Source organism: Comamonas odontotermitis, from assembly GCF_020080045.1.
Lineage (GTDB): Bacteria > Pseudomonadota > Gammaproteobacteria > Burkholderiales > Burkholderiaceae_C > Comamonas > Comamonas odontotermitis.
Map to the genome: position 1 here is coordinate 4,149,457 of NZ_CP083451.1, position 230,686 is coordinate 4,380,142.

Genomic DNA, 230,686 nt, shown 5'->3' on the forward strand with positions numbered 1-230,686 from the left:
GGTTAAGAAACACATGTGAACTGCACTTGTACGACTGCTGGTGCATCACGCTTCGCATAGCTTGGTGATGTGGACTGTATTGCTTCGTACACCTGCGCAGGGTCAAACCCCATGCGCTCGATCAACACACGCACAGCTCGCGTACGTTGTGTCTTGATAGAAACGGTATTTGGGCTGATCAATCCGCCCCCCTCCACAATGAAGATCGGTTCATCTTTTGTCTTGCATTTCGCTTTCAGTTGCCGCAACTGTTGCTCCAGACTACGTTGCAAGGCATCACTCACATCATGAACACCTTGGGCAAAAGATAGATCGATCTGTATCTCAGGAGCTTTGAATGATGTTGCATGGACTTGTGGAACAACGCATAGTGCGACAGTAGCAGTCCATGTAAACCAACGTCTTAACAGGGCTTGAAAAGCTGTACGTTTCAGGTTGAAGTGCATGGTCTCTCTCATTACCTTTTCAAAATCCTGATGTGCCCCCGTGCAGAGTAGACCTAAGTCAGTCATACACCTTGCACAGCTTGCGGATGTGCGGGTCGCGGATAGGCACGCGCTTTTCGCGGCGCACATCGGTCATCACGCAGGCGTTGGCCGTTGCATCGCTGATGCCGCCCACCACCACCCGGTAGCGGAAGTTCTGCTGGGTGATGGCCTTGCCGGGCGCCGGAGGTGTGTAGAGGTGGTATTCCCAGCTGCAGCAACTGGCCCGGCCCGATTCCACGTAGTAGCCGGGAATCCTCAGAAACTCGGCGTAACCGCCATCAAAGAACAGGTACACGCTCTTGCGGTCTGCGGTGGGCTTGTAGATGGAGCCCTGGCAATTGGGCCCGGCTCCGCAGTTGGTGCCCGTCACTTCCAGCACCCAGTTGCCGTCACCCTCCAGGTCGCGCAACCTGGCCATGCGCCAGCTCTCCGGCAAGGCGTCCGGCGTCAGCGCCGTACGGAAGCTGTCGCTGCCCTTGGGCTTGATGGAGAGCACGAAGGTGGAAGATCCGTCGTCCTGGCCTGCGTCGGCATCCCCGGTGGTAGCGCCATCGGTATCGCACCGGGTCTGCATCAGCCGCATCTGCGAGCCATCCTTGTTGTACTGGGTCTGCGACTGGCTTTCACACGCCGCATGCGCAGCAGGCAAGCCCGTCATCACGAGGCCAAGACACAGCAGTTGAAGCAATCTGAAAAAAGCCAGCACGGCGCGTTCTCCTCCAAAAAGACCCGTTTTGCACGCTGGCACGTACCTGCCAGCCTCTCCAAAGCGCACATTTTTCATCGCCTTTTCTGGTGCAAGGCGAAAAAAGCCCGGCGTTCAGGGCCGGGCTCGGTGTGCAGCATGGCTTGCCAATGCTTGATCAGCCGCAGGAGCCTACTGCGCCGCAGGAGGTGCAGTACTCGCAGCCATCCTTGCGGATCACGGCATGCGCGCCACATTCAGCACACTTCTTGCCAGCCATGGTCTGCATGCCGGTGGTCACCACAGGCGCTGCGGCCACTGGCGTCCAGGTGGTGTTGGTCACGCCGGGCAGGTTCTGCTGGCGGCGGCGCTCCAGAATCTGCTGCACCGCATAGGCGATGGCAGCCACCTCGGAGTCATGCCACATCGGCACATGGGTGCCGTCGGCCTTCTGGTAGGTGCCCAGGCGCACAGGGCCACGGTCCCAGGCAACCTTGCGCATATCGCCCAGCGCGCGCTCGAGGAAGCCGCCGCGCGCCGCCAGCGACAGCAGGCGCATGCTCGAGGTGATCCATTGCTGCGATTCGCCGCTTTGGCCCACGGGCATGAAGAACTCGACCGCGCGCTCAACCATGCTCTTGCCGTCTGCACTTGGCACTGGCAGGAAGGAGACGATGATGTAGAGGCGCTGCTGGCCTTCCTGCGTCCAGTATTCCACCTTGTCGGCCACGGCGGACAGCTCGCCTTCCGGACGGCGCTCGATCACGACCTTCATCGGGTCAGCGATGGCGGCAACTGGTGCCACAGCTTCTGCGGCAGGCGCTTCCGCCTTGGGCGCGGGCGTGGTTTCCAGCACCGCACCCAGAATGCTGTTGGGGCGATAGGTGGCCAGGCCCTTCAGATTGGCACGCCATGCCTGCAGGTACAGGTTCTTGAAGTCTTCGTACGGGTAGTCGGCAGGAATGTTCACCGTCTTGGAGATGGCAGTGTCCACATAGGGTTGCACGGTTTCCATCATCGCCAGATGTTCTGTGGCGGACATTTCCAGCGCCGAGACGAAGTACGAGGGCAGGTTGTTCACATCGCCGCCCAGCTCGCGATACAGGCGCCAGCTGTGGTCTTCCACCTGGTACTGGCTCTTGGTGCCGTCGGCTTCGCGCTTGTTGCGGGTGTATGTCCACGAGAATGGCGGCTCGATGCCGTTCGAGGCATTGTCTGCAAAGGCCAGCGAGACCGTGCCTGTGGGCGCGATCGACAGCAGGTGGCTGTTGCGGATGCCGTGCTTCTTGATGTCTTCCTGGATGTCCTTGGGCAGGCGGCTGGCGAAGGTGCCCTTGCCCAGATACCCCTTGGCATCGAACTTGGGGAAGGCGCCCTTTTCCTTGGCCAGCTCGACCGAGGCACGGTAGGCCGAATCGCGCATGCACTCGGCAATGCGACGAGCCATGTCACGGCCTTCCTGGTCGGAGTAGCGCAGCGTCAGCATGGCCAGGGTGTTGCCCATGCCGGTAAAGCCCACGCCGATGCGACGCTTGGCAGCAGACTCCTCGCGTTGCTGCTCCAGCGGCCAGAAGGTCACATCCAGCACGTTGTCGAGCGCGCGCACCTGCGTGGCCACCACCTGCTGGAAATACTCAAAATCAAAGCTGGGCAGCCCGCCGAAACCAAAGGGGTTGCGCACGAAGTTGGTCAGGATGATCGGGCCCAGATCGCAGCAGCCGTACGAGGGCAGCGGCTGCTCGCCGCAGGGGTTGGTGGCGGCAATGCGCTCCACATAGCGCAGGTTGTTGTCGTCGTTGATATGGTCAAGGAACAGGATGCCCGGCTCTGCGAAATCGTAGGTGGACGTCATGATCGTGTCCCACATGTCGCGGGCACGCACGGTCTTGTAGATCCACTTGCCGTCCTCGCGCTGCGCGGCGCCTTCCGCACGCAGCTTGGCATTGGGGCGGCCGCTGTGTACCAGTTGCCAGTCGGTATCGTCCACCACGGCCTGCATGAAGGCGTCGGGCACGCCGACCGAGACGTTGAAGTTGTTCCAGCGGCCCTGCGTGCGCTTGGCGGTGATGAACTCCATCACATCGGGGTGGTCGATGCGCAGCACGCCCATCTGCGCGCCACGGCGGGCGCCCGCCGATTCCACGGTCGAGCAGCTCTGGTCGAACACGTTGATGTAGCTGCAGGGGCCAGACGCCATCGAGGCGGTGCCCTTCACTTCCGCGCCACGGGGGCGGATGCGCGAGAAATCGTAGCCCACGCCACCGCCTCGGCGCATGGTTTCGGCCGCTTCACGCAATGCTTCATAGATACCGGGGTAGCCTTCGTCATCAAACCCCTGGATGCAGTCGCCCACGGGCTGCACAAAGCAGTTGATGAGAGTGGCCTGGATGTCCGTGCCCGCCGCCGACATGATGCGGCCCGCGCCAATGGCACCAGCCTGCAGGTTGGCGGCAAACTTGGCTTCCCATTCGGCGCGGATGTCTTTCTTCTCGACCGAAGCGAGCGCGCGCGCCACACGGGCGTACAGGTCATCAATCGTCGACTCATCGCCCTTGAAGTATTTTTCTTTCAGCACATCCATGCTGATGGCCTGGGGGGCCAGCGCCTGGTGCGGCTGGGTGATGTTGTCGCGCTTCATGTTGTATTTCCTCAAAAAATCGGTACTGCGATGGCAAGCGTGCAGCATGCCTGCCCAAAAAACAGGCGCACCTCTGCGGGCCGCACCTGTTTTTCAGACAAATTCCCCGCAACCATGGGCACCATTGCGCCGGGCGCTGGTCAACGCGTGGATGAGGGGAATTTTTATGGAATCGATCAGCCGATACAAACTTCATCGCGTTTGCTCGGCACACTCCAATCTAACGTCAAAAGCCGGGCTTGAAAACCGCGAAGACCACCACTGTTGTGTGGCCGCAGCCTGGCACCCGGCTTGTCGCAAAAGCGGCCCAAAGCCCTCTGCGGAGCACCCCGGCAAGGGGTACAGGCGTTATTGTAGTTTGCTTCTTAGCTATCATTTTTGCAATTCCACCAAAACCACAAGATGCTTGATTTTGTTGGTATTTTTCGTTTCTCACGCAACTGAAGAGCAAAGAAACGCTATGATTTTTAACTATTGATTTAACACTCATTTACATCCACCCGGTTAATTTCTACCTTGGTAAAAATGGATGCCTGAGTTTCCCGGGTTAGCCCTTAGTCCTGCGACAATGGCGGACTTATGACCAACGCTTACATCCTCACGCTTTCCTGCCCTGATCGCACCGGCATCGTGCATGCCGTGTCTGGATTTCTGCTGGAGCAAGGCGGCAATATCGAAGAGGCCGCGCAGTTCAACGACCATGCCACGGGCCTGTTCTTCATGCGTGTGCGCTTTGCCTGCGCCAATACCGACTACGACACGCTGCGCGGCGCCCTGACGGAGTTTGCCAAGCCACTGGACATGAAGCTGCGGCTGTATTCGGCCAGCGAGCCCATGCGCACGGTCATTTTCGTCAGCCGCGAAGGCCATTGCCTCAATGACCTGCTGTTCCGCTGGAAGTCGGGCCTGCTGCCCATCGACATCCGCGCCATCATCAGCAACCACCGCGACTTCTACCAGCTCGCGGCCAGCTACAACATTCCCTTCCACCACCTGCCGATGTCCAAGGACAACAAGGCCGAGGTGGAGGCCAAGCAGTTCGAGATCATCAAGGCCGAGTCGGCCGATCTCGTGGTGCTGGCGCGCTACATGCAGATCCTGTCGGACGACCTGTGCCGCAAGCTCTCGGGCCGCGCCATCAATATCCACCACAGCTTCCTGCCCAGCTTCAAGGGCGCGCGACCCTACTACCAGGCACACGAGCGCGGCGTGAAACTGATCGGCGCCACCGCCCACTATGTAACGGCCGACCTCGACGAAGGCCCGATCATCGAGCAGGATGTGGCCCGCGTGGACCATTCGCGCACCGTCGAAGACCTCACCACCATCGGCCGCGATACCGAAAGCCAGGTGCTGGCCCGCGCCGTGAAGTGGCACAGCGAACACCGGGTGCTGATGAACGGCCACAAGACCGTGGTCTTCCGCTGATTTGCAGCCTTCTCCAGAAAAGCCAGCAGCACCCTGCTGGCTTTTTTGCATGGAGGCCTGCCCTGCCACCGTCCCTGCAGCTTCGACAAAACCACGCCGACGCGTTGGCTGGCGATTTGCAGCAACGCAAAAAAGAAGTCGCACTCAATTTGTCGCATTGTTATACTTGGTTCACAATTTGACGCATTTGGGCAAAATCCCGTAACAGCCTCATCTGCGCCACCAGCCATCCATTTCTTCGGAAAGCGCAGCCGTGAAGCCACTTTATCGACAACCGATATGGGGATTTTTTCTACTTTGCGCCTTGTGCCTGGTGCCGCTCACGCGGCTCTGGGCTGCCCCGCCGCAGGTAGCCTCAGTACCTGCTGGCGGCTCTATCAACATCGACATATCGGGGCTTGACGGCCCGGACAACTTTGGTTTTGGCGAAGGTGTGGTGGCCCCGCCCAACCAGCCCGTCGCCCCGCAGCATGGCACGGCAGTGGTCGGCCCCGATATCAATGGCCAGCAGTTTGTGACGTATAGCCATGACGGCTCGGCCACGTCCTCCGATACCTTCACGTTGGAAGACCCGCAAGGGGTCTGGCTGGTTTTCAACATCACCATCACTGCCTCCGGCTCTGCCATCACCATCACCCCAGGCAGCCTGGCATTGAAAACAGGCATGGCTGCCAGTACGACGTTCGCGGCCATCGGGGGCACGGAACCCTACAGTTATGTGGTGAGCTCTGGCGCATTGCCCACAGGGTTGACTTTGTCTCCAGGTGGTCAACTGTCCGGCACGCCCGCCGTGCGTGGCAACTACAGCTTTACAGTGAGAGCAACAGACAACCAGACAGTCAGCGGCACGAAATCCTACGCCGGCGCCCTGGGCAACCCTGACCTGTCGATTACGCCTGCAACGATTCATCTCGCCACCGGAATGCCTGCCTCTGCCCAGGTACCCGTTCCTGGCGGGGTAACTCCATTGGCGCTTTCATTGCAGCCAGGCAGCACGATGCCGCAGGGCCTGTTGCTTTCAACAAACGGCAGCATCACCGGAACACCTACTGCGCCGGGTAGCTACACCGTGCAATTGCTGGTCAGCGACGCCTCAGTGGATCCTGTCTATCCCCTTATCGATTACAGCGAAATACACACGCTGACCATCGAGGTGGCCAATGCCACCGTGCCTGGTGCGCCGGTCATCGGCACGGCAATCGGTGGCAACGGCGCGGCCCAGATCGCCTTCACTCCGCCCGCTTCCAATGGCGGCAGCGCCATCCTGTCCTACACCGCCACCTGCGGGTCGGCCAGCCAGACAGGCACTGCATCGCCAATTGAAGTGACGGGCCTCACCAACGGTGTCACTTATACGTGCTCCGTCACGGCCACCAATGCCGTCGGGCCCAGTGCAGATTCTGGCAGCGTTTCCGTGATGCCCAAGGGCGCCCCGCAGGCCCCCTCGCTGACTGCCGTTCAGCCTGCCGATTCTTCAGCGACCTTGACGTTCAGCGCTCCTTCGTCTGATGGCGGCGATCCCATTACCGGTTACACGGCAGTGTGCGATCCAGGGACCATTTCCCAAAACGGAACGCTGTCCAGCATCACGGTGACCGGGTTGAGCAATGGCGCCACCTACAGCTGTGTGGTGTTGGCCACCAACTCTCTGGGCAGCACACCATCGAACGCGCTGAGTGTGACGCCCAGAACCATGCCCGCAGCCCCCACCATCACCAGTGCGGATCCGCTCAACGGAAAAGCATCGATTGTGTTCTCAGCACCTGCCAGCAACGGCGGCGCTCCCATCAGCGACTACCGGGTCAGTTGCAGTGGCGGCTTGACTGTGACCGGGCCAGGCTCACCGATCGAAGTGGGCGGAATGGCAAATGGCACCGCCTATACCTGCACGGTTGCTGCACGGAATGCGGCAGGCTTTGGCGCCGAATCTGCACTCGCATCAGTCACGCCATTTGGCCCGCCTGGGGCACCCACGATCTCCGGCGCAACGCCGGGAAATACGCAGGCAACCGTGACATTCACCCCTCCTGTGGCTGACGGAGGCCGCCCCGTCTCAGGCTACACCGCCAGCTGCAGCGCTGCGAGCGCCCCCACCCGTACACAAAACGGCACCAGCTCGCCACTGGTGGTGACAGGCATGACCAACGGCACTGCCTATGCTTGCACCGTGACCGCCAGCAATCTTGCAGGCTCCGGCACGCCATCTGCGGTGGTCAACGTGACTCCCGGCCTGGTGCCCGATGCGCCAACGATCGGCCTCGCCACCCGAGGCAACGGGCAAATCCTGGTGGACTTCACGCCCGCCGCCCCCAATGGCCTTGCCGTGATCGACTTCACCGCCACCTGCCTGCCGGGCCCTGTGCCCGTCACCGCCGCCACGGGTCCCATCACGGTTCCAGGCCTGACCAATGGCACGGCCTATAGCTGCTCCGTCACCGCGCGCAATGCCATCGGCTCCAGCCAGCCTTCTGCCTCGGTCACCGCCACCCCGGCCACCCTTCCTGGCGCGCCATCCATTACGGCGATTTCGACAGGAAATGCAGAGCTGACCCTCTCCTTTGCGCCTCCAGCGTCTGACGGCGGCAGCGCCATCACGGCCTATAGCGCATCGTGCGGTGCCGGTACCACGACGGTCAGTGGCACCAGTTCGCCCTTGAAGGTCACGGGGCTGACGAATGGCACCACCTACAGCTGCACGGTTAGCGCCACCAATGAGGTAGGCCCCGGCCCAGCCTCTGCCGCGCAAACCGGTATTCCCAGCGCCAAGAGCTATTCCGCACCGTCGCCCAGCGGGACGGGCGTCATCACGGCCACGCTCAGCGGTGGTGGCGCTGGCTGCGGATTCGACACGAGCCGCTATCTGCCAGCATCCGAGATGACCACTCCCTTGGCAGGTATCCGCTTCCCCCACGGTCTGTTTGACTTCAAGACGACGGGCTGCGAGGTCGGGTCGACCATCACCATCGAGCTGGCCTATCCGTCGGCCATTCCCGCCGGCGCGCAGTACTGGAAATATGGCCCGCAGCCTGGCAAGGCGCCATCGTGGTACGTGTATCCAGCCACTGTGGGAACCAATACCATCACCTACACGGTGACGGACGGACAGACCGGCGACGATGATCTGGCTGCCAATGGCTCCATCGCCGATCCCGGCGGGTTTGGGGTCGCCGAGGCCAGCGCAGGCGCCGTGCCCGTCCCCAGCCAGTCGGAAGGAATGCTGGCCCTGCTCGCGCTGCTGCTGGCCGCGCTGGCCTGGCAACAGGCACCGCGCCGCAGCCGCGGTTCTGCACACAACAAGCAATGGGAGCACTGAGGTGAGATTCTTGACACTGGAAGATTTCCAGCCCCATGTCGGCACGGTATTCGTGGGACAGCTGGCTGACTCCGAAGTGCCTTTCCAGCTGGTGGAGGTACAGCCGCTGCAATCGTCAGCGGGGGCGCAACTGTACCGCCAGCCGTTTTCCTTGGTGTTTCGCAATGAATCCGCAGTGCTGTTTCCTCAGCAGACCTATTCCATGCGCCATGCGAGCATGGGCGATCAGGCCATCTTCGTGGTGCCTGTGGCACGCGATGCCACGGGCTTTCTCTACCAGGCCGTTTTCAACTAGGAAAGCGCCTAACCTGCCGTTGGCGGTAGCCACTGCATCCGCAGGTGACTGCCAATATCTTCCTGCGCGACGAATCCCAGCCGCTGGTAGAGCCGCAATGCACCCGTATTGTCGTGCGCCACATGCAGGCTTACCGAACGCCCGGCCTGTGCCGCCTCATGCATCACCTGGCGCAGCAGCGCCGTGCCCAGACCCTGTGACTGGTGTGCGCCAAGCAGGCAGATATCCACCACCGTGACGGTGTGTACACCCTCGGCAAGGTACAGACGGCCAATGGATTGGACCATGCCATCTGCGCTCTTCTGGCACACGATCCACCAGGCGCCGCTCGTACCCGCCTGCACAAAGTGCCGGTGCTGCAGCGCAAACTGGCTCTCCAGAAAAGCGGCTTTGACGGCGGCAGGCCAGGGCACCGGGGCCAGCTCGGCTTTGCGTGACTGGCTGTAGAGCATCAGCAGCCAGGGTAGGTCTTCATCACAGGCATGCCGCAGTGACAGGCCCCGCACCGCCCATGCAGCAGGCTGTGGTATCGCGTACCGCGAGCTTGGAAATGATGGTAGCTGCTGCACCCCAGCCGCCCTTCCCGCAACTGCGCAGTTAACTGAATGAGGGGAACACCCCTTGCAGGGCAATGCAGAAGTTCAAGCCAAGAAAGGGCTGTCGGTTTTCATGGGGTTGAGAGCCGCCTGCAGGCTGAAGCGCAGTAGGTGCAAGCGGAGTCATCGCCCCAGCCGGAGCAAAGAACTTGGACGAAGCTTGCGACGGCAGGTTCAGCGCAGCATTCGCCTGCGGTGTGGACAGGCGCTTGGCAGGATCACCCTGGTTGAAGAACTGCAGGGTGTGGGTATGGTTAGGTATCTCGGTTGACAACAGGGTGACCGCACTGGAGCCAAACGGCTCGCCAATGGTACGGGATGTCAGACCTGGCCCTTGCCCTTGACTGCATGCAGCGCGCGCCATCAGATTGGGCAACTGGAAGGTGGTTTGCCCATTGCCGCCATACTGGGTACCCAGCAACGAAAAGAGCGCAGTATTTTGTTGAATAGGCATTGTGGCTCCGCTGCAGAACGCCCAATCCCTGGGTGCAAAGTTGAAGCCCAAAATCTGGATCTCGCCAATGAATGGTTCAGACATGGTGTACTACCTCTGAAAGGTCTCTGGTGCGCAACTGGGCACTGCCACTTACCCTTGCGAAGGGAAGACGCCTGCCCAGGCGATACAAAAATTCACTGCCAAGGTCGGCATCGTGTTTTCATGGGGCTGGGTGCCTCCCGCAGTACCCACAGTTTGCGAATGGGTTGCGATGGGGTCTCCCGCAACCTCGGTGGCATACAGTCCGTCCCCACTGATGGCGGCCAGCACCTGGTTGGATGCCGGCGATTGCGATGTTGCAGCCGCTGTACTTGCTGACACTGTGTGCGTATGGGCCGGCATCTGCGAGGAAATCAGTGTGACGGTTTCTGTACCCGCTTTTTGTCCGATGACGTACGTGCTCAGCCCAGGCCCTGTCCCCTGATGAATCGGCAACCTCCCACGTAGATCGGGAACCGCAAAGGTATTGACCCCATCCCCTCCATAAGTGGTGCCAAGAAGGGCATACAGTACTTCATATTGCGCAATGGGTATCAGGCTTCCGTCGCAGGCAAACCAGCCATTGGGGACGCGCCAAAAACCAAACATGCGTATTTCGCCAACATAAGGTTCACTCATGGATAAGGCCTCGTAAATCGTCTTGAAAGCTTGGCATCCGCCTCATGCAACTCAATTGCGCGAGGGATAGATCCCCTGTAGGGCAATGCAGAAATTCAGCGCCGTATAGGGCTGCAGGTTGGAGTGCGGCAGGGTGTTGCCTGCCTGCGAGATGGACTGCGGCGCCAAGGCGACGTTGGGTGAAGCTGTGGCGTAAAGAGCCGTTGAAGCACTGTTTGCCAATGCATTGCCTTTGGGAATACGCGTAGTACCCGTGGCGGTCGTTGCTTGCAGAGTATGGGTATGTGATGGCAGGTTGGAGGACAGCAGCGTAACACTTTCGACGCCGCCTACCTCGCCGATGTTGAAAGGAGAAGGGTTCCAGCTTGGGTCAACAGAACTACCGGCGCCAATGGGTGTGCGGCCCCTCAGATCCGGCAATGCAAAGTTGGTTGTGCCATTGCCACCGTAATACGTGCCCAGCAACGAAAAAAGGGCCGTGTTCTGGTTAATGGGCAATAGTTGGCCATTGCATTGCGCAAAGTACTTGGGGGTAAAACCAAAGCCAGAGATCATGATTTTTCCCATAAAAAATTCGCTCATCGGATCTCCTTCAAACAGGCCCGGTACCCGCCATGCCTCAGGTGCACATCAAGCCCAAGAAATATTTAGAAGCATTTTGCATCATTTTTTGTCAAAATGGCATGTATGTCTGCAGGGCCGGTCAGCGGCTTTCACTCTTTACAAGGCACAAGGAGGCCGCCATGGATCGCAGAAATTTTGCAAAGCGGGCGTTGACCGGCGTGGCGGTGGCAGCCGCCGGCTCACCCGCGCTTGCCGCATTGGCCTCGCAGCCTTCTGCCCCAGACGCCCTGGTGCGCAACCCGGTGGCGTTTGCGGGGACGGTATTCACTCTGGAAAACGGAACCACGCTCACCCTGGTCAACGTGACCCATGCAGCCACAGACCCCCGCCTGGACCAATGGACGCTGCAGTTCCAGTGCAGCCAGCCGATCACGGAAGGGATTCACCGCCTGCGCTCCCCCCAGTCGGGGCAGGATGTGGAATTGTTCCTGCAGCCGCATGGACAAGCCGCCATGGCCTATATCAGCAAGCTTGCCACGCCATGAAATTGCCGCCGTGCCGCACAACAAAGCTTGCTGCATGGCTGTCTGCTGCAGTTTCTGCCTGAAGACCGCTCCCTTCAAGCGCCAGCAGCTCTTATTTTTGATTTCCCGACTCTCCCACCCCGCCCCTTTCCCACAGCGCCTGCCAATGGCGATACAGTTGGGGGCATGTCCGCTAACGCCTCCCCCCCGACCTCTACCGCAGACCGCGCCACGCGCCAGCGTGAAGTGGTTGCCGCCCTGCGCAAGGTGCTGCCCGATGACTGCCTGCTGTGGCACGACGAGGACACGACGCCCTATGAGTGCGATGGCCTGACGGCCTACCGCCAGCGCCCGCTGGTCGTCTGCCTGCCCGAGACATATGAGCAGGTGCAAGCTGTGCTGCAGACCTGCCACGCGCTGCAGGCGCCCGTGGTAGCGCGCGGCGCGGGTACAGGCCTCTCCGGCAGCGCGCTGCCCATTGCGTTGGGCGTGACCTTGTCGATGGCGCGCTTCAACCAGATCCTGCGCGTGGACCCGGCAGCCTGCACGGCCGTGGTGCAGTGCGGAGTGCGCAACCTGGCCATCAGCGATGCGGCGGCGCCCTACGGCCTGTACTACGCGCCCGACCCGTCGAGCCAGATCGCCTGCACGATTGGCGGCAACATCGCCGAAAACTCGGGCGGCGTGCACTGCCTCAAGTACGGTCTCACCGTGCACAACGTGCTCAAGATCAAGGGATTTACCGTAGCGGGCGAGCCGATTGAATTCGGCAGCGAGGCGCTCGATGTGGCTGGCTACGACCTGCTGGCCGCCGTGATAGGCAGCGAAGGCATGCTCGCCGTGGCAACCGAGGTGACGGTCAGGCTCATTCCCAAGCCACAACTGGCGCGCTGCATCATGGCCAGCTTTGATGACGTGCGCAAGGCGGGTGACGCCGTGGCAGCGGTGATCGCCGCCGGCATCATCCCGGCAGGGCTGGAGATGATGGACAAGCCCATGACTGCTGCCGTCGAAGACTTTGTGCGCGCTGGCTACGATCTGACTGCCGAAGCCATCCTGCTGTGCGAAAGCGATGGTACGCCTGAAGAAGTAGCCGAAGAGATTGCCCACATGACCCACGTGCTGCGCCAGGCAGGCGCCACGGCCATCAGCGTGAGCAACAACGAGGAAGAGCGCCTGCGCTTTTGGAGCGGGCGCAAGAATGCCTTTCCCGCCAGCGGCCGCATCAGCCCCGATTACATGTGCATGGATTCCACCATTCCGCGCAAGCGCCTGGCCGATATCCTGCTATCGATTCAGGAGATGGAGAAGAAATACGGCCTGCGCTGCGCCAACGTCTTTCATGCAGGCGACGGCAACCTGCACCCGCTGATCCTCTTCGATGCGAACGATCCCGATCAACTGCACCGCTGCGAGCAGTTCGGCGCCGACATTCTGGAGACCAGCGTCGCCATGGGCGGCACTGTGACCGGCGAGCATGGTGTGGGCGTGGAAAAGCTCAACAGCATGTGCGTGCAGTTTTCTGCGGAGGAAAACGCGCAGATGCTGGCCCTCAAGGCGGCCTTTGATCCAGAGGGCCTGCTCAACCCTGGCAAGGTGATTCCGACGCTCAACCGCTGTGCCGAATACGGCAAGATGCTGGTTCGCGCGGGAGCGATCAAGCACCCGGAGCTGGAACGCTTTTAACCCCGACCGCACGGTTCTAGGCACAACGGCGACCAAGGTCGCCGTTCTCATTGGACATGAGCCCCCTGCGCCCCCAACTCCCTGGCACCGCTGACCTGCTGCATGCGCCGCGGCTGACAGGGCGCCGCGCCTATGCATGCCAAGCTCGGATACATGGCAAAAATGCAGCCTGCCACGCAGTTGCAAGCTGCAGCCTGTATTGGCGCGCTCACCCGCGCCCTTGTCTCCAGGAGCTCAGCATGCAATGGTTTTCCTCTTCTCCGCAGTTATTGGCAGGCATTGCCCTCGTGGCGATAGGCCTGGCCAGCAACGCCGTGCAGGCACAGCAACCGGCGCCCATGCAAAGTGCCGGTGCCGTGCAATACCGCTGCGGCGGCATTGGACTGGACGAATCCACCGCCATGCGCAGCGCCATGCCCAGCTATCCGCTGGCCCTGCTGTTCGCCGCCGCAGATGGTGAATACCTTGCCGATGTGTCCGTGCGCCTGAGCGGCGCCAGCACGGCAGCGTTTACCGCCTCGGGGCCGGTCTGCCTGCTGCAGTTGCCCCACGGCAAGTACACCGTGACAGCCACTACCAAGGATGGCCGCGAAAAAAGCCAGACCGTGGACGTTGGCGCGAGCAGCAAATCGCTCGATTTCCGGTTCTGAAAAACCCGCTCAAAACAGATTTGCTATCAATTGAGATAGCAATGCGCTGATGGGATAGACGCCAGCAGCCGTTTTCGCACTAGGTATTAGCCGCTGAGACTGCCGTTGATGGCAGTGATGCGGCCCTGCGCATCCAGCTTGGCGCTCACACGGTTGGCGCCCTGGCTCGCAGTGATCTGCCCGCCCTCGTCCTGCACGGCAAAGCCCTTGGCCTCCAGGTAGTGGCGCAGCAGCAGGCGGTGGTTCAGCTCGAATTCGCTGATGAGCTGGGGCACAACGGTCAGCACACGCTCGGGCTTGCTGGCTGCCGGTGCAGGCAGACCGTGGCCCGGGTCGATCAGCGCCAGCAGAATGCCTTCGCCGTAATTGCCCAGGTAGTAACCTGCGCTCTCGTCGGCGCCAGCGGCAATCAGGCCGATGGTATGCAGGTCTTCCTCGCGCAGTGCAGAGCGCGCTTGGGTGAACAGTGCCAGTTGCTGCGCATTGCCAAAACCCAGCAGCTGGCGGGCCACTTCGGTGAACGCGGGTGCCACCTCGGCCTGGGTGTTGGCCCAGATCCATTGCCACGACCCTGATTCAAACGCGTACGAGCCCAGCACCTGCATGCGAAAGCGCAGGTCATCGCCAAACGCAATCAGGCCCTGGCTGGTATCGGCCGACCAGGGGCGGTCACCCACCTTTTCGGCAAAGTCAATCTGGCGATCCCAGGCGATGCCAGCATAGGTGGACAGCGCATCGCGCAGGCCCGGGTTGTTGATGACCGCAGGAATGGCAGCCAGCCGCGCAGCTTCGGCCTGTGCGGCCGCTTCAAACAGATCGGGTTGGTTGGTGTCTTGCGCAGCGGCGTCTTCTGCATCCTGGAATTGCGCGCTGTCAGACGGGCCGGGGATGTCACGCTCATCCGCCACAGGCGTGGGGGCCACTAGCTCGGCGTGGGGATCGAACGCGGGCTCATGGGCAGCCTGATAACCGGAAGGCGACGTGCCCCCCGGTGTGGTCTGCAGCGCTGCGCCCGCCTCTGTATGGGCAGCCGTTGTGGCCGACGGGTTCAGCCAGCCGAACAGTTTTTGCCACAGTCCCATGGTATTTGCTCTCCTGCGATCGCGGCACGCCCCATGCGTTCCGAGCGCCGTGTCTGCCAATTCCTGTAGGCCATCGCACGCCCGAATTGGGCACCTGCGCGCGCCCATTGCCGCTTTGCTGCTATCAGTATAGGTGCAAACCAGAGCCCTACGCCGCCGCAGTTGCAACGGGGTGTAGGGTTGGCCCGGTGGCGGCGCACCTGCAAGGGCTCAATTGAGCGCCATGCTCAGGCGGCGGCGGTAGCTGCTCAGCATGGCTGTCAGCTCGTCCTCCTGCTTGCCAGCCTTGCCGGTCAGCTCGATGCCGCCTGCGGTTTTACCCGGTACGGCACCTGCGTCCTTGGGTTTGGGGGGCGTGAGCAGCTCCAGAATGGCAATGTAGAGCTTGCGGGCCGCCTGGTCGCTCCAGGTCTTGTCGCGCATGATGATCTCCAGCAGCTCGTCCATGCTGGCCATCCACTGGCCTTCGGCCATCAGCACCCGCGCCTTGGCAAAGCGGGTGTCAAAGTCACGCTTGTTGGCGGTAATCAGCGCGTCGAACTGCTCCAGGGGCCATTCACCGCGGTCGTCTTCGTGCACAAAGCGGATGGCCTGGGCCCAGGCCTTGAGCGCCTCGAAGCGCAGCGGATGCTGAATGCGCTTGAGCGGCTCTTCAAGCTGGGCCTCGGCTTCATCGAGCGCGCCGGTCTGGATCAGGAGGCGCACATAGTCAAAGCGTGCATCGTCATTGGCCGGATCGGCAGCCAGCGCTTCCTGCAGCATCTGCAGGGCCGATTGCACATCGCCGCTGTCGAGCAGCGCCTGTGCTTCGCCGGCGCCTGCTTCGGCAGCCATTTCCGCCTCTGAAGGCAGGTGCTTGTCCAGAAACTCGCGCAGCTTGCCTTCGGGCTGAGCGCCCATGAAGCCATCCACCGGCTTGCCGGCAATCATCAGCACGCAGGTGGGGATGGAGCGGATACCGAACATGCCCGCCAGTTGCTGCTCCTGGTCGGAATCGATCTTGACCAGCTTGAAGCGGCCGGCGTACTCGACTTCGAGCTTTTCCAGGATCGGGCCCAGGGTCTTGCAGGGGCCGCACCAGGGCGCCCAGAAGTCCACCAGCACTGGCACCTGCATCGAGGCTGCAATGACTTCGGCTTCAAAATTCTGAATGGTGACGTCGATCATGTCGCTAAAAATCCGTGTTGATCAGGCAGCTTCACTGCAAAAAGTAAAATGGCGGGTTCCACCCTGGCGTGGGGCCGGCATTGTTGCCTGGGGCACCCGCCAACGCACACTATGACACCCATCCAAGTTGGCGTGGTCATGGGCTCCAGCAGCGACTGGGACACCATGCAGCACGCAGTTGCCATTCTCCAGCAATTCGGTATCGCCTTCGAAGCCCAGGTGGTCTCGGCGCACCGCATGCCAGACGATATGTTCCGCTTCGCCGAGAGCGCAGCGGACCGGGGCCTCAAGGCCATCATCGCAGGCGCAGGCGGCGCCGCCCATTTGCCGGGCATGATAGCCGCTAAAACCACCGTGCCGGTGCTGGGCGTGCCCGTGGCGAGCCGCCACCTGCAAGGCGTCGATTCGCTGCACTCCATCGTGCAAATGCCCAAGGGCGTGCCCGTGGCCACATTTGCCATCGGCAACGCCGGTGCCGCCAACGCGGCATTGTTCGCCGTGGCCCTGCTGGCCAATGAGGATGCCGCGCTGCGCAAGAAGCTCGACGCCTTCCGCGCCGAGCAGACCGAAGCGGCCCGCAACATGACCTTGCCGGTGAACGCATGAGCCATACCTCCAAGCAAGCCACCAAGGACACAGCCCCTATCCTGCCGGGCGCCACCCTCGGCGTGCTGGGCGGCGGCCAGTTGGGCCGCATGTTCGTGCAGACCGCACAGGCCATGGGCTACTTCACCGCCGTGCTGGACAAGGACGAAACCAGCCCCGCGGGCCTGGTGAGCCACCACCACATCCGCACCGGCTACGAAGACGCACAAGGCCTGGCAGAGCTGACTCGCCTGTGCGACGCCGTGACCACCGAGTTTGAGAATGTGCCCGCTGGTGCCCTGAACCAGCTCGCAGCCAGCCTGCCGGTATCGCCCGCAGGCTCTGCCGTGGCGATTGCGCAGGACCGCGCGGCAGAAAAGGCCCATTTCGTGAAATGCGGCGTGCCCTGCGCGCCCTATGCGGTGATCGAAACCGCAGCGCAGCTGGCCGCCGTGAACGACGCCTTGCTGCCCGGTATCCTGAAAACCGCCCGCATGGGCTATGACGGCAAGGGCCAGATCCGCGTCAAGACCCGCGCCGAGCTGGTGGCCGCCTGGGACGAACTGAAGCACGTGGCCTGCGTGCTCGAGAAAATGCTGCCGCTGGCGCACGAATGCTCGGTCATCGTGGCCCGCAGCCGCAACGGCGACATCGTCAACCTGCCCGTGCAGCGCAACCTGCACCGCGACGGCATTCTGGCCGTGACCGAGGTTTTTGCAGGAAATGTACCCGCCACGCAAGCCGAACAAGCAATTGCAGCTGCAAAATCAGTAGCAATTGGCCTCGATTACGTGGGCGTGCTCTGCGTAGAGTTCTTCGTGCTGGAAAACGGCCAGCTGGTGGTCAACGAAATTGCGCCGCGCCCGCACAACAGTGGCCACTACAGCCAGAATGCGCTGGATGTGTCGCAGTTCGAGTTGCAGGTACGCTGTATGGCCAACCTGCCGCTGGTGCAGCCGCGCCAGCACAGCGCCACCATCATGCTCAACCTGCTGGGCGACCTGTGGTTCAGCGGCGGTGTGGCCAAAACGCCAGTCTGGGACGAGATTCTGCAGTTACCCGGCGCCCACCTGCACCTCTATGGCAAGGTTGATGCCAAGCCCGGGCGCAAGATGGGACACCTGAACATCACTGCCGCCACGCCCGAGAAGGCACGCGAGACGGCGCTGAAGGCAGCCGCCATCCTGGGTATCGAAGCGTTTTAAGGACTTGATGTGATTCTGGATGGAACGCTGGACACCTCGGTCCAGACCGCTGCTGCTGCCCTGCAGGCGGGCCGGTTGCTCGGCCTGCCCACTGAAACGGTCTACGGACTGGCAGCAGACAGCGACAACGATGCCGCCGTTGCGCAGATCTTCACGGCCAAGGGGCGGCCCGCCAACCATCCGCTGATCGTGCATGTGGCGGGCGCCGACGCCATCACCCGCTACGCCAAGGAAGTGCCGGTTTTTGCCCAGCAGCTGATCGACGCCTTCTGGCCCGGCCCGCTGACGCTGATCCTGCCGCGCCTGCCGCAGGCCGCCAAGGCCTCAACCGGCGGCCAGGACAGCGTAGGCCTGCGCTGCCCATCGCACCCCGTAGCCCACGCCGTGCTGCAGGCCTGCCAGCAGCTCGATCCTCCCGTCTGGGGTGTCTCTGCGCCCAGCGCCAACAAATTTGGCCGCGTCAGCCCCACTACCGCCCGCCATGTGGCCGAAGAGTTCGGCGACGACCTTCTGGTGCTCGATGGCGGCGCCTGCGAGGTCGGCATCGAATCGACCATCGTCGACTGCACGCGCGGCGTGCCCGTGCTGCTGCGCCCCGGCGCCATCACGCGCGACGACATTGCACGCGTCTGCGGCATGCAGCCGCTCTCAAAAGAAGAGCTGCCTGCGCATACCCCTCGTGCATCGGGAACGCTTTTGGCCCACTATGCGCCCAATGCCAAGGTACGGCTCATGGATGCCAAGCAGCTGCAATCGGCCCTCGACATTCTGGGCGCCGATGGCAAGAACATCGCCATCTACCACCGCAGCCCTCTGAAAGCCGGCAACACGCACCTGCTGCTGCGCCGCATGCCAGAGGCACCGCTGGCCGTGGCGCGCGAGCTGTTTGGCATGCTGCGCAATTTTGACGACTGGGGCGCCAAGCTGATCTGGATCGAGACACCGCCCGAGACGGCCGACTGGGAAGGCGTGGCCGACCGGCTGCAGCGCGCCGCAGCGGCCGGTTGATACAACGCACAACGCAATTCCTGATAAAAAAGGCTTCTGGCGCTTATTAAACAAGCGCCAGAAGCTCTTTTTTCTATAGCAAATTACCACCCTGCCTGCACCAGACGCGTGCTGACGGCGACACCCAACTGCGTATGGCCGCGTGGCGTTGGGTGAAAGCTGTCGGCAAACACATAGCGCTGCCACCAGTCCGCCGAAGTCTGGCCTGCAGGAATGCGGGCAGACAAACCCGCTGCCGTACAGGTTGCCAAGTCATACTGGGGCAGGCCATTGGCATCTGCGCCGCTGGCCGGGCAGGCGGGCGTCGTCACATTGGTGTAGCCGTATTTCTGCGGCTGGCTCACCTGATCGTTCAAGGCAGCGTAAAAATCGACCACGGCCACACGGGTATCGCCCGCCAGACTGTTGGCGAGCTGCTGGTTGAAGGCGCGCACCCAGCCCGAGATCAGCGCCTGCAGCTGCTGCGCGGCCGCCTCGCCCTGCTGCACCGCTACGGCCTGCAACACCACGCGGAGCTTGGGCGTCAGGCTGACATCGGGCATGTTGAGCACCGCCACTCGCAGCGCACCCTTGTCCACCGTCTGGCTGCGGATGGTGGCAGCCCAGTTCTTGGCCAGGGCCTGCAGATAGGCGCCGCCAGCCGTTGCCAGCCCGCTGGCGCCCTTGCCCATCAAGTCTCGTACCGTAGCGGCATCAAGCTGGGTGGACAAAAGAGCCTGGTAGGCCGCGCCCTGGTCGGTGGCCGCGCTCAGGTAGGCCGTCACCAGATCCGAGGCATCGTTGCCACCGCCGTCGATCAGCAGCAAGTCTCCCTTGCCGAAGCCCACCGCCGCCGCATCGCGCAACTGCTGCGGAATGGACAGCGGCGAGCTGGCCGACTGCAGGTAGTTGATGCGGCCCCCGCCAATGGCATAGTTGGTGCAATTGGCCTGTGCGGCAAAGCTGCTGCCATTGAAACGGTAGTGCGCGCACAGGCTGGTGCCGTACTGCGTGGCCACCTGATCGACCCACAGCGGGGTCGATCCCTCACCCACCGCCTGCGCTGCCTGCACGGTGAATTTGTAGCCAAAGGTGCCGCTGTCGGCCAGGCTGTCGCCCATCACCTTCACGGTGGTCACTCGGGTGTCGTCGTCATCGCTGCCGCCCCCTCCGCAGGCGCTCAGCAATGCAGCGGCGGCAGCCGCACCCGTCCACAGAGCCCACCGCGCCCAGCGGGCAGCTTGAAATCGTTGCGCGTGCATGCTGTCTCCTGTTGCTGTTGGTTGAAAGAACGTGTTTACGATCTCCTCGCGCCGCGACAGTGGCATTGCGGGAGGGGATGCTAGGCGCAATACCGCAGCAATAGCCCCGCTATTGCGAGGATTTGCAACAACGCAGACCGCCCGCAATGCCACTGTCCCTCTGGGTTGGAGCGAAATCGGGCGATTTCTGCGCGCTCGCCCTTGCTTGCACCCCGGTGCAAGCTGCGGCCCAGCGCTTCGAACTCATCCCGATTGCACTCCAACGCGGCTGCGTAGAGATCGTAAACACGTTCTTAGAACCCGAGCGTACGACTGCGCCCCTGCGGTGCCCATACAGGTTTACCACTCTTTACCTCAGTGCTTTGGTGGTCCCCCCCAGCCTCGCTACACTACGCACTACAAATTTGGAGAACCTACATGGCAGAAAACTGGATGCACCGTACCCTGTTGACCGCCGCGGCAGCTGCCTCGGTGGCTCTGCTGGCGGCTTGCGGCTCTAGCACCACGGCGAACAGTGTTCGCCCCGACAGCATCATCACCTTCGGCGACGCAATGTCCGACCTGGGCCAGAACTCCAACGGTCGGCCCTACTCCGTCACCACCACCGACGGCCTCCAAAACAACTGGACGCGCGAGATCGCCTACCGCTATGACCTGACCTTGACGGCAGCACGCGCCGGCGGCACCGCCTACGCCCAAGGCAATGCCCGTGTGGCACTGCCCGATGCCACCGGCACCAACGCACCGTCCATCACCTCGCAGATCGACAGCTACCTGGCCGCCAACCCCAAGTTCCCCGAGAAGCAGTTTGTGCTGCTGAGCGGCGGCATGAGCGATGTGATTGCGGGCTACAACGAAGTGCTGGCTGGCACCACCACCGTGGAGCAGTACCTGGCCAACATGAAGACCGCAGGCAAGCAGATGGCCGACCAGGTGCGCCGCCTGCATGTTGCTGGCGCGCCACGCGTGCTGGCCATTGGCACCCCCAACGTCTCGCGCACCCTGTGGGCCAAGGGCCTCGATACTGCCAACCCGGCCGCCGACCCCCAGCCCACCAAGACGCTGGAAGACGCCACCAACGCGTTCAACCAGACCATGCAGGTCTCCCTGGTGGATCTGGACGGCACCCAGGTGCTGTACTCCGACGTGCAGTACTACTTCAACTCGATGACCGGCAACCCCGGCAACTTCAACTTCACCAACAACACCGACCCGCTGTGCACCACCGTGGATGCCACCAACGGCATTGGCATTGGTGCAGGCCAGATCAACTCGTCGCTGTGCACCATCGACACCGTGGTCGACAGCGGCAAGATCTCGCAGTACGTGTTTTCCGACAAGATCAACTACACGCCCGAAGCGCACCGCCGCTTTGGTGACTGGGTGTATGACCGCATGAAGGCCAACTGGTAAGCCACTAATAAGTAGCTGGCAAACAGGCGGTCATGCCACCGCCGGGGCAGCCCGGCATGGCAGAGTGCCGCACAGCAAAACGGACACCGTGGTGTCCGTTTTTTTGCGTCTATCGCGCTCTATGCTTTTGATAGCTGTCAGCGCTTACCCATCAAGCGCTGGCAGCCATTTTGGCAAAACCCTGTCACGCCCGCATGCTGCCGAACTTGCCGCTGTTGAAATCGTTCACTGCCTGCACGATCTCCTGCTGCGTGTTCATCACAAACGGGCCATAGCCGACGATGGGCTCGTTGATAGGCTCACCGCTCATCAAAAGCAGCACCACATCGCTGTTGGCCTCGATGGTGACCGTGGTGCCGGATTGCTCCATCACCACCAGCTGCGCTTCGCGCGCCACATGCTCGCCATTGACCAACGCGGTACCCTCCACCATGGCCAGCGCCGTGCTCCAGCCATCGGGCAACTCCAGCGTGGCCGTCTGCCCGGCGCGGATGCGCACATCCCACACATTCATCGGCGTGAAAGTGCGGGCCGGGCCCGTTTGCCCCGCGTAGCTGCCGGCAATCACCCGCACCTGCCCCGCATTGCCGGGCAGCGCCACCGCAGGAATCTGCGCATTGCCAATGCCCTGGTAACCCGCAGGCGCACTCTTGTCCTTGGCTGGCAGGTTCACCCACAACTGCAGCATGCGCAGCGGGCCGCCCTTCTCCGTGAAGGCGGGCGAGTGGAACTCCTCATGCAGAATGCCAGCGCCCGCCGTCATCCACTGCACATCGCCGGGTCCGATCACGCCACCCTGGCCGGTCGAGTCGCGGTGCGCCACTTCACCGTCATAGACGATGGTCACCGTCTCGAAGCCCCGGTGAGGGTGCTGGCCCACGCCGCGCGGCGTGGTGGCGGGAGTGAATTCGGCAGGGCCGGCAAAATCGAGCAGCAGGAAAGGGCTGAGCGCCTTGCCATGGCTCTGGTACGAAAAAAGCGAACGCACGGGAAAGCCATCGCCCACCCAGTGCTGGCGTGGTGCGTCTTGAACCTGCAGAACGTTTTTCATGAGAGTGTTTCCTTCTATGGCCCGCCAGTCCATCGCGCTGGAGGCCGTATTGCAATTATGGAGATGGAACACTGCTTGCACTAGAGGGCATAATTGGCCTAATTCGTTCTATTTGAAGAACGATATAGAGACCGCCCATGCAGCAAGACCTCAACGACCTGTATTACTTTGTCCAGGTGGTGGACCACGGTGGCTTTGCACCGGCCGGCCGCGCGCTCGGCATGCCCAAATCCAAGCTCAGCCGCCGCATTGCCCTGCTGGAAGAGCGCCTGGGCGTGCGCCTGCTCCTGCGATCCACCCGCAAATTTGCCGTCACCGAAATCGGCCAGACCTACTACCAGCACTGCAAGGCCATGCTGGTGGAGGCCGATGCGGCCCAGCGCAGCGTGGAAGCCGTGCAGGCCACCCCGCGCGGCGTGGTGCGCCTCTCCTGCCCCATCACCCTGCTGCATGAGCTGGCGCACAAGATGCTCACCGACTTCATGGTGATGTACCCCGATGTGACGGTGCAGCTCGATGCCACCAACCGCCGCGTCGACGTCATCGGCGAAGGGCTGGACCTAGCCATTCGCGTACGCACCATGCCGCTCGAAGACAGCGAACTGTCCGTGCGCATGCTCTCCGTACACAAGCAGCACCTCGTGGCCAGCCCAATCCTGCTGGCACGCCAGGCCCAGCCGCGCGCGCCGCAGGATCTCTCGACCTGGCCCAGCCTGTGGCTCGGCTCGCCCGAGCAGCAGTTCGTCTGGCACCTGCAGCATGCAGAGGAAAAGGCCATCAGCATAGCCCACCAGCCCCGCCTCATCACCACCGACATGGTGGCCCTGCGCGGCGCGGCGCTGGCAGGCCTGGGCGTCGTGCAGCTGCCCATGATCATGATCCACGAACAGATTGCCGCCGGCACCCTGGTGCGCGTGCTACCCGAATGGGGCCCGCGCGAAGAAGCCGTGCACGCCGTATTTGCCAGCCGCCGCGGCATGCTGCCCGCCGTGCGCGCGCTGATCGACCATCTGGCAGTGGAGTTTGCCAAGGTGGAATGCTGAAAGCGGCGAACGAATGGCGCGTTCACCATGGAGGCCGCCACCATCCGAATCAGGAGTGAGCCCATGTACACCGTACTCTGGAAATGCCTGGACAAGGAAGGCCTGGACGCCTGCCGCATCACCCAAGACCCGGGTGGCTGGACAATCGAAGGCACGGCCATATTCCACCACCAGAGCAACATTGCCAGCACCGCCAACCTGCACTACCAATTGCGCTGCGACAGCCACTGGGCCAGCCAGGAAGCAACCGTGCAGGGCTGGGTGGGCACCAGAAACATTGACCTGCACATCGCCCGTGATGCCGGCGGAACATGGCTCATCAACGCGCAGCCCGATCACGGCCTTGACGGGCTGGTCGACATCGACCTGGGCTTCACCCCGGCCAGCAATACCAACGCCATACGGCGTTTGAACCTGCAAACCTCCGAGACTGCTTCAACCATTGCCGTGTGGCTGGACGCCGATGATTGGCAGGTGAAGAGGCTGCAGCAAACCTACCACCACGTCAGCCCACACGCCTACGACTACACATCCCCGGAGCACCACTACCGCGCCAGGCTGGAAGTTACCGACTTTGGCGCGGTATCAGAATATCCGGGGCTGTGGAGAATGCTGGGCATCGATGAAAAGCAATGAAAAGCGGGCAACGCCATGAAAGACCACCCCGTGCATATCCGCAACTTTGCCGCCACAGATCTGGAAGGCACATTTGAGCTGCTGACGGCCCATGGCTGGGCGCACCGCATACCGAACCATCTATTCCTGGAGCGCCTGATCGCCGCTTCGCAGCGGGTGGCTGTCGCCACCTCACAAGGCGAGGTCATTGGCTTTGCCCGCGCCATCACCGACGGCCTCTCCAACGGCTACCTCTCCATGGTGGTCGTCGCCCCCGAATGGCGCGGCCAGGGCATCGGCAAACGCCTGGTGAGCGAGATTGTGAAAAACAACGACAGCATCACCTGGGTGCTTCGCGCATCGCGCGGGCAAGCACCCGAATTCTTTGCAAAGCTGGGGTTTGTGGCTTCAAGCGAGGCCATGGAGCGTTCTCGCAAAAGTACAAGCCCAAGGGATTGACAGTACCGCAGATCGCCCAGAAGCAGACATTTGATACACCCCTAAAATGGAACCATCCAGCCATCACCGAATGAGGGGGGTGATGCTCGCTCAGGCTATCGGAGCCCGCCAAGGCATGTCCTCTTTAAAGTCCTCTATGCTTTGTTTGCAAGACTATCTACCCCGTGTCAATTCTTCTCCAATTAAGACATGGGCTTCATGGCTTCCATGGGAACTGACGAGCCAATCCGAAACTATTGTGACGAAAATTGCTATGGATATGGCGACAGAAGAATTCGATATTGCAGGAGATATTGCAATTCATCGAACTGCCATTGTTGAGAGTGGTGCAGTGCTTAAAGGTCCTTTAGTTATCGGAGCTCGAAGCTTCATCGCAACGGGAGCATATCTTCGTGGTGGATGCTGGCTTGATGAAGACTGCGTCATTGGTCCCTGCTGTGAGCTAAAGTCTTCCTATGTATTCGCTGCTTCGAAGTTAGCTCATTTCAACTTCGTTGGAGATTCCATTATTGGTGAGCGCGTAAATATTGAAGCTGGTGCCATCATTTGCAATTATCGAAATGAGCGGCCTGAAGCGGGAATAAACGTACGCGTCAACGGTGTCCTCTCTGCGGTAAACACCACAAAATTCGGTGCTCTTGTTGGTGATGGATGTCGCCTAGGAGCAAACTCCGTGGTTGCCCCAGGGGCTTTATTGAAGCCGGAATCCATCATAGGACGCACTGCGCTTTGCGACCAAGAAATAGCCTAGCCCTAAGTTTTCATCCATCTGCTCACAACGCCAGGCCATTCGGTACAGCTTCGATACAACCGAACAGCTTGGAAGTACTTCAGTTAATAACGCTGGCACCTATCCAACCCATACCCTCACTGCGCCGCCACCCAGTCGATCAGTGCATCCCAGGCAGGGCGCGCTGCAGGGGCGTTGTCGCTGTTGGCGAGGGCTACCACCACCCAGCGGCGGCCGTTGGCGCCGTTGACGTAGCCTGCAATGGCCGAGGCGTCGCGCAAGGTGCCGGTCTTGAGGTGGGCGCCGCCTACGGCGCTCGATTTGCTCTTTTTCATGGTGCCATCCACACCCACGATGGGCATGGAGGCCATCAGCTCGGGCATGACGTTGCTGGTCCACGCGACGGACAGCATTTTGGCCAGCCCCCCTGCGGTAACGCGCGCATCGCGCGAGAGGCCTGCGCCGTTGTCCACCGTGGGTTGGCTCATGCCGCCCATGCGCTCGCTCCACCACTGGGCCACCGCCTGGCGGCCACCTTCAAAGGTGCCGACACCGGCGCGCTGCTTGCCCAGGGTGAGGAAGACCTGTTGCGCCATGACGTTGTTGCTGTATTTGTTGATGTCGCGCACCACCTCGGTGAGGCTGGGCGAATCAAAGCGCATCAGCGGCGCGGCGCCCTGCGGCGCAGTGCCAAAGCGCACCTGGCCGGTGATCTTGCCACCGGCCTCGCGCCACATGCCTTCGAACACACGGGGTGCAAAGCTTTCGGGGGCTGCGGGCGCAACGGACCAGCTGTTTTCCTCGCAGGCTGCGGGGTAGCCGCCTGCGAACTGGATCTGGCCTGCAACGGCAAAATTGGCCTTGAGCGCGGCGCGCCAGTTGCCGCAGCCGCCCTTGGTGTTCACCAGCGGCACAGTGGCCGGCAGGTTCATGTTGGCAATGGCGGGCTCGTAGGCGATGCGCGCCACGCCTGCAGCGGCGTCCGGCATGAAGCTCATGGTCATCGATTTGTAGTTGACCAGCAGGGCATCGGGCACCGCGTTGTAGGGGCGGAAGGGTTCGTTGTCAAAGTAGGCCGGGTCGATGGGTGGCAGCTGAAACGCGCTGCGGTCCAGCACCACGTCGCCCACGATGACCTTGACGCCGCGATCCTGCAGGCGGCGTTGCATCAGCCACAGGCGCTCCATCACCAGCTTGGGGTCGCCCGATCCCTGGATGTAGAGGTTGCCATTCAACGCTCCCTTGGCGATGCTGCCATCGGTGCTGACGGAGGTATCCCAGGTGTAGGCGGGGCCCAGCAGCTCCAGCGCGGCAAAGGTGGTGACCAGTTTCATCACCGATGCGGGGTTGCGCTGTACGTCGCTGCGCACATCCAGCAAGGGGCGCTGGGTGCCACTGGCGTCCATCACCACCACCGATACGGAATCGGGTGCCAGTTTGCCGCGTTGTAGCGCGGCCTCGACCTCAGCAGGCAGACGGCCCGTGGCAATGGTGCTGGCAGGCTGCACGGGAGCTGCAGGCACAGACTGTGCAACCGGTGCGCGAACGGCAGGAGAGGGATTGGGCGCCACCTGCACTGCCCCTGCCGCAGGCGTTGTGCGCTCGGCGCCTTGCATGGCAGGGGTCTGCGCGCAGGCCACCTGGCCGAGCGCAATCATGGCAATGGCAATGGATTGCAGCCATGGGCGGCTGCCATTGCTGGTGCTGTCTGCGAAAGAAAGGGTTGAGCGGAGGGGTGTCTCGGTACGAACCTGGTGTTGCATTGTTCCGGCTATCAGTTGGCTATGCTGCAGTTCTGTTGCATCGCAGCAGTCTATCCGCTATGCCCAAGCCCAGCGTGCAGCCTTGGCTTTGCCGCGATAATGCCCCGTTGCCTGCCTTTGTGCCTGCAGGCCTGCCTTGTGGCGCCCCGGTTGATGGCGCCTCCCTCCCCATGAATCTGCTTGCCCTCGATACCAGTACCGACACCCTTTCCATCGCCGTGGCGCGTGGCAGCCAGCGTTGGCTGCACAGCGGTGCGGGTGGCGCGCAGTCGTCGAGCCAGTTGCTGCCCGCCGTGCGTGCGCTGATGGCAGAGGCAGGCCTTGCCTTTACCGAGCTGGATGCCATCGTGTTTGGCCGGGGCCCGGGCTCGTTCACCGGGCTGCGCACGGCCTGCGCCATCAGCCAGGGCCTTGCGTTTGCCGCCAGCAGCCAGGGTCGGCAGGTGCCGGTGCTACCGGTGGATACCTTGATGGCGGTCGCCGAAGAGGCCCGCCTGCAGCATGGCTGCTCGCAGGTGCTGGCATGCCTTGACGCCCGAATGGACGAGGTCTACAGCGCCGCCTATGCCTACGCAGACGCGCAATGGTTGCTGCAGACCGAGTTGACTGTTGGCCCACCGCAGGATGTGCTGGCGATTTGCGGCTTTACGGTGGCGGGCAATGCCCAGGCGCCGTATGGTGACCGGCTGCTGCCCGCGCTGCCACATGTGCATGCCATGCCCACTGCCAGCGCCCTGCTGAACCTGGCGCCTGCCCTGCTTGCCCAGGGGCATGCAGTGGCGGCGCAGGATGCGCTGCCGCTCTATATCCGCGACAAGGTCGCCAAAACCACGGCAGAGCGCGAGGCCATCAAGGCGAGCCAGCAGGCCGTGCCCGAACAGGCAGCGCCCCAGGCATGACGCCGGGCACCACCCTGGCGATGGACCGGCAACCCGCACCGCAGTTGCACTGGTCTGCGCTGCAGATCGACCACCTCGATGCCCTGCTGGCTGTCGAGAACCAGTGCTACAGCCACCCATGGACCCGGGGCAACTTTATCGATTCGATGGCCATGGGCTATGGCATCCAGCTGCTGTGGATCGATTCCCAGCTGGTGGGCTACTTTGTTGTGATGCAGGGTGTAGACGAGGTGCATCTGCTCAACATCACCGTCAACCCGCGCCACCAGCACCAGGGCTGGGCCAAGGTGTTGCTGGAGCAGCTCAAAAGCTGGGCCGCCAGCGTGCGCGCCGGCACCATCTGGCTGGAGGTGCGCAAAGGCAACGTCCGCGCGCAGCAGATATACCTGCGTTTCGGTTTTGAGGCCGTGGGGCTGCGCAAGGGTTACTATCCGGTGTCTCACCTGGAGCGCGAAGACGCCGTGGTGATGCGCTACCTGTTGCCTGTTTCCGCCTGATCCGTATGAGCCTGAATCTGGATGCCCGCCAACGCGCCATGCTGCAAGAGATGGGCCACCCGCTGTGGTGGCCCGAGTCTGCCGCGCCTGCGGCGGCCCCAGTCGCCGAGGTGGCTCACCCACCGGCAGCGTCTGCGCAGGTTTCAGAGAAAAAACAGCCTCTAGCACCCAACCAGAGCGCGCCAATAGCTCCTGAAAGCAAAGCAGATCAGCCTCTGGCAATCCCTTCGGGTGCAGAAGCCCTATTTCCAGCCCCTGCAGAGCCCGCCCCCGCGCCGCGCCCTGCCCGCACTGCAGCAGCCTCCTCCGTTGCGCCTGCGGCACCTATTGCACCGGCGGCGCAGGCCATGCCAGAAGATTTTCCGCGTGTGCGCTTTGCGCTGCGCGCACCGGTGCTGCTGGATCTGCGAGAGGCCAAGTTGCAGACAGAACCCGCCCCCGCCAGCAGCCAACCCGCCTGGCTGGTGGTGGCCGAGCTGCCCGAGGGTACGCCGCCACAGGGCAAGGCGGGCCAGCTGGTCATCAACATGCTGCGCGCCATGCGCCTGACTGACGCCCCCGTGTACTGGGTGCCACTGGCACGCCTGGCCCCAGGGCAGGATGCCAGCCAAGGCGACGAAGGACAGGAGCCGCCCAGCCACAGCATCGACGCGCTGGTGCAGGACACGGGGGCCGCGATGGCGCTCGTGCTGGGTCTGCCCGCCGCCCGTCACCTGCTGGGCGGTGAGCAGCCATTCTCCCGCCTGCGCCAGCAGGTGCACCAGGTGGGTGCGGGCCGGTTGCCTGCGGTGGTCACCTACGACCCCTCGCATCTGCTGCGCGTACCCAAGGCCAAGGGCGAGACCTGGGCCGACCTGTGCCTGGCGCTGGCCCACGCAGGCCGCTGAAACCTGCCACAGCTCCATGCCTTCGCCATGCCGTGGGGCCATGGCAACGCAGGCGCCCAGGCAGCCTGCTGTAATTGCGCACCGTCGTACGCGGACCATGCTGCAGTGCCATAATGGCGCCCATTCCATCAATCGGAGCAATCTCCTTGGATCCCTACCCTAGTTGGTAGCTTCCACCCTGGCCGCGCGTTGTTGCACAAGGGTTGGAAGCGCCCCATTCCCCCTTTTGCAGACCAAAAACAACAAGGAAGTGAGCCTATGCTCAACATCTTTACGCTCGCCAATGGCCGCCTGGTGCAGGAAGAGATCGAGTCGCTGCAAGACCTTGCGCGCTTTCAGCCGATCTGGGTCGATCTGGAATCGCCTACGCTGGAAGAAAAGCGCTGGGTCAAGCAGCACTACGGCCTGTCCATCCCCGAAGATGCGATGGACCAGGACATTGAGGAGTCTGCCCGCTTCTACGAAGAAGACAACGGCGACCTGCACATTCGCAGCGACTTTCTGATCGATGACGACGAAGACCCGCGCAGCGTGCGTGTGGCCTTCATCATGAACCTGAACAACGCCGCCTTCAAAAGCTATGGCGTGCTGTTCTCCATCCACGACGAGGATGTGCCTGTGTTTCGCCTGCTGCGTCTGCGCGCACGCCGCGCGCCGGGGCTCATCGAGGACAGCAAGGACGTTCTGCTCAAGCTGTTTGACGCCGATGCTGAATACTCGGCCGACACGCTCGAAGGCATTTACGACGACCTGGAAAAAGTCAGCACCCAGGTACTGGCCGGCAATGTGACCGACACGCACGCGAGTGAGGTGCTGTCGGCCATCGCCCGCCAGGAAGACTTGAACGGCCGCATCCGCCGCAATGTGATGGACACGCGCCGCGCCGTCAGCTTCATGATGCGCAGCAAGATGCTCAACTCCGACCAGTTCGAGGATGCGCGCCAGATCCTGCGCGACATCGAATCGCTGGACAACCACACCGCCTTCCTGTTCGACAAGATCAACTTCCTGATGGATGCCACCGTCGGTTTCATCAACATCAACCAGAACAAGATCATCAAGATCTTCTCGGTGGCAAGTGTCGCCCTGCTGCCTCCTACGCTGATCGCCAGCGTCTACGGCATGAACTTCAAGTACATGCCTGAAGTGGATTGGCAATACGGCTATGCCTACGGCATTGCGTTGATGGTGTGCAGCGCACTCATACCCATGCTGTACTTCCGCAAGCGGGGCTGGCTGAAATAGCGACTGCTATCAAAAAAGATGCTTGAAGCGCCTGCTGTACAAGCACTTCAAGCATGAATCACCTTGGAATCGACGAAGAATGAGCGCCATGCGCTCATTTTTTATGACTGCGGCGTGGCGCGGCGCTCCCGCACCCACAGAATGATGCCGCACAGCATCACCACCGCCTGCGTACCGATGAGCGCAGCAAAACCTGCAAAGAAGCCTGCGCCCATGCCACCACTGGCCGACAGTGCACCGATCACGGCGCCCATGATGGCCGGCATGAAGCCCGCCACCAGGCTGCCCGCGCCATTGACCACGCCATACGCACTGGCAATGTGCTCAGGCCGCGCACAGTACTGCACGGTGCTCGGAATGGCCGGGCTCATCAGCCCCCAGCAGAAATTGGCGGCAATCAGGCAATAGGCAGCCGCATAGCGGTCCTCCATATGGATGGCCAGCCACACGGCGGCAGCCACACCGATGCTTCCGAACACGAAGATCAGCGGCACCTGGCGCCGCGCAATGCGGTCGATGATCATGCCGCCCACAAAAACCGCAGCCACGCTGGCGTATTGCGGCAGCGAAGCCAGCCAGCCCATCTCGCGCATCGAAAAGCCGCGCGACTCCTTCAGGTATGCAGGCAGCCAGTTGCTGCTGCCCCATAGGTAGGACAGAAAGGCCGCCGTCAGAATGGTGATGAGCCACAGATAGCGCGTATGCATGGCGCCACGCACGATGGTGCCGACCTGGCCCACGGCCTGGCCCAGCGACTGCGGCTTGGGCATGCCGGTTTCCACCTTGGGCATGCGCACGAAGGCCCAGACCAGAGGAATGCCGAGCAGCACATTGATGAGGCCCAGCACATGAAAAGACGTTTCCCAATCGTGCCCCGCCACGAGGTAGCCCACCAGCGGATATCCCACGGCCAGCCCCACCCCGGTTCCCATGTTGACCAGCGAATTGGGCTTGCCATTCTCGCGGCTCTCGAAATGCGCCTTGATGTAGCTGCCTGCCAGCGAGAACAGCGGCCCCTCCGATACGCCCAGCAGAATGCGCGATGCCAGCAGCAGCCCGTAGCTGCTCATCGCAGGCGACAGAAAGGTCACCACACCCCACAGCAGCAGCCCGCCAATCAGGCTGCGACGCACGCCGAACAGCGCCGCGCAGAAAGGCGTGAGCACCAGCGATGACACCCCGTACCCCACCATGAATGCGGTAGCAAGCAGCCCCTGGCGCGTACGGTCATCCGTCGTCAGACCGATGTGCGAGAGGAAATCGCGGTCCGTGATCAGAACCGAGATATTGATCCGGTCCACATAAGAGATGGCAACGATCACGAACAGCGTGATCACGCCCCACCAGCGCATTGAACGGGAGTCATTCATGGTGCGACTTTCCTAAGAGATAAAAGAGCACGCCCGCGCCAGCCCCTGCGTTCAGGCAAGGGCGGCGCATAGGGCACGGCCCGCGATCAGAAGAAGTGGCGGATGCCCAGCTCCATGCCGGTGGATTTGCCGCCCATGGTGGAGCCCGTGGCGCTCAGGCCCTGCACGCCGATGGCGCGGCTCGATCCGTCCTTGTTCTTGAGATAGGCCAGCGTGCCGTAGACCTGCGTGCGTTTGGAGAAGTTGTAGCCGTACCCCACGGCAATCTTGTTCCAGTCCGCATTGCTGCCTGAGGTGTTGTAGTGGCCCACAGAGGCGCGCAACTCGCCATTGCCCAGCGGTGCCGTGGCGCCCAGTTGCAGCGCCGTCACCTTCAGCGAGCCACGCTTTTCGCTGGCCCACAACAGCATCGGCTTGACCATGCCCAGGTCGTAGCTCAGGCCAATATTGCTGGCGGTGATATTGTTGTCCGAGCTATCGCCGTAGTAACGGCCAATCGCCAGGGCGCCGTTGAAGGCACCTTGCCGGTAGCCTGCGCGCAGGCCACGGTAGTCGCCCTGGTTCTTGTTGGGCTCGCTCTTGGTGTGTTCGCCAAATGCCACCTGGGCCTGGCCGTAGAACCCGCCCAGGTTGGGGGGCAGAAAGTAGCTGACCGCATTGCTGATCTGGATCGGCGCGCCACCCGTGGCGGTGCCGGAGCCTGGAATGCCCAGAATGGTGAATGCCCCCGTGCCGCCCACGCCATTGGTAAGGAATGGATCGAAGATCAGCGTGCTCAGAAAGGTGGCAGAGTCGTCTCTGCCCAGGCGCAGCTCCCCAAAGTTGCCCAGCAGGCTGACGGTGGAGCGGCGGTTGAAACCCAGGCCGCTGGTGCCCGCAGCCTTGCCTGCGCCGGTGTCGGAATCGAGGCCCGCCTCCAGCCAGAAGCCCGCCTTCAGGTCGCCTCCCAGGTCTTCGGTGCCCCGAAAGCCCAGGCGGCTGATGTTGGCGCCGCCCGTGGCAAGGCCTACCTTGCTGGATGAGCCCGAGCCCGAAAGCCGGGTGACATTGGTGTCGATGACCCCGAAGATCTCGACCTTAGATTGGGCTGCAGCTGCCCCTGCCAGGCTGGCCAGGCCAGCGGCAATCACGATTTTTTTCATGGTGTCGTCTCTCTTTGTGTGTCGTTAAAGATCCAGAACCAGCGTCTCGCTCTTGCACCCGGAGACGCAGACCATCATCACCTTGTTGCTCGCCTTCTCCTTGGGGCTGAGCACCGAGTCGCGGTGATCGGGAACGCCTTCGAGCACGCGTGTCTCGCAGGAGCCGCAGACACCTTCGCAGCAGCTATGGTCGACATCGACGCCAGCCTCCAGCAAGGTGTCCAGCAGTGATTTCTCGGGCGTGATTTCGATGAAGCGCCCACTGCGCTTGAGCTCCACCGTGTAGTTGGCGAGGGCATCGGTCGATGCCTTGACCTCCACCGGCGTGAAACGTTCGATGTGGGCGTTGGCGTGACCCAGCTCGCCGCAGAACTTCTCGAAGGCATCGAGCATCGGCGTCGGGCCGCAGGCGTAGTGGTGCAAGCCCGCATCGGGCGCACGCTGCGCCAGCAGGCCACGCAGATCGGGCGGGCCGCCCGCCTCGGCATCGAAATGCAAATGCAGCGGCATGCCCAAGGCCTGCAGCTCGGCGAGGAAAGCCGCGCTCTTGCGCTCACGCGCAAAGTACAGCATCTCGAACGAGCGGCCCTGGCTGTGGAGCCTGCGCGCCATGCACAGCATCGGCGTGATACCGATGCCACCAGCCACCAGCACCGAATGCGCTGCACCTTCGTCGAGAGCGAAATGGTTGCGCGGCTCGGAGATGGTGATGGGCAAACCCACGCGCAGCGCCTCATGCACACAGCGCGATCCGCCACGGCTGGCACGGTCGCGCAGCACGCCCACCACATAGCGGTGGCGCTCGCTGCTGTCGTTGGAGAGCGAATAGCTGCGCACCAGCCCGTTGGGCAGGTGCAGGTCGATGTGCGATCCCGCCGTGAAAGCCGGAAACTCGCCACCATCCACCGGGCGCAACTCCACGCTGATGGTGTCCTGGGCCTCGAAGCGCAACGTGTGCACGAAGGCCTGCAAGGTGCTGCTCATGGTGCGGCGCTTCCCTCAAGCTGCTCCTGGGCGAGGCTGCGCAGGCGGCGACGCAGGCGCACCAGCCCGATATCGTGCTGGTACAGGTTTTCACGCTCGTTGGCGTCAAACTCCATCTGCTCCATCATCACGCGGTCCTGCTCCAGCACCGCCCAGTGGCGTGCTTCCAGGCGGTTGCGGTACAGAAAGCGCCAGGTGTCGCGCATCCAGCCCTGCACCCGGCGGCACCGCCAGAAGAACACTGCACACAGCTCGGGGCTGATGGGCGTGACGCAGCCGATGATGGCAAAGTTGCCGCCGGGCCCGCCGGTCTTGGGATACGGAATCTCCAGGCGCATCCAGTGCATGTCGGTCTCGCCCCACTCGGTCCAGTCGAAATTCACGCCGCGCTGGCCTGCCTTCTCGAAGATAAAGCCGATATCGGTATCGCGCACCTGGAACGTGGCCTTGCTATCGCCTTCGGACATGGAGTGCGACTGCTTGTGCAGGAAGGTGCCATGCATCGGATCCATGACGTTGTCGATGGCATAGCGGTAATCCGCACGCCATTCGGCATAGCACAGAAAGTTCGAATACTCGGGCGAGGTCAGCTCCTCCGGCATGGAGAACGCGGGTGGCGTATCCACATGCTTGTCGCTGTTGAAGAGAAAAATGGCGCCGTGCGCTTCGTGCACATGAAAATCCAGCGCGGCGCGCGAACCCTCCAGCTTGCAGCCGGGGCTGCCGGGCACCTTGGTCACCGTGCCGTCGCAGCGCACTTCCACACCGTGGTAAGGGCAGGCCAGCCGGTCGCCCAGGATCACCCCTTGCGACAGCGGCGCGCCCCGGTGCGGGCAATGGTCTTCCAGCGCATGTACCTGGCCTGCGGCATCGCGCCACAGCGCGATCTTGTAGCCGAAGCGGCGCAGCGAGATAGGCTTGTCCTGCACGAAATCAGACGTGCAGACGGGGTACCAGAGGTTGCCCAGACCTTTGGTGAGCAAGCGATCCACAGGATCGATGGCGATGGTTTGTACGTTCATGGAGTGCTCCTTTCCTGCTTCAGTGGCCCAGGCGCGCCATCAGGGCGCCAAAGCTCTGCTCCGTCCAGGCTTCGCCGTTCTCTCCGGCGGGGCCGCTGCGGTTGATGTAGGCCACCAGCTCGGGCAGCGTCTGCACACCTTCGCCAAAGGCGCGCTCGATCGCATCGCCCAGCAGGTCTTCAAACAGGGTTGCAGGGCGCTGGCGTGCCTGGTGCGGTTCAAGGTATCGGTCAACAGCCATGGTGGGGTCTCCTTCTAAAACGGTTCACTCGGCCTGAATGCCAAGGTCTTTGATGAGCTTGCCAAAGCGGTCGTAGTCGGCCGCATTGGTTTTCTCGAGCCGGGCCGCATCGCCGCCCGCAGGCAGTGCGCCGAAGGTGGCCATCTTGGTCGCCACTTCCGGCATCTTCAGGATTTCGTTGAGGTGGGTATTCAGCAGCTTCACGGTCTCGGCAGACATGCCCTTGGGGCCAAAGAGGCCTTGCCAGGCGGTCACTTCCACGTTCTTGACGCCCAGCTCGGCCAGTGTGGGCACGTTGGGCGCGAGCGGGCTGCGCTGGGCGTCGGCCACCGCCAGCACATTCGCCTTGGTGCCAGCGTAGGGAGCAATCGGCCCCCAGGTCATGAAAGTAGCGGGTACATGGCCGCCGATCAGGTCGTTGACGGCAGGTGCCACGCCCTTGTAGGGCACATGCGCGAGCTTGACGCCAGCCGCCTTGTTGAACATTTCACCAAGAATGTGCATGGGCGAACCGCTGCCGGGGCTGGCATAGGTCAGCTCGCTCTTGCGGGCCTGGGTGGTCAGACCTGCCAGATCCTTGATGCCCGAAGCCTGGCTGGTGGCGACGAACAGCGGCTGCACGCTGGTCTGCACCACAGGCACGAAGCCTCGCAACACGTCATAGCTCGACGCCGCCGAAGTCTTGAGCACGAACTGCGCAATCGAGAAGGTGCTGGGCGCAAGCAGCAGCGTATAGCCATCGGGCGCTGCCTTGGCCACATGCACTGCGCCGATGGTGCCACTGGCACCGGGCCGGTTCTCCACCACCACGGGCTGGCCAAGCCGTTGCGAAAGCTTGTCGGCATACAGGCGTGCCATGGCATCGGTGTCACCGCCGGCCGGGTAGGCCACAACGATGGTGATGGGCTTGCTCGGGTAGGCTTGGGCCATGGCGCTGCCGGCAACAGTGGTGGCCAGCAGGGCGACGGCCAGGCAAATCTGGCGGCGTGAGGTTTTCATGGTGGGCTCTTGTGGTGGTGGGTGGTGGTTTGGCGGGCTGCTCGCTATCCGTCTATTGCGCCTCGATCCCGCGGCTTTTGATGATGGGCGCCCAGGCCGCCGTCTCCGTGCGGATCAGTTCACCGAATTTCTGGCCTTCCACGATCCAGACACCGAGGCCCTGCTTTTGCAGTTGCGCCTTGCTTGCCGGGTCGTTGAAGATCTGTGCGATGTCGTGCTGCAACTGGGCCAGCACGGGTGCTGGCGTACCCTTGGGCGCCATCACGCCGTACCAGGACGACAGCGCAACACCCTTGACGCCAGCCTCTGCTAGCGTGGGCACATCGGGCAGCTCGGGTGTACGTTGCGCGTCGGTGATGGCCAGCGCGCGCAGCTTGCCCGACTGGATGTGCGGCAGCAGCGTGGGCAGGTTGCCGATGATCATCGGCACGGTGCCTCCCATCACATCGTTCAGCCCCTGGGGCGTGCCCTTGTAGGCCACGTGCAGAAAATCGGCACCCGCCTGCTGCCCGAACAACTCGCCTGCCAGGTGCAGGCTGCTGCCCACCCCGGGTGAGGCATAGCTCACGGTCCCTGGCTTGCTCTTGGCCAGCGCGATGAGCTCTGCAACGCTCTTCGCCGGTACGGCAGGGTTCACGGCAATCACGTTGGCGGTGCGCGCGAGCGAGGCCACCGGTACGAAGTCACCTTCCACGCTGTAGTGCAGCTTGGGCATCAGCGTGGGGTTGATCGTGAGGTTGCCCTGCGGCACTACCAGCAGCGTATGGCCATCGGCCTTGGCACGCCGGGCCGCCTCGATGCCGATATTGCCGTTGGCGCCGGTACGGTTGTCCACAATGGAAACCTGTTTGTACTGTGCGGCGAGACCATTTGACAGCATGCGCGCCAGTGTGTCGATCGGCCCTCCGGGTGGAAACGGCGCAATGATGGTGAACTGCCCCGCCGCCAACGCCTGGCGGGCGTCCTGCGCCTGCGCCGGGGCAACAGGCAATGCAGCGGCTGCGGCCAGTGCCAGCAGCGTGGGGATAAGCATGCGTCGTTGCATCGCGTTGAACTCCGTATCGGATGGGATCAGTGGTGCTTGTCGGTCAGAAACTTGCCGTCAGCACCGCCCACGCCCTTCTGGCGGCGGGTATTGCCGTCCAGACCGCCATCAATCGCCCATTCCGCAAACACCGTAGGGCCCGGCTCGAAATCGCGCGGCTGCCAGTCGGCCGTCAGTTGGTCCTCGTCGGCGTAGTACTCGACCAGCGCACCGGCCGGGTTCTTGAAGTACCAGAAATAGGCAGACGACACCGGGTGCCGCCCCGGGCCGAGCTGGGTGTCCCAGCCGCAGCGCGAGATATGCATGCCGCCACCAAAGACCTCGTGGATGTCGCGCACGGTGAAGGCCACATGGTTCAGGCCGGCGTGCTTATCGGGGCGCTGCAGCAGAAAAATGTCGTGGTGGCCACCATCGGGTGCGGTGCGCAGGAAAGCGCCGCGCTCGGGGTAGCGGTCCGAGGCCGCAAAACCGAAGTTGTCCACATAGAAGCGCTCGCAGGCCTGAACGTCCTTGACGAAGAACACTACATGGCCTACTTCGATGGGCTGGGCACGCTCGTAGGCCGGGCTGGCCTGATCGATGCGCCCCTTGCGGCTCCAGGTGTTGTACTCGGCGCTTTGCACCTTCACATCGCATTTTTTCGTGATCTGCAGGCGCACAGCCAAGCCATTGGGGTCGGTGCAACCGATGCGCTCGCCCTGCTTCACAAAGCCCGGCAGCTGTGCGATGCGGCTTTCGTAGAGCGCGAGATCGGCAGCACTCTCCACGCCCCAGACCACCTCGCGCAGCGTGGGGCCTGCTTCGATGGCGGGCGGCAGATCAGGGTGGTCGGTGGCGGCCACGATCACGCGGCAGCCGTTCAGTGTCTCGAACACCAGCCGGTCGGCTTGCTCGGCAACCAGATTGAGCCCCCAGTCGATAAAGAACTGGCGGCTGGCCACCAGGTCGCCTGCGCCGTAGCTGATTTCGTCAATGCCCAGTACGCTCATAAAAAATCCTTTCTTTACCCAATCACGCGCCACGCGCTGCCCACATCGCCTGCAACCGGCGCGGCCCATCGGCGGACGCCAAGCAAGGGCCGCCCCGCAGCGAAGGTGTCGTCCTCCTCCCGCACAGCGAGAGAGGGGGAAAGCGCGAAGCGACTGAGGGAGGGATGCATCTCAATTGGCCCAGCCCAGAGGGGATTCGTTCAGGCCCCAGTACAGACTTTTTTGCTCCATGTACTGCTGGATACCCAGACGGCCCTTCTCGCGGCCCAGGCCGCTGTCGCGCCAGCCGCCAAACGGTGTGGAAATGGAGAACTGCTTGTAGGTGTTGATCCACACGGTGCCGGCCTGCACCGCACGGCCGATGCGCCACGCGGCCTTGTAGTCACGCGTCCAGATGCCAGCAGCCAGCGCGTAGACGCTGTCATTGGCCTGCTCCAGCAGCGACTCCTCGTTGTCGAAGGGCATGGCCACGAGCACAGGGCCAAAGATTTCCTGCTGGCAGATCTGCCAGTCGTTCTGCACGCCTTCGAGGATGGTGGGGCGGTAGTAGTAGCCGCGCTCATACAGCGCACCTTCGGGGCGGTGGCCGCCAGTGCGCAACTGCCCGCCTTCGGACAGGCCCAGCTGCACATAGCTCTCGATGGATTCACGGTGCTTGGCGGTGATCAGCGGGCCCATCTGGGTGCGCTCATCGGCCGGGTCACCCACGCGCAGCTGAGCGGCCTTGGCAGTGAGGCGCTCCATGAAATCGCCATAGAGCTTGCGTGCCACGAACAGGCGCGAGCCGGCGATGCATGATTCGCCCGACGAGCTGAAGATGCCGTAGAGTACGCCGTTGACGGCATGGTCGAGGTCAGCGTCTTCCAGCACCATGGTGGCCGATTTGCCGCCCAGCTCCAGCGAGACGGGCATCATCTTGTCGGCCGCAATGCGGGCAATGTGCTTGCCGGTGGAGGTACCGCCGGTGAACGACACGCGCTTGACCAACGGGTGCTTGGTGATGGCATCGCCGATCACCGAGCCGCGCCCGGGCAACACACTGACGATACCCTTCGGAACACCGGCCTCCTCACAGATTCTGGCCAGCTCCAGCGCCAGGAGCGGCGTGGCTTCGGCGGGCTTGACGACCACGGCATTGCCAGCCGCCAGCGCGGGGGCAAGCTTTTGCGCTTCACTCGCGATGGGCGAATTCCACGGTGTGATGGCAGCGACCACACCCATGGGCTCGTAGACGCTCATGGTCATGAAGTCGCCACGTTGCGGCGTGATCGCCTCCTCCATGGTTTCGCAGGCAGCGGCAAAGTACTGGAAGGTACCGGCAGCGCTGGCCACCAAGGCCCGCGTTTCGTTGATGGGCTTGCCGTTGTCGAGGCGCTGCAGTTGGGCCAGCGGCTCGGCGCGCTCGCGAATCAGTTGGGCCACACGATGCAGCACAGCGGCACGCTCGTGCGGCTTCTTCTGTGCCCAGCCACTGGTGCGGAAGGCGTGGTCCGCCTTCTGGATGGCCTCTTCCACATCGTGCAGGCTGGGCGCGCGCAGGCGGCCCACGACTTCGCCGGTGGCAGGGTAGAGCGAGGCGGATTCGTCGCCGCCACCCAGGCGCCATTCGCCGCCGATGTTGATGGGGAGCAGTTCAAGATTTGACATGATGAAACTCTTTCGTTGTCAGATCACCAGCGGTGCCACCTTGCCGCGCAGCGCGCGCACCGCGCTGAACACGGTCAGGGCCGAGGTCTTAGGGTTGGCCGCCAGCGGCTGGTTACGCATGGTCAGCTCGAAGCTGCCAAAGGCGCCTGCGGCTTCGACCTGGTGCAGGTTCTCGCGCACGGCCGGGTCGGCAATCAGACGCACCGTGGTGCGGTCCAGCCCCAGGCCTGCCAGCGAAACAGTGGCAGCCACATTGGCGTTCTTCGGAAACTGCGCAGCCGCCTCGCGGGCAGTGCCTTCGAAGATCACCGTCTCTGCAGTCAGGGCGTCCAGATCACGCCCTTGCTCGGCCGGTGTGCCCTTCCAGGCGTGTGGCGGCTTGCGGCCGGTGTAACGCACCGTGGAAAGGCCGCCGATGCGGGCTGCAGCCAGTGCATCGATACCGCCAATGGCACCGGCAATCAGTTGCACCTGCGTGCGGCCTTCACGGGCAGCGGCCTCCAGTTGCTCGGGCAGGCCAGCTGCCGACAGCGCACCCACCGAAGCCACGATGCACGGTACGCCTCGGCGCAATGCAGGCAACACATGCTGCTCGATGGCGGCGTGGCCTGCGGCCTCCACCACCAGATCAATGCCACCTGCCGGCACGGCTTGCGTTACCTGCGCACCCGACGCCAGGCGCTGGGCCACGGCACGCGCGGCCTCGGCTCCCTCAGCCGGTACCACGATGGCGGCAACCTGCAGGCCGGCATCGTCCTTCACCAGTTCCAGCAAGGCGGTGCCAATGGCGCCGCAGCCGATCAGAGCAATCTGCATGGTGTGGGTCCTTCTGGTTTTCTCAGGTCTTGTCAGTTCTCACTGGGTCTTGGTCGCCGGAATCTGGTCCAGCTTGTTCACCGGAGGGCCGGAGAACGTGGTCTTGAAGCCGCCGATGGAGCGCATGTCGATCTCCAGCAGGAAGGGCCCTTTTTTGCTCCATGCCGACTCCAGCACGGCAGGCAGTTCATCGAGGTTCTGCACCCGGGCATGGGGCAAATGGATCGATGCGCACAGCTGTGCATAGTCGGGCGTATGCAGCTCCACATAGCAGCGGCGGCCGCCGTAGGAGGCGTCCTGGATGTTCTGGATCACGCCGTAGCGCTGGTCGTTCATCAGCACGATCAGCGTGTCGCACTCTTCCTGCACCAGCGTGGCAAGTTCACCCAGGTTCAGGATGAAACCTCCATCGCCCGCCAGGCCCAGCGTCTTGCGGCCCGAGCCGCTTTGCGCTGCACCGATGGCCGCGCCAATGGCCATGGGCATGCCCATGCCAATGCCGCCGCCCGTGGCGTGCACGCCAGCGTTGGGCTCGAAAAAGCGCAGTTCGCGGTTGCCCCAGGTGCTGTTGGAGACAGTCACATCACGCACCCAGTTGAAATTGCGGCCCACCACCTGCTGCAGCTGCTGCACCAAGGCGCTGTAGGGGCCCAGGCCATCGCGCATGGTGGCAACAACCTCGTTGTGCACCTGACGCAGATCAGCCAGCAGCTCGGGATCGGCCCGGTAGCCGCGCGCCTCCAGGCGGTCGGCCAGACCGTTCAGCGCCAGGGCTGAGTCGCCGCAGACAAAACCGTCGTCGATGTAGCAGCGGCCCTGCTGGGCAGCGTCCACATCGATGCGCAACAGCGGGCGAGGCAGCTGGAGTTCATACTTCAGCGTCTCGTTGCTGCGCAGGCGTGTGCCCACAGCCAGCATGGCATCGCAGCGCTGGTAAAAGGCTTCGACAGGTTTTTGGATGTTGTAGGCGCCCAGCGAGGCCGGATCGTCTTCAGGCACAATGCCGCGCCCCTGACCCGTGCTGACAATGCCAAAGCCCATGGCCTTGAGGCGTCGCACGGCAGCACCGGCATGGCGTGCACCACCACCCAGCCACAGCAGCGGGCGGCGGGCCTGCGCCAGCGTGTCGGCCAGCGCGTCCAGCGCAGTCTCGCTCGGAGCCAGAACTGCCACCGGCAGCGGCGACCAGTCGGCAGGCATATCGATCACGCTTTGCTGGATGTCGATGGGAATCTCGACACTCACCGGCCCGGTGGGTGCGGTCATCGCGGCCTGTACGGCTGCTTTCAAGGTGGACAGGCAGGTTTCGGCGCTGCGCACCCGAAATGCAGCCTTGGAGACGGCACCCAGCATGGTGAGCTGGTCTGGCGCCTCGTGGATGTACGACAGCTTCTGGTCGAGGTACTGGGTCTCGATCTGGCCGGTGATGTGCAGCAACGGGGTGCCTGCGGTGTAGGCCTCCACCAGGCTGCCTGCGATATTGCCTGCTGCCGGGCCGGTGCTGGTGATGCACACGCCCAGACTGGAAGTGGAACGGGCACAGGCGTCCGCCATGTTGCCAGCGCCTGCCTCGCCACGCGCCATCACGAAGCGCACCTTGCCGCGCGCGAACATCGCGTCGAGGATCGGCATGTTGTGGATGGAAATCACCCCGAACGCAGCCTTCACGCCGCAGTGCTCGAGAAATTCGGCAACGGCGGCGCCGACAGTGATTTGTGGTGCGGTAGATGTCATGGTCTTGTCAGATCCGTATTAGTGATAGCAGGCGCTGCGCATGCCACCGGCGCAGTTCATCGGTGGGACGCCAAGCAAGGGCCGCCCCGCAGCGAGGGCGTCGTCTCCCTCCCGCGAAGCGAGAGAGGGGAAAGCGGCGTCAGCCGCACAGGGGGTGTTACGCATGTCTGGAAAGACCTCCGGAAACATCGATATGGCTGCCCGTCGTGTATGACGACAGGGGGCTGGCAAGAAAGGTGATGGCCTGCGCGGCCTCACGGGGCAGGCCCAGGCGTGCCAGCGGAATGGATTTTTTGGCGGCGAGTGCGCCGGTCCAGGCAGCCCAGTCCTGCGACTTGTCTTCGCGCGCCTCGAAGCGGCGGCGCCATTGGCCCGACTCGATCAGGCCGACCAGGATGCCGTTGACGCGCACGCCCTGCGGGGCAAATTCGGTGGCCATGGACCGCACCAGGTTCTTGAGGCCAGCACGCGCAGCCGATGTAGCCACCATGTGCGGCTCGGGCTGGGAAGCCAGCAGCGAATTCACGCAGACGATGGCGGCGTCGCGCCCTTGGGCCGATTGCTGCTGCAACTGGGGCAGAAAGGCCCGCGTGGGATGGATGACCGAGAAGAATTTCAGGTGCAGTTCCTGGCTCCAGGCTTCGTCAGTGGTGTCGGCAAAGGTCGACACACGGCCCTGGCCCGCGTTGTTGATCAGGATGCTTGCCGTGCCCAGGACCTGCTGCGCCTGGGCCGCAAAGCGCTGTACGTCTTCTGCATTCAGCACGTCGCAGACGGCAGCCAGCAGACGGGCCTTGGGGTGGCGCTCGCGCAGGGCAGCTTCGGCAGTGCGCAGGCGCTCCTCGTTGCGCCCGCAGAAGGCCACGGCAGCGCCCTGCTCCAGCAGCAGCTCCACTGTCGCCAGGCCAATACCGGACGATCCGCCAGTGACCACCGCCACCACATCCTTGATCTGGAAAGCACTCATTTGCAATATTCCTTCAATGTCCCGGCATGGACAGAACCCGGGCACCGGCTTGTGCCTCACGGCGGTAGTTCAGCAGGCCCGAGAGCTCATCGGCTGCTGCACATACACGCTCGGCGACGCCTGCTGCCTTGGCCTGACCCGCATGCGGTGACGGAATCGTGGAGCCCAGCGCAGCCACGATGCGACCGCTGTGGTCACGCACGGGCGCCGCGACGGTGGAGATCGAGGTTTCGTAAAAGCCCTCACCGAAGACGTAGCCGCGCTCGCGGTCGACCTCGATCAGGTTGAACAGGTCGAGCGCGGTTCTGGGGGTGTTCGGCGAGAACGCTTCCAGATGCTCTTCCGGGTAGAGCGCGCGCAGTTCCGCCAATGAAAAGTCCAGGAGCAGCACACGGCCGAAAACCGTGCCGTGCGCCGCCAGCCGGGTGCCTACGTGCACGGCGCTGGCCAGAGGCCGCGGCGGCGTGACCTTGGCGACGTAGACAATCGAGCGGTTGTCTCGCACCACGATATTGCAGGGGTAGCTGATTTCGTCGCACAAGCGGGCGATGACAGGCTGGCCCAGCTCCGTCAGCTCCAGGGACGACAGGTACTCGAAGCCCAGGCGCAGCACGGCCATGCCGAGACGGTATTCGGTGCCGCCGTCGATGCGCTCCAGAAAGCCCATGCCTTCTAGCGTGTTGAGCATGCGGAACACCGTGGCACGGGGCAGCTCCAGTCGGCGCGCCAGCTCCGGGGCGCCCAGGGTGCGGCTGTCGCGGCCAAACTCCTGCAGCAGGCGCAATCCGCGCTCCAGCGCTGGCACCACGTACTTTTCAGAGCCGGTTTCGGAAGGGTTGGTCTGTGTCATTGCTGTATTCCTGGTTCAAAGTAAGAAGGCTCTATCTTCGATCCATTCGGCCACCGCGCCGGGTTTTTCAACCGGACTGGCATGGCCTGCATCAGCGATGCTGGAAAAAGGCACCTGCCAGGCTCCGGCCCAGCGGCGGCAGGCTGCAGGGGTGGTGACCACATCGTGCTCGCCACAAGCAATGTGCACAGGCACGGGCAGCGGCGCATGCCTGCCCAGGTCGCTGTCGCACAGCATGTTCACGGCCTGGCGGTAGCCGCCATCGTGCATGCGCGATGTGCTCCAGCGCACCCACTCGCGCGCCAGTGCGTCCGCGCCAGGACTGAGCAGTCGCTGGTCGATGCGTTGCGCAAGGCCCGCCACGCCCAGCGTGTCGAGCGAGGCATTGCGCTCGCTGCGCACCTTTTCGCGGGCAGCTACATCGTGCGAGCCATAGCCGCCAGCAGGGCTGAGCAATAGCACGCCTGCCAGCGCCTGGGGTGCGTATTGCGCAGCGCAGGCCGCTGCCATCAACGCCCCCAGGGAATGGCCCACCAGCACCACTGGGCCCCGCACCTCTGCGGCCAGCCAGGCGCCCAGACGTGCGGCATAGTCGGTATCGTGCGGATGGGTCTGCGGCAGGGCTGTGCTCGAACCATAGCCGGGCGCATCCCAGGCCAGCACGCGCCAGTCAGGGCGTAGCGCCAATGCCACATCCAGCCACGAGGCCGCCGACGAGCTGATGCCATGCAGCAGCACTACGGTCTGCGCGGCAACACCGGCGGCCGGGCGCTCGCGCACAGCCAGCTGCACGCCATCGGGCAGCGCTACCGAGCGCTGCGCGAACTGCGATTCCAGCTGTTGCGCCTTGCGCATGAGCGCTTCACTCCAGAGGGTGGCGGTGTCGGTGGTCATGGTGCAGGCCTTGCTGGATCAGCGCTTGATCTTGGCGAGCGGATGGTCGGCCGGGTAGGTCGGCGTGATCGGTTTCTTGGCGCCCAGCATCACGCACATCAGCGCGTCTTCGTCGCCAATGTTGATCTCTTCGCGGTACACACCCGGGGGCACCGAGATCACGTCGCGGTCGGTCATCACGGTCTCGAAGCGCTCGCCCTCGGGCGTGGTCAGCACCACCTTGAGCTTGCCGCGCATCAGGAAGAACACCTCTTCCACATCCACATGGATATGCGGCGGGCCTTCATTGCCAGCGGGGATCACCATCGTGGAGAAGGTGAAGTGCTCGGAGGGGATGGTGTTGCTGTCGGAGGCAACACCGGTGCCGCCAGTGCCGATGTAGCGCATCTGGCCACGGCGGTATTTGGGGTCGAAGTCGGCCTGGAACTTCAGCGCGTCGAAATCGTACTTGCGGGTGGAAAAGCGCGCGATGCGCGTCTCCATCCAGTCCTTGAGGCTTGCGCCTGCGGGACGATCCCAGGTGCGGGGAATATTCTGCTGTTCGCTCATGGTTCGCTCCTTGCGGTTAATTCATGACAAAGCCGCCATTGACGGCAAGAACCTGGCCCGTGACGAAGCGCGCCCCGTCCGACATGGCGTAGACCACAGCGCCCGCCACGTCCTCGGGCATCTGCTCACGCTGCAGTGCGCGTTGGTCGATGTAGAGCCGGTGGCGCGCCTCGGGCACGTACTGCGTGGCCTCCACCAGCACCAAGCCCGGCGCTACCGCATTGACCGTGATGCCATCGGCGCCCATCTCGCGCGCCATGGCATGCGTCATCGCAATCACTGCCCCCTTGCTGGCCACGTAGGCCATCAGGTTGGGCGCGCCCCACAACGCGGTGTCAGAGGCCAGATGCACAACAGCGCCACGGCCGCTTTCACGCAACGCGGGGCGGCAGGCGCGGGTCATCAGCCAGGTGCCGCGCACATTCACATCCATTACCTGGTCCCACTTGGCCAGTTCAATGTCGTCCATGCCCTTGCCGCCGGAATCGGTCACTGCCGCGTTGTTGACCAGGCCGTCCAGCCCGCCCAGTTCGCGCACCGCCTGCTCCGCGCATTGCTGCACCGAAGCTGGATCGGAGACATCGACGCGAATGCCAATGGCAGAAAAGCCACGCCCCTGCAGCGCAGCCACCGATTGCGGCAGCAGGTCTGCACGCAGATCGGCCAGCGCCACATGGGCGCCGTGCTCGCACAAGGCCTGTGCAAAAGCAAAGCCCAGGCCACGCGCGGCACCGGTCACCAGAATGCGACGGCCTTGCAATTGGCCAATTTGCGGCATGGGTGTGAGGTTCATGATTCGTTTCACCTAAGAAACAATGATTAATTCCTGAAACAACGCAAGTGTAGCGATCACTCCAGGGGGGTAACACAGAGGGGAAACCCTAGGAAATGGGCTCAATGGAGCGGAAAATGACGCGGAGCCTGGCCTCGTCGAATGCGGTAATGGCGATAGAAATCAGCCCGCAGACCGCACTGCGTATGCGCGATCCGCTATCGAATCAGGGTGATATGTCCGGGGCGCGCTGCCACCGGTCACCCATCAGGCCTGTTTGGGGCGAAGACACCACAGTGCCGTGGCAGCGGTGCTGGCAGCGGCCACCAGCACCCACAGCGCGCCCAGGTGCCAGCGCTCCAGCGCAAGGCCAAAGAGGAAAGGCGCGCTGGCTTGCGCCATGCGCGCTGGCACCATCAGCAAGCCTTGCCGCTGCCCATAGCCCTGCGCGCCGAACATGGCGAGCGGCAGGGTGCCGATGACCACCGTCATGATGCCGTTGCCCAGACCGAAGGCCACGGCATAGCCCCAGCCGCCAGCAGCTCCAAACCCCACCAGCACCAAGGCTGCCAGCGGGTAGCCCATGACCGCGATCCGCGCCGACCACAGCGGGTGCGCGCGGCGCAGGAATGCATAGTCGGCAATGCGGCCCGCCACCTGCGCAGGCCCCACCAGCGCCGCAGCCGCGACGGCAGCCGTGGCGGTGGCGCCGCTCACGGCCAGCAGGCGCGGCAGGTGCGACATCATGGAAGTGCCGATGAACCACACGGAGGCAAATGTCAGCGCCAGCAGCGCCAGCGTGCCCAACTGGCCGCGCAGGGTCACCGATGGCGGCGGGCCGGAGGCCCTGGTGGCGTCATCCAACGCAGGCGCGGGCTCTATCGCCTGCCGGGGCTGGGCGCGCGGCAGCGTGGCATGCAGCGGCAACAGCACCAGCAACTGCACGCAGGCCCAGACCAGGCAGGCATCGCGCCACCCTACGGACTGCAACAGCCAGGTAGTGATGGGCCAGCTCACGGTGCTGGCAAAGCCGCCGAACAAGGTGATGCCCACAATCACACCGCGCGCTTCCTTACCGTAGAGGCGCACGGCAGTGGCAAACGCAGCCTCGTACAAGCCGGCACCCATGGCCAGCCCCAGCAGCAGCCAGGCGGCAAACAACTGGCCCGCCGTCTGCACACGGGACAGCAGCACCAGGCCCAGTGCGAACAGCACATTGGTCGCCATCAGCACTGGGCGCCCGCCCCAGCGGTCGATGAGCCGCCCCGCCACCGGGCCGGTGAAGGCCATCACCAGCAGCGCCAGCGAAAACGCCGCAAAGACATGGGATGCCGGCACGCCCAGGCTCCCGCCCATGGCGCCCGCGAGGATGGCCGGCAGGTAGAAGGCCGAACCCCACGACAGCATCTGCCCCACGCCCAGCTTGCAGGTGGTCAGCACCGGCCGCTCGGCACCGGGATTCGGCGAAGAAAGGGACATTGTCGGCATGGGGTTCATCAGACCAGCGCGCCATTGTGCTGGGCATGCCTGCCGCGCACAGTCACCCTGGCAACCGGGCCACGCGTTCAGGCCACGGGCAGACTCTGCAGAAGACTGCCCATGATGCGTTGCGCGTAGCGGCTCGATAGGGTGCTGATGAAACGAGGAAAATCCATGTGCGCGCTGTCGTCGGCGCGATCGGAGATGCTGCGCATGGCGGCGAACGGCACGGCGTGATCGGCGCAGACCTGGGCCACAGCAGCGCCTTCCATTTCCACCGCCAAGGCCTCCAGCCCTGCAGCCCGCAAACTGCCTTGCAAGACATGCACTTCGGCGGCACTGCTGACAAATCGGTCGCCGCTGACGATCAGGCCCTCATGCATGCGCGGAGCGGGAAGGCCCAGTTCGGCAGTCCACGCGGCGGCATCGCCCTCCACACAGCGCTGCACAGCCCGGGCCAGTCGCGCACTCCATACGGCATCGCAGTCAAAGCGCGCCCGGCCATAGCCTGGCGCCTCGTAGCGCGGGAAGATCGGCGAGGCGTCCATGTCGTGCTGCGCATAGCTGCTGGCCACGACCACGTCGCCCACCTGCACGCCTTCGCCCAGACCGCCGGCCACGCCGGTAAACACGATGGCCCGCACGCCAAAGCGTTCGATCAGGGTGGCAGCCGTGCTGGCCGCAGCCACCTTGCCAATGCCCGAGAGCGCCAGCACCACGGCATGGCCATGCAGCTTGCCATGCGTATAGCGGCGGCTGGCATGGTCGGTGATGGACGAGTCTGTCAACAGGTTGGCAATGCCTGCCTGCTCTTGCGGCAGGGCGCTGAGGATGGCGATGGTCACGTCAGGGTGTGGAATCGGCAAAAAACAAGCGGAGATTGTCGCCGCAATCTCCGCTTTGCCATTGGCCTTGCTCGCTTGAACCCGGGGCCTTAGGCCTTGGTGGCTTCGTCGCGCAGTTCGCGGCGCAGTATCTTGCCCACAGGGGTCTTGGGCAGGGCATCGCGAAAATCGATGTACTTGGGCCGTTTGTAGCCGGTCAACCGCTCGGCGCAGAAGGCACGCAGTTGCGCCTCGGTCAAGTCAGGCGACTTGCGCACCACCACCAGCTTGATGGCCTCGCCCGTCTTCTCGTCCGGCACGCCCACCGCCGCGCATTCGGCCACGCCCGGGCAGGCTGCGGCAACATCTTCCACCTCGTTCGGGTAGACGTTGAAGCCGCTCACCAGCACCATGTCCTTCTTGCGATCCACGATGCGGAACATGCCATCGGCCTCCATGATGCCGATGTCGCCGCTGCGAAAGAAACCGTCTTCGGTCATGGCTTTGGCGGTCTCGTCCGGGCGCTGCCAGTATCCGGCCATCACCTGGGGGCCACGAATGCAGACTTCACCCCGCTCGCCCTGGGCCACCGGATAGCCCAGGTCATCCAGAATCGCCAGATCGGTGCCCGGCATCGGGTAGCCGATGGAGCCCGACGATTCCTTGCCGGTACCAACGATGTTGCAACTGGCCACGGGGCTGGTTTCCGACAGGCCGTAGCCTTCGACAATCGGCTGGCCGGTGCGCTGCAGCCAGCGCTCGGCCACGGCATGCTGCACAGCGGCGCCGCCACCCACCACCACACGCAGGTTCTTCCAGTTCACCTTGTCGAAATCGGGGTGGTTCATCAGTCCGTTGAACAGGGTGTTGACGGCTGGCAAGGTATGGAATTCATACTTGCCCAGCTCGCCCAGCACCGCCTTCATGTCGCGCGGATTGGGAATCAGCAGCACCTGGTGGCCCAGGCGCATCGACAGCAGAAAGCAGACCGTGAACGCGAAGATATGGTAGAGCGGCAGCGCGCATACACACAGCGGCTGCTCGCCCGCAGGGATGGTCTTGAGCGCAGGACCATACCAGGCCTGCACCTGCATGACATTGGAGCCCAGGTTGCGGTGCAGCAGCACGGCGCCCTTGGCCACGCCGGTGGTGCCTCCGGTGTACTGCAGTGCAGCGATGTCGTCCGCACCCACATCCACGGGCGAGAACTGGTGGCGTTCGCCTTCGCGCAGCGCATCATTGAAGGCAATGCTGCGATCGATCTGGAACGGCGGCACCAGTTTCTTGCTGTGGCGCACCACCCAGTTGACGATATTGCCTTTGAGAAACCCCAGCATATCGCCCATGCTGCAGACAATGACCTTGTCGAGCTGGCGGTGGGCCGGGCAGTTCTGCACCGTGGCGCCAAAGTTCTCCAGCACGATCATCAGCTTGGCGCCGCTGTCCTTGAGCTGGTGGTCCAGCTCGGACGAGGTGTAGAGCGGATTGACATTGACCACAACCAGCCCGGCGCGCAATACCGCCGCCACAGCCACCGCATACTGCGGCACATTGGGCATCATCAGTGCCACCCGGTCGCCCTTGACCAATGACAAGGTCTGCAGATAGGCCGCCAGCGCCGTACTGTATTGGTCGAGCTGGCGGTAGCTGAAGGTCGCCCCCATGAGATGCAGCGCCGTGCGGTCTGCGTATTGGATGAATGCCTGGTTCAGCAATTGCACCAGGGTGGGCACATGGTCCCGGTCAATGTCCTTTGGCATTTCGGCCGGATAGGCCGCCAGCCAGGGGCGTTCTGTCATGCACAAGTCTCCTGCGGATGCGGTTTCCCCACACCGTTTTTGAATGGTATCGGCCCTATTGTGCGGAGTTTGCAGCGCCTGCGGGTCTGGATATACCCTGAATCAGACGAAAAAAAAGGCTATGTCTCCGTTAAGTGTTGAACTCTGCAGGCTTGCGCCCGGTCTAATTAACATCCATGTAGGACCGTTTGGAGACTTCAATGGACTCACGCACCTTCGGATGGCTGCTCACTCGATTGCAGCACCTCACGCCCGAGCAACGCATGGCGATTGAGCGCGCGCTGCATCAGCAGTGCGGCCCTGAGCAAGCGCACGAGATCATCCAGTCTCGTCTGGAGGGCGACGCCCATCAATGTCCGCACTGCGCGGGCACCGAACTGTACCGCCATGGTCAGGCGCACGGCTTGCCGCGCTACCGTTGTGTGGCTTGCGGCAAGACCTTCAATGCACTGACGGGTACGCCCTTGGCACGCTTGAGACTCAAATCCAAGTGGCTGGACTATCTGCAATGCATGCTCCAATCCCAGACCATCCGGCAGGCGGCGCGCACCACCGGTGTGCATCGCAATACCAGCTTTCGCTGGCGTCACCGCTTCCTGCAATGGCTCAAGGATGACCGCCCCGCCCACCTGAGCGGTATTACCGAGGTCGATGAGACGTATCTGCTCGAATCCCACAAGGGGGAGCGCTCGTTGAGGAGAGCCGCTCGCAGGCGCGGTGGATCGGCGAGCAAGCGGGGGCTGTCCAAGGAGCACGTGTGCGTGCTGATCGCACGTGATCGCATGGGTCAAACGCTGGATTTTGTGACTGGCAATGGCTCGGTGAGCAAGGCACAGTTGCGTGAACATCTGCAGCCGGTGCTCTATGAGGACGCACTGCTGGTTAGCGACTCCAATGCGGCGTATCGCTACTTCGCGGCAGACGCCAGCATCACGCATGAAGCGGTCAACCTGTCCGCAGGGGTTCGCACCAGGGGCGCATTCCATGTGCAGAACGTCAATGCGTATCACAGCCGCCTGCGCCAATGGCTCTACAGATTCCACGGTGTGGCCACCCGTTATCTGCCCAACTACCTGGGCTGGCGCCGCGCACTGGACGCCCATCGCCTGTCAACCCCGCAAGCCATGCTCCTCGCGGCTATCGGCGTTTTTCCACACTCAACGGAGACATAGCCAAAAAAAATGCCATGGTTTGCGCCATGGCATTTTTTGAAGCGGTGGGGCCACCCCTTGCGCCGCAACTGCGTTACGGCTTGGCTGGCGATTCACCCTCGGATGCAGGAGCATCCTTCTTGAACGTGTCCTTGCTGATCAGCACATCCGAATCCACGGTTCTGGTTTCGTAATAAGGCTTGGTGTCGATGTCGTAGGGGAACGGCGGCACGTTCATCACCCCATTGATATAACCCGTGCTTTGCCGCACGGACAGCGCCAGATCCTGCGACCAGTCCACCAACGGACGGCCGGCAGCCAGAAAATCAACGCTGTTGCGTGTCTGCGGGCGTACCAGGCGATGGTCTGCCAGCACCTGCACCTCTACATAGCCGCCATTGCTGGTGGTGTACTGGTAGGAGACATAGGACACCGGCCGGGCAAAGAAGATGCCAGCCGCCTCCAGGCGCGTGGCCATAGCCGGATCGTTTGCAGCCAGCCAGTCCGTGCTGTTGGCCGTCCGCTTGATGCGCAGGCAGTCCACACGGCCCACGTTCAGGCCTTGCGTGCGCTCCACCAGCACGCCCTTCTGCTTAGGGCAATCTTCGGTCCAGACCGTGTTGCGGTTGTCCAGGCTGTCCACATTGGAGCGCACCGACATCACCCCCACCAGCTCACCGAGCGTGGTGCGCATCTGCCAGAGCTTGGCGGTCAAGGGCTTGTCCTTGGACAGGTCTGCGGGCAGCACGTTCAGGACTTCGCTGTCCGTGCCCCAGTACTTCCATTGCAGGTCGGGGTTGCTGTCGAGCGACACCTGGGTGCGCCCCACCTGCGCTGTATTGGGCGACAGCGGTGCGCAGGCGGTCAACAGCACAACAGCAGCGCTGCAGGCCAGCAAGACCATGGAAGGAGAGCGGACAGCGGAAAAAGGCATAGAACGGATCCAGAAGGCGGCGGCAGCCAAGGCACTGCCAAGCTCCGCATCATAGCAAGAGCGCCCCGAATTCTGACCGCCCCGCCCCGGGCGAATCTGGAGACATTGGCATGACATGTTTCCAGATGTATTCACCCCGCATCTGCGCCAGCCCAATGCCAGCGCCAGGCACCGGGCTGCAGCGGTTTTCAGTCCTCGCGGCAGACGTCTGGCAGGTAGCGCTCTGCCTTGCCTTCCGCCACGCAGTGCCATTGCACCTTGCCGTCATCATCGACCGATGGCGTCATGCCCAGGCGGCCAAAGCGGGTGATGGCCGTGAGCGACATGTCGCTGCTGTCATAGCTGAGGCTGGCGGCCAGTTGCGCAGGCACTGCTGCTTCTGCCAAGGTGTCGGGCACTTCTTCCTTTTGCTCGTAGTAGCGTGCCAGTGCATTGCGCGCCTGCTCGGCCTGGTTCCACTCCTTGCTGAAGGCTTCCTTGCCTTTCTTCTCCTGCATGCCCTGCATCAGCATGTCGGTCAGGCCGCCACCAGCGCCGCCCATGGCACCCGCGCCTTTCATGGCCGGAACGGCAATGGCAGCCAGGATGCCAACAATGGCCACCACGATGATGATGCCGGCAAATGCGCCGCCAGCACGCCCACCATATGGAACGAACAGCGCAAAAAGATAGCTGAACCAGTTACGGCCCGGCATCTTGGTGCCCGGGCTGATCATGCGCGCCACGCGCTTGGTGAGCCAGGGGTAGCCGCTCAGAAGCTCATGCAGGTCGGGAAGGAAGCCACGGTTTTTCATGGTCTGGCGCGCATACTGCACCAGATTGATGTTCTTCCACTTTTCGGCGCCAGCAGCCAGTACCGACAGCGCACGCGCCGCCGATTCGGGGTTGTCGCAGCAGGCACGGCCATGCATGTCGCAGGTGTATTCCTGCGCGCGCGAATAGGCGGCACCGATCAGCGGCAGCCAGAGCACCGGCATGCGCCAGAAGTGGCCGGTCAAGTGGCCCTGCTTGATGTGGCCCAGTTCGTGGCCAAAGTAGAAGTTGATGCCATCGGGCTGGCCGCGCATCGCGTCCAGCGTGTCGGTAAGCACGATGACGAAGTTGCGGCCCAGAAAGCGCGTGGCAAATGCGTTCATGATGCCGTCGCCTTGCAGGATGTAGACCTCGGGCGGTTCCGTCATGCCCAGCTTCTTGCAGCACTGCAGGTACTGCAGGTACAGCTCGGGGAACTGCTCGTCCGACAGCCGCACGCCGGTGCCGCGCAGCCAGGCGATGAGGCCCGATTGCGCAAACAGGTAGAAGATGAAGCCGAACAGCAGGTAGATCAGCGCCGTGCCAAGGGTCGCGAGAATGATCACCAGCCAGGCAATCAAACCCAGCACCAGGGTGATCAGGCCCAGTGATTTCTCGCGCGGGTACACCAAGTCCGCCATATGTGTCTCCTTTGTAAAGATGCGCCATCATGCATCAAGTTACAAAAGGTAGGATAAGGCGATGCAGCGGCGTTGCACCGCAACAACTGTCAGGTTCGTGAAAGCTCGCGCAAGGTCACCAGTTCCTCAGCCATGGTGGGGTGAATGCCGATCGTCTGGTCAAACACCGCCTTGGTGGCGCCCGCCTTCATCGCCACGGCAAAGCCCTGGGCGATTTCGCCGGCATCGGCCCCCACCACATGCAGGCCGACCACGCGGTCGCTTGCATCATCGACCACCAGCTTGACCAGGCTGCGTTCGCTGCTGCCCGACAAGGTATGGCGCAGCGGCTTGAAGTCGCTGCGGTAGACACGGATCTTGCCGCAACGCTCCCGCGCCTGAGCTTCCGACAGGCCCACCGTGCCGATCTGCGGGTGGGTGAACACCGCCGTTGGAATATTGCCGTAGTCCATCACCCGCGCCTCCTGGCCTGGCACCGGGCCCAGCACATGGTCCACCCAGGCCATGGCCTCGGCCAGCGCCACGGGCGTGAGCTCCATCCGCCCCACCACATCGCCCAGGGCATGCACGCTGGGCAGGTTGGTGGTGAAGTGTTCATCAACCACAATGGCACCGTTCTTTGACTGCGCAATGCCCAGCGCCTCCAGCCCCAGCCCAGCCACATGGGGCTTGCGGCCCGTGGCGTACAGTACCTGGTCAGCGCGCAGCATGCTGCCGTCGTTCAGATGCACCACGCGCGCGCCTCCCGCAGCACCTGCAGCCTCTGCGGTGATGCGCGCCACATCGGTTTTCACGCGCACATCCACACCGGCCTTGCGCATTTCATCGGCCACAAAAGCACGCACCTCGTCGTCGAAACCACGCAGAATCTGCTCTCCGCGGTACAGCAAGGTCACCTCCACGCCCAGGCCGTGAAAGATGCTTGCCATTTCGCAACCGATGTAACCACCACCCACCACCACCATGCAGCGCGGCAGCACGGGCAAGTCGAACACGTCGTCAGACACGATGGCCCATTCCTTGCCATCCACATCCGGCAACGCAGGGGTGCCGCCGGTGGCGATCAGGATATGGGCGGCCGTGAGGCGCCGCACTTCCACACCGTTCTGGGACACCACCACGGTATGCGCATCGGCGAGGCGGCCATGGCCACTCAACCGCTCTACCTGGGCGCCGGTCATCAGGCCTTCGTAGATGCCGTTGAGGCGGGTGATTTCCTTCGCGCGCGCGGCCTTGAGCTGCGCCCAATCCAGCCTGATGCCTTCCGGCATCTGCCAGCCGTAGCCCCGGGCTTCGGCGAAAGCATCGTGGTAGCCCGCCGCGTAGCTGTAGAGCTTTTTCGGAATGCAACCCACATTGACACAGGTTCCGCCCATGGCGCCCGATTCAACCATCGCCACCCGGGCGCCGCGCTTGGCAGCCATGCGCGCGGCACGCACGCCGCCTGAGCCGCCGCCGACGACGATCACATCAAAATTCCATTCGTGCTGGGGCAGCATGGGCCGTACTCCTTGCGTTTTTGTATGACCGCCCCATTCTGGCAAAAGAGCGCGCCACTCTGCCTGCAAGCCGTGCAAAGCGCCTGCCGGTGCGGGGGCATCTCCGAAACGCACACCTCTGCGCGGCGTGATGTGTTGGGGCGCCCGCCGCCGGGCCCATGGCCTCGGCGCAACTGGCAGCGGCCAAAAAAACCTGCAGCATGCTGCAGGTTTGGTGGCTTTCAGGCCCCTGGCGCCCATCTCATATGCGCCAGCAGCTATGAAAAAAATAGTATTTACTTGACCAGCTGGGCCAGCTCGCCACCGGCGTACTTCTTGGCCATCTGTTCCAGGCTGTAGCCCTTGATCTTGGCGCCCTGGCCTTCGCAGCCAAACTCGATGTAACGGGTCTTGCACACCAGCTTGGCGGCTTCGCGGGCGGGCTTGAGCCATTCGCGAGCGTCGAACTTGTCGGGGTTCTCCGCCATGAATTTGCGCACGGCGCCGGTCATCGCCAGGCGGATGTCGGTATCGATATTGATCTTGCGCACACCGTACTTGATGGCTTCCTGGATTTCCTCGACGGGCACGCCGTAGGTTTCCTTCATCTTGCCGCCGTACTGGTTGATGATGGCCAGCAGCTCCTGCGGCACCGACGAGGAACCGTGCATCACCAGGTGGGTGTTGGGAATGCGGGCGTTGATTTCCTTGACGCGGGAAATCGCCAGGATGTCGCCCGTGGGCTTGCGCGAGAACTTGTAGGCGCCGTGGCTGGTGCCGATGGCGATGGCCAGCGCGTCCAGCTGCGTGGCCTTCACGAACACGGCCGCTTCCTCCGGGTCGGTCAGCATCTGGCTGTGGTCCAGCTTGCCCACGGCGCCAATGCCGTCTTCCTCACCAGCGTCGCCGGTTTCCAGGTTGCCCAGGCAGCCGAGCTCGCCTTCCACGGTAGCGCCTACCTTGTGCGCCATGGCGACGACCTTCTGGGTCACGTCCACGTTGTAGTCAAAGGACGACGGCGTCTTGCCGTCGCTCATCAGCGAGCCATCCATCATCACCGAGCCAAAGCCCAGGTTCAGCGCGCCCTGGCAGATCTCGGGCGTGGTGCCATGGTCCTGATGCATGACCAGGGGGATGTGGGGGTACATCTCGGCCGCAGCCTGGATCAGGTGCTTGATGAAGGGCTCGCCAGCGTACTTGCGGGCGCCGGCGCTGGCCTGCAGGATCACGGGCGCGCCGACTTCGTCAGCTGCCGACATCACGGCCTGGACCTGTTCGAGGTTGTTCACGTTGAAGGCGGGGATGCCATAGCCGTTTTCGGCAGCATGGTCCAGCATTTCGCGCATCGAGATCAAAGGCATGGTCGTCGGGTCCGTTCTAATACAAAGAAAAAGCGCTGCAGCCGCTGCTGCAGCACCCTCGATTTATTTACGCATTGCCAGCACCACCCCGCAAAACGCAGGATTTGCGAAAAGACAAAGGGCCGGCAGGCAAGGCTCGGCGGCGTCTCAAGGCGGTTTCAGCAACTCCAGGCGGCAACCAACAGGCCTGTAAAGGCAGAAAAAGGCCGGTAACCGCTTGGTAACTGCCTATTTTAACAAGCTCAGGCGGCCGGTATCGCCGGCATACCGAGGCGATAGCAAGTGGTATAGGGTGCGGGAGCCGCCGTTTGCCCGAAACTGCCATGGTGCAAGGCCATGATGCGCTGGGTGATTTCATGGCCCAGGTGCAGGCTGTCCACGGGCTCCGCAGCGGCGGTCTGCCCGGTGCGACCGCCATCGTCGCACACCTGGAGCCAGCAATGGCCGCCCTCCGCAGCGTCGTCCAGGCCGCCCTGCACCTCGATCTGCGTGCCGGGTGGCGTGTGGCGCAAGGCGTTTTCCACCAGATTGCGCAAAGCCACCTCCAGCAGCACGGCATGGCCGCTCACCCACAAGGCGTCGGGCATTTCCACAGCCAGACTGCCGCCATGCTGCCAGGCAGCCTGCGCATATTCGGCCGCCACGGTGCGCGCCAGTTGCGCCACATCGACGGGCCGGGCCTGCTGTGTCAGCGCCACCCGGCTGCTGCGTGCCAGCGCGAGAATCTGGTTCAGCACATGGCCTGCGCGCAAGGCATCGCTGCGGATGCGCTCCACCGCCTGCGCCTGCTGCGGCTGCGGCAGCCCTCCCTGCAGGGCCTGGGCGTGCAGGCTGATCGATGCGAGCGGCGTGCGCAACTCGTGCGCCACCTCATTGGCGAGTTTGCGCTCGTGCTCCATGGCCTCGTCGTTGCGGTCGAGCAAGGTGTTGATGGAGTACGTGACCGCACGGAATTCCTGCCAGTCATGGCCGGTGGACAGGCGCTGGCCCTGCTCGGGCTGCAGCGCTTCCACATCCCTGGACAGCTGGTGCAGCGGCCTGAGACCGGCGCGTATCGTCAGCCCCAGCACCAGAGTGACCACCGGCAGCAGCCACAGGCCGGGCAGCACCATCTGGCCCGCAATGTCGTCGGCCAGATCGTCGCGCTCCTGCAGGGCCACCATCACCGTCACCTTGCGGGTGTGCTCGGCGTTCCATTGGGTAAAGGTGCGCCACGACTGCTTTTTCTCGCCCAACTGCGCATCGAAGAAACCTTCGCGCTCATCAGCGAACTTCAGCCGGGGCGCGCTGCCCACATTGAGCAGCATATTGCCCTGGTCGTCCCACAACTGCATGCTCATGGACTGCTGGTAATCGTGGGCGCGCAGGCCGGGCAGCGCCACTCGCGGCGTCGTCTTGCCCTGGGCAAAGGCGTCGGAGACTGGCAGGTTCAGCACCAGGGCCGCCACGCTGGCGAGATGGCCATCAGTCAACTCATCGGCCTCTTCCACGCCTGCCTGGTAGCCCCAGAATACGAAGCTGGCCCACACCACCACCAGCGCCCCCAGTATCCATACCTGCAGACGCGTCTGCAGGCGCGGCAGCCGCTGCGATGCGGCAGATGCATTCATGCCCCGGCATCCTGCGGCATGAAGTAGCCCACGCCGCGCATCGTCTGAATGTAGTCTGCGCCCAGTTTCTTGCGCAGGTGGTGGATGTGCACCTCGACCGCATTGCTCTCGATCGATGCATCAAAGCTGTAGAGCTTTTCTTCAAGTTGCTGGCGCGAAAGCACCCGGCCATGGGCCTGCAGCAAGATGAGCAAAATTGCGTAGGCGCGCGGCGACATCTCCACCAGCGCACCTTGGAGGCGCACCTGGTGCTGCGCTGGGTCCAGCACCATGTCGCGGTAATGGATCAGCGGGTTGGCGCGTCCGGCTGCGCGGCGCACCAAGGCCCGCAGGCGGGCTTGCAGTTCCTGGGCATCGAATGGCTTGGAGAGATAATCGTCCGCCCCCAGATCCAGCCCTTCGATGCGGTCATGTACGCCATCGCGCGCCGTCAGAATGATGACGGGCGTTGCCGGATCGGGCAGGGCCTTGGCCAGGCCTGTGGGTGCCGGCGCGTTGCGCAGCCGCTGCAGCAGGCCGGTGCCATCGCCATCGGGCAGGCCCAGGTCCAGCAGCAGCGCATCAAAGCCTTCCGTGGTCAGCGCCGTCCAGGCTGCGGCAATGCTGCTGCACAAGTCCACGGCATGGCCGCGCTGCTGCAGGTTGGCCTTGAGCCCCTCGGCAATGCCGGCATCGTCTTCAACCAGAAGTATTCGCATGCCAGCCATTGTGCATGAGGGCGCCCCGCTTCTACATTAAGAAATGCTTAAGCGCAGCCGCGCATGCTGCATGCCATGCAATCGTCTCCGCGTCTTCCGCTTCCCGCCAACGCCAGTTCCACCCCCACCACCCGCTGGATCGTCATCTCACTGATCGGTTTCGTGCTGGCCTCCTTCTGGGATCTGGCCGGGCAGGATGTCGCCATGGCCCGCTGGTGGGGTACGGCCCAGGGCTTTGCACTGCGTGACAACCCTTTTCTGGTGAACTACATGCACGAGGTGATGCGCATGCTCGGCTGGATCATGGTTGTCGTCCTCAGTATTGGCGTGTGGTTGCCTTTTGGCGCATTGCGCCGTTTGCCCACGGCCCGGCGTGTGCAATTGGTGGTAGGCATTCTGATCGCGCTGGCCGCGGTAGCCATCGTCAAGCGCAGCAGCGCCACCAGTTGCCCCTGGGATCTGCAGCTGTTTGGTGGTGTGGCCGATTACGTGTCGCACTGGCGCTGGGGCGTGCGTGATGGCGGTGGCGGCCACTGCTTTCCTGCTGGCCATGCAGCCGCTGGCTTTGCCTTTTTGGGCGGCTACTTTGCGCTGTACCGCGATGCCCCGCGTGCTGCGCGCTGGTGGCTGGCGGTGGTTCTGGTGGTGGGCTTCGCCCTTGGCATCGGCCAGCAGATGCGCGGCGCCCACTACATGAGCCACACCCTGTGGACCGCCTGGCTGTGCTGGACGGCCGGCCTCGCCGTGGATGCAATTGTGCAGCGGCACAAGGCGATGCATGCTTGACACAGAATGCTACTTTTTTGATAGCATTCGATGCTTATTCCAAGGATCCAAAACGGTATCTTCTACACTAGTTTCTGCACTCGCGGTCCGTCACCCGGTTTTCCATAAGAAAAAGCCTCTGGCGCCTGCATGGCAAGCGCCAGAAGCTCATTTTTCGATGGCAAAAATCCCGATGCCCGGTATCACACCACCCGGGAGATCTTCATCATGTTCGTGCCACCGGGCGAGCCCATGGGTTCGCCGCAGGTGATGGCGTAGATATCGCCACTTTGCACAATGCCACGCGCCTTGAGGTGCACCTCGGCCTGGCCCAGAGCCGTATCGCGGTCGGCGCTGGTATCCATCAGCAGCGGACGGACGTTGCGGTACAGCGCCATCTTGCGCTGCGTGGCCACCTTGGGGGTAAGCGCGTAGATCGGGATCTGCGTGCGGTGGCGGCTCATCCACAGCGCCGTGGAGCCGCTGTCGGTCATGGCCACCAGGGCCTTGGCGCCCAGGTGCGTGGCGGTGAAGAGCGCGCCCAGCGCAATGCTCTGGTCGATACGCTGGAAGGTCTTGCCGACGAAGTCGGTGTCTGCCGCCCAGTCGGCCGAAGCCTCTGCGGCAGCGCAGATGGCAACCATCTCCTGCACGGTTTCCAGCGGGAACTTGCCAGCTGCCGTCTCGGCGCTCAGCATCACTGCGTCGGTACCGTCGAGCACGGCGTTGGCCACGTCGCTCACCTCGGCGCGCGTAGGCACGGGGTTGGTGATCATGCTCTCCATCATCTGGGTGGCGGTGATGACGACCTTGTCCATCTCGCGCGCCAGGCTGATCATCTTCTTTTGCAGCGCAGGCACGGCGGCATGGCCCACTTCCACGGCCAGATCACCACGCGCCACCATGATGCCGTCGGAGACACGCAGAATGTCTTCGAGGTGCGGAATGGCTTCGGCGCGCTCGATCTTGGCAATCAGGCCGGGGCGGTGGCGGTATTCGGCTGCAGCCACCATGCACAGCTGGCGCGCCATTTCCATGTCGGTTGCTGTCTTGGGGAAGCTGACGGCCACATAGTCGGCCTGGAAGCTCATCGCAGTCTTGATGTCTTCCATGTCCTTGGCCGTGAGCGCTGGCGCCGTCAGGCCTCCGCCCTTCTTGTTGATGCCCTTGTTGTTGGACAACTCGCCACCGAGCTTGACCGTGGTGTGGACAGCATCGCCGCGCACACTGTCCACCGTCAGCACGATCAGGCCGTCGTTCAACAGCAGCACATCGCCCGGTCTCACATCGCGCGGCAGTTCCTTGTAATCCAGGCCCACGCCGTTGATATCGCCAGGCTCGGTACGGCTGGCATCGAGCACGAACTTGGCGCCCGGCTCCAGCATCACCTTGCCTTCTGCAAACTTGCCGACACGGATCTTGGGGCCCTGCAGATCGGCCATGATGGCCACTTCACGGCCGGCACGCTGCGCCGCATCGCGCACCATGCGGGCACGGTCCACATGGTCCTGCGCCTTGCCGTGGCTGAAATTGAGGCGCACCACATTCACGCCCGAACGGATCATCTCTTCCAGCAGCGCCGGATCGCTGGAGGCTGGGCCTAAGGTGGCAACAATCTTGGTGGCGCGGCGAATCTTGGGGGAAGCCATGGATGTTTTCCTGAGCGTTGTGTTTGTCTCAAACGGGAAGCGGCAACTGTTTCATGTAACTGTATACAGCTTCATTCTGTAATCGAGTTTCCATTCTGACACCAAAGTCACGGTTTGCGGTTACCAACGGGTTTCATTCGATGTGCACCTGCACAATTGATGTACTTTGGCCACGTTGCAAGAAAAAACGCCTGCTGATGCAGGCGTGGCATACGCAGAAAGCTACATTTTCAATAGCATTTTGCGTGTGCTTCATATATTTACAGGTCTGCCGGGGCTGGCGCGCCATCGCGCATCAAGGCCTCGATCTCATCGGCTGCCACCGGCACGCCGCGCGTCAGAAGCTCGCAACCCGTTTCGGTGATCAGCGCGTCATCTTCGATGCGGATGCCGATGTTGTGGAACTGCTCGGGCACACCCTCGGCCGGGCGTACATAGATACCAGGCTCGATGGTGGAGACCATGCCCGCGCGCAGGATGCGGCTGGGGCGGTTGATGATCAGCTCGCCCGAGAGCGGATCGCGCCGCTCGCTGATGTGCCCCACCTCGCTCGGCTCCACATAGTTGCCGCAGTCATGCACATCCATGCCCATCCAGTGGCCGGTACGGTGCATGTAGAACTGGAAGTAATTGCGGTTCTCGATCACGTCCTGCACACTGCCGACCTTGTTGCCGTCCAGCAGGCCCAGGTCCAGCATGCCCTGCGCCAGCACCGCCACCGTGGCGTCATGCATGTCATTGAAGCGCTTGCCAGGCACGGCAAGTGCAATGGCGGCATCCTGGCTGGCCAGTACCAGGTCGTACAGCGCGCGCTGCGGGCCGCTGAATCTGCCATTGGCCGGAAAGGTGCGGGTGATGTCGCTGGCGTAGCCGTCGAGCTCACAGCCGGCATCGATCAGCACCAGATCACCGCTTCTGACGGGCGCGGCATCCGCACGGTAGTGCAGCACGCAGGCATTGGCCCCTGCCGCCACGATGGAGCCGTACGCCGGGTACTGCGAACCGTGCTCGCGAAAGGCCTGCAGCAGCTCGGCATCCAGGTGGTACTCACGCACATCCTTGCCTGCGCGCAGCATGCGTGCAGAGCGCTGCATGGCCAGCACATGGGCGCGCGCACTGATGGCACCTGCGCGGCGCAGGATGGCGATTTCGTGCGCATCCTTGATGAGGCGCATCTCGTCCAGGATCGCACACAGGTCACGCTGCTGCTCGGGCACCAAGGCGCCATAGCGGGTACGGGCGCGCACGGCATTGAGCCACTTGGCAACCACGCCTTCGAGCCCCGGGTGGATGGCAAACGGATACCACACCACCGTGCGGTTTTCCAGCATCTTGGCCATGCGTGCATCCTGCTCCGTGATGGCAAAGGCTTCGCTCACACCCAGCGCTGGCACGGCGGCATCGGGCCCCAGGCGGTAGCCATCCCAGATTTCGCGCGCCAGATCCTTGGGCGCACAGAACAGGGTGCTTTTTCCATCAGCCGTGATCACCAGCGTTGCGTGCGGCTCGGTAAAACCCGTCAGGTAGTAGAAATAGCTGTCGTGGCGATACAGGTAGTCGCTGTCGCGGTTGCGCGGGTGTTCCGGCGCCGTAGGAATGATGGCAATGCCACCCTCGCCCAACTGGCGGGCGACCTGGGCGCGGCGCTCGGCATAGATGGCTTGGGCGGGGATGGCGGGGACGTTGTTGTTCTGCATGGTTCTATCCTAGCGCTGCTCCCAAAGCCCTGCAGCCATAACGCTGCCTCGCCTGCGGAAATTGGGGTAAACACCATCACTCATAATTTGATAGCTATCCGCACCCCATACACAAGCGCCAGCTTTGGTATTGACCCTAAAAACCGCACACTGGCAGCGTGCCCCATTCGACTTCACCCATAATGCGCGCATGCCCCACCGCTGGAAACCCAATGTCACCGTGGCCGCCATTATCGAGCGTGATGGCCGCTTTTTACTGGTAGAAGAAGACACTTCGGACGGTGTTCGCCTGAACAACCCTGCCGGGCATCTGGACCCTGGTGAGTCGCCCATCCAGGCCTGCGCGCGCGAGGTGCTGGAAGAGACCGCATTCGATTTCAAGCCCACGGCGCTGCTGGGCGTCTATATGAATCGCTTTGTCCGCACCAAGACCGGCACGGACACGACCTATATGCGCTTTTCCTTCACCGGCACCCTGGGCGCCTTCCACGAAGGCCAGCCGCTGGACGATGGTATTCGCCGCACGGTGTGGATGACCCAGGACGAGATACAGGCCGCCCATGATGCAGGTCAATTACGCAGCCCGCTGGTGCTGCAGTCATTGAACGATTACCTGGCCGGGCAGCGCTTTCCGCTGGGGCTGATCTACACCGATGCGTCGGTACTGGTAGAGCCGGAGACGGGCGCTTAAAACGTGTTGACGATCTCCTGACGCCAGCACTGCCGCGCAGGCGATAGCGCGGCATGCCGCCTCGTGGCAATGTGGACGCCTCACAACGAGGAGACGACACCGTGCCACGCCAACACCCTGCCTTCCCTTCCTCCATACCGCGCCGCGCGCGGCTTCTGGCACTGCCACTTGCTGCCGCGCTTGTGGCTACAGGTTGCAGCTCGCTGGGAACCGCTCCCACCTCGCAGAGCCAGGCCAAGATCGCCGGGCTGGAAAAACCGGCTGAAGTGCTGATCGACCAATGGGGCGTGCCGCACATCTATGCCGGCACCACCTACGACGCCTTTGTGGTGCAGGGCTACATGGCCGCCCGCGACCGGCTGTGGCAGATGGATCTGTGGCGCAAGCGCGGCCTGGGCGAAATGGCCCGGGACTTTGGCCCGGCCTGGGTCGAGAGCGACAAGGCGGCGCGGGCCGTGCTCTTTCGCGGAGACATGTACCGCGAATGGCTGGCCTATGGCTCGGACTCCAAGCGAGTGGCCGAAGCCTTTGTCGCAGGGGTGAATGCCTTTGTGGCGCAGACCCAGGCAGACCCCAGCCTGCTGCCGGAGGAGTTCAAACTGCTGGGCTACCAGCCCGCCAAATGGGCCGCAGAAGACACGGTGCGCATCCGCCACCACGGTCTCACGCTGAACTTCACCGGTGAGGTGGATCGCGCCCAGGCCTTTTGCGATGGCAAGCAGAACGGCGCCCGCGTGGACTGGCTGCGCCGCGAACTGGTGCCTGATGTGAAACCGCAGATCCCAGAGGGGCTGGAAGTGTGCGGCCTGCCCGGCAAGGAGCTCAAGCGCGCCTATGCCCTCGCCACTGCCAGCCCGCGCTTTACCAAGGAAAACGTCAAGGTTTCCGCACAGGATATGGCCCCCGAACAGCTGCTGGCCCTGTCCGAATCCACTCTGAACCAGCCCGATGCCAACACCCTGGCCAGCTATGGCAGCAACAACTGGACCATTGCGCCCGGCATGACCACGACCGGCCGCCCCATTCTGGCCAACGACCCGCACCGCGCGCACGGCGCGCCCAGCCTGCGCTACATCTCGCACATCTCGGCCCCCGGCATGGATGTGATCGGCGCGGGCGAGCCGTTTCTGCCCGGTATCTCCATCGGCCACAACGGCCGCATTGCCTTTGGCCTGACGCGCTTCTACATGGACCAGGAAGACCTGTACGTGTACGAGACCAACCCGCAAAACAGCAAGGAATACAAGTACCAGGGCCGTTGGGAGCCCATGACCCGCGTCACGGAAACCATTCCTGTCAAAGGTGCGGCCAAGCCCGTGATCGTGGAGAACTGGTACACCCGCCACGGCCCGGTGCTGGCCGCCGAAAACAACAAAGCCTACGCGCTGCGCGCAGCCTGGCTGGACTTGGGCATGGCGCCCTACTTCGGCTCGATGGATTACATGCGGGCGCAGAACTTCGACCAGTTCCGCGCGGCGATGAACCGCTGGGGCGCACCGGGCGAGAACCAGGTCTACGCCGATAGCAGTGGCAACATTGGCTGGATTCCCGGCGGCCTGACACCGATCCGCCTCAATTGGGACGGGCTGACACCCGTACCCGGTGACGGCCGCTTTGAATGGACAGGCTACCGCAATGGCGACGAGTTACCCTGGGAGTTCAACCCCCAGCGCGGCTATGTGGTGACCGCCAACGAAAACAATGTGCCGCCCGGCCATCCTCTCTACCAGAAGGGCATTGGCTACGAATGGTCCGATTCGGCCCGTGCGCAGCGTCTGCATGGGCTGTTTGAAAAGGCAGCCAAGGAAGGCAGAAAGCTCAGCGTTGCCGACTCCGAAGCCTGGCAGACCGACATCGTGGCCGTACCGGCGCAGCGCCTGCTCAAGCTGCTGGCGCCGCTCAAGAGCAGCGATGCACAGACCGCGCAGGGCCTGGCCATGCTGCAGGGCTGGGACGGCACCATGTCCAAGGACAGCGCCGCCGCAGCGCTGTACGAGGTCTGGAGCAACGCCACCTTGAAGAAAGCACTGACCGACCGGGTGCTAGCGGCAGGCGAGCGCAGCTTTGCCAAGGACACCAGCGCCACCCGCATGATCACGGTGCTGGAGACCCCCCAGGGATGGATGAGTCCTGCCGAGCGCGACCAGGTGCTGCTGTCCTCCATTGCACCTGCCATGCAGTGGCTGCAGGGCAAGCTGGGGGCCGATGCGAAGAGCTGGACCTGGGGTGACCTGCACCAGGCGATCTTCGTACACCCCTTGGCCGGTGTGGTGGACAGCGCCACCAGGCAGAAGCTCAATGTTGGGGCTGGCGGCATCGGCGGATCATGGGCCACGCCCATGGCCACCAGCTACAACGCAGACACCTACCAGCTGACATCGGGCGCGTCTTTCCGCATGGTGGTGGATGTGGGCAACTGGGATGCTTCGCGCGTGGTCAACACGCCCGGCCAATCAGGCAACCCGGCCAGCCCGCATTACCGTGACCTCGCCAACACCTGGGCGGCAGGCCAGTACTTTCCGCTCGCCTATTCACGCAGCGCAGTAGAGAAAGCCACGCGCGAACGCATTGCGCTGACACCGCAATAAACCCGTCTTTCAAACCCGGCCTTCGGGTGGCAGCAAAAAAGGCGATCCGGGGATCGCCTTTTTCCATCTGCTGGCTCGATATCTGCAATATCTATATCTGCAATATCTATCTGCAATGTCTGCGGCCACGTTGAGCAGGTTCTTGGAACGTGCTTACAGCAGTGCCAGCCGCAAGCCTTCTGCCGAGAGTCCATAGGCCTGCATGAACACCTCATAGGCCACATGCGTGCTGGTGTCTTCCAGCGTCTCCAGCCCCACGCTGTGCAGGTTGCCTTGCAGCAGCTGGCCTTCGCGCAGCGGCTGGTTGCCCAGTTGCTCCGCCAGGGCGTAGCTGCCATCGGGCAGTTGCAGGCCGATGAAACCCGTCTGCGCCTGGTAGGCGATGACATGCGCTTGCTCCATGGTGGCTTCTTGCAGTTTTGGCTTTGTCGCTACCTATTTAATAGCTATTGGCGCTTTATTTGCTTGCACTGCACGCGAATAGCTGTTCATCAGATTGCGGTAGTCAGGGATGTGGTTGCTGAACAAGGTGCCCAGCCCTTCCACATCGTTGCGCCAGTCGCGGTGCAGCTCACAGGCCACGCCAAACCAGGTCATCAGCTGAACACCCGCTGCCTCCATGCGGCGCCAGGCCGAATCGCGGGTGATTTCATTGAACGTGCCCGATGCATCGGTCACCACGAACACCTCAAAGCCTTCTTCGATGGCCGCCAGCGCTGGAAAGGCCACGCACACCTCGGTCACCACGCCGGCAATGATCAGTTGCTTCTTGCCGGTGGCCTTGATGGCCTTGACGAAGTCTTCGTTGTCCCAGGCATTGATCTGGCCGGGGCGTGGAATGAACGGCGCCTTGGGGTGTGCCTGCACCAGTTCAGGCACCAGCGGGCCGTTGGGGCCGTCTTCAAAGCTGGTGGTCAGGATGGTGGGCAGCTTGAAATAGTTGGCCAGGTCGCTCAGCGCGAGCACATTGTTCTTGAACTTGTCGGGATCGATATCGCGCACCAGCGAGAGCAATCCCGTCTGGTGGTCCACCAGCAGCACGGCGGCATTGTCTTTGTCGAGGCGAACATAGGGCTTGTGGGACATGGTCATTCCTTTTCAGATCATTGGGCAGGCCTACCTGCCTGGAGCGTCTGCAACGAAGATTCGTGCCTAACGCCTGGAATGAATATTAATGATGGAACGATCAAAGATAAATCACTGAAATTTGCATTCATCGTTCAAAAATATGAACGATAGACCGTGTACGCAGCATAGCCCTAGCGCAGCAAGCGCCCGCTGCCGAGGCGGATAATTGCGCCCATGGTTAAACAGCGCATCGTAGTGGGGTTGAGTGGCGGCGTGGATTCGGCCGTCACCGCGTATTTGCTCAAGAAGCAGGGACACGAGGTCGTCGGTATCTTCATGAAGAACTGGGAAGATGACGATGACAGCGAGTACTGTTCGTCGAACATCGACTTTGTCGACGCCGCCGCCGTGGCTGACGTGATCGGCATCGAGATCGAACACGTCAACTTTGCGGCCGACTACAAGGACCGCGTGTTTGCCGAGTTCCTGCGCGAATACCAGGCGGGCCGCACGCCCAACCCCGACGTGCTGTGCAATGCCGAGATCAAGTTCAAGGCGTTTTTGGATCACGCTATGCGCCTGGGCGCAGAAAAGATTGCCACCGGCCACTACGCGCGCGTGCGCCAGAACCCCGAAACCCGGCTGTTCGAGCTGCTCAAGGGGCTCGACCCCGCCAAGGACCAGAGCTATTTTCTGCACCGCCTGAACCAGGCGCAGCTGTCCAAGGCCATGTTCCCCGTGGGCGAACTGCAGAAAACCGAGGTGCGCCGCATCGCCGAGGAAATTGGCCTGCCCAACGCCAAGAAAAAGGATTCCACCGGTATCTGCTTCATCGGCGAGCGCCCATTCCGCGATTTCCTCAACCGTTACATCAGCAAGGAGCCCGGCTTGATCCTGGATGACCGCAACCGCAAGCTGGGCAAGCATGTGGGGCTGTCGTTCTATACGCTGGGCCAGCGCTCGGGCCTGGGCATTGGCGGCGTCAAGGAAAAGGGTGCCGCGCGCGGCGCGGGCGACCATGCGCCGTGGTTTGTGGCACGCAAGGATCTGGAAAAAAACATCCTGCGCGTAGTGCAGGGGCACGACCACCCCTGGCTGCTGTCGCATGCCCTCGATGCCGACAACACCAGCTGGATCGCAGGCCACCCGCCAGCTGCGGGCACCTATGGCTCCAAAACCCGCTACCGCCAGCCCGATTCGCCAGCCATCATCGGCGCCGATGCAACGAACAGCCTCTTCCACCTGGATTTTCCAGAGGCGCAATGGGCGGTCACCCCCGGCCAGTCAGCGGTGTTGTATGACGGCGAGGTCTGCCTGGGCGGCGGCATCATCGCCCAGGTGGGGACGGAGGCAGGGGTGGCGCATGCCGCACCTGCCAGAGCTGCTCTCTAGAGCGCCTACACTGGCGCAACGGGTGCTGTTGGCTTGGTGGAATCCTGCGGCAATTCGTCGCGCAGAATCCATGCCGCCTCCTGCGTGCTGGGGTGCTCGGGGTGGCGCATCTTCATGCGCATGAAAACGCGCACCGCCTGATCGGGCTTGCCCAGTCCCTGTTTGAGCACGCGCACGATCAACTCCTGCGCCTGCGGGATCACCGGGCTGCCGGGATAGTTCTTCTCGAAATTCTGCAGCACCGCCAGCGCGTGCGATACCTGCTGGCGCTTCCAGGCGGTGCTGGCCAATGCCAGGGTCGCCTCGGCGGACTCCAGCTTGAAGCCCGGCATGCGCTTGTAGCAGCTGCCCCATACCTCCAAGGCTTCGCTGGCCTGCTGCTTGCGCAATAACAAGTCGATGAACTGCTGGCCATGGCGCGCAAGTTCGGCCGTCTTGTCGGTGAGCTTGAGCACGCGGTGGTAGCGCCGCTGGTCGGCGACATTGTCGTAGTTGAGGCGCTGCCATTCGCGCGCCTCATCCTGCGCGGCCTGCATGTCGCCGTTCTGCACCAGCTGGGCAACAGCGGCATCGCGCCGTTTGGCCTCTGCGGCCTGCGGGTCGATCTGCACCGTGCTGCCGCCTTCGGCCTCGGGCGCCTTGTCGGGCTCGATGCCGAACTCCGCATGGTTCTGGTACATCACATAGCCGATCATGGCCGCAATCACCCACAGAAAGTAGATGATGACAAAGGCCATCAGCGGCGCCAGCATGGCCTTGGGCACCAGCACCAGCAAAAACCCCATGGCCATGGGCGCGCCCTGCATCAGCAGAAACAAGAACAGGCACAACAGAAAGTACGGCAGCCCGATACCGGCAATCGTGCCCAGCAGAATGAACGGATTGATGGCCGACGACAGACTGCCCGTGCTGATCAATACCATCAAAGTGACGGGAATCAGGAATGACGACCCCAGATTGCCCAGCACGCCGAGCTTGAGGCTGGCCTGGGCGAGCATGCCGATGACAAAACCATGCACCAGGAGCACGCCAAAGAACTTCCAGGGCAGCACCTTCAGATCGGCGTCCAGCGGATAGTGGTCATAGTCGCTGCTGTCCAGCACGCCGCGCGATGCATAGGCTGCGGCCTTGAAGGCATAGCGGCTGACGGCCAGCATCAGGCCAACAAACACCGCAATCCCGATGAGCAACCCCATGAACATGGCATACGCACACATCGACAGTACCACCGCATACATGAACGGTGTGCGCTGAAAGGGAAACAGGAAAAAACTGTTGAGCTTGTGCCAGAAAGGAGGAATGTTCCAGTTGGCGCTGTCGTTGTCGACTTCCGGTTGTGAACGCGATAGGCCCATGGCCGCCCCTGTTGTCTATAGACGATTGCGAAACTTGCAAGCCGCAACTTTATGTATTGTCAGAAACGATCATAAGCCATAACTTCACAATCTCTTTACAAAACACAGACGGGGCAGAGGCCCATGGTTCACCGCACAGCCCCACCCAGCCAACGCGTCACCGGCTCGTGCGGTGCCGCCTGCTGCAATGCGGGCAGCCAGCGGCGTGCATCGTCCATGCGACCAGCTTTGGCCAGGCCATTGGCCAGCAATGCCAGGGTGCTTGGCCACTGCGGGTGGTCCGCAGCCTTTTCCAGTTGCTGGCACAGCTTCTGGGCGTCGTCCCATTCGCCCAGGCGTACAAAGCCCGGCATCAGCGCATGGAGCGTGTTGCTGCTGATGCGCGGCACCGGCTGGGCGCGCTCGCAGTACACACGCCAGCTGCGGTGCTGCAACTGGCGCTCGGCATCGGTCCTGGCGGGCAGCTTGAAGATGGCGCGCGCGGCCAGGTGGAAATCATCGCTGGCAGGGGCATGGCGGGCACTCTCGAACCAGGCCCGCAGAATCTTGGGATCGGTGGGCGCGAGCTTGGCGGCCTCGCGCCACGCACGGGCCGCACGGTCAAATGCCAGCGCATCGGTATGCTGCTGGGCCCGCTGCACGGCTGCCTGCAAGGCATCTGCCTGCGCCTTGGCCGCCTGCTTGTCGCGCGCAGCCTCTTCCACCACCGATTCCTTGCGCCGCAACTGCAGGTACAGCGCCATCAGGATACCCCCTGCCACCAGGCCGCCAAAGTGCGCCATGTAGGCCACGCCGCGTCCGCCTATCCAGTGTTGCGCCAACTCGAACCCCATCCACACCGGCAGCAGTACCAGCGCGGGCCAGGTGGCGTAGTTGAAGTAGAACGCCAGCATGTAGAAGAACCGGATGCGCCGCATGCGGTAGAGCACCACGTACATGGCCATCAGCCCTGCAATCGCACCCGATGCACCCAGTCCGTAGCTGCCCATGCCGGCATAGAACAGGCCTGCGAACAGCGATGCACTGATGCCGGCGATGGCATAAAAACACAGGTACAGCCCTGCACCCAGCGCCATCTCCAGCGTGAAGCCGAACAGGAACAGAAACACCATATTGCCCACCAGGTGGCCGGTGCTGCCATGCAGGAAGGTGGAGGTGAAGGCCTGCACAGGCTGCAAGCCGGCGCCGGGCTCGTAGCTCATGGCCCAGCGCGATGTGAAGGGCTTGGGCTCCTGCGGTGCAAAGCGGGTGCGTGCAGCCTGCCATTCGGCATGGAGCGGATCGCCAGGCCGGATCACCTCGCCCGCCAGCAACTGGCGCCGAAAGCGGCCCTCTTGCCACATCAGCGTGTACAACTGCTCGTAATCCTGGGATTTTTGCAGGCCCTGGGCCATGCGCACCAGTTGCTTGCTGATGCGGCTGTCCTTGTTCTGGCTCTGCGCATCCAGGTATTTGACGAACTCCGGCACCTCCATCGCAGGAAGCGCCGTGTGCGCGTAGGTCTTGGCAGCGCGCTCTGCCCCCCGCTCCTCACCTTCCTGCCAGACCCAGAACACCAGACAGTTGATGACGATCAACAGCACGGTCATCCATGGTGGAGACTGCCAGGAGGGTTTGTTTTCAAGCGGGATGGCGATGAACATGGCGCATATTGTGCTGTGGCACAGCAGCCACGCTGCAAACCGCGCCGGCCGAGCGGCCACAGTGTTGGATTTTTGCGTCTCGTTCAGCGACCAGACGAGGGGGAATACTGCCTTTTACCCTGACACTTGCTATCAAAAACAAAGTCACTGCGCCCACTGATTGGGCATCAGCCGCGTTTTTCGCTTACACCGCATCCGCGCAGATCGCATGCTGCGCCGGCTGGGCAACGCGTACATAGTCCTCGCTGTTCAGCACCATCGAGCGGTCCAGCCTGCCGGCATTGAAGGCGATTTCGCCAAAACGCGCCACCAGGCCTGGATCCACCACCAGCGTGATCTGCGGCGCCAGGCTGAACGGAGGGATGGCACCGATCACGCAGCCGGTCTGCTGCGTGGCTTCTTCAGCGCTCGCCAGCGTCATCTTGGGCAACCCGAGGGCAGCCGCGAGCTTGCGAAAATCCAGCTTCTGGTCGCCCGGCAGCACCGCCAGCACCCAGTTCTCTCCAGCCGCCCCACTCTTGGTTCTGCACAGCATGGCCTTGGCGCCCTGGCCCGGCGCTGTACCGCGAATGCGCGCCACCTCTTCCGATTTACCCTCTGCCGGGTGCTCCAGCACGCGGTAGCGCGCGCCATGGCCGTCGAGCAGTTGCACCAGTCGATCAAACACCATCACTCAATCCTTGCGCGGCGCAACGATGGCGCCCTGTATCTGGTGGCGGGCCAGCGCCTCGGCCACAAAGCCGCTCGCCTTGGCCTCTTCCACAAAATCGGACAGCCATTGGGCCACGGCCGTACCCCGTGCTTTTGGCACGCCCATGGCCTGCTGAATCACCATGAAGCGCCCGGGCAGCATGCGCAAGCCGCTGCGTTGCGCCACACTGGCCTCCAACTGGGTCTTGACGCCTGCGGCCACATCGCCTGACGGCGCCAGAAACACATCCACCACCGCAGGCGATGTCGGTGCACGCACGATGCTGGCGTGCTTGAGCTCGCGCGACAGGTACAGGTCGTACGCGCTGCCCTGGCCTACCACCACGGTATGGCCCGGCACATCGACCTGGGCGTTGCCGGTGAGCGGCGAATCGCTGCGCACCATATAAGCCCCTTCAATCAGCACATAGGGCGCGGAAAACGCAATGCCTGCACCGCGCACCGGATCGACGGCAAAGAACCCGAAATCCGCCACACCGTTTGTCACCGCATCGACCGACTTGGCCGCCGCCTCAAACACCTGCAGCTCCAGCGGCACTCCCAGCTGTACCGCCAGGCGCTGCGCCAGGTCCACCGAAACACCGGCAGGCGTGCCATCGGTCTGCAGCCGCGCCAGGATGGGATTGCCCACGTTGATGGCAGCGCGCACGCGGCCCGTGGGAGCGAAGGCAGAAACGATGTCGGCACCAGCAGTCATGGCAAGGCTTTCGTCAAAAACAAAGGCCTGCACCAAAGTGGGATGCAGGCCTTGAATCGTTCATGGGTGAGCGCGCAGCAGGCGCGGATCAGAACGGAATATCGTCGTCCATGTCGTCAAAGCCCGACGCTGCGCGCGGAGCCGGTGCGGGCATGGGTGCGGGCGCCGGACGCGGTGCAGGTGCCTGCTGTTGGCGAGGAGCCATGGCAGGCGCTGGCGCGCGGCGCTGCTGGTAGCCGCCTTGGCCACCACCCTGGCCGCCACCGCCTTGGTCGCCGTAGCCGCTGTCGCCATAGCCGTAGTCGTCGCCCTGGCCCTGACCGCCCTGGCCCTGGCGGCTGCCCAGCATCTGCATGGTGTCAGCGCGGATTTCGGTGGCGTAACGCTCCTGGCCGGTGGCCTGGTCGGTCCACTTGCGGGTGCGCAGGCTGCCTTCCACATACACCTGGCTGCCCTTGCGCAGGTACTGCCCCACGATTTCTGCCAGGCGGCCATTGAAAACCACACGGTGCCATTCGGTGGCCTCCTTGTTCTCGCCGGTGTTCTTGTCACGCCAGCGGTCGGTGGTGGCAATGGTGACGTTGGCGACCTGGTCGCCCGACGGGAAGGTGCGGATTTCGGGATCGCGGCCGAGATTGCCGACGATGATGACTTTGTTGACGGATGCCATGGTGGAAATGAGTCCTTGAAAAATGAGCGCCTACTATGCGTTGGCAGCCTTGCTGGCCCTGCGGCCTTCAAACGCCCATCACTTGTGAAAAACAGGTTCGTATCCTACCCCAAAGCGCAGCACGGGTGCGCGGCAGAGTCGACAGAAAAACAGGGCTTGGCCCACTCAGCGAGCAGAACCGTTGCCAGCGCTCACTCTCCCCGCCTCGCCACTGTGGTCTGCACGCGCCACAGGCCGTAATGGCCAGGTCAACACCAGCCACAGCAGCGTGAGCACCGCAGTGACGGCAAACAGGCCCGCCGGCCCGGCCCACTTGGCGAGGACTCCCCCCAGCGCACCGCCTGCGAACAGGCCCAGCGACTGCAAGGTGTTGTAACAGCCCAGCGCTGCACCACGCAGTGGTGCTGGCGCCATGCGAGAAACCAGGCTGGGCTGCGTGGCCTCCAGCGCATTGAAACCGCAGAAAAACACAAACATCAACAGCGCCATGCACCAGATGGTGGGAATGCTGCCGCCAGCCGCCAGCATGCCCAGCCCCACCTGCACCACCAGCACCAGGGCAATGGCGCCCAGCAGCGCGGCACGCAGCCTGCCCTTGCGCTCCATCGAAAACAGCGCACCCATGGCCACAAATGACAGCACCACCGCCGGCAGGTAGACATGCCAGTGCTCTGCCTTGGGCAGGCCAGCCTGCACCAGCATGGCAGGCACCGCCACCCACATGGCCATCTGCACGGTGTGCAGCACAAACACGCCACCATTCAAGCGCAGCAGATCGGCGTGCCGGAGCACATCGCGCAGGCTGCCGCGTGGGCCGCCATGGTGCACCATCGGCTCGGGCGGCACCACCCACAGCACCACGGCAATCCCTGCCAGCGCCAGGCCACAGGTCAGCAGAAACAGGCCCGAAAGGCCGATATGCACCACCAGCAGCGGGCTGATCACCAGGGCCAGCGCAAACATCAGGCCAATGCTGGCCCCTACGAGTGCCATGGCCTTGGTACGTACGGCATCGCGCGTCTGGTCGGCCAGGAGCGCCGTCACCGCAGCTGAAACGGCGCCTGCACCCTGCAGCGCACGGCCGATCAGCAGCGTGTGCAGATTGCCCGCAAGCCCGGCGAGCAGACTGCCTGCCGCAAATACCAGCAGGCCCAGCACGATCACTTTCTTGCGACCCAGCCGGTCGGAGGCCATGCCCAGCGGCAATTGGCACACCGCCTGTGTGAGCCCATAGATGCCCATGGCCAGCCCCACCAGCGCCGGATCATCTCCGCCAGGGTACTTGCGTGCCTCCAGCGCAAAGACGGGCAGCACCAGGAACAGTCCGAGCATGCGCAGCGCGAAGATCAACGCCAGGCTCACGCTGGCACGCCGCTCGGCAGGCAGCATGGCGGATGAAGAAGAGGATGGACGGGAGGAGCGCGGCAAGGGAGAAATCAGAAGATGGGCCAAAAAAAGCAAGGGGCTGACATTCAGCCCGCAGCGCGACAAGGATTATCGCCAGCGGCAAGTGTAGGGCGGCGCCACAATCCTTACAGACAACAGGAAACAACACGCTTCCAAATCAATAGCTGCATGCACTGATTTGGCGTATGTATATTCCATTTTCTATCGCTGTACTTGCGCGACATCAACATCTTTTGCGCCCTGTGGCATGGCTATTTGCCCTGTACAACCTTGGCGCCAAAGTGCGTCGGTCACACACAAAACCCGCTGGCTGGCTATCATGGGGAGTTTTGGTTCTTCGCGCCACCCATGCCACCACGCACTCCGACCATTCCCAATGCCGCCCTCGATCTGCACGCCGAACTGGGTGAACCCCCGGCGCAGGACGATGGCCGCTACCTGGGTGCGCGCCTGGCGCACAGCCGCATCTCCATCCGTGGCGCACGCACCCACAACCTCAAGAACATCGATCTCGACATCCCGCGCCACCAGCTGGTGGTGATCACCGGGCTGTCGGGCTCGGGCAAATCGAGTCTGGCGTTTGACACCCTGTATGCCGAGGGGCAGCGCCGCTATGTCGAGAGCCTGTCGGCCTATGCGCGCCAGTTCCTGGGTCGGCTCGACAAACCCGATGTCGACCTCATCGAAGGCCTGTCGCCAGCCATCTCCATCGAGCAGAAGGCAACCAGCCACAACCCGCGCTCCACCGTGGGCACGGTGACCGAAATCCACGACTACCTGCGCCTGCTGTATGCCCGCGCCGGCACGCCGTTCTGCCCGGACCACAACCTGCCGCTCGCGGCGCAGACCGTGAGCCAGATGGTGGATGCGATCCTGGCGCTGCCGCAGGACACCAAGCTGATGATCCTCGCCCCCGTGGCGCGCGGCAAGAAGGGCGAGTTCGTCGAGCTGTTCGCCCAGATGCAGGCGCTGGGCTATGTGCGCTTTCGGGTCGATGGACAGATGTACGAGCACGAAGCGCTGCCGCCTCTGGCAAAGAACGAGAAACACGATATCGACGTGGTGATCGACCGCGTCAAGATCCGCCCCGATGTGCAGCAGCGCCTGGCCGAGAGCATTGAGGCGGCGCTGCGCGTAGGCGGCAACGAAGGTAATGGCCGTGTGCTGGCCATGGAGATGGACACCGGCAAGGAACATCTGTTCAGCAGCAAGTTCTCGTGCCCGATCTGCAGCTACGCGCTGGCGGAGCTGGAGCCGCGGCTGTTCTCGTTCAACTCGCCCCACGGTGCCTGCCCTTCCTGCGACGGCCTGGGCGTGCATGAGGTGTTCGACGTTGACCGCGTCGTGGCATTCCCCTCGCTGAGTCTCGCCAGCGGCGCGATCAAGGGCTGGGACCGCCGCAATGGCTATTACTTTGCCATGCTGGAGAGCCTGGGCCGCCACTACAAGTTCGACATTGAGCAGCCTTTCGAGAGCCTGCCGGACAACGTGCGGCAGGTGGTGCTGTACGGATCGGGCAGCGAAGACATCGCCTTCAAGTACGAACTGGCCAGCGGCGAAAACGCAGGCAAGCTGATCACCAAGAAACACCCCTTTGAAGGCATCCTGCCCAATATGGCAAGGCGCTATCGGGAAACCGATTCCAGCATCGTGCGCGATGAGCTCTCGCGCTACCAGAGCGTGCAGCCCTGCCCCGATTGCCACGGCGCGCGCCTGCGCCGCGAGGCACGCTTTGTGCGCGTGGGCGAAGGGGACGAGGCCCGTGCCATTCAGGACGTGAGCCATGTCACCCTGGCCGAAGCCTATGACTGGTTCAGCCATCTGCACCTCTCCGGCGCCAAGGCCGATATCGCCGCGCGCGTGATCCACGAAATCCGCACGCGCCTGCAGTTCCTCAACGACGTGGGCCTGACCTACCTCAGCCTGGACCGCAGCGCCGAAACGCTCTCGGGCGGCGAGGCGCAGCGCATCCGGCTGGCTTCGCAGATCGGCAGCGGCCTGACGGGGGTGATGTACGTGCTCGACGAGCCCTCCATCGGCCTGCACCAGCGCGACAACGACCGCCTGATCGCCACCCTGATGCACCTGCGCGACATCGGCAACAGTGTGATCGTGGTCGAACACGACGAAGACATGATGCGCGCGGCCGACCAGATCATCGACATGGGACCAGGCGCCGGCGTGCACGGTGGCCGGGTGATGGCACAGGGCAGCTATGCCGACATCTGCGCCAATGCGCAGTCGCTGACTGGCCAGTACCTGAGCGGGAAAAAGACCATTGCCGTACCCCCGCGCCGCACCCCCTGGCTGCCGGTGCTGGAGGGCACAGTGGGAGCACCTGCGGGCAAGCCCGAGGGAGCCAAGGCGGAGTCGCATTTTCCGACCGTGGAAGCCTCTCTCGCCAAGAAGACTCCCAAAAAGGGAGCAGTCAGCGCTCGCCAGTCAAGCGCAAGCAATACATCCGGCATCAAAAACATCGATCCGCACGCCGTGCAGACCCTGCGGGTGGCGGGCGCCAGCGGCCACAATCTGCACCATGCCACGGTGGATTTTCCGGTAGGCCTGTTCACCTGTGTGACCGGTGTCTCGGGCTCGGGCAAATCCACGCTCGTCAACGACACCTTGTACGCTGCGGCGGCGCAAAAGATCAACCGCGCGCAGGGCGATGTGGCGCCGTATGACGAGATCGAGGGGCTCGACTACTTCGACAAGGTCATCAACGTGGACCAGTCCCCCATTGGCCGCACGCCGCGCAGCAACCCGGCCACCTACACTGGTCTGTTCACGCCCATCCGCGAGCTGATGGCCGAGACCAACACCGCCAAGGAACGCGGCTACGGCCCAGGACGCTTTTCCTTCAACGTGGCCGGTGGCCGTTGCGAAGCCTGCCAGGGCGATGGCATGGTGAAGGTGGAGATGCATTTTCTGCCTGACGTGTACGTGCCCTGCGATGTGTGCCACGGTCAGCGCTACAACCGCGAAACCCTGCAGGTGCAGTGGAAGGGCCAGAACATTGCGCAGATACTGGACATGACGGTGGAGGATGCGCACACCTTCTTCAAGGATGTGCCGACCATCGCGCGCAAGCTGCAGACCTTGTTGGATGTGGGCCTGTCGTACATTCGCCTGGGTCAGAGCGCGACCACCCTGTCGGGTGGCGAGGCGCAGCGTGTCAAGCTCGCGCAGGAGCTCTCCAAGCGCGACACCGGCCGCACGCTCTACATTCTGGACGAGCCCACCACCGGCCTGCATTTTGCCGATATCGACCTGCTGCTGAAGGTGTTGCACCAGTTGCGCGACGCGGGCAACACCATCGTCGTGATCGAGCACAACCTGGACGTGATAAAAACCGCCGACTGGGTCATCGACATGGGCCCAGAGGGCGGTGCAGGCGGCGGCCAGGTGGTAGCACAGGGCACCCCCGAAGAAGTGGCAGCCAACCCGGCAAGCCATACCGGGCGGTATCTGGCGCCTTACCTTCAGGCCTGAGCCCATCACTTTCAGACGCAGCCTGCCATCCGATGACCAATACCCAGGAACGCCACACTGCGCCTATGTCCGCGAGCCTGATTTTTCGCACCGCACACATTGCCGACCTGCCCGCCATCATTGCCTTGCTGGCGGACGATGCCCTGGGCCGCGAACGTGAGGTGCTGGCCAACCCGCCAGACTCGCGCTATATCGCGGCATTTGAAGCCATCTGCGCTGATTCGAGCCAGCGCCTCGTGGTGGCCGAGCTGCAGGGCCAGGTCGTGGGAACACTGCAGCTGTCCTTTGTGCCCGGCCTGTCGCACACCGGGTCCTGGCGCGGCCAGATCGAGTCGGTACGCATCGCTGCTGCATTGCGCGGCATTGGCGCAGGCCAGCAGATGTTGGAGTGGGCGGTGGCGCAGTGCCGTGAGCGGGGCTGCTCGGTCGTGCAACTGACCACCGACAAAAGCCGCACCGATGCGCACCGCTTCTACCAGAAGCTTGGCTTCGAGCCCAGCCATCTGGGCTTCAAACGCAAGCTGTAAGCCGCCTTTGAGCAGTTCTTACGGCACCAGGCGAATCAGCTTGCCGTCGGGCCCATCCGTCAGCAGATAGACCAAGCCATCCACTCCCTGGCGCACATCGCGGATGCGCTCGCCCAGCGACTCGTACAAGCGCTGCTCGCCGGTGATGCGTCCATCCTGTACCTGCAGCTTGGCGAGACTGCGTGATTTCAGCCCACCCACCAGCAAACTGCCCTTCCAGCCCGGCCCGTAACGATCGCTGGTGATAAAAGCCATGCCCGATGGCGCGATGCTGGGCACCCAGTAATGCAAGGGCTGCTCCATGCCAGCTTTCTGCGCGCCCTCACCAATCTTGCCGCCGCCATATTCTTCGCCGTAGGTGATGACGGGCCAGCCGTAGTTTTTGCCAGGCTGCGGGCGGTTCACCTCGTCGCCGCCCTGGGGACCATGCTCGTGCTGCCAAAGCTGGCCATCAGGCCCCATCGTCAGGCCCTGGCTGTTGCGATGGCCGTAGCTGTAGATTTCAGGCAGCACATCCGGCTTGCCGACAAAGGGGTTGTCCCTGGGCACGCTCCCATTTGCGGCAATGCGCACCAGTTTGCCGTGGTGGTTGTCCAGTTTCTGCGCATCGTTGCGGTAGGAATAGCGATCGCCCAGGCTCAGGACCAGCGTGCCGTCGCGCGCCTGTGCAATGCGACAACCAAAATGCGCGCTGCTTTTGACCTTGGGGCGTTGGCTGAAGATCCGCTTGACCTCTTCAAGCTGGCGCTCATCCGCAGCAATACGTGCGCTGGCGAGCGCCGTGCTGTTGGTCTCCTTGTCTTGCCCGGGTTCGCTGTAGCAAAAGTAGATGCGGCGGTTGCTGGCAAACTGGCTGTCGGCCACCACATCCAGCAAACCGCCCTGCCCGCCGAATGCCACGGCGGGCACGCCTTTCAGCTCCGCCTGCTTTGCGCCCTGCGCGTTCAGCAGCCACAGCTTGCCCGCACGCTCGCTCACAAGCCAGCGTTGGTCGGGCAGGGGCGCAAGCGCCCATGGGTTGGCCAGGCCACTTGCCAGCACCTCAGGCTTGGGCAATGCGGGTTGCGCCAGCGCCACGCCTGCAGCCATGCACACGCCAGCAAAGACCGACAGCGGGCGCAGCGCGCTCCAGCGCAGTGGCATAGGCGACAGTGGCAGGAAATTCGGTGCCATGGGGCCTCCTCTTGGTCGACGCCAGACAGTACCATGGTGATCATGGACCAACACCTCAGTTCCCCTTCTGCCGCATCCAATTCCCTATCCGATTCCATCTGGGATTTCATCGTCATCGGTGCCGGCATGGCTGGCAGTTCCACTGCCTGGCAATTGGCAGAGCGCGCATCCGTGCTGGTGCTGGAGCGTGAATCGCAGCCCGGCTACCACACCACGGGCCGTTCTGCCGCGCTGTTTGAAGAGCATTACGGCCCCGCCCAGGTGCAGGCGCTGACACGCGCCAGCCGCATGTTTTACGAGCAGCCGCCAGCAGATTTTGCCGAGCAGCCCTTGGTGAGCCCGCGCGGCGTACTGTATGTGGCGAGCAACGACCAACTGCCGCAGCTGCGCAAGGAGTTTCAGAACGCACAGCTGCATTCCCCCCACGCCCGCTGGCTGGATACCACGGCCCTCAAGGCCCTGCTGCCTGCGCTGAACACCGAAGTACTGGTGGCCGGCTTTACCGACGATGGCGCCCGCGACCTCGATGTTCATGGCCTGCACCAAGGCTTCTTGCGCGGTCTGCGCCAGCGCGGCGGCCAGCTGTGGACCGATGCCGACGTGCAGGCACTGCAATGGAATGCCCAGGCACAGCGCTGGACCGTACAACTGGCCGATGGCCGCAGCGCACAGGCGCGCCACATCGTCAACGCCGCCGGCGCCTGGGCCGATGAGATGGGCCGTCTGGCAGGCGCCGCACCCATTGGCCTCACACCCAAGCGGCGCAGCGCATTCACCTTTGCCATGCCCGATGGCATGGACGGCCATGCCTGGCCGGCGGTGATCGATATCGATGAGCAGTGGTACTTCAAACCCGATGCAGGCCAGTTGCTCGGCTCTCCCGCGAATGCGGATGCGACTACGCCGCACGATGTGCAGCCCGAAGCGCTGGACATTGCCATTGGCATTGACCGCATCATGCAGGCCACGCAGTTCGACATACGCCGCCCCAGGCACACCTGGGCGGGCTTGCGCAGCTTTGTGGCAGACGGAGAAATGGTGATCGGCTGGGACACCCAGGCGCCACAGTTCCTGTGGGTGGCCGCACAGGGCGGCTACGGTATCCAGAGTGCGTATGGCTATTCGCTGTTGGCACGCAATCTGGCACTGAACGAGCCACTTGCCCCCGTGCTGCAGCAGCAAGGTGTGCAGCCCGATGCGCTGTCGCCACAGCGCCTGCAGACGCCGTAAAGGCTGGAGATCAGCAGGCCCGGCAGGGCCGGTTACCCCAGTCGACAGCGGGAGCATGCTGAGGATTGGGACGCCACTTTGGGTAGCAATACCGCAGTGCCAGCAAGGTGCCGCCCCCATCTCTACACTGGGCCAAAACAGCACAACAACAGCTCTGCCGCCATGTCTTCCTCTTCTTCGTCGTCGCCCCCGTTCAGCCCCCGGGATTTGATGCTCGCCATGGCCGTCGTTGTGATCTGGGGGGTGAATTTCGTGGTGATGAAATGGGGTCTGCGCAGCCTCACGCCCTTTGAGCTGGGCGCCATGCGCTATATCTGCGCGGCGTTTCCGCTGGTGCTGTTCATCAAGCCGCCCAAGGTGCACTGGCGCTGGGTGGTGCTGTTTGGCCTGCTGCAGGGCGTAGGGCAGTTCGGCTTTCTGTTCACGGCCCTCAAAGTCGGCATGACGGCGTCGCTGGCCAGCGTGATTCTGCAGACCCAGGTGTTTCTGACAGCCGTATGGACCTGGGTGCTGTTGCGCGGCAAGCCCGCACGCCCTTTGGTGGCGGGCATGTGCATTGCCGCACTGGGCCTGGGCTGCCTGCTAGTCAATGAGCTGCGCAGCAACGGCACGGGCGGCACCACGCTGGCAGGCCTGCTGCTGGTGCTGTGTGCGGCCACCTCGTGGTCCTGCTCGAACGTGGTGGTGCGCCTCGCGCAAAAGGAAAACGCCAGCTACGACCCGATCGCCTTCATCACCTGGGGCAGCCTGATGCCCATCATTCCGTTCATCGCGCTCTCGGCCTGGCTGGACGACGGCGATATTGGCAGATGGACACAGTTGCAGACCTGGCAGCAGATTCCGCTGCTGGCGTGGGCGTCCATTGCCTACCTGGGCTGGATTGCAACCACCATCGGCTACGGGCTGTGGACACAGCTGATCCAGCGCTACTCCGCCAATCGCGTGGCGCCCTTCAGCCTGTGTGTACCGGTGATTGGCCTGTCCACCGGCATGCTGATGCTGGATGAAAAGGTGACACCCTGGCAGTGGGCTGGCGCCGTGCTGGTAGTGCTGGCACTGGTGGTAGTGATCTGGGGTGGACAGCTGGTGGAGGCTGCGCGCAGGGAGCGTCTATAAAACAGCCTCCTGCGCTGGATCATAAAAGCGCAATTTGCTATTTATTTTATAGCGAAATGGTGCGTTATCAGCCCCACACCTTTCCGTCACTCTTCAATGTTGGCGGCGTCGACAATCTTCTTGTATTTGGCGACTTCCGTCTTCAGGAAGACTGTCATATCGACCTTGGGCGATGCCAGCACGTTGCCGGTTGCCTCCATCTTGGCGCGGAAGGCAGGCGACTGCAAGGTGTCGTTCAGTGCAGTCTTGAGTTTGGCAGCCACCGCTGCAGGCAGCTTGGCGGGTCCCATCAGCGCAAACCAGCTGTTGATATCCACATGCTTGAACTGCGGATTCTCGGCCAGGGCGGGGATATCCGGCGTTACGCTGGAGCGCTTCGCCTCGGTGGTGCCCAGCGCCACCACCTTGCCCGCCTTGATGTGCGGCAGGCCCGATGAGAGCACGAATACGCCGAATTCGAGGTTGTTGCCCACCAGATCATTCGTCAGCGGCGCCACTCCCTTGTAGGGCACATGGATCATGTCCAGGCCACCGCTTTGCTTGACCATTTCGCCCGCCAGATGCAAGGCGGTGCCGACGCCCGAGCTGCCATAGCTGTACTTGCCCGGATTTGCAGCCACCAGCTGAATGAAATCATTCGCGTTCTTGACGCCAGTGGAATGGGATGCCACCAGGACCATGGGCTGGGTGGCCACCAGGCCAATCGGCGCAAAATCCTTGAACACATCGTATTTGACGGCTTTGTTGATGAACGGCGCAATCGCCATCTCGTTATTGGCCGACACCAGCAGGGTGTAGCCATCTGCCGTGGCCTTGGCCACCTTCTGCGCCCCAATTGCGCCACCAGCCCCGCCCAGGTTCTCGATCACGACCGGTTGTTTCAATCGCTCGGACAGCTCGGTCGCCACAAGACGCCCCACCAGATCGGTACTGCCGCCAGGCGGGTAGCCCACCACGATGGTGATGGGTTTGCTGGGATAGTTGTCTGCTGCCAGCGCCGGGATCGCCAGCGTGCCGAGCGCCACAGCGCAGAAAACCGGCATCATGTGCCGGCGCTTCAAAAAGTTATGCATGGTTTCATCCTTGTGCGGCGCAGACACCGGAAAGTGCCGCACCAGCCATGCCCCATTGTGCCCACAAAGGAGAAGCAGACCAATCCAAAAGATTGATCACACGCCACACACTATAGCGGCCGGTTCAATCGCTTTTCCACCTGGCGGCGTTCCCAATCCGAGCCGAGAAACGGCACCCACTGGAACAGCCTGTTGGCTTGCAACAGCAACGCCAGGCCCCAGCCGAATGCGGGCCACACCACCCACCAGTAATGGCGCTGTGTGAATGCGTTGACCAGGGCCAGTACGGCGATGACAACGACATATAGCATCAGTTGCCGGTAAAAGCGGCCCAGTTTACGCACATGGCGCATCGCCAGCCATTCTTCCTGCGCGCGCTGCTGGTCGCTTGCAGTGGTCATTGGCGCGGGGGCTGGCGGTAAAGCGTTGTCCGCGTCTGGGCTGCCCGTTGTCTGTTCGGATGCATGCATGGCCGGAACTCCTCGTAATTGCTGAAAGTCCACCTCAAAGACGGACGCCAGCGATTTCCAGGTTTCGACCGTGGCACCACTGCCTTGCTCGATACGTTGAATGGTTCGCACGCTCAGGCCACTCAGTTCGGCCAGTTGTTGTTGGGACCACCCTCGTTGCAAACGCAGTTTTTGAACCAGCATGTCATTTCTCCTGAAACATCGCCACTGCAATGTGCCAAGTTTCCGTGTGCTGCACCACGCCAGCAGGCCGCCATCCGCACGACAGAGAGCCGACAGGCGCTGGACAGTGCCCCTCAGTCCACTGCGTTCAGCATGTCCCGCGTTTGCTGCGCAGCCAGACGCGCCGCCTGCGCGAAGTCGTCGCCCTGAGATGCGTACAGAACCGCACGCGAGGAATTGATGACGATGGGCCCCCCCCCGATGCGCGCTGCCTTGACCGTGGCCACGGCATCGCCGCCCTGCGCGCCCACGCCAGGAATCAGCAAGGGCAGCGACGGCGCAAGCGCACGCACGCGCTCGATTTCCTGCGGGCGCGTGGCGCCCACCACCAGGCCGAGCTGGCCATTGGTGTTCCACGGGCCCTGGGCCAGTTGGGCTACATGCTCGAACATCCGGGGATTGCCGGGCACATCAGCCAGCACCTGGGCCTGCAGGTCATCCCCCCCCGGGTTGGAGGTGCGGCACAACAGGAAGGCGCCCTTGCCTTCGTACTTCAGATAGGGTGTGATGGAGTCAAAACCCATGAAAGGCGATAAGGTCACCGCATCGGCGCCATAGCGCTCAAAGGCTTCCTTGGCGTATTGCTCGGCGGTCGATCCGATGTCGCCGCGCTTGGCGTCAAGAATCACCGGCACATGCGGTGCAACCGCACGCATGTGCGCCATCAGCTTTTCCAGCTGGTCCTCGGCGCGATGGGCCGCAAAGTACGCAATCTGCGGTTTGAAGCTGTTGACCAGGCCGTGGGTGGCATCCACGATGGCGGCACAGAAATCATAGATTCTGGACGCATCGCCCTTCATGGCCCCGGGAAAGCGGCTGGGTTCAGGATCCAGGCCCACGCACAGCATGGAGTTGTTTTGGGTGGCTGCGGCGCGCAGCTGGTCGATGAATGGCATGACCCGTATTGTAAAAGGCCGCCCTTGATGGGTTTTGCGCAGCTGACTGTGCCATGCGGGGATTGCAGTTACCATCGCTGCCCATGCCTACCCTGTCGCGAAAACAACTGATTACATTGACGCTGTTGACCCTGGTCTGGGGCCTGAACTGGCCGGTGATGAAGCTGGGCGTGCAGCATTTCCCTCCGCTGGCTTTCCGCGCCAGCTCCATGCTCATTGGTCTGCCCCTGCTGGCGGCCTTGCTGGTGGTGCTGAAGACGCCCTTCAAGGTGGAGCGCCGCTACTGGGTGCGCCTATTGGTGCTCGGCCTTTTCAACATGGTGCTGTGGCACACCTTGATCATCATTGCCATCCCCTTGCTGCCCAGCGGGCGGGCCGCCATTCTGGGCTATACCATGCCCATTTTTTCAGCAGCCATTGGCGCTCTGTTCTTCAGTGATCGCCTGCCAGCGCGCGCCTGGGCTGGCGTCGCAGCCGCAGCAGGTGGCGTGTTGCTGCTTCTGTGGAACGAGATGGACAAGCTGGGAGGCAAACCCACGGGTGTGGCGCTGATGCTGGTGGCTGCCGGCAGCTGGGCGCTGGGCACGCAGTTGCTGCGGCGCACCACGATCCCGGCACCGACACTGACGCTGGCTTTCTGGATGACTGTGGAAACCACCCTCTGCCTGTGCGTGCTGACCACGGTGCTGGAACGCCCGCAGTGGCATGCCCCCGATGCAATGGCCTGGGGCGCCATTCTTTTCAATGCCATCCTGGTGATCGGCTTTGCGCAGGTGGCCTGGTTCTTTCTGGTGCGCACCCTGCCACCATTGGCCTCCACATTGAGCGTGATGATGATCCCGGTACTGGGGGTCTTCAGCGGCGCGTGGTGGCTGGAGGAAGTTCTGCACTGGCAGGACTGGACGGCTGTGGCCCTGATGGTGGTGGCCATTGCCTCGGTGCTGTGGCCAAGCAAAGCCAGCACCCGAGCCTAGCCCAGCGTGTTGGTAGGCGATCACTGATGACGCCGGGCTGTTCCTCAGCGCTGTCCCGGCGCCAAAGCCACGTTCTCTGCACCCATCATCTGCAATAAAAAACGCACTATCAAAACGATAGTGCGTTGCGCTCACCAGATGGGCGCTAGCCCATGCTTGGCTTAACGTGGTGCGTTCACCAGACGGGTCACGTCGCGGTCATTGGGCAGTGCGTAGTCGTAGCCCGCGAGGATGCGGCTGTCTTCGGTGCGCACGAGCTTGAGGCTGACGTAGGTGAAGTTGGCCGCAGGCGAGTAGGTGCCCACCACCACCATCGAGGCGTTCTGGCTGCGGGCAATGTCACGCATTTCGCGCGACAGCATCAGCTCGCCGGTGCCTTCACGCACATACAGATCGGTGCGCAGCTTGACTTCCTTGACGTGGAAGCCGCGTGCAGCCATCTGGTTGGCGTAGATCTCGGACAGCGTGCGACCCAATGGGGCCGACGCACTGGTGTTGTTCACGTTCACCACGGTGGCCACCAGCACAGGGCCCGTGCCCACGGCTTGAGGCACCACGGTGGCCGTCAGCTTGTTGATGGCATCCTGGCTGCTGGCCAGGAAATTGTTGGCATCTGCAGCCTGGTAGGTAGGCTCGGTGCGAACCGTGCTCACCGGCTGGGCGGGAACGCCCCAGCTGGTGCAGCCTGCCAATACGGCGGCAGATGCGAGAGCTGCAATGGAAGTCAGTCGCATCATCATTTGTTCACCACCTTCATGTTCACGGCACGATAGGCTTCGGTCTTGGCGAACTGGCCGACGGAGGCGTTGTCCACATAGTACACATTGGACTTGCGCGCCACGTACTGGCCTTGGCGCAGCACGGTCGAGGTCAGCAGCACTTCCGAGTAAGCTGGTGCGCCAGCGGCGGTGACGGGCTGGTAATCGGCGTCGCCAATGGTGGCACCAAAGCCGTAGTAACCATTGCGGTTGTAGCCATCCGGCGCTTCGGGGCTGTAGCCGCCGACATGCTGCAGATTGTGGTGCACGATCTTGGCATCGTAGTTCAGCTCAAGCTGCTGGCCAGGGGTGTTGTAGACCGAGGCGCCATGCTGCACCAGCTTGGTCACCACCAGATCGTGGAACACCGCATCAAACGCGCTGGCGTTCTGCGGCAGGGCCACATACAGCGGCGTCTTGGCATTGAGGCCATTGCGCTCCAGAGTCGCCATGGTTTCTGCCACCACGTCGCTGGCCATCAGGTCCCAGTGGCCCGCAGCACGCACCTTCATCTGGGTTGGTTGCGCATAGTTTGCGCCGTATGGAACGGGAGCTTCTACCGCGCAGCCCGTCAATGCGAGCACAGCGCCAGCCAGCGCTGCAGCTCCAATGGTCTTTTTCAATGCCATGTTTTCCCTCCTCGGAATTGGAATGTGGGCGAGCCGATGCCCGTCCATGCTTGGTTCCATTGTTGTAGATGTGATGGCGCAAAGACAAGGAAAACGATCCAAAGTGCGAGCACAACGAAGCATTTTGTTGTTTTTGCTCACACTTTAGTGTTTACTCCTTGCAAGCGCTCCGGCCAGGGCGCGCCGTGAGCCACCACGCGGGTCGCCTTCAGCCGTTGGCGCGCTTTTCCAGGATCTCGAACGCTGGCAGTGTCTTGCCCTCCAGCACTTCAAGGAAAGCACCGCCGCCGGTCGAGATGTAGCCGATCTTGTCTTCAATGCCGTATTTGGCAATTGCGGCCAACGTGTCGCCGCCACCGGCAATGCTGAAAGCAGGCGACTCGGCAATGGCCGCTGCAATGGTTTTGGTGCCGCCGGCAAACTGGTCGAACTCGAATACGCCGACCGGGCCGTTCCAGACGATGGTGCCCGCCTGCTTGAGCTGCTCAGCCAACCCGGCCGCCGTCTCGGGGCCAATGTCCAGGATCATGTCGTCGTCGGCCACATCGGTCGCCTTCTTGACCGTGGCTGGCGCATCGGCGGCAAAGGTCTTGGCCACCACTACATCGGTCGGGATGGGCACATTGGCGCCGCGCGCTGCCATGACATCGATTACCGCCTTGGCTTCACCCACCAGATCAGCTTCGGCCAGCGACTTGCCGATCTTCAGGCCAGCGGCCAGCATGAAGGTGTTGGCGATACCGCCACCCACGATGAGTTGGTCCACATTGTTGGACAGCGATTGCAGAATGGTCAGCTTGGTCGATACCTTGGAGCCCGCAACAATGGCCGCCAACGGGCGTTTGGGGTTGGCCAGCGCCTTGCTGATGGCATCGATCTCGGCAGACAGCAGCGGGCCTGCACAGGCAACCGGTGCGTACTCGGCAATACCGTAGGTGGTGCCTTCGGCGCGGTGGGCGGTGCCAAAGGCATCATTCACATAGATATCGCAGAGCTTGGCCATCTTCTGCGCCAGCTCGGGAACATTCTTTTTCTCGCCCTTGTTGACGCGGCAGTTTTCCAGCAGCACGACCTGGCCGGGCTGCACCTCAACGCCGTCGACCCAGTTGGCAACCAGCGGCACATCACGGCCCAGGAGTTCGGCCATGCGCCTGGCCACGGGAGCGAGCGAGTCTTCGGGTTTGAATTCGCCTTCGGTCGGACGGCCCAGGTGGCTGGTCACCATCACGGCAGCGCCGGCTTTCAAGGCCATCTCGATGGCGGGAACCGACGCACGCACGCGTGTGTCTTCGGTGATGTCGCCGGCATCGTTCAACGGCACATTCAGGTCGGAGCGGATGAATACACGCTTGCCTTGCACCTTGCCCTGGGCACACAGATCGGAGAAACGGAGGATGTTCATGGAATGGTCGTCACAGAGTCAAAAAACCGATGGACAGCATGGCCGCTGCCGGAATTGCCGCCATTGTAGAGGCGCCATCCGGGCAGATGCAGATGCCAGGAGAGGTCGGCGCCTCGCCAGTGATAAAGATCAAGAGGAAATCGGCCGCCAGCGCCCGACTGGAAAGCGCATTCACATCAAAATCAATAGCAGATCACCAGCCCAGACCAATGTGCAGAGGCAGGTACACCGCCATACCGACCACGATGGTGCCCAGAATGCCGCGCTTCTTGAAGTAATAGAGGGTGGCGCAGACGAGCGCTGGAATGCGCGCATCCAGCACCGTGGTGATGAGGTGACCCTGGGTCATCAGCACCTCTGGCGCGATGACGGCGGTGAGCGCCGCAAGCGGTGCGTATTTGAGGCCGCGCTTGAGCCAGTCGGGCAGCGGCAGCTCGTTTTTCGGGATCATGAAGAACGCACGGGTAATGACGGTGATCACCGTGAGGCCGACGATGGCCGTCAGTTGGTAGAGCAGCTCCCAGTCTTCGGCGCTCATCGCACATGCTCCTCGTGTACGGGCACGGCACTGGTTCCATCGTCGGGCTGCTCCGGGCCGGGCGACGGCAGTGGCTTGCTTTTGGCCACGACAACGATTTTGGGTTTGCGCCCGCGCTGATCCACCGCTTCCACCAGGAGGCCAATCGTCACGGCGCAGGCAATTGCCACCAGGATATTGAGCTTGAGCGGAATACCGTAGGCCGCAATGGCTGCAGTGGCGGCAATCACAGCAGAAACCTTGGTCGCGCGATCAATCAGCATGGAATACAGTACGCCCAACAGCGCCAGCACGCCAGCAAAGCCCAGGCCCCACTCAAGCGGCACCACATTGGCCAGCAGGATGCCGGCAATCGAGAAGCCTTGCCAGGCGACAAAGTTGACCGACGACGCCCCCCAGAAGTAGTACACCTGCTGGGGCTTGGGCACAGGCGCGGTATAGCGGCGCATGAAGGCCACAAAAATCACATCACCGCTGAAATAGCCGATGCACAGCCGGTGCCATAGGGGCAGGTGCGCAAAATAGGTGCGCCACATGCTCGAGAGGATGACGAAGCGCAGGTTGACGCATGCCGCCGTGAACCACACCACCCACAGCGGCGCACCGGCCGCCAGCAGCGGCAACACGGCCAGCTGGGCACTGCCGGCATAGACGACCAGCGACATGAAAATGGCCATCGGCGCCGAAATGCCGGCCTTGACCATGGCCACGCCTGTCACCAGCGCCCAGGCGGCAATGCCGACTGCGGTGCCGGACATATCGATCACCCCGGCACGAAAGCTCGGGTGTTCGGTTGCGCGGCGCAGCTGCTGCAGGGTCATGCAGCCGCCGGTGCAGATGGATCGTCGCCCAGGATCTGGCCTGCCTGCAGTGCATGGCCACGCAAAAAGTCTGCGGCCTTCAAGCGCTTGCCGCCGGGACGCTGCAACTCGGTGATGCGCAAGGCTCCGTTGCCACAGGCCACGACCACGCCTTCATCAGATACAGACAGAATCTGCCCGGGTTGCGCTTGTGGATTGCGCTCTTTGCTATCAATTTCTGCAGACCACAGCTTGACAACTTCGTCGCCGATGCGGGTGGAAGCAGCCGGGAACGGGTTGAACGCACGGATGCGGCGGTCGATCTGCTCGGCGCTATCGTCCCAGTGGATGGTGCTCTCTGCCTTCTCGATCTTGTGCGCGTAGGTGATGCCTTGCGCAGGTTGCGGTGTGCGAGCCAAGCCGCCACAGGCGCTCATCTCCAGCGCTTCCACGATCATGCGCCCGCCCAGATCGGCCAGCTTGTCGTGCAGGCTGGCGGTGGTGTCGGTATCGGTAATCTTCAGGCGCTCGATCAGGCACATGTCTCCGGTATCGAGGCCAATATCCATCTGCATGATGGTGACGCCGGTCTCAGCGTCGCCCGCCTCGATGGCGCGGTGGATGGGAGCCGCCCCGCGCCAGCGCGGCAGAAGGCTGGCATGGATATTGAGGCAGCCCTTGGCAGGCAGATCCAGCACCCACTGCGGCAGGATCAGTCCGTAGGCGGCCACCACCATCACATCGGGCTGCGCCGCCAGCAGGGCATCGCGGGCGGCTGCTGCCTCATCGGGGTATTTGCCATCCAGGCGCAGGCTGTGCGGCTGGCTGACGGGAATGTGGTGGTCCAGTGCGCACTGCTTGACGGGCGATGCCTGCAATTTCATGCCACGGCCTGCCGGGCGGTCAGGCTGGGTCAGCACCAGAGGCACATCAAACCCGGCTGCCAGCAACTGCGTGAGCGCCACACGGGCGAATTCCGGCGTGCCGGCAAATACTACTTTCATGTCGTTTGGTGGTGGCGCAAGGCCCCTGTCATCGGCAGGCTTGCACAATGGCTGCAAGCCGCCTGTTAATCACGCTGGCGCGGCTCGGGCGTGGGCTCGTCCATGAACATCAGCTTTTGCACGACGCCCTGCGGATCGATATGCACATGCGCAAACCGCTTGATGTTATTGTCCCAGAAGCGGTAGGTAAAGACGCGGCCCTTGAAACTGTAAACCTGGGTGACTTCCATTGGTGGCCCGAAGTCCTGCAGCAGTTGCTGCTCGGTGTACTGGCCATTGCGGATGGCGCCAAATTTCTCGGCCGTCAACACCTGTGTCGTGGACTTCAACTGGCCATCGGCCCCAAAGCGCAGTTGGAAGGCCTCGCGTCCCATGGGCTGGGTGGAGTAGAGCCAGCGCTCACCTCCATCATCGGTTTTGACCACCGAATACGGCGCACCCAGCTTGGCCTGCACCGCCTGCACGCTGTCGCCCGGCTTGAACTGGGTGGGATAGGCACAGCCTGCAAGCAGCAACCCCGCCGCCAATACCGCCCACAGCCTGTGCAACAGGCTTGCAGGACGACAGCCCGCCCTCTGCAAGGATACGGTGCCGTGGCGCAGGAGCGTGTGCATATCAGGCTTTCGCGTCTGCCAGATCGCGCTTTTGCTGCTTGACCAGCTTGGTCTTGATGCGGTTGCGCTTGAGCGGCGAGAGGTACTCGACAAACACCTTGCCCATCAGGTGGTCCATTTCGTGCTGAATGCAGATGGCCAGCAGGCCCTCGGCGTCAATCTCGCGGCTTTCGCCTTTTTCATTCAGCGCCTTGATCTTGACGGCAACCGAGCGCTCGACGCCGTCATAAATGCCGGGCACCGACAGGCAACCCTCATCGCCCATCTGCTTTTCATCGCTGGCCCAGAGAATTTCCGGGTTGATGATGACCATGGGCTGGTCGCGCTCTTCGGACACGTCGATGACGATGACACGCTCGTGCACATCAATCTGCGTGGCCGCCAGGCCAATGCCGCTGGCGTCATACATGGTGGCCAGCATGTCCTGGGTGAGCGTGCGGATACGGTCGTCCACCACTGCAACAGGTTTGGCCACCTTGTGCAGACGGGGGTCGGGATAGCAAAGAATCGGCAGAATTGTCATGGATTTGGTCTGTGAATGTCGTTATTTTCGCCACTTTTGCTCGCCAATGCCCGCCCGGCTTGCAATAATCATTGATCGATCAAGGGCTTGGCCCGAGAATCAGAGCGAATTACAAACGATTGAACGCTGGTCGGCTGCAGCCCGCCAGCGCATGTGAGGGAGTCACCCGGCAATGCCAGCATCCACGCCAACCCAGCCACTGTTCCGCCATCTGCGCGTCACCGCTGTTGCGACAGCCATCGCATCGGTCTGTCTCACCAGCCTTGCGGCAACCCCGGCATCGCAATTGCCGGTTACCGCCCAGCAACGCAGTACTGCGCAAAAAGTGGCATCGCAAGGTATTCCAGAGAGCGATCTCGCAGCCAAGGCTCCTGATACCTATGTGGTCAAGCGCGGCGACACGCTGTGGGATATCTCTCGCATGTACCTGAAGCAGCCATGGCGCTGGCCCGAGCTGTGGGGCATGAACCTCAAGACCATTGCCAATCCACATCTTATTTACCCGGGTCAAACCCTATATCTGGAGCGCAAGGATGGCTTTGCGCGCCTGGTCACTTCGCGCAGCGGCGAGGACGAAGTCATCCGCATCTCTCCGCGCGTGCGCAGCGAAAGCCTGTCTGGCAACGCATTGCCCGCTGTGAACCAGCGCCTGATCGAAGCCTTCCTGGTAGAGCCCGAGGTACTGGGCGAGGGTGAAAGCGAAAAAGCGCCACGCCTGGTGGGCGCCACCCAGGAACGCGCCCTGCTCTCCCCCGGCGACCGGGTCTATGGGCGCTCGGCCGACAACTCGCTGGAAATGGGCCAGGAGCGCCAGTTCTACCGGGTGTTCCGCAACGCGACGCCTATGAAGGATCCGGAAACCGGCGCCATCCTGGGCTACGAAGCGCAATACCTGGGCAAAGTCCAGTTGGTGGCAGGCGAACGCCAGGAAACCACGCTGGATGTGAAGGGCCGCCAGCACACCGACCCCGTACCGGCCTCGCTCGACGTGACTTCGGTCAAGGAAGAAATCCGCATCGGCGACAAACTGCTGCCCATGCCGCGCCTGCAGGTGACAAGCTATGTCCCCCACGCGCCCGATGAGCACCTGCAAGGCAGCGTGGTCTCCATCTACGGCAGCAATTCAGTGGCGTACGCCGCCCGCAACAACGTGATTGCCATCAATCGTGGCCAGGCAGACGGTGTGGAATTGGGCCATGTATTCCGCCTGATGACGCGCGGCGCCCGCATCAAGGACAAGACGGATGCCGACCAGACCGTGATCAAGCTGCCGAACGAAGCCAATGGTCTGGCCATGGTGTTCCGCACCTTTGACAAGGTTTCCTACGCCTTGATTCTGGAGGCCAAGGAAGGCGTGAAGGTCGGCGATGCCCTCATCTCGCCCGACTATCGCCCCTGACAGGTATCTACCCCCACCCCGCGCAGTCCTTAAACCATGCATGAACAGGCACTGCGCGACTGGATTCAACTGACAGCCACGCCAGGCCTGGGCAATACGTCGGTTCGCCGCCTGCTTGCCCAGTTTGGTCTGCCCGCGCAGATTCTGGCGCAGCCCGCATCGGCGCTGCAATCCTGCATCTCGGCGAACCAGACAAAAGCCCTGCTCCAGCCATCGGATACCGTCCGTAGCCTGCAAACAGCAAGCTGCGCATGGCTGCTGGCGGCACCATCATCGTCGCTAAGGCGCCACATCATCACCTTGAGCGACCCAGACTATCCGGGCCGCCTGCTGGAAACCGCCGACCCTCCTGTTCTGCTGTACGTGTTGGGACATGAGCAATGGTTTGGCGCAGACGGTTTGCTCAAGGCTTGGCCAGATAAATCCCTGGCAGTTGTTGGCAGCCGCAATCCCACAGCGCAAGGCAGTGCCAATGCCCATGCTTTTTCTCAGGCACTTGCTAGCCAAGGCGTGAGCATCGTGTCCGGCTTGGCGCTGGGTATTGATACTGCCGCGCACCAGGGCGCTTTGGCAGCACCGCCTCTTGAAACCCCGGCGACGATTGCCGTGATCGGCACCGGCATTGACCGCGTCTACCCCAAGCACAACCATGCACTGGCCCAGCTGATTGCAGAACACGGTCTGATCGTGAGCGAATACCACCTGGGAACACCGCCACTGGCGCAGAATTTCCCCAAGCGCAATCGCATCATCTCGGGACTGGCACTGGGTACGCTGGTGGTGGAGGCCACTCCGGAATCCGGCTCGCTGGTGACCGCCCGCCTTGCCAATGAACAGGGGCGCGAGGTATTCGCCATCCCGGGCTCCATCCATTCCCCCCAGAGCAAGGGTTGCCATGCACTGATCCGGCAAGGCGCCAAACTGGTCGAAACAGTCGCAGACATTCTGGACGAGCTGCCACTGCTTTCCAACACCAAGTTTGGCAATCTGCCGCCTGCAGCGGCAGACGGGGTTGCAGGTGCACCCAGCTCCCAGCCCCCTGCCAACCCATTGCTTGCAGCACTGGGCTATGACCCGACAGATCTGGACACGCTGTCTGCGAGAACCGGCTGGGATGCAGCGACCTTGCAGATCCAGTTGCTTGAACTGGAATTGCAAGGCCAGGTAGCGCGCCTGCCTGGCGGTCTGTACCAGCGCCAAATCAGCGGCTGATCAGTACAGTAGTTCAGCAGTCGACCCGTGGCTGATTGCCGGCAGGCCTACTGCAACAGGCGCTCGGGATTGGCTTCGATCTTTGCCAGGGCATCGCGCGCTGCGCGGGCCGTGATACCTTCCGCATCGCGCGGCACCAGCAAGCCCGATTGCAGGTAATTGCCCATACGGCGCAACTGGAACAGAAAATACACGCCGCTGAGCGCCGCAAACAATTGCAGCTGCCGGTGCTCGCTGTGCCACGCATATTGCACCTGCATGGGGCTGCCATTGTGGTCCAGCATGAACCAATGGCCCACCGCCAGGTGTTTGGCCCACTCCAGCACTTCAGGCGAGACTTGCGTGCCATTGTCCGCAATCACATGGATGGCCGTGGTATCAATGCCGAGCATGAGCTCGATGCTCTCGGCGCTGAGCGGATAGTCTTCGGTCACGACGTCATCGAGCGCATCTTCGAGGTGCGCCAGGCGTTGTGCCATCGCCTCGATACGCTCGCGGGGAATTTCATGGGTCTTTGCCAGAAACGCACCGGCAACGATGTCCATCAAGGATTTGACGATTTCATCCTGTCTTTCATTCAGGACACCTGCCAGCGTCAAACCTTGGCGCAAGACCGTTTGCAGCACAGGCAACTGGCGGATGACCTTGGCACGCTCTTCCTTGCTGGGTTTGGCGGACGCGGACCACACCAGATCCAATGCAGCCTGCTTGAATTTCTTGGTGTTCTCGTGCTCGGCCCCGAACCGGATGGTTGACATGGCCAGAACATCCGACCATTGCTTGAACAGGAATTCGCGCACCTCACCATCGACTGGCATGTCCAGCAGCATATCGCGCAGCTGGATTGTGTACTGGATGGCGAGCGTTTCCTTCTGCTCCACCTGTTGCGCCAGGCTCACCAGCTCCTGGGCCTTGGGCGTCTGCTCGGTCAGGTTGGTTTCCAGGAACTTCTGGAATTCCTTGAGCACCAGCTGAAACACGCGGCTGCCCGTTTCGGGGTATTGCTCAATCACCTGCACCACACGCTTGACTTCGGCCTCCAGTGCCGTCCCACTGAGCGCTGAGGCCTCGAAGCCCAGAACGCATGCCCCCATGCGGTCGATCAGCTGACGGGCCGGGTGTTCCATGTCATTGAAGAATGCGGGCTCCGCCAAGGCCACGCGCAGCACCGGCACCTGCAGACGCGCAAACCAGATTCGGATACCGGCAGGTATGCGGTCCTCGTTCAGAATGCTCTGGAACATCAAGGCGATGATTTCAATGATCGCCTTTTCTTCGTCAGATGTTGCAACGCTTTTGAGCGACGACGATTGCTGCCTGGCAGCCATGGCCACGGGAGCAATAATGTGCGCAGCGCCGTATTGGGTCGGGCCAGGGACGGTGTCGAACCAGGCCGACTCCATCATCGAGGGTTGTGCGATCAGCGCCTGCTGCAGTGCGTGGGAAATCAGTACACCACCTCCACCGCCTTGCCCTGTTCGCGCAGTTGCACCGCCGCCACCAACCATGCCCCCACCGCCAGCAGACCCTGCAAGTCCGCCCAGAAAGCCGCGCAATTGCGCAAGCACGCCCGTCGCCTTCTGCTTGGCGGCCGCAATCGCACCCATTCCCTGCACTGCGGCAAAACTGGGCGTTACGTCGGCGATTCCTGTGGCCAGTCCTGTCCTGGCAGACATGTTGGCGGAGAAGGCTCCTGGCACCGCCTGCCCGGAGCTTGCTGCTGCAGCACCGCTGGCAGCCTCCCCTTCCGTCCGCTTGATGCGACTGCCTTTCAGATCCTCTTCTGTGGCAGCATTTTGCTCGCTATAGAACTGCTGCACACTTTCATAGTTTCTTGCACCCACATCAGTGATCTGCGCGAGCAACTCCGTGCGGAGCATCTCCAGCGTGGCACGGTCCAACCCTGCACTCTCCCAGGCCTCCATCAGCTTCTGGCACCAGATTTCGGGACGCAGAATATCGCTCGCCCCCAATTCTTCATCTTCCAGAAACTGGGTGACTCTGCGGACATGGTCAAATGCAGGAGCTACGGCCTCCAGAACCTGGGCCGCCATGCGCGATGCAAAAATCTTGCCATTCATCGCCTCATCGGTGACCAGCTCCAGCATCAGGCTGGAGGACGACGTGTCTTCCTGGGCATCTCCGCTCAACAGGCTTTGACGAAAGAGCTTGGTGGCGGCATCAATCCAGGCCTTCTGGTGCTGCTCCAGCTTCTTCGATGCGTCCCTCAAAGCCACATGACTCCGCCCTACATCCACGATGGGCTTAGCCAGGATTGCTGCCAGTTGCTGATTCAGTTGCAGAATCACCACGGGAAGCCCGGCACACAGACCGCCGACAAACCGCAATCGCGCCTGCCGAGCCAGTTTCTTTTGCCAGATGCGTTGGTGCGATGGAGCGACAGCCACAGAATTCCCGATGCGTTAATGTTATTGTGGCCCTCGCAAACCAGGCCCGGACAAAACGCCTGTCTCATCGAGTTGCGTTTTGTCCAGCGGCATGGTCTGCACAAGCCCTAAGTTGTCACACCGTGGCACCCGCATTGGGGTCGTTGGGGTCATGATCCTTCTTGGTCTGCTTGACCAAGTCCTCCCGCTTGACACCCAACCACATCGCGATCGCAGCTGCCACGAAAACCGATGAGTAAATACCAAAGAGGATACCGATAGTCAGCGCCAATGCAAAGTAATGCAGGCTCGGTCCACCAAAAAAGAACATCGAAAGCACCATCGCTTCGGTCGAAGCGTGGGTAATGATGGTGCGGCTCATGGTGGAGGTGATGGCGTGGTCAATCACCTCATGCGTGTTGAGTTTGCGGAACTTGCGGAAAGCTTCGCGGATCCGGTCAAAAATCACCACCGACTCATTGACCGAGTAGCCCAGCACCGCCAGCACACCTGCCAGTACCGATAGCGAAAACTCCCACTGGAAGAACGCAAAGAAGCCCAGGATGATCACCACGTCGTGCAAGTTGGCGATGACAGCCGCAACACCAAACTTCCACTCGAACCGAATGGCCAGATAGATAACGATACCCAGAACCACCATGCCCAGCGCCATCAGGCCCCCGTGCACCAGCTCTTCTCCTACCGAGGGGCCAACGAATTCGCTGCGCTGCAAGGTCACGCTGGAATCGGCCTGCTTAAGCGCCGCCATGACCTTCTCGCCCTGTTGTGCAGATGTCACGCCCTTTTCAATAGGCAAGCGAATCATCACGCGGTCTGCGCTGCCGACGTTCTGCACCAGCACGTCCTGGTAACCCAGGGCACCGACCTGCTCACGGATCTTGCCGACATCCGCAGGCTGCTGGTAAGCCACCTGCATGACCGTACCGCCAGTGAACTCCACCGACAGGTGCAGGCCACGGGTGGTCAGGAAGAACACCGCAAGAACGAAGGTGATGACCGAAATCGCGTTGAGCACCAACGCGTATTTCATGAACGGGATGTCTTTTTTAATACGGAAGAATTCCATTTTCTTCCTCCTTATCGCTTCATCGAGGCCACGGAACGGAGGTCCTCACCTTCGGGCTTCCACACCTGGCCGATAGCCACACTCTTGAGCTTCTTGCGAGAGCCGTACCAGAGATTGACAAGGCCGCGCGAGAAGAATACTGCAGAGAACATGCTGGTCAGGATACCGATGCAGTGCACCACGGCAAAGCCGCGCACCGGACCAGAGCCGAACGCCAAGAGCGCCAGGCCCACGATCAAGGTCGTCACGTTCGAGTCCAAAATGGTGTGCCATGCGTGCTCGTAGCCGGCATGGATGGCCGATTGCGGCGACGCACCTGCGCGCAACTCTTCTCGAACGCGCTCATTGATCAGCACGTTCGAGTCAATCGCCACGCCAATGGCCAGGGCCATGGCGGCGATACCTGGCAGGGTGAGCGTTGCCTGCAGCATCGACAGGATCGCCATCAGCAGCAGCAGGTTCACTACCAACGCGATGCTGGAGATCACGCCGAACACCATGTAGTACAGGCACATGAAGATGGCGATGGCCACAAAACCACCCACCACGCTCTTGATACCTGCTTCGACGTTTTCCTTGCCCATGCTCGGGCCGATGGTGTATTCCTCAATGATTTCCATCGGTGCTGCCAGCGAGCCAGCGCGCAGCAGCAGCGAAGTGTCGCTGGCTTCCTTGGTCGTCATCCGGCCCGAGATCTGCACGCGGCCGCCACTGATTTCAGAGCGGATCACCGGAGCAGTCACCACCTGGCCCTTGCCCTTCTCAAACAGCAGGATGGCCATGCGCTTGCCGATGTTCTCGTGGGTCACGTCCTTGAAAATCGTTGCGCCCTTGCCGTCCAACGTCAGATTCACCGTGGCTTCATGCGTCTGGCTGTCAAAGCCTGGCTGGGCATCGTTCAGGTTTTCACCGGTCAGGATGACCTGCTTCTTCACCACGATCGGCTGGCCGTTGGGGTCGTTGTATTTTTCGGAGCCAAAAGGCACGGGGCCTGAGCCCATTTCGGCCGAGCGCGCTTCCGAGCTCTCATCCACCATGCGCACTTCCAAGGTCGCCGTACGGCCCAGAATGTCCTTGGCCTGTGCAGGGTCCTGCACGCCGGGCAATTGCACGACGATGCGGTCCGATCCTTGCTGCTGGATCACCGGCTCGGCAACACCGAGTTCATTGATACGGTTGTGCAGGGTTGTGATGTTCTGCTTGAGCGCCTGCTCCTGAACGCTGCGCAGCGATTCGGGCTTGATGCTGGCGCGCACCGTATATGTGCCGCCAGCATTGTTCACGCTGGCCTGCAGATCAGGCATGGTGTCGGCAATCAGGTTGCGCACGGTGGTCGCAGTCGCCTCGTCCTGCAGGCGCACTTCCAGCGACTGGCCTTCGCGGTTCACGCCGCCATGGCGAATCTTCTTGTCGCGCAGTGCCAGACGAACATCGCTGGTCAAAGTCTCGATGCGCTTGGTCACAGCTGCCTGCATGTCCACCTGCAAGGTGAAGTGCACGCCGCCACGCAAATCCAGGCCCAGGTACATGGGCTTGGCATGCAGCGCCGTCAGCCATGCGGGCGAGCGCGAAATCAGGTTCAGCGCCACCACATAGGCAGGATCGGAAGCATCGGGAATCAGAGCCTTCTCCAGCACACCCTTGGCCTTGAGTTGCTCGTCTTCCTTGTCAAAGCGGGCGCGGATCGATCCGCCATCCAGCACGATCGACAGCGGCTTCACCTCTGCATCGGCCAGCAGCGACTCCACCCGCTTTTCGAGCGCCGCATCCACGGGCACCGTGGCCTTGACCGAGGCGACCTGCACGGCAGGCGCCTCACCAAAAAAATTCGGCAGGGTATAAATAATCCCCACCAGAAGCGCGATCACAATGATCGCGTACTTCCAGACCGGATAACGGTTCATGATCGCGCTTTAACCTTACACAAAATACAAGGCGCAGCCATGCTGCGCCACATCTGTTCTCTCGAAGATTACTTCAGGGTCCCTTTGGGGAGCACCTGAACAACCGCGCTGCGCTGCAATTGCACCACCACGCCTTCGGCCAGTTCCAGCTGCACAAACTGCTCGTTCAGGCCCGCCACACGGCCTACGAGGCCACCGGAGCTGACGATCTCGTCGCCCTTGGCCAGTGCTTCGATCATGGCGCGGTGCTCTTTCTGGCGCTTCATCTGAGGACGGATCATCAGGAAATAGAGCACCACGAACATCAGCACCAAAGGCAGCATGCTGGTCAGGGTGGAGGTCATGCCACCCGAAGCAGCGGCAGCCGGGGCAGTCTGGGCAAAAGCGGAAGAGATAAACAAATGAAGCTCCAAACGTAGATGCAGGCGCCTGTCTCGGCAGCCCAAAGATAGGCATTGTATGCGTGCGCTTTCCTCACGGTGGTGGCAATACCTGCATCTGGGGCGGTTTTTCCCCTGTTTTTCATGGAATTAAGCAGGTTTTGTGCCACCCGGCTATCCAAGGGAGGCGAATGCCTGTAGGGCGTTTATCGTCTCCATTCCCTGCATGCCATGCGCAGCCATTCATCGAGATTGACAAATTTGTCATTCATCGGAAGCCCCTCGACGAAAAAGGCTGCCCGAGGCAGCCTTTCATTACCAACACTTGCGGCATCAGACTTGGGCCGGTTGCCGGGCATCGCTGCCAGCCGTCTGGGCTGCTGCCGCCGGATTGCGCCAGCGCTGCAGCAGTTGCTGCCACTTGGCACGGGCGGCCACCAGATGGCGCTCCTTCACATGGCCGTAACCGCGAATGTCTTCGGGGATGCTGGCGATCTCTACTGCCAGTGCCAGGTTCTGGGCATTGAGGCCACGCAGCATCTCTTCCACACAGTCGCGGTACTCCTGAATCAGGGCCCGCTCCATGTGGCGCTCCTCGGTACGGCCAAAAATATCCAGCGCGCCGCCACGCAGGCCCTTGAGGCCGGCCAGCACGCCAAAGGCCTTGCGCATCCAGGGGCCGTAAGCCTTTTTGACCAGTTCGCCCTTGTCGTTCTTCGCCGCCGTCAGCGGCGGCGCCAGATGGTGCACGATCTTGTAATCGCCTTCAAACATGCTGGCAATCTTGTCGGTGAACTCCTGGCTGGTGTGCAGGCGTGCCACCTCGTACTCATCCTTGTAAGCCATCAGCTTGAACAGGTACCGCGTGACGGCCTGCGACAGGCGCGTGCCGGTGCCCACTTGCGCTTCGGCGGCATGCACCTTGTTGACGAACGCCTGGTAATCGGCAGCGTAGGCCGCGTCCTGGTAGTCGGTCAGGAAGGCCACGCGCTTGGTCACCAGCTCTTCCAGCGATGGCTTCTTGACCAGCTGGATCACCTGTTGCGCGGCAAACATGGACTGCACCTGCGACAGATTGGCGGCACACTGGCGCCCCCATTCGAATGCCGCCTTGTTGTTGTCCACCTGCACGCCGTTCAGCTCCATGGCGCGCATCAGCGCAGCGTGCGACAAGGGCACGCGGCCCTTTTGCCAGGCGTAGCCCAGGATCAGCGGGTTGGTGTAAATACTGTCGCCCAGCGCCTGGGTGGCGATGTGCTCGGCATCGAACATGCCCACGCCGTCCTGCCCCACGGCTGCAAGAATGGCAGCCTCGCAGCTCGCCTCGGGGAACTGCCAGTTCGGGTTGTGCACAAATGCCGCCGTCGGCGTGTTGTGGGTGTTGAGCGCCACAAAGGTGCGGTTCTGCTGCATGGCAGCCAGGGTGGTCTTGGTGGCAGCCACGATCGGGTCGCAGCCAATGATCAGGTCGGCCTTGGCCGTGTCCACCTTGGTGGTGTAGATGGCGTCCGGCGAATTGGCGATCTGGATGTGGCTCCAGGTGGAGCCGCCCTTCTGGGCCAGGCCTGCCGCATCCTGTGTGACCACGCCCTTGCCTTCCAGGTGCGCAGCCATGCCCAGGAGCGATCCGATTGTGATCACCCCCGTGCCACCGACACCCGCCACCACAATGCCCCAGGCCTGCGTGGCGTTGGGCAGCAGCGGCTCGGCCAGGGGTGGGAGCTTGCTCAGGTCACCCTTCTGCTCTTTCTTGGCTTTTTTCAGCTTGCCGCCTTCGATGGTGACAAAGCTGGGGCAGAAGCCGTTGACGCAGGAGAAATCCTTGTTGCAGGTGCTCTGGTTGATCTTGCGCTTGCGGCCAAAGTCGGTCTCGACTGGCTCCACCGACAGGCAATTCGACTTGGTCGAGCAGTCGCCGCAGCCTTCGCACACCGCTTCGTTGATGACGACGGTCTTGTCCGGCGTGGCCATGGTGCCGCGTTTGCGGCGACGGCGCTTTTCGGTGGCGCAGGTCTGGTCGTAGATGATGGCCGTAGTGCCCGCAATCTCGCGGAACTCACGCTGAATGCGGTCCAGCTCATCCCTGTGGTGCACCGTCACGCCTTCGCCCAGCTTGACGCCGTCGTACTTCTGCGGCTCGTCGGTCACGATCACGAGCTTTTTCACACCCTCGGACAACAGGCTGTTCATGATCTGCAGCACCGAATGGCCTTCGGGGCGCTCGCCCACGCGCTGGCCGCCGGTCATCGCCACGGCGTCGTTGTACAGCACCTTGTACGTGATGTTCACGCCAGAGGCAATGCTCTGGCGGATGGCAAGCAGCCCGCTGTGGAAGTAGGTGCCGTCACCCAGGTTCGAGAAAATGTGCTTGTCGGTGGTGAATGGCGCCTGACCGACCCAGGTAACGCCTTCTCCGCCCATTTGCGTGAAGGTGCTGGTGTTGCGGTCAGGCATCCAGTTGACCATGTAGTGGCAGCCAATGCCAGCCACGGCGCGGCTGCCTTCAGGCACCCGGGTGCTGGTGTTGTGCGGGCAACCGCTGCAGAACCACGGCAGGCGATCGCCGCTGTCCTGCTTGAGCTCGATCAAGCCTTTTTCGCGCGCGGCAATGATTTCCAGGCGCGCATCCATGCGGCGCACGATGTCATCGGGCACGCCCAGCTTCTTGAGGCGCTTAGCGATGGCCTGCGCGATGATGGCGGGCGTCAGGTCGGCCTTGGGGCGCAGCAGCCAGTGGGCGCTCGGGTTGGGCACCGACCATTCGCCGCCGGAATTGTCACCGTCGGTCTCGTCGAACTTGCCCAACACGTTCGGGCGCACGTCGGAGCGCCAGTTGTACAGCTCTTCCTTCAACTGGTACTCGATGACCTGGCGCTTTTCCTCCACCACCAGGATTTCCTGCAGACCCATGGCGAAGTCGCGCGTGATTGAAGCCTCCAGCGGCCATACCACGTTCACCTTGTGCAGGCGGATGCCCAGTTGGCGGCAGGTGTCGTCATCGAGCCCCAGGTCGACCAGCGCCTGGCGCGTGTCGTTGAACGCCTTGCCGCTGGCAATGATGCCAAAGCGGTCCTGCCTGGTCTCGATCACGTTGTAGTTGAGCTTGTTGGCGCGGATATACGCCAGTGCGGCATACCACTTGTAGTCCATCAGGCGCGCTTCCTGCTCCAGCGGCGCATCGGGCCAGCGGATGTGCAGGCCGCCGGGCGGCATCACAAAATCATCGGGCGTGATGATGTTCACGCGGTCCGGATCGACCGAAATGCTGGACGAGGACTCGACGATCTCCTGGATCGTCTTCATGCCCGACCACACGCCTGCAAAACGGCTGAGCGCAAATGCGTGCAGCCCCATGTCCAGAATGTCCTGCACGCTGGAAGGAAAGAACACCGGCGAGCCCACGGCCTTGAAGATGTGGTCGCTCTGGTGCGCTGCGGTGGATGACTTGCTGATGTGGTCGTCTCCAGCCAGCGCAATCACGCCGCCGTGCTTGGCCGTGCCTGCCATGTTGGCATGCTTGAACACGTCCACACTGCGGTCCACGCCTGGGCCCTTGCCATACCAGATGCCAAACACGCCATCGAATTTCTTGCTCTGCGGGTACAGATCCAGCTGCTGCGTGCCCCAGACAGCCGTGGCGCCCAGCTCTTCATTCACACCGGGTTGAAACTCGATGTGGTTCTCTTTCAAATACTTCTTGGCAGCCCACAGTGCCTGGTCGTAACCACCCAGCGGAGAGCCACGGTAGCCGCTGATGAAACCGGCCGTGTTCAGGCCCTGCAGCGCATCGCGCTGGCGCTGCAGCATGGGCAGGCGCACCAGGGCCTGCACACCGCTCATGAAGGCGCGGCCATGGTCGAGCGCGTATTTGTCGTCGAGCGTGACGGTTTCCAGCGCCTTGCGAATGTGTTCTGGTAGTGAGGCGTTCATCGTCTTGTCTCCTGGGGAGATCTCCTGATATCGGCTTGTGGCTCTTCAGGTTTTTGTGGGGTGTGGATGGGGCCGGCACCAAGGCCGGCGGGTGCGGCAAAACACCGCACCTTTCTCCGCTGCAGTGTACGGGCAAGCGCGCGGATAAAGTATTCTTTTTCTTGCCGGGCCTTCCCTAGTTTTTGAAAGAATCTTGCTCTAAACTAGCCATAAATGAATCAACTCGACAAATTTGACTGGGCGATCTTGCAAGAATTGCAAAATGACGCCCGCCTCACCAACGCCGAGCTGGCCCAGCGCGTGGGTCTGTCAGCTGCGCCCTGCTGGCGCCGCGTGCGGGCGCTGGAAGAAGCTGGCTACATCACCGGCTACCACGCCACGCTCGATCGCCACAAGCTGGGCCTGGGTGTGCTGGCGTTTGTGCGAGTGGATGCGGCGCAGAACACAGCCGACATCACCCAGCGCATGGAAGAGTCGATCCGCCTGCTGCCCGAGGTGACGACCTGCCACTACATCAGCGGCGCGGGCACGTTCGAGCTGCAGGTGGTGGCCAGGGATCTGGAGAGTTTTTCCGGTTTCGTGCGCAACGTGCTGCTGCGGCTGCCGAACGTCAAGGACGTGCACACCACCTTCTCCTTAGGGGAAGTGAAGGCCAGCAGTGCGCTACCATTGCCGGTTACACCTACTAACAAAATGCTGCCTCCCCACAAGCCGGTGCGATGACACGGTGATGCATGGGCGCGGGGCACGGCCTGCCTCTGAGACTTCACTATGCAAGAAAAATCCGGGTTCCGCGCTGCTATCCAGTGCCATTCGCTATCTTTTTTGATGACTCTTGCTGGCGGCTCCGCGCTCGCCAGCGCGCACGCGGGCGCCATCTATCAATACAAGCAATCCGATGGCAAGGTGGCCTTCCAGGAAACGCCTTGCGCCACCAGCGCCACCCAGACCCAGATCAACCAGCACCAGCGGCCCGATGCGGCAACCAAGGCAACCAGGCCCGGCACCCCGCCCCAACCGGCTGCCGCCTCTAGGGCGGAGCCCGCTGCCAACCTGTGCGTACAGGCGGGCCGTGCAGTCCATGCGCGACTGCAGCAAACGCATCCGCAGGCCGCGTTCAACGCCTGCAGAAAAGAGCTGGCCGAACTCGCCACTAACATGGAATGCGTGCAGGCCTGCATGGACACCTGGGTGGCAGTGTACAAAGAGCGCCAGGCTTCGCAATAAAGCCCTCTACGCTGGCCCCATTGCCTTGACGTCCATCAGACAGGTATCAATTTCGTACCAAAACAACCTGTAACACGCAATGGATGCTTGCCACACGCTATTCATTCAATAGCAATTCAGCGCTTGGCCACTTGGCGAGGCCACAGCACCCACAGGCGCAGCGGCTGCTTGACGCGGCCGGCGAAATCACCCGCCTCGTGGCCCCAGCCCGCAAAGTAGTCCGCGCGCACCGCCCCCAGAATGGCGCTGCCCGTGTCCTGCGCCATCACCAGGCGGTTGAGTTGCACAGTCGGCCCCGTGGACGACAGCCACACCGGCGTGCCATAGGGAATGCTGGCGCGGTCCACCGCAATGGAGCGGCCCGGGGTCAGCGGCACGCCCTGCGCGCCATTGGGGCCGAATTCGGCGTCCAGTGCAGACAGCGGCTCTTCCTTGAAGAACACATAGCGCGGATTGCTCCACAGCAGCTCATTGATGCGCGCGGGGTTGGCGGCGATCCAGGCCTTGATGCCCGGCCAGGTGGCGTCGCGCACCAGGCCCTGGTCCAGCAGCCATTTGCCAATGCTCTTGTAGGGATGGTCATTGGTGGCCGCATAGGCCACGCGGATCATGCGCACCGAGCCGTCAGCCTCCTGCACCCGCACCCGACCCGAGCCCTGGATGTGCAGCATCATCGCGTCCACCGGGTCGTTTACCCAGGCGATCACCTTGTCCTGCAGCTCGGCCTGGGCCTGCGGCAGAGTATCGATCTGCTGGCGACTGAACCAGGGCTTGCGCGCACCAAGGCTGGCGGGCGCCTTGTACAGCGGGATGGAGTAGCCATTGCCCGGCTGGCGCGCGCCATCGAGCATGGGCTCGAAATAGCTGGTCAGCATGCCGTCCGGATTGCCGTCGAGCGACTCAACCCGGTAGGGCTGAAAGCGCGCCACCATCCATTCGCGCTGCTCCTGCGTGGTGGCCATGCTCATACGCCGCACTTCCGAGCAGAACTGCGCAAACGGTGCGGGCGGGCGGCCGCAGCTCTTGATCCAGGCGTTCCAGGCGTCAGCCAGGTTGTCCTGCTCCAGCCCCGGTACCGACGACCAGTGCACCGGCACCCAGCGGCTTTTGCCTTGCTGAATGGGTGCAGGCAAAGGCTCGTTCGCATCGGGCGGCGGCACCTCGATACTGCCCGAAATGGATGGCCGCGAGGTCGGCTCCTCCAGAGGGACTTTGGTGGAGCAGGCAGACAGAATTCCTACAATGGCAACCATCCACAGCGTGCGTAAGGAACGGGAACCCATGGGATTGATATTGCTGGAGGCGCTATTGGCGTTGGTCATACTGGTGGCGATCGTCTGGTGGACGATGTTTGCCGGTCGCAAAAAAGGGGAAATCGTACGCAAAGATGAGCAGCCTCCGCATGAGTAGGCTTTGGGCAGATACCCGCAAGCCGTAGGACAGTGCCGCTCGTTACCGTCGTTTTTACCATTCTTAAGCTTTGTAGCTGGCATTTGCGTGTAGGTGCGCTCACAATTTGGCTCCAAGGTGCAGGCCCGCTGGAGGCCGCGCCCAACTTGATAAGGAGTTCCACAATGAGCAAAAAAATCCTGGTCCCTGTCATTGCCAGCCTGGCGATTCTGAGCGGCTGCGCCAATATGTCGGACACCCAGCGCACCACCGCAACCGGTGCCGGCGTGGGCGCCCTGGGCGGCGCAGCCATTGGTGCCATTGCCGGCGGCCATGCAGGCAAGGGCGCCGTGATCGGCGCGGGTGTGGGTGCCTTGGGCAGCTACATCTGGTCGCAGCACATGGAAAAGCAAAAACGCGAGATGGAGCAGGCCACCCAGGGCACTGGCGTGACCGTGACGCAGACGCAGGACAACCAGCTCAAGCTCGATATCCCGAGCGATATTTCGTTCCAGACCAACCGCTCGGACATCCAGAGCAACTTCGCCCCCATCCTGGACCGCTTTGCCGAAGGCCTGCGCAACAACCAGAACGCCCAGGTACGCATCATCGGCCACACCGACAGCACTGGCAACGATGGCATCAACGACCCGCTGTCGCTCGCCCGCGCCGAGAGCACGCGCAACTACCTGACCTCGCGCGGCGTCAATGGCGGCCGCATCCAGGTGCAGGGAATGGGCTCGCGCCAGCCGATTGCGACCAACGACACCGCCGACGGCCGTGCGCGCAACCGCCGCGTCGAGATCTTTGTGGGCGAAGTGCAGCAATAAACGCTTGCTGCCGCTGTTGCTGCCCCGCAGCACTTGCGGGCCTGCCACCCAGGAGCGCCAAAGGCGCTCCTTTTTTGATGGGTGCGCCTGCCAGAGGCGCCCCGCGTTCAGGTCAGCTCGCGCAGCAGGTTGGCCAACTCCACCGCCGACTTGACCATCATCTTGTCGAACACGCGGGCGCGGTGCACCTCGACCGTGCGCACGCTGATGGCCAGTTCGTCGGCGATCAGCTTGTTGGGCAGGCCGTCGATCACCAGGCGCATCACGGCCTGCTCACGGTCCGTGAGGTCGGCCACACGTCCGCGCACCTGCTGCTGCCCGCGCAATGCCTCCAGGTGCGCGGCAGATGCGTGCAGGGCATGCTCCACACGGTCCACCAAGGCATTGTCGGAAAACGGTTTTTCGCAAAAATCAAAGGCGCCGCGCTTGACGGTGGCCACCGCCGTGGGCACATCGGCGTGGCCGGTTAGAAAGATCACCGGCATCGCGGCAACCACGCCCTGCTCCAGCAGGCGGTCGAACAGGGCCAGGCCGCTCATGCCGGGCATGCGCACATCCAGCAGCACACAGGCAGGATCCTTCTGAACCGGGCGTGCCTGCAGCATGGCTTCAAACGCCTCGGCTGACGCAAAGCCTTCGCTGAGCAGGCGGCGCGAGCGCAGCAGCCAGGCGAGCGCTTCGCGCACTTCGGCGTCGTCATCAACGATATATACGGTGGCATTCACAAGCGGTTGCATCGTCTCTCAATCATTGCGCCAGGTCGGCAAGGTAAAGCTGAATATCGTGCCCTGCGGGCTGTTGTCATGGTGCACCAGATGGCTGCCGTGCTGCTCCACCACGGTACGGCACAGGGAAAGGCCCAGGCCCATGCCCTCGTCCTTGGTGGTGAAGAACGGCGTGTACAGCTGCTGCGCCACCTCGCCGGAGATTCCCACACCCCAGTCCGTCACGGCAAACTCCACCCATGCTCGGCCAGCAGCGGCGTCGCCCTGCGCATTGGCCAGACGTACATCCATGCGCAAAAGCCGCGGCTCGCAGCCCGGCGAGTCCATGGCCTGCATGCCATTGCGGCTGAGATTGAGCAGCACCTGCTCGACCATGGTGCGGTCGCAGTACACGGCGGGGACATCCGGCGCCAGCACGGCCACCACTTCCACCTGCAGTTTACGCCCCTGCAACCGCACCAGCGGCAGCACGGCATCGAGCAGCTCCTGCGGAGGCACCAGCTCGCGCGCCTGCCCGCGGCGGCGTACAAAGTCGTGCACGCTCTTGATCACGCGGCCCGCGCGCTCGGCTTGAAAAGCCATGCGCTGCACGGCCATGCGCACATCGGGCAGATACGCCTGCAGCTCGTCTGCAGGTGCGTTCTCGGGCAGCAGATTGAGTGTGCCGGTGGCATAGCTGGATATGGCTGCCAGCGGCTGGTTCAGTTCGTGGCTCAGAAGCGACGCCATCTCTCCCACCGTGGCCAGGCGTGCCGTGGCCTGCAGCCGCTCCTGCGAAGCCCGCGAAAGCTCTTCCACCCGGCGCTGCTCGCTCATGTCGACAAAGGCGCTCATCCAGCCGGTATGCAGGCCTGCGGCATTGATCAGCGGCGCCTCGAAGATCAATACGGGAAAGCGCACGCCATCCTTGCGCATGAAGGTCGATTCATAGCCCTCGCGCGCAGGCGGCAACTGCCCCGAGAGGCGGATGCGCTGGCGCCGCGCATACTCCGGCGCCAGCTCGGGCGGCCAGTAGGGCGTGGAGCGGCTGGGGTCCAGAATCTCTTCAGCGGTAAAGCCCACCATCTCGCAAAAAGCCGGGTTCACATAGGTGGTCTTGCCCTGCAGATCGCGGGCCCGCAGCCCGGTGACGAGCGAATCTTCCATCGCCTTGCGAAAGGCGAGTGCGTCGCCCAGGTCCCGCTCGGCCTTGAGGCGTTTGCGGTTGTCGCGCACCAGCACTACCAGCACGGTCACGAGCGCGATCGACATGCCCGTCACCAGCGCCGTCAGCACATTCGGGAAGACGTTGGGCGCCGCATGCCAGCTGTCGATGCGCAGCATCAGCGTGGCCCCCGGCAGATCCAGCAGCTGGGTGGCCGTGAACACGCGCGTGCCGCGCCGAGGCGTACTCACGATCGCCAGGCGCGTGCCATCGGGCTCGGTGAACGACAGTTCGTGGTTGCGGCGAAAGTTCTCGTTCACCAGATCCGTCAGCACGTTCTGCAGGATGTACGTCACCACCACGAATCCGTGCAGGCGCTCGCCGCTCTGCACAGGCGTGCACAACTCCAGCAGCTCCAGCCCGGTGCCGTTGCCCTGCGAGAGAAAATAGCTGCCCGCATACGAAGCGCTGCCCGAACGCTGGGCGCGCATGCAGGCGGTGTTGCTCTCCGTATTGACGCCGGTGCGGTCGATGCTGGACCACTGCAGGTTCAGGTAGGGAGATTCCTCGCTCGCTTCGATCTGCATCTGCGGGTTGCGCCATTCGATATGCGCCAGATCGCGGTGGTTGCGCAGCATGTCGGCAGCCGTCAGTTGCCAGGCCATCACATCGCTGTCATAGCGCGGCATGGTACGCAGGCGGTTGACATTGCTGTTGAACGTGGTGCGAATGTCGGCCACGGCATCGGCCGCTTCGCGATCCAGCCGCTGCTGCACTTCAGAGACCTCATAGCGTCCGGCCAGCCATACCTGCATTACCAGCATGCCCGCCACCAGCAGCATCAGCAACAGCCATAGCGACCAGCGCCGCCAGCTGTAGTGCCAGCGCCGGGCCGTCCAGCGCGCCCATGCGGTCATCAGCATACGCGGTGCTGCAATGCTGGCAGTTGCGCGCGCCACTGCTGCTGCGCTGCCCAGTCGAGATCGGCCAGCACCACGCCAGCCTCACTCGCCTGCATGGCCATCACTTCGCCCCACGGATTGACGGCCATGCTGTGGCCCCAGGTGCGGCGGCCGTTGTCGTGGGCGCCACCCTGCGCGGCCGCCAGCACATAACTCAGGTTCTCAACCGCCCGGGCGCGCAGCAGCAACTCCCAGTGCGCCTGGCCTGTGGTGTAGGTGAAGGCGCTGGGTACCAGCAGCAACTGCGCGCCTGCCTGGGCATGCAGGCGGTACAGCTCCGGAAATCGCAGGTCGTAGCACACCGACAGGCCAATGCGCCAGATATGGCCATCCTGGCTTGCCAGATCAAAGAACACCGGCTCTCGCCCCGGAGCAATGACGCGGTGCTCGTCATACGCTTCGGTGGCATTGGCGTAGCAGAACAGATGCATCTTGTCGTAGCGCGCCGCGCGCTCGCCCTGCGGGCTGAACACCAGGCTGCTGTTGAACACATGCTGCGCATCCGGCCCCTGCAATGGGAGGGTACCTCCCACAATCCACACCCCCAGTTCGCGCGCGCTGTCCGCCAGGAACTGCTGCATGGGGCCGTGCCCCAGGGGTTCGGCCAGCGCCAGCTTGTCCGTGTCCTTGTGGCCCATCAGGCAGAAATACTCTGGCAGAACAGCCAACTCCGCCCCGGCGTGCGCTGCCTGCTGCAGCAGCGCCCAGGCCTGGTCGCGGTTGGCATCCCAGCGTGTGCTGGTCACCATCTGAAGGGCGGCAACTTTCATGGCGGCGGAGTGTCCAGGCAAAGGTTCAAAGAAATCTGCGAAATGCCTTGATTATCCGCGCGAGTGCTCAGAACGTGTTTACGTTCTCAGGAACTGGAAGTGAGGCAGCCTCTCAGTGCGACGGCTCTGCCTGCTTGTCCGCCGCAGCGGCACGCTGAATGCGCCGCACCTCCGGGTCCGCCCAGGAACCCGAGACTTCGAACTGCTGCGTCACCGCCTGCGTGATCTGCCCCTTGAACAGCGCCTGCGCCAGAAAGCTGCCGATACCGATGACAGGGTTGATGGCCGTCGTCACCAGCGACAAGGTGGTGGTGTTGAGCTCGGGGATGACCACCACATGCAGGTTCTGGGTTTCATCGCGCAGATTGACCTTGCCCTCCAGCAGCACAGCGGCGGTCACACCTTTCATCTGCAGGTTGGTGGTGGAGGCCAGGCCATCGTGGATGTCCACATCGCCACGCACAAAATCAAAACCGAACCCGGCGCTGAAGATGTCCTTGAAATCCAGGGTCAGCCGACGCGGCAGCGCCTGCAGGTTGAGCACGCCCAGCAGCTTGGCAATGCCCGGCTCCACTTTGAGGAACTGGCCCTGCCCCACGTCCACATGCAGCTTGCCGTCCATGCTGGTGTAGTCGGGGCTGAGCGGGCTGCCCGTCCATGCAATGCGCCCTTGCAGAACACCCTTGCCCCTGCTCACCACACCGGCCATACCCAGGCGACGCAGCAGATCGCCCGTGTCCTTCAAATCGAGCCGCATGTCGAGCTGCGTGCGGCGCGCGCCCTGCGCAGCAGGCCCGACGGCTGCCGCTTGGACGGCCCCCGCTTGGACGGCCCCCCAATCTCCACTCGCCTGCAGGCTGGCGGCGTCGTTGCTCAGCACCATCTGCTGCAGGTGCCACCACGACTGCGCGCCCTGGCTGCGGTTGCTGGCCTGCAAATCCAGCCGACCGACAGAGTGGCCGTGCCAGCGCAGGTCATCCACGACAATGTCGAGCGCAGGGAGGCGCCGCGGCTGCTCATTGCTGTCGTCCTCTGCAGCTGGCGCCTTGCTCTCGTCGCTGCTTTTCTTGTCCACCCGCAATTGCGACAGGCGCGCGCGCACCGTGCCGGGGCCGCCCTTCTCCTGCACATAGTCGAGCTGACCGTCCAGCAGGCTGGAGCGCACCTCGCTGCTCCAGCGATCACCCTTGCGCGACCCGCGCATCTGCAATTGCTGTACTTCCATGCCCCGCACCTGCAACGCGCCCACACGCACATCCCAGTGGTCAGGCAGGTAATCGGCCACGAGATCGCTGCTGCCGATGGTGCTGCCGGCACTGCGCGCTGCGGTCTGCCCGGAAGGCGGAGCCGCAGCCGGGCCTGCCGCAGGCTCCAGCCGCTGCAGCGCGGTTTGCCAGGCCTGCACGTCCAGCCGTGGGAACTCGATCTCCGCTGCCACGCCCTTGGCTGGCAGGGCCAGCGCACCGCTGCCCAGGCGGATGGCACCACTCACCACCTTGGCCGGTGTCGCCGCATCGGCATCCCATTCGCGCACGTAGCGCACCTGCGCCCTGCCCGCAAGATCAAAGTCAATGGTTTCTCGCACGGGGCTCTGCCCAGCAGAGGCCGCACTTTCCGGTACCGTGGATGCAAAGTGCATGGGCCAGCTCTCGGCCTGGGCCTTTTGCAGCGGCGGCGGCAAGTTCAGCGCCATACCCTGCAGATCGCTGCGCACGTCCACCAGGGGCACCCCACGCGCCATGCTGATGCGCAATTGGTAGGCCGCCTGCCCTTGCGCGAGCCGGGCCAGTTGCACGGCGGGCCCCAGCTCCTGCGCCTGCAGCAGGCCTTGTACGGTGGCGATGCCGCTGGCGCGGACATCCACGGCCGGGCCGTGGTCTGCACCGGGAGGGAGTTTGCTCACGTCCATGCCGCCCGCAAACTGCACCGCTCCCCCCAGGGCCTCACCCTTCAAATCCTGCAATGCAAAACCATGTTCGGAAAACTGCACGGCCCCCGTGACCTGCTGCACCTCGGGCGCATCGCTGTGGAACTGGATGCGGTTGCCGGCCAGCAACACCTTGCCATCGACCTTGGCCTTTTCCATATGGTGCACCGGCAGATCGAGCTTGAGCTGCAACTGCGCTTCGCCATCGGCCTGCGTCTGCGCCAAAGCGCCGTCGGTGAGTGCATCAATGTGCGATTTGCGCACCGTGTTCAACATATCGACCAGTGGCCCGCGCGCGCGCGCATTGACGGCGACCGTGGTGTCGTGAAAATCTGCAATCCTGGCCGTGGCCTGTTCCACGCGGATGCGCTCGTTGCCGTCCAGGATGCCTTTGGCCTGGTTAACCTGCATGCCTGGGCCGTCAAACACCAGCTCTCCCGAGAGGCGGTTGAGCTCCGGCCAGGGCTTTTCGCCCGGCAACAGGTGCGAAGCGGGCACGTAGGCATAACGCACATCGCGCACGGGAGCCGTGATCCGAAAAACGCCCTGCCCCCGATCGCGGAAAGGCACATCCCACAGATCGCCTTTGATCTCGAACTGCACATTGCTCGCCTGGCCCGCCAGAATGGCATCGCGCACATAGTGGCGCGCATCGGGAGGGATGTGCAGCGGCAGATAGCGGTGAACCATGGTGCCATCGGCGCGCTCCAGCGCCCCTTTGAGCTGCAGAATGCCGGGAAAGCGAGACTTAGCTCCCGATTTTTCCGGATCAGCCGTGTGCCAGGACCAGCGCGCATGGCCCGCAGCGTGCGGATTGGCAAATTCCAGCTTCTCCGACTGCATCTGGATCTGGTCGCCCGCCACGGTCCAGCTCAGCTGGGTGTGCGCTGCGGTAATCGGCAACAGTGGCTCCTCAAACACGGTAGGCAGATAAAGCGCCCCATCGGCAAAGCGCACGGTCGCCTCGCCCCCTGCGGCGCTGGCGTTCAGCTGCAAGTCGAGGCCGCGCAGGCCCCAATGCGCATCCCGCGCGCCGAGCACCAGTCCGCCATGTTCGTCGCGCGCTGCGTTGGCGCGCACGGGAGCAGCAGGCATGCCAAAGTCCAGGTGCCCCACATCGGCCTTGACGCGCCAGTCCTCGATCTTGTCGGCATCCCCGCCGCGCCAGTGCGCCGAGGCTTCACGGATCAGGCCCGCAGGCCGGTTGCTCACCAACCACTGGCGTACATCGGCAGGAATGGGCAACAGCCGCGCCAGCTCGGCCAGAGATGCGATATCGAGCGATTGCGCGCTGGCTTCCGTCTCACTGGGCTGCTTGCCCTGGGCATACACGTGGTTGATGCGCACACTGCCACCGGGCCACTGCTGGCCCTGGGCCGATTCCACGGCCAGCTTGTCGGTAAAGAGGCGAAAGCCGGTTGCATCGGCCTTGCCTCCCAGCCGTCCGTGTACCGAGCGCAGCAGCAAAATCGGAGTTTCGTCCGCCGGCTTGCTATTTTTTTGAGAGCTACCAGCGCTTACTGGTCGTTCACCAGCCGCAGCTTTTTCTTCGAAAAGCGCAAAATTGCGCCGCATGCCGACATCGCGCAATGCCACATCGGCAGTTCCATTCTTGATCTGGCCGCGTTCCACATCGATCCACAGGCGTGCAGAACCCAGCCCTTGCTGCAACCCGACCGAAGGCGGCAGGTAGGGTGCCATGGCAGCGGCATTGAGCTGCTTGGCCTCGGCGTAAAGCTGGCCGCTCCAGTGTTTCCAGTTGCCATCGTGCAACGCCCAGATTGGCTGGCGCATGCGGCCGCGCAGCTCCAGCACATCGCCCCAGTCGGCAGGCGGGCGGGCGCTGATCTGCCATTCATGGCGCAGGCCGGGGTTGCGCAGCAGAATATTCACATCGCGCAGGGTGACCAGCGGCAGGCCGCGCAACTGGTCGTCCCACACCACGCTGCCGCCTTGCAGCACCACTTCGCGCTGGCGGAACAGCCAGTCCGCCGCGCCGCTGGAGTCACTCTGCCCCGATGTCGCCACAGGAATCCCCGCCACGTGCAGAGCGCCATCGACCGTGCGCTGCACCACCAGTTGCGGCGCAACAATGGCAATCTGCTCGGCCCGCAGTCGCAGCAGCGACGGTACCGACAGGGCAACTTTCACTTCCGGCAGTGCCAGACCGGCTGCGCCATCGGGCTGCAACAGCTGAACCCCCCGCGCCGCAATGGCGGGCACCAGGCCGTTGTCGCCATCGGCCTGCAGCGACTCGATGCGCACGGGTACGCCCAGCAGCTGCGACAGGCGAGATTCCACTTGCGGGCGAAAGTCATTGATACGCGGCACAATCCACCAGTGCAACGCCGCCACGGCCACTGCCAGGAGCAATGCCGCAACCAGCAAAAGCCTCAAAGCCCATTGCACCAGTGTGGCAAGAGGCCGGAGCAGTCGGGACGCGCGCACAGTCAATGAAGTCCAATCAGTAGGGGAAAGAAGAATTATGGCCCGCGGCAGCCTCGCAGCTTGCATTTCAGATGTGAACATTTGAACAGGCGCCGCCGATCCATTCTTTGAATAGCGCTATGGCACAAACGGATATCACCACCCAGCCGGCTCCCATGCAATTGCCCTCGCCGCTGGCAGCACACTCCCGCTTTTTCCAGCGCCTGCATCGCCGCTATGCCGACATGCTGGACATGCTGCCCGCCGGCGCTCCTGTGCATGCCACCATGCGCTCCACCCTGGAAGCACTGCAGGCCAAGGGCTACGACCTGGGTGCCTCGCTGCGCATCCTGCGCCAGCTGGTGATGGAGCGCCTGATCTATCTGGACTGCGATGACCACGCAACCCTCGCGGCAGTCACCCGCAGCGTCACCGAACTGGCCGAGTTGGCACTGGATGCCGCCACCGCCGCCGCCCGCGCAGAGCTGGACATCGCACACGGCGCGCCTCAGGGCGCCGATGGCCAGCCGGTGCAGTTCTGGGTGATCGGCATGGGCAAGCTGGGCGCGCGCGAGCTCAATGTCTCCAGCGACATCGACCTGATCTATGTGTACGAACAGGACGGCGATACCGCCGGACGGCCGGACGGCCGGGGCAAGCTCAGCAACCACGAATACTTTCTGCGCGCCGTCAAGCGAATCTACCAATTGGTTGGCGACACCACCGAGCACGGTTTCGTCTTTCGCGTCGACCTGATGCTGCGCCCCAACGGCAACTCGGGCCCGGCGGCCATCTCGCTGTCGGCACTGGAAGACTACCTGCAGACCCACGGCCGCGAATGGGAGCGCTTTGCCTGGATGAAAAGCCGCATCGTAGCGCCGCTCGCCGACATTGCCACGCCCAACGTGCAGGCACTGCGTGGCGTGGTGCTGCCCTTTGTGTTCCGCCGCTACCTCGACTATGCCGTGTTCGACTCGCTGCGCAACCTGCACCGCCAGATCCGCGAGCATGCGTCCAAGCGCAGCGCCGGACACCCGGAGCGCGCCAATGACGTCAAGCTCTCGCGCGGCGGCATCCGCGAGATCGAGTTCATCGTGCAATTGCTGCAGGTGGTGCGCGGCGGGCAGTTCCCCGAGCTGCGCTGCCGCCCGACCTTGGAAGCCCTGGGGCGCCTTGCCCGCGCAGGCCTGATGGCCGACGCGACTGCCCAGGCCCTTGCCAATGCCTACACCTTCCTGCGCCAGGTGGAGCACCGCATCCAGTACCTGGACGACCAGCAGACCCACGTATTGCCCACGCGTGACGACGACCTGCTCTGGATGGCCAGAACCCTGGGCTACGACAACGAATGCGCCTTCCTGCACCAGCTCGATGCCCACCGCGAGCTGGTGGCCGAGGAATTCGACAAATTGCTGGGCGATACCAAGGGCTGCAGCTCCGGCCAATGCGGCGGCACCAAAGCCCCGGCAGCCCCGGAACTGGACGCCGTGCTGGCCCAGCTGCCGGGCAGCGTGCGCGAGCGCATTGAGCAGTGGCAGCGCAATCCCCGCTACGCCTACCTGAGCGACGGAGGCAAGACCCGCCTGGTGATGCTCCTGCAGCGCACCGCGCAATGGCTGGCCCAGGGCCAGGTGAGCGAAATCGCCGCCGTGCGCCTGGCCGACTGGATGGAGCCCTTGCTGCGCCGCGAAAGCTACCTCGCCCTACTGCAGGAACGCCCCGCTGTGCATGAGAAATTGATGCACTTGCTGGGCGCGGCCAAGTGGCCAGCCCGTTACATGCTGCAGCACCCCGGGGTGATTGATGAGCTGGCGAGCGACGCGCTGATGCACGAACGCTTCAACGCCCCCGAGTTCGAGACCGAACTGGAGCGCCGCCGCGCCGCACTGCAATCGACCGGAGAGGACGACGACGAAAACCTGCTGAATCTGCTGCGCCGCGCCCACCACGCGGAAACCTTCCGCACCCTGGCGCGCGATGTCGAAGGGCACATCACCGTCGAGCAGGTCGCCGATGACCTGTCGGCACTGGCCGATGCGGTGCTGCGCATCACCACGCAGTGGTGCTGGCAGCGCCTGAAAAACCGGCACCGTGACGAGCCCCTGTTCGGCATCATCGGCTACGGCAAGCTAGGCGGCAAGGAACTGGGCTACGGCAGTGATCTGGACATTGTCTTTGTGTTCGACGACGCCGACGATCGCGCCCCCGAGGTGTATTCGGCCTTCGTGCGCAAGCTCATCAGCTGGTTGACCGTCAAGACCGGCGAGGGCGACCTGTTCGAGATCGACACCGCCCTGCGCCCCAACGGCAATTCGGGCCTGCTGGTCACCAGCTTTGATTCCTACGCCAACTACCAGCAGCAGCGCGGCAGCAATACCGCCTGGACCTGGGAGCACCAGGCCATGACGCGAGCGCGCTTTGTTTTGGGCAGCGACGCCCTGGGCGCACGCTTTGATGCCGTGCGCGAAGCCGTCATCACCGCGCCGCGTGATGGCCAGGCGCTGCGTGACGAAATTGTCACCATGCGTGAACGCGTGCGCGGCGCCCACACCGTACCCGCAGGCCTCTTCGATGTGAAACACAGCGTGGGTGGCATGATGGACGTGGAGTTTGCCGTGCAATACCTGGTGCTGCTCCACGCTGGCGCGCACCGCGAACTGATTCCCAACCTGGGCAATATTGCGCTGGTACAACGCGCCGAAGCCGCCGGTCTGGTGCCTGCCAGCGTCGGTCAGGCAGCCGCCAATGCCTATCGCGCGCTGCGCCGTGTGCAGCACGTGGCACGGCTGAACGAAACCCCGACGCAGGTGCCGCTGGGTGAATTGCAGCCAGAGCAGCAAGCCGTTCTGGCGCTGTGGCAAGCCGTATTCAACCCGGGCTAAATACCCCACACCCACCGCATTGCGACAAGGGTTTATACTTGGTTCCGACATCGGCGTGGGCGATCACTTGCACGCAAAGACCCGTCCGTTTGCACTAGTATTAATATTTACCCTATACTGAAACGCGATAGAAAATTACATTCAAAAACAATTAATTTGTTTATTTACAATACATTTTCTCCGGTGCTCTGGAACTTCGGGATTTGAGCCATACTCTATGAACAAGAGTTCAGCAGAGTGGCTTGCCCAAGCTGCAGAATCCCAGCCAGTTTAGTGTTGCGAAGTCTTTCAGGCCGTATGCGGTATGACTGCAAACCTGAGGTGCTTCTCCTCCCTCCCTCTCTATCATTCACTTCGGGACGCTTCGCAACTTTTTTCTTCCAAGGCCCAGTCTACGGACTGGGCCTTTTCTTTGGTGCGGATGGCTTTGGCGCGAGGAAGCTGTCGGCAGCGGTGCGCAGAAGGAGGGGGTCTGCCCCGTATCAGATATCAGACCTGGGGTTGGGTAGCTGCAAAGCTGGGCCGCGCTTCCAGGCGCTCCAGCAATTGCGCCAGATTCGGATACTTGCCCTGCCAGTCCAGCTCCGGAAAGCGGAACAACAGCCACGCCAATGCGCATCCCACGGCAATGTCGGCCAGGCTCAGGTGGATGCCGTTGCCGGCAAAATAGCTTTTCTTGCCCAGGCCCAGACTCATGGCATCGAGCCCAGACCAGACCTTGCCCCATTGGCGATCAATCCATTCCTGGCTGCGCTGCTCAGGCGAGCGCCCGGCAAAAATGTTCTCGAGTCGCACCAGAACGGCCGCATCCAGCACGCCGTCGGCAATCGCTTCCCATGTGCGCACCTCAGCGCGCTCCCGGCCCACGCCAGGAATCAATTTGCCCACAGGCGACAGCGTATCGAGATACTCGACAATCACGCGCGAATCCACCAACGCCGCGCCATCGTCCAATACCAGGCAAGGCACCTTGCCCAGTGGGTTGGCAGCAGTGATGGCCACCCTGTCCTGCCACACATCCAGCAACTCCAACCGGTAGTCGAGCTTTTTCTCCGCCAGCACCACGCGGACCTTGCGTACGTAAGGGCTGGCGAGGCTTCCTAACAATTTCATAGCATTTAAGGTAATGGATTTGCGTAATCGTGGGAGCAAGGGTGGGCTGCACGGACCTTGCTGTAGGTCAACGTGCGCGGCACTGGTGTGGATTGTACCGAGCCAAATCCAGACTGCCGCCGCGGCAAAAGTGCAACTCCTACAATAGCGGTCCATGAGCCTGTCTTCCCTTACCGCCCTTTCCCCGCTGGATGGCCGTTACGCCTCCAAACTCGCAACCCTGCGCCCGATCATGAGCGAATACGGCTACATGCACCGACGCGTGCAGGTCGAAATCACATGGTTCATCGCGCTGTCGGACGCCGGTTTTGCCGAGTTTGCCCCGCTCTCCGAAGGCGCGCGCAGCTATCTGCACGGCCTGGTTGCCAGCTTCTCCGAAGCGGACGCCGAGGCGATCAAGGAGATTGAAAAGACCACCAACCACGACGTAAAGGCGGTGGAATACTGGATCAAGGGCAAGTTCGATGCCCGTCCCGAGCTGCTCAAGGCGGCGGAATTCGTGCACTTTGCCTGCACCAGCGAAGACATCAACAACACCAGCCATGCGCTGCAGATCCGCGCCGGCCGTGACCAGGTCGTGCTGCCGGGCCTCGACCGCGTGGTGCTGAAGCTGCGCGAAATGGCGCACCAGTACGCCTCTGTTCCCATGCTCAGCCGCACCCACGGCCAGACTGCATCGCCCACCACCGTTGGCAAGGAGCTGGCCAACGTGACCGTGCGCCTGCAGGCCGCCATGGAGCGCATTGCCAACGTAAAGCTGCTCGCCAAGATGAACGGTGCCGTCGGCAACTACAACGCCCATCTCTCGGCCTGGCCCGAATTCGACTGGGAAGCCTTCAGCAAGAACGTGATCGAGAAGCAGGAGCCGCAGGGCCTGGGACTGAGCTTTCAGCCCTATTCCATCCAGATCGAGCCGCACGACTACATGGCCGAGCTGTTCGATGCAATTGCCCGTGCCAACACCATCCTGATCGACCTCTCGCGCGACATCTGGGGCTATGTCTCGGTCGGCTACTTCAAGCAGCGCCTCAAAGCAGGCGAGATCGGCTCGTCCACCATGCCGCACAAGGTCAACCCCATCGACTTTGAAAACGCCGAAGGCAACCTGGGCCTGGCCAACGCGCTCCTGCGCCACCTGGCCGAGAAGCTGCCGATCAGCCGCTGGCAGCGCGATCTGACCGATTCGACTGTGCTGCGCAATATTGGCGTGGCCATGGGTTACACGGCCCTGGCCTACGCTTCGCTGATGACCGGGCTGAACAAGCTGGAATTGAACGAAGAGCGCCTGGCCGAAGACCTGAACAATGCCTGGGAAGTGCTGGCCGAGCCCATCCAGACCGTGATGCGCCGCTACGGCGTGCAAGGTGCATACGAAAAGCTCAAGGAAGTCACGCGTGGCAAGACGGTGCTCGCCGAAGACCTGCACCGTCTGATCAACGGCCTGGAAATCCCCCAGGCCGACAAGGATCGTCTCCTGGCAATGACACCTGCCTCGTACACCGGCAAGGCGGCCGAGCTGGCCAAGCGCATCTGACCCTGTCACCGGGCATTCCGCCCGGTTTTTTAATAAAAGTAGCTGCTGGTGCGTACCCCAAAAGCGCAAGCAGCTATTATTTTTGAAGCATTACCCGCCATGGCGCTCAAATCTACGGTCTACAAGGCCAACCTGTCGATTGCAGACATCGACCACAACTACTACGCCGACCACAACCTGACCCTGGCACGCCACCCCAGCGAAACCGACGAGCGCATGATGGTGCGCCTGGTGGCCATGGCGCTCAATGCCCACCAACTGCAGGATTTGTGCAATGGCGATGGCACCCTGGGTTTTGGCGCAGGCCTGTCCGACCCCGATGACCCGGATGTCCACCTGACCGATTTCACCGGCGCCAAGCGCGTATGGATCGAAGTGGGCCAGCCCGAGGAGAAGCCCATCACCAAGGCCTGCAACAAGTCGGACCACATGCTGGTGTACTGTTTTCACCACGCCGCCGAAGTATGGTGGAAAGGCCTGGAAGGCAAACTGGCGCGCCAGGAGAAGCTCGAAGTCTTCCGCCTGCCCTCCGATGTGTCGCAGGAGTTGGCCAGGCTCGCCGAGCGCAGCATGCAGCTGCAGGCAACCATTCAGGAAGGGCAGCTGACGCTCTCCAGCAACCTTGGCACCGTGTTCGTGGAGCCGATTCGCTGGAAATAAGCCATCCGCTGCTGCAAAAAGCCCCTATCGACTGGTTGAGGCAGCGCCACATACGCCGCTGAATACCATGAAAACAATAGCTGCTGGCGCTTATGCATCAAGCGCCAGCAGCTATTTTCATTCAACAAGCTTGACGGGTGCCACACCCAGAGCACGCTCGGCATAGCGGTTGAAACGCCACGCCGAGCCATCGGCCGTGATGCGCTGCCACACGGCGCGCTTTTGCACGGGCGAGTACGACAGCCAGTGCTGAACCTCCTCGAAGCTACGCCCGCAGCCTTTGCAGAAGCCGTCACCCTGGCTGGTGGAGCAGATCGCGATGCAGGGCGTATCCGGCGTGGTGTCATACCAGGCAAGCCAGGCAAACATCGCCTCGCCATCCAGCGCGCCGGCGTCTATCTCGGAAACGCGCCTAAACACCATCTGCGCATACACCTCGGCCAGGGCGCACACTTCGGGTGCCAGTGCCAACCCCGGGCCGCTGGGCACCCGCAGGCGCCAGTGGTTGATCGCGGCCTCGATGTCGGTAATATAAATACGCTCCATAACCCTGGCGATCATAGACCGCAGCATCTGCCCGTCGGGTGAGCCCATGACAATTGCCCTGCGCGCCTTGGGTTTGAAAAGACCGGACCCCGGGCAATACTCCGACGCCGCGCCGGGGCTTTTCACCCATTGTTCCCTGGCATGTGTTTCAATACCGGCTGACGAAGGGGAGTAGCTCCCGTCCAAGCGCTGCCTGCGGCAGGTGTGGGGACAGATAATGCGTCGTCAATACGAAGCCTCAACAGCTTCCGGCGCGTTAGGTTCATGGCGACATGATCTGAGCAAGACCTTTGAAAACCATGGTGCCGCACCACAGGTTTTTCGAAGCCACTGCCCCTGCCTGCGCGCTCGCCGCAGCGGAACACGTCGCCTCTTCAAACCTGTAACGACACCCCATCGCTGGCGGTTTTCCAAAACCGACCGGTTTCTCAAAATAGGTGCTTACATGGATTTGGATTTTCTCACGCACACACCCTTCTGGATCGCCCTCGGCCAGATCATCATCATCGACATCCTGCTCGGTGGCGACAACGCCGTCGTGATTGCGCTGGCCTGCCGCAAACTGCCTCCCGAACAACGCCGAAAAGGCATCATCTACGGCACCGCCGGTGCCATTGTGCTGCGCGTCATCCTGATCGCCTTTGCCATGGTGCTGCTGGCGTTGCCTTTCCTCAAGGTCGTGGGTGCCATCCTCCTCGTGTGGATCGGTATCAAGCTGGTGGCTCCCGATGAAGAGAGCCATGACAACATCCAGGGCAGCGACAAGTTGCTGGCGGCCATCAAAACCATCATCGTGGCCGACCTGGTCATGTCGGTGGACAACGTGATCGCCATTGCCGGCGCCGCACAAAGCTCCGGCGAGCACCAGATGCTGCTCATCATCCTGGGCCTGCTCATCTCGATCCCGATCATCGTCTGGGGCTCGCAACTGGTCATCAAGCTGATGGAACGCTATCCTGTCATCATCGTGGCTGGCGGCATGCTGCTGGGCTGGATTGCAGGTGGCATGCTCGTGACCGACCCCGTGTTCGTCAACACCGAGAAATGGACCTGGATGCCCAAGCTGGGCACGACCGACGAAAAGGGCATGGCGGTGATCTCCACCTCGCTGTACTGGGTAGCCCATGTAGGCGGCGCACTGCTGGTGCTGGCACTGGGCAAGTGGATCGCCAGCAAAAAGACTGCGGAACTCTCGGCAGAAAAGTCCCACTAAGCGGATACAGCCACATTTTCCTTCAACCACCGGGCGGCGCCCAAAGCGCCCCCCGGCCCACCTAGGCCACTTGGATGAACGTAAAAATAGTCTTTGTAGATGACGCCGCTTTCGCCCTGCAACGCTTGACGGAGCGAGCAGCCAGCTGCGAAGAGCACTGGGTGTTGGTGGCTTGCGCCCCCAAGATCACCCGCCGCGCCAGCCGCTGGGGCAACCGCAGCACGCTGGACAAATGGCGCAACAAGTGGGCCAAGAACCTGTTTGAAGGCCTGATCCCGCAAAGCCCTCTGCTGCAGAGCGCACGAGTGTCCACCCATATCTCCGAGGTGAGCGTTCAGCAGATGACTGCCCAGCTGCATGCCGAATACCCGGAAGCTGAAGTGCTGGACTGGCGCCGCCCCAAGGCCATCTCGGAGCCGCCTTCGGCCGATTTCGTGCCCCACCGCGCCAAGCTGGCAGGGTCGCTGCTCAGCGTACTGGGCGTCTGCTTTACCTTGGCTCTGGATTGATCAAATCACCAGCCCGTCCTCACCGGGCCTCTCCCATCAAGCACCTTCGGGTGCTTTTTTGTTGCCTGGGGAGCAACTGTCACTGGGCGCGAGTCTCGCAATAGCGACACTCACATCCGATATTGGAGAAATGGGATGACATGACGCAGCTCCTGCAATCCGCTATGCTGCCCAACCATGAAACTCCTCATCAAATGGCTCCTCTCTGCCCTCGCCTTGCTGTGCGTGGCCTATCTCTATAGCGGCGTAGAAGTGCGCAGCTTTGGTGCAGCATTGATTGCAGCCCTGCTGATCGGCCTGTGCAACGCCATCGTGCGCCCGATTCTGGTGGTGCTGACACTGCCAGTCACGGTGATCACGCTGGGCCTGTTTCTCTTCGTGATCAATGCGCTGATGTTCTGGGCCGCATCGGGAATCGCAGGCAGCGGCTTTCAAGTGCATGGCTTCTGGGCCGCGCTGATCGGCTCGCTGCTCTACTCCATCATCAGCCTGGCCATCGAATCACTTACGAGCCGCCTGCTCTTTCGCGAGTGATTGCATCTCGCGCAGGCGCGTATCGATGATCGAGGCCTCGTAGTAATCGGTGCGGTTCTGGCTGCTGCGCGCCATGTCCTGCCCTGCACGCAAGCGGTCTACGGCAGCCGCATAGTCGTACTGGGCGCTGCGCGCCTCCGCTTCGGCACGGATTGCGCGCAAGGGCTGGCCTTGCAGGCGGAATGCCGTCGCCAGCGCTTGCCATGCAGCAGCGTCCTTGGGAGACTGCGCCGTCAGGCTCTGCAAGGCATTGCTGGTATTGCGCAGCACATCGGCATGCTGCGCCAGGGCTGCGGACGGCAGCTGCGCCAGGGCCTGCGCATCCAGTATTGCAACGGCCCGATCCAGACCACCGGTTGCCGGTAATGGCGCAGCGGTCGAGTTCGTTGGCATCGCCAGGGAGGTGCTGGCGTCCGCATCCGATATGCGCAGTGATTTGTCTTCGCCCTGGCTGATGACCGCTTCATTGACCAGACCCGTTGCCGCATTGCTGACCGTCGTCGTCTTGCGAGCAGCGGGTGCTTGTGGATTGGCAACAGCCGCACCGGCCAGCTTGCCCAGTGCAGCCAATGCGGCATCCGGCGCCCGGTTGGCAAGTGCCAGATCGGCGCGCAGCAGCCCAGCCTGCCGGGTGGCATCCGGGTGGCCCTGCACCAATGCGTCCAATTGGTCCAGCGCCGCCCGCATTGCATCACTACGGCCCAGCTGGCTGTTGGCCAGCGCCGCCAGATACCAGCCACCGGCACGCTGCCCAGCCGTCTTGGCGGCAAACTCGGGCGCCTGCGTCAGTTGCACCCATTGCTGCAGTACGGCGGGCTCCGCCTTCGACAGCACCTTGGCCCGCGCCGACATCATCTGCGCCACCATGCCTGCATCCTGCGGCTGGCGCGCTGCACCGCTGGGCAGGCGCGACTGCATATCGGCAATCCGCTCCGTGGTGAGCGGGTGGGTGCGCAGATAGGGCCAACTGCCGTTGTCATTCATGCGGTTGGCCTGCTGCAGCTTTTCAAACATCGTGACAAAGCCCGCCTGCGAGTACCCTGCGGGTTGCATCAAGCCCATGCCGGTGCGATCCGCCTCGCGCTCCATATCGCGCGAAAAGTTCAGCTGCGTCTGAATGGCGGCAGCCGTCCCGCCCATCATCAGGGCCTGCGCCGCAGCCGGGTTCTTGCTGGCAGCCAGTGCGCCCAACAGCATGCTCGCAATCATCACCGGCGTCATGCGCTTTTGCTGCGCCATCATGCGTGCGATATGCCGCTGGGTGATATGGCTCAACTCGTGCGCCAATACCGACGCCAGCTCGTCACGGCTACCCACCACCGCCACCAAGCCAGTCTGCACCCCCATGAAACCGCCAGGCAGCGCAAACGCGTTCACGGTCGCATCCTGGATCAGCATTACCTGCCAGGCAAAGCGCTCCTGCAACTCGGCCGTCAAGGTGCCGCGCTGCTTGGCGGCCGCCATCAATTCCTGCCAGATGCTGTTGACATAGTCGTACAGAATCGGGTCGTCGATGAACTGCGGATCGCGGTAAATCTCGCGTGCAATATCGTCACCCAGACGCCGCTCCTCGCTGGTCGTCATCTCGGCGCCTTCGCCCATGGCTGGCAAACTCCCCTGGGCGTGGGTCGCCATAGGAGCCAGCGCAGCTGAAACTATCAAATTAGTAGCTAACAGCGCACATCCCGTACGCGCAAACAGCCATTTTTTCATCAAAATTCCGTGTAGCAAAAGATATGACGCCCAGGGCGGAGTCAAGGCATTGCCTGTCGCAATCTCCATGCAGGCAACGACAACGCTAACACGTATGATGAAGCACCCTCGCACAAGTTGCACATGCTGCGCAGAGACAAGAGATACCAGCGATTGAGATTGAAAGCACACGCCATGAATGAACTCACCCACTTCGACGCCCAGGGCCAAGCCCATATGGTAGACGTAGGCGCCAAACCTGCCACCCACCGTATTGCCATTGCAGAAGGCTACATCACCATGCAGCCAGAAACCCTGGCCATCATCCAGGCTGGCACCGCCAAGAAAGGCGACGTTCTGGGCGTGGCACGCCTCGCTGGCATCATGGCCGCCAAGAAAACCAGCGATCTGATCCCTCTGTGCCACCCAATTGCACTGACCAAGGTGTCAGTGGATTTTGAAGTGCTGCCGGAGAAAAATGCTGTCCGCTGCGAGGCGCGGACGGAGACGGTGGGGCAGACGGGGGTGGAGATGGAGGCCCTTACTGCGGTGCAGATTGCGCTATTGACTATTTATGATATGTGTAAGGCGGTTGATCCAAAAATGATATTTAAAGATATCTCCCTAATTAGGAAAACCGGTGGAAAATATAAAAACATCGAATCTCTAGCACTTTAGTCCTCAAACCCATCGACCCTTACATATCCAATGATCGTAGCGTCACCGTTCAAAACAACACTCCACGCATCAAGCATTCTTTTGCTCACCAATGGCAAATAGTAAGAATTGTCCTTTTCAAATCCGTAAAAAGCAGCAGCTTTGTCGATAGTTAGTTTTTCTTGGTCTTGTCCCTTCGCATACAGGCTACTCAGGCGCTTCATTCTGGTCTTGACCATATCGCGGCTCATATCGTAGGCTTGCCACCAGTTCGGCCTCTCGCTGGGCTCCACACCCTTCATGGACATATCTATGCTTTCCAGCGTTTCTTCCCCATTCTTTGCTGATCGAATAGCCAATAATTTTGGCTTGTCAAAAAAAGAGAATTCCTTATATTCATTCGGTGCAAGAGCGGTGTCCTGTGGGTGTATTTGCGCTGCACTGACTGCAACAAATCTATCTACCTCATATACCAATGCTACTGGTCTTGCTTGGTATATGCTAAAAACCCCATAACATAGCGCTGCACATTGAATTATCACAATCAAAGAGATATCAATTCTTAACTCTTTTTTAGATTTTTTAGGATTGAAGATCACCGCAGTCAACAGTGGGCCACATACCACATCAACCCCTACCAATATCCAGAAAAGATGCAACCCACCTGCCAATTCACGGTAAGGAATAGGATACCAAATAACAAAGACGAGATACGCGATAACCGCTGCAATTAGAGCACTACAGAAGAAATGGCATACACCTGCTTTTGAAGCAGCAATGAGACGGTTATTGAACATAAATAGAGACAAAAAAAGAGGAGCATCGCTCCTCTTTTTATTTAACCAAATAACCAATTATCGTGCAGCAAAGCGGCAGTTTGCAGGCAGGTACTTGTACTTTTCAGGACCAGCCTTTGTACCGCAACCCCATACCACAGGAGCGCCAGCGACAAGAGGCTTCAAAGGCTGTGCAGTGTTCGTCACAGTTTCGCTGCCAGGCTCCAGAACCAGCACATTGCCCAAAGCAGTTGCCACTTGGCTACCTGCAGTGTAAGTGACGGTGATCGAACCTTCACCAGCAGCTGGAGTAGCAACATTCGCGATTGCAGAAATCGCAATGCTACCTACGTTGGTGCCCGGCGTAAATTCGTAACCATATACTGCTTCACCAGCAGCTGGAGCAGCTTGAGCACCCGAGCCACCATATGCAATGATTTTTCCGCTAGGGGTATTTGCAAAAGTCTCCGAAACAGCGCCCTTAGCAGCACTTGCCAGCACCAGACCTTCCGAAACGCGGGTACGGATGGTGTAGTCTTGGTATGCAGGCAGAGCGATAGCAGCCAAAATACCAATAATCGCCACAACGATCATCAGTTCGATCAGGGTGAAACCCTTTTGCATCTTACGCAGCATGTTGAAACCTCTCTATGGAATCTGTATTGAAACTAGTAGCCAGATCACAGCGACTTGGCTTGTGAGTAGTAGTGCAAGCGCCGTGCCAACTTTTGGCGGTGTGCGTCAGCTTGCGTGAGGCTGACAAAATTGCGGCTTTTTTGTTAATTGATTGTTGCAAACAGGCATTTTTGTCACATTACGCCTGCCTCGACATTTTTGTCACTCTACAGGCTATCTGCCAGCGAGCATCAACCTTCCGCCCTCAAAATGACAACGGCACCCGAAGGTGCCGTTGGTCTAAGGATTGAAGGAGTGAGCAGACAATCAATCATCAACTCAAGAACTCATACTCCATGCCCGCCAGCTCAATCTTGTCGCCACCTTTGACCACCGCTTCGGTAGTGCTCAGCGCGCGACCATTGAGCTTGGCGTCGGTGGCACCGTCCACCTTGGAGACCACGTAGCCCTTGCCGCGCCTCGTGAAGGCCACCACTGCGATGCCAGGGCGGCCTACGGCGGTCACGATCTTGGAGAGCATCACGTCTTCATCAGCACCTTTGACTGCGCGCAGGTGGGCACCAGCGTTATAGGGCGCTTCCTCATGGTGGGGAAATGCTGCAGGCGATGTGGATGGACCTTCTTCATGCGACTCGTTCTCGGGCAGCATGTGGGGCACAGGGACGGACAGCGCTTCGGTATAGAAACCGCCATTGGGCGAACCGGTCTCTGGTGCGATGGAGCTCATCAAAAAGCGGATGCGGCATTTGCCGATATCGAGCAGATCGCCGCTTTGGAGCACTTGGCGGCGGATCTTGATGCCATTGACCCGGGTGCCGTTGGTGCTGCCCAGGTCTTCCACCACCACGATGCCAATTTTCTTTTCATAGGTGAATGCAACATGCTCCCCACTGACAGCCATGTCGGTGAGGATGATGTCGTTGGAGGAACGGCGGCCCAGGGTAGTTCTGGACTCTTTGAGCACATAGTCCTGAACCACCATTCCATCTAAAGAAACTATTAAGCGTGGCATGTTGATTTACCTCCATGTAATTATACGTAAAATCACAATGGAGTTTCCGGTCTTGATAGTTTTGTTAACAAACGATACGTATCGTCGCTCACGCGTGGGTTTCGGGCGCAAAAAAAGCGCCCTCGGGCGCTTTTCTGGAAGATGGTGGTGAGGGCAGATCAGGCGGCTTTCGCCTCGCCTCGCTTTTGCAGCCACAGGCCCAGCCCCACCACCAGCGCAGCACCTGCAGCAGCGGCAATGTAGTGCAGCGCAGGGTTGGCCTCGACATAGCTGTGCAGCAGTCTGTCGTTCATGATGGTTTCGCCGCCAACCCAGCCGATCAGGCCTGCGCCCAGGATGACGATCACGGGGAAACGCTCCATCAGCTTGATCATCAGCGTGGAGCCAAAGATCACCAGAGGGATGGAGATGGCCAGGCCCAGGATGAGCAGCACCATGTTGCCCTGAGCCGCTGCGGCCACAGCAATCACGTTGTCCAGGCTCATCACCAGATCGGCAATCAGGATGGTGCGGATGGCGGTCATCATCGAGCCGGTGCCCTTGGATGCGCCTTCGTCGTCTTCATTGCTGGTCAGCAGTTGCAGACCGATCCACAGCAGCAGGCAGCCTCCGACGATCTGCAGGAAGGACAGCTCCAGCAGCTTGGCGGCCACCACAGTCAGCACAATCCGCAACACCACGGCGGCGCCGGAGCCAAACATGATGGCTTTTTTCTGCTGCTCAGGCGGGAGTGAACGTGCTGCAAGGGCAATGACAACCGCGTTGTCGCCCGAGAGAATGATGTTGATCCAGATGATTTTGACCAGCCCGATCCAGAAGTCGGGGTGACTGAGGTACTCCATTTTGCGCTCCGTAGTTATGAATGCAAAGACGCCAGATCATGGAGATCTGGCGTCTTCTTTTTAGTTGGAGTACGCAGTGTAGCGGCGCAAACCGCTCTTTACATGCGTAATTTTGCGTAGATACCGCTCGGAGCCTCTTTACGGGTACGCGGAGGCTCCGTGCACGTTCTTACTTCAGCAAGCCCTTGAGCAGGCGGCCCATTTCGGATGGGTTGCGGGTAATGGTGAAACCGCACTCTTCCATGATGGCCAGCTTGGCATCAGCCGTGTCAGCGCCGCCGGAGATCAGCGCGCCTGCGTGGCCCATGCGCTTGCCGGGGGGGGCAGTCACGCCAGCGATGAAGCCAACGACGGGCTTCTTCATGTTGGCCTTGCACCACTGTGCAGCTTCCGCTTCGTCCGGACCGCCGATTTCGCCGATCATGATGACGGCATCGGTGTTGGGATCGTCGTTGAAAGCCTTCATCACATCGATGTGCTTCAAGCCATTGATCGGGTCGCCACCGATACCGACGGCAGACGACTGGCCAATGCCCAGTTCGGTCAGCTGTGCCACGGCTTCGTAGGTCAGCGTGCCGGAGCGGCTCACCACGCCGATGCGGCCTGGCATGTGGATGTGGCCGGGCATGATGCCGATCTTGATTTCACCGGGGGTGATGAGGCCTGGGCAGTTGGGGCCCAGCAGCAGGGTCTTCTTGCCGCCGGCCGCTTCCTTGGCCTTCATCTTGTTGCGCACTTCCAGCATGTCACGCACGGGGATGCCTTCGGTGATGCAGATGGCCAGGTCCAGATCGGCTTCCACGGCTTCCCAGATGGCAGCAGCAGCGCCAGCGGGCGGCACGTAGATCACAGACACGGTTGCACCGGTGTCCTTGGCCGCGTCCTTGACCGAACCGTAGATTGGGATGTCGAAAATCTTTTCGCCAGCCTTCTTGGGGTTCACGCCAGCCACGAAGCAGTTCTTGCCGTTTGCGTATTCCTGGCACTTTTCAGTGTGGAACTGGCCGGTCTTGCCCGTGATGCCTTGGGTAATGACTTTGGTGTCTTTATTGATATAGATAGACATGTTGTGTTCTCCAGGGCTTACTTCACTGCGGCAACGATCTTGGTGGCCGCTTCGGCCATGGTGTCTGCGCTGATGATCGGCAGGCCCGATTCAGCCAGCATCTTCTTGCCCAGCTCTTCGTTGGTACCCTTCATGCGCACGACCAGAGGCACTTGCAGGTTCACGGCCTTGCAGGCGGTGATCACGCCGGTGGCGATGGTGTCGCACTTCATGATGCCGCCAAAGATGTTGACCAGAATGCCCTTGACCTTGGGGTTCTTGAGCATGATCTTGAAGGCTTCGGTGACCTTCTCGGGGGTGGCACCGCCGCCCACGTCCAGGAAGTTGGCAGGCTCGCCGCCGAACAGCTTGATGGTGTCCATGGTGGCCATGGCCAGACCGGCGCCGTTCACCAGGCAGCCGATGTTGCCGTCCAGGCTGATGTAGGCCAGATCGAACTTGGAAGCCTCGATTTCAGCAGGATCTTCTTCGTCCAGGTCGCGGAAGGCCACGATTTCCGGGTGGCGGAACAGGGCGTTGGAGTCGAAGTTGAACTTGGCGTCCAGCGCAATCACGTTGCCCTTGGAGTCACGGTTGAGCGGGTTGATTTCGACCAGCGATGCATCCGTGTCCATGTAGCACTTGTACAGCTTCTGGCAGATGTCGATGAACTGCGCCATCGAGTCCGCAGGCATGCCGATGCCCTTGCCCAGCTCTTCGCCGTCGGCCTGGGTGAAGCCCTTGAGGGGGTCGATGAACACCTTGACGATCTTCTCGGGGGTGCTGTGCGCGACTTCCTCGATGTCCATGCCGCCTTCGCTCGAAGCGATGAAGGCCACCTTCTGCGTGCCACGGTCGGTCACGGCAGACAGGTAGTATTCCTTCTGGATGTCGGCGCCGTCTTCGATGTACAGGCGACGAACCTTCTGGCCTTCAGGGCCGGTCTGGTGCGTGATCAGCTGCATGCCGAGGATCTGCTCAGCCAGCTTCTTCACATCGTCGATCGTCTTGGCCACCTTCACGCCGCCGCCCTTGCCGCGGCCGCCTGCGTGGATCTGGGCCTTCACCACCCAAACCGGGCCACCCAGCTTTTGTGCGGCTTCCACTGCTTCTTGCACAGTGAAAGCGGGAATGCCACGCGGAACGGGCACACCGAACTGACGCAAGATTTCCTTGCCTTGGTATTCATGAATTTTCATGAGTGTCTCTCGGAGTAAAACAAAAAAGGGAAAAACCCGGCGGCCATGCGCGCAGAACAAAGAACTCGCAAACTGGGCTAGGAGGCCTGGCAACCCGCGAATTTAACATGCTGCACTGCGCCATGGCCTGCGCTCGGCCATGCATCCTGAGCGGGCACTCTGGATTTACCTTAGGTACAAATGCTTATAGCTACTATTTGTATAGCTAACTATTGAAGTCTGTTGCGCGCCAATGCCCTTCCCTATTGCCCAACCTGTCTTTCATCACGCGCAGGGAGAACATCTGCAGGTGACTCCCACATAAATACCCGGACACTGCAGGATTTTTGCGACGCCCTGCCGTGCCTGTCACGGTTTTAGGGTAAGCGCCTTGCTGCCTGCAGGCCCTCACCTCAGGGCGAAGAACATGCTCTGGACACAAAATTTCGCACCACCAGCCCACAAATGGCTGCTTTGTATGAAAATAGGTGTTTTCCCATCCAATGGCGGCCGGGCTTACCCATGCCGCAGCACTGCAGGAGTTATGGCAATGGCAAAAGTGTTTATCGACGGCGAAGCTGGCACCACCGGGTTGCAGATTCGCGAGCGCCTGGTGGACATGCCAGGCGTGGAGTTGGTAAGCATTGCGCCCGAGTTGCGCAAGGACCCTGCGGCCAAGCGGACGCTGATTGCTGGTGTCGATCTCGTCATCCTGTGCCTGCACGATGACGCCGCCAAGGAAACCGCTGCCATGGTGGATGCCATCGAGCAGGAAACCGGGCGCACCATCAAGATCATTGATGCCTCCACCGCGCACCGTACCAATGATGCATGGGTGTATGGCTTTCCTGAATTGAGCGCCAGCCAGAAGGCAGCCGTGCAAGGGGCAAAGCGCGTCTCCAACCCTGGCTGCTATGCCACGGGCGCCATTGCCATCCTGCGCCCGCTGGTTGATGCGGGCCTGATCGCGCCCGATGCAGCGCTCGCGCTGCCTTCGGTTTCTGGCTACAGCGGCGGCGGCCGCACCATGATTGAGGCCTACGAGGCCGACACCGCCGCTCCTTACGAGGCCTATGCGCTGGGCCTGACGCACAAGCACATCCCTGAAATCCTGAAGTACACCGGCATGACGCGCCGCCCGGTGTTCATTCCGGCTGTCAGCAATTTTGCGCAAGGCATGCTGGTGCAGTTGCCCCTGCACCTCGAAGAGCTGCCCACCAAACCGCTGATGAGCGATCTGCACGATGCGCTGGCGGCTCACTACGCCAAGACCAACCAGGCGGAACAATGGGTGAAGGTGCTCCCCCCCACGGACGACAACAAGCTGGCCGCTGATACGCTGGCGGGCACCAACAACCTGGAGATTCGCGTGTTCGGCAATGAGCAGTTGCGCCAGGCCGTGGTGATTGCTCGCCTCGACAATCTGGGCAAGGGTGCCAGCGGCGCTGCGGTGCAGAACCTCAAGCTGATGCTCGGCATGTAAAAACATAGCGCAAAGCGCTTGCTTTTCATAGTTTTCAAGCATCAAAATGCCTGAAACATAACAAAGACAATTGCCAGTAGCTATCAAAACAAAAGCGACCCGCGGTCGCTTTTGTTTTTTGTGCCTTTGAAAGACCGCAGTGCCTCAGCGCTCCACCGTCCGGTTCCAGCGCTTGTTCCACTCAGGACGGTCGGCGTTGATCACGTCCCAATCCACCGCCACTGCATTTTTCAGGATGGCGTTCATCTTGTTCTGCTCTTCAGCGGCCTTGCCTTGCAGCTTGGCTTTAGGCGTCACCGGGTTGTAGCTGCCGTTTTCCATGGCCAGGGCCTGGGCTTCGGGGCTCACCAGGTAGTCCTGCAGCTTGTGCGCCAACTCCGATTCGGGGTTGTTGCTGAGCACGCACATGGCCGTCATCAGCACCACCGCGCCTTCCTTGGGTGCCACGTACTCCATCGGAATGCCCTTGGACTTCATCAGCTCGGCCTGCGTCAGGGTGTAGGGGAAGATGGCCGCATCACCGGCCTGCATCATCTCGACCACCTTGGACGAATTGGGAATGTATTCCACCACGTTCGGGCCGATGGTGGTGGGCCAGGCCTTGAATGCCGGGTCCACATTCTTCTCGTTGCCACCCTTCAGGCGGTTGAACATCAGGAAGGCATGCAGGCCGAAGGACGATGCGGGCATGGATTGCACCACCACCTTGCCCTTGAGCTTGGGGTCGGCCAGATCGCCCCAGGAGGTGGGCGCTGCCCAGCCCTTTTCAGCAAACATCTTGGTGTTGTAGGCCAGGCCCGTCAGCCCCATTGACAGGCCTACCGCGCTGTCCTTGATCTTGGCAATGGCCGGAATGTCATTGATGTTGGCCGACGGCTTGAGCTTTTCGCACAGGCCCATGCCGATGGCGCGGTACATCACGCCGTCGTCCAGGGTCATTACCTGCATCTGGGCCTTGTCCTTGCTGGCCTGTGCCTTGGCGAGGATATCGGTCGAGGTACCAGGCACCACCACCACCTTCACATTGTTGGCCTTTTCAAACGGCGGGAAGACGAACTGCGAGTACGTGCGCTCCATGTTGCCGCCATTCATGCCGATGTAGATGGTCTTGGTCTGTGCGTGCGCTGCTCCTATTGCAGCCACCGCCGCCACCAGGGCTGTCGCCCGAATGGCACCGCGCAGCGGAGAGGTCTTGGTTGTCTTTGTCGTCATGCGATTTTCCTTTCGGGGGTGGGAGAAGAGGCTTCGCCAGCGGAAGCAGGTTGCAAGAATCGGTCGATACGGAAAGCGTCAATCGGCGTGCTGCTGCGGCCCTGCGCAATCAGCTCGGCCATCACCTCACCCACGCCGGGGCCGAGCTGGAAGCCCCCGCCCGCAAAGCCGAAGGCATGGTAGAGGCCTGCAATGCGGCTGCTGGCGCCGATGATGGGCTCATGGTCGGGCAGCGCGCCCTCGTTGCCGCTCCAGGTGCGGATCAGTTGTGCGTTCTTGAGCTGCGGCAAGAGCGCCACCAATTGCGGCAGCTGTTCCCAGATGGTGGTGGCGCGGTTGCGGGCGCGGGTGTCGTCCAGCACCAGGCCCGGGCCGCCGCCAAACACCACGTTGCCACGGCGCACCTGGCGGCAATAGATGCTGCCGCCCTCCACGCCCAGGCTCCAGTGCAGAAAATGCGGCAATGGCTCCGTCACGCCCATGGCGGGCGGGCGGATGCGCATGGGCACCGGCTCGCCGCACTGCTCTGCAAACTGGCCCGCCCAGGCGCCAGCCGCGTTGACCACGATGTTGGCCTTGATCTCCAGCCCCGGCGCGCGCACCACAAAGCGCTGACCGTTGTGCTCCACCGCCTGTACCGGTGTGTGTTCCAGCACCTGCGCGCCTGCGCGGCGCGCAGCGGCAGCAAAGGCAGGCGCCAGCAGGCGCGGGTTGGCCTGGCCGTCTTCAGGGCAGAACGAGCCGCCCACCACCTGCGTGCCGCCTACGGGAAAGCGCTTTTTCAGCTCTACCCCATCGAGCAGCTGCAGGCCCAGGCCGCAGTCGCGCGTCATCTCGGCGTAGCGCACGAGCGACTCCATGTCTGCATCCGAGCGCGCAATCTTGAAATGGCCCGAGCGCTCGTACTCGGCCTCGGTGCCGATCAACTCGGTCAGCCGTCCCCACAACGCATGCGAGCGCTGCGACAGCGGCAGCATGGCGAGTGACCTGCCCTGGCGGCGCACGCCGCCAAAGTTGACGCCGCTTGAACGCGAGCCGCACAGGTCGCGCTCCAGCATCACCACGTTGACGCCGCGCTGACGCAAAAACAGTGCGGTGCTTGCGCCCATGATGCCGCCGCCTATCACCACCACCTCGGTGGCCAGATGCTTAACCATGGGCAGCCTCCTGTGCAGTGGCAGCCACGGTCATGTCCAGCGGCAGGGGCTTGATCGGCGCCTGGCCACGGATGCGGCCGACGTTCTCTACCGGCACCTGCAACGCATCGGCCAGAATCTCGGTCGCCGCCACACCGCACATGCGCCCCTGGCAACGCCCCATGCCCACGCGGCACAGCGCCTTGATGCGGTTGATATCGCCATTCGCATTGGCAGCGGCCGTGCTGCGCATCTCGCCTGCGGTGATGTTTTCGCAGCGGCACACCACCAGATCATCGCTCGCGCGCGCGGCCCAATCCTCGGGAAACGGGAAGGCCACTTCCAGTGCCTGCCGAAAACGCTCTGTTTTCAGGAGCTGCTGGCGCAGGAGGGAGGCACGCGAAGCATCAATTTGGATACCGCGATCCTGCAGCAGTGCCAAGGCAGCCAGTTCGCCCGACATCTCGGCAGCATCCGCCCCCATGATGCCTGCGCCGTCGCCAGCCAGATACACACCGGGTATTGAACTGCGGCGGTCTGCATCGGTCTGCGGTACATGGCAGCGGTGCAGCGGCGCGAAGGCAAACTCGCAGCCCAGCAGGTCCGGCAGTTGCGTCTCGGGGCGCAATGCGTAGCCCAGGCCGACGGCGCTGCAGGCCGTGCGCTGCTCCGCGCCTTGCGCATCTTTCCACACCAGGGCCTGCACGCGCTCATCCTCCGCCCCGCCCTCTGCCCGCAGCAGTTGCACGCCATGGTGCACGGGTACGTTGTGGAGCATCAGCCAGCTCACGTAGTACACGCCTTTGGCAGTCACCGCCGGTTGCGCCAGCATGGCGGGAGCTGCCTTGTAACGTTGCGCAGCGGGCGCGGTATCCAGCACCGCACACACCTTGCCGCCCGCCTTGGCGTACTGGTAGGCCACGAGGTACAGCAGCGGCCCGGTGCCGGCAAACACCACCGCGTCGCCAATGGCGCAGCCCTGGTATTTGAGTGCGACCTGGGCACCGCCCAAGGTGTAGACGCCAGGCAGTGTCCAACCGGGGATTGGCAGCACGCGATCGGTGGCGCCGGTGGCCACGATCACATCGCGCCAGCGCACGGTGTCTGCCGTGCGGCTGGCGGTGTGCAGCAGGTCCAGCGTGTGGCCCTGCGCGTTCCATACCAGGGTGTCAGGCCGGTAGTCGATGTCTGCACGCAGGCTGTCAAAGGTCTGGTGCAAGGCGGTGGCGCGGCCCGCCTCAAAACCGTACAAATCCTTGGGCGTGCGGGCAAAACCGTCGGGCTGGCGGCGGTAGATCTGGCCACCGGCCTTGGGCGCTTCGTCGATGACGACAGGCCGCACGCCGTGGGCAAGCAGGGTCTGGGCGGCACGGATACCGGCAGGGCCAGCACCCACGATCACGGCCGCGCCATCGGCCGGGCGCGGGTCGTCCAGGTAGAAATCGCTGCCGATCATGGCTGCACCTCCACCAGTGCAGCCGTGGCAACGGCACCAGACGTGGTGCACACCTGCATGCCCGCCTGCAACGCTGTGGAGCAGGCGCGCACCTTGCGGCCCGCGTCAGTGCCTCCCAGGGTGACCCAGCAGTCCTGGCAGGCACCCATCATGCAAAAGCCCGCGCGCGGCGTTCCCGCGAACTCGTGGGTGCGCAGTTGTGCCGATTGCGTCAGCACGGCGGTCAGCACCGTATCGCCCTGCAGGGCCTGAGCAGGTTGGCCGTTGAGCATAAAGGCCACGGGCGCGCGGCCCTGCTCCTTGAGCCGTTGCAACTGGGCTGCGTTGCTGTCGGTTTTTACGTGTGCCATCAGTGCTTGCCAATCAGAATGCGATCCAGGCCATAAACTTTGTCGAGCAGCAGCATCAAGCCCAGCGTGATGAACACGATCAGTGCCGAAACGGCAGCCATCATCGGGTCGAGCGACTCGGTGGCATACATGTACATGCGCACCGGCAAGGTGACCGTGCTGGGTGATATGACAAAGATCGACATCGTCAGCTCGTCAAAGCTGTTGATGAAAGCCAGCAGCCAGCCGCCGGTGATGCCCGGCAGGATCATTGGCAGGGTGATGCGCTTGAACACGGTGGCATTGCTTGCCCCCAGCGAATATGCAGCCTGCTCGGCACTGCGGTCAAAGCCGATCAGCGCAGCCATCACCAGGCGCATGGTGTAGGGCATCACCACCAGTGCGTGCGCAAAGATCAGCCAGCCAAAGCTGCCCTGCCCGCCCACCAGCGAGAACATGCGCAGCATGGCCACGCCCAGCACCAGGTGTGGAATGATCAGCGGCGAGAGAAACAGCGCCTGCAGCGCGCCGCGACCCGGAATCTCGTAGCGCACCAGCGCTATTGCAGCGGGTACCGCCAGGGCTGTGGAAATCGATGCCGCAGATACGGCCAGACCCAGGCTGTTCCAGAACGATTGCACGAAATCCGGATGGTGCAGCACCTGGTCGAACCAGCGCAGCGAGAAGCTGGTGGTAGGGATCGTCAGCGTTTCTTCCGGGGTGAACGCCACCAGGCAGACGATGACCAGCGGCGCCAGCATGAAGGTGATGACCAGCGCGTTGAAGATGAGGGCAATGGGTCCGTTTTTTTGCATTGTGTGTTACCTCGCCATTCAGCCCAGCGTCTTGCGGTAGCGGCCTTCGACCATGCGGTTCCAGCCCAGCATGATGACCAGATTGGCAGCCAGCAGCACAAAGGCGATGGCCGCGCCCAGGGGCCAGTTCAGCTCGTGCAGGTATTCGTCATAGATGAGGGTGGCGACCATCTTGACCCGGCGCCCGCCCAGAAGGCCCGGGATGGCAAACGAGCTGGCCGCCAGACCAAACACGATCAGGCTGCCCGACAGAATGCCGGGCAGAACCTGCGGGAACACCACGCGGCGCAAGGTAGTGGCGTGCGATGCCCCCAGCGACAGCGAGGCGCTTTCCACCGAAGGGTCGAGCTTTTGCAGCGAAGTCCACACCGGGATCACCATGAAGGGCAGCATCACATGCACCAGCGCAATCACGATGGCGGTCTCGTTGTAGAGCAGTTTCACGCTGCCGATTCCGACGGCCTTGAACACGGTGTTGATCAACCCCTCCGGGCCCAGCAGCATGCTCCAGCCAAAGGCGCGCACCACCACGGAGATGAGCAGCGGCGCCAGGATGATCAGCAGAAAGATGGAGCGCCAGGGTGCGCGCATCTTGCTCAGGATGTAGGCCTCGGGCGCGCCGATGGCAATACAGATCACGGTGACCACAGCAGAGATCCACAGCGTGCGCCAGAAAATCTCGTAGTAGTAGCTGTCGGTGACGATATGCACATAGTGCTCGATGGTGAACGTACCGGCCACCGGACCGCTGTCGGCGTTGTAGACGTTGAACGACAGAATGGTCGTCAGGATCAGCGGCACCACCAGCATCACGGCAAACAGCAGCAGGGCTGGTGCGCTCATGCCCCAGGGGGCCCAGTTGCGCCGCCCGGGCATCGGGGCGCCTTGCGCCATGGTTACGGCAGGGCGGCTCATGCGGCCACTCCTTCACCGGCAATCACGCGCACATTGCTGTCGCACCAGGCCATGCCCACCGTGCTGCCCACCCCATGCGGCTCGCTGCCGTCGTTGGCGGCGGTGACGGTGAGCGTGCCCAGCGGACACTCCACGGTGTACATCCAGGTATTGCCCAGAAAGAAACGCTCGCGCACCTGGCCTTGCACGCGGCCAGCGTCAATCGCGGACAGCAGGATTTTCTCCGGGCGCAGGCCCAGCAACACGGGCGCGCCACTGGCAGGCAGCGCTCCCGTGCCCACCACCTCGATCGCCACCCCGCCCACCTGGGCCACGGCTCCGCCCTGTGCCGAGGGCATCGGCTGCACCGTGGCCTGCAGCAGGTTGGCCTTGCCCACAAAGGTGGAGATGAAGGCGTTATGCGGGTGCTCGTACACCGTATGCGGCGTATCCACCTGCGTGATGCGGCCCGCCTCCATCACCACCACCCGGTCGCTGATCGACATGGCTTCGCTCTGGTCGTGGGTGACCATGATGGTGGTGGTGCCAACCTTGCGCTGGATCTCGCGCAGCTCGAACTGCATTTCCTCACGCAGCTTGGCATCCAGGTTCGACAGCGGCTCATCCAGCAGCAGCACCGGCGGCTTGATCACCAACGCACGCGCCAGGGCCACGCGCTGGCGCTGGCCGCCGGACAGCTCCCGCGGGTAGCGGTCGGCGTACTGCGCCAGGTGCACCAGGGCTAGCGCGTCGCTGGCGCGTTCGCTGCGCTCGGGCTGGGCCACCTTGCGCATCTCCAGGCCAAATTCCACGTTCTGGCGCACCGTCATGTGGGGGAAAAGGGCATAGGTCTGGAACACGATGCCCAGGCCGCGCTCGTTGGCCTTGGCCCGGGTGATGTCGCGGCCATCCAGCTCGATACGGCCTTCGCTCACATCCACAAAACCCGCAATCATCTGCAAGGTGGTGGTCTTGCCGCAGCCCGACGGGCCGAGCAGCGAGACAAATTCACCCTTGCTCACCTCCAGATTGAAGCCGCTGACCACGCGTGTGGTGCCGTACTGTTTGGAGATTTGGTGAAGACGTAAAAAGCTCATGGGGATCACCTCGGTGGCATGCACAGCAGCCCTGTTGGTCAACGCGTAGGCATGGACGATGTTTTCAAGAATTCGCCAATTTTCGGAATGCAGGCCAGGCAGAGACACGGTATAAATACTAATAATGGAAGATAAATTTGATTTATTCCGTTAAACGGAATAAAAATCGAAAAACTCATTGTTTTATTCCGCGTACATCATGGACCACGACAACGAAGACACCGCCAGCCACCAGCGCGGCACCCTGCATCGCAGCTTTGTGGTGCTGCGCGCGCTGGCCGCGCACCAGAAGGAAGGCGTGCGTGTGACCCACCTGGCCAAGGAAATCGGCCTGACCCAGGCCACCACCCACCGATTGCTGCAAGGCCTGGTGCAGGAAGGCGTGGTGGAGCAGGACCAGCAGCACAAGCTGTACCGGCTGGGCCTTGATCTGTTCTCGCTGGCGGCGCTTGCTGGCGGTGTACAGGATCTGCGCAGCCTCGCGCGGCCCGTGCTGCTGCGCCTGTCTGCCAGCCTGAGCGACACGGTGATCCTGATGGTGCGCTCCGGTTTTGATGCGGTGTGTCTGGACCGGATCGAAGGCCAGTTCCCCATCCGCACCTTCACGGGCGACATTGGCGGCCGCATTCCACTGGGCGTCGGCCAGGGCTCACTCGTCATTCTGGCCAACCTGCCCGACGCCGAGCGCGAAGAGGTGCTGCGCTACAACCTGCCGCGCATCCAGCACTACAACGTGTACGACGAGGTGTACATGCGCACGGAAATCAACAGAGCGCTGAGCCAGGGCTACACAGCCAGAAACTCCGGTCTGCTCGAAGGCATGGCAGGCCTGGCAGCACCGGTATTCGACCGCAATGGCCATGTGGTGGCTGCGCTGTCCATCGGCACACACACGGCCCGCCTGAACGACGAACGCCTGCCAGCCGTACGCGACATGCTGCTGCGCGAAGCCAGAGCGCTCAGCAGCCAGATCAACCCGTTCGACCCTACCTTGCGCCACCCAATGCACGCGCTGTCCACCGGCGACCGCACGCGCAGTCTGTAGAGCAGATCGACTGTGCGCGCAGCTTTTGCGGCGATTGGCCATTGCTCGCCGGGCGCGCACTGTTCCCTTCAACACTGCTGATCGCGCAAACCGTCTACGCAACAGGAATCGGGGGCGTCAGCACATGCGAGGGCATATCTGTCCGCGCACATTGCATGCAGATTCTGTATACAGGTAAAACACCTAGATTTGCTGCACCACAAGCGGACGGCGAGCTTTTATAGTCTAGCCACTGGGCAGCTGCACGGCGTGCGGCTGCAACGCTTTGGAGATTCAGCATGGACTACACCCGACCCAATCATGTGCCTACGGCCCAAGAGCTGGCAGCCGCCGAACGCAGCGAAAACCGTGGCCTCATCGCCTTTGCTGTGCTGGTGATTGTCGCCACCCTGTTTGCCGCACTGGCCTTTGGCAGCCATATTGCCGGCTGACACTATTATTTTGATAGCTGCTTGCGCTGCCCAATCAAGCGCAAGCGGCTGATTTACCCTTAGAGCCGCTAACATAACCCAGCAAATCGTAGATTTGCGGTTGAGACGAGGCGCGAAGCCGCAGACAGTACAAAAGTACGACAAGGCGAAGCAACGACGTATCAAGGGTTATGTTAGCGGCTCGGAATACGGCAGGCGACAGACAGGCCCCGTGCTTTGCCGCTACCATGCAAGGCGCCTTCTGCTTCTGCCTGTTCCGATGCCTTCCGACGCCTCCTCGCCCTCCGCCCCCAGCACCCATCCTCGCGCCACCCTGGTAGGGCTTTCAGCCGTGCTGTGCTGGTCGACGTCGGTAGGGCTGTTTCGCAGCGTGGCCGAACACCTGGGGCCGATTGGTGGCGCTGCCTCCGTCTTCACGGCAAGCGCGTTGCTGGTGACCTTGCGCTTTGGCATGCCGCGCACGGTACAGCTGCGCAAGATGCACCCCGCCTATCTGTGGGGCTGCGGCCTGCTGTTCGTGCTGTACGAGATAGCGTTGTCGCTCTCCCTCGGCTTTGCCAGCAACCGCACGCAGACGCTGGAGCTGGGCATGATCAATTACCTCTGGCCCAGCCTCACCATCGTGCTGGCCACCGTGTTCGGCCTGCAGCGCTTTCGCATCGGCCTCGTGCCCGGGGTGCTGCTGGCCATGGCCGGTATCGTGCTGGTACTCAAGGGCGACAGCGCCTTGTCGATTGCCAGCGTGTGGGCCAATGTGCAGAGCAACCCGCTCGCCTATGGACTGGCCTTTGCCGCGGCCTGGCTCTGGCCCTGCTACTCGGTGCTCTCCAAGCGGTATGCGCATGGCGCCAACGCCCTGCCCGCCTTCTTGTGGGCGGTGGCGGCGGTGCTGTGGGCCAAATATGCCATCAGCGCCGAAAGCGCTCTGCAGTGGTCTATACCTGCGGTGCTGCAACTGGGCATGCTGAGCGGTCTTACGGCGCTGGGCTACAGCTGCTGGGATTACGGTATCCGCCACGGCAATCTCACGGTGATGGCGGTGGGCTCGTACTTCACCCCCGTGCTGTCAGCCCTGGTGGGTACGGTGTGGCTGCAGGTGCAACCGGGCTGGAGCTTCTGGCAAGGTGTGGCCCTGGTCACTCTGGGCTCGCTGATCTGCTGGTGGTGCACCCGCCAGCCTCGCAACAAACAGTAACCACAGAGACGAGCGGCAACCTCCATCGTGTCATGGCCACATGGCACACTCGCGGGTTTTGCATAACCCATGGGGGATGGAATCGATGCTCGGAAAAATAGAGAGCGGCCTGCTGTATCTGATGCGCCTGGTGATGGTGATCCTGGTGCTGTTCACCTTGTTCAACTTTGCCTTGTGGAGCTGGGAGGCCGTGCGCAAACCCAAGCCTGATACCGCAATGGAGGAGGCCCACAAGGACCGTGACTGGGCAGCGCTCAAGATCAGCGACGAAGAACTCAAGAAGATCACCTATTCCGACTTCGGCTATGGCGATGCCAGCCAGACCCTCAACGATGGCAAGCTGGCGGCCGATACGGCGGTCGTTGCCGCCTTTGCAGAAGTGGATGCTCTGGTGCGCGCCGCCATCGAGCGCAACCCCGCGCAGCGCAAGAAGCTGGAAGATGACAACAACGAGCGGGGCCTGGCGCCGGTGCAGGCTCTGCCCGCCCTGGTGACGGCCATGCAGGCCAAGGAGCGCGCGGACCTGGACACCGCAGCGGTTGACGCAGCCACGGCAGCCGCCGCTGCCATCGAGGCGGCTGACGGCGATGGCTGGCAACCCCAGCCCACCAGCATCGGCGAGGCCCTGCTGAACCAGACGCGCAGCATCATCACCAGCTACAACTACGACGCAGGACGCGCATTTGTACTGGGCGCGCCAGCCGCTCTCAAGACCTTGCTGGCCGATCCGCAGGTGCAGGCGGGCATCAGCAAGCAGACCGCATCCATCGTGGTGAGCAACCTGCTGCTCAACTACAACATGGTGTTCAGCACCAAGGCGGGCGAGAGTGATGCGCAGGCTGCAACGCCGGGCTGGCTGGAGCGCCTGCTCGAACCCAGCAACCTGCTGGTGTTCACCGTGCTGCTGTGGTCGTTCGTGTTCCTGATGATGATCGTCGTCTTCCTGCGTGTTGAACGCCATCTGCGTGCCATGTCCCAGGAAGGCAAGACTCTGGCGCAGCGCCTATAGATTCAAGCGAAATCAGTCTTCAGCGCCCACCTGTAAAGCGGCAGGTGCTATCAAAGATGAGAAAAGGGGAGCGAGTGCTCCCCTTTTTTGCTGCCTGCGGCGCAGCTTACGGTTGGGTCACGCTGTAGCGGATATCCGCTGGCGCACCTGCGGTCAGATCGCCCGGCTTGACGTTGCGGAACGCGTTTTCCGCATCGGTACCGGCCTTGGCGGCTGCGGTCACCTTGGCCAGCAGATCGCTCTCGCTCACACCCGACTGGGCATTGAGCTTGACGACGAACTTGCCGTCCGATGCGATCGAGTTGACCGAGTTGCCGCCTGTCAGCTCGGAGACCGAATAGCTGCCCGCCGGCAAGCCGGACTTCTGGAACTCCATCATGGCGCGCGCAGCGGCATGCAGCGCGCTCGTGCGGCCATAGTTGCCGCTGCTGTGGCCACCGGGGCCCTGGAACTCCGCCACAATGGTCTGTGCCTGCGCCATACCGGTGCCCCACGCGGATGCGACCAGAAACAGGGTGGAAATGGTTTTCTTCATGGTGTTGACTCCTGCGGGTGGCTTACTTGACTTCACGGGTGCGCACGCCGATCGGGTCGAGCGCTGGCGTGATGACCGTGCCATCGGAGAGGTTGTAGCCCGAGGCCATCAACACCGCCATCATGGCGCGCTGGATACGCTTGGCTTCGCGCTTGGGATCGCCGCGCGTGCCCCATTCCCAGAACGCGTGGCCGCCACCGCCCGCCACATCCGATGCGAGCGACCAGTTGTAGGTGGGCACCCCGGTGTTGGCAGGCACGTTGTCGTTCAGGCTGGTCGAGCCCGAAGGCACCTTGCCGGTGTTGTCCACACCCACCGACTGGGCAGCCTGCCAGCCCACCTGCAGCGCGATGTTGGCGGTGTTGCCATTGACGAACGCAGGACGCAGGCCGTACCAGACCTGCTCGATGGACACCGCTTCGGGTGAGCCATCGGCCTTGCTGTAACGGGTGTTCTCCGCCGTCATGCCCGCCTTGAAGGTGGGTTCGATCTTGGCACGCATCTCGTTCAAGGTGTCGGTGCGCTCCGAGCGCATGTCCACCAGCAAGGAGCAGCTGGGCACCACATCGCTGCCGGCAGCGGGCGCTTCGCAGCTGGCCTGGCCCACGGTGTACGTGGTCTTGAGGGCGCCACTGCGCTCCTCCGAAGGCGTCTTCAGGTCGGCAATCTTGGCAATGGTGGAAGCCATGGCTTCGACAGCGCTTGGGCCTGCGCCCGGTGTGGCTGGCGCCTTGAATTTCATCTCGAAGCGGTAGCTGCCGGTGAAGTTCACCGTGCCGCCGCCTTCCGAGCCGAAGTTGGCAACGAAGTTCAGCGGGTTCGATCCGGTGCCCAGGTCCTGCTCGAAGCCATACAGCTGCTTCATGCCGGCCAGATTGCCCTTGCCCTCTTCGCCTGCCGTGCCGCACAGCCACACGTCATACACCGGCTTGATGCCGTATTTCTTGAACATGCGCGCCATGGTGAACACGTTGGTGGTGTTGCCCATCGCATCCGAGTAGCCCGGCACATACATCCGCACACCGCCACCGGCCTTGGCTTCGTCCTGCGTCGCAAACCATTTGCTCGAACGCGCATAGTTGTCGTCTTCGACGATACGTCCATTGGCGTCGAAGGCCAGTTCCGTCTTGATCGCAGCCAGTTGCGCAGGGGTCGTCACCACGGGGTCGGTGATCGGCTGCAGCTTAATCGGCTGGTATTTCTTGTCCTCGGGCGGCAGCACCTCGGGGTTGACCACGTCGATGTGCGACTCGATCAGCACCTTGGGATACTGGCCCTTGTATGACTTGGCGCCTGGGCTGCCGGAATAGCTGCCCTTGATTTCCACGCAGGCGTTGTACACCGGCAGGCCATCGACGATCTGCACGTCCGAGCCGGGCAGATTGCCGTCAGCGCGGGTTTTCACTTCGCTGGCCGCAAAGCCCCAATCGTTCACGAAACGGCGGTGCACCTCCTGGGCCATGCGGTTTTCGTAGCGCGATGGTGAAGCAATGCGCACCAGCTCCATGTGCTGGTTGTAGCGCTGCTTTTCGCTGGCCGCCGTGTTCAGCTCGGCCATGATGTCCTGGATCTTTTTGTCGGCCATCAACTTTTGCGAAGCCGACGCGATCAACGGATCAATGGCGGGAACCCCATCCACAATGGTGGTGGGCTTGGGGGTAGCGGGTGTTTCACCACCGTCGTCGCTGGAACCACTGCCTCCGCATGCGGTCAGCAACAAGGCTGCCGACATGGCGTAGAACAATGGAGATCTGCTGTAGATGTGCGTTTTCATCATGCTCTATGCTTCTCCAAAAATGGTGCGTCGGCACCGTTGACCAACCTTCCTCGCCCGACCGATATCAACAATGCCTGGATGCATTTTTATAAATATTCGCAATGAAGTTATAGATATAAATTCTTGCGAAATGCATCATCCGGCCACGCCTGGCGCGTGAACTGTCACCGATTTGTCAAACCGGGGAGAAACCATAGGTTGGTTGCAGCCACATGCTTTGCGCCGCGCGATACGCACCACGGCAATCCACGGCGCATCACAGCGCTGCAAAACCAGCATCAGCGCAACACCGGTTCGGCACCACAATCACAGACAGGCGTCCGTCCCCCACCCATTGCTCTTCCCGCGCACCATGTCCTATCTTGTTTCGCTGCTAACCATTGCCGGCATCTACCTGGCCGTGCTTGCCAGCCCTGGCCCCAATTTCTTCATCCTGAGCCAGCTGGCGCTGCAAGGGGAGCACATGGCGGCGCGTTTTGTGGTGCTGGGCCTCACCACCGGCTCCATCTTCTGGGTGGTGCTGGCGCTCGCGGGCCTGTCCACCCTGCTGGCGCAGCACCCGTGGCTGGCAACCGGTGTGCGGGTGGCGGGGGCGGCTTATCTGGTCTGGTACGGGGCGGGGCTGCTGCGGTCCGCGGTCCGCTCACGCCGCAATGCCGAATCTGGCACCGTCGCGCAAACGCCGCGCCTTGCTTCACGCATGGCGGCTTACCGGTCCGGGCTGTTGACAGGGGTCACCAACCCCAAGGGGGCAGCGTTCTGGACCAGTGCGTTTGCCGCGCTTGTTCCCTTGCATGCGCCAGCCTGGTTCCATGTGGCAACCGTGCTGCTGGTTACCTGCCTGTCGCTGGGCTGGCACCTGGGGATCACCTGGGGATCACCTGGGTGTTCGGAAATGCGGCACTGCGCCGTGGCTACCTACGCATGGAGCGGGCAGTCAACGGCCTCGCTGGCGGCGCGCTGGTGCTGCTGGGCATCCAGCGCCTGGCCAGTCGTTGAGCATCTGCGGCGGTCAGCCGCGCAGCAACCACAGGCCTGCGCCAAAGACGACGGCGTGCACGGCCAGCAATGCGCCCAGCCATGTCAGGGCGGGCGACGCCATGCCGTCCAATGTCTGCTGAATACGAGTGGCCAGAAAGCTGCGCAGCGCTGGATCGCCTGGCAGCGCCTCTCCACCGCCATGGGCCGCACGGGTCTCGCCCCACTCCTGCATCAACTCGGACAGTGGCAACCGGTCCATCAGCATTCCGACGACCTTGCGCACGACCGCACCGTCCCCCACCAGAGGTTTGATTTTCTCCACCGCTGCCTCTGCCGAAAACACATCCGCGCCGCGATGGAAGGTGCGGTGCGCCGCAGGCAGCGCTTCTATCCGGGTTGCCAGTTGATCGGCCAGGGGCTGCGCCAATGCCGGGCCATAACGGCGCACCAGCTTGGCCAGCGCCATGCCACGGCCCAGATTCATGCCCGTGAAAAAATAGGCGGGGATGGTGAGCGCCAGCAAGACCAGAACCACCACAGGCCCGGCCCCCAGCGCATCAGCGGGCAATGTCGCCTTGGCGCTGCTCCAGAGCACCAGGTAATAGATGGTGCTGAGCAAGCCCAATGCAAAGGCGAGCGCCACGCCCAGTGCGATTCCGCCCACCATCGACATGCCTGCGCTTGCACCCGTGCGCAGTGCGGAGCCCACTGCCCCTTTTGGTACTTGTTCTGCCATCTTGGCTGGTCTCCCGGTTGCCTGCGGCAAATGGCGCCGCTGCAGACATCATAGAAGAAGCATGGATGGCAATGCAGCAAAAATCGGCCGATCCACCAGTTGGGCCTTTGCTCCTCGTCTGGTCAGAGGCCCGGCCTCACGCCCCCTTGCGGGCAGCTTCGATGGCCGCGATATCGATCTTGGTCATGGTCATCATGGCGGCAAATACGCGCTGCGCCGTGGCAGGGTCGGCATTGAAAACGCCCTGCGTGAGGGCACGCGGGGTGATCTGCCACGAGATGCCCCAGCGATCCTTGCACCAGCCGCAGGCACTCTCCTGCCCGCCATTGCTCACAACCGCGTTCCACAGCCGGTCTGTCTCTTCCTGGTCGTCGGTGGCGATCTGGAACGAAAACGATTCGTTGTGCTGAAAATGCGGCCCGCCGTTGAGCCCGATGCACGGGATACCGGCAACGGTGAATTCCACCACCAGCACGTCACCCTGCTTGCCATCGGGGTAGTCGCCGGGTGCGCGGTGGATCTGGCCCACCGTGCTGTCAGGAAAAGTCTGCGCGTAAAAACGCGCTGCCTCCAGGGCGTCGCCCTGGTACCATAGGCATATGGTGTTTTTGGGAGTCATGCAAAAGTCTCCTGCAGGGTCTGATTGATCTGGCGGACCCCTTGCGCGCCCGCCGCAACCAAACTACAGGGTAATACCGTTCGCGCAAACACGGGGTAACCAGCACGTACGGATCGCGTCCAGATGTGCATATGGCAACGCCTCCCCGGCCAGACGCTCACACGCTCAGCTACGAATTCGATGGGGTGACGAGGGCGCAATTAGCTATATTAATAATAGCGATTGGCGCAATACTGCCATATGTCACCGATGCTTTTGATGCATGCAGCAAGGAACTGCACGGCGAGCCTGCTCAGTCGCGCTCGTTGCGCTTTTGCTCGCGCAGCATGAACAGGTAGAGACTCTCCACCTTCTCGCGGGCCCAAGGCGTCTTGCGCAGAAACTTCAGGCTGGAGGTGATGCTGGGGTCGAGCGTAAAGCAGCGCACCGAAATGCGCGCCCCAAGCCCCGGCCAGCCGAAGTAATCCACCAGCTCGTTCAGGATGCGCTCCAGCGTCATGCCATGGAGAGGATTGCGTGGTTGCTCAGAGAGGGTCATGGCGCCATTGTCGCCTAGTGCAGCCCTGCAAGGCGTGCGCTGGGGAACAGGCAAGGGCGCGCACGCCGAAATCCCGCAAGCTGACACGACTCCTTCGGCACCACGGCATTGCAGGCGCCCGGCCAGAGTCGTCTGCGCCATCGCGCCGCAACAAGGCTTGAATGCGGTTCAGAAACGGTGGCGTATGCCCGCCCCGATGCTGCCCTCCACACCATGACCCGAGAGCTTGTCGCTCAGGTAGATGGCATACAGGTCGGTGCGCCGCGACAGCTGGTGGTCATAGCCCACCGCCCAGTTGGTGCGGCGGCTATCGTCGGCATTGGAAGCATCGCGCCGGGTGCGCGCCACCGAGGCCATGAATCTGCCTGCCGCGCCCACTGGAATCCCCACGCCCAGCTGGGCAGTGTTGGCCCTGGTGCCCAGATCAGGCGTGCGCGCCCGCTGCCACTGGCCATAGACCTTGGCCATGCCCAGATCGTAGGAGGCGGCCGCCAGAACCGCTGTCTGGCGGGTGATGCCGGTGCCATCCAGCCCCGGCCCGTACTGCACGGTTTGCGCAACCAACGCTGCCGCGAACGGCCCTTGTGCATAGTTGATGGCCAGGCTTTTGTTGCTGCGGCCGTGGTCGCTTGCCTGTTCTCCAAAGCCATAGGAAACATCGGCACGAAAACCACCGATGGTCGGCGATGTGTATTGCACGGTGTTGTTCCACACGCTGTCGCCCAGCACCGCGCGGTCGTATGCCACCTGCCAGGTCTGGAGCATGATGGGAGAGAACTGCAGCGAGCCGCCGAATGGATCGAACTGGCCGCTGGCCACGAACAGCCGGTTGGTCTGCCGCCCGGCAGTCACTTGCCCAAAACCGCCCGCAAGCCCTACCCAGGCGTTGCGCGACAGAAAAGGATCGGCGCTGTTGCGTCCGTTCGATCCGCTGTCGGTCTGAAAAAAGCTCTCCAGCGTGAACAAGGCCTTGAGACCGCCTCCGAGGTCTTCGCTGCCGCGCAGGCCCCAGTAGGACGTGGTCATGCCATTGCTGTTGACCACCAGGGTGCGGGCCAACTGGTCGCTGCGCCGCATGGAGCCGACATAGGCATCCACCAGGCCGTACAGCTGCACGCTGCTGCCGTCGGCAGCCCGGGTAGGCGCATGAACAGCCATGGTGCCGCCAGCCACCAGGGCCACGGCGGCGGCATATGCAGAAAATGAAGTTTGCATGGGTAGGCCCTTACTGCTTTGGAATGCCGGCACGCTGGATCACGGCACCCCAGCGCTGGATTTCGCTGTTCAACAGCGCCGCCTGCTGCTCGGCGGTGCTGCCCCGCGCCTCAACACCCAGGTCTTGCAGGCGTTGCTTCACGTCGGGCAAGGCCAGCGCCGCATTCGCCGCCTGGCTGAGCCGCGCGATGACGGCCTGAGGCGTCTTTGCCGGCGCGGCCAGCGCATTCCACGAGGCCACGCTGAAGCCCTTGGCCGCCGCATCGCTCTCGGCCACGGTGGGAACCTGCGGCAGCCCGGCCGCGCGCTTGTCACCCATGACGGCCAGTGCCCGCAGTACCTTGCTGCTGACCTGTGCCATCACCGGCGCGAGAATTTCAACGGCCGCATCCACCTGCTTGCCACGCAGCGCGTTGAGCACGGCGGGCGAGCCATTGAAAGGCACGATCTGCACATCGATGCCCAGCGTGGTCTTGAGCAGCTCTGCCGCCAGGTGCTGCGTGCTGCCCATATTGATGGTGCCGATATTGAGCTTGCCAGGCCGCGCCTTGGCCTGGGCGACGAGATCCTGCAGCGAACGGATCGGACTGTCCTGCGGCACCAGCACGGCCAGATCAAAATAGCCCAGCGTGGAGATCGGTGCAAAGTCCTTGGCCGCGTTGTACGAAAGCGACTTGAACAGCCCCTCTGCAACCGCGTTGGCATTCGACATGAGCAGCAGCGTAAGGCCATCGGGCGCGGCTCGCACCACCTGCTCGGCAGCCACCACGCCGCCCGCACCCGGCTTGTTGTCCACGATGATGGGCTGGCCGCCGAGCAGCTCGGTCATTTTCTGCGCCACGATGCGCACGGTGAGGTCGGCTACGCCTCCCGGGCCGAAGGGCACCATGATGCGGATGGGCTTGGAAGAAAATGATGGCTGGGCACCTGCCGCCAACGGCATGGCTCCCAATGCCAGCAGGGCGCTGACAAACTGTCGTCTTTGCATGTGAAGTCTCCTGTAGAGCCCACACTGTGGCCAAAATCGATGCTGCTGAGCACTGCCTTCGAGCGGCTAGCAGATATGCCTGTTCGGCATGGCTACGCTACAGGCCCTCTTCCCCGGCTCCATCCAGCACCTTGCGCACCACCTCTCCGCCAAAACCGCGGCTGGCCAGAAAACGCATCTGTTTTGCCCGCTCCTGCGGCGTGGAAGGCTGCTCGCCAAAGCGGCGCCGCCAGACTTCGCAGGCCCGCTGCAGCTCGGTGCCCCGCAGGCGATCCATGGCGTCGGCAATCAGCTCGGCATCCACACCCTTGTGGCGCAACTCCTGCGCCACGCGATTGGCGCCGAAGCGCGCCGCCTTGGTATGGAGCACGCTCTCCACCAGTCGCTCGGCGCTGATGAAGCCCTTGGCTTCGAGCGCATCGAGCACGGCATTCAGATCATCGCCCTCTTCCAGGTGCGGGCTGAGTTTGGTCACCAGTTCGGCACGCGAGTGCTCGCGCTGCGCCAGATAGCGCAGTGCGCGGCCTTGGAGGGAGAGTTTGGCAAACGACATTCCGAATGACACCCGAATTGCTATAAAACAAATAGCTGCCCGCGCACATCTACTGTGCGCAGACAGCTATTTTTACTGAATCCAATGGATGGCGAGCCCGGGTCAGGCAGCCTCTCCATCGGCATCGGGGCCTGCGATCACGCCGTCTTCGGCGGGGCGCAGCGAGATGTTCAGGCTTTCGCGCACCTTGTTCTCGATCTCGATGGCGAGGTCGGGATTCTCGCGCAGGAATTCGCGCGAGTTGTCGCGGCCCTGGCCGATCTTCTCTCCGTTGTAGGCATACCAGGCGCCGCTTTTCTCGATGATGCGGGCATTGACGCCCATGTCGAGGATTTCGCCTTCGCGCGAGATGCCTTCGCCAAAGAGGATGTCGAACTCGGCGGTCTTGAACGGAGGCGAAACCTTGTTCTTGACAACCTTCACCTTGGTTTCATTACCGATGGCTTCGTCACCCTTCTTGATGGTGCCGGTGCGACGGATATCGAGACGCACCGAGGCGTAGAACTTGAGCGCGTTGCCGCCCGTCGTGGTTTCGGGGCTGCCGAACATCACACCGATCTTCATGCGGATCTGGTTGATGAAGATGACCGTGCAGTTGGTCTTCTTGATGGTGGCGGTCAGCTTGCGCAGCGCCTGGCTCATCAGGCGCGCCTGCAGGCCGGGCAACTGGTCGCCCATTTCGCCTTCGATTTCAGCCTTGGGCGTCAGGGCGGCGACCGAGTCCACCACGATCAGGTCAACGGCGCCCGAGCGCACCAGGCTGTCCACGATCTCCAGCGCCTGCTCGCCGGTATCGGGCTGGCTGATCAGTATGTCCGGCAGGTTCACGCCCAGCTTTTGCGCATAGCTGGTATCGAGCGCGTGCTCGGCGTCGATGAAGGCACAGGTACCGCCCAGTTTTTGCATTTCGGCAATCACCTGCAGCGTCAGCGTGGTCTTGCCGGACGATTCAGGGCCGTAGATCTCGATCACACGGCCACGCGGCAGGCCGCCTACGCCCAGGGCAATGTCGAGCCCCAGCGAGCCGGTGGAGACAACCTGGATATCCTCAATCGCCTCGCCCTCTCCCAACTTCATGATCGTGCCCTTGCCGAACTGCTTTTCGATCTGGGCAAGCGCCGCAGCCAGGGCTTTGGCTTTTTCGGTATTGGCTTCTGGCTTGGTAGCGGTGGCGTTCATGGATTTGTCCTTGCGTTTAAGAGTCATGTCGTATGGATTTCTATCCAGCTGTTTGCATATACAGACTGGATGCTTGAACAGTAGTTTATGGGATTGGTATATTTTATAAAATCATTTTTTTAGTCAGTTTAGTTGACTATATATAAAATACCGACACCGACGTGATCTGGCGAAAAAGCCCTTTGTTTTCAAGGACCCATGCCCATTCTTCTTCCCCACCTGCCTGACGACAGCTGGCGCCTGACGCACCTGGGCCGCCTTCTGGGCCATGCCATGCGCCGCTTCGATGCCCGCGTGCTGCAGCTGATGGCACAGGACGAAGCGGTACCGCTTGCCCTGTCGAACCTGGCAGCGCGCGACCAGGTGAGCGCCGCCCATATCCACATTACCCGGCACCTGGCGCTGGCCGGTGACCGCCTGACCAACCTGGCCGAGCGCGCTGGCATGAGCAAGCAGGCCATGGCCAACCTGGTGGATCAGTGCGAAGCCTGGGGATTGGTGACGCGCGAGAGCGATCCGCGTGACGCACGGGCCCGCATCGTGCGCTTTACCGGCTCCGGCCTGCTGTGGCTGCAGGCTTTCGAGCGCGCAGTAACACAGGCAGAGGCCGAGTTCCGCACCGAGGTGGGCGACGAAGTGGCGACGGTGGTGAAACTGGGGCTGGAGGCGTATTGCGGCAGCGATGAACAGATTTTTTGATCAAAAGCGGCTCTAAGAGCGTGTTTACGATCTCTACGCAGCCGCGTTGGAGTGCAATCGGGATGAGTCCGAAGCGCTTATCCAGCAAGCGCTATTAGCTCCGTTTTTCGAAGCGATAGAAGAGATTCGGCTCAGAGACCAGGTACAGCACGCCAGAGCCATCCATGGCCACGCCTTCAGGCTGGGGAATGGTGCGCTCCAGCCCGCTTTCGCCTGCCCACAGCGGCATCAGGCCGGCCAGATCGCCATTGCGGTCGTATTCGTACAGCACCGACGACTCCTCTCCCAGCAGCAGCAGATTGCCCGTGCGGGGATCGACTTCAACCGACGCCAGATCGGTGGTGGGCAGACCGGTGGGGTCGGCAGGCTCCCACGAATTGACAGTCACGGAGGGCGAAGCGCCAGTACCGGGAGCGAAGGCGGGCAGACTGATGCGCAATACCTGCATGGGCCATTTTTCCGTCACTGCAACGAGTTGCCGGCGCTGCCCGTCCCAGCTCAGGCCTTCCACTCCGAAGTTCTTGATCTCCGTATCGCCCAATGCCAGAGACTGGGTCTGGCTCAGCACCACCTTGCGGCCTTCCGGCACGATCTCCACCCAGTGGATGCGGTTGCGGCGTTCGTCCGCAATGGCGAACCAGTTGCCATCGATATGGGCAACCCCTTCAGGGTCATCGGCGCCTTCCAGGGGCATGAGGCGCAGCAGTTCGCCCTTGGTGTTCAACTCGGCCACGCTGGGCGGGCGGTTGATTACGGCAAAGAGGGTATGGGTGTGCGGGCTGTAGGTCAGACCCGAGAGGTTGTCGCGAATGCCGATGACCGGTTTGGCCTGCTCTGTTGCGTGGTAACGCGCCAGCTGCGCGTTCGCAGCCGGAGCAGCACGCTCTGCTGCGATTGCACCGTGCCAGGGCAGGCGCATGGTGTTCAGGTGCAGACAGATCGCAACCAGCGCCAGCAAGGCCATGACCGCCGCTATCCGGCGGCGGCGCAACCGCCACCCCAACACCTGGGTATCCCGTTTCATTCTGCCCTGTCTGGTTGAACACGCCTGTGCGCCAGGGCACCATGCCGGGGCTGAAAACGCGTACGCGCATGGTACGCGATGCCGTGCGGCATTTTTGTGACGCGGTCATGCACGCTCGCTCACCTGCAGGCACAGCGCCACGCCCGGCCAATCGCCATACACGGCATCAACAGGCTCTAGAATCAACCGAAACAGCGCACAGCGCATACCAACAGGAGACCCCATGCGAATTCTGATTGCCGAAGACGACCAGGTGCTGGCCGACGGCCTGCTGCGCAGTCTGCGCAACTCGGGCGCTGTGGTGGACCACGTGGCCACTGGCACCGAAGCCGATGCCGCACTGATGGCCAACAACGAGTTTGACCTGCTGATCCTCGACCTGGGCCTGCCCAAGATGCACGGGCTGGAAGTACTCAAAAGGCTGCGCGCGCGCGGATCTGCGATACCCGTGCTGATTCTCACCGCCGCCGAAAGCGTGGACGAGCGCGTACAAGGCCTTGATCTGGGGGCCGACGACTACATGGCCAAGCCCTTTGCGCTGTCGGAGCTGGAAGCGCGCGTGCGGGCTCTCACGCGCCGCAGCGCAGGCATGAGCACCACCCTGATCCAGCACGGACCGCTGGAATACGACCAGGCGGGGCGCGTCGCCACGCTGGAAGGCCGGATGCTGGAGTTGTCCGCGCGCGAGCTGGGCCTGCTGGAGGTGTTGCTGCAGCGCAGCGGCCGCCTCGTCAGCAAGGACCAGTTGGTCGAGCGCCTGTGTGAATGGGGAGAAGAAGTCAGCACCAATGCCATCGAGGTGTACATCCACCGCCTGCGCAAGAAAATCGAGAAGGGCCCGGTACGCATTGCCACCGTGCGCGGCCTGGGCTATTGCCTCGAAAAGATCCAGCCTGCGGCCTGACCATCATTTCATAGCAGCCAGCGCTTTGTAGATGGGCGCTGACAGCACTTTAGACCACAAGGACTGCCTTGGCCCTGTTTCGCGGTGAGCAGCGTTCCCTGTTCGGTGAGATCCTCGACTGGATGCTCACCCCGCTGCTGCTGCTGTGGCCGGTGTCGCTCGCGCTGACCTGGCTGGTGGCGCAGAACCTGGCCAACAAGCCGTTCGACCGCGCGCTGGAGTACAACGCCCACGCTCTGGCACAGCTGGTGAGTGTGCATGGTGGGCAGACCTATTTCAATCTGCCCCAGCCCGCCAGCGAAATTCTGCGCGCCGATGACTCGGACGCCGTGTACTACCAGGTAACGGCGCCCAATGGACGTTTTCTGGCTGGCGAATCGGAACTGCCCCCGCCCCAGGACGACCAGGAGCGCCCCGTCGGCCTGGTACAGCTGCGCGATGCCGAGTTGCGCGGCGTGGAAGTGCGAATCGCCTGGATCTGGGTGCGCCTGTCGCTGCCCGAGCCCAATCTGGCGCTGATCCAGGTCGCCGAGACGCGCGAGAAACGCAGCGTGCTGGCCACCGAGATCATCAAAGGCGTGATGCTGCCGCAGTTCGTCATCCTGCCGCTGGCGGTGCTGCTGGTCTGGCTGGCACTGGCGCGCGGCATCAAGCCGCTGCACCAACTGGAGGAGCGCATCCGCGCGCGCAAGCCCGATGACCTCTCGCCCATCCACCACAAGGATGTTCCGCTGGAAGTGGTGCCGCTGGTCGACTCAGTCAACGACCTGCTGGGGCGCCTGAACGACTCGCTGGCCACGCAAAAGCGCTTTCTGGCCGATGCCGCCCACCAGCTCAAGACGCCCCTGGCGGGGCTGCGCATGCAGGCCGAGATGGCCCAGCGCGCCGATGCCAACGCCACAGACCTGAAACTGTCGCTGCAGCAGATCGGGCGCTCGAGCATGCGTGCCACCCACACCGTCAATCAATTGCTCTCGCTCGCACGCGCCGAAGGCCCAGGCGCCCTGCTGCAGCGCACGCCCTGCAACATGGCAGAGATCGTGCTGGATGCCATGCACGACGGCATAGACCGTGCGCTGGCCAAGCACATCGACATGGGCTACGAAGGCATGCAGGTGGACGACCCGGAAGTCTGGGTCAACGGCAATGCCACCTTGCTGGGCGAGCTGGTACGCAACCTGCTGGACAACGCCATCAACTACACGCCCTCAGGCCCCCGTGCGCCAGGCATCATCAATGTGCGCCTGTTGGCCGACCCGTTTGGCCACGTGCTGGTGCTGCAGGTGGAAAACTCCGGCCCCGGCATTGCCGAGGAAGACCGTGAACACATCTTCCAGCCCTTCTACCGCGTGCTCGGCAGCGATGTCGATGGCTCCGGATTGGGCCTGCCCATCGTGCAGGAAATCGCGCGCCAGCACGGCGCCAGCGTCACCCTGGAAGACGCCTATCCCAAGCAGACGCAGCGCGGCGTGGTGTTCAGCGTGCGGCTGCCGACGACCCAGAAGCCAGACGCTGCTGCATGACCAATGCCCTCTGAGCCTGTGGCTGGAAAGCGGGGCGCTCCTGTCAGGAGCAGGCCTGCAGGTCCTTGCCATCCATCACATGCCAGCTTTGCACGCGCTTCTTGGTGGCAGCATCAACGCGTGGCAGGCGCAGGGTGTAATTGATGGTCTCGGGCCGGTCCACCACCACCTTGGCGCCGCTCACGCCCTTTTTGCCCATGGCGGCCAGGTGGCGTTCTGCGGCTTCCTCGGTGGAAAAACGCCCCAGAGAAATGCCAGGCTCCAGGCTCGCCAGACGGGCGCGGTCGGTGCTGATGTCCAGCGCGCGCAACTCTTCGCGGCGTTTGTCCAACGCATCCTGGCTGCTGAACTTGCCGACATAGACCATCCAACGGCCCGCAGAGGTGGTGGAGTCGAGCTTCCAGCTGCCTTCGGGCAACTTGGCCAGTTGCAGACGCAGCGCCTCCACCTGCTTGGCATCGAAGCTGCCTGCCACCAGGCATTCCCGTTTCTCTGGCTTTTCGGGCTTTTCGGGCTTTTCAGCAGGCTTCTCGGCCAGCTTGTCTGTCGATTTGTCCGCAGGCTTTTCTGCCGCTTTGTCGGGCTCAACTGCTGGCTTGCCAGTTGCTTCCGAGGCTGGGTTCACAGGCGCCTCAGCGGCAGGCGCCGCGCTCTGCACCTGTTTTTGCGCCTGCTCCATTTCCTCGCGCGTCATGATGCGCAGCGCTTCGGGATTGACCTGCTGCTGCAGGCGCTCGGGCTCGGCCGGGTTTTCAGGCGCCCAGCCCAGGCTGCGCAGCATGCCGTGCGAAAACGCGTAGTAGCCCGCATTGGCCAGCAACAGTAGCACGATGGCAAAACGAATCATCCCGACTTTTCCCTTGTCTTGGTCTGCACCGCCCGTGCGTCAGCCCTGCATCGGCGCCTGGGGGCGTACGCTGATCTCGGAACTGGTCACGCCCACCAGACCGGCGGCAGTCTGCACCTGCAGCGCACCATCTGCGGCCACGCCCTGCGCGACTCCCTGGGTGCCATCGCTCAAGCTTACCGCACGGCCTGCCAATGCATCACGTGCAGCAAAACGCTGTTGCAGCGGCGCAAATCCCTGGCGGGCGAACGCCTGCACGGTAGCCACCAGCGCGGGTACCACGGCGGCCAGCGCCTGCGGCGCATCCCAACGGCCGTCCACCATCTGCAAACTGCCGGGCACGGTGGAAAGGCCATCGCCCTGCGGCGCACGCACATTGATGCCGATGCCGATCACAACATAGCGCAACGCCTGTTGCGGATCAAAATACCCACCTGCGCTTGCTGTATGGGCACTGCCTGCTATGAAACTTGCAGTTTCCACCAGAATGCCGGCGAGCTTGCGGTCGCCCGTCAGCCACAGGTCGTTGGGCCACTTGAGGCCGATTTTCGGCGCCTGCAGCGTGGCGTTGCCTGCAGCAGGCACCTGCGGCTGCAGGCTTTCCGCCACGCTCACGCCCACGGCCAACGACAGGCCGGACCAATCGCGCGGCGCGAGCGGCAGGCCCAGCGAGAACATCAGCGAATCGCCCACTTCGCTGCGCCAGGGGCGGCCCAGGCGGCCACGGCCTGCCGTCTGCTGCTCGGCCACCAGCAGGATCGGCTCCTGCCGGCCCTCACGCGCGCGGCGCATCAGCTCGGTGTTGGTGGAGTCGATGCTGGGCACGATCTCGATCGTGAAGCCCGGCAACTGTGGCTCTACAGCCTGCCAGATGGCCTCTGCAGGCCAACGGATGGGCTCCTGGCTGGCTGCGGTCATGCGCGGGTCTTTGCGGAAGTTCTGGCCTGTCTGGCCTTGGGTTTGGCCTTTGGCTTGGTTTCTGTTTTGGCTTTTGGCTTGGCCTTCGATTTTGGCTTCGGGTCTGCCTTGGCTTTGTTCTTGCGCTCAGCCTTGGCCTTCGCTGTGGTCTTGCCGCCTGTCTTGGGCTTCTGGCCAGGCTCGGCCAGGTCGCTGGCGGGGCCCTTGGGTTTCCAGCCCCGCTTGGGTGCCAGCATGGTGCCCCGGCAGTCCGCCGCGCCACAATGGCAGGCATAGTCGGCCTTCAGCTTGGCGGTGTAGCGCTCTTCGATGATGAGTCCGTAGTCGTAGCCCAGCTCCTCGCCAGCGCTGATATTGCGCAGCGCGCTGATGAAGATGCGATCCTCCACCTCTTCGGCAAAGCAGTTGGGATCGCAGCTGTGGTTGATCCAGCGGGCCGAGTTACCGCCATCGCCGCCATCGATCACGCGGTTGCCGTCGATCTGGAAGAAGAAGGTGTGGTTCGGGTGGGCTGGATCGTGCGGATGGCGGCGCTGGCTCTCCTCATAGCTGATGACCTTGCCCGCGTATTCGACAATCACTTCGCCTTCTGCGATATCCTGCAGCGCAAAAACGCCCCTGCCGTGCACGCCGGAACGCCGTACCTGGATACGGCGGCCTGTTGAAAAATGGGGGACATTGCTCGGCATGGGAATTTTTCTGCTACTTTAAAAATAAGCACATGCGCATGTGCGCGTACGTACATGCAGGCGCCCGCGCACATGCGCGTGAAGCGTGCATTGTAAGAGCGTGCTCAGAGAGCCAGCAATTCACAGCGTTGGCAGACCCCAGATTGATGAGAGTGAACCCATGTCCAAGACCCTGGTCATTGCAGAAAAGCCGTCCGTTGCGCAAGACATCGTCCGCGCGTTGACGCCGGTGGCAGGCCAATTTGCCAAACACGACGACTACTTTGAGTCGGACAGCTACATCGTCACGAGCGCGGTGGGTCACCTGGTGGAGATCCAGGCGCCGGAAGAATTCGATGTCAAGCGCGGCAAGTGGAGCTTTGCCCACCTGCCGGTGATCCCCCCCTATTTCGAGCTCAAGCCCGTCGACAAGACCAAGACGCGCCTCAATGCCGTGGTCAAGCTGGCCAAGCGCAAGGATGTCACCGCCCTCATCAACGCCTGTGACGCGGGCCGCGAAGGGGAGTTGATCTTTCGCCTGATCGAGCAGTACGCCGGTGGTGCCAAGGGCGGCCTGGGCAAGCCCATCACGCGCCTGTGGCTGCAGTCGATGACGCCGCAGGCCATCCGCGAGGGTTTTGGCAAGCTGCGCACCGACAGCCAGATGCAGGGCCTGGCCAACGCAGCACGCAGCCGCTCCGAAGCCGACTGGCTGGTGGGCATCAACGGCACGCGTGCGATGACGGCGTTCAACTCGCGCGATGGCGGCTTCTTTCTGACCACCGTGGGCCGCGTGCAGACCCCGACCCTGTCGCTGGTGGTGGAGCGCGAGGAAAAGATCCGCAAGTTCGTCAGCCGCGATTACTGGGAAATCCACGCCGAATTCGGTGCGCAGGCCGGCAACTACCCAGCCAAATGGTTCAACCCCGCCTGGAAGAAGAGCGATGACGCCGAGGCCAAGGCCGACCGTGTGTGGAGCCTGCAGGAGGCGCAGGCCATTGCCAACGCCGCACGTGGCAAGCCTGCCACCGTCACCGAAGAGAGCAAGCCCACCACACAGGCTTCGCCCTTGTTGTTCGACCTGACCAGCCTGCAGCGTGAAGCCAACAGCAAGTTCGGCTTCTCTGCCAAGACGACGCTGGCCCTGGCCCAGGCCCTGTACGAAAGGCACAAGGCCCTGACCTACCCGCGTACCGATTCGCGCGCGCTGCCTGAGGACTACCTGCCTGTGGCGCGCCAGACCTTCGAGATGTTGGCACACAGCAGCATGCAGCAGCTCGCGCCTTTTGCGCAGCAGGCCATCGGAGCCAACTACATCCGGCCATCCAAGCGCATCTTCGACAACAGCAAGGTGTCCGATCACTTTGCCATCATCCCGACCACACAGGCTCCTGGAGCACTTTCCGACGCCGAGCACAAGCTCTATACGCTGGTAGTGCGCCGCTTCATGGCGGTGTTCTTCCCCAGCGCCGAGTACCAGGTCACCACCCGTATCAGCCAGGTCGAGCAGCACCACTTCAAGACCGAGGGCAAGGTGCTGGTCAAACCCGGCTGGCTGGCGATCTACGGCAAGGAAGCCGCCCACGAAGTGGAAGACGCCAAGGACGGCGACAAGGGCCAGAACCTGGTGCCGGTGCAGCCCGGAGAGAAGCCGCTCGCCGACCCCGTCGATCCGAAGGTCCTCAAGACCAAGCCGCCTGCCCGCTACTCCGAAGCGACCCTGCTGGGTGCCATGGAGAGCGCCGGCAAGCAGATCGACGACGACGAGCTGCGCGAAGCCATGCAGGAAAAGGGCCTGGGCACGCCAGCCACGCGCGCGGCCATCATCGAAGGCCTGTTGACCGAAAAATACATGCTGCGCGAAGGCCGCGAGCTGATCCCCACAGCCAAGGCCTTCCAGTTGATGACCCTGCTGCGCGGCCTGGAGGTGGAAGAGCTTTCGCGCGCCGACCTCACTGGCGAATGGGAATACAAGCTGGCGCAGATGGAAAAGGGCCAGCTCTCGCGCGAAGCCTTCATGGCCGAGATTCAGTCCATGACCGAGCGCCTGGTCAAGAAGGCCAAGGAATACGACCGCGACACCATTCCCGGCGACTACGCCACCTTGTCCGCACCCTGCCCGAACTGCGGCGGCGTCGTTAAGGAAAACTACCGCCGCTATGCCTGTACCGGCATCCACGGCAATGGCGAAGGCTGCGGCTTCTCGTTCACCAAGTCGCCCGCAGGCCGCACTTTCGAGACTGCAGAGGCCGACCAGTTGCTGCGCGACCGCAAGCTGGGACCGCTGGACGGTTTCCGCTCCAAGGCAGGCTGGCCGTTTGCCGCCGAAGTGGCCATCGTGCGCGACGAGGACAACAACAACTTCAAGTTCGAGTTCGTGTTTGAAGACAACAAATCGGACGAAGAATCGGGCGAATTGGTCGATTTTGGCAGCCAGAACGCGCTGGGCGCCTGCCCCAAGTGCGGCGCGCCGGTGTTCGAGCATGGCGCCAACTACGTGTGCAGCAAGGCCGTACCCACAGCCCAGCAGCCCACGCCCAGCTGCGATTTCAAGAGCGGCCAGATCATCCTGCAGCAACCGATCGAGCGCGACCAGATGGCCAAGCTGCTGGCCACCGGCAAGACCGACCTGCTGGACAAGTTCATCTCCAACCGCACGCGCCGCAGCTTCAAGGCCTTCCTGGCCTGGGACAAGGAAGCCGGCAAGGTGAACTTCGAGTTCGAGCCGCGCGAAGGCAAGTTCCCCGCGCGCAAGACAGCGGCCGCCAAGACGGCCACCAAGACCGCAGGCAAGACGACGGGTGCAAAGGCCACCAAGGCCACGAAAACGGCAGAGAAGACTGCAACCAAGGCCCCCCGCAAGACCACCGCCGCATCGGGCAAGACGCCAAGCGCAGCCCTGGCCGCCGTGATCGGCAGCGCGCCGGTAGCTCGCCCCGAGGCCGTCAAGAAGATGTGGGAGTACATCAAGGCCCACAATTTGCAGGATCCCAAGGACAAGCGCACCATCCTCGCCGACGACAAACTGCGCCCCGTGTTCGGCAAGGACAGCATCGGCATGTTCGAGCTGGCTGGCGTTCTGGGCCAGCATCTGGGTTGATGCGGCCGATTGTGCGAAAGAAGGCCCTCTTCGCTGCCGCCGCTGTCTGCGCCATCGGCGCGGCGATCGCCGTCGCGGCCCTGTACCCACGCGGAGATGTGCCTGCGCACATCGCTGTGTTTACGCCCGACGGCATCAACCCAGAACTCATCGGCAAGGTAGCAGGCGCCCATATCAACGTCTTTGAGCCAGGCCTGCTGGAGGGGCGGCTTCAGAAAGTGGTGGGCAGCAACACCCGGGTGGACCTGGACCTGGGGCCGGTGCTCAACCGTATCCGGCCTCCCGCGCAACTCACTACCGAATATGGCATGGATGCGCAGCGGCAGCGCAAGCTGCTCGCACCGCTTGCGTCCAACAAGCTGCGCGACATCCCTCCCGATCCGGAAGCCATCGCCATCCTGCGGCCCTACATGGAGCTGATCCAGCGCTACCAGGCCCAGGTGGCGACGGTCTTTGTTGCAGACGAGCCTTATCTCAACGGCATCTCCAAGGCAGAACTGGAGCGCACGGCAAAGACGCTGCGCATGCTGTTTGCCGAGTACCAGATCCAGAATGTGAAGCTGGGGGTGATCTTTGCCAGCGGCATGGTCAATGCCGACTTTGCCAGAATGGTGGATCGTGAGGCCAGCCGGTACGTGCGCAGCATCGACCAGTACTATCAGGCCTTGAGCGAGAAGGCCCAGGCCGGCACTGCCGCGGCGGACGAACTGCAATGGCTGCAGCACATCGAGAAACACCGCCTCACCACCTATGACAGCGCTGGCAACATGTATCTGGCCGGTGGCCTGCCCCAAGGGTATGACCTCTTCGGGTTCGACTTCTACCTGTCCACCGTGTTGCAGGACGCGCTCTACGAAAACATGCTGCCCGAGCTGCAAAAGCACGCTCCGCGCGGAGCCTGCGAGATCGAAAAGTTCAGCAAGGTATCCGAACTGCGTGCGCAGCTCTCCTTCTACCAGGATGGCCCCATCGTCCAGTCCGCTGCGGGCAACGGCAATGCGTCCATCGATAGCGCCCGGGACAAGGACCGCCACCTGCTGGACCAGTTGTACACATGCCGCATGGCCGCTGCCACGAACATGCTGCGCAAGGAAATCGCCAAAGCAAATAGCAAGGCCAAGATCATCCTGGTCACCGAGTCCAGCAACAACGGCGTGCTGGAATTCGACGCCAGACAGAACATCGAGCCGGGCCAGCCTCAGTTGCTGATCGAGTCTCGTGTGCTGGACGAAGTCAAGCGCGCCCTCACCTTCTATGACAAGGAGCGCAAGCGCGGCGATATCGAAGCCTTGGAGTTCTTCACGTTTGACAACACCTACGACAAATCCATTCATCTGAACATAGGAGGCTTCGTGGACATGCCCTCCGTCAAGGCGCATATCTTCAAGGCCTCGGAGCAGATGATGTGCCGCAGCCATCCCAAACCCCAGGCTGCACTGGCCTGCCAATAGCCTTGTGTTGACTGGACAGCCCCATGTACATTCGCCGCACCCACCGCATCCTTCTGGGCCTGGCCATTGCACTGGCGATGGTTACTGCCATCGTTGCCTGGCGCGGCCCGGCAGTGCTGGACGAAGCCCGGGACACAGCGAGCGCCCTGCTCAAGAAGGCATCCAGTCCGCCGCCGCCCTCCGCAGATGAGCAGAAACGCAGTCAGACGCGCCGTACAGCTGATGCGCAAGGCAAGCCTGCAGCTGTGCCGGCGCAGCCACGCAAATGCATCCAGAACGGCAAGACCATCTATACCGATGCCCCATGCCCTGCGGGCAGCGAAGAGCAGGTGGTGCCAGAGAATCTATCGGTCGTACCAGGGAATGCGGCGCGCTGAATACGGCAACGCTATCGCTGCTGGCGCATGAAGCGCTGCGCGCACTGCCAGCCCAGCTCGGCCAGCGGCCCCGCCTTGGCGCCAGTGGCCACTGCATCGGCCGCCGCCGCCGTGCCATCGGCAGCGCGCTGTGCAATGCCGTACAGGATGGCGGCCATGCGGAACAGGTTGAAGGCCAGGTAGTACTCCCACAACGCCCCAGGACTGCGGCCCGTTGCGTTGGCGTACAGCTGCAGGTACTGCGCTTCATCCGGAATGCCGAGCGCAGCCAGATCCAGCCCGCCGATGCCGCGCCACAGATCAGGCGATACGCGCCACGCCATGCCATGGTAGGCCAGGTCGGCCAGCGGATCGCCCAGGGTTGAAAGTTCCCAGTCCAGCACGCCAATGACGCGTGCCTCGCTGGGGTGCCACACCAGGTTGTCCAGCCGGTAATCGCCATGCACCAGCGTGGTTGCATCGCCTTGCGGCAGGTGCTGGGGTAGCCAGTCGATCAGGCGGCGCATGGCATCGTTGATGGGCACGGACAGCTGCAGGCTCTGCTGACCCCAGCGCTTGACCTGGCGTGCCACATAGCCACCGTGGCGTCCGTAATCGGCAAGACCCACGGCATCGATATCCACCTGGTGCAGCGCGGCGATGACGCGGTTCATCTCGCCATACAGCGCAGCGCGCTCGGTGCGGCCCAGCTCCGGCAGGGCCGGGTCCATGAAGACGCGGCCTTCGAGAAACTCCATCAGGTAAAACGGCGTGCCCAGCAGTTGCGGGTCGCCGCAATAGGCCAGCATGCGGGGCACGGGCACATCGCTGCCCGCCAGCGCGTGCATGACCCGGTATTCGCGGTCCACCGCGTGCGCACCCGCCACCAGCGGCCCCGGCGGCTGCTTGCGCAGGACCATCTGCCGGTCACCTGCCTGCACGCGGTAGGTGGGGTTGGACTGGCCGCCAGCGAGCACACTGACACTCACAGGCCCGCCTTGCGTCAGGCCTGTGTCCTTCAGGTACTTTTGCAGCACTGCGCTCAATTGGCTTGCGTCAATAGCTTCCGTTTTCATAGCGTCAATGCAGCAGTGGAGGAATGGTGCAGATCGCATCAGGCACGCCGCGCTCTGCATCCGGGTCCTTCTCGGCCGCCTGTACCAGCTTGCGCGCCATGCTGAAGCGGTGCACTTCGCTCGGGCCGTCGTAGATGCGAAAGGCCCGCATGTCCATGAAGATGCGCATGACCGGTGTCTCCATGGTCACGCCCTGCCCACCCAGCATCTGCACGCAGCGGTCCACCACGCGCCATTCGGCCTCGGAGCACACCACCTTGGCGCGGCTTGATTCGTAGTTGCCCTGCTCGCCCTGGTCCAGCAGCCACGCGGTGTGCCAGATGTGCAATCGCGCGGTATGCAGGTCCATGTCGTTGTCTGCCAGCATGAAACCCACGCCTTCGTGCGATGCCAACGGCTTGCCGAAGGCGGCGCGGCGGCGCGTGTAGGCCAGGGCGACGTCCTGCGCGCGGCGGGCCTGACCCAGCCAGCGCATGCAGTGTGTGAGGCGCGCGGGCGCCAGCCGAATCTGCGCGTAGCGAAAGCCCTTGCCCACCTCGCCCAGGATGTCGCCCGCTGGCACGCGCAGCCCGTCAAAGCGCAGCACGCCATGGCCGCCGGTAAAGCACGCGTCCATCGCATCCATGCTGCGCTCCAGCACAATCTCGGGGCGGTTCATGTCTGAGAGGAACATGGTGGCGCCGCCGTCTTCGGTGCGCGCCATGATGATGGCGTAGTCGGCGCCTTCCGCGCCGGTAATGAACCATTTGTGGCCGCTGATCAGGTAATCGTCACCATCGCGCACCGCCGTGGTGGCCAGCGCCGCCGGGTCCGATCCGGCGCCAGGCGCGGGCTCGGTCATGGCAAAGCAGGAACGCAGTTCACCCGCCACCTGCGGGCGCAGCCAGCGTTCTTTCTGCGCGGGGGTGGCCACCTCCTCCATCAGATGAATATTGCCTTCATCGGGCGCGTGGATATTGAGGGCCGTAGGGCCGAGCCATGAGTAGCCAGCTTCCTCAAACACCACCGCCTTTTCGACATGGCTCAGGCCCAGGCCGCCCAGCGCCTTGGATGCATGGGGAGTGAGCAGGCCTGCAGCACGCGCGCGGCCCACCAGCTCGCGCCGCAGTGCCTCGCTTGGGCCGTGGCTCGACTGGCGCTCGTCATTTTCGAGCGGAATCACCTGCTCGGCGATGAACTGGCGCGTCTTGTCGCGCAGCGCTTGCAGTTGGGGAGAGAGAGAAAAGTCCATATCGGCGCCTTGCAGTCAGATGGCGCCGATGTTGCCACGCACTACCCCAGCCCAGGTCGCAATAGCGACAAAAGCGGCCACCCACAGCGCGCTATGGTGTGCCGGCAAGGTCTTCGATTTGCCCCTACCAATCACCTGCACGACAGCTGTGTCACGAGAGTGGGCTATAACCCTTGCATGGATACGATGAACGCGGCGGTGGCGCCGCAACCACAGGCCACCACACTTCCCGAACGCCACCTGCCGCTGGCAGGCACCACCAATTTCCGCGACCTGGGCGGCTACCAGGGCCTTGATGGCGGAAAGGTACGCTGGCGCACCCTGTTTCGCTCCGACCATCTGGCGCACCTGACGACAGAATCGCAGCGCACCTTGCTGCAACAGCTGGGCGTGGCCCGCAGTGCCGATTTTCGCGGCCAGCGTGAGCAAACCATCGACAACTACCGCATCGACGGCCTGCTGCACCATTCGCTGGCCATCGAACCGACTGTCGTGCAGCGCGCCTTCACGCTACTGCAGCAGGGCGAGAACCTGAGCGCGGCGCACACCATCGAGCTGATGCAAGACACCTACCGCAGTTTCATCCACGACAACGCTGGCCAGTTTGCGCAGTTTTTCCAGATGCTTCTGGCAAGTGACAAGCCGCTGGTTTTCCACTGCACCGCAGGCAAGGATCGCACCGGCTGGGCCGCCACCTTGCTGCTGATGACCCTGGGTGTGCCGCGCGATGTGGTGGTGCACGACTACCTGCTGACCAACCAGTACTACCACCGCCCCGCAGAAGCCCGCGCCGCGGCTAGCCACATCCCCGAAGAAGTGCTCAATGTGTTGTGGAAAGTGCAGGAGCCCTTTCTGACTGCCGCACTTGACCCGGTCTTGCAGCAGTACGGCAGCGTGCCCTCCTATGTAAGCCAGGTGCTGGGTGTGGACGCCAAGGCGCAGGCCCGGCTGGCACAGATGTATCTGGAATAGCCCTTTCCTGAATTCATAGCACCCGACGCCGGCTGCGCTTTGCAGGCCGGCGTTTTCATTTGCAAAGCAAGCAAGGGGTTCACCGAACCCTGCGCAGCTTTGCCCGCACCCATCCCCTCCGAGAAGTCACACCTATAAAGATAGTATTTATCTATCAAATAGATAATCTATTGATTAAATCACCATTTATTACTAATCTTTCAATGTTGATCAATTTTTCAAATCAAAAACACGAACTCTGCCTCCTGGATCTCGGGCGGGGTTTCGATGGAGGAACACATGGACGTCAAGAGAACTTTGAGAAAGGCATGCTCAATTGGCCTTGCCGCAGTGGCGCTTGCCTGTACGCCCATCGCCTGGGCACAGAATCTCACCTCAAAAGGCACAGACTTTTACGCGACTTTCACCCAGAACTACAACACCACGGTTCAGTCGCTGGATCTGTTCATTTCGAGCACAGAGGCAGCTACCGGGACGATTGAATTTCTGGAAACCGGAACGAGCCAGCCGTTCACTACCACCCCCAACCAGGTGCTGCGGGTACAGGCGCCACCCTCAAGCCAACTCACCACCAACATGGTGATCGAGAAGAAGGGCATCCATGTCAGCTCCGACAAGGAGATCAGCCTGTACGGGCTCAACAACCAGCCCTTTACCACTGACGCCTTCCTCTCCCTGCCGACTGCTGCGCTTGGCAACTCGTACCGCGTGGCAAGCTACATTCCGACACCGGGCTACCAGTCGTCAACGGCCATTGTTGCCACCCAAGACGGCAGCACCATCACAATCACTCCCACGGCAGCGGTGCTCGCCAACCCTGCCAACACCCCCATTAATATCACCCTCAATCGGGGAGAGACGTACCAGATCCTCTCGGCAAATGACCTGACTGGCAGCTCTGTCACGTCGAACTTGCCGATTGCAGTCCTGTCGGGTGCCACCTGCGTCAATATTCCGACATCGTATTCGGCCTGCGATATGTTGACGGAGCAGATGATTCCCACGACATCATGGGGCACGAGCTTTTTCATGGCGCCCCTCGCCAGCCGGTCGGGCGGGGCAAGATACCGCGTCCTGGCGGACCAGGCAGATACGACCATCACGGTCAACGGAGTTGTGGTTGCCACCATTGGTGCTGGGGCGTTTCACGAGCTCAACAGCACGGAAGCGCTTTCCATCCAGACCAGCAAACCCACGTCGGTCATCCAGTATGCCAACAGCAAGGATTTTGATCCCACCAACCCCACGGGAGACCCATTCATGATGCTGGTGCCTCCAGCGGGCCTCTACATCAATGACTACACCCTGGCGACAGCGGATGCCGATCCTGCCTCGCCCCGCTTTACCGAGAATTACCTCGGCATCGTCAGCCCTATCGACCCGGCCACGCAACAACCCGTGGATGTATCGCTGGATGGAGTGCTGATTCCCAAGACAGACTTCATTCTGAGCCCCCAGGGTGATTTCTTCTATGTCAACAAAAACGTGATCCCTGGCTCATACCACATCAGCTCACCTGTCGGCGTCGGCGTTACCATCTATGGCTTTACCAGCTATGACTCATATGGCTATGTGGGTGGCCTGGGTCTGGCAAAGATCTCCAATATCAAGGAGATCAAGCTGTCTCCCGCAGAAGACGCCACCCGCTGGGTGAACGAGCAGTACTGCATCAACGCCCTCGTCACCGATATGTCGGACGCCCCCCTGGACAGCGTGAAGGTGGATGTCACACTCTCCGGAGTCAACCCGCAGATTTCCAGCATTTTTACCGACGCCTCGGGCAAAGCACCGTTCTGCTACTCCAGCAGCATGGCAGGCACCGATACCCTGGTGCTGTCTGCTGGCGGAAAATCTGCGACGACCAATGTGAAATGGCTGCAAAGCGCCAGCGACGCAACGCTGACCCTGACACCTGCAACCGCCAGCAACCCGATCAATACCCAGCAGTGTTTTGTCGCCACGCTGGTCGATGCCGCCAGCCAGCCTCTGGCCAACATGGCCATCGCCTTCGACGTTGCAGGCGTCAACCCCCAGCAAAGCTCGGCAACCACCAACGCGGCGGGCGAGGCCCAGCTTTGCTATGGCGGAGCCAATGCGGGCAATGACACGGTATCGGCAACCAGCGGCCCGCTCAAGCAGACCTCCACGGCAGCGTGGACGGTAACGCCCCTGTCACAGACGCTGAATCTCTCGCCCATCGCGCTCACCAGCCCAGTCAATATCACCCAGTGTTTTACGGCGACCTTGACCGATACGAACAACCAGCCTGTCCCCAATCAGGCGGTGACGCTTGTGGTCAGCGGGGTGAACACGCAAAGCAGCAGCTTCACGACGGACAGCGCAGGTGCTGCCAAACTCTGCTACACCAGCACCGTGGCAGGTGTGGACACCATCACCGCAACTGCCGACAGTGAGATCAAGTCTGCCCGTGCCAAGGCACTGCAGGTGCGCACGGCAACCATGACGTGGCAGGCAGGCGGTGCTGCACAGCCTGCACCTGTGCCGGCCTTGCATCCGGCCGCCTTGGTACTACTCACTTCGCTGGTAGGTGGCTTTGCATGGCGCCAGCGCCGCCGGGCCGAGCGCTGAATCGCTGAAAGCCCATGAAAAAACGCCGCCTGTGCAGATACAGGTGGCGTTTTTTATGGGAAAGACGCATTCATAGCATTGGTGCCAGGGGGCCGGAAAAAGCCGGGCAACCATGTCTGATGCGCCATGGCGCCGCCATTGGCCGCTAGAAATCAGCCGTTCTCGTTCTGTATCTGCTGGTACCACTGTCCAATCGCGGCTCCCGCCTGGGCCAGCACCGCATCGCCCTGTGCAAAGTTCTGCGTCCCCCCGGTCAGATAGGCGGAAATGATCAGGCCTTCAGACCGCGCATTGGGCCAGACGATCAGAGTGTCGCCAAAGGTGGCGTGCGCTCCCGAGCCGGTTTTTCCTCCCGCCTTCCAGTCCGCAGGCAGGCCGGCACGCACGCGCTTGTCGCCGGTGCGGCTGTCGATCAGCCACTGCTGCAGCATGGCGCGGCCATAGCCCTTGAGCACATCGCCCAGGAGCAGCGCCTGCCATGTGCGGTTCATGGCCTGCGGCGTGGTGGTATCGCGCTCATCGCCCGGCTCGGCGGTGTTCAGGCTGGGCTCGGTGCGGTCCAGGCGCGTGGTCTTGTCGCTCACCTCCCTGCGCAGCCAGGCGGTCAGCGCGGCAGGGCCGCCAGTGGCACCCAGAATCAGGTTGGCGGCGGTGTTGTCGCTCAGCACGACCACGGCTTCACACAATTCCAGCACCGTCATGCCACCAGGCTGACCAGCGTACTTTTCGGTCACCGGCGAGTAAGTCACCAGATCGGTCTGCGCGATAGCCACCTGTCGGCCCAGATCCACCTGTCCGTCCTGCGCCAGATGCAGCACATGGGCCGCCAGCAGGGTCTTGAAGGTGGAGCACATCGGGAAACGCTCGCGCGCACGCCAGCCAGCCTCGCCGCCCGTGACGGCGTCGTACACATAGATGCCCATGCGCCCGCCGCTTTGTTTTTCAATACCGGCCAATGCGCTTGCCAGGGCCTTGTCCGCCTTGGGATGGGCGGCCACCCTGTGGGCGCAACCGGCCAACCCCAGGCCCGTTGCTGCTGCAAAACCAGCGGCCAGGCCGCTTGCTACCAATTGACGTCGCTGCATATCGATCTGCTTATTTGTTGCGGTAAAAGGGTGCAGAGCACACCTGCTCCAGCATAACGCAGGCTGGCAGCTGTTCGCGTCAGTGCGCATCCACCTTTGCGCATTCCGCGCGTCTGTGTTGGCTATGTTTTCAGTAGCATCATCCGCTTACCCATAAACCCCAATCGGCGTTTTTCAGGCAGCCCTGTCAAAAAGGCACTGCAAATGGGGGCCATTCAGCGTTCAGACCTTTTCGATCTTCAGCGCCACCTCATCAAGCAGCGCGGCAATCCTGTCCACCTGCGCAGCAGACAGCGCCGTCTCGCCGTCACCCGCCATCTTCAGCCGCAGGGCCATCTTGAAGTTCTCGATGGCGCGCACCAGTTGCGGGGGGCGCTGGCGGGCATCGCGGTCCTTGCCTCGGGCCAGACGTGCCAGCAGCAATTGCAGCGCATCCGCCTGCTCGGTCAGGGCCTGCTCGCCTTCCGGGGTAATGGTGTAGCGCTTGCGCCCGCCTGCGGATTCGCTGGCTGTGGCGTGGCCCATGTCCACCAGATAGCTCAGCGTGGGGTAGATGGTGCCGGGGCTCGGCTGGTAATCGCCGCCGACCAGCTCGCCCACTGCGCGAATCACGTCATAGCCATGGCTCGGTTGCTGGCCGATCAGGTGCAGCGCCAGCAGCTTGAGGCCCCCGGCTTCGAACATGCGCTCGCGCTTGTGCGCCAGATGGCGCTCGGCGTCGGGCCCGTGACCGCGCGGGCCATGGTGATGGCCGCGGCCCGGCCCGCCCTCATCGCCATGTCGTCCGCGCGGGCTGCACAGATGGTGGTCGTGGTGAAAGTGATGGTGTGGATGTGGCATGGAAGAAATTCCTCATTAAGATGCATCTAAGATATATCTTATAAAAAGGAATTTCAAGAGGCAATTTGTAAAGATGGCTATCGCATACCCAGGAATGATGGGTGACAGCAGAGCGGCTCATGTGTTGCAGAGGGTCAGTTTCGGCCATCTCTCCAAAAAACGCTTGGACCGGACACGGTGCATGAATGCCTCAAAAGGCACCCTGCGCGGATTGTGGCGGAGTCGCATCTCGAACAGATCGCTCAGGCCGAAGGGAGCGACGACATGCAGGCCATCATCCAGATCCAGGTAGACGCCCACACAGGTCGCCGTTTCCGGCCATGTGGCAAGACCGTCCACCAAAGAGGTCAATGGTGCCACCTCCTGCCCGAAAACCGTGGGATACCAGGTATGCACCTGTGCCTGGTTGACCACCTCCCACCTGAAGCCCGGGAGCAAGGCGCTCAGTTGCTGCGCAAGCTGGACATCAAGGCCGTGCGGGGCGAGCGCGTCGAAAAAGGCAACATCTGCGTCCGGCACGCTTGAAGGCTCGTGATATCCATGCAGGTGGTCCCACACCATTGCCCTGATGATGCCCGCACCCAGGCACCAGGAATGCAATCCCAGGGAGCGTATTGCCCTCAATGCGGCCATCAGCGTTTCGGAAGACTGCACCAAAGTGCACAAGCGCTGCTCATGACTAATTTCCGGCGTGGGAGCCGTTGACGGGCTTGCCTGTTCGTGCTGAGACTGCATGACAGGGTCAATCCTTCGTCGGCAGCCTGTCCCCAGCCCGCACATCCACCACCACCCGCTCTGGTGCTGCCAATGCGTCCTCATGCTGGCACGGCCATTTGTGCTGCCCGTCTATGCTGGTGAGCGTGTGACCGTCCTGGATGACATCGCCGTGCTGGATGAGGTACACGCCGGTATTGAACAGAAACCGGGAGACCTCGGCCGGCTCCAGGGTCTGAAAGTGCAGTTGCACATCGGGCACGCCAAAGGCGGTGGCACCCAGCGTATCCATCAGCATCTCGCCGGGGCGGTTGCTGATGTTGAAGAAACGCACATTGAGCACGCCGTAGTAAAGGAAGCCATCCGCATGGGCCTGCAGGTAGCGCTGCGGATCGAGCAGGCAGCCCGCATTGGTCTGGCTGATGGCGGTGATACCGCCGTTGCCGATCAGCACATGCATGACAGCCTGCAGAATCTCCAGGCGTTCCTCTGTACCCAGCCCCCGGCCCATGAACTCGCTCACCAGCACGCAGTGCTGGCACTGCGCAAGCGCCGCCTCCTTCTCGGGCCAATCCCAGGTCTGCTCCAGTGCGCTGGCGTACTCGGCGGCATCCAGTGGCTGATCGGCACGGATGATGGCGATCTCGCTGGGCACGCCCTTTTTGTCGCTGTAATCAACGGTGTAGTCACGCAGCGCCAGCAGGATGGTGTCGCCACTCGACACCAGCTCGACCTCACCCAGGCGCTCGGCCAGCGCGGCGCGCAGGGTCTCGCCATCCAACTGCGGGGGCTGGGCGTAGAGTGCTTCGAACGCCCACATATCGGGGGCCATGCGGGGGCTGGAATCGGTTGGAGCCATGAGCGTGCGCAGCAGTGAAAGAAGCGTGCATCTTGCCATGGAGACGCTGCAGCTGCGTTACCTGCGCTTTACCCACAGGTTCTATGATGGTGCAACGCAAATGGAGCAGCCAGCATGGACGGCAATGATCTGGAGTATGTGGGTTTCTGGGCGCGCGTAGGCGCGGCGCTGATCGACACGGTGGTGTTGATGCTGATCATCACCCCGGCGCTGGTGGCGGTGTACGGGTGGGAGTACTTCTTTGCCGATGGATGGGTGCAGGGCCCAGCCGATATGCTGATCAGCTGGGTGCTGCCGGCAGTCGCCTGCATCTGGCTGTGGCACAAGCTGCGGGCCACGCCGGGCAAGATGCTGATCGGCGCTGAAATCGTGGATGCGGACACGGGCGAAGCAATGACGGTAGGCCAGTCGGTGCTCCGCTACCTGGGCTACTTCGTATCCACCATCCCTCTGGGGCTGGGGTTGATCTGGGTGGCATTCGACCCACGCAAGCAGGGCTGGCATGACAAGATGGCCAATACCGTCGTGGTGCGCAAAAAGGGCGGGCGTACGCAGGCGGTGGCATTCAAAGGCTCGGACAAGCCTTGAAATCATGCGTGTCGCGCAGCTGCAGACCGCTTACGCTCCTATCGCGATAGCAATTTACCCCGCCTTCGGCGTCCAGCGCAACGTCAGCGCCGCAACCACCGGAGGCAACACAAAACACCACATGCCCAGGGCGACGTAGGCCAGAGCCGCCAGCGCGCAACCCACGGCAAAGCTGGCGATGGCGGGGAGCATCTTGCGCAGGCGACCGGTGGCCGCCTTGCGCCCCTCACCTTGCAGGCCCTTGAACAGGTCCGCCAGATCGATCATGACCTGGGTGGTATTGCCTGTCATCAAGGTTGACGGCGGCAATTGGGCCAGATGCATGCGTTGCATGGCATTCTGCACCGCCATCGCGCACACCATCAGCATGCCAGCGGCAAATGCGGGCAGCGCGTCGCTGTCGGCAAAGGGGCCAAAAGCCAGCATCAGTGCCGCCGCCAGTGCCAGCAGCAGCACCTGGGCCGCAACCAGGCGGCGCATGGGTGCCTTTTGCCGCGCCACCATTGCGTTGCTGGCCAGACGCGTCAGCACCACCGCGGCGCAGAAGACAGGCAGCGCCAGCAGCTTGGAGACCGCACCTGCGCTGCCGTGGATCAGCGCCGCGCCGAGTGTTACGAAGTTGCCTGTCACATGCGCCGCAAACAGGCCATTGAGCGCCAGAAACCCCGCCGTATCCACATAACCGGCGTTGAAGCCCAACAGATGGCTCAAGGGAGCGGGAGTGGTAGCGGCTTCTGGCATGGGCAATCCTGACGAGGGTGGAGTTCAAGGCTGCTGGCCGTCTTGCCGGGCCAGGTATCTCTCGATCCGCGAATCAGGCAGGAACCAGAGCGCAGCCATCGCAGTGAAAATGGAAAACGCAGCCATGGTGCTGTAGAAGCTGACGACGATGGCCAGAGCGTACACCGGAAGGGATATCTTGCCCTTCAGGTCCTTTCCGAGGGTGTTGGCAAGCACGGAATCCTTGCCTTCCGAGACGATGATGACACGCTCCAGCCCCCAGTACGAGAGCGCGCACATGAACAGTACTGCAGCGTAGAGCGCCGTGGGCAGCGCCAGCAACCCCGATTTTCCAGCCCAGGTGGTCGTGAGCGGAATCATGGTGAGCCAGAACAGCAGGTTCAGGTTGGCCCACATGATGCGGCCATTGATGCCACGCACCACCAGGAAAAGGTGGTGGTGGTTGTTCCAGTAGATACCGACGTAGATGAAACTGAGCACATAGCCAAAGAAGTTGTGCGCTTCCTTCCACAGGCCGACCCAGGTGAATTCGGCAGGCAGCTGGATCTGGTAGAGCATCAGCGTCAGGCTCACCGAGATGACGCCGTCGCTGAAGGATTCAAGCCGGCCTTTGTTCATGGCGATGCTCCGTCCGTCAGAGGGGCTGCTGGCGAAAGGCCAGGCTGGCCAGGTACAGCACGGTCAGCATGAAAGGCAGCACACTCCAGAAACCCAGGTGGTGGTATAGCACCGCGCCCAGAAAGGCGCCCAGCACAAAGCCCCCCACGATGCTGCCGCTCCTGAGCAAAGCCTGGCCCTGCGCGCGGCCGGGCTGGCGCACATAGTTGGACAGGTCGATGCCGAACTGCGTGGTGTTGCCCGTCATCATGGTGCTCGGGCTGATGTGCTTGATCAGCGTCTTGCTGGCCGTGTTGCGTATGGCCAGTGCGATCAGGCCCAGCCCTCCGGTCAGCGCCAACGCAGCGGCATCCGGGTTGCGGAATGGCTCCAGCTGCAGGCCGGCAGCCATGAAGCCGATGAGAAATACGGCCTCTGCCACAAACAGCCAGCCCAGGGTTCGGTGAGGCCGGGGCGACCGGCTGCAGCGGTCTATCCACATCTTGGTGAGCATGACCGTGGCAATGAACAGCGGGATCGCTCCCAGCTTGATCCACAGGCCTGCCCCGCCTTTGACAAATGCCGCCCCAGCCAGCACCAGATTGCCGGTCACATGGGCGGTGAAGAAGCCCAGCAGCGCGATGAAACCGATCGTGTCGATGGCGCCGCCCACAATCGTGAGCAGCACAGGCGCGCGGCATTGCACCCAAAGACCCGGCGCCGCAACAGGCGATGTGCCGTCGGCATCCATCATGCGGCCTCCTTTTCTCGCAGATCCAGCCAGGCCACCAGCAGAAAACCGCCCACCAGGCCCAGATGCTCGGAAAACGAATTGGCAGCCATGAATCGCTCCTGACCCGGGGGCAACTCCCAGAACCGCAGTGCCAGCAAGGTGGCCAGCAGCGTGAAGCCACCCAAGGCCAGCGCGCCCAGCCAGCGCAGCCGCCCGATGAGAATCAACGCCGAAGCACCCAGCTCCAGCGCTATCACGAGCCCTGCGAATACGGGCGCGGGCGCCAGCCCGAAATGCGCCATCTCCGCCATGGCGGCGGGAAAATCGCTGAGCTTGACCAGCCCGCCCTGCAGATACGCCGCACACAGAGCCAGGTACGCCAACCAGCGCAGGGCTGTGCTGCCAAAGACCGGACGCGCCATCGCAGCCAGGCGGCCTTCAAGACGCAGGCGTGTCATCCCGTCCCCTCTCAAACCATCCAGCATGAACACCCCAGCGCGCCAAAGAAGCTCTTGGGGTCAGACGACGGCACGCTGGAGGCCCAGGCATCGGCATGGCTGTGGCCATGCAGACCACAATGGGTACCGCAACCGCAGGCAGCAGCCATATTGTGGTAGCGGGCCGGGTTCAGCGAGTTTCTGCCAGCGCCCTCGGGCTCACCCCAGGCACCATAGCCCTTGAAGGTGCGCGTGGGCGACCAATCCGGCATGGCCGGGGGCAGCGGATTATCGTCCAGCGCAGCAAAATCGCTCTCGCCATAGACCACACGGCCTCCGACGACGGTCAGGTGCGAAGTGAGGAACGATATTTCGTCCTCCGGCACCTGGAAGAAGTCCTTGCTGGGAACGATGAAGTCGGCCAACTGGCCTGCCGAGATGCGGCCACGCCTGCCTTCCTCGTTGCTGAACCAGGCGACGTTCTCGGTCCACATGCGCAGGGCCGTCTCACGGTCCAGCAGATTGCGCTGCGGGTACAGCTGCATGCCGCCCAGCGTCTTGCCCGTCACCATCCACGACAGCGACACCCAGGGGTTGTACGATGCCACACGCGTGGCGTCGGTGCCTGCGGAGACCTTGACGCCCTTTTCCAGCATGCGCTTGACAGGTGGCGTGGCTTCGGCGGCGCGCGCGCCGTAGCGCTCGATGAAGTATTCGCCCTGGTAAGCCATGCGGTGCTGCACGGCAATGCCACCGCCCAGCGCAGCGATGCGGTCGATGGATCGGTCGGAGATGGTCTCGGCATGATCGAAGAACCAGTGGATGCCGGTCAGCGGCGTGTCGCGGTGGACTTTCTCGAACACATCAAGCGCGCGGGTGATGGTTTCGTCATAGGTTGCATGCAGACGCCAGGGCCAGCGGTTCTGCACCAGCACGCGCACCACTTCTTCGAGGTCACCCTCCATATTGGCGGGCATGTCGGGGCGCGGCTGGCGAAAGTCTTCGAAATCGGCCGCCGAATACACCAGCATTTCGCCCGCACCGTTGTGGCGGAAATAATCGTCGCCCTGCTTGTATTTGACCGAGGAGGTCCATTTGAGAAAGTCGGCCTTCTCTTCCTTGGGCTTTTGCGTGAAGAGGTTGTAGGCCAGCCGCACTGTGATCTGCCCCGCATCGGCCAGCTTCTGGATGACCTCGTAATCCTCCGGGTAGTTCTGAAAGCCACCACCCGCGTCGATCACACCAGTCACGCCCAGGCGGTTGAGCTCGCGCATGAAGTGGCGCGTGGAGTTGACCTGGTAGTCGAGCGGCAACTTGGGGCCCTTGGCCAGCGTGGCATAAAGAATGGTGGCGTTGGGCTTGGCCAGCAGCAGGCCGCTGGGGTTGCCTGCAGCGTCATGCACGATCTCGCCACCGGGCGGCGCCGGGGTGTTCTTGGTGTAGCCCACCGCACGCAGTGCAGCACCGTTGAGCAGCGCGCGGTCGTACAGGTGCAGCAGAAACACCGGTGTGTCGGGGGCAATCGCATTGATCTCCTGCAATGTGGGCAGGCGCTTTTCAACAAACTGGTGCTCGGTAAAGCCACCCACCACGCGCACCCACTGCGGCGCCGGGGTAACGGCCACTTGGCGCTTGAGCATGTCCAGCGCATCGGCCAGCGAGCGCACGCCATCCCAGCGCAGCTCCAGGTTGTAGTTCAGGCCACCGCGCACGACATGGGTGTGGTTGTCGAACAGGCCGGGCAGCACGCTCCTGCGCTTCAAGTCCACGCGCCGGGTATTGTCGCCCGCCAGGGCCAGAATCTCCTGGTCATCGCCTACCGCAACAAAACGACCGGCCTTGACCGCCACGGCGCTGGCCAGGGGCTTGCTACGGTCCAGTGTGGTGATCCGGCCATTGAAGAAAATGGCATCGGGATGGGTGTCGGACATGGTGGAAGCTCCTTGTTGGTCGGCGGCGTCAGCTGGGCGGCCCCATAAGCCGCCCAATGCCAGAGATGTTGCAGCGCTCAGAATGTTTCGGCGGGAAGTCATGTGTCTACCTCTCTGAAATGTCCGAGCGGCGCCGCGCTCGGCGGGCCCGCTGCGGGCTCAGGCTTGCGGGTCGCCGGGTTTGGTTTCTGCCGCCTGCCCAGGCGCAGCTTGCCGCCCGGGCAACTGCCCCAGCACATGCTCGGTGGCCTGCGTCTGTTGGCAGGCCGCGCCGAAAGCCGTACCACGCAGCAGTTGCTTGCCTACAGGAATGGCCTGCTCCCCCACCAGAATGCCCAGCAGCCCCACCAGGGCCACCAAAGGGGGCGCTGGCGAGCGCACCTGAAGCAAACTGTAGACCACGCCGACCAGAAGGCCGGCGCCCAGCGATAGTGCATAGAGCTTCATGGCATCGTGCCTGTTCGGACTGCTGCGGATACGGTCAGGCCTTGGCCGGGTTGGGGCCCACGCGCTCGCCGTGCTGCGCGCGCTCGGGCGCCTTGTGCACCATGGTGTAGGCGTAGTCCACGCCCATGCCGTAGGCGCCCGAATGCTCACGCACGATGTCCATCACCGCATCGTAGGTGCCGCGGCGTGCCCAGTCACGCTGCCATTCCAGCAGTACCTGCTGCCAGGTCACGGGCACCACACCGGCCTGCACCATGCGGTCCATGGCGTAGTTGTGCGCATCCAGCGATGTGCCGCCCGAGGCATCGGCCACCATGTAGATTTCATAGTCGGTATCGTGCAGGCACGACAGGGCAAACGTGGTGTTGCACACTTCGGTCCACAGTCCCGAAACCACCACTTTCTTGCGGCCCTGGGCAGCGCCCGCTGCCAGTGCATCGCGTACGTTCTGGTCGTCCCAGGAGTTCATCGAGGTGCGCTCCAGAATCTGGTGCTCGGGAAACACCCCCAGCAGCTCGGGATAGGTGTGGCCAGAGAAGCTCTCGGTCTCCACCGTCGTGATCGTGGCCGGAACGCCAAAGACCTTGGCCGCCTTGGCCAGGCCTACGACATTGTTCTTGAGTACCTGGCGGTCGATGGACTGCACGCCAAAGGCCATCTGGGGCTGCTGGTCGATGAAGATGATCTGGCTGTTGGCCGGTGTCAGGATTTCGAGAAGGTTGGTTCTGGACATGGTGACCGCTTTCAAATGCTGAAGGGCTGAATTGGGAGGCAGGAACCGGAGATTCCGGATTCAGTGCAAGGGCAGTCTAGAAGCCAGACATGGTGTTGAGAAGCCAAGGAATGGAATTCCACCCTTTCCATTTTTGACATCCACAAACCCGGCTGGTACTGGCATATTGCAGGGGTGTTTCAATGTGCCGAGCGGCCGATGCCATGAACAAATTGCCAGATCTGGAAGCGTGGGCGATCTTTGCCAAGGTTGCGGAAACAGGGTCATTCGCCCGCACCGCAACAGAGTTGGCCTTGTCACAGGCCACGGTGTCCAAAGCCATCTCCCGCCTCGAAGGGCGGATCAAGACCAGCCTGTTTCACCGAACCTCACGGCGCATCACGCTGACCGACGCCGGAGCGGGCGCCCTGGAGCGGGCATCGCGCATCCTGCAGGAGGGAGAAGCCGTCGAAGCCGATATCACCGACCGTTCGGCGAGCCTGCGAGGGCAGTTGCGCATTGCAGCGCCGATGTCATTCGGCATCACGCGGCTGGCACCGGTCCTGCCCCGGTTCATGCAGATGTACCCCGATGTGGAGTTGCACCTTCAGTTTGCCGACGAACAGGAGGATCTGGTCCGCGACCGGTTCGATCTGGCATTGCGGATTGCCAATCTCGGCGACTCCAGCCTGATCGCGCGCCGGTTGTGCCAGGTGCCGATCCTGCTGGTGGGCGCTCCTGAATACTTCAAACGCCATGGCCATCCCAGCCACCCCAGCGAGCTGGCGCAGCACAAGGGCCTGCAATACAGCCTCGCGCACTATGGAAAAACCTGGCGCTTTCGCCACGCAGAGCATGGTGAATATACCCAGGCGATCCCTTTTCAGCTGCAGGTGAACAATGCCGAGGCGCTGCAGCCCGCCTTGCTGGCGGGCATGGGCCTGGCCTTGCAGCCCTCTTTTCTGGTGTGGCAGGAGCTGAGCGATGGCCGTTTGCAGACCACGCTGCCTGGCTGGGAGGCCGATGTGCTCTCGCTCAGCATCGTGACTCCGCCCAGCCGCACCCGCCCGGCGCGGGTACAGGCATTCATGGACTACGCTGCGCAGGAGTTCCAGAGCAAGCCTTGGGCGCGGGTGGAAGAGGAATGCGCAGTTCTGGAGCCTCCGTCGCAATGACCGACCATGCACCGCGCCAGCTCATTCAGCCTGCGCGCGCTGCTCCGGCCAGAGGCGCGGGCTGGCGGCGCCCCCAGTTCATCACCGCCGTGCCAGCCACCGCCAAGGCGCCACCCACGAGCATGGATGCATCGACCTGCTCACCCAGCCACAGGGCCGAGCAGATGACACCGATCACCGGCACCAGGGTGATGTAGCCTGACGCGGCGCCCGCACCCAGCGCCTTGACACCATCAAAATACCAGGCATAGGCCAGGGCCGTGGAGCCCCAGGCAAGAAACAACAGAGCGCCCCATGCCGTGCTCCCCGCATGCACAACGCCAGCCATGCCTTGCGGGCCTTCCACCACCAGGCTGGCCAGCAGCAGCATGATCGCCCCCATGGTGGAGGTGACTGCCGTGGTCGAGAGCGCATCCACCCCGGTCAGGATGGCCCGGCCGATCAGGGTATAGCTCACCCAGCACACCACGCAGCCCAGAATCATCAACTCTCCCACGCCTACGCCGGAGCTGAGCAGTTGCAGCGGATTGCCGTGCGATATGACGAGCGCCGCGCCCATGGCGGCCACCAGCATACCCAGACCAATGATGCGATTGAGCCGTTCCTTGAAAATCCACGCTGCCAGCAGCAAGGTGACCACCGGGTTGAGGGTGATCACCAGGGCCGCCTTGCTCGCTGGCAGGTGTTGCAAGCCACTCAGAAAGAATGCGGCGTAGCCAAACACCCCCGTCGCGGCTGCTGCAGCCATGCCCAGCCACCGCCGGGCCGACCAGGTCTTGAGCTGGCCCATCCCCCCTGCCATGTACATCCATGGCAGCAGCACCAAGGCCGCGAGCACAAAGCGCAGGCCCGATGCGGCCAGCGGCGGCATGTGCTGCGCCACCATGCGCCCGGCGGGCCACGACGCCCCCCACAGCAAAGCCATGCCAATCAACCGCAGGTGCGAAGATGCCTGCGGGCCAAGAATTTTCTGGAGGTTCATAGTTCGGTACACCGCGCACTTGCGCTCCTTGTCCATCCATATGCCGTAGAGCGGGCAATGGTTGCAAGCTGCATCGACTATAGCGACAAGCGCAGATGGCTGTGCAGGCCGCCCCACACGGGCGACTGCGCAACAGGGGCATGCGCGCACCCGGTTGCCCGCTCCATGAAATATTTATGAAAACAGCATCCAGCGCCCACCAATAAAGCACTGTCAGCTATCAAATTATTGTCTTCATACCCCAGAAACCGCCCACAGCAATTGTCACGCGCATAACGCGGCACGCAACCCCTTTCTCGTTATAGTGGCCGCTGCACTATTGCATCCCCCACTGGAGACAACCATGTTCAACCACATCATGCTGGGCGCCAGCGATCTGGAAAAATCCCGCCAGTTCTACGACGCCTTTCTGGGCGTACTGGGCGTGCCGCCTGGCAATGCCAACAAGAACCGCTATTTCTGGCGCGGCAATGGCGGCACGTTTGGCGTCGGCACCCCCATCAACGGCCAACCAGCCACCTTTGGCAATGGCAGCACCACAGGTTTTGCCGCCACCAGCCCCGAGCAAGTGAATGCCGCGCACGCCGCAGGCCTTGCCAACGGCGGTGTGACCTGCGAAGACCCGCCCGGCTGGCGCGGCGAAGGGCCTGGCGCCCTGTATCTGGCCTATCTGCGCGATCCGGACGGCAACAAGCTGTGCCTGGCACATCGCAAACCCAAGGAGTGATTTGCCTGTCTTTCGATAGCAATCTTTCCAGACAGGACGGGCGGTAACGCCCGTTTTTTACTGCCGGGTAGCTCCTGTGCCAGCACAGACCGCCATGGTTTCGCAAGAAATACCGCAGCGCGCCGCCAGTATCGCCATCTGCGCCATACTGCCCGCTCAGCGCTCCGCCCGGCAGCGCTCAGCAGCAAAGGACGATGGTGCAATCAGCGGACAAGGGATGGTTTGACGAGGCGTATTACCAGCGCTTTTATTTCGACAAGAAAACCAGTGTCGTCGATCCGGCCCATGCCGCGCGTCTGGGCGCCTTTGTCTGCAGTTACCTGCAATATGTGCGGGTGCCGGTACGCCGTGTGCTCGATGTGGGCTGCGGAATCGGCCTGTGGCGTGATGCGATTGCGGAGCACTTTCCCTCTGCCAGCTACCACGGTGTGGAACTGAGCGAATATCTGTGCCAGCGCTATGGTTGGGAGCGCGGCTCCGTCGTCGACTACCAGCCCGCCGAGGGCGAGCCGTTTGACCTGGTCATCTGCCAGGGCGTGCTGCCGTACCTGAGCCCCACCGATCTGAAGCTGGCGCTGGACAATCTGGGGCGCCTGTCCTGCGGCGCCCTGTATGTGGAAGCCGTGGCCCGCGAAGACTATGAACGCGACATCATCGACGACACGCTCACCGATCCGCGCCTGTTCCGCCACCGCGCCGCCTTGTACCGGCGCGGGCTGGCCCAGGGCTTTACCGAGCTCGGCGGTGGCGTATGGCTGAGCCGCCGTGCCGAGGTGCCACTGTTCGCGCTGGAAGCGCTGAGCGACTGAGAAATCTGCCCCCAAGCAGACCAGACTGCCCAGCACCCCGTCGCGGCCAGGCCTCTTTGGCCACGCCAAAGCCGCTTGAATTTCCTGGGCTGCAAAGGGCGACGACAATAGCGGCCGTGTCTTCTGCCCCTGCCCCCCACCCCGCCGTCCTCCCCCACGCCGTATCGCGCCTGCGTACCGAACGCCAGTCGCGCAGTACGCGGCCGTTTCTGGCACGTGGCGGCCCCAAGGGAGAACGGTGTGAAGGATGCAGGCTGCGCCCCAGCCATTGCATCTGCGCGCTGCGCCCCACCCAGCCCACCCATGCGGGCGTGTGCCTTCTGATGCATGATGCCGAGCCGCTCAAGCCCAGCAACACCGGGTGGCTGATCGCCGACGTGGTGGCCGAGACCCATGCATTCGGTTGGTCGCGCACGGAAGAGAACCCCGCATTGACCGCACTGCTGAGCGATCCGCAGTGGCAGCCTTATGTCGTCTTTCCCGAAGAGTTCGTGCAGCCCGCCAGCCGTGTCGTGCGGACGGTGCCCAAACCGTCAGATGCTATGAATTTTGACGGACTAGCGCACACCGGGCGTGCGCCAGCGGCAAATTTTGGCAAAAGGCCACTGTTCATCCTGCTCGACGCCACCTGGCCGGAAGCCCGCAAGATGTTCCGCAAAAGCCCTCGGCTCGACGGCTTCCCCGTGCTCAGCCTCCACCCGGACCAGATTTCTCGCTACCAGCTGCGTCGCTCCAAAAGAGACGACCACTTCTGCACCGCTGAGGTGGCTGCGCTGTGTCTGGATCTGGCCGGCGACCTGCGTGCTGCGCAGACGCTCGAGGCCTATCTGGATGTCTACACCCATCACTACCTGCAGGCCAAGCACCAATTGCCACCCGATTGGAGCAGCCAAGCACACCGGCAATTGGCGGCATTGCGTATCGTCAGCGGCAGCAGCAGCGGTGATACCGATCGCTATCAAAATAATAGTTGATGCGTACTACTGGTGAGCGCTGGCAGCCGGAATCTGCAAAACCAGTCAGTCCAGGGCAAATCCCTTTTCCGTCAGTTGCACCTCACCATTGGGCCCTGTCTGCAGCCAGCCTTGCTCCCGTGCATAGGCCAGCGCCTGCTGCTGGTCCTTCGCGCTGAACTGGTGACGGTCCAGGTCGTGCTGGAGCACCTGGGGGTCGAGTCCTTCGCCTGCACGCAGGCTTTGCTCGCTCACCAGCAGGTACAGAATGTGCCTGGCCTTCTTTTGGATGTCTTCGGGGATGGTCATGGTGTGGGCTTTCCTCTCCGGTCATTACCGCACGGCTGCTGTTGCGAGCAGCCGTGCAAGGCATCAGCGGGCCTTGTTCATCCAGTCCGACAGTTCATCGGCGTGTTCCTGCTCCTGCTCCAGAATCTGCTCGATCAATCGGCGCGTGGTGTGATCCTTGTCGCCGATCAGATCGATCATCTGCGTGTAGGCCTCGATGGCCACACGCTCGGCCACCAGGTTGGAGCGAATCATCGCATGCAGATCCAGCTGCTCGTTGTAATCGGCGTGGCTGCGGTTGGTGAGGGTGTCGGGGTTCAGGTCGGGTTCGCCGCCCAGTTGCACGATGCGCGTGCAGATCCGGTCGGCATGCGATTGCTCTTCATTGGCGTGCACGAGAAACTCGTCCGCCACGGCGGGGGATTCCAGACCCGTCGCCGTGAAATGGTGGCGCTTGTAACGCAGCACGCAGACCAGCTCGGTCGCCAGCGCATCGTTGAGCAGTTTGATGATGTCTTCGCGGTAGGGTGAGGCATCGGGGAGCACCGCACCCTCATTCAGACTTTTCTTGGCTGCGTCGAGTCGGGCCTGGTCCAGGGTGAGTGTGATTTTCTTGGTTTGTGGCATCGTAGGTTCCTCCATGGGATTGGATTCGCTTGAAAACCAGTGGGTGTTTTCAAGCACGGCACCTATCGAACATAGCCCGCCACCCTATCGCTGTCTGTGAGACAAGACCGACTGTGCGTGCCCTTCTGATTCAGAAACCTGCGCCGGGCTGGGACAGATAGAACAGCTCATCGGGCGTGCTGGTCCGCCCCAGCACTGCATTGCGGTGCGGAAAGCGGCCAAAGCGTGCAATCACCTCCTGGTGGCGCCAGGCATAGTCCAGCGTGCCCTGCAGAAACTGCACTAGATCGGTGTCAACACCTGCTGCCTTTGCCAACGCGGCAAAGGCCAGCACGCTGCGCCGCTGCATGGCAGGGTCTTCCGCATGCTCCAGCGGCAGGTAGACGAAGATGCGCAGCACCTCGGGCAGATGCAGGTCCTCGCCCGACTCGATGGCGCCCAGCGCCAGTTCCAGCGCCCGCCGGTCACCTGCGAATGCCTGGGGTGTGCCACGGTGGATATTGCGAGTGAACTGGTCGAGCAACAGGATCAGCGCCAGCCGGCCCCAAGGCTCCGTGGCCCAGCCGTCCAATTGCCCATCCAGCGCCGCCTGCACGGCAGCACCAAAGCGCTGCCGCATCTCGGCATCGAAGGCGTCGGACTTGGTGAACCATTGCTGGCGCTGCTGCAGCGCCTGTGCATTGTCCGGGCGCGCGGTGCCGAGCCAGAACTGCAGTACGTCGTCAGCGCCTGTCGGGGCAGGCCTGTCGTGATGGGAGAAAGAAGGATTTGGCATGCATGGGTTATACCTTGGCGCCACCAAATGCTGTCTGGCTGCAGATACAAAACCACTTCGGCCCTCATGCCGTAGGCATGGGGCCGAAGTTTGCTGAGGCGGATTTGGCGAGAAGTCGGGCTGTGGCAATCGCCCGGCCCACCCTGCTATCGGTCGTCTTCAGGGAGCATGGCGCCTCCCTGCACCGGCTGCCCATCGGCGTCGGTGATGCGCATCACCATCAGCTCTGGCGTGGTGTCCGGGTCGGCTCCGCCATCGCCTTCGATACCTCGGGAGGCAGCGTAGAACCCGGTGGAGAAACGGATGACCGGGGTGTCCACCCCCACCTGTGCAGGCGCGCAGCGGAAGTTGAAACCTCGCAGCTGGTTCCTGGTACAGACATAACCGCTCGCACGGTCAATGACCGAATCGCCGGTATAGGGCACGAAGTTGAAGATCCGGCTCTTCATGGCCCCGCTGTGCGCCAGCACCACCCACGAACCCACCAGGGAATCGATGCTGTTCTTGTCGATACCGAAGTAGAAGCGCTCGATCTGTACCGTTTCCTCATTGGGGAACTGGATGGTTCCCGTGGACGACGAGGTGAACTTGATGTTCTCCGCATTGCCTGCGTTGCCCTGGTAGCTTGCGACCAGATCGCCGCTGCCGAAATAACGCCCACCTTTGTACTGGTTGAGCGGAATGTCAGGCCTATTGGCAGCGGGGATCGTGGACGGCTCATGCGTGCCCAGCACACTGTGGAACGTGGCGCTGCCTTGGTTTTCATAGTCATAGACCGAGATGAACAGGGTGTGATCCTGGCTGTTGGTGGGCTTTTGCAGATCCACCGCCAGACCGCGGCCTGGTTTGCCCGTGATTTCGTTGCTCACGATCCAGGTGCCTGCCTCGGGTGCATAGTCTGGCCGGAAGTAGGTGGTCAGCGCGGTTTTGCCTCCAGCGGTCGTATACGCGGAGCGCGTGATGCGCGCACCGATGAGCCGGTGCTTTTCTCCCGTACCGAACTGAACGGTGCCAACCACCTGGTCCACGCTGCGCTGCATGGTCACGGACACCAGCCCGCCTGGCTGCACTGAACTGCCCGAGCAGTTGAAGATGCGGTCGGCGCCGCCATAGTCGCAGGTGGCGAAGAATGGCGTGCTCAGCGCACCATCAAAGCCATGCATCGTGAGCTTGGTGCTGGCGGCATAGGGCCAGGGGGCTGGAGAAAGCGTCCAGTTGTAGTTCAGGCCCACCTGCTCACCCGAGCCGATGTCGGCCCACCAGGTTCTGACAGGCTGGCTGTTCTGGTCCAGTTCCACCATGGCCCAGCGATCTACATATGCAGGGTCGGCAAAAGTGCCTGCAGGCGTGCCTTCGTAGTCGAAGCGCTGCATGGCCTTGGCAGCTTCACCGGGGAACTTGATGGTGCCCGTGGTGCGGCTGGTGAAGGTCACCTCTACATTGCCTGCATTGCCTGCCTCCTGCCCGTCAAGTGGACCACTGCCGAAGAAACGGCCGCCCTGGTAGGAGGTCAGTGGCGCAACCACCTTGTTGCCGTCCATGACGCCGATGGCGATGTGGAATGTTGGCGCGCCAGTGGAGGTGTAGTTGTACACCTGCATCACGAACTTGCCATCCTGCACATCGATGCCCATGCCTCGGCCAGGTTTGCCATTGAGCTCTGCAGTGATCACCCAGTTACCGCCCTGGGGATTGCCAGCACCTGTATCAACCCCCGAGCCATCGGCTGGCGAGGTCTTGGACACTTGGCGCGTGTCAGTGGCGGTATTGCCGGCGGCGTCGGTCTGCGACGCTGTGACAGTCACCGCACCTGCAGGCAAGCCGCCCACCTTGATGCCAGTGATCGTCCATGTGCCGTTCGTGCAAGGTGCCGAAGCCACTACATTGCCAACGCTCACGGTCACGGCTCCGTCAGACGACGTGCAGGTTCCCGAAACACCGTAGGACGACTGGTTGGTTCCGTCGATCGTAGGTGCTGTCGTGATCGAGACCGAAGGTGGTGTCACATCCTTGACCGTGGTGCGCGTACCGCTGACGACAGTGCCGTTGATGGTCTGCGATGCAGTGATCGTCACAACGCCATCAGGCAGACTGCTGACCGTGATACCCGACACCGACCAATTGCCGCCATCGCATGCGGCCGTGGTAGTCAGGCTGCCGATGGCCACCGTCACAGCCCCATTTCCGGCCGAGCAGGTACCCGTGACGCCACCGTAGGACGACTGGTTGGATGCGTTGATGGGGGGCGCGGCCGTCACCGACACTGCCGATGCAGCTGCATTCTTGGTGGTGGTGAGTGCGCCCGTGCCGGTATTGCCCGCAGCATCGGTCTGCGACGCAGTGACCGTGACCGGCCCCGCAGGCAAGCCGCCTACGTCCACGCCAGCGGCAGACCATGCACCGCCATTGCACACGGGTGATGGCACCACGGTGATGCTGCCAATGCTGACCGAGACGGCCGAGCCGCTCTCCGTGCAGGTGCCTGACACGCCGTAGGATGCCTGGTTGGCAGCGGTGATTGCAGGCGCCGAGGTGACTGCCACCGTTGGAGGCGTTGCGTCCTTGGACGTCGAGCGTGTGCCGGAACCTGTCTGGTTGTTGACCGTCTGCGAGGCAGTAACCGTGACGGCACCATCGCCCAGGGCAGTGACATTGACGCCAGAGACCGACCATGCACCACCGCTGCAAGTGGCCTGCGCTGCCACATTGCCGATGGTCACGACAACGGGTTGTCCATTGGCCGAGCAGGTGCCCGAAACGCCATAAGAACCCTGGTTGGCCGCGTTGATCACCGCAGCATTGCTGACCGTGACCACCGGAGTGTCACCCGGATTCGAGACCGTGCTCTTGTTCGTCGTAGTCGAGCCTTGTCCCACTTGGTTGTTGACGGTTTGCGAGGCCGTCACCGTGATGGTGCCATCAGGCAAGCCACTCACATTGACCCCGGACACCGACCAGTTGCCGCCGGTACAGGTAGCCGAGGCAGGAATGCCGCCAATGCTGACAGTCACCGGCTGCCCCTCGGCAGAACAAGTGCCTGACACCCCATATGAAGTCTGATTGCCCAGAGTGATGGCAGGTGCCGTGACCGAGACCGTAGGCGCGCCAGGGTTTGAAGGCGGGTTCTTCACCGTGCTCTTGCTGGCCGAGCTATTGGGGCCAGCAGGAGTCTGTGAAGCAGTCACGGTGATGGCACCCGCAGGCAGGGCCGATACATTGAGCGTGCCGCTGTAGGTCCCATCGCTCTGGCAGGGCAGCGTCAAGCTGGCACCAGAAGGAAGCGTCGTGATGGCGAGATCGTTGCTTCCAGGGCTGCAGGTGCCGCTGACAGGAAGCAGGTCATTGGCTGCCACAGGGTTTTGCAAGTCATTGAGCGTCACCGTGGACTGACAATCGGCCATCGAAGCTTCAGCGTGACCAATCACCACATCTGCAGAAATCAGGCCAAGCAAATTGATTCTGACGTGGACAGCATTGACGGTGATGCTGGTTGGACTGACGATCTGTTCGTTGACCGTAATTGTGGCAATGCCAAGAACACTCACATCCGCGTTCGCGCTTACATTCACACCCAGACCAGCCAATGGCCCGGAGCCGTTGAGGATGTCTGTTCGGCCCGAAGCAACGACCTTGCCCTTTTCACAGCTCATGGTCGCCGTGGTGGTGATGGTGTCAGCTCCCAGGCTCAGCAAGGATTGGTTACCAAGCAAGACATTGAGCAGGGAGAGATTCAGGCCGTTGACCTGAGACATGGAGGTCACGCTGTTGCGCGTCAGAGTACTCTGCGTTGAAGAAGTGAGAACCCCCGTGTCAACCTTCAGAATGCCAGCGGCATTGACTCCAACATTGGCGATATATCCGCTCTTGCTGAAATCGGGAGGTGCACTCCCATGCCCCGTATTGGCAAACTGAGTGTCCAGACCCACCAGCGGAGGGCCAGGCAATATGGCCAGGACACTCGCCGAGGCTTCCAGTCCATAGGCCTGACCAGTGCCGGAGGAGGCTGCGAATGCCATCGCCCCCCAGCCATATGCAGTTGCCATGATGAGCCAACGGATCACCGAACGTGCGATCCCTTTCATTCCTGCGGTAGTCATATCGCCTCCTCTTGGACCAAGGCTCCAAGAATGGGCAGATAGATACCAACCAGTTTGATGCACGGCTGACTCGATCAACCCATCCACCCGAGACACTCCCAACCAGCTAATTACAAAATATTAGCAAGTAGCACACGAAGCCTCACGATCACTACCCTACACCTGGGGAATCGAGTACTTAAATTTATTTAATAAATCAAAACGCAAAAATATAAAGATTAATCATTAATAAGAAAAATACAGGCTTCAAAGAAATCTATCGAAAAATTAATTTCAATACTTTTCTCCACGCAGTGAAATATTCATCTTTCTTTAAAAGCACAGCAATTTGCACCAAAAATCACAGGCAATGACATTTTTAAATTCAATGCATTTTTTAAATCATGTAATACTTGGACACGCATTATTGTTGACAGTGACAACCCATTCACAGGACTTCGCCAATGCCTGCACGGGTCTTGCCCTATCGGTTCACTCGCCGCTGCAGGCTAGGTGTATGGTCCCAGATTTTAATGGTGCAATCTTCTCTCATGAATGGAAGGAAGCACTATGGGCCAGGTTCTGCACGGCAGCGCCACAACGACGGAGGCGATCCGTCGAGCGATACAACATAGTCAAGAGAGCCTGAGAGCGCTTTCTGCACGCTATGGCATCAATCAGAAGACGGTGGCGAAGTGGAAGAATCGGCCTTCGGTCACCGATCTGCCGACAGGGCCCAGGCAGCCGCGCTCCACCGTTTTGTCCGTTGAGGATGAGGCAGCGATCGTCGCCTTTCGCAGGCATACCATGCTGCCGCTGGACGACTGTCTCTACGCGCTGCAGCCGACTATCCCGCATCTGACGCGCTCGTCTCTGCACCGCTGCTTGCAGCGGCACGGTATCTCGCGGCTGCCCGAGGTGCAGGGCGATAAGCCAGCCAAGAAGCGGTTCAAGAGCTACCCCATTGGCTACTTCCATGTCGACATCGCCGAAGTGCAGACAGTCGAGGGCAAGCTCTATCTCTTCGTGGCCATCGACAGGACGTCCAAGTTCGCACTCACCGAACTCCATCCCTCGGCTGACAAGATGACTGCGGCGCAGTTCTTGCGCAATGTGATCGCAGCGGTGCCGTACACCCTCCATACGGTGCTCACCGATAACGGCATTCAGTTTGCCAACCGCAGTTCAGACCGGTACGCCTTCCAGCACATCTTTGGTCGAGTCTGCGAGGAACACGGTATCGAACATCGCCTCACAAAGGTCAAGCATCCGTGGACCAATGGGCAGGTCGAGCGAATGAACCGGACCATCAAGGAAGCCACCGTCAAGCGCTTCCACTATGACGATCACGCGCAGTTGCGGCAGCACCTCGCCAACTTCATCGATGCATACAACTTCGGCCGCAGGCTCAAGACCCTCAAAGGCCTGACACCCTACGAATTCATCTGCAAACAGTGGACATCCGAACCTGAACGGTTCAAGATAGATCCGATCCATCAAATGCCGGGACTGAACAGCTAGGTCTTTTGTGGCATCGCTGCGCGGGCTCCGTGCTTTCAGATTCTGAAATGAAAACAAGCCGACCACGCCTGCGTGCGGTCGGCTTGTCGAAATCATCCTGAACTGTCCGTGGCTACCTTACCTTGTTCAGCCCATTGGCGATCCACCTGAAACAGACATCGCACTGCGCCATCGGTGCGTTGCAGACCAATTTCAGACGGTGGCAGTTCGTCTCTGCGCTACCTGGCGCGTTGCAACCGGGTGCGCAGAAGGCGCACCGCGCCCTACACGGTCACGCAGGTGCAAAGCCCAGCGCTCCACGGTGTAGAACGATAGCGCTGCAAATGCGGCAGACAGCGGCAAGCCCAGTGCCACCACCCAGGCCCAATCCATATGCGCGCGCAACAACCGCACTACAGGGTAGTGCCACAGATAGATGCCATATGACATCTTGCCCAACCACACCAGCAAAGGCAGGCTCAGCATGTCATATAACGCGCCTTTGTGCTTGCTCACCGCAATGACGATTGCAACTGCAGTCAGCTCAGCCAACGCAAAACCCCATAGCAGTGCACCCGCATCATCCCAGGCATAGCCGATGATGATGAAAGGGAACACCGGCAGCAGCCACAGCAGGTACTTCTGGCGTGCGTGCAGCGCATCCATCCATTCGGGGCGGTGCACCGAGACCACAGCCAGCAGACTGCCCAGCAGCATGCCTGTGGCACGGGTATCGAAACGGAAGAAGATTTCGTAGAACTGCTGACCCCTTGCCACCCAATAGGCACGCCAGACAAACATCAGCACCACAAGCAAGAACACAGGACGCCACAATTGCTTACGCGCAGTATGCGTCAGCAACAATGCCAGCAAAGGCGGCCAGACCAGGTAGAAATGCTCTTCCACCGAGAGCGACCACATATGCAGCAGAGTATTGGGACTGTCGAAAAAGGCGATACCGTAGTCCGCCAGATAAAGCGCCGATACCACCACATCCTGGTTGATGTCTTCCAGATCAGGCCAGATCAGCGGCGCAAATACCCAATATGCGCCAAGGAACAACAACAATGCAGGCGCCAGGCGCAGAAACCGCCGCTTGTAAAAGCGCCAGTAATCCAACCGACCAGCTTGTTGGAATTCCTTGAGCAACAGCGACGTGATCAAAAAGCCGCTGAGCACAAAAAACAGATCCACGCCAAAGAACGCACCATCAAACATGGGCACATGGGCATGGGACAGAAACACCAACACAATCGCCACCGCGCGCAAACCATCCAGCGCAGGGTTGTATTTCAATCGCAAAACAGACAAAACAGACACACTCCCTACTTCGTCGGCATGCCAGGAAGCCATGCCGCACGCCCAGACCCAAATAACCTATGTCTGCCGCTGCAAAGCCTGCAGAAGAATTTGTCTGGGGTTTACAAACCTATGTTGCTTAACGCGCAACGGCGCCGAAAAGCTGACTGATGAGTGAACCGGCCAGTAGGGCCGTCACAATGGCCAACAACTGCAGGGAGCAGATGCGGCCGTTGCCCCGAGATGCCAACACGTGGGGGGCGAGGTCAATAAGAACCGAGCCTAATGCAATAGTTCCAGCAAGGCTGCGCTATTTTGTTACGGTGGAAGATTCCATGCTGGCACTCGCCTATTGCCAAGTTGACATACCGCCGTCATGTCTTTGCATGGGTACCAAGCTGCTACCCGTGCGACAGCGCTTCCGTGCTTTCCCCCATGCGGCACACCGCCGCTTTGCGTAGGCTCTGCACAGCTTCTTCTCAACCTGCCATGACTGCCTCAACCCACGCCTTAGACCACGCTTTAACGCCCCAGATTCGCCTGTACCAGGACTGGCTCGTCCAGCAACATGGCCTGCGCTTCAACAGCTACGAAGACCTGCACCGCTGGTCTGTTTCACATCTGGCTGATTTCTGGCGCAGCATCTGGGATTACTACCAGTTGCAATCGCCAGTAGCCCCCACCAAAGACCTGCAGGTATTGAGCGGCGATGCAATGCCCGACACCCAATGGTTCAGCGGCGTGCAGGTGAGCCTGCCGCGCCAGTTGCTGCGGCATGTAAAGGCGGCCGATGCTGCAGGCATGCCGGCCATCGTGAGCGACAACGAGCGTGGAGAAGTGCGTGAAATGTCTTGGCCCGAATTGCAGCGCCAGGTGGCTTCGGTCGCCATCGCGCTGCGCAAGCTGGGTGTTGTGCGTGGCGACCGCGTGGCAGCTTACATGCCCAATATTCCCGAAACAGTGGTCGCCATGCTGGCATGCACCAGCATTGGGGCCATATGGAGCCTGTGCGCACCCGACATGGGTGTCGCTGCGGTAGTCGATCGCTTCAAGCAGATCGAGCCCAAGGTGCTCATTGCCGTGGACGGCGTGTACTACGGCGGCAAGCCACTCGATCGCAGCGCCGTCGTGCAATCGCTGCTGGCAGAGCTACCATCGGTGCAGCAGCGCATCGTCATATCCACGCCCTATACAACTGCACCTGTTCCTGACAGCCACGACTGGCAATGGGCCACTGCGCAAGATGCGCAGGCCATCGCCGCTTTCGAGCCTGAATGGCTACCCTTTGACCATCCGATCTGGATCGTCTATTCCAGCGGCACCACAGGCCTGCCCAAGCCCATTGTCCATGGCACCGGCGGTATTCTGCTCGCGCTGCATGTGGCGGGGCTGCACAACGACCTGGGCGCCAGCTATGGCGACAACAACCGCAACGAACGCTTTCACTGGTACAGCTCCACGGGCTGGGTGATGTGGAACATACAGGCAAGCGGCCTGTTGTTTGGCACCACCATCACCATTTTTGATGGTCACCCGGCTGGCAGCAGCAGCCAGCCCGACTGGGGCGTGCTGTGGCGTTTTGCCGCCAAACACCATACGACCATCTTCGGCGCAGGCGCCGCCTACTACAGCAACTGCATGAAGGCAGGCCTGGATATTGCGGCCATTCCTGGACTGCAGCAGGTTCGCACCCTGGGCAGCACCGGCTCGCCGCTGGCGCCGGAAGTGCAGCGCTGGGGCAGTGCACAGCTGCAGGCGGCCGGAGCTGGCGAAGTGTTCTGGTGCAACATCTCTGGCGGCACCGATTTTTGCGGCGCCTTCATCGGCGGCAACCGCGAGTTGCCGCAGGCACCGGGCCGCATGCAATGCCGCTGGCTCGGCCATGCCGTCGAGGCCTGGAACGAACAGGGCCAACCGGTGCTGGACGAGGTGGGTGAGCTGGTCTGCGTCCAGCCCATTCCTTCGATGCCACTGTACTTCTGGAACGACCCCGGCAAGCGGCGCTATCTGGACAGCTATTTCGACCACTGGCCCGGCATCTGGCGCCACGGAGACTGGATACAGGTGGACAGCGATGGCAGCTGCATCATCTATGGCCGCAGCGATGCCACCATCAACCGCCAGGGCTTGCGCATGGGCACCAGCGAAATCTACAACGCGGTCGAAGCGCTACCGCAAGTGCAGGACTCGATGGTGGTGGATCTGGAATACCTGGGCAAGGACAGCTATATGCCGCTGTTTGTCGTGCTGCGCGAGGGCATCGTACTGGATGACACCGTCAAGGCCAGCATCAGCCAGGCCATCCGCACCGCCCTTTCGCCCCGCTTTGTGCCCGATGCCATCTTGCAAGTGGCAGAAATCCCACGCACCTTGACTGGTAAGAAACTGGAACTGCCCATCAAGAAATTGATGCTGGGCCAACCAGCAGGCAAAGTACTGAATCCGGAAACCATGGCCAATCCCGGATGCCTGGCGTGGTACGAAGCATTTGCACAACGCCACCTTGCCACTCTGGCAAACGCATAACACCTTCTGCAAATCAGGGCATTACAGAGGTGCGGATTTCGCTGACACACGCCTCGCGCATGTATCGGCGACAATCCCGCTCCTATGTCTGAAACTTCCGGCTCGTCCTCCTCCGCCATCTCGCTTCGCCTGGTCTTCATTCTGGGTCTGCTCTCAGCCATCGGGCCCTTTGCCATCGATATGTATTTGCCCGCGCTGCCACAGATTGGCGCGAGCCTGAATGCCCCTGTTGGCGCCGTACAAGCCAGCCTCACCGCCTTCTTTCTGGCACTGGGCGTAGGCCAGCCTCTGTTTGGCACCCTGGCCGACATGTGGGGGCGCAAGAGGCCGCTGTACCTGGGTTTGTCGATCTTCGTGCTGGCAAGCGTGGGTTGCGCACTGGCACAGGACATCCACACCTTGGTGGTGCTGCGCTTCGTGCAGGGCATGGGCGCTGCAGCGGGCATGGCGATTCCGCGTGCCGTAGTGCGCGACCTGCATACGGGGCATGAAGCGGCACGCATGATGTCGCTTCTGATGCTGGTGTTCAGCGTGTCCCCCATCCTCGCTCCGCTGGCGGGCAGCGGTGTCATCGCCGTGGGTGGCTGGCGCATGGTGTTCTGGGTCGTGGGGGTAGCGGCCATTCTGGGCCTGGCTGCCATGGTGCGTGGCCTGCCTGAGACGCGCCCCGCCGATGCCCGACTGGACAGCAGCCTTGGCGGTGTATTGCAGGCCTACGGTTTCTTGCTGCGCGACTGGCACTACCTGGGTCTGGTATTCATCGGCTCCTGTGCAATGGCAGGCTTTTTTGTCTATCTGGCAGGTTCGCCGTTTGTGCTGATCAACCACTACGGGCTCTCCACCACGCAATACAGCATGGCATTTGCGCTCAATGCGATTGCCTTCATTGGCGCCGCTCAGTTCACCGGCGCATTGGGTAAACGGTTCGGGCTGGTGCCCGTGGTCAAGGTGGCCGCCAGTGCATGCGGTGTGGTGATGACCAGCCTGCTGGCCTATTACCTGCTGGGCGGCGATCAACTGATCGTACTGATCGTGCTGTACTTCATCTCCAGTGCCTTGATGGGCCTGGTGATTCCAACCACATCGGTGCTGGCGCTGGAAGAGCACGGCGAGATCGCAGGCACCGCATCAGCCCTGCTGGGCACCTTGCAGATGCTGACGGGGGCTGTTGCGATGCAGGTGGTCGGCGTGTTCTCCAATGGCAAGCCACTGCCCATGGTGGTGGGCATGGCCACCGGCGCACTGTGCGGCGTGCTGCTCACATGGATCACCCTGGGCGGCCAGAAGAGTGCAGCGCGCTACGCCGACAGCCTGCAATAAGTGACTCGTCCTGTCATAGGTTGACACCTATTCGCGACTAATCTCCAGCCCAAGCTGGTTGGCGAGAGACGCCCGATGTACTGCATCGGGCGTTTTGTATTTTAGGGACAGGTGCGGCCGGCGCTCGTTGTACAGCCGTACCGATTCGCCCACCATGGTGCGGGCCTGCGAGAGATCGGCAGGTCGTTGCAACAAGTATTCCATCTTGAGGATTCCATTGACCCGCTCAGCCAGAGCGTTTTGGTAGCAATCGTAGCCATCGGTCATGGAGCAGGTGATGCGGTGGCGTGCATGGATGCGCTGGTATTGAGCCGAGCAGTACTGAACACCTCTATCAGAGTGGTGTACGAGCGGCTGATCTGTTCGCCGCTGACGCAGTGCCATCTTCAACGCTTGGCTGACCTGCTTGGTCTCCAGACTATCGTGCACGTGCCAGCCCACGATCTTGCGCGAGTAGGCATCGGTCACCAGGCTCAGATAGGCAGTCTTCTCCTTGGTGGGTAGATACGTGATGTCAGCGACCCATAGCTGCTCACAACCACTTGCCACTGTTTTGGTCGGGCCCTCCTTGAGTAGATTGGGGTGCCTGCGGTAGTGATGATGGCTATTGGTGGTCTTGTGGTACGCATGCCGTGGCAGCACCAGCATGCGTGCTTGGCGCAGGACAACGAACAGTGCATCGCGCCCGATCTGGATTCCCGCCTGTTCAAGCGGCGGCTTGAGCAAGTGCAGCAGTTTGCGCGTGCCAATGCGTGGCTGATGGCGCCTCTCTTCACTGGCCAACTCCACCACCGCCTTGTCCCGCTCGCTGCGTGCACGCTGGCAGACCAGGCGCTTGTAGTGCGCTTGGCGGCTGATTCCCATGTAGCGGCAAGCCCTCGTGACGCTTAACCCTTTGACGAGCTTTTGCGTGAGGACTTGCCCGCAGGCTTTTTTGTGACTTGGACTCCGTAGTCGCGCTTGAGCACGTTCACTACCGCTTCAAAGAAGGCCGCTTTCTCGCGGGCTTCTTTCAGTTGCACTTCCAGCTCCTTGATGCGCTGCTCTGGAGTCAGCAGCTTGGGCGATTCAGGCATCTTCTGTAATCCTTTGCCCCTTGATGATGCAGCTTTCCAGTCCTGCCGTCCGTGCTTGCGAAGCCACACCAGTACAGTTGAGGCGCCCTGGATTCCGTACCGCTCATGGGCCTGCCGGTAGGTCAGCTCACCTCTTTCTACTTGATCGACTACTGCGAGTTTAAAAGCCAGCGTGTAGTCCCGTTGCGTTCTCTTAACCCACTGTTCCATTTGACTTTCCTTTCTGTTCTTCAGAAAGGTGTCAACCCAATTCAGGACGGGTCAAAGCCTCAAAAAAAGGGCGCTGGTGGCGCCCATTTTTTATCGGATTGAGCTCCTGCAAGACAGGAGCGACAGCCTCAATCCAAGTGTGTGAGCAGATGGTGCCAGAAACGGGCACGCATCTCCAGTGTCGAAACCAGAATGTATTCGGTCACGGTGTGTGCACCATCGCCATCGGCACCCAGCCCATCCAGCGATGGCACGCCCATGGCCGAGGTGAAATTGGCATCGCTGCCGCCGCCCGTGGGCGGCGCTTCTTCCAGTGCAAAGCCTGCTTCCTTGGCCGACTGCTGCACACGCGCCAGCAGTGCTTCGGCCTTGGCATCCTTCACCATCGGCGGGCGGTTCACTTCCACATCGATGTCCAGCGACACCCCTTCACCCACCGGACGCAGCGCACGCATCTTGCCAACCAGTTCGTCTGCGGCCTGCAGATCGGGCAAGCGGAAATCGACAATGCACTTGCAGTAGGCAGGCACGGTGTTGGTGGCCGTGCCGCCTTCCACCTTGCCCACGCTCACGGTAACACCGCGTTGGTAATCGGTCATGGCTTCCAGCGCCAGAATCTGGTGCGCCATTTCACGGATGGCGCTTCGGCCCTTTTCATGCGCGACCCCGGCGTGCGACGCCAGGCCCTTGACGCCCAGGCGCAGCATGCCGGTTCCCTTGCGTGCAGTCACGCAACGGCCACCGTTGGCGCGGGCAGGTTCCGCCACCAGGCAATATTTGGCGTTGCTGGCAAAGGCCTCGATGTGCTTGCGCGATGCGTGGCTGCCGGTTTCCTCATCGGGAACGATCAGCAAATCGACCGGCAGCGGCGTGCTGCCGGGCGCAGCGGCAGCGCTCAGTGCCGTCAGCGCCAGGTAGATGCCAGCCTTCATGTCATAACCGCCTGGCCCATACAGTCGGTCGCCTTCGATGCGGATCGGGTTGTCCGCCAGCATACCGATGGGATGCACCGTATCCGAGTGGCCCAGAATCAACAACCCCTGACGCGTATCACCTTCTGCACGATTGGTGATGTGCAGCAAAGGCAGCGCCGGCCCCGTGCCATGCTTGCCCTGCGCATAGGTTTCAGTCACCGTGGCACGCAGACCCGCAGCAGCGGCTTGTGCCCGCATCATCTCCACCATGCGCGCCAGTGCAGCCGGGTCGCTGGATGGAGACTCGCAGCGCATCCAGTCCGAGATGCCATCGACCAATTGTTGGGTAGTTGCTTGCATAGTAGATGTCCTTGGTGTTGTGGTGTGTTATCAGGCGGTGGTGCGGCCTGCCCATTGCGCGAGCCATGCAGCGTCGGGCATGCGGCCCTCGAACCACCAGTGTGCGCAGACATGGCTCATGGCCTCTCCGTCGTGGCCGATGCCAGCGACTTCGTGCAGTTGCCATGCCAGTGGCATGCCCAGTTGCGCGGCCGCAGCCTGCCCTGCCGCAAAGTAATGGCGGGCGCGTGCAAAACGGTGCGGCCCCTGGCGCAGCGCTGCAGGCTCGGCGGGAAGATTGGGATCAAGGGTATCGGTATCCTGGTCACCTGCCAGAATGACCAGCGGCGTAGCCAGCAGGCGTTCCAGCGCGTCGGCCGCCAGCCCGATGCCGGCCAACCCTTCCGGGAAAGTGAGTGTCGCATTCGGCAAGGTGTACCAGCCGGGATTGCCCGCCACCACGCCAGCAAATCCATCAGCCCCCAGAGTGCTGACGAGGCGATGCACAAACTGGCCGCCCGCAGAGTGGCCAAACAGGTAGAGCGGCTGACCGCCCACGATGCCCGCATCGCGCAACTGCTGCGCCAATACGACTACCGCCTGGTACGACCAGTAGGCGCGATCGCGCAGCTCTGCGTCTTCGGTCCAGACACTGCCGTTGTTGTAGCTCTCCACGCCCGGCCAGTGCTCGTTGCCAAAGGTCGGTGCGATGATCTGCAGACCATGGCGATCGGCTGCAGGCATCCAGAAGTCGCGGTAGTCGTCGCCATTGCGCAGCACGCCGTGCTGCACCAGTATGACGGGCGCATCTGCCGCCACACCCGGCGGGCGATAGCAGTTGAGAACGACAGGCAGGTGCAAGGCGCCGCTGCCTGCCTTCCAGGGCATTGAAAACCGGCCATGTTGCTGGCTGAAATGTTGCAGGCTGTCCGTCATCACTGGTTCTCGGTTGTTTTCAGGCCTGGTCTTGCAGGTGGCAGGCCGTGACGTGGCCGGGCGCGGTCTCTCGCAGCACCGGCACTTCGGTCTTGCAGCGCTCCATCGCATGTGGGCAGCGCGGGTGGAAGGTGCAGCCCGAAGGCGGATTCAGCGGCGAAGGGATCTCGCCCTTGATTGGCACGAAGGAACGCTTGCGCCGTGCCACATCGGGCACCTCGGCCAGCAAGGCCTGGGTATAGGGGTGTTGGGCCTTGCCAAATATCTCGGCGGTCGGTGCCATCTCCACAATCTTGCCCAGGTACATGATGGCCACACGGTCGGAGATGTGGCGTACCACCCCCAGATCGTGGCTGATGAACATGTAGGTCAGGCCTCGCTGCGCGCGCAGGTCCATGAACAGGTTGATCACCTGTGCCTGGATGGACACGTCGAGTGCCGCCACCGGCTCGTCACACACCAGAAAATCGGGCGTCACCATCAGCGCGCGGGCAATGCCGATACGCTGACGCTGGCCGCCGGATATCTGGTGCGGCAGGCGGTTGCGGTACTCCGTGGCAAGGCCCACTTCGGCGAGTGCCGCATCAACGCGGCCCGGCACATCGCCGCTGGGCGCCAGCTTGTGCACATGCAACGCCTCGCCCAGGATCTGGTGCAGTTTCTGGCGCGGGTTCAGCGATGCCTGCGGATCCTGAAACACCATCTGCACGCCCAGGGTATAGGCCAACCTGTCCTTGCCGGCCAGCCCGCTCACATCCTGGCCCTGGTAGAGCAGTTGCCCTTCGGTTGCCGGGTGCAGGCCCGCCACCACGCGGCCCAGGGTCGATTTGCCGCAGCCCGATTCGCCGACCAGGCCCAGCACCTCGCCCTTGGCAATCTGCAGGTTGACGCCGTTGACGGCGTGCACAGTGCGGGTCTGCGCTGGCTGCCTGGCCACCGCACCGACGATCTTCTGCAGCAGATCGGGCGTGCTGACAAAGCGCTTGTGCACATCGCGCAATTCAATCACAGGGGTATTCATCGCGGTCATGCGGCGTGCGCCTCCAGCGGAACAAAGCAGCGGAATTCGCGGCCGGGAATGGTGGTGACGGCGGGCTGCTCCGCCACACACTGCGGCGTGGCCCGGGTACAGCGCGGTGCGAAGGCGCAGCCAGGCACACGACCCGACAGGCTGGGCGCCATGCCGTTGATCTGCGACAGGCGTGCACCAGGCGTGGCCTGCGCCGGCAACGAACTGAGCAGGCCTTGTGTGTAAGGATGGCGCGGCGCATCCAGCACCTCGGCCACGGCACCGGTCTCGACAATGCGGCCTGCGTACATCACGGCCACACGGTCGGCCAGTTCGGCTATCACCCCCAGATCATGGGTGATCCAGATCAGCGCCGTACCATGCTCCTGGCAGATTTTCTGCATACGGTAGAGGATCTGGCCTTGGATGGTGACATCCAGCGCCGTGGTCGGCTCGTCGCAGATGATGAGATCGGGCTTGTTGAGCATGGCAATGGCAATCGCCACACGCTGGCGCATACCGCCTGAAAATTCATGCGGATAGCTGCGCAAGCGCTTCTCCGGTGCAGGGATGCCGACCATGGACAGCGCCTCCACGCAGCGCCGGATGGCCTCGGCCTTGGGCAGCTTCTGGTGCGCATCAATCGCCTCGAGCATCTGCTCCTCGATGCGCAGCACCGGGTTCAGGGTCATCAGCGGGTCCTGAAAGATCATCGCGACACGGTCGCCACGCAGTTTGCGCATGGCTTCTGGCGGGAGTGCGCGCAGGTCCTGGCCCTTGAACAGCACCTGGCCTTGCGTTACCTCACCGGGCGCGTCGATCATGCCGAAGATCGAAAAGCCAGTCACCGATTTACCCGACCCGGATTCTCCAACGAGGCCAAGAATTTCGCCAGGCTGCAGGCTGATATGGATATCACTGACCGCAGGCCAGGCACCTTCTTCGGTGTGGAACACCGTCTGCAGGTTCTTTACTTCAAGCAAAGGGGTAGTCATTACTTCCTCGGATCCAGAGCTTCACGCAGTCGGTCGCCGATCAGATTGATCGACAGGATGAGGGCCAGCAGCGCCAGGCCGGGGAACATGCTGATCCAGTAGTCGCCAGACATCAGGTACTGGAAGCCGTTGGCAATCAGAAGGCCGAGCGATGGCTCGGTGATGGGCACGCCAACCCCCAGGAAGGACAGGGTCGCCTCCAGCACGATGGCGTTGGCGATCTGGATGGTGGCAAACACCATGACCGGACCCATGCAGTTGGGCAGCAGATGGCGCGTCATGATGCGCCAGGCCGGAAAGCCTAGGTTCTTGGCCGCCTCAATGTATTCCTTCTTGCGCTCCTGCAACGCACGGCCGCGCATGATGCGTGCGTAATGCGCCCACTGCACCAACACGATGGCGATCACCACCTTGTCGACACCCCGCCCCATGATGGCCAGCAGCACCAGCGCCACCAGGATCGTTGGAAAACCCAGGATGAAGTCGACGATGCGCATCAGCAGGGTATCAACCCAGCCACCCATGTAGGCAGCAACCAGCCCGACGAGACTGCCAATGATGGTGGCGAGCACCACGGCGCTCAGCCCCACCATCAGGCTGATGCGCAGGCCGTGCAGAATCGCCGATAGCATGTCACGGCCCTGGTCATCGGTGCCCAGCCAGTAGGTCATGCCCGATGCTGCCTCGGACATGGGCTTGAGGCGGCCATCCATCAGATCGAGTGCACCCAGATCGTATGGATTCTGGGGCGACAGAAAAGGTGCCAGCAGCACGAAGGCGAGCAGCACCACCAGTGCAATCACCGCGCCCTTCACCGTGGGTTTGCTGTGCAGCTTTTTCAGGATTGCAGAGCGTTGTGGCGTTTCCTGCAAAGGCTGTGCGCGCTGGGCGCTATCAATTTCCATCATGTTCTTATTTGGCTGCATCATTGCGCCTCCTGCAGCTGCACCCGGGGGTCTAGCACCGCATACAGCAGGTCTACCACCAGGTTGATCATCACGAAGATGAAGGTCACAAGCATCACATAGGCCACCACCACCGGGCGGTCCAGCTTGTAGATGCTGTCGATCAGCAGCTTGCCCATGCCGGGCCATGCAAACACGGTTTCGGTGATGGTCGAATACGCAATCAACGTGCCGAACTCCATGCCGATCACGGTCACGACCGGGATCAAAATGTTGCGCAGAATGTGGCGCGTCAGGATTCGGCGCTCGCTGATGCCTTTGGCGCGCGCAAACTTCACGTACTCCTGTGTCTTGGCTTCCATCACGCCGGTCGCCGTCAGGCGCAGCACCAGGGCAATATTTCCCAGTGCCAGATTGATGGCAGGCAGCATCACATGGCGCCAGCCATCAGCGGTGAAGAGAGAAAACGGCACCCCGAAAATACTGACCGTGTCGCCGCGGCCGGACGATGGCAGCCATTGCAACCAGACGGCGAACATCAATATCAGCATCATGCCCTGCCAGAAATTGGGCAGCGAAAAGCCCAGCACCGACCCGCCCATCAGGCTGCGGCCCAGCGGCTTGTCATTGAAAAGCCCGGCCACCAGCCCCAGCGGAATGCCGATCAGGCAGGTCAGACCGATGGCGACCAACACCAGCTCGAACGTGGCAGGAAAACGCTGCACGATCAGCTCGATGGCCGGAATGCCATGCACGAACGAGGTCCCCAGGTCGCCGTGGAAGGCACGGCTCAGAAAGCTCCAGTACTGCAGCCACACCGGCAGATCCAGCCCCAGCCGCTTGATCATGGCCTCGCGGTCAGCGTCGCTGGCCTCGGCACTCACCAGCAGTTCGATGGGGTCGCCCACGGCATAGACTGCCATGAACACCACCAGCGATACCGCCAGCAGCACCAGAAAACTTTGCACCAATCGGCGCAGGATATAGACGATCACGTTGCGTCCCTATTCAACAAAAGCCCCGTGCTTCCCCACTCCGTGAGGTCGCTGCCCTATTTAGGTGCCGGCCCGGCAATGAAAAATCACAATGCCCGCATTCCCCGCCGCCGGGGCCCATGCGGGCATGCCATGCACCAGGCCAAGTTGCCCGGTGCACTGGCCTTACTTGGTCGGTTTGACCGACATGGCCAGCGTGTACTGGTCGCGTCGGCCCTCGTAGCTCAATCCTTTCTTGTACGCCCAGATGCTGCTCTCGAAATGCAGCGGAATCAGCGGCACGTTGTCGAGCGCAATCTGCGTGGCCTTCTGGTACTCTGCCTTGCGCTGCGCGGAATCCATCAGCGCCATCGCTGGCACAAACACCTTGTCAAACGCGGCATTGCTGAAGCCGCCGTAGTTGCTGGTGCCCAAACCCTGGTCCTTGTTCGTGGAGGCAACCCAGTACTGGAACAGGCCCGAGGCCTCGCCGTTTTCCGATGGCCAGCCGCCTATCGCAAAGCTGAACTCGCGCTTGGCGCGCTTGGGAAAGTAGATGGCCGCAGCCTGCGCATCGACCGTGGTCTTGATGCCGATGCGGGTCAGGTACTGCGCCACGGCCTGAGCGATCTGGCCGTCGTTGATGTAGCGGTCATTGGTGGTCGTCAGGGTCAGCTCGAAACCGTTGGGATAGCCCGCCTCGGCCAGCAGCTTCTTGGCGGCTTCAGGGTCGAACTTGATTTCTGCGGGCTTGTCGAGGCTGCCGAACATGCCAGCAGGCATGTACTGGTTGGCCACCGTGGCCATGCCGTCCATCAGGCGCTGCACGATGGCCTTGCGGTCAATCGCCATGCTGATGGCCTGGCGAACACGCAGGTCCTGCAGCGGGTTCTTGCCATCTGCAGCTTTGACAAACGGGCTTTGCGCACGGCCGGAATCCAGCTGAAAGAAGATGAGCCGTGTGGACGGCGTCGCCACGAAGTCGAGCTTGCTGTTTTCCTTGATGCGCGGCAGATCGCGCGCAGCGGGGCTTTCGATCACGTCGTAGTCGCCCGACATCAAGCCGGTGAGGCGCGGGCCGGCATTGGGCACGGGTACCATTTTCACGGTTTTCCAGTGCGGTTTGGCGCCCCAATAGCCTTCGTTGCGCTCCATCTCGATGCCCGTGCCCTTGACGTAGGACTTGAGCTTGTACGGGCCTGTACCTATCGACAGCCTGCCGGTGTTGAACTCGGCCACCGTGGGCCAGGGCGAGGTTACGCCGCAACCCTCTTTGGGTGCGAACTTGAGCTTGTCGAACTTGGCGATACCGCTCCAGATGATGGGCAGCGAGCGCGCCAGCTCATTGGGCATGGTGGGGATGGGCCTGTCGCTTTTGATGATGACGGTGTGCTCATCGGGCGTCTGCACATCGGTGAAGTTCTGCATCGGCTCCATGTACGAGCGCGATACGTTGGTCTCGTTGTTCAGCACACGGCAGATGGTGAACAGCACATCTTTCGATGTGAACGGCTCGCCGTTGGAGAACTTCACGCCCTTGCGCAGCTTGAGCTCCCAGGTGTTGTCATCCACCGGCTTCCACGACTCCGCCAGGCCCGGAATCAGCTCCATCTTCGCATTGCGGTTGATCAGCGACTCGAAGATGTGGGCCGAGAACGAATCATTCGTCGTCACCTTGTGGTAGTGCGGATCAGCCGCCGTCGGCTCGGAGGCGAGGCCAATGGTGAGCGATTGAGCCGCAGCCATACCAGCAGGCAGGGCCAGTGCTGCAAGGCTTGCCAGCGACAAGGTAGTGCGGCGAGAGATCTTCTTCATAGACACAGGTCGTTCCTCCTTGGTTAAAAGCCAGCTACAGCACGGCTCTGCGGCACGTGGACGATAGCGATTGATCCGAATACTGAAGGGAAGGGAACAAAAGCACCATAGGTGACTTCCGCAACCCGTCCCATCCGTTGGCAATGCCCGCGATTACTTCGCAGGCTTGACCGAAGTTGCCAGCGTGTACTGGTCGCGGCGGCCTTCGTAGCTCAGCCCCTTCTTGAATGCCCAGATGCTGCTTTCAAAGTGCAGCGGAATCAGGGGCACGTTGTCGAGTGCAATCTTGGTTGCCTGCTCCAGCAGGGGCTTGCGCTTGGCCGCATCCACGGTCTTGGCCGCAGGGATGTAGATCTTGTCGAATTCAGCACTGCTGAAGCCGCCATAGTTGCTGGTGCCCAGGCCCTTGGGCGAATCGGTCGATGCCACCCACAGCTGGAACAGGCCCGAGGCCTCGCCGTTCTCCGAAGGCCAGCCGCCCATGGCAAAGCTGTATTCACGCTTGGCACGCTTGGGGAAATAGATCGAAGCCGTCATGGCATCCACCTTGGTCTTGATACCCACGCGCGTGAGGTACTGCGCCACGGCCTGCGCAATCTGCGCGTCGTTCATGTAGCGGTCGTTGGTGGACGACAGCGTCAGCTCGAAGCCGTTGGGGTAGCCCGATTCGGCCAGCAGCTTCTTGGCACCCTCCGGATCGAACTTGATCTCGGGCGCCTTGGCCAGGCCACCGAACATGCCATCGGGCATGTACTGGTAGGCCGGTGTAGCCATGCCGTCCATCAGACGCTGCACGATGGCCTTGCGGTCAATCGCCATGTTGATGGCCTTGCGCACGCGCAGGTCCTGCAGCGGGTTCTTGCCGTCCGGCGCGGTCACGAATGGCGACTTGTCGCGGCCAACATCGGGTTGAAAGAACACCAGGCGCGTGGAAGGCGTGGCCACGAAAGCCAGCTTCTTGTCTTCCTTGATGCGTGCCAGGTCGCGCGCGGCGGGGTTTTCGATCAGGTCGTAGTCGCCCGACATGAGGCCCGTCAGGCGTGGGCCGGCATTGGGCACGGATACCATCTTCACGGTCTGCCAGTGCGGCTTGGTGCCCCAGTAGCTGTCGTTGCGCTCCAGGGTGATGCCTGTGCCCTTGATATACGACTTGAGCTTGAACGGACCGGTGCCGATTGCCATCTTGCCGCTGTTGAAATCCGCCACCGTGGGCCAAGGGCCCTTGTAGCCACAGCCTTCCTTGGGAGCAAACTTGAGCTTGTCGTGCTTGACGATGCTGCTCGAGATGATGGGCAGATTGCGGGCAAACTCGGCCGGGATCAACGGCACCGGCTCGGCCGTCTTGACGATGACGGTCAGGTCATCGGGCGTCTGCACATCGGTGATCAGCTTGGTCGTGTCCATATACGACTGCGACACGTTGGTCTCGTTGTTCAGCGTGCGGCAGATGGTGAACAGCACATCCTGCGAAGTAAAGGGCGCGCCGTTGGAGAACTTCACGTCCTTGCGCAGCTTGAACTCCCAGGTCAGGTCGTCCAGGTTCTTCCACGAGAGAGCCAGCGATGGCACCAGTTCCATATTGGCAGTGCGCCCTACCAGGGAGTCATAGACATGGGCCGAGAACGAGTCGTTCGTCGTCATCTTGTGGTAGTGAGGGTCTGCCGCGGTAGGCTCGGAAGCCAGGGCGATGGTCAGCGTCTGCGCGTTTGCAGCACCCATGAGCACGCCAGCGGCCAGCGCCAGCGCGCGCTTGTTCAGAGGGAAATTCATATCTGCCTTCAAGATGTATGAGGCACCAATGCGGCACCCGTTTTCTGGCACCGGTTACAGGCGCCTGCGCAGAAAGGCCATGGCAAGCGCACGCCCGCCTTGCACTGCTGCGGTAAAAAGTCGGCACATTCTTACACGGAAATTACAACCGCCCGGCACCGCGCAAAGCCCGTTTACTGGGCATTTACCCCATGAAAACAAGCACTTTATGCGCATGCGGAACGATGTTGTGCAGGCTGCGCAACAATGCGATCCCCTGGCATGCGAAGCGGCCCGCGCAAGCGGCACGAATGCCCTTGCCCGGACTGAATGCGCTCGAAAGAAATCGGTACGGAGGACGAAACTTCATTTCCAGGCCCGCCCTCCTTTTCCAAACTATCTAGAATCGCTCCATCATGCGTCGCCGCTTACTTCTTTGCTCTACTTTGTGCATAACCATCGGGCTTGCAGGCTGCTCTCTGGCCCCGCGCAGCTATACCTTGTCACAGGATGAGTTGCAAACCATGGTGGCCAAGGCTTTTCCACGTCAATATCCACTGCTGGGACTGGTGACTCTCAATGTCAATGCGCCTGCCCTGGGGCTCAAGCCAGAGATCAATCGCATCAACGCCACAATGACCGCGCAGCTCAACGGCAAGGTACTGCCCCATAGCTTTGATGGCGCGATGGACCTGGATTTTGCGCTGCGCTACGAACCCAGGGACCACACCTTGCGCGCCACGCAGGTGCATGTGAATTCGCTGATGATGACCGGGCTGCCTGACGGGCTGGCCAACATGCTGCAGGCCTACGCGCCGCGCGCGGCCGAACAGGCCATGGATGACGTCATCGTCCACACCCTGCGCGACGAAGATCTGGCCAAACTCGACAAGGCCGACCGCCTGCCGGCCTCGTTCACCGTCACCAAGGGTGGCCTGCGCATCGATTTCGACGAAAAGTCCAAGGCTGCGAACTGAATTCAATTGATTTATGCTGCGGTCATTGCGCACATCTCGCGCTCTGAACGGAGACCTCAGCATGCCTACCCTGGACGATTTCAGCATTACCCGCAAATGGCCTGCCACACGGCCTGATCTGCTCCAACTGTATTCGCTGGCCACGCCCAACGGCGTGAAGGTGTCGATCATGCTGGAAGAGCTGGGCGTGCCCTATGAGGTGCATCACATCAGCTTTGACAGCAATGACCAGCTGACGCCGGAGTTCGTCGGCACCTTCCCCAACAACAAGATTCCAGCCATCCTCGACCCCAACGGCCCTGGCGGCGAGCCGATTGCACTGTTCGAGTCAGGCGCCATCCTGGTGTACCTGGCCGAAAAATACAACCAGTTTCTGCCGCAGGACCTGGGGCTGCGCTACACGACGCTGCAGTGGCTGATGTTCCAGATGGGCGGCATCGGCCCCATGTTTGGCCAGGTGGGCTTCTTCAACATCTACGGCGGCAAGGATTTCGAGGACAAGCGCCCACTCATGCGCTACGTGAACGAATCGAAACGACTGCTCACCGTGCTGGACAAGCACCTCGCAGGCAAAGATTGGGTAGCAGGGAACGAATACACGATTGCCGACATGGCCATCTTCCCGTGGATTCGCAACATGATCGTTCGCTACAACGCCGAAGAGCTGATCGGCTGGGGCCAGTACCCCGAAGTAAGCCGCGTGCTCAGCCAGTGGCTGCAGCGCCCAGCCGTGCAGCGCGGCCTGCTCGTTCCGGCCCGCTGACGAGGAGAAGCGCCATGGATTCCACCCCCTTGAACCGCTACCCCGGCCGCGTTGCCGACGTGGGAGGCGTGCCGGTGTTGCGCGCACTGCCCAACCGCGCCCGCCGCATGGTGGGCGCCTGGTGTTTTCTGGACCATGCAGGCCCCTCGCACTTTGACGAAGGCCCCGGCATGCAAGTGGGCCCGCACCCGCACACCTGCCTGCAGACCTTCACCTGGATGATCGAAGGCGAAGTGCTGCACCGCGACAGCCTGGGCAGCGAGCAACCGATCCGCCCGGGCCAGGTGAACCTGATGACGGCCGGCAAAGGCATCGCCCACTCGGAGGAAAGCCTGGGCAAGCCCGATTTCCACGCTGTGCAGCTGTGGATTGCCCTGCCCAAAGACCAGCGCTTCATCCCCCCGCGCTTTCAGCATTACCCGGTGCTGCCCCAATTCAGCCGCCAAGGCCTGCAGATGACGGTTCTGGCTGGCGAGTGGGAGGGCCAGCGCGCGCCGACCGAGGTACACAGCCCGCTGGTAGCGGTTGACATGGAGGCCAGCCAGCCTACTTCGGCCCCCCTGGCCTTGCGCACCGATTTTGAATACGGGGTGCTTTGCCTGTATGGCGACCTGCAGGTGAACGGTCAGACAGCACCCGCCAACGAGCTGATCTATCTACCCGAGGGCGGCAGCATGGTAGATGTGCAATGCGGCGCAAACAGCCGCTTCATTCTGCTGGGCGGCGAGCCCTACGAGGGCGGCGTGCTGATCTGGTGGAATTTTGTCGGCCAGAGCCAGGAAGAAATCGAAGGCTTTCTGGCCAACTGGAACCAGGGCATCGGTTTTGGGGAGCCGGTGGCCTCGCCGCTGCCGCCGTTGACTGCCCCGACACTGGATGGCGTGCAATTGCGCCAGCGATAGGCCCAGCCCATACTTTGCCACCCCTGAATGCTATCATTTATATAGCTATTGGCGCTTATAAAGCATACGCCAATGGCCTTTTAATTGCATCAAAGCTCGGACAGGCAGCGCTTTGCAACTGAAACTGAGGCTTGGGCTGCGCGTGGCCCGCTTCACCTGGTTTTCAGGCCGTAGCCATTCGGCGGTGCAGTGTGAACGGTGGCAGACTGGCCAGCAGACGCTGGCCGTAACCGGTGCGCACCAGGCGCTTGTCGTAACAATACACATGGGCCTGGTCGGCCTCGGTACGGATGGCGCGGCCCACCCACTGCGCCAGGCGAATGGCGGTGGCTGGTACCACGATTTCACTGAAAGGGTCCCGACCCGAGTTCTTCAGCCACTCGGCGCGCGCCTCGTCCACCGGGTCGTCAGGAGGGGCAAACGGCAGCTTGGTGATGAACAGTGATTCGCACAGCGCCCCCGGCAGATCCAGCCCTTCGCCAAAGCTCTGCATGCCAAAGATGATCGATGGCAGGCCAGCAGCCACACGCTCGCGGTGCTGCTGCAGCAACTGGCTGCGGGGCAAGGTGTTCTGCACCAGCACATGCTGGCGCATGGCGGTGGGCAGGGCATCGACCGCCAGACGCATCTGCTCGCGCGATGTGAACAGCACAAGCCCCCCCGCCTGCACCTGGGCCAGGTCTTCCAGCAAGGCGTCAACCATTTCGTTGGTGTATTGGGCGGGCGTGCGTGGGTCTGCCTGGGTCTCGGTCACCACCAGACTGCCCTGCTCGGCATAGTTGAAGGGGCTGGCCACTTCGAGCGTGCTGACCGCCGCATCGTTGTTCAACCCCGCTTCGCGCAAAAAGAAATCAAACTGGCCGCCGCTGGTAAGCGTGGCCGACGTGAGCACCGCTCCGCGCACCTGGCTCCACAGATGGTGACGCAGGGTCGAGCCGGGAATCACCGGGCTGGCATAGGCTTTGATAGCGACAAACTCGCCCACCACATCCAGCGTGAACCACTTGGCCGCAGGCACGCTGCCCGCAGGTGCATCCTGCAGCAACAGCTGTGTGGTGTTGTGTACGGCCTCCAACCTCGGCGCCAAGGTCCCCACCTGCGCGTACAAGGTGGACAGGCGTTTGGCTTCATCGGGTTGATCGCGCATCTGGGCACGCAGGGCCTTGGAAATGGCTTGCAGTATCTCCAGAAAGGCCCCTGCGTGGTGCGTTGCCTGTGCCAATGGCTCTACCAATGCGGGCGGTAACTCTCCGCGCGGCAGGCGCACGCGCGCCGGGCCCCGGCTGCCACCTTGCAGCTGCTGGCGCATACCCTCACCATACTCGTCCATGATCAGGCGCGCCATATCCTGCAGATGTTGGCGCAACTGCGACGAATGGCGGGGAATGTCGGCGATCTCCGAAACCTCGACCAGCGCCCCCACGCGCTGCGCACGGCTCGCGAGCTTGTCGATCCAGGTGAGCTGGCTCAGGTTCATTTCGCAGGCAAACTGGTCCAACGCGGTACCGGGCAGATGGTGGGCCTCGTCCAGGATCAGCAGACAGTTGTCCAGCTCCGGCAGCAGCCGCGCGCCCAGCGAGGACAGCAGCAGATCGTGGTTGGCCACCAACACCTGCGCCTGCACCAGTTCCTTGCGGCGTTCGTAATACGTGCAACTGCCAAACAAGGGGCAGTGCTTGCCGGTGCAAGAGGCTCCTTCAGCAGCCACCGGGCTCCAGACTTCGGGCTCGGGCGGCGTATCCAGGGTATCGCGGTCGCCATCCCAGCGCCGGGTTGCCAGGGCATCGGCCATGCTGGTGTAGAACTGCAGGCGTGCCGCATGCTCCTGCGGGCTACGCTGGGCATTACGCGCCTGCGCCGCCTCTTCAGGGAAGAAATCGTCGTCGATGGGCTCGCCCCCATCGGCTGCATCACCCTGTGCCGCACCCGCCAGACGCTCCAGCTTGAGCTTGCATACGTAGCGCCCACGCCCTTTGGCCAGCGCATATTTGAAGGGCTGTGGCATCTGCTGTGCCAGCGCGGGCAAATCCTTGTTCACCAACTGCTCTTGCAGCGCCACCGTCGCCGTCGAAATCAGCACGCGCGTGCCGCGCTCCAGCGCCATCGCAATGGCAGGCACTGCATACGCCAGCGATTTACCCACGCCAGTGCCCGCCTGGATCACCGCAAGGGCGCGTTGCGGCTCTTCGCCCTCTTCCAGCTTGCCCAGTTGCGCAGCGGCAAAAGTCTCTGCCACCTTCTCGGCCATCAAGCGCTGCCCAGGCCGCGAGCGAAAGCCACCATCCGCATTCACCATGCGGTCAAAGGCGGAAACAGCGTTGCGGGCCCATTCGGAAGAAGACATAGGCGGGGAGTGTGGCATGGTTTGGGAGGGCGCAGCCAACACTGGGGATTTATGCGGTATTGGTTGGACGGCTGGCGGCAATACCCGCTCCATACCTTCCGTCGGTCTGTGACTTCCTATCCCCGTCACAGTGACATTTGGCAATACCCCGCTGCCCGCACCAGACAGTAGAATCGCTTGGGGCATATTCGATGCCATTTTTCATCAGGGTAAAAATACCACGTGTTTCCCGCAAGGAAAGCATGCAGGGCAACCACACATAGATAGGGGCATGCGCCAGCCAAGCGTGTGCGGTCGCTGTGAATCAAGGCTGAAATGGCAACTTATCAAATTACTACCACGGTACTGGGCGTGCTTTTTGCCGCAGTCATCCTGTACCTGATCCGTGGTGACCGCCTTTATTTGCGACTGGGCTTGTTCTGGTTTGCGCTCGCAATGCTTGCTGTATTGCTGGGCGTATGGCCCCGCATGCTCGATCAGGTGGCAGACCAACTGGGCATTCGCTACTCGCCCACGCTGCTGCTGGTATGTGCCGTGGCCGTGCTGTTCATCAAGGCTCTGCACGCGGACATGGTCAACACACGGATCGAGCGACAAGTGCGCAGGCTCAATCAAAGCCTGGCGCTGCTACATATCAAGAGCCAGCAAGCCGCCAGCGAAAAATCCTGAACATTTACTACATCAACTTCAGCAAGTCATTCCAATGTCAAAGCTTACGCCGGTCATCATGTGTGGTGGCAGTGGAACCCGTTTGTGGCCTCTCTCGCGCGAACACTATCCCAAGCAGTTTCTGAGCCTGAGCGCCGATGGCAAATCGATGCTGCAAAACACGGCGTTGCGCCTGAATGGACTGAATTCTGGCATCCAGCAAACGGGCCCCATTCTGGTGTGCAACGCAGAACACCGCTTTCTGGCAGCCCAACAGCTGCAGGAACAAGGCATTGGTGGAGCCAAGCTGGTGCTGGAGCCCGTTGGCCGCAATACGGCCCCCGCCCTGACCCTGGCTGCCTTGGTGGCCGAGCCCGATGCCGTGCTGCTGGCCATGCCTGCCGACCATGTCATGACCCGCCCTGAGCAATTGCACCAGGCAGCAGAAATCGGGTGGACCCTGGCCCAGGGCGGCGCCATGGTGACTTTTGGAATCGTCGCGGACCGGCCAGAGACCGGGTATGGCTATATCCAGAAAGGCGCATCAGACGACAAAGGCGCATTCTCCATCCAAAGCTTTGCAGAAAAACCATCTGCACAGCTTGCCGAGCAATACCTGGCCAGCGGCCAATACTTGTGGAACAGCGGCCTGTTCATGGTGCGCGCCGACCAGTGGCTCAAAGCCATGGCTGCCCTCCAGCCCGCGATGCTGCAAGCATGCCAACAATCCATGGCCCAAAGCACGACGGACATGGACTTCATTCGCCCGCATACTGATCTCTTCGGCGCGTGTCCGTCAGACTCCATCGACTACGCGGTCATGGAAAAACTACCCGTCAAGCCCGAACTGGGTGTGCCCGCGCGCGTTGTACCGCTGGATGCCGGCTGGTCCGACCTGGGCGCCTGGGATGCTCTGTGGGACGTTCTGCCGAAAGACGCGCACGGCAATACCGGCAGCGGCGAAACACTGGCCGTCGATACACGCAACAGCCTGCTGTTCTCTGAAAACCGCCTGATCGCCACCGTCGGCCTGGAAAACGTCGTCATCGTGGAAACCGCCGATGCCGTGCTGGTGGCCGACAAACGCCGCACGCAGGACGTGAAAAAAGTCGTGGCGGAACTCAAAGCACAAAAGCGCAGCATGGCATCCACCCACCGCAAGGTGCACCGTCCCTGGGGCTGGTATGACAGCATCGACTGCGGCGAGCGCTTCCAGGTCAAACGCATCGTGGTCAACCCCGGCGCCAAGCTCAGCCTGCAGATGCACCACCACCGGGCCGAACACTGGATCGTGGTGAAGGGCACCGCCGAGGTCACCAATGGCGACGAAACTTTTCTGCTGGGCGAAAACGAATCCACCTTCATTCCCCTTGGACACGCCCATCGCCTGGCCAACCCCGGCAAGGTGCCACTGGAGATCATCGAGGTCCAGTCGGGCAGCTATCTCGGTGAAGACGATATCGTCCGCTTTGAAGACACCTATGGCCGCGCGCCAGCAGTGCAACCAGCCAAGTGAGCACCATGCCTGGATTACCCATGCTTCGCGCCCTGTGGGCATACCGCGGTTTCATCTGGAGCAGCGTGCTGCGCGAGTTCCATGGCAAGTACCGCGAATCGCTGCTCGGCGCTTTCTGGTCAGTAGCCAACCCGCTGACCATGATTGTCATCTACACCGTGGTGTTCGGCCAGCTCATGCGCTCTACCCTGCCGGGGCACGAGCAAACGCCATTTGCTTTCAGCATCTACCTGTGCGCCGGCGTCATCACATGGGGGCTTTTTTCCGAAATGCTGGGTAGGTTGAATGGAGTGTTTCTGGAGCACGGCAACCTCATCAAGAAATCGAACTTTCCGCGCATCTGCCTGCCAGCCATCGTCACACTGTCCGCACTCATCAACTTCGGCATCATTTTTACGTTGTACCTGCTCTTTCTAGCCATCATCGGCCATTGGCCGGGCGTGGCTCTCTTCGCGCTAGTTCCGTTGCTGGCGCTGCAGCTCCTGTTTACGTTGGGATTGGGTATTTTTCTGGGCACACTCAATGTGTTCTTTCGCGACGTGGGCCAACTCACCGGCGTGGTACTGCAGTTCTGGTTCTGGCTCACCCCCATTGTCTACACCCTGCCCGCACTGCCCGAAAAAGTACGCGGCCTGATGGCACTCAACCCCATGCAACCACTGATAGCCGCTTACCAGCAGATCTTTCTGGACAAGACCCTGCCCGCCTTTGGTCCGCTGCTGCCCCTTGTCATCTTGACCGTCATCTTCCTGCTGCTCGGTGCAGGCTTTTTCCTGGCCCGCGTGGGCGAACTGGTGGATGAACTGTAATGAGTGCGCTGACTGTTACCAACATAGGCAAGGCCTACAAGCGCTACCCCAGCAAATGGGCTCGTGCGCGGGAATGGATCACTCGCCGAACCACCCATGAGAAAACCTGGGTGCTGCGTGATATCAGCTTCACCGTACAGCCCGGCGAGGCTGTGGGGATCGTTGGTGTCAACGGCGCAGGCAAGAGCACGCTGCTCAAGATCATCACCGGCACGACCCAACCGACCCAAGGCCAGGTAAGCAGCCAAGGACGCGTGGCTGCGCTGCTGGAACTGGGCATGGGCTTTCACCCCGATTTCACTGGCCGCCAAAACGTCTTCATGGCCGGACAGTTGCTAGGCCTTCGTCAGGATGAAATCGCTGCCTGCATGCCCTCCATTGAAGCATTTGCAGAGATTGGCGACTACATTGATCAGCCCGTGCGCGTGTACAGCAGCGGCATGCAGGTGCGGCTCGCTTTCAGCGTAGCAACTGTCGTACGGCCAGACATCCTGATCGTCGATGAAGCACTTTCAGTGGGTGACGCCTATTTTCAGCATAAAAGCTTTGAGCGCATCCGCGAGCTCAGAAGGCTAGGCACAACACTACTCATTGTCAGCCACGATAAAGGCGCCATCCAGTCAATCTGTGACCGTGCCATTCTGCTGTCCAAGGGGCAAAAGCTGCTGGAAGGCCGGCCGGAGGCCGTGCTCGACTACTACAATGCGGCGATCGTCGACGATGCGAACAGCCGTATCTCGCAGACCGTCAACGAAGACGGCATTGCACAAACCATATCCGGTACCGGGAAGAGCCGGATTGTCAATGTCACGCTTCGCGACGCATCTGGTCGGGAAGTCGAGGTTGTGGGTGTTGGTGCCGAATTGACGTTGGAAATTCAGGTCGAGGTACTCTCGCATATCAGCACTCTTGTTGCCGGTTTTCTGATCAAGGACCGCCTTGGACAGGAGGTTTTTGGGACCAATTCGTACCACCATGACCAAGTCGTGAGTGATCTCGGTAACGGAAGCCATCTAACCTATCGCTATCACTTCAAGGCCGACATTGGCCCAGGCAGTTACTCGATAGCCGTTGCCCTGCATAAGACAGAAAGCCATCTTTCCGAGAACTACGAATGGAGGGATATGGCAACTATCTTCAAGGTTGTCAATCTATCTCAAAAGCAATTTATAGGCGTAGCGTGGATAGAGCCACATTTGGAAATTTTGCATGACTGACAATTTTTATGAATTCTTCGAAGGCGTCAATTACGCTTCAGAAGACCAGGTTCGAGAATATCGTTCCATCTATATAAGCTATGTCAAACCCATTTTAGACTTTGTTGAATCGCCACTGGCATTTGACTTTGGCTGCGGGCGCGGTGAGTGGCTCGACATGCTTCGCGGCCTGGGCTTTCGGACCAAAGGTATTGACATTGACCAAGGCATGCTCAATTCTGCACAGCAGAAAGGGCTTGACGCTCAATTGGGTGATGCATCTGATTTTCTCAAAAAAATTCCTGACCAAAGTGTGGCCGTACTCTCTGCCTTCCACGTGCTTGAGCATCTGCCATTCGACAAAATCATCGAATTCTTCCTACAAAGCAAGAGAGTGCTCATCCCAGGAGGGGTACTTATTGCAGAGACGCCCAATCCAGAAAATTTATTTGTTGCAACAACCAATTTTTATTTGGATCACACCCATATTCGCCCCATTCCAATCCTGCAAATGATCAATCTTGCACGATATTTTGGTTATCAAAAATATTCCATTATACGCCTTCAAGAAGAAAAAGACCTGTATCACAAAGAGGATATAACGTTTCGAGATCTCTTCTATGGTGTGAGCAAAGACTATGGCCTCATCGCACAGAACCCTGGTGGTGCCGAAGGCTTGATCCAAGCAGTTGATCATCCTCTTCGTTATGAAACTGGCATTGGTATTGATGATCTAATCAAACGTTTGGACAATCGCATACAAAATTTGGCGCAAAAAGTTCGCGAACTTTCAGCAAAGACTGATAGCGAATCCGAAGATATAAGTCAATCCAATTAATATACATTTAAACCCACGAACAGAACGAAGACTCAGTAATGGAAAAAATTCTACACCGCGTCTATTTCGAGAATTATCGCCCTTTCAAGGATCCTTTTCTCCATTATTTGGAAACTTGGTACAGGGAACTTCCCCAATACCAGGTAATGAGGTGGGGGAAAGACAATGTCGATGTCACAATCAACGATTGGATGAAGCGTTCCGCTGAGGCCAATGACCCCGTTTTCTTGAGTGAATTTGTGCGCTGGACTGCACTCAAGGAATATGGTGGAGCATATCTTGACAGCGATTGCGAAGTGCTCAATGGCAAGGTTTTCGATCAGCTGGTGGACGAGCTCATGGCCTCGGATGAATACGATGCCTTCGTGGGCGTCGAGGATTTCGAGAATGGTTACCCCACAGCGCAAACCGTTGCAGCCAAGAAAGGGGCGGAAATTGTCGATTTCATGTACGACATGTACCAGAACAGGCTTTCCAGTGGATTGTGGCATTGGAGAGCGGAGCGGCTCCTCATTGGTCCTCAGCTCATGAGCCTGTACTTCCGTGACAAGGGATACCAGACTGACAAGGGCTTTTTTCCAAAATTGAAAAAACCAGTGATAGTTGGTCGAGTCAAAATTTACCCACAGGAGTATTTTTCACCAAAATTCACAACAACGGGCAAAAAACTTAATATCACTGAAAATACCTGCATCTATCATCTTTTTGCAAACCTGAATGTGAAAGAAGTAGACCCTGAAGCGGAAAAACACCGTCGGGAGCCAATGCTTTTCAGTGACTATTGCAAGTACCTTGAAGATTTAGCAAGTCGGCGAGCAACCTCTACCCCGGAAACTGTGGGCTACCGGCGCAGCAATGGTGGTTTCGACTATGGCAAGATCATCAATCATGGTCTGAAAGACCCTACCGGCATGATGAAGAAAATCTGGGACTATGCAAAAAGCAAGTAATTCCTCTCTGAAGATCCTGCATCGGATCTATTTTGGCTTTGATGGGAAGCCGGATCCTTATATTGGATACCTGAAAACTTGGCAAGAAAAACTTCCTGATTTTGAAATTCGGCATTGGAATGCCGACAATCTTCCCATTGCCGCATGTCATTTTTCGAGAATGATGTATGAGTTACGCGATCACGCATTTCTGAGTGACTACTTTCGCTGGTGGGTTCTTCGTGAGCATGGTGGCGTCTACTTAGATGCGGATATAGAAATCGTTAACGGAACTATATTTCGCAATCTCATAGAAGAGTTGGAAGTCAGTGATAAACATCACTCATTTTTAGGCATCGACAATAAGGCAGGCGGATGGTATACAGGCCATTCAATGGCAACCCGTGCCGGCAGTCCGCTGTCCCGTTTTATGTGCGAGGTCTACGAAGGACTTGGTCCCGTTTCCCTATGGCGCCGGAAAATCTTCTATTTCATGTCACCACAACTGACATCTCTCTACTTTGCGCACAATGGCCATAATGTAGATGGAATGGGAACTACTCCTCATTTAGATCTGCCAGTGATCCAGCATGGGGTTAAGATTTATCCTCAAGAATACTTCTCACCGCTCACGCCAGTTATGCGCAATAATCGAGGCGGATTCGAAATTGATGCATATACTGAAAACACTTCAATTTGCCATCACTTTTCGTGCTCCTGGCATGAAGCCGACTCCCCCTATCTCAAGGGAAGAGATTTGAATCTATTGATGCTGAATGAAAAAGTGCAGTTGGCGAGCGCCCTTGATTCTCGCAACAAAAAGCCCAAACTGCTGCGAGTAATGCGTCAGCTTTTATCACTTTTGGGGCAAATTCCAGCCAAACTTAAAGAAATCATCAAAAACGCCTAAGGAGTAGAAAATGAAGGTAATGATTCTGGCAGGCGGTCTTGGCACACGCCTCGCAGAAGAGACGAGTGTGCGTCCAAAACCCATGGTTGAAATTGGCGGCATGCCGATGCTATGGCATATCATGAAGATCTATGAATCGCATGGTTTCAATGATTTCATCATCTTGCTCGGCTATAAAGGATACGTCATTAAAGAGTATTTCTCGAATTACTACTTGCACACGAGCGATGTCACCATTGATTTGGCAGAGAACCGAACTATCGTGCACAACAATCGCTCCGAGAAATGGCGCATCACATTGATCGACACTGGCGAATTGGCCATGACCGGCGCTCGAGTCCGCAAAGCAAAAGCTTATACCGAGGGCAAGCCATTTATGCTCACCTATGGCGATGGCGTAGCGGATGTCAACATTCGCGCATTGGCAGAAGCCCATCGCCAATCAGGTAAAGCCATTACGATGACCAGTGTCCAGCCCGAAGGCCGTTTCGGAGCCCTCGACATCAATGAATCCAATGAAATTGTGCGGTTTGCAGAAAAGCCCAAAGGCGATGGAAACTGGATCAACGGAGGCTTTTTTGTCTGCGAACAATCCGTTTTTGACTACCTGCCCGAAGGCGATGATCTCGTGTTTGAGCAAGATCCCTTGCGACGGCTGGCAGAAGACGGCCAGATGAATGCGTTCCGGCATACAGGTTTCTGGAAACCCATGGATGCTCTGCGCGACAAGCAGCAACTCGAATCACTCTGGACCAAAAACCAGGCGCCCTGGAAGGTGTGGTGATGTTCAATAATGTATACAAAGACAAAAAAGTCGTCGTCACCGGACACACCGGCTTCAAAGGGACTTGGCTAACTCGCTGGCTGACCATGCTTGGGGCCGAGGTCATGGGCATTTCGGATGCAATTCCGACAACCCCGTCGATGTTCGAAATCTTGGGCCTGGAACAAAAGATCCACCATCGGGTTATCGACATACGGGATGCAGCTGCCCTAGCCCAGGCGATCCATGGATTTGAGCCCGACTTCGTGTTCCATCTGGCTGCACAAGCCATTGTCTCAACATCCTATATGGATCCCTTGGGCACGATTTCGACAAATGTGCTTGGAACCGCCAACGTCCTCGACGTCATTCGACAGCTCTCCAAGCCTTGCGTTGCCGTGATCATCACGTCCGACAAGTGCTACGAGAATGTGGAGTGGGAATGGGGGTACCGCGAAACTGATCATCTGGGAGGCAAAGACATTTATAGCGCGTCAAAGGGCGCTGCCGAAGTGATCTTCCATGCCTATTTCCACTCGTTCCTCAAGCACCGACCCGATATTCGCATCGCCTCCGCGCGAGCGGGCAATGTGATCGGCGGTGGCGACTGGGCCAAGGATCGGATCATTGTGGACTCGGTACTCAGTTGGAATGATCACAAGCCTGTACAGATCCGCTCCCCCGAAGCAACTCGTCCGTGGCAGCATGTGCTTGAGCCGCTATCTGGCTATCTATGGCTGGGAGCCAATCTTGCCACCAACGAAAAATTGAATGGTGAGTCATTCAACTTCGGACCACGTGCGGAACAGAACCGGCGTGTGATCGAATTGATCGCGGATGTTTTCGAGTATTGGAACAAAGACTTCGACTGCTACCAGATTACAGGCAATATCCCCTTCCACGAAGCAGGGCTGCTCAAGCTCAACTGCGACAAGGCGTTGTTTCACCTTCGCTGGGAGCCTACCCTGTTTTATCAGGAGTGTGTGCGTATGGTCGGCGAATGGTATGCCGGCTTCTACATCCAGGATCGTGATGTGCAGTCGCTCACCGAGCAACAGATTGAGCAATACATGCAATTGGCGACAGAGCGAGGTAACCAATGGACGCACTCCTCCTAAGCTGCGGCGCAATCGTCTACCCATCGAAGGTCATTCCCCACGCCAAGGGGAATATTCTTCATGGGCTCAAACGGAGCTCTCAGGGCTATATTGACTTTGGGGAAGCCTACTTCTCGATGGTCTCTTGTGGCGAGGTCAAGGGCTGGAAAAAGCATCTGCGAATGTCAATGAACCTGCTCGTGCCTATTGGCTCCATTTGTTTTCACCTTGAAGCCGAAGACGGCTCATCGGCGGAGAAAGTAGTGCTGGGAGAGAACCATTACCAACGTCTATTTGTTCCTCCTGGAGTCTGGATGGCGTTTGAGGGAGTCGGCCAGTCAACCAATCTATTATTGAATATTGCAAGCATTGAACATGACCCCACAGAATCAGTAACCAGGGAGTTCAGCCGATGAAAGTGTTAGTGACTGGCGGAACTGGCATGCTCGGCTCAGAGCTTTTGCGCGGGCTTGCAGAAATGGGGCACGAGGGAACTGCGCTTGATCGCAAGGTATTCCTGGCCGCAGGGAGAAAGGAGCAATCCTCAATGCTCAGCGACCATGAAATTATTATTCATGCCGCCGCCAATACCAATGTGGAGCAATGCGAAGTTGATCCGGAAATCTGTTATTTCGATAATACGTTTCTCACAGAAAAACTGTTCTGGCATGCCCATCGCGGGCAAAAAAAGTTCGTTTTCATATCAAGCACAGGCATATATGGGCGTGGAAAGTCAGAACCGCACCATGAATATGATTCTGTACAACCAACGACTGTTCATCATCGTTCAAAATTGTTGTCAGAAGAAGTAGTGCTTAGTTGCCCCAATACGCTCGTTATTCGAACAGGCTGGCTATTCGGTGGGCAGTTGAGCAACAAAAAGAATTTCATTGCAAATAGAATAAATGAAATTCGTGCTTCTACCGGATTTATATCTGCCAACTTTGTACAAATCGGCTCGCCCACCTACGTGGTAGATTGTGCTCGCCGCCTTCTAGAGCTGACTCTCGACGATTGTGAGGGCATTTACAATGTCGTCAACGAAGGTGTTGCCAGCCGGTTCGATTATGTAAAGAAGATTGCTGAGTTGTCAGGCTCGCCCATTGAGGTCCGCCCCATTGAGTCAAGTGCTTTCAACCGTCGTGCCGATGTTTCAGAAAATGAAGCAGCGTTGTCCTATCGAATGCGATATGAAGGGCGTTTACCACTTCGTCCATGGCAAGATGCGCTCTCTGAATATATGCGCTATGCAGGATTGCTTGGATGCCTGAGCGCATAAACCCGAAGAAGCGGGCGCAATGAAAGCCGTTGATGGAGCGCTTCAAAAAACTGGAGCGCTCCATGATTTTGGCAATTTATTTTTAATTTGATTGACCGACTTCGGATTTTTTGAAGAACTTTTCTGACAAGAACCTTCTCGCCATAGGCTCATAGTATTTAACACAAAGCCAGCACACGAAAAATAAAACACTGCCCGCAACCAGAAAAGATACTCTTGGCGAAAATCCATATGCCACCAACGCCCCAATGGCGGGCATCCCCAAAGGCTCATGCAATAGGTAGATGGGATATGACATCAATGCCAAGGGATTCACGATATTCCGAAATCCGCCTAAAAAATCAGCCTTGGCACATAGATATACAACATATAGTACGCCCATCAGCATAAAAATGGCAAATAATTCATGCTGAGGAACAGAACTAGCCCCCGAGAGTCTGGCCACAATTCTTACACACGAGAGTGCCAATAGAACAAGAATTGCCGGCAGATCGGAGCGCAATTCTTCCTTTGAATTACACAGCCCCAGTAGCATACCTAGTGCAAAGTAAGGGCCAAATTCAGAAATCGCCAGAAAATTCAACCAAGGCAGTTGCAAGCTGGGTGCCAGAAGAAGCACCAAACACCATACCTTCGCTGCGTTACGTAACTGATGACTCGTCAATTTTCCAAAGACCAATAAGAGTATAGTAATCAGAAGATAAAACTGTACTTCCAGAAAAAGCGTCCATGCAGGACCTACTATGGTTGGAGCCCCAACAAACCACTGCAGTCCAGTAATACCCAATATGGATTGGGACAATGGAGGGTATTTGATCAGTGTGATTGGCGCAAATAGAATCGCTAACGCAATAGCAACCGCGTAAGCAGGATACAGGCGACAAAATCGGGCTACCGCGAATTCTGACCAGGATCGCCCGATGGCTGATCGACTGATAACGATACCGCTGAGAATAAAAAAGAGATCCACTCCCAAAAACCCTGGCGCGGCAGCAGCAACGATCCAGTCTGGGACCCAAGACACATCGTAAGGCTGCTGCAAGTTACGGGCCAAGCCGTCTCGGCTGATCCAGTGATGCACAAGCACCCATAGCGCCGCAAATATACGCAGAATATCTAAAGGTATTGCTCTGGCGCTTGATCTTGTGGTCATTTTTTGCTTTTTTAAAAAATTGTATTTTAGCTGCGCACTAACTGGTACGACTAGGAAAAAAGGCTCCAGAGTGTTGGGAAGCTGTGCCACCTCAGAGGGTTACGAGGGCAAAGCCACCAGATTGAGTTGGAGCCGTCACAACGCAGGGCACAGCCAAGCCCGTTTGCATACTCAAGACCAACCGTGAGAATGGCAACTGCCTCCTTGGCCTTGGCAAAAGCCCGTTCAATCCAAAAAATTGCTGCGTAGGACTGCGCACCATCCACAAGATCTGCGACTGGATCCTGCATCTTGCAGAACAAGTCCGATATGATCAAACAGGTTCATCCGCACGCGGGTTCTATCCGAGACTCTTTCTAGGAACAGATGGAAGGCATGCAGGCGGAGCGTTTCAAGCTTCGCCTTACCCCAATTGCTGAAGATCAGACCGAGGCGATGCGCAAGCTTGTAGGCATGGCTGCCAAGGAAGCGGAGTCAATGCGGTCTTCCAGAGCGTTGCCAGAGGCAAAACGATAGTGGGCACCACTCAAAAATAGTTAATTCTTTGTATCCATAAACCCATACGATGAAGCTGGATGTCATTCTTGCCGCTGATGCCCTGCGCCCGCCGCTCACCGGCATCGGTCGTTACACCTACGAAGTGGCGAGACGCCTTGCCCGGCATGATGAGGTCGCACGGCTGCGTTATTTCTCGATGGGACAATGGCTGGAGGACCCCTTAGCCGCGCTGGACAGCCCACCATCTGAAAGCGCGAAACCAGTCCATACTCCGCGCGAGCGCGCAACCCTACGCACCCGCTTGGCAACCAGCCCCCTGGCAGTACGCGTGTACTGCGCCTTGACACCCATGTATTTCGGCTGGCGCTTGCGCGGCAATCGGCAGTCGATTTACCATGCCCCCAATTACATCGTTCCGCCATTCGAGGGGCGAGCGGTCAGCACCGTGCATGATCTGTCACACATCCTGTACCCCCAGTTCCACCCACGCGCCCGAGTGGACTACCTGAACCTGACCCTCGGCCCCAGCCTTGCGCGCACCAGCCATGTGATCACGGTGTCCGAGGCGGTGCGCCAGGAAATGATCGAGCGCCGCCTGATGCCGCCAGACCGCATCACCGCCATCCTGGAAGCGGCGGACGCAGCATTCCGCCCCCACACCCCACAGATGCTGGAGCCAGCCATGCAGGCCCTGGGCTTGCGCGCGAGGCAATACTGCCTGTTTGTGGGTACCGTGGAGCCTCGCAAGAATGTGGAGCGGCTGATCCAGGCTTACGAACTGCTGCCTGTGGACATGCGCCGCCAGTGGCCACTGGTGGTAGCTGGTGGCAAGGGCTGGAACTCGGAAGCCGTCCACGCCCGCATGGCAAAGGCACAAACCGAAGGTTGGCTGCGCTATGTGTCGTTCGTGGACCAACGCTGGCTTCCCTCGCTGTACGCAGGTGCACGGCTCATGGCCTACCCATCGCTGTATGAAGGCTTTGGCCTGCCGATCGTCGAAGCCATGGCCAGTGGCACGCCAGTACTGACTTCCAATACCTCGTGCATGCCCGAGGTCGCGGGAGGTGCCGCCAGGTTGGTGAATCCTTTGGACATGGAAGACATGGCGCAGGCTTTGGAGGAGTGTCTCAGCAACGAGGCATGGCAAGCCGAAGCCAGGGCCAAGGGGCTAGCCCGAGCCGCTGAACTGTCGTGGGATCAGTGCGCGGAAGAAACCGTAGCGGTCTACAGGCAACTGGCATGAACCTGGGCTCACGCAGCTACCAAAGCTGGTATGGCAGTGGTGCCGCTGCTTTGGTATTTGCACTGCTGGCCTGGGTACTGCGAAGCTCGGGCAACTACCCCATCTGCCACAACGATGAGGTCAACTGGATCTCCATTGCGCACCAACTGGATGCGGGTGTGCACTGGCCCGTCTCCGGCCCGGCATTCATCCACACGGTTCGCTCGCTCTCCGAACAACTGCAGTTCAGCCATGCCCACTCCATATCCGTGGTGGGTGTTGGCGGTGTGTTTGTTTCCATGCTTTTGTTGCTGTGGGGCTATCGCAAGCTGGCGTTGGCGGGCTCTGGCGTCATTCTGGCAGGGCTGGCATTGTCCAGCTATTTTTGGGCACCGCTGATGGAGTCCCGCCCACAGCAATGGGGGCAGATGCTGGTATTCCTGGGCGTGATCTGCGCCTGGCTGTGGTTGCACCGCCAAGGCGGCTGGGCGTTTTTTTTGATCGTGCCCTGCATTGCGGTGACGCACATCCTGAGCCACGCCATCCTGGTCTTTTTATGCGGCATGCTGGTGATTGCCGATTTTCTGGAAAAGCGCCCATTGACATGGCGCCATTTCAGCCTGCTGCTGGTAGTCGTTGCGAGCATGGGTGTTTATATATGGCCACACGGACCTTATGCAGCCATGCTGGCTGACCTGGAGCACGTTCAGATGAAGCGCCTGCTGCGGGCCGGCCCTTACCTCGTGGTGTTGCCATTGTTCACGGGTATGGCGCTCATGTGGGTACAGCGCAGATGGCACTGGCGACCCAGCTGGAGCGAAGCCGTGGCCGCGAGCCTGGAACGCAGGCGCACTGCAACTAGCCTGGGGCTGCTGTGCCTGGTTTTTACTGCACTGGCGATACAAGCCTATTTGCTACCCACACAGGCATGGCTGCCTTACGGCGGATCCATGTTGCGCTTCCTGGCCTTCCAGCTTGGCAATGTGATGTTCGCCATTTTCTTTGTGGTTGGAATCTACGGCCTGGTCGAAGGGCTGCGTACCCAGCGTTTCGATCCGGTCATGGGTCGTTTGTTGATCTGGGTATTGATTGCTTTCACCACGCTTGCACTGCTGAGCATTGCCGCTTCCTGGTGGCTGCTGGATACCAACTGGTTTTTGCGCGTACTGAACTATGGCATCTTCTTTGCCGCCATCGTGACCGCCGTTGGCATCTCCAGCGCCACCAAGACCTGGCCCAGGGCTGCCACCTATGCGTTGCTGGGGGTGGGCATGGTGGCCAGCATTCTGGCTGTGGTCCGCCCACCGCAATTGCTGGGCTGTTGATCGTGCCGCTCCATGGGGCTATTGGTGAAATGCTTGTATTCCCAATACCAGCATGCGCCATCTGCTCTATTTTTTGAAGCTCCACACCCGCGCGCCAAGGACTCCGTGCGCAGCCAGTGCCCAATCCGAGGTGGCCGCGTCACGCAATACCCATGGGTCCCGGCCCAGACGGTGGTACTGAATGCCCAGGCCGCCCAGCAAACGCTGCCACCAATTGGGCTTGCGGTCTTCTGCGATACCACCCTGATCCAGGACACGGTGCGCAGGCAGGATGGTCAAGGCCGTGTAGCCCTGCTCGCTGACAAGGCGTTGAACCACCGCCAGCACGTCCTCCCATCCCAGGTCTGCGAGCGCCAAGGTGGTAATCGAGGCTTGCTGGAGCCTGGAGGAAGCCTCCGGGTCGCCCGTGGCATCCACACATACCAGTTGTTGACTCGGCGATGCGTTCCGCCACTGCACCAGCAGGTCGATATCGCGAAGATCCTGCAAGACGGCAACCAACAGTTGCGACGAAGCCGCCTTTTCGATATCTGGAATGGCGGCAATTGGAGAGAAGCTTTGGTAGATCTCGCGAATGCGTGCCTCGCATTGTGCAATGGTGAACTGCGCATCTGCAGCGCGCTGCGCAACCTGGCCGCGATGCGCCAATTGCGCCTTGGCTTCCAAAGCCTGGCGGATGGCCTCCCTCCATGCCTGCACCTGATCAGGCGCATAGCACTGCCCGGTTCCAGATTGCCCCACCACCCATGACATGCCCGAGCCATCCAGGTCCGAGGCGATGCAGGGCTTGCCGTGCTGCATGGCTTCGATCAGCACCAGCCCGAAAGCTTCGGTACGCTCGCGCGATGCCAGCGCAAAAATATCGCAGGAGTTGAACAACGCATACTTTCTCGCTTCACTCACCTGACCAAGCAACTTCACCCTGGCGCAGCCGTGGTGAGAACGCTCGCGCTCGATCAGGGCCTCCAGCTCCTTGCGTTGCTCTCCTTCGCCGGCGATCAGAAGCTGTACCTCTGCAAACCCCGCGACTGCGGATATCAGTGTATCGAAGCCTTTGTAATAGGTCAGGCGCCCTACCGAGAGAATGCGCAACTGCGCGTCGCCCCATTCCGAGACATCTTCCTCCTCTGCCTGTTGGAGTGTTTCGGTATCGAGGGGCTTGAGCCCCAACGGGATCGCCACGGTCTTGTACAGCCAGCGCTGGAGCGGCGCACTTGCAGCCATGTAGGGCGGCGATGTGGCCAGAATCGCTTCGCTGTGCTGCAGCAGCTTGGTCTCAAACGGTTTGTAGAGCTGGTAGCAGGCCTTCAGCAC

Annotated in this window: 208 protein-coding genes and 1 pseudogene (1 of these 209 cut by a window edge); 79 read left to right on the forward strand and 130 right to left on the reverse strand. The window is 61.7% G+C overall.

Features of this window, described 5'->3' with window-relative positions:
* Positions 1-2 precede the first annotated feature (2 nt).
* From LAD35_RS19030 to LAD35_RS19040, 3 genes are all read right to left on the reverse strand, one after another.
* Positions 3-446, reverse strand: coding sequence for a hypothetical protein (locus LAD35_RS19030; RefSeq protein ID WP_224150500.1), 444 nt, complete (start codon positions 444-446; stop codon positions 3-5).
* 58 nt (positions 447-504) lie between these two features.
* Complete coding sequence (locus tag LAD35_RS19035; RefSeq protein ID WP_224150501.1) at positions 505-1,194, reverse strand: hypothetical protein; 690 nt, start codon at positions 1,192-1,194, stop codon at positions 505-507.
* A gap of 157 nt (positions 1,195-1,351) precedes the next feature.
* The gene (locus LAD35_RS19040; RefSeq protein WP_224150502.1) at positions 1,352-3,811 is read right to left on the reverse strand and encodes an adenosylcobalamin-dependent ribonucleoside-diphosphate reductase; all 2,460 of its coding nucleotides are present in this window, start codon (positions 3,809-3,811) and stop codon (positions 1,352-1,354) included.
* Positions 3,812-4,390: 579 nt separating this feature from the next.
* On the opposite strand from LAD35_RS19040, the gene purU reads away from it, so the two are divergent.
* From purU to LAD35_RS19055, 3 genes are all read left to right on the forward strand, one after another.
* Positions 4,391-5,239 carry a formyltetrahydrofolate deformylase gene (purU, locus tag LAD35_RS19045; RefSeq protein ID WP_224150503.1) on the forward strand — a complete coding sequence of 283 codons (849 nt, stop codon included), beginning with the start codon at positions 4,391-4,393 and terminating at the stop codon, positions 5,237-5,239.
* Positions 5,240-5,552: 313 nt separating this feature from the next.
* Complete coding sequence (locus LAD35_RS19050; protein ID WP_224152820.1) at positions 5,553-8,552, forward strand: beta strand repeat-containing protein; 3,000 nt, start codon at positions 5,553-5,555, stop codon at positions 8,550-8,552.
* Position 8,553: 1 nt separating this feature from the next.
* Positions 8,554-8,847 (forward strand): DUF6916 family protein, encoded by a 294-nt coding sequence (locus LAD35_RS19055; RefSeq protein ID WP_224150504.1) that lies wholly within the window; start codon positions 8,554-8,556, stop codon positions 8,845-8,847.
* A gap of 8 nt (positions 8,848-8,855) precedes the next feature.
* Here the strand turns inward: LAD35_RS19055 and LAD35_RS19060 are convergent, their stop codons facing one another.
* The 4 genes from LAD35_RS19060 to LAD35_RS19075 are packed head-to-tail and all read right to left on the reverse strand — an operon-like array spanning position 8,856 to position 11,139.
* Entirely contained in the window at positions 8,856-9,416 is a 561-nt protein-coding gene (locus LAD35_RS19060; RefSeq protein WP_317986719.1) for a GNAT family N-acetyltransferase, read from the reverse strand.
* A gap of 28 nt (positions 9,417-9,444) precedes the next feature.
* Positions 9,445-9,981, reverse strand: a complete 537-nt coding sequence (locus LAD35_RS19065) for a phage tail protein (protein ID WP_224150506.1) — start codon at positions 9,979-9,981, stop codon at positions 9,445-9,447.
* Positions 9,982-10,029: 48 nt separating this feature from the next.
* Positions 10,030-10,557 (reverse strand): phage tail protein, encoded by a 528-nt coding sequence (locus LAD35_RS19070; protein ID WP_224150507.1) that lies wholly within the window; start codon positions 10,555-10,557, stop codon positions 10,030-10,032.
* 51 nt (positions 10,558-10,608) lie between these two features.
* Entirely contained in the window at positions 10,609-11,139 is a 531-nt protein-coding gene (locus LAD35_RS19075; RefSeq protein WP_224150508.1) for a phage tail protein, read from the reverse strand.
* A gap of 161 nt (positions 11,140-11,300) precedes the next feature.
* On the opposite strand from LAD35_RS19075, the gene LAD35_RS19080 reads away from it, so the two are divergent.
* The 3 genes from LAD35_RS19080 (at position 11,301) to LAD35_RS19090 (ending at position 13,981) form a co-directional block, all read left to right on the forward strand.
* Entirely contained in the window at positions 11,301-11,666 is a 366-nt protein-coding gene (locus LAD35_RS19080; protein ID WP_224150509.1) for a hypothetical protein, read from the forward strand.
* Between the two features lie 165 nt (positions 11,667-11,831).
* Positions 11,832-13,331 carry an FAD-linked oxidase C-terminal domain-containing protein gene (locus LAD35_RS19085; protein ID WP_224150510.1) on the forward strand — a complete coding sequence of 500 codons (1,500 nt, stop codon included), beginning with the start codon at positions 11,832-11,834 and terminating at the stop codon, positions 13,329-13,331.
* Between the two features lie 239 nt (positions 13,332-13,570).
* The gene (locus tag LAD35_RS19090) at positions 13,571-13,981 is read left to right on the forward strand and encodes a hypothetical protein (RefSeq protein WP_224150511.1); all 411 of its coding nucleotides are present in this window, start codon (positions 13,571-13,573) and stop codon (positions 13,979-13,981) included.
* Between the two features lie 86 nt (positions 13,982-14,067).
* Here the strand turns inward: LAD35_RS19090 and LAD35_RS19095 are convergent, their stop codons facing one another.
* Positions 14,068-15,063, reverse strand: a complete 996-nt coding sequence (locus LAD35_RS19095; RefSeq protein WP_224150512.1) for a DUF6882 domain-containing protein — start codon at positions 15,061-15,063, stop codon at positions 14,068-14,070.
* 210 nt (positions 15,064-15,273) lie between these two features.
* Complete coding sequence (gene trxA, locus LAD35_RS19100; protein ID WP_224150513.1) at positions 15,274-16,230, reverse strand: thioredoxin; 957 nt, start codon at positions 16,228-16,230, stop codon at positions 15,274-15,276.
* Positions 16,231-16,341: 111 nt separating this feature from the next.
* On the opposite strand from trxA, the gene purE reads away from it, so the two are divergent.
* From purE to LAD35_RS19115, 3 genes are read left to right on the forward strand one after another with little or no spacing between them, the layout of a single operon-like run.
* Positions 16,342-16,836, forward strand: coding sequence for a 5-(carboxyamino)imidazole ribonucleotide mutase (gene purE, locus LAD35_RS19105; RefSeq protein WP_224150514.1), 495 nt, complete (start codon positions 16,342-16,344; stop codon positions 16,834-16,836).
* The gene (locus LAD35_RS19110) at positions 16,833-18,020 is read left to right on the forward strand and encodes a 5-(carboxyamino)imidazole ribonucleotide synthase (protein WP_224150515.1); all 1,188 of its coding nucleotides are present in this window, start codon (positions 16,833-16,835) and stop codon (positions 18,018-18,020) included. Before purE ends, LAD35_RS19110 begins: the two co-directional genes overlap by 4 nt.
* Before the next feature lie 9 nt (positions 18,021-18,029).
* Entirely contained in the window at positions 18,030-19,028 is a 999-nt protein-coding gene (locus tag LAD35_RS19115) for an L-threonylcarbamoyladenylate synthase (protein WP_224150516.1), read from the forward strand.
* A gap of 83 nt (positions 19,029-19,111) precedes the next feature.
* Here the strand turns inward: LAD35_RS19115 and LAD35_RS19120 are convergent, their stop codons facing one another.
* Positions 19,112-20,269: an SGNH/GDSL hydrolase family protein gene (locus LAD35_RS19120; protein WP_224150517.1), complete on the reverse strand. Its 1,158-nt coding sequence runs from the start codon at positions 20,267-20,269 to the stop codon at positions 19,112-19,114.
* Positions 20,270-20,686: 417 nt separating this feature from the next.
* Between LAD35_RS19120 and LAD35_RS19125 the strand changes: the two genes are divergently transcribed.
* Positions 20,687-21,682 carry an SGNH/GDSL hydrolase family protein gene (locus LAD35_RS19125; RefSeq protein WP_224150518.1) on the forward strand — a complete coding sequence of 332 codons (996 nt, stop codon included), beginning with the start codon at positions 20,687-20,689 and terminating at the stop codon, positions 21,680-21,682.
* Between the two features lie 184 nt (positions 21,683-21,866).
* On the opposite strand, the gene LAD35_RS19130 is transcribed toward LAD35_RS19125, so the two are convergent.
* Positions 21,867-22,733: a pirin family protein gene (locus tag LAD35_RS19130; RefSeq protein ID WP_224150519.1), complete on the reverse strand. Its 867-nt coding sequence runs from the start codon at positions 22,731-22,733 to the stop codon at positions 21,867-21,869.
* 137 nt (positions 22,734-22,870) lie between these two features.
* Here LAD35_RS19130 and LAD35_RS19135 point away from each other — a divergent pair, with 137 nt between their 5' ends.
* The 4 genes from LAD35_RS19135 (at position 22,871) to LAD35_RS19150 (ending at position 25,601) form a co-directional block, all read left to right on the forward strand.
* Positions 22,871-23,776: a LysR family transcriptional regulator gene (locus LAD35_RS19135; RefSeq protein ID WP_224150520.1), complete on the forward strand. Its 906-nt coding sequence runs from the start codon at positions 22,871-22,873 to the stop codon at positions 23,774-23,776.
* A 63-nt stretch (positions 23,777-23,839) separates the two neighbouring features.
* Positions 23,840-24,412 (forward strand): putative glycolipid-binding domain-containing protein, encoded by a 573-nt coding sequence (locus LAD35_RS19140; protein WP_224150521.1) that lies wholly within the window; start codon positions 23,840-23,842, stop codon positions 24,410-24,412.
* Between the two features lie 15 nt (positions 24,413-24,427).
* Positions 24,428-24,850 carry a GNAT family N-acetyltransferase gene (locus tag LAD35_RS19145; protein ID WP_224150522.1) on the forward strand — a complete coding sequence of 141 codons (423 nt, stop codon included), beginning with the start codon at positions 24,428-24,430 and terminating at the stop codon, positions 24,848-24,850.
* An 82-nt stretch (positions 24,851-24,932) separates the two neighbouring features.
* Positions 24,933-25,601 carry an LbetaH domain-containing protein gene (locus tag LAD35_RS19150; RefSeq protein WP_224150523.1) on the forward strand — a complete coding sequence of 223 codons (669 nt, stop codon included), beginning with the start codon at positions 24,933-24,935 and terminating at the stop codon, positions 25,599-25,601.
* Positions 25,602-25,717: 116 nt separating this feature from the next.
* Here the strand turns inward: LAD35_RS19150 and dacB are convergent, their stop codons facing one another.
* Positions 25,718-27,196, reverse strand: coding sequence for a D-alanyl-D-alanine carboxypeptidase/D-alanyl-D-alanine endopeptidase (gene dacB / locus LAD35_RS19155; RefSeq protein ID WP_377779264.1), 1,479 nt, complete (start codon positions 27,194-27,196; stop codon positions 25,718-25,720).
* 317 nt (positions 27,197-27,513) lie between these two features.
* Between dacB and tsaB the strand changes: the two genes are divergently transcribed.
* The 4 genes from tsaB (at position 27,514) to corA (ending at position 30,871) form a co-directional block, all read left to right on the forward strand.
* Positions 27,514-28,242 (forward strand): tRNA (adenosine(37)-N6)-threonylcarbamoyltransferase complex dimerization subunit type 1 TsaB, encoded by a 729-nt coding sequence (tsaB, locus tag LAD35_RS19160; RefSeq protein WP_224150525.1) that lies wholly within the window; start codon positions 27,514-27,516, stop codon positions 28,240-28,242.
* Positions 28,239-28,739: a ribosomal protein S18-alanine N-acetyltransferase gene (gene rimI, locus LAD35_RS19165; RefSeq protein WP_224150526.1), complete on the forward strand. Its 501-nt coding sequence runs from the start codon at positions 28,239-28,241 to the stop codon at positions 28,737-28,739. Before tsaB ends, rimI begins: the two co-directional genes overlap by 4 nt.
* Before the next feature lie 5 nt (positions 28,740-28,744).
* On the forward strand, positions 28,745-29,626 hold the full coding sequence (locus tag LAD35_RS19170; RefSeq protein WP_224150527.1) for a uracil-DNA glycosylase family protein: 882 nt from the start codon (positions 28,745-28,747) through the stop codon (positions 29,624-29,626).
* A gap of 258 nt (positions 29,627-29,884) precedes the next feature.
* Positions 29,885-30,871: a magnesium/cobalt transporter CorA gene (gene corA, locus LAD35_RS19175; protein WP_224150528.1), complete on the forward strand. Its 987-nt coding sequence runs from the start codon at positions 29,885-29,887 to the stop codon at positions 30,869-30,871.
* Between the two features lie 101 nt (positions 30,872-30,972).
* Here corA and LAD35_RS19180 read toward each other — a convergent pair whose 3' ends face one another.
* The 19 genes from LAD35_RS19180 to LAD35_RS19270 form a co-directional block, all read right to left on the reverse strand.
* Positions 30,973-32,241: an MFS transporter gene (locus LAD35_RS19180; RefSeq protein ID WP_224150529.1), complete on the reverse strand. Its 1,269-nt coding sequence runs from the start codon at positions 32,239-32,241 to the stop codon at positions 30,973-30,975.
* A gap of 86 nt (positions 32,242-32,327) precedes the next feature.
* Positions 32,328-33,383 (reverse strand): porin, encoded by a 1,056-nt coding sequence (locus LAD35_RS19185; protein WP_224150530.1) that lies wholly within the window; start codon positions 33,381-33,383, stop codon positions 32,328-32,330.
* A 24-nt stretch (positions 33,384-33,407) separates the two neighbouring features.
* A complete protein-coding gene (locus LAD35_RS19190) occupies positions 33,408-34,367 on the reverse strand; it encodes a PDR/VanB family oxidoreductase (protein WP_224150531.1) in 960 nt (319 codons plus the stop codon).
* Positions 34,364-35,389 (reverse strand): aromatic ring-hydroxylating oxygenase subunit alpha, encoded by a 1,026-nt coding sequence (locus LAD35_RS19195; protein WP_224150532.1) that lies wholly within the window; start codon positions 35,387-35,389, stop codon positions 34,364-34,366. The genes LAD35_RS19190 and LAD35_RS19195 overlap by 4 nt, the downstream gene beginning before the upstream one ends.
* A gap of 19 nt (positions 35,390-35,408) precedes the next feature.
* Positions 35,409-35,630, reverse strand: a complete 222-nt coding sequence (locus tag LAD35_RS19200; RefSeq protein ID WP_184704273.1) for a recombinase-like helix-turn-helix domain-containing protein — start codon at positions 35,628-35,630, stop codon at positions 35,409-35,411.
* A 24-nt stretch (positions 35,631-35,654) separates the two neighbouring features.
* Entirely contained in the window at positions 35,655-36,629 is a 975-nt protein-coding gene (locus LAD35_RS19205) for a Bug family tripartite tricarboxylate transporter substrate binding protein (RefSeq protein ID WP_224150533.1), read from the reverse strand.
* 52 nt (positions 36,630-36,681) lie between these two features.
* Positions 36,682-37,662, reverse strand: a complete 981-nt coding sequence (locus LAD35_RS19210) for a Bug family tripartite tricarboxylate transporter substrate binding protein (RefSeq protein WP_224150534.1) — start codon at positions 37,660-37,662, stop codon at positions 36,682-36,684.
* Positions 37,663-37,700: 38 nt separating this feature from the next.
* Positions 37,701-38,663, reverse strand: a complete 963-nt coding sequence (locus LAD35_RS19215; protein ID WP_224150535.1) for a VOC family protein — start codon at positions 38,661-38,663, stop codon at positions 37,701-37,703.
* Between the two features lie 171 nt (positions 38,664-38,834).
* A complete protein-coding gene (locus LAD35_RS19220; RefSeq protein WP_224150536.1) occupies positions 38,835-40,310 on the reverse strand; it encodes an aldehyde dehydrogenase in 1,476 nt (491 codons plus the stop codon).
* An 18-nt stretch (positions 40,311-40,328) separates the two neighbouring features.
* Positions 40,329-41,126 (reverse strand): aspartate dehydrogenase, encoded by a 798-nt coding sequence (locus LAD35_RS19225; protein WP_224150537.1) that lies wholly within the window; start codon positions 41,124-41,126, stop codon positions 40,329-40,331.
* A gap of 39 nt (positions 41,127-41,165) precedes the next feature.
* Entirely contained in the window at positions 41,166-42,860 is a 1,695-nt protein-coding gene (locus LAD35_RS19230; RefSeq protein WP_224150538.1) for a thiamine pyrophosphate-binding protein, read from the reverse strand.
* Positions 42,861-43,017: 157 nt separating this feature from the next.
* The gene (locus tag LAD35_RS19235; RefSeq protein WP_224150539.1) at positions 43,018-43,827 is read right to left on the reverse strand and encodes an SDR family oxidoreductase; all 810 of its coding nucleotides are present in this window, start codon (positions 43,825-43,827) and stop codon (positions 43,018-43,020) included.
* A gap of 13 nt (positions 43,828-43,840) precedes the next feature.
* Positions 43,841-44,677: an IclR family transcriptional regulator gene (locus LAD35_RS19240; protein ID WP_184704287.1), complete on the reverse strand. Its 837-nt coding sequence runs from the start codon at positions 44,675-44,677 to the stop codon at positions 43,841-43,843.
* Positions 44,678-44,692: 15 nt separating this feature from the next.
* Positions 44,693-45,571, reverse strand: coding sequence for an alpha/beta fold hydrolase (locus LAD35_RS19245; protein WP_224150540.1), 879 nt, complete (start codon positions 45,569-45,571; stop codon positions 44,693-44,695).
* An 18-nt stretch (positions 45,572-45,589) separates the two neighbouring features.
* Positions 45,590-46,120 carry a cupin domain-containing protein gene (locus LAD35_RS19250; RefSeq protein ID WP_224150541.1) on the reverse strand — a complete coding sequence of 177 codons (531 nt, stop codon included), beginning with the start codon at positions 46,118-46,120 and terminating at the stop codon, positions 45,590-45,592.
* 16 nt (positions 46,121-46,136) lie between these two features.
* Entirely contained in the window at positions 46,137-46,913 is a 777-nt protein-coding gene (locus tag LAD35_RS19255; protein WP_184704292.1) for an SDR family oxidoreductase, read from the reverse strand.
* Positions 46,914-47,159: 246 nt separating this feature from the next.
* Positions 47,160-48,371, reverse strand: coding sequence for an MFS transporter (locus LAD35_RS19260; RefSeq protein ID WP_224150542.1), 1,212 nt, complete (start codon positions 48,369-48,371; stop codon positions 47,160-47,162).
* An 86-nt stretch (positions 48,372-48,457) separates the two neighbouring features.
* Positions 48,458-49,216, reverse strand: coding sequence for a 5'-methylthioadenosine/adenosylhomocysteine nucleosidase (locus LAD35_RS19265; protein ID WP_224150543.1), 759 nt, complete (start codon positions 49,214-49,216; stop codon positions 48,458-48,460).
* An 89-nt stretch (positions 49,217-49,305) separates the two neighbouring features.
* Positions 49,306-50,994, reverse strand: a complete 1,689-nt coding sequence (locus LAD35_RS19270; RefSeq protein WP_224150544.1) for an AMP-binding protein — start codon at positions 50,992-50,994, stop codon at positions 49,306-49,308.
* A 200-nt stretch (positions 50,995-51,194) separates the two neighbouring features.
* On the opposite strand from LAD35_RS19270, the gene LAD35_RS19275 reads away from it, so the two are divergent.
* Positions 51,195-52,166: an IS1595 family transposase gene (locus tag LAD35_RS19275; protein WP_224150545.1), complete on the forward strand. Its 972-nt coding sequence runs from the start codon at positions 51,195-51,197 to the stop codon at positions 52,164-52,166.
* A gap of 73 nt (positions 52,167-52,239) precedes the next feature.
* On the opposite strand, the gene LAD35_RS19280 is transcribed toward LAD35_RS19275, so the two are convergent.
* The 6 genes from LAD35_RS19280 to LAD35_RS19305 form a co-directional block, all read right to left on the reverse strand.
* Positions 52,240-53,079: a hypothetical protein gene (locus LAD35_RS19280; RefSeq protein WP_224150546.1), complete on the reverse strand. Its 840-nt coding sequence runs from the start codon at positions 53,077-53,079 to the stop codon at positions 52,240-52,242.
* 188 nt (positions 53,080-53,267) lie between these two features.
* Positions 53,268-54,512, reverse strand: a complete 1,245-nt coding sequence (locus LAD35_RS19285) for a M48 family metallopeptidase (RefSeq protein WP_224150547.1) — start codon at positions 54,510-54,512, stop codon at positions 53,268-53,270.
* Positions 54,513-54,601: 89 nt separating this feature from the next.
* Positions 54,602-56,011 carry a glutathione-disulfide reductase gene (gene gorA / locus LAD35_RS19290; protein ID WP_224150548.1) on the reverse strand — a complete coding sequence of 470 codons (1,410 nt, stop codon included), beginning with the start codon at positions 56,009-56,011 and terminating at the stop codon, positions 54,602-54,604.
* 275 nt (positions 56,012-56,286) lie between these two features.
* Positions 56,287-57,351, reverse strand: coding sequence for a class II fructose-bisphosphate aldolase (fba, locus tag LAD35_RS19295; protein ID WP_184704305.1), 1,065 nt, complete (start codon positions 57,349-57,351; stop codon positions 56,287-56,289).
* Between the two features lie 242 nt (positions 57,352-57,593).
* A complete protein-coding gene (locus tag LAD35_RS19300) occupies positions 57,594-58,961 on the reverse strand; it encodes a histidine kinase dimerization/phospho-acceptor domain-containing protein (protein WP_224150549.1) in 1,368 nt (455 codons plus the stop codon).
* The gene (locus tag LAD35_RS19305; protein ID WP_224150550.1) at positions 58,958-59,659 is read right to left on the reverse strand and encodes a response regulator; all 702 of its coding nucleotides are present in this window, start codon (positions 59,657-59,659) and stop codon (positions 58,958-58,960) included. The genes LAD35_RS19300 and LAD35_RS19305 overlap by 4 nt, the downstream gene beginning before the upstream one ends.
* Before the next feature lie 75 nt (positions 59,660-59,734).
* Between LAD35_RS19305 and LAD35_RS19310 the strand changes: the two genes are divergently transcribed.
* A complete protein-coding gene (locus LAD35_RS19310) occupies positions 59,735-60,445 on the forward strand; it encodes a phosphatase PAP2 family protein (protein ID WP_224150551.1) in 711 nt (236 codons plus the stop codon).
* Between the two features lie 182 nt (positions 60,446-60,627).
* Here the strand turns inward: LAD35_RS19310 and pyk are convergent, their stop codons facing one another.
* Positions 60,628-62,073: a pyruvate kinase gene (pyk, locus tag LAD35_RS19315; RefSeq protein ID WP_224150552.1), complete on the reverse strand. Its 1,446-nt coding sequence runs from the start codon at positions 62,071-62,073 to the stop codon at positions 60,628-60,630.
* Between the two features lie 260 nt (positions 62,074-62,333).
* Positions 62,334-63,770, reverse strand: coding sequence for an aminopeptidase P N-terminal domain-containing protein (locus LAD35_RS19320; RefSeq protein WP_224150553.1), 1,437 nt, complete (start codon positions 63,768-63,770; stop codon positions 62,334-62,336).
* A gap of 190 nt (positions 63,771-63,960) precedes the next feature.
* On the opposite strand from LAD35_RS19320, the gene LAD35_RS19325 reads away from it, so the two are divergent.
* Together LAD35_RS19325 and LAD35_RS19330 are read left to right on the forward strand one after the other, a co-directional pair.
* Positions 63,961-64,461: an NUDIX hydrolase gene (locus LAD35_RS19325; protein WP_224150554.1), complete on the forward strand. Its 501-nt coding sequence runs from the start codon at positions 63,961-63,963 to the stop codon at positions 64,459-64,461.
* Positions 64,462-64,595: 134 nt separating this feature from the next.
* Positions 64,596-67,049 carry a penicillin acylase family protein gene (locus tag LAD35_RS19330; protein ID WP_377779265.1) on the forward strand — a complete coding sequence of 818 codons (2,454 nt, stop codon included), beginning with the start codon at positions 64,596-64,598 and terminating at the stop codon, positions 67,047-67,049.
* A gap of 153 nt (positions 67,050-67,202) precedes the next feature.
* Here the strand turns inward: LAD35_RS19330 and LAD35_RS19335 are convergent, their stop codons facing one another.
* Positions 67,203-67,451 (reverse strand): hypothetical protein, encoded by a 249-nt coding sequence (locus tag LAD35_RS19335; protein ID WP_224150555.1) that lies wholly within the window; start codon positions 67,449-67,451, stop codon positions 67,203-67,205.
* A gap of 33 nt (positions 67,452-67,484) precedes the next feature.
* On the reverse strand, positions 67,485-68,135 hold the full coding sequence (gene ycaC, locus LAD35_RS19340; RefSeq protein ID WP_224150556.1) for an isochorismate family cysteine hydrolase YcaC: 651 nt from the start codon (positions 68,133-68,135) through the stop codon (positions 67,485-67,487).
* A 216-nt stretch (positions 68,136-68,351) separates the two neighbouring features.
* Between ycaC and mnmA the strand changes: the two genes are divergently transcribed.
* Positions 68,352-69,509, forward strand: a complete 1,158-nt coding sequence (mnmA, locus tag LAD35_RS19345; RefSeq protein ID WP_224150557.1) for a tRNA 2-thiouridine(34) synthase MnmA — start codon at positions 68,352-68,354, stop codon at positions 69,507-69,509.
* 5 nt (positions 69,510-69,514) lie between these two features.
* Here mnmA and LAD35_RS19350 read toward each other — a convergent pair whose 3' ends face one another.
* The 6 genes from LAD35_RS19350 to LAD35_RS19375 form a co-directional block, all read right to left on the reverse strand.
* Positions 69,515-70,864 carry a tetratricopeptide repeat protein gene (locus tag LAD35_RS19350; protein WP_224150558.1) on the reverse strand — a complete coding sequence of 450 codons (1,350 nt, stop codon included), beginning with the start codon at positions 70,862-70,864 and terminating at the stop codon, positions 69,515-69,517.
* 128 nt (positions 70,865-70,992) lie between these two features.
* The gene (locus LAD35_RS19355) at positions 70,993-72,507 is read right to left on the reverse strand and encodes a rhomboid family intramembrane serine protease (RefSeq protein WP_224150559.1); all 1,515 of its coding nucleotides are present in this window, start codon (positions 72,505-72,507) and stop codon (positions 70,993-70,995) included.
* 184 nt (positions 72,508-72,691) lie between these two features.
* Positions 72,692-73,177, reverse strand: a complete 486-nt coding sequence (locus tag LAD35_RS19360; RefSeq protein ID WP_224150560.1) for a YbaK/prolyl-tRNA synthetase associated domain-containing protein — start codon at positions 73,175-73,177, stop codon at positions 72,692-72,694.
* 3 nt (positions 73,178-73,180) lie between these two features.
* Entirely contained in the window at positions 73,181-73,915 is a 735-nt protein-coding gene (locus LAD35_RS19365) for an ABC transporter substrate-binding protein (RefSeq protein WP_224150561.1), read from the reverse strand.
* Between the two features lie 88 nt (positions 73,916-74,003).
* Positions 74,004-74,585 carry a single-stranded DNA-binding protein gene (ssb, locus tag LAD35_RS19370; RefSeq protein WP_224150562.1) on the reverse strand — a complete coding sequence of 194 codons (582 nt, stop codon included), beginning with the start codon at positions 74,583-74,585 and terminating at the stop codon, positions 74,004-74,006.
* A 165-nt stretch (positions 74,586-74,750) separates the two neighbouring features.
* Positions 74,751-75,974, reverse strand: coding sequence for an MFS transporter (locus tag LAD35_RS19375; RefSeq protein WP_224152824.1), 1,224 nt, complete (start codon positions 75,972-75,974; stop codon positions 74,751-74,753).
* Positions 75,975-76,340: 366 nt separating this feature from the next.
* Between LAD35_RS19375 and uvrA the strand changes: the two genes are divergently transcribed.
* Both uvrA and LAD35_RS19385 read left to right on the forward strand, forming a co-directional pair.
* A complete protein-coding gene (uvrA, locus tag LAD35_RS19380) occupies positions 76,341-79,481 on the forward strand; it encodes an excinuclease ABC subunit UvrA (protein WP_224150563.1) in 3,141 nt (1,046 codons plus the stop codon).
* Between the two features lie 65 nt (positions 79,482-79,546).
* Positions 79,547-80,008, forward strand: a complete 462-nt coding sequence (locus tag LAD35_RS19385) for a GNAT family N-acetyltransferase (protein ID WP_224150564.1) — start codon at positions 79,547-79,549, stop codon at positions 80,006-80,008.
* Positions 80,009-80,026: 18 nt separating this feature from the next.
* Here LAD35_RS19385 and LAD35_RS19390 read toward each other — a convergent pair whose 3' ends face one another.
* Positions 80,027-81,151, reverse strand: coding sequence for a PQQ-dependent sugar dehydrogenase (locus tag LAD35_RS19390; protein WP_396022793.1), 1,125 nt, complete (start codon positions 81,149-81,151; stop codon positions 80,027-80,029).
* A 72-nt stretch (positions 81,152-81,223) separates the two neighbouring features.
* Here LAD35_RS19390 and LAD35_RS19395 point away from each other — a divergent pair, with 72 nt between their 5' ends.
* Both LAD35_RS19395 and LAD35_RS19400 read left to right on the forward strand, forming a co-directional pair.
* Positions 81,224-82,411, forward strand: coding sequence for an NAD(P)/FAD-dependent oxidoreductase (locus tag LAD35_RS19395; protein ID WP_224150565.1), 1,188 nt, complete (start codon positions 81,224-81,226; stop codon positions 82,409-82,411).
* Between the two features lie 162 nt (positions 82,412-82,573).
* Complete coding sequence (locus LAD35_RS19400) at positions 82,574-83,527, forward strand: EamA family transporter (protein WP_224150566.1); 954 nt, start codon at positions 82,574-82,576, stop codon at positions 83,525-83,527.
* An 86-nt stretch (positions 83,528-83,613) separates the two neighbouring features.
* Here the strand turns inward: LAD35_RS19400 and LAD35_RS19405 are convergent, their stop codons facing one another.
* The 3 genes from LAD35_RS19405 to pyrF all read right to left on the reverse strand — a co-directional run bounded on the left by LAD35_RS19405 (position 83,614) and on the right by pyrF (position 86,188).
* Entirely contained in the window at positions 83,614-84,600 is a 987-nt protein-coding gene (locus LAD35_RS19405; protein WP_377779247.1) for a Bug family tripartite tricarboxylate transporter substrate binding protein, read from the reverse strand.
* A 110-nt stretch (positions 84,601-84,710) separates the two neighbouring features.
* Positions 84,711-85,253 carry a helix-turn-helix domain-containing protein gene (locus LAD35_RS19410; protein ID WP_224150567.1) on the reverse strand — a complete coding sequence of 181 codons (543 nt, stop codon included), beginning with the start codon at positions 85,251-85,253 and terminating at the stop codon, positions 84,711-84,713.
* A 113-nt stretch (positions 85,254-85,366) separates the two neighbouring features.
* Entirely contained in the window at positions 85,367-86,188 is an 822-nt protein-coding gene (gene pyrF / locus LAD35_RS19415; protein ID WP_224150568.1) for an orotidine-5'-phosphate decarboxylase, read from the reverse strand.
* Positions 86,189-86,271: 83 nt separating this feature from the next.
* Here pyrF and LAD35_RS19420 point away from each other — a divergent pair, with 83 nt between their 5' ends.
* On the forward strand, positions 86,272-87,162 hold the full coding sequence (locus tag LAD35_RS19420; RefSeq protein ID WP_224150569.1) for a DMT family transporter: 891 nt from the start codon (positions 86,272-86,274) through the stop codon (positions 87,160-87,162).
* 161 nt (positions 87,163-87,323) lie between these two features.
* On the opposite strand, the gene LAD35_RS19425 is transcribed toward LAD35_RS19420, so the two are convergent.
* From LAD35_RS19425 to def, 9 genes are all read right to left on the reverse strand, one after another.
* Positions 87,324-87,902, reverse strand: a complete 579-nt coding sequence (locus tag LAD35_RS19425) for a FlgO family outer membrane protein (protein WP_224150570.1) — start codon at positions 87,900-87,902, stop codon at positions 87,324-87,326.
* Positions 87,899-88,549: a hypothetical protein gene (locus LAD35_RS19430; RefSeq protein ID WP_224150571.1), complete on the reverse strand. Its 651-nt coding sequence runs from the start codon at positions 88,547-88,549 to the stop codon at positions 87,899-87,901. Before LAD35_RS19430 ends, LAD35_RS19425 begins: the two co-directional genes overlap by 4 nt.
* Positions 88,550-88,757: 208 nt before the next feature.
* Positions 88,758-89,951 (reverse strand): phosphoglycerate kinase, encoded by a 1,194-nt coding sequence (locus tag LAD35_RS19435; protein ID WP_224150572.1) that lies wholly within the window; start codon positions 89,949-89,951, stop codon positions 88,758-88,760.
* Positions 89,952-89,961: 10 nt separating this feature from the next.
* Positions 89,962-90,126 (reverse strand): hypothetical protein, encoded by a 165-nt coding sequence (locus LAD35_RS19440; RefSeq protein WP_224150573.1) that lies wholly within the window; start codon positions 90,124-90,126, stop codon positions 89,962-89,964.
* Positions 90,127-90,144: 18 nt separating this feature from the next.
* Positions 90,145-90,489, reverse strand: coding sequence for an AzlD domain-containing protein (locus LAD35_RS19445; RefSeq protein WP_224150574.1), 345 nt, complete (start codon positions 90,487-90,489; stop codon positions 90,145-90,147).
* Positions 90,486-91,310, reverse strand: a complete 825-nt coding sequence (locus tag LAD35_RS19450) for an AzlC family ABC transporter permease (RefSeq protein ID WP_184704354.1) — start codon at positions 91,308-91,310, stop codon at positions 90,486-90,488. Before LAD35_RS19450 ends, LAD35_RS19445 begins: the two co-directional genes overlap by 4 nt.
* Positions 91,307-92,293: a methionyl-tRNA formyltransferase gene (fmt, locus tag LAD35_RS19455; RefSeq protein WP_224150575.1), complete on the reverse strand. Its 987-nt coding sequence runs from the start codon at positions 92,291-92,293 to the stop codon at positions 91,307-91,309. Before fmt ends, LAD35_RS19450 begins: the two co-directional genes overlap by 4 nt.
* A gap of 65 nt (positions 92,294-92,358) precedes the next feature.
* Positions 92,359-92,907 carry a hypothetical protein gene (locus LAD35_RS19460; RefSeq protein WP_224150576.1) on the reverse strand — a complete coding sequence of 183 codons (549 nt, stop codon included), beginning with the start codon at positions 92,905-92,907 and terminating at the stop codon, positions 92,359-92,361.
* Position 92,908: 1 nt separating this feature from the next.
* The gene (def, locus tag LAD35_RS19465) at positions 92,909-93,430 is read right to left on the reverse strand and encodes a peptide deformylase (RefSeq protein WP_224150577.1); all 522 of its coding nucleotides are present in this window, start codon (positions 93,428-93,430) and stop codon (positions 92,909-92,911) included.
* 172 nt (positions 93,431-93,602) lie between these two features.
* On the opposite strand from def, the gene LAD35_RS19470 reads away from it, so the two are divergent.
* Complete coding sequence (locus tag LAD35_RS19470; protein WP_224150578.1) at positions 93,603-94,829, forward strand: LysM peptidoglycan-binding domain-containing protein; 1,227 nt, start codon at positions 93,603-93,605, stop codon at positions 94,827-94,829.
* Positions 94,830-94,865: 36 nt separating this feature from the next.
* The gene (gene dprA, locus LAD35_RS19475) at positions 94,866-96,041 is read left to right on the forward strand and encodes a DNA-processing protein DprA (RefSeq protein ID WP_224150579.1); all 1,176 of its coding nucleotides are present in this window, start codon (positions 94,866-94,868) and stop codon (positions 96,039-96,041) included.
* Between the two features lie 47 nt (positions 96,042-96,088).
* Here dprA and LAD35_RS19480 read toward each other — a convergent pair whose 3' ends face one another.
* The 5 genes from LAD35_RS19480 to LAD35_RS19500 all read right to left on the reverse strand — a co-directional run bounded on the left by LAD35_RS19480 (position 96,089) and on the right by LAD35_RS19500 (position 105,729).
* The gene (locus LAD35_RS19480; RefSeq protein WP_224150580.1) at positions 96,089-98,449 is read right to left on the reverse strand and encodes a DUF1631 family protein; all 2,361 of its coding nucleotides are present in this window, start codon (positions 98,447-98,449) and stop codon (positions 96,089-96,091) included.
* A gap of 115 nt (positions 98,450-98,564) precedes the next feature.
* The gene (gene secF, locus LAD35_RS19485) at positions 98,565-99,515 is read right to left on the reverse strand and encodes a protein translocase subunit SecF (protein WP_224150581.1); all 951 of its coding nucleotides are present in this window, start codon (positions 99,513-99,515) and stop codon (positions 98,565-98,567) included.
* Between the two features lie 11 nt (positions 99,516-99,526).
* Entirely contained in the window at positions 99,527-101,419 is a 1,893-nt protein-coding gene (secD, locus tag LAD35_RS19490) for a protein translocase subunit SecD (RefSeq protein WP_224150582.1), read from the reverse strand.
* Positions 101,420-101,487: 68 nt separating this feature from the next.
* Entirely contained in the window at positions 101,488-101,820 is a 333-nt protein-coding gene (gene yajC, locus LAD35_RS19495; protein ID WP_224150583.1) for a preprotein translocase subunit YajC, read from the reverse strand.
* Positions 101,821-102,132: 312 nt separating this feature from the next.
* Positions 102,133-105,729, reverse strand: coding sequence for an indolepyruvate ferredoxin oxidoreductase family protein (locus LAD35_RS19500; RefSeq protein ID WP_224150584.1), 3,597 nt, complete (start codon positions 105,727-105,729; stop codon positions 102,133-102,135).
* A 213-nt stretch (positions 105,730-105,942) separates the two neighbouring features.
* On the opposite strand from LAD35_RS19500, the gene LAD35_RS19505 reads away from it, so the two are divergent.
* Together LAD35_RS19505 and LAD35_RS19510 are read left to right on the forward strand one after the other, a co-directional pair.
* On the forward strand, positions 105,943-106,452 hold the full coding sequence (locus LAD35_RS19505; protein ID WP_224150585.1) for an Lrp/AsnC family transcriptional regulator: 510 nt from the start codon (positions 105,943-105,945) through the stop codon (positions 106,450-106,452).
* 105 nt (positions 106,453-106,557) lie between these two features.
* Complete coding sequence (locus tag LAD35_RS19510; protein ID WP_224150586.1) at positions 106,558-106,956, forward strand: DUF4124 domain-containing protein; 399 nt, start codon at positions 106,558-106,560, stop codon at positions 106,954-106,956.
* Positions 106,957-107,072: 116 nt separating this feature from the next.
* On the opposite strand, the gene mltA is transcribed toward LAD35_RS19510, so the two are convergent.
* A complete protein-coding gene (gene mltA, locus LAD35_RS19515) occupies positions 107,073-108,278 on the reverse strand; it encodes a murein transglycosylase A (RefSeq protein WP_224150587.1) in 1,206 nt (401 codons plus the stop codon).
* On the opposite strand from mltA, the gene LAD35_RS19520 reads away from it, so the two are divergent.
* Together LAD35_RS19520 and LAD35_RS19525 are read left to right on the forward strand one after the other, a co-directional pair.
* On the forward strand, positions 108,199-108,366 hold the full coding sequence (locus LAD35_RS19520) for a hypothetical protein (protein WP_224152870.1): 168 nt from the start codon (positions 108,199-108,201) through the stop codon (positions 108,364-108,366). The two genes, mltA and LAD35_RS19520, sit on opposite strands and share 80 nt — an antisense overlap.
* 164 nt (positions 108,367-108,530) lie before the next feature.
* The gene (locus LAD35_RS19525; RefSeq protein WP_224150588.1) at positions 108,531-109,175 is read left to right on the forward strand and encodes an OmpA family protein; all 645 of its coding nucleotides are present in this window, start codon (positions 108,531-108,533) and stop codon (positions 109,173-109,175) included.
* Between the two features lie 107 nt (positions 109,176-109,282).
* Here the strand turns inward: LAD35_RS19525 and LAD35_RS19530 are convergent, their stop codons facing one another.
* From LAD35_RS19530 to LAD35_RS19545, 4 genes are all read right to left on the reverse strand, one after another.
* Positions 109,283-109,912: a response regulator transcription factor gene (locus LAD35_RS19530; protein WP_224150589.1), complete on the reverse strand. Its 630-nt coding sequence runs from the start codon at positions 109,910-109,912 to the stop codon at positions 109,283-109,285.
* Positions 109,913-109,918: 6 nt separating this feature from the next.
* On the reverse strand, positions 109,919-111,967 hold the full coding sequence (locus tag LAD35_RS19535) for a two-component system sensor histidine kinase NtrB (RefSeq protein WP_224150590.1): 2,049 nt from the start codon (positions 111,965-111,967) through the stop codon (positions 109,919-109,921).
* Entirely contained in the window at positions 111,961-112,776 is an 816-nt protein-coding gene (locus LAD35_RS19540) for a carbon-nitrogen hydrolase family protein (protein WP_224150591.1), read from the reverse strand. Before LAD35_RS19540 ends, LAD35_RS19535 begins: the two co-directional genes overlap by 7 nt.
* Positions 112,777-112,888: 112 nt before the next feature.
* Positions 112,889-117,151 carry a YhdP family protein gene (locus tag LAD35_RS19545; protein WP_224150592.1) on the reverse strand — a complete coding sequence of 1,421 codons (4,263 nt, stop codon included), beginning with the start codon at positions 117,149-117,151 and terminating at the stop codon, positions 112,889-112,891.
* A 119-nt stretch (positions 117,152-117,270) separates the two neighbouring features.
* On the opposite strand from LAD35_RS19545, the gene glnE reads away from it, so the two are divergent.
* On the forward strand, positions 117,271-120,012 hold the full coding sequence (gene glnE / locus LAD35_RS19550; protein ID WP_224150593.1) for a bifunctional [glutamate--ammonia ligase]-adenylyl-L-tyrosine phosphorylase/[glutamate--ammonia-ligase] adenylyltransferase: 2,742 nt from the start codon (positions 117,271-117,273) through the stop codon (positions 120,010-120,012).
* Positions 120,013-120,501: 489 nt separating this feature from the next.
* Here glnE and LAD35_RS19555 read toward each other — a convergent pair whose 3' ends face one another.
* The gene (locus tag LAD35_RS19555; RefSeq protein ID WP_224150594.1) at positions 120,502-121,125 is read right to left on the reverse strand and encodes a glutathione S-transferase family protein; all 624 of its coding nucleotides are present in this window, start codon (positions 121,123-121,125) and stop codon (positions 120,502-120,504) included.
* Positions 121,126-121,279: 154 nt separating this feature from the next.
* Here LAD35_RS19555 and purB point away from each other — a divergent pair, with 154 nt between their 5' ends.
* Both purB and LAD35_RS19565 read left to right on the forward strand, forming a co-directional pair.
* Positions 121,280-122,659 (forward strand): adenylosuccinate lyase, encoded by a 1,380-nt coding sequence (gene purB / locus LAD35_RS19560; protein WP_224150595.1) that lies wholly within the window; start codon positions 121,280-121,282, stop codon positions 122,657-122,659.
* A 99-nt stretch (positions 122,660-122,758) separates the two neighbouring features.
* A complete protein-coding gene (locus tag LAD35_RS19565) occupies positions 122,759-123,319 on the forward strand; it encodes a YaeQ family protein (protein WP_224150596.1) in 561 nt (186 codons plus the stop codon).
* 117 nt (positions 123,320-123,436) lie between these two features.
* Here the strand turns inward: LAD35_RS19565 and LAD35_RS19570 are convergent, their stop codons facing one another.
* A complete protein-coding gene (locus LAD35_RS19570; RefSeq protein ID WP_224150597.1) occupies positions 123,437-123,865 on the reverse strand; it encodes a DUF3717 domain-containing protein in 429 nt (142 codons plus the stop codon).
* A 445-nt stretch (positions 123,866-124,310) separates the two neighbouring features.
* Between LAD35_RS19570 and LAD35_RS19575 the strand changes: the two genes are divergently transcribed.
* The 3 genes from LAD35_RS19575 (at position 124,311) to LAD35_RS19585 (ending at position 126,121) form a co-directional block, all read left to right on the forward strand.
* Complete coding sequence (locus LAD35_RS19575; protein WP_224150598.1) at positions 124,311-125,078, forward strand: TerC family protein; 768 nt, start codon at positions 124,311-124,313, stop codon at positions 125,076-125,078.
* Positions 125,079-125,152: 74 nt separating this feature from the next.
* On the forward strand, positions 125,153-125,587 hold the full coding sequence (locus LAD35_RS19580; RefSeq protein ID WP_184704400.1) for a hypothetical protein: 435 nt from the start codon (positions 125,153-125,155) through the stop codon (positions 125,585-125,587).
* 177 nt (positions 125,588-125,764) lie between these two features.
* Positions 125,765-126,121 (forward strand): phage holin family protein, encoded by a 357-nt coding sequence (locus LAD35_RS19585; RefSeq protein WP_224150599.1) that lies wholly within the window; start codon positions 125,765-125,767, stop codon positions 126,119-126,121.
* Here LAD35_RS19585 and LAD35_RS19590 read toward each other — a convergent pair.
* Positions 126,089-127,756 carry a M48 family metalloprotease gene (locus LAD35_RS19590; protein WP_224150600.1) on the reverse strand — a complete coding sequence of 556 codons (1,668 nt, stop codon included), beginning with the start codon at positions 127,754-127,756 and terminating at the stop codon, positions 126,089-126,091. The two genes, LAD35_RS19585 and LAD35_RS19590, sit on opposite strands and share 33 nt — an antisense overlap.
* A gap of 252 nt (positions 127,757-128,008) precedes the next feature.
* Here LAD35_RS19590 and moaC point away from each other — a divergent pair, with 252 nt between their 5' ends.
* Complete coding sequence (gene moaC, locus LAD35_RS19595) at positions 128,009-128,491, forward strand: cyclic pyranopterin monophosphate synthase MoaC (protein WP_224150601.1); 483 nt, start codon at positions 128,009-128,011, stop codon at positions 128,489-128,491.
* Here the strand turns inward: moaC and tfpZ are convergent.
* The 6 genes from tfpZ to sucC all read right to left on the reverse strand — a co-directional run bounded on the left by tfpZ (position 128,488) and on the right by sucC (position 133,980).
* On the reverse strand, positions 128,488-129,267 hold the full coding sequence (tfpZ, locus tag LAD35_RS19600) for a TfpX/TfpZ family type IV pilin accessory protein (protein WP_224150602.1): 780 nt from the start codon (positions 129,265-129,267) through the stop codon (positions 128,488-128,490). The genes moaC and tfpZ overlap by 4 nt on opposite strands.
* Before the next feature lie 57 nt (positions 129,268-129,324).
* Positions 129,325-129,882: a pilin gene (locus LAD35_RS19605; RefSeq protein WP_224150603.1), complete on the reverse strand. Its 558-nt coding sequence runs from the start codon at positions 129,880-129,882 to the stop codon at positions 129,325-129,327.
* A gap of 313 nt (positions 129,883-130,195) precedes the next feature.
* The gene (locus LAD35_RS19610) at positions 130,196-130,894 is read right to left on the reverse strand and encodes an FHA domain-containing protein (RefSeq protein WP_224150604.1); all 699 of its coding nucleotides are present in this window, start codon (positions 130,892-130,894) and stop codon (positions 130,196-130,198) included.
* Positions 130,895-131,052: 158 nt separating this feature from the next.
* The gene (locus LAD35_RS19615) at positions 131,053-131,736 is read right to left on the reverse strand and encodes a TerC family protein (protein ID WP_224150605.1); all 684 of its coding nucleotides are present in this window, start codon (positions 131,734-131,736) and stop codon (positions 131,053-131,055) included.
* A 169-nt stretch (positions 131,737-131,905) separates the two neighbouring features.
* Positions 131,906-132,802, reverse strand: coding sequence for a succinate--CoA ligase subunit alpha (gene sucD, locus LAD35_RS19620; protein WP_184704425.1), 897 nt, complete (start codon positions 132,800-132,802; stop codon positions 131,906-131,908).
* Between the two features lie 17 nt (positions 132,803-132,819).
* A complete protein-coding gene (gene sucC / locus LAD35_RS19625) occupies positions 132,820-133,980 on the reverse strand; it encodes an ADP-forming succinate--CoA ligase subunit beta (RefSeq protein WP_224150606.1) in 1,161 nt (386 codons plus the stop codon).
* A gap of 529 nt (positions 133,981-134,509) precedes the next feature.
* Here sucC and argC point away from each other — a divergent pair.
* On the forward strand, positions 134,510-135,442 hold the full coding sequence (gene argC, locus LAD35_RS19630; RefSeq protein ID WP_224150607.1) for an N-acetyl-gamma-glutamyl-phosphate reductase: 933 nt from the start codon (positions 134,510-134,512) through the stop codon (positions 135,440-135,442).
* Between the two features lie 144 nt (positions 135,443-135,586).
* On the opposite strand, the gene LAD35_RS19635 is transcribed toward argC, so the two are convergent.
* From LAD35_RS19635 to LAD35_RS19665, 7 genes are read right to left on the reverse strand one after another with little or no spacing between them, the layout of a single operon-like run.
* Entirely contained in the window at positions 135,587-136,654 is a 1,068-nt protein-coding gene (locus LAD35_RS19635; protein ID WP_224150608.1) for an ABC transporter substrate-binding protein, read from the reverse strand.
* On the reverse strand, positions 136,651-137,811 hold the full coding sequence (locus LAD35_RS19640) for an NAD(P)/FAD-dependent oxidoreductase (protein WP_224150609.1): 1,161 nt from the start codon (positions 137,809-137,811) through the stop codon (positions 136,651-136,653). Before LAD35_RS19640 ends, LAD35_RS19635 begins: the two co-directional genes overlap by 4 nt.
* Positions 137,804-139,246, reverse strand: coding sequence for an FAD/NAD(P)-dependent oxidoreductase (locus LAD35_RS19645; RefSeq protein ID WP_224150610.1), 1,443 nt, complete (start codon positions 139,244-139,246; stop codon positions 137,804-137,806). The genes LAD35_RS19640 and LAD35_RS19645 overlap by 8 nt, the downstream gene beginning before the upstream one ends.
* Positions 139,243-139,596: a (2Fe-2S)-binding protein gene (locus tag LAD35_RS19650; protein ID WP_224150611.1), complete on the reverse strand. Its 354-nt coding sequence runs from the start codon at positions 139,594-139,596 to the stop codon at positions 139,243-139,245. Before LAD35_RS19650 ends, LAD35_RS19645 begins: the two co-directional genes overlap by 4 nt.
* Complete coding sequence (locus LAD35_RS19655; RefSeq protein ID WP_184704438.1) at positions 139,596-140,390, reverse strand: ABC transporter permease; 795 nt, start codon at positions 140,388-140,390, stop codon at positions 139,596-139,598. The genes LAD35_RS19650 and LAD35_RS19655 overlap by 1 nt, the downstream gene beginning before the upstream one ends.
* Before the next feature lie 18 nt (positions 140,391-140,408).
* Positions 140,409-141,266 (reverse strand): ABC transporter permease, encoded by an 858-nt coding sequence (locus LAD35_RS19660; protein ID WP_224152830.1) that lies wholly within the window; start codon positions 141,264-141,266, stop codon positions 140,409-140,411.
* 35 nt (positions 141,267-141,301) lie between these two features.
* A complete protein-coding gene (locus LAD35_RS19665; protein WP_224150612.1) occupies positions 141,302-142,381 on the reverse strand; it encodes an ABC transporter ATP-binding protein in 1,080 nt (359 codons plus the stop codon).
* Between the two features lie 199 nt (positions 142,382-142,580).
* Here LAD35_RS19665 and LAD35_RS19670 point away from each other — a divergent pair, with 199 nt between their 5' ends.
* The 4 genes from LAD35_RS19670 to LAD35_RS19685 all read left to right on the forward strand — a co-directional run bounded on the left by LAD35_RS19670 (position 142,581) and on the right by LAD35_RS19685 (position 146,061).
* Positions 142,581-143,426, forward strand: coding sequence for an IclR family transcriptional regulator (locus tag LAD35_RS19670; RefSeq protein WP_224150613.1), 846 nt, complete (start codon positions 142,581-142,583; stop codon positions 143,424-143,426).
* A gap of 278 nt (positions 143,427-143,704) precedes the next feature.
* Complete coding sequence (locus tag LAD35_RS19675) at positions 143,705-143,857, forward strand: hypothetical protein (protein WP_224150614.1); 153 nt, start codon at positions 143,705-143,707, stop codon at positions 143,855-143,857.
* Positions 143,858-144,116: 259 nt separating this feature from the next.
* Complete coding sequence (yddG, locus tag LAD35_RS19680; protein WP_224150615.1) at positions 144,117-145,052, forward strand: aromatic amino acid DMT transporter YddG; 936 nt, start codon at positions 144,117-144,119, stop codon at positions 145,050-145,052.
* Positions 145,053-145,137: 85 nt separating this feature from the next.
* On the forward strand, positions 145,138-146,061 hold the full coding sequence (locus LAD35_RS19685) for a hypothetical protein (protein ID WP_224150616.1): 924 nt from the start codon (positions 145,138-145,140) through the stop codon (positions 146,059-146,061).
* A 106-nt stretch (positions 146,062-146,167) separates the two neighbouring features.
* On the opposite strand, the gene LAD35_RS19690 is transcribed toward LAD35_RS19685, so the two are convergent.
* Positions 146,168-146,596, reverse strand: coding sequence for a peptidase dimerization domain-containing protein (locus LAD35_RS19690; RefSeq protein WP_224150617.1), 429 nt, complete (start codon positions 146,594-146,596; stop codon positions 146,168-146,170).
* Between the two features lie 22 nt (positions 146,597-146,618).
* Positions 146,619-148,373, reverse strand: coding sequence for a zinc-binding metallopeptidase family protein (locus LAD35_RS19695; RefSeq protein WP_224150618.1), 1,755 nt, complete (start codon positions 148,371-148,373; stop codon positions 146,619-146,621).
* 352 nt (positions 148,374-148,725) lie between these two features.
* On the opposite strand from LAD35_RS19695, the pseudogene LAD35_RS22460 reads away from it, so the two are divergent.
* A pseudogene (locus LAD35_RS22460) lies at positions 148,726-149,172 on the forward strand (LysE family transporter); the annotation flags it as partial.
* A gap of 213 nt (positions 149,173-149,385) precedes the next feature.
* Here LAD35_RS22460 and LAD35_RS19705 read toward each other — a convergent pair.
* The 7 genes from LAD35_RS19705 to recA form a co-directional block, all read right to left on the reverse strand.
* A complete protein-coding gene (locus LAD35_RS19705; RefSeq protein ID WP_224152871.1) occupies positions 149,386-150,090 on the reverse strand; it encodes a hypothetical protein in 705 nt (234 codons plus the stop codon).
* 136 nt (positions 150,091-150,226) lie between these two features.
* On the reverse strand, positions 150,227-150,709 hold the full coding sequence (locus LAD35_RS19710; RefSeq protein ID WP_224150619.1) for a VOC family protein: 483 nt from the start codon (positions 150,707-150,709) through the stop codon (positions 150,227-150,229).
* 292 nt (positions 150,710-151,001) lie between these two features.
* Complete coding sequence (locus LAD35_RS19715) at positions 151,002-151,247, reverse strand: VF530 family protein (RefSeq protein WP_224150620.1); 246 nt, start codon at positions 151,245-151,247, stop codon at positions 151,002-151,004.
* A 168-nt stretch (positions 151,248-151,415) separates the two neighbouring features.
* Entirely contained in the window at positions 151,416-152,462 is a 1,047-nt protein-coding gene (locus LAD35_RS19720) for a porin (RefSeq protein ID WP_224150621.1), read from the reverse strand.
* A 10-nt stretch (positions 152,463-152,472) separates the two neighbouring features.
* Positions 152,473-153,450, reverse strand: a complete 978-nt coding sequence (locus LAD35_RS19725; protein ID WP_224150622.1) for a Bug family tripartite tricarboxylate transporter substrate binding protein — start codon at positions 153,448-153,450, stop codon at positions 152,473-152,475.
* Positions 153,451-153,547: 97 nt separating this feature from the next.
* Positions 153,548-154,003 carry a recombination regulator RecX gene (gene recX / locus LAD35_RS19730; RefSeq protein WP_224150623.1) on the reverse strand — a complete coding sequence of 152 codons (456 nt, stop codon included), beginning with the start codon at positions 154,001-154,003 and terminating at the stop codon, positions 153,548-153,550.
* A gap of 102 nt (positions 154,004-154,105) precedes the next feature.
* Positions 154,106-155,182 (reverse strand): recombinase RecA, encoded by a 1,077-nt coding sequence (gene recA / locus LAD35_RS19735; protein ID WP_224150624.1) that lies wholly within the window; start codon positions 155,180-155,182, stop codon positions 154,106-154,108.
* A 198-nt stretch (positions 155,183-155,380) separates the two neighbouring features.
* On the opposite strand from recA, the gene LAD35_RS19740 reads away from it, so the two are divergent.
* On the forward strand, positions 155,381-155,881 hold the full coding sequence (locus LAD35_RS19740; RefSeq protein WP_224150625.1) for a MarR family winged helix-turn-helix transcriptional regulator: 501 nt from the start codon (positions 155,381-155,383) through the stop codon (positions 155,879-155,881).
* A gap of 94 nt (positions 155,882-155,975) precedes the next feature.
* Here the strand turns inward: LAD35_RS19740 and LAD35_RS19745 are convergent, their stop codons facing one another.
* Entirely contained in the window at positions 155,976-156,905 is a 930-nt protein-coding gene (locus LAD35_RS19745; protein WP_224150626.1) for an SdiA-regulated domain-containing protein, read from the reverse strand.
* A gap of 223 nt (positions 156,906-157,128) precedes the next feature.
* Here LAD35_RS19745 and LAD35_RS19750 point away from each other — a divergent pair, with 223 nt between their 5' ends.
* Both LAD35_RS19750 and LAD35_RS19755 read left to right on the forward strand, forming a co-directional pair.
* Complete coding sequence (locus LAD35_RS19750) at positions 157,129-157,809, forward strand: response regulator (RefSeq protein WP_184704474.1); 681 nt, start codon at positions 157,129-157,131, stop codon at positions 157,807-157,809.
* A 68-nt stretch (positions 157,810-157,877) separates the two neighbouring features.
* On the forward strand, positions 157,878-159,332 hold the full coding sequence (locus tag LAD35_RS19755) for a sensor histidine kinase (protein WP_224150627.1): 1,455 nt from the start codon (positions 157,878-157,880) through the stop codon (positions 159,330-159,332).
* A 43-nt stretch (positions 159,333-159,375) separates the two neighbouring features.
* On the opposite strand, the gene LAD35_RS19760 is transcribed toward LAD35_RS19755, so the two are convergent.
* The 3 genes from LAD35_RS19760 to LAD35_RS19770 are packed head-to-tail and all read right to left on the reverse strand — an operon-like array spanning position 159,376 to position 161,786.
* Entirely contained in the window at positions 159,376-160,179 is an 804-nt protein-coding gene (locus LAD35_RS19760; RefSeq protein WP_224150628.1) for an SPOR domain-containing protein, read from the reverse strand.
* Between the two features lie 39 nt (positions 160,180-160,218).
* On the reverse strand, positions 160,219-161,097 hold the full coding sequence (locus LAD35_RS19765) for a biotin--[acetyl-CoA-carboxylase] ligase (RefSeq protein WP_224150629.1): 879 nt from the start codon (positions 161,095-161,097) through the stop codon (positions 160,219-160,221).
* Positions 161,094-161,786 carry an SET domain-containing protein gene (locus LAD35_RS19770; RefSeq protein ID WP_224150630.1) on the reverse strand — a complete coding sequence of 231 codons (693 nt, stop codon included), beginning with the start codon at positions 161,784-161,786 and terminating at the stop codon, positions 161,094-161,096. The genes LAD35_RS19765 and LAD35_RS19770 overlap by 4 nt, the downstream gene beginning before the upstream one ends.
* 160 nt (positions 161,787-161,946) lie before the next feature.
* On the opposite strand from LAD35_RS19770, the gene LAD35_RS19775 reads away from it, so the two are divergent.
* Genes LAD35_RS19775 through LAD35_RS19785 form a run of 3 tightly spaced genes read left to right on the forward strand, consistent with a single transcriptional unit; the run spans position 161,947 to position 166,693 of the window.
* The gene (locus LAD35_RS19775) at positions 161,947-164,865 is read left to right on the forward strand and encodes a DNA topoisomerase III (protein WP_224150631.1); all 2,919 of its coding nucleotides are present in this window, start codon (positions 161,947-161,949) and stop codon (positions 164,863-164,865) included.
* Entirely contained in the window at positions 164,865-166,316 is a 1,452-nt protein-coding gene (locus tag LAD35_RS19780; RefSeq protein ID WP_224150632.1) for a hypothetical protein, read from the forward strand. Before LAD35_RS19775 ends, LAD35_RS19780 begins: the two co-directional genes overlap by 1 nt.
* Positions 166,317-166,339: 23 nt before the next feature.
* Positions 166,340-166,693: a hypothetical protein gene (locus LAD35_RS19785; RefSeq protein WP_224150633.1), complete on the forward strand. Its 354-nt coding sequence runs from the start codon at positions 166,340-166,342 to the stop codon at positions 166,691-166,693.
* An 11-nt stretch (positions 166,694-166,704) separates the two neighbouring features.
* Here the strand turns inward: LAD35_RS19785 and LAD35_RS19790 are convergent, their stop codons facing one another.
* Positions 166,705-167,748: a phosphotransferase family protein gene (locus tag LAD35_RS19790; RefSeq protein WP_224150634.1), complete on the reverse strand. Its 1,044-nt coding sequence runs from the start codon at positions 167,746-167,748 to the stop codon at positions 166,705-166,707.
* A gap of 4 nt (positions 167,749-167,752) precedes the next feature.
* On the reverse strand, positions 167,753-168,979 hold the full coding sequence (locus LAD35_RS19795) for an acyl-CoA dehydrogenase family protein (RefSeq protein WP_224150635.1): 1,227 nt from the start codon (positions 168,977-168,979) through the stop codon (positions 167,753-167,755).
* 177 nt (positions 168,980-169,156) lie between these two features.
* On the opposite strand from LAD35_RS19795, the gene LAD35_RS19800 reads away from it, so the two are divergent.
* A complete protein-coding gene (locus LAD35_RS19800) occupies positions 169,157-169,951 on the forward strand; it encodes a tyrosine-protein phosphatase (protein ID WP_377779261.1) in 795 nt (264 codons plus the stop codon).
* A gap of 279 nt (positions 169,952-170,230) precedes the next feature.
* A complete protein-coding gene (locus LAD35_RS19805) occupies positions 170,231-172,540 on the forward strand; it encodes an IPTL-CTERM sorting domain-containing protein (RefSeq protein ID WP_224150636.1) in 2,310 nt (769 codons plus the stop codon).
* 152 nt (positions 172,541-172,692) lie between these two features.
* Here the strand turns inward: LAD35_RS19805 and bla are convergent, their stop codons facing one another.
* The 4 genes from bla to LAD35_RS19825 form a co-directional block, all read right to left on the reverse strand.
* Positions 172,693-173,625 carry a class A beta-lactamase gene (gene bla, locus LAD35_RS19810; protein WP_224150637.1) on the reverse strand — a complete coding sequence of 311 codons (933 nt, stop codon included), beginning with the start codon at positions 173,623-173,625 and terminating at the stop codon, positions 172,693-172,695.
* A 222-nt stretch (positions 173,626-173,847) separates the two neighbouring features.
* Positions 173,848-174,465: a PadR family transcriptional regulator gene (locus LAD35_RS19815; RefSeq protein WP_224150638.1), complete on the reverse strand. Its 618-nt coding sequence runs from the start codon at positions 174,463-174,465 to the stop codon at positions 173,848-173,850.
* Between the two features lie 117 nt (positions 174,466-174,582).
* A complete protein-coding gene (locus LAD35_RS19820; RefSeq protein WP_224150639.1) occupies positions 174,583-175,200 on the reverse strand; it encodes a nucleotidyltransferase family protein in 618 nt (205 codons plus the stop codon).
* Between the two features lie 7 nt (positions 175,201-175,207).
* On the reverse strand, positions 175,208-176,038 hold the full coding sequence (locus tag LAD35_RS19825) for a DUF4261 domain-containing protein (protein ID WP_224150640.1): 831 nt from the start codon (positions 176,036-176,038) through the stop codon (positions 175,208-175,210).
* Positions 176,039-176,152: 114 nt separating this feature from the next.
* On the opposite strand from LAD35_RS19825, the gene LAD35_RS19830 reads away from it, so the two are divergent.
* On the forward strand, positions 176,153-176,626 hold the full coding sequence (locus tag LAD35_RS19830) for an RDD family protein (RefSeq protein ID WP_224150641.1): 474 nt from the start codon (positions 176,153-176,155) through the stop codon (positions 176,624-176,626).
* Between the two features lie 54 nt (positions 176,627-176,680).
* On the opposite strand, the gene LAD35_RS19835 is transcribed toward LAD35_RS19830, so the two are convergent.
* The 7 genes from LAD35_RS19835 to LAD35_RS19865 form a co-directional block, all read right to left on the reverse strand.
* Entirely contained in the window at positions 176,681-177,367 is a 687-nt protein-coding gene (locus tag LAD35_RS19835; protein ID WP_224150642.1) for a YoaK family protein, read from the reverse strand.
* Positions 177,368-177,391: 24 nt separating this feature from the next.
* A complete protein-coding gene (locus LAD35_RS19840) occupies positions 177,392-177,985 on the reverse strand; it encodes a TMEM175 family protein (RefSeq protein ID WP_224150643.1) in 594 nt (197 codons plus the stop codon).
* 16 nt (positions 177,986-178,001) lie between these two features.
* Positions 178,002-178,718 (reverse strand): YoaK family protein, encoded by a 717-nt coding sequence (locus tag LAD35_RS19845; RefSeq protein WP_224150644.1) that lies wholly within the window; start codon positions 178,716-178,718, stop codon positions 178,002-178,004.
* The gene (locus LAD35_RS19850; protein WP_224150645.1) at positions 178,715-179,155 is read right to left on the reverse strand and encodes a DoxX family protein; all 441 of its coding nucleotides are present in this window, start codon (positions 179,153-179,155) and stop codon (positions 178,715-178,717) included. Before LAD35_RS19850 ends, LAD35_RS19845 begins: the two co-directional genes overlap by 4 nt.
* An 11-nt stretch (positions 179,156-179,166) precedes the next feature.
* Positions 179,167-181,065 (reverse strand): amidohydrolase, encoded by a 1,899-nt coding sequence (locus LAD35_RS19855; RefSeq protein ID WP_224150646.1) that lies wholly within the window; start codon positions 181,063-181,065, stop codon positions 179,167-179,169.
* A gap of 159 nt (positions 181,066-181,224) precedes the next feature.
* The gene (locus tag LAD35_RS19860; protein WP_224150647.1) at positions 181,225-181,512 is read right to left on the reverse strand and encodes a XapX domain-containing protein; all 288 of its coding nucleotides are present in this window, start codon (positions 181,510-181,512) and stop codon (positions 181,225-181,227) included.
* A 34-nt stretch (positions 181,513-181,546) separates the two neighbouring features.
* Complete coding sequence (locus LAD35_RS19865; RefSeq protein WP_224150648.1) at positions 181,547-182,245, reverse strand: hydrolase; 699 nt, start codon at positions 182,243-182,245, stop codon at positions 181,547-181,549.
* Positions 182,246-182,448: 203 nt separating this feature from the next.
* On the opposite strand from LAD35_RS19865, the gene LAD35_RS19870 reads away from it, so the two are divergent.
* Positions 182,449-183,399 carry a LysR family transcriptional regulator gene (locus LAD35_RS19870; protein WP_224150649.1) on the forward strand — a complete coding sequence of 317 codons (951 nt, stop codon included), beginning with the start codon at positions 182,449-182,451 and terminating at the stop codon, positions 183,397-183,399.
* Between the two features lie 25 nt (positions 183,400-183,424).
* Here LAD35_RS19870 and LAD35_RS19875 read toward each other — a convergent pair whose 3' ends face one another.
* On the reverse strand, positions 183,425-184,381 hold the full coding sequence (locus LAD35_RS19875) for a DMT family transporter (RefSeq protein WP_224150650.1): 957 nt from the start codon (positions 184,379-184,381) through the stop codon (positions 183,425-183,427).
* 343 nt (positions 184,382-184,724) lie between these two features.
* Between LAD35_RS19875 and LAD35_RS19880 the strand changes: the two genes are divergently transcribed.
* The 3 genes from LAD35_RS19880 to LAD35_RS19890 all read left to right on the forward strand — a co-directional run bounded on the left by LAD35_RS19880 (position 184,725) and on the right by LAD35_RS19890 (position 186,891).
* Entirely contained in the window at positions 184,725-185,108 is a 384-nt protein-coding gene (locus LAD35_RS19880) for a VOC family protein (protein WP_224150651.1), read from the forward strand.
* A gap of 197 nt (positions 185,109-185,305) precedes the next feature.
* Positions 185,306-185,917 carry a class I SAM-dependent methyltransferase gene (locus LAD35_RS19885; protein ID WP_224152834.1) on the forward strand — a complete coding sequence of 204 codons (612 nt, stop codon included), beginning with the start codon at positions 185,306-185,308 and terminating at the stop codon, positions 185,915-185,917.
* A 116-nt stretch (positions 185,918-186,033) separates the two neighbouring features.
* Positions 186,034-186,891 carry a tRNA-uridine aminocarboxypropyltransferase gene (locus LAD35_RS19890; protein ID WP_224150652.1) on the forward strand — a complete coding sequence of 286 codons (858 nt, stop codon included), beginning with the start codon at positions 186,034-186,036 and terminating at the stop codon, positions 186,889-186,891.
* A 45-nt stretch (positions 186,892-186,936) separates the two neighbouring features.
* On the opposite strand, the gene LAD35_RS19895 is transcribed toward LAD35_RS19890, so the two are convergent.
* From LAD35_RS19895 to LAD35_RS19910, 4 genes are all read right to left on the reverse strand, one after another.
* Positions 186,937-187,179: a hypothetical protein gene (locus tag LAD35_RS19895; RefSeq protein WP_224150653.1), complete on the reverse strand. Its 243-nt coding sequence runs from the start codon at positions 187,177-187,179 to the stop codon at positions 186,937-186,939.
* Positions 187,180-187,242: 63 nt separating this feature from the next.
* Positions 187,243-187,785: a ferritin-like domain-containing protein gene (locus LAD35_RS19900; protein WP_224150654.1), complete on the reverse strand. Its 543-nt coding sequence runs from the start codon at positions 187,783-187,785 to the stop codon at positions 187,243-187,245.
* Between the two features lie 130 nt (positions 187,786-187,915).
* A complete protein-coding gene (locus LAD35_RS19905) occupies positions 187,916-188,560 on the reverse strand; it encodes a DUF924 family protein (RefSeq protein WP_224150655.1) in 645 nt (214 codons plus the stop codon).
* Positions 188,561-188,706: 146 nt separating this feature from the next.
* Positions 188,707-192,657: a beta strand repeat-containing protein gene (locus LAD35_RS19910; protein WP_224150656.1), complete on the reverse strand. Its 3,951-nt coding sequence runs from the start codon at positions 192,655-192,657 to the stop codon at positions 188,707-188,709.
* A 549-nt stretch (positions 192,658-193,206) separates the two neighbouring features.
* Here LAD35_RS19910 and LAD35_RS19915 point away from each other — a divergent pair.
* A complete protein-coding gene (locus LAD35_RS19915) occupies positions 193,207-194,157 on the forward strand; it encodes an IS481 family transposase (protein ID WP_224150657.1) in 951 nt (316 codons plus the stop codon).
* A gap of 192 nt (positions 194,158-194,349) precedes the next feature.
* Here LAD35_RS19915 and LAD35_RS19920 read toward each other — a convergent pair whose 3' ends face one another.
* Positions 194,350-195,489, reverse strand: coding sequence for an acyltransferase family protein (locus tag LAD35_RS19920; protein WP_224150658.1), 1,140 nt, complete (start codon positions 195,487-195,489; stop codon positions 194,350-194,352).
* Positions 195,490-195,924: 435 nt separating this feature from the next.
* On the opposite strand from LAD35_RS19920, the gene LAD35_RS19925 reads away from it, so the two are divergent.
* Both LAD35_RS19925 and LAD35_RS19930 read left to right on the forward strand, forming a co-directional pair.
* On the forward strand, positions 195,925-197,961 hold the full coding sequence (locus LAD35_RS19925) for an acetoacetate--CoA ligase (RefSeq protein ID WP_224150659.1): 2,037 nt from the start codon (positions 195,925-195,927) through the stop codon (positions 197,959-197,961).
* A gap of 84 nt (positions 197,962-198,045) precedes the next feature.
* The gene (locus LAD35_RS19930; protein WP_224150660.1) at positions 198,046-199,281 is read left to right on the forward strand and encodes a multidrug effflux MFS transporter; all 1,236 of its coding nucleotides are present in this window, start codon (positions 198,046-198,048) and stop codon (positions 199,279-199,281) included.
* A gap of 27 nt (positions 199,282-199,308) precedes the next feature.
* Here the strand turns inward: LAD35_RS19930 and LAD35_RS19935 are convergent.
* The 9 genes from LAD35_RS19935 to LAD35_RS19975 form a co-directional block, all read right to left on the reverse strand.
* A protein-coding gene (locus LAD35_RS19935; RefSeq protein WP_396022749.1) for an IS3 family transposase occupies positions 199,309-200,567 on the reverse strand; the annotation gives its coding sequence in 2 pieces (ribosomal slippage) (positions 199,309-200,219 and positions 200,219-200,567; 1,260 coding nt in all).
* A gap of 128 nt (positions 200,568-200,695) precedes the next feature.
* Positions 200,696-201,841: a M20 family metallopeptidase gene (locus LAD35_RS19940; protein WP_224150661.1), complete on the reverse strand. Its 1,146-nt coding sequence runs from the start codon at positions 201,839-201,841 to the stop codon at positions 200,696-200,698.
* Positions 201,842-201,871: 30 nt separating this feature from the next.
* On the reverse strand, positions 201,872-202,756 hold the full coding sequence (locus LAD35_RS19945) for an alpha/beta hydrolase (RefSeq protein WP_224150662.1): 885 nt from the start codon (positions 202,754-202,756) through the stop codon (positions 201,872-201,874).
* 19 nt (positions 202,757-202,775) lie between these two features.
* On the reverse strand, positions 202,776-203,786 hold the full coding sequence (locus LAD35_RS19950; protein WP_224150663.1) for an ABC transporter ATP-binding protein: 1,011 nt from the start codon (positions 203,784-203,786) through the stop codon (positions 202,776-202,778).
* Entirely contained in the window at positions 203,783-204,760 is a 978-nt protein-coding gene (locus LAD35_RS19955) for an ABC transporter ATP-binding protein (protein WP_224150664.1), read from the reverse strand. Before LAD35_RS19955 ends, LAD35_RS19950 begins: the two co-directional genes overlap by 4 nt.
* The gene (locus LAD35_RS19960) at positions 204,760-205,686 is read right to left on the reverse strand and encodes an ABC transporter permease (protein WP_224152836.1); all 927 of its coding nucleotides are present in this window, start codon (positions 205,684-205,686) and stop codon (positions 204,760-204,762) included. The genes LAD35_RS19955 and LAD35_RS19960 overlap by 1 nt, the downstream gene beginning before the upstream one ends.
* Entirely contained in the window at positions 205,686-206,660 is a 975-nt protein-coding gene (locus LAD35_RS19965) for an ABC transporter permease (protein WP_224150665.1), read from the reverse strand. Before LAD35_RS19965 ends, LAD35_RS19960 begins: the two co-directional genes overlap by 1 nt.
* A gap of 165 nt (positions 206,661-206,825) precedes the next feature.
* Positions 206,826-208,445: an ABC transporter substrate-binding protein gene (locus LAD35_RS19970; protein WP_224152838.1), complete on the reverse strand. Its 1,620-nt coding sequence runs from the start codon at positions 208,443-208,445 to the stop codon at positions 206,826-206,828.
* Positions 208,446-208,607: 162 nt separating this feature from the next.
* Complete coding sequence (locus LAD35_RS19975) at positions 208,608-210,224, reverse strand: ABC transporter substrate-binding protein (protein WP_224150666.1); 1,617 nt, start codon at positions 210,222-210,224, stop codon at positions 208,608-208,610.
* A gap of 425 nt (positions 210,225-210,649) precedes the next feature.
* On the opposite strand from LAD35_RS19975, the gene LAD35_RS19980 reads away from it, so the two are divergent.
* The 3 genes from LAD35_RS19980 (at position 210,650) to LAD35_RS19990 (ending at position 212,845) form a co-directional block, all read left to right on the forward strand.
* Positions 210,650-211,180, forward strand: a complete 531-nt coding sequence (locus LAD35_RS19980) for a DUF1439 domain-containing protein (protein ID WP_224150667.1) — start codon at positions 210,650-210,652, stop codon at positions 211,178-211,180.
* A 61-nt stretch (positions 211,181-211,241) separates the two neighbouring features.
* Positions 211,242-211,943 (forward strand): glutathione S-transferase N-terminal domain-containing protein, encoded by a 702-nt coding sequence (locus LAD35_RS19985; protein WP_224150668.1) that lies wholly within the window; start codon positions 211,242-211,244, stop codon positions 211,941-211,943.
* Between the two features lie 14 nt (positions 211,944-211,957).
* Complete coding sequence (locus LAD35_RS19990; protein WP_224150669.1) at positions 211,958-212,845, forward strand: pirin family protein; 888 nt, start codon at positions 211,958-211,960, stop codon at positions 212,843-212,845.
* Between the two features lie 163 nt (positions 212,846-213,008).
* On the opposite strand, the gene dinG is transcribed toward LAD35_RS19990, so the two are convergent.
* The gene (dinG, locus tag LAD35_RS19995) at positions 213,009-215,189 is read right to left on the reverse strand and encodes an ATP-dependent DNA helicase DinG (RefSeq protein ID WP_224150670.1); all 2,181 of its coding nucleotides are present in this window, start codon (positions 215,187-215,189) and stop codon (positions 213,009-213,011) included.
* Between the two features lie 315 nt (positions 215,190-215,504).
* Between dinG and LAD35_RS20000 the strand changes: the two genes are divergently transcribed.
* From LAD35_RS20000 to LAD35_RS20050, 11 genes are read left to right on the forward strand one after another with little or no spacing between them, the layout of a single operon-like run.
* Positions 215,505-215,858: a DUF2304 domain-containing protein gene (locus LAD35_RS20000; RefSeq protein ID WP_184704550.1), complete on the forward strand. Its 354-nt coding sequence runs from the start codon at positions 215,505-215,507 to the stop codon at positions 215,856-215,858.
* A 34-nt stretch (positions 215,859-215,892) separates the two neighbouring features.
* Entirely contained in the window at positions 215,893-217,353 is a 1,461-nt protein-coding gene (locus LAD35_RS20005; protein ID WP_224150671.1) for a mannose-1-phosphate guanylyltransferase/mannose-6-phosphate isomerase, read from the forward strand.
* Positions 217,354-217,373: 20 nt separating this feature from the next.
* On the forward strand, positions 217,374-218,162 hold the full coding sequence (locus tag LAD35_RS20010) for an ABC transporter permease (protein ID WP_224150672.1): 789 nt from the start codon (positions 217,374-217,376) through the stop codon (positions 218,160-218,162).
* The gene (locus LAD35_RS20015) at positions 218,162-219,379 is read left to right on the forward strand and encodes an ABC transporter ATP-binding protein (RefSeq protein WP_224150673.1); all 1,218 of its coding nucleotides are present in this window, start codon (positions 218,162-218,164) and stop codon (positions 219,377-219,379) included. Before LAD35_RS20010 ends, LAD35_RS20015 begins: the two co-directional genes overlap by 1 nt.
* Entirely contained in the window at positions 219,372-220,196 is an 825-nt protein-coding gene (locus LAD35_RS20020; protein ID WP_224150674.1) for a class I SAM-dependent methyltransferase, read from the forward strand. Before LAD35_RS20015 ends, LAD35_RS20020 begins: the two co-directional genes overlap by 8 nt.
* 38 nt (positions 220,197-220,234) lie before the next feature.
* Complete coding sequence (locus LAD35_RS20025) at positions 220,235-221,146, forward strand: glycosyltransferase (protein WP_224150675.1); 912 nt, start codon at positions 220,235-220,237, stop codon at positions 221,144-221,146.
* Positions 221,130-222,035, forward strand: a complete 906-nt coding sequence (locus LAD35_RS20030; RefSeq protein WP_224150676.1) for a glycosyltransferase family 32 protein — start codon at positions 221,130-221,132, stop codon at positions 222,033-222,035. Before LAD35_RS20025 ends, LAD35_RS20030 begins: the two co-directional genes overlap by 17 nt.
* 10 nt (positions 222,036-222,045) lie before the next feature.
* The gene (gene rfbF / locus LAD35_RS20035) at positions 222,046-222,819 is read left to right on the forward strand and encodes a glucose-1-phosphate cytidylyltransferase (RefSeq protein WP_224150677.1); all 774 of its coding nucleotides are present in this window, start codon (positions 222,046-222,048) and stop codon (positions 222,817-222,819) included.
* Positions 222,819-223,916, forward strand: a complete 1,098-nt coding sequence (gene rfbG / locus LAD35_RS20040; protein ID WP_224150678.1) for a CDP-glucose 4,6-dehydratase — start codon at positions 222,819-222,821, stop codon at positions 223,914-223,916. Before rfbF ends, rfbG begins: the two co-directional genes overlap by 1 nt.
* Complete coding sequence (locus LAD35_RS20045) at positions 223,898-224,311, forward strand: WxcM-like domain-containing protein (RefSeq protein WP_224150679.1); 414 nt, start codon at positions 223,898-223,900, stop codon at positions 224,309-224,311. Before rfbG ends, LAD35_RS20045 begins: the two co-directional genes overlap by 19 nt.
* On the forward strand, positions 224,308-225,174 hold the full coding sequence (locus tag LAD35_RS20050; RefSeq protein ID WP_224150680.1) for an SDR family oxidoreductase: 867 nt from the start codon (positions 224,308-224,310) through the stop codon (positions 225,172-225,174). Before LAD35_RS20045 ends, LAD35_RS20050 begins: the two co-directional genes overlap by 4 nt.
* Before the next feature lie 82 nt (positions 225,175-225,256).
* On the opposite strand, the gene LAD35_RS20055 is transcribed toward LAD35_RS20050, so the two are convergent.
* Entirely contained in the window at positions 225,257-226,417 is a 1,161-nt protein-coding gene (locus LAD35_RS20055; RefSeq protein ID WP_224150681.1) for an acyltransferase family protein, read from the reverse strand.
* A 475-nt stretch (positions 226,418-226,892) separates the two neighbouring features.
* On the opposite strand from LAD35_RS20055, the gene LAD35_RS20060 reads away from it, so the two are divergent.
* Positions 226,893-228,068, forward strand: coding sequence for a glycosyltransferase family 4 protein (locus tag LAD35_RS20060; protein WP_224150682.1), 1,176 nt, complete (start codon positions 226,893-226,895; stop codon positions 228,066-228,068).
* The gene (locus tag LAD35_RS20065; RefSeq protein WP_224150683.1) at positions 228,065-229,372 is read left to right on the forward strand and encodes a hypothetical protein; all 1,308 of its coding nucleotides are present in this window, start codon (positions 228,065-228,067) and stop codon (positions 229,370-229,372) included. Before LAD35_RS20060 ends, LAD35_RS20065 begins: the two co-directional genes overlap by 4 nt.
* A 66-nt stretch (positions 229,373-229,438) precedes the next feature.
* Here the strand turns inward: LAD35_RS20065 and LAD35_RS20070 are convergent, their stop codons facing one another.
* Positions 229,439-230,686, reverse strand: partial view of a glycosyltransferase gene (locus LAD35_RS20070; protein WP_224150684.1) — the 3' portion only. 432 nt of this gene lie beyond the right edge of the window; only the last 1,248 of its 1,680 coding nucleotides appear in the window; its start codon lies beyond the right edge, outside the window; it ends in the stop codon at positions 229,439-229,441.

Bases quoted from the DNA above. Each gene is read 5' to 3' on its own strand.
- LAD35_RS19030 (WP_224150500.1), bottom strand. From the start codon at position 446: ATGCACTTCAACCTGAAACGTACAGCTTTTCAAGCCCTGTTAAGACGT.
- LAD35_RS19040 (WP_224150502.1), bottom strand. From the start codon at position 3,811: ATGAAGCGCGACAACATCACCCAGCCGCACCAGGCGCTGGCCCCCCAG.
- purU (WP_224150503.1), top strand. From the start codon at position 4,391: ATGACCAACGCTTACATCCTCACGCTTTCCTGCCCTGATCGCACCGGC.
- LAD35_RS19065 (WP_224150506.1), bottom strand. From the start codon at position 9,981: ATGTCTGAACCATTCATTGGCGAGATCCAGATTTTGGGCTTCAACTTT.
- LAD35_RS19070 (WP_224150507.1), bottom strand. From the start codon at position 10,557: ATGAGTGAACCTTATGTTGGCGAAATACGCATGTTTGGTTTTTGGCGC.
- LAD35_RS19075 (WP_224150508.1), bottom strand. From the start codon at position 11,139: ATGAGCGAATTTTTTATGGGAAAAATCATGATCTCTGGCTTTGGTTTT.
- LAD35_RS19080 (WP_224150509.1), top strand. From the start codon at position 11,301: ATGGATCGCAGAAATTTTGCAAAGCGGGCGTTGACCGGCGTGGCGGTG.
- LAD35_RS19085 (WP_224150510.1), top strand. From the start codon at position 11,832: ATGTCCGCTAACGCCTCCCCCCCGACCTCTACCGCAGACCGCGCCACG.
- LAD35_RS19090 (WP_224150511.1), top strand. From the start codon at position 13,571: ATGCAATGGTTTTCCTCTTCTCCGCAGTTATTGGCAGGCATTGCCCTC.
- LAD35_RS19095 (WP_224150512.1), bottom strand. From the start codon at position 15,063: ATGGGACTGTGGCAAAAACTGTTCGGCTGGCTGAACCCGTCGGCCACA.
- trxA (WP_224150513.1), bottom strand. From the start codon at position 16,230: ATGATCGACGTCACCATTCAGAATTTTGAAGCCGAAGTCATTGCAGCC.
- purE (WP_224150514.1), top strand. From the start codon at position 16,342: ATGACACCCATCCAAGTTGGCGTGGTCATGGGCTCCAGCAGCGACTGG.
- LAD35_RS19110 (WP_224150515.1), top strand. From the start codon at position 16,833: ATGAGCCATACCTCCAAGCAAGCCACCAAGGACACAGCCCCTATCCTG.
- LAD35_RS19120 (WP_224150517.1), bottom strand. From the start codon at position 20,269: ATGCACGCGCAACGATTTCAAGCTGCCCGCTGGGCGCGGTGGGCTCTG.
- LAD35_RS19125 (WP_224150518.1), top strand. From the start codon at position 20,687: ATGGCAGAAAACTGGATGCACCGTACCCTGTTGACCGCCGCGGCAGCT.
- LAD35_RS19130 (WP_224150519.1), bottom strand. From the start codon at position 22,733: ATGAAAAACGTTCTGCAGGTTCAAGACGCACCACGCCAGCACTGGGTG.
- LAD35_RS19135 (WP_224150520.1), top strand. From the start codon at position 22,871: ATGCAGCAAGACCTCAACGACCTGTATTACTTTGTCCAGGTGGTGGAC.
- LAD35_RS19140 (WP_224150521.1), top strand. From the start codon at position 23,840: ATGTACACCGTACTCTGGAAATGCCTGGACAAGGAAGGCCTGGACGCC.
- LAD35_RS19145 (WP_224150522.1), top strand. From the start codon at position 24,428: ATGAAAGACCACCCCGTGCATATCCGCAACTTTGCCGCCACAGATCTG.
- LAD35_RS19150 (WP_224150523.1), top strand. From the start codon at position 24,933: ATGCTCGCTCAGGCTATCGGAGCCCGCCAAGGCATGTCCTCTTTAAAG.
- dacB (WP_377779264.1), bottom strand. From the start codon at position 27,196: ATGCAAGGCGCCGAGCGCACAACGCCTGCGGCAGGGGCAGTGCAGGTG.
- tsaB (WP_224150525.1), top strand. From the start codon at position 27,514: ATGAATCTGCTTGCCCTCGATACCAGTACCGACACCCTTTCCATCGCC.
- rimI (WP_224150526.1), top strand. From the start codon at position 28,239: ATGACGCCGGGCACCACCCTGGCGATGGACCGGCAACCCGCACCGCAG.
- LAD35_RS19170 (WP_224150527.1), top strand. From the start codon at position 28,745: ATGAGCCTGAATCTGGATGCCCGCCAACGCGCCATGCTGCAAGAGATG.
- corA (WP_224150528.1), top strand. From the start codon at position 29,885: ATGCTCAACATCTTTACGCTCGCCAATGGCCGCCTGGTGCAGGAAGAG.
- LAD35_RS19180 (WP_224150529.1), bottom strand. From the start codon at position 32,241: ATGAATGACTCCCGTTCAATGCGCTGGTGGGGCGTGATCACGCTGTTC.
- LAD35_RS19185 (WP_224150530.1), bottom strand. From the start codon at position 33,383: ATGAAAAAAATCGTGATTGCCGCTGGCCTGGCCAGCCTGGCAGGGGCA.
- LAD35_RS19190 (WP_224150531.1), bottom strand. From the start codon at position 34,367: ATGAGCAGCACCTTGCAGGCCTTCGTGCACACGTTGCGCTTCGAGGCC.
- LAD35_RS19195 (WP_224150532.1), bottom strand. From the start codon at position 35,389: ATGAACGTACAAACCATCGCCATCGATCCTGTGGATCGCTTGCTCACC.
- LAD35_RS19200 (WP_184704273.1), bottom strand. From the start codon at position 35,630: ATGGCTGTTGACCGATACCTTGAACCGCACCAGGCACGCCAGCGCCCT.
- LAD35_RS19205 (WP_224150533.1), bottom strand. From the start codon at position 36,629: ATGAAAACCTCACGCCGCCAGATTTGCCTGGCCGTCGCCCTGCTGGCC.
- LAD35_RS19210 (WP_224150534.1), bottom strand. From the start codon at position 37,662: ATGCTTATCCCCACGCTGCTGGCACTGGCCGCAGCCGCTGCATTGCCT.
- LAD35_RS19215 (WP_224150535.1), bottom strand. From the start codon at position 38,663: ATGAGCGTACTGGGCATTGACGAAATCAGCTACGGCGCAGGCGACCTG.
- LAD35_RS19220 (WP_224150536.1), bottom strand. From the start codon at position 40,310: ATGTCAAATCTTGAACTGCTCCCCATCAACATCGGCGGCGAATGGCGC.
- LAD35_RS19225 (WP_224150537.1), bottom strand. From the start codon at position 41,126: ATGCAGATTGCTCTGATCGGCTGCGGCGCCATTGGCACCGCCTTGCTG.
- LAD35_RS19230 (WP_224150538.1), bottom strand. From the start codon at position 42,860: ATGACATCTACCGCACCACAAATCACTGTCGGCGCCGCCGTTGCCGAA.
- LAD35_RS19235 (WP_224150539.1), bottom strand. From the start codon at position 43,827: ATGAGTGCTTTCCAGATCAAGGATGTGGTGGCGGTGGTCACTGGCGGA.
- LAD35_RS19240 (WP_184704287.1), bottom strand. From the start codon at position 44,677: ATGACACAGACCAACCCTTCCGAAACCGGCTCTGAAAAGTACGTGGTG.
- LAD35_RS19245 (WP_224150540.1), bottom strand. From the start codon at position 45,571: ATGACCACCGACACCGCCACCCTCTGGAGTGAAGCGCTCATGCGCAAG.
- LAD35_RS19250 (WP_224150541.1), bottom strand. From the start codon at position 46,120: ATGAGCGAACAGCAGAATATTCCCCGCACCTGGGATCGTCCCGCAGGC.
- LAD35_RS19255 (WP_184704292.1), bottom strand. From the start codon at position 46,913: ATGAACCTCACACCCATGCCGCAAATTGGCCAATTGCAAGGCCGTCGC.
- LAD35_RS19260 (WP_224150542.1), bottom strand. From the start codon at position 48,371: ATGTCCCTTTCTTCGCCGAATCCCGGTGCCGAGCGGCCGGTGCTGACC.
- LAD35_RS19270 (WP_224150544.1), bottom strand. From the start codon at position 50,994: ATGACAGAACGCCCCTGGCTGGCGGCCTATCCGGCCGAAATGCCAAAG.
- LAD35_RS19275 (WP_224150545.1), top strand. From the start codon at position 51,195: ATGGACTCACGCACCTTCGGATGGCTGCTCACTCGATTGCAGCACCTC.
- LAD35_RS19280 (WP_224150546.1), bottom strand. From the start codon at position 53,079: ATGCCTTTTTCCGCTGTCCGCTCTCCTTCCATGGTCTTGCTGGCCTGC.
- LAD35_RS19285 (WP_224150547.1), bottom strand. From the start codon at position 54,512: ATGGCGGACTTGGTGTACCCGCGCGAGAAATCACTGGGCCTGATCACC.
- gorA (WP_224150548.1), bottom strand. From the start codon at position 56,011: ATGCTGCCCCAGCACGAATGGAATTTTGATGTGATCGTCGTCGGCGGC.
- fba (WP_184704305.1), bottom strand. From the start codon at position 57,351: ATGCCTTTGATCTCGATGCGCGAAATGCTGGACCATGCTGCCGAAAAC.
- LAD35_RS19300 (WP_224150549.1), bottom strand. From the start codon at position 58,961: ATGAATGCATCTGCCGCATCGCAGCGGCTGCCGCGCCTGCAGACGCGT.
- LAD35_RS19305 (WP_224150550.1), bottom strand. From the start codon at position 59,659: ATGCGAATACTTCTGGTTGAAGACGATGCCGGCATTGCCGAGGGGCTC.
- LAD35_RS19310 (WP_224150551.1), top strand. From the start codon at position 59,735: ATGCAATCGTCTCCGCGTCTTCCGCTTCCCGCCAACGCCAGTTCCACC.
- pyk (WP_224150552.1), bottom strand. From the start codon at position 62,073: ATGGCTTCCCCCAAGATTCGCCGCGCCACCAAGATTGTTGCCACCTTA.
- LAD35_RS19320 (WP_224150553.1), bottom strand. From the start codon at position 63,770: ATGCAGAACAACAACGTCCCCGCCATCCCCGCCCAAGCCATCTATGCC.
- LAD35_RS19325 (WP_224150554.1), top strand. From the start codon at position 63,961: ATGCCCCACCGCTGGAAACCCAATGTCACCGTGGCCGCCATTATCGAG.
- LAD35_RS19335 (WP_224150555.1), bottom strand. From the start codon at position 67,451: ATGGAGCAAGCGCATGTCATCGCCTACCAGGCGCAGACGGGTTTCATC.
- ycaC (WP_224150556.1), bottom strand. From the start codon at position 68,135: ATGTCCCACAAGCCCTATGTTCGCCTCGACAAAGACAATGCCGCCGTG.
- mnmA (WP_224150557.1), top strand. From the start codon at position 68,352: ATGGTTAAACAGCGCATCGTAGTGGGGTTGAGTGGCGGCGTGGATTCG.
- LAD35_RS19350 (WP_224150558.1), bottom strand. From the start codon at position 70,864: ATGGGCCTATCGCGTTCACAACCGGAAGTCGACAACGACAGCGCCAAC.
- LAD35_RS19355 (WP_224150559.1), bottom strand. From the start codon at position 72,507: ATGTTCATCGCCATCCCGCTTGAAAACAAACCCTCCTGGCAGTCTCCA.
- LAD35_RS19360 (WP_224150560.1), bottom strand. From the start codon at position 73,177: ATGGTGTTTGATCGACTGGTGCAACTGCTCGACGGCCATGGCGCGCGC.
- LAD35_RS19365 (WP_224150561.1), bottom strand. From the start codon at position 73,915: ATGACTGCTGGTGCCGACATCGTTTCTGCCTTCGCTCCCACGGGCCGC.
- ssb (WP_224150562.1), bottom strand. From the start codon at position 74,585: ATGGCATCCGTCAACAAAGTCATCATCGTCGGCAATCTCGGCCGCGAT.
- LAD35_RS19375 (WP_224152824.1), bottom strand. From the start codon at position 75,974: ATGCTGCCTGCCGAGCGGCGTGCCAGCGTGAGCCTGGCGTTGATCTTC.
- uvrA (WP_224150563.1), top strand. From the start codon at position 76,341: ATGCCACCACGCACTCCGACCATTCCCAATGCCGCCCTCGATCTGCAC.
- LAD35_RS19385 (WP_224150564.1), top strand. From the start codon at position 79,547: ATGTCCGCGAGCCTGATTTTTCGCACCGCACACATTGCCGACCTGCCC.
- LAD35_RS19390 (WP_396022793.1), bottom strand. From the start codon at position 81,151: ATGCCACTGCGCTGGAGCGCGCTGCGCCCGCTGTCGGTCTTTGCTGGC.
- LAD35_RS19395 (WP_224150565.1), top strand. From the start codon at position 81,224: ATGGACCAACACCTCAGTTCCCCTTCTGCCGCATCCAATTCCCTATCC.
- LAD35_RS19400 (WP_224150566.1), top strand. From the start codon at position 82,574: ATGTCTTCCTCTTCTTCGTCGTCGCCCCCGTTCAGCCCCCGGGATTTG.
- LAD35_RS19405 (WP_377779247.1), bottom strand. From the start codon at position 84,600: ATGCATAACTTTTTGAAGCGCCGGCACATGATGCCGGTTTTCTGCGCT.
- LAD35_RS19410 (WP_224150567.1), bottom strand. From the start codon at position 85,253: ATGCTGGTTCAAAAACTGCGTTTGCAACGAGGGTGGTCCCAACAACAA.
- pyrF (WP_224150568.1), bottom strand. From the start codon at position 86,188: ATGCCATTCATCGACCAGCTGCGCGCCGCAGCCACCCAAAACAACTCC.
- LAD35_RS19420 (WP_224150569.1), top strand. From the start codon at position 86,272: ATGCCTACCCTGTCGCGAAAACAACTGATTACATTGACGCTGTTGACC.
- LAD35_RS19425 (WP_224150570.1), bottom strand. From the start codon at position 87,902: ATGATGATGCGACTGACTTCCATTGCAGCTCTCGCATCTGCCGCCGTA.
- LAD35_RS19430 (WP_224150571.1), bottom strand. From the start codon at position 88,549: ATGGCATTGAAAAAGACCATTGGAGCTGCAGCGCTGGCTGGCGCTGTG.
- LAD35_RS19435 (WP_224150572.1), bottom strand. From the start codon at position 89,951: ATGAACATCCTCCGTTTCTCCGATCTGTGTGCCCAGGGCAAGGTGCAA.
- LAD35_RS19445 (WP_224150574.1), bottom strand. From the start codon at position 90,489: ATGAGCGCCGAAGACTGGGAGCTGCTCTACCAACTGACGGCCATCGTC.
- LAD35_RS19450 (WP_184704354.1), bottom strand. From the start codon at position 91,310: ATGACCCTGCAGCAGCTGCGCCGCGCAACCGAACACCCGAGCTTTCGT.
- fmt (WP_224150575.1), bottom strand. From the start codon at position 92,293: ATGAAAGTAGTATTTGCCGGCACGCCGGAATTCGCCCGTGTGGCGCTC.
- LAD35_RS19460 (WP_224150576.1), bottom strand. From the start codon at position 92,907: ATGCACACGCTCCTGCGCCACGGCACCGTATCCTTGCAGAGGGCGGGC.
- def (WP_224150577.1), bottom strand. From the start codon at position 93,430: ATGACAATTCTGCCGATTCTTTGCTATCCCGACCCCCGTCTGCACAAG.
- LAD35_RS19470 (WP_224150578.1), top strand. From the start codon at position 93,603: ATGCCAGCATCCACGCCAACCCAGCCACTGTTCCGCCATCTGCGCGTC.
- dprA (WP_224150579.1), top strand. From the start codon at position 94,866: ATGCATGAACAGGCACTGCGCGACTGGATTCAACTGACAGCCACGCCA.
- secF (WP_224150581.1), bottom strand. From the start codon at position 99,515: ATGGAATTCTTCCGTATTAAAAAAGACATCCCGTTCATGAAATACGCG.
- secD (WP_224150582.1), bottom strand. From the start codon at position 101,419: ATGAACCGTTATCCGGTCTGGAAGTACGCGATCATTGTGATCGCGCTT.
- LAD35_RS19500 (WP_224150584.1), bottom strand. From the start codon at position 105,729: ATGAACGCCTCACTACCAGAACACATTCGCAAGGCGCTGGAAACCGTC.
- LAD35_RS19505 (WP_224150585.1), top strand. From the start codon at position 105,943: ATGAATCAACTCGACAAATTTGACTGGGCGATCTTGCAAGAATTGCAA.
- LAD35_RS19510 (WP_224150586.1), top strand. From the start codon at position 106,558: ATGACTCTTGCTGGCGGCTCCGCGCTCGCCAGCGCGCACGCGGGCGCC.
- LAD35_RS19520 (WP_224152870.1), top strand. From the start codon at position 108,199: ATGGCAACCATCCACAGCGTGCGTAAGGAACGGGAACCCATGGGATTG.
- mltA (WP_224150587.1), bottom strand. From the start codon at position 108,278: ATGACCAACGCCAATAGCGCCTCCAGCAATATCAATCCCATGGGTTCC.
- LAD35_RS19525 (WP_224150588.1), top strand. From the start codon at position 108,531: ATGAGCAAAAAAATCCTGGTCCCTGTCATTGCCAGCCTGGCGATTCTG.
- LAD35_RS19530 (WP_224150589.1), bottom strand. From the start codon at position 109,912: ATGCAACCGCTTGTGAATGCCACCGTATATATCGTTGATGACGACGCC.
- LAD35_RS19535 (WP_224150590.1), bottom strand. From the start codon at position 111,967: ATGCTGATGACCGCATGGGCGCGCTGGACGGCCCGGCGCTGGCACTAC.
- LAD35_RS19540 (WP_224150591.1), bottom strand. From the start codon at position 112,776: ATGAAAGTTGCCGCCCTTCAGATGGTGACCAGCACACGCTGGGATGCC.
- glnE (WP_224150593.1), top strand. From the start codon at position 117,271: ATGGCACAAACGGATATCACCACCCAGCCGGCTCCCATGCAATTGCCC.
- LAD35_RS19555 (WP_224150594.1), bottom strand. From the start codon at position 121,125: ATGAAATTGTTAGGAAGCCTCGCCAGCCCTTACGTACGCAAGGTCCGC.
- purB (WP_224150595.1), top strand. From the start codon at position 121,280: ATGAGCCTGTCTTCCCTTACCGCCCTTTCCCCGCTGGATGGCCGTTAC.
- LAD35_RS19565 (WP_224150596.1), top strand. From the start codon at position 122,759: ATGGCGCTCAAATCTACGGTCTACAAGGCCAACCTGTCGATTGCAGAC.
- LAD35_RS19570 (WP_224150597.1), bottom strand. From the start codon at position 123,865: ATGGAGCGTATTTATATTACCGACATCGAGGCCGCGATCAACCACTGG.
- LAD35_RS19575 (WP_224150598.1), top strand. From the start codon at position 124,311: ATGGATTTGGATTTTCTCACGCACACACCCTTCTGGATCGCCCTCGGC.
- LAD35_RS19580 (WP_184704400.1), top strand. From the start codon at position 125,153: ATGAACGTAAAAATAGTCTTTGTAGATGACGCCGCTTTCGCCCTGCAA.
- LAD35_RS19585 (WP_224150599.1), top strand. From the start codon at position 125,765: ATGAAACTCCTCATCAAATGGCTCCTCTCTGCCCTCGCCTTGCTGTGC.
- LAD35_RS19590 (WP_224150600.1), bottom strand. From the start codon at position 127,756: ATGGCGACCCACGCCCAGGGGAGTTTGCCAGCCATGGGCGAAGGCGCC.
- moaC (WP_224150601.1), top strand. From the start codon at position 128,009: ATGAATGAACTCACCCACTTCGACGCCCAGGGCCAAGCCCATATGGTA.
- tfpZ (WP_224150602.1), bottom strand. From the start codon at position 129,267: ATGTTCAATAACCGTCTCATTGCTGCTTCAAAAGCAGGTGTATGCCAT.
- LAD35_RS19605 (WP_224150603.1), bottom strand. From the start codon at position 129,882: ATGCTGCGTAAGATGCAAAAGGGTTTCACCCTGATCGAACTGATGATC.
- LAD35_RS19610 (WP_224150604.1), bottom strand. From the start codon at position 130,894: ATGCCACGCTTAATAGTTTCTTTAGATGGAATGGTGGTTCAGGACTAT.
- LAD35_RS19615 (WP_224150605.1), bottom strand. From the start codon at position 131,736: ATGGAGTACCTCAGTCACCCCGACTTCTGGATCGGGCTGGTCAAAATC.
- sucD (WP_184704425.1), bottom strand. From the start codon at position 132,802: ATGTCTATCTATATCAATAAAGACACCAAAGTCATTACCCAAGGCATC.
- sucC (WP_224150606.1), bottom strand. From the start codon at position 133,980: ATGAAAATTCATGAATACCAAGGCAAGGAAATCTTGCGTCAGTTCGGT.
- argC (WP_224150607.1), top strand. From the start codon at position 134,510: ATGGCAAAAGTGTTTATCGACGGCGAAGCTGGCACCACCGGGTTGCAG.
- LAD35_RS19635 (WP_224150608.1), bottom strand. From the start codon at position 136,654: ATGACGACAAAGACAACCAAGACCTCTCCGCTGCGCGGTGCCATTCGG.
- LAD35_RS19640 (WP_224150609.1), bottom strand. From the start codon at position 137,811: ATGGTTAAGCATCTGGCCACCGAGGTGGTGGTGATAGGCGGCGGCATC.
- LAD35_RS19645 (WP_224150610.1), bottom strand. From the start codon at position 139,246: ATGATCGGCAGCGATTTCTACCTGGACGACCCGCGCCCGGCCGATGGC.
- LAD35_RS19650 (WP_224150611.1), bottom strand. From the start codon at position 139,596: ATGGCACACGTAAAAACCGACAGCAACGCAGCCCAGTTGCAACGGCTC.
- LAD35_RS19655 (WP_184704438.1), bottom strand. From the start codon at position 140,390: ATGCAAAAAAACGGACCCATTGCCCTCATCTTCAACGCGCTGGTCATC.
- LAD35_RS19660 (WP_224152830.1), bottom strand. From the start codon at position 141,266: ATGCCCGGGCGGCGCAACTGGGCCCCCTGGGGCATGAGCGCACCAGCC.
- LAD35_RS19665 (WP_224150612.1), bottom strand. From the start codon at position 142,381: ATGAGCTTTTTACGTCTTCACCAAATCTCCAAACAGTACGGCACCACA.
- LAD35_RS19670 (WP_224150613.1), top strand. From the start codon at position 142,581: ATGGACCACGACAACGAAGACACCGCCAGCCACCAGCGCGGCACCCTG.
- LAD35_RS19675 (WP_224150614.1), top strand. From the start codon at position 143,705: ATGGACTACACCCGACCCAATCATGTGCCTACGGCCCAAGAGCTGGCA.
- yddG (WP_224150615.1), top strand. From the start codon at position 144,117: ATGCCTTCCGACGCCTCCTCGCCCTCCGCCCCCAGCACCCATCCTCGC.
- LAD35_RS19685 (WP_224150616.1), top strand. From the start codon at position 145,138: ATGCTCGGAAAAATAGAGAGCGGCCTGCTGTATCTGATGCGCCTGGTG.
- LAD35_RS19690 (WP_224150617.1), bottom strand. From the start codon at position 146,596: ATGAAGAAAACCATTTCCACCCTGTTTCTGGTCGCATCCGCGTGGGGC.
- LAD35_RS19695 (WP_224150618.1), bottom strand. From the start codon at position 148,373: ATGATGAAAACGCACATCTACAGCAGATCTCCATTGTTCTACGCCATG.
- LAD35_RS19705 (WP_224152871.1), bottom strand. From the start codon at position 150,090: ATGGCAGAACAAGTACCAAAAGGGGCAGTGGGCTCCGCACTGCGCACG.
- LAD35_RS19710 (WP_224150619.1), bottom strand. From the start codon at position 150,709: ATGACTCCCAAAAACACCATATGCCTATGGTACCAGGGCGACGCCCTG.
- LAD35_RS19715 (WP_224150620.1), bottom strand. From the start codon at position 151,247: ATGACCCTCTCTGAGCAACCACGCAATCCTCTCCATGGCATGACGCTG.
- LAD35_RS19720 (WP_224150621.1), bottom strand. From the start codon at position 152,462: ATGCAAACTTCATTTTCTGCATATGCCGCCGCCGTGGCCCTGGTGGCT.
- LAD35_RS19725 (WP_224150622.1), bottom strand. From the start codon at position 153,450: ATGCAAAGACGACAGTTTGTCAGCGCCCTGCTGGCATTGGGAGCCATG.
- recX (WP_224150623.1), bottom strand. From the start codon at position 154,003: ATGTCGTTTGCCAAACTCTCCCTCCAAGGCCGCGCACTGCGCTATCTG.
- recA (WP_224150624.1), bottom strand. From the start codon at position 155,182: ATGAACGCCACCGCTACCAAGCCAGAAGCCAATACCGAAAAAGCCAAA.
- LAD35_RS19740 (WP_224150625.1), top strand. From the start codon at position 155,381: ATGCCCATTCTTCTTCCCCACCTGCCTGACGACAGCTGGCGCCTGACG.
- LAD35_RS19745 (WP_224150626.1), bottom strand. From the start codon at position 156,905: ATGAAACGGGATACCCAGGTGTTGGGGTGGCGGTTGCGCCGCCGCCGG.
- LAD35_RS19750 (WP_184704474.1), top strand. From the start codon at position 157,129: ATGCGAATTCTGATTGCCGAAGACGACCAGGTGCTGGCCGACGGCCTG.
- LAD35_RS19760 (WP_224150628.1), bottom strand. From the start codon at position 160,179: ATGATTCGTTTTGCCATCGTGCTACTGTTGCTGGCCAATGCGGGCTAC.
- LAD35_RS19765 (WP_224150629.1), bottom strand. From the start codon at position 161,097: ATGACCGCAGCCAGCCAGGAGCCCATCCGTTGGCCTGCAGAGGCCATC.
- LAD35_RS19770 (WP_224150630.1), bottom strand. From the start codon at position 161,786: ATGCCGAGCAATGTCCCCCATTTTTCAACAGGCCGCCGTATCCAGGTA.
- LAD35_RS19775 (WP_224150631.1), top strand. From the start codon at position 161,947: ATGTCCAAGACCCTGGTCATTGCAGAAAAGCCGTCCGTTGCGCAAGAC.
- LAD35_RS19780 (WP_224150632.1), top strand. From the start codon at position 164,865: ATGCGGCCGATTGTGCGAAAGAAGGCCCTCTTCGCTGCCGCCGCTGTC.
- LAD35_RS19785 (WP_224150633.1), top strand. From the start codon at position 166,340: ATGTACATTCGCCGCACCCACCGCATCCTTCTGGGCCTGGCCATTGCA.
- LAD35_RS19790 (WP_224150634.1), bottom strand. From the start codon at position 167,748: ATGAAAACGGAAGCTATTGACGCAAGCCAATTGAGCGCAGTGCTGCAA.
- LAD35_RS19795 (WP_224150635.1), bottom strand. From the start codon at position 168,979: ATGGACTTTTCTCTCTCTCCCCAACTGCAAGCGCTGCGCGACAAGACG.
- LAD35_RS19800 (WP_377779261.1), top strand. From the start codon at position 169,157: ATGGATACGATGAACGCGGCGGTGGCGCCGCAACCACAGGCCACCACA.
- LAD35_RS19805 (WP_224150636.1), top strand. From the start codon at position 170,231: ATGGACGTCAAGAGAACTTTGAGAAAGGCATGCTCAATTGGCCTTGCC.
- bla (WP_224150637.1), bottom strand. From the start codon at position 173,625: ATGCAGCGACGTCAATTGGTAGCAAGCGGCCTGGCCGCTGGTTTTGCA.
- LAD35_RS19815 (WP_224150638.1), bottom strand. From the start codon at position 174,465: ATGCCACATCCACACCATCACTTTCACCACGACCACCATCTGTGCAGC.
- LAD35_RS19820 (WP_224150639.1), bottom strand. From the start codon at position 175,200: ATGCAGTCTCAGCACGAACAGGCAAGCCCGTCAACGGCTCCCACGCCG.
- LAD35_RS19825 (WP_224150640.1), bottom strand. From the start codon at position 176,038: ATGGCTCCAACCGATTCCAGCCCCCGCATGGCCCCCGATATGTGGGCG.
- LAD35_RS19830 (WP_224150641.1), top strand. From the start codon at position 176,153: ATGGACGGCAATGATCTGGAGTATGTGGGTTTCTGGGCGCGCGTAGGC.
- LAD35_RS19835 (WP_224150642.1), bottom strand. From the start codon at position 177,367: ATGCCAGAAGCCGCTACCACTCCCGCTCCCTTGAGCCATCTGTTGGGC.
- LAD35_RS19840 (WP_224150643.1), bottom strand. From the start codon at position 177,985: ATGAACAAAGGCCGGCTTGAATCCTTCAGCGACGGCGTCATCTCGGTG.
- LAD35_RS19845 (WP_224150644.1), bottom strand. From the start codon at position 178,718: ATGATGGATGCCGACGGCACATCGCCTGTTGCGGCGCCGGGTCTTTGG.
- LAD35_RS19850 (WP_224150645.1), bottom strand. From the start codon at position 179,155: ATGACACGCCTGCGTCTTGAAGGCCGCCTGGCTGCGATGGCGCGTCCG.
- LAD35_RS19855 (WP_224150646.1), bottom strand. From the start codon at position 181,065: ATGTCCGACACCCATCCCGATGCCATTTTCTTCAATGGCCGGATCACC.
- LAD35_RS19860 (WP_224150647.1), bottom strand. From the start codon at position 181,512: ATGAAGCTCTATGCACTATCGCTGGGCGCCGGCCTTCTGGTCGGCGTG.
- LAD35_RS19865 (WP_224150648.1), bottom strand. From the start codon at position 182,245: ATGTCCAGAACCAACCTTCTCGAAATCCTGACACCGGCCAACAGCCAG.
- LAD35_RS19870 (WP_224150649.1), top strand. From the start codon at position 182,449: ATGAACAAATTGCCAGATCTGGAAGCGTGGGCGATCTTTGCCAAGGTT.
- LAD35_RS19875 (WP_224150650.1), bottom strand. From the start codon at position 184,381: ATGAACCTCCAGAAAATTCTTGGCCCGCAGGCATCTTCGCACCTGCGG.
- LAD35_RS19880 (WP_224150651.1), top strand. From the start codon at position 184,725: ATGTTCAACCACATCATGCTGGGCGCCAGCGATCTGGAAAAATCCCGC.
- LAD35_RS19895 (WP_224150653.1), bottom strand. From the start codon at position 187,179: ATGACCATCCCCGAAGACATCCAAAAGAAGGCCAGGCACATTCTGTAC.
- LAD35_RS19900 (WP_224150654.1), bottom strand. From the start codon at position 187,785: ATGCCACAAACCAAGAAAATCACACTCACCCTGGACCAGGCCCGACTC.
- LAD35_RS19905 (WP_224150655.1), bottom strand. From the start codon at position 188,560: ATGCCAAATCCTTCTTTCTCCCATCACGACAGGCCTGCCCCGACAGGC.
- LAD35_RS19910 (WP_224150656.1), bottom strand. From the start codon at position 192,657: ATGACTACCGCAGGAATGAAAGGGATCGCACGTTCGGTGATCCGTTGG.
- LAD35_RS19915 (WP_224150657.1), top strand. From the start codon at position 193,207: ATGGGCCAGGTTCTGCACGGCAGCGCCACAACGACGGAGGCGATCCGT.
- LAD35_RS19920 (WP_224150658.1), bottom strand. From the start codon at position 195,489: ATGGCTTCCTGGCATGCCGACGAAGTAGGGAGTGTGTCTGTTTTGTCT.
- LAD35_RS19925 (WP_224150659.1), top strand. From the start codon at position 195,925: ATGACTGCCTCAACCCACGCCTTAGACCACGCTTTAACGCCCCAGATT.
- LAD35_RS19930 (WP_224150660.1), top strand. From the start codon at position 198,046: ATGTCTGAAACTTCCGGCTCGTCCTCCTCCGCCATCTCGCTTCGCCTG.
- LAD35_RS19940 (WP_224150661.1), bottom strand. From the start codon at position 201,841: ATGCAAGCAACTACCCAACAATTGGTCGATGGCATCTCGGACTGGATG.
- LAD35_RS19945 (WP_224150662.1), bottom strand. From the start codon at position 202,756: ATGACGGACAGCCTGCAACATTTCAGCCAGCAACATGGCCGGTTTTCA.
- LAD35_RS19950 (WP_224150663.1), bottom strand. From the start codon at position 203,786: ATGACCGCGATGAATACCCCTGTGATTGAATTGCGCGATGTGCACAAG.
- LAD35_RS19955 (WP_224150664.1), bottom strand. From the start codon at position 204,760: ATGACTACCCCTTTGCTTGAAGTAAAGAACCTGCAGACGGTGTTCCAC.
- LAD35_RS19960 (WP_224152836.1), bottom strand. From the start codon at position 205,686: ATGCAGCCAAATAAGAACATGATGGAAATTGATAGCGCCCAGCGCGCA.
- LAD35_RS19975 (WP_224150666.1), bottom strand. From the start codon at position 210,224: ATGAATTTCCCTCTGAACAAGCGCGCGCTGGCGCTGGCCGCTGGCGTG.
- LAD35_RS19985 (WP_224150668.1), top strand. From the start codon at position 211,242: ATGCCTACCCTGGACGATTTCAGCATTACCCGCAAATGGCCTGCCACA.
- LAD35_RS19990 (WP_224150669.1), top strand. From the start codon at position 211,958: ATGGATTCCACCCCCTTGAACCGCTACCCCGGCCGCGTTGCCGACGTG.
- dinG (WP_224150670.1), bottom strand. From the start codon at position 215,189: ATGTCTTCTTCCGAATGGGCCCGCAACGCTGTTTCCGCCTTTGACCGC.
- LAD35_RS20000 (WP_184704550.1), top strand. From the start codon at position 215,505: ATGGCAACTTATCAAATTACTACCACGGTACTGGGCGTGCTTTTTGCC.
- LAD35_RS20005 (WP_224150671.1), top strand. From the start codon at position 215,893: ATGTCAAAGCTTACGCCGGTCATCATGTGTGGTGGCAGTGGAACCCGT.
- LAD35_RS20010 (WP_224150672.1), top strand. From the start codon at position 217,374: ATGCTTCGCGCCCTGTGGGCATACCGCGGTTTCATCTGGAGCAGCGTG.
- LAD35_RS20015 (WP_224150673.1), top strand. From the start codon at position 218,162: ATGAGTGCGCTGACTGTTACCAACATAGGCAAGGCCTACAAGCGCTAC.
- LAD35_RS20020 (WP_224150674.1), top strand. From the start codon at position 219,372: ATGACTGACAATTTTTATGAATTCTTCGAAGGCGTCAATTACGCTTCA.
- LAD35_RS20025 (WP_224150675.1), top strand. From the start codon at position 220,235: ATGGAAAAAATTCTACACCGCGTCTATTTCGAGAATTATCGCCCTTTC.
- LAD35_RS20030 (WP_224150676.1), top strand. From the start codon at position 221,130: ATGCAAAAAGCAAGTAATTCCTCTCTGAAGATCCTGCATCGGATCTAT.
- rfbF (WP_224150677.1), top strand. From the start codon at position 222,046: ATGAAGGTAATGATTCTGGCAGGCGGTCTTGGCACACGCCTCGCAGAA.
- rfbG (WP_224150678.1), top strand. From the start codon at position 222,819: ATGTTCAATAATGTATACAAAGACAAAAAAGTCGTCGTCACCGGACAC.
- LAD35_RS20045 (WP_224150679.1), top strand. From the start codon at position 223,898: ATGGACGCACTCCTCCTAAGCTGCGGCGCAATCGTCTACCCATCGAAG.
- LAD35_RS20050 (WP_224150680.1), top strand. From the start codon at position 224,308: ATGAAAGTGTTAGTGACTGGCGGAACTGGCATGCTCGGCTCAGAGCTT.
- LAD35_RS20060 (WP_224150682.1), top strand. From the start codon at position 226,893: ATGAAGCTGGATGTCATTCTTGCCGCTGATGCCCTGCGCCCGCCGCTC.
- LAD35_RS20065 (WP_224150683.1), top strand. From the start codon at position 228,065: ATGAACCTGGGCTCACGCAGCTACCAAAGCTGGTATGGCAGTGGTGCC.